Annotated in this window: 180 protein-coding genes, 2 tRNA genes and 1 pseudogene (1 of these 183 cut by a window edge); 79 read left to right on the top strand and 104 right to left on the bottom strand. The window is 69.1% G+C overall.

Features of this window, described 5'->3' with window-relative positions; genetic code table 11:
- Positions 1-120: 120 nt before the first annotated feature.
- The 3 genes from ACIBTM_RS32590 (at position 121) to ACIBTM_RS32580 (ending at position 1843) form a co-directional block, all read left to right on the top strand.
- A complete protein-coding gene (locus ACIBTM_RS32590) occupies positions 121-414 on the top strand; it encodes a hypothetical protein (protein ID WP_395880986.1) in 294 nt (97 codons plus the stop codon).
- Between the two features lie 84 nt (positions 415-498).
- Positions 499-1113 carry a GPR1/FUN34/YaaH family transporter gene (locus ACIBTM_RS32585; protein WP_395880985.1) on the top strand — a complete coding sequence of 205 codons (615 nt, stop codon included), beginning with the start codon at positions 499-501 and terminating at the stop codon, positions 1111-1113.
- Positions 1114-1276: 163 nt separating this feature from the next.
- Positions 1277-1843 (top strand): AAA family ATPase, encoded by a 567-nt coding sequence (locus ACIBTM_RS32580; RefSeq protein ID WP_395880984.1) that lies wholly within the window; start codon positions 1277-1279, stop codon positions 1841-1843.
- A gap of 51 nt (positions 1844-1894) precedes the next feature.
- On the opposite strand, the gene ACIBTM_RS32575 is transcribed toward ACIBTM_RS32580, so the two are convergent.
- Positions 1895-2365, bottom strand: coding sequence for an RICIN domain-containing protein (locus ACIBTM_RS32575; protein WP_395880983.1), 471 nt, complete (start codon positions 2363-2365; stop codon positions 1895-1897).
- Between the two features lie 402 nt (positions 2366-2767).
- Between ACIBTM_RS32575 and ACIBTM_RS32570 the strand changes: the two genes are divergently transcribed.
- Both ACIBTM_RS32570 and ACIBTM_RS32565 read left to right on the top strand, forming a co-directional pair.
- A complete protein-coding gene (locus tag ACIBTM_RS32570; RefSeq protein WP_395880982.1) occupies positions 2768-3076 on the top strand; it encodes a hypothetical protein in 309 nt (102 codons plus the stop codon).
- On the top strand, positions 3073-4392 hold the full coding sequence (locus ACIBTM_RS32565; RefSeq protein ID WP_395880981.1) for a DUF4474 domain-containing protein: 1320 nt from the start codon (positions 3073-3075) through the stop codon (positions 4390-4392). The genes ACIBTM_RS32570 and ACIBTM_RS32565 overlap by 4 nt, the downstream gene beginning before the upstream one ends.
- Positions 4393-4399: 7 nt before the next feature.
- Here the strand turns inward: ACIBTM_RS32565 and ACIBTM_RS32560 are convergent, their stop codons facing one another.
- Positions 4400-4639 (bottom strand): hypothetical protein, encoded by a 240-nt coding sequence (locus ACIBTM_RS32560; RefSeq protein ID WP_395880980.1) that lies wholly within the window; start codon positions 4637-4639, stop codon positions 4400-4402.
- Between the two features lie 55 nt (positions 4640-4694).
- Positions 4695-5528, bottom strand: coding sequence for a helix-turn-helix domain-containing GNAT family N-acetyltransferase (locus tag ACIBTM_RS32555; RefSeq protein WP_395880979.1), 834 nt, complete (start codon positions 5526-5528; stop codon positions 4695-4697).
- Between the two features lie 103 nt (positions 5529-5631).
- On the opposite strand from ACIBTM_RS32555, the gene ACIBTM_RS32550 reads away from it, so the two are divergent.
- Complete coding sequence (locus ACIBTM_RS32550; protein ID WP_395880978.1) at positions 5632-6972, top strand: NAD(P)-binding domain-containing protein; 1341 nt, start codon at positions 5632-5634, stop codon at positions 6970-6972.
- Between the two features lie 4 nt (positions 6973-6976).
- Here ACIBTM_RS32550 and arsB read toward each other — a convergent pair whose 3' ends face one another.
- The gene (gene arsB, locus ACIBTM_RS32545) at positions 6977-8050 is read right to left on the bottom strand and encodes an ACR3 family arsenite efflux transporter (protein WP_395880977.1); all 1074 of its coding nucleotides are present in this window, start codon (positions 8048-8050) and stop codon (positions 6977-6979) included.
- Between the two features lie 29 nt (positions 8051-8079).
- Positions 8080-8484, bottom strand: a complete 405-nt coding sequence (locus tag ACIBTM_RS32540; RefSeq protein WP_395880976.1) for an arsenate reductase ArsC — start codon at positions 8482-8484, stop codon at positions 8080-8082.
- 137 nt (positions 8485-8621) lie between these two features.
- Here ACIBTM_RS32540 and ACIBTM_RS32535 point away from each other — a divergent pair, with 137 nt between their 5' ends.
- Positions 8622-9029 carry an ArsR/SmtB family transcription factor gene (locus tag ACIBTM_RS32535; protein WP_395880975.1) on the top strand — a complete coding sequence of 136 codons (408 nt, stop codon included), beginning with the start codon at positions 8622-8624 and terminating at the stop codon, positions 9027-9029.
- Positions 9030-9106: 77 nt separating this feature from the next.
- On the opposite strand, the gene ACIBTM_RS32530 is transcribed toward ACIBTM_RS32535, so the two are convergent.
- The gene (locus ACIBTM_RS32530) at positions 9107-9490 is read right to left on the bottom strand and encodes a hypothetical protein (protein WP_395880974.1); all 384 of its coding nucleotides are present in this window, start codon (positions 9488-9490) and stop codon (positions 9107-9109) included.
- A 112-nt stretch (positions 9491-9602) separates the two neighbouring features.
- Between ACIBTM_RS32530 and ACIBTM_RS32525 the strand changes: the two genes are divergently transcribed.
- A complete protein-coding gene (locus ACIBTM_RS32525) occupies positions 9603-10061 on the top strand; it encodes a hypothetical protein (protein WP_395880973.1) in 459 nt (152 codons plus the stop codon).
- Positions 10062-10148: 87 nt separating this feature from the next.
- Here ACIBTM_RS32525 and ACIBTM_RS32520 read toward each other — a convergent pair whose 3' ends face one another.
- The 3 genes from ACIBTM_RS32520 to ACIBTM_RS32510 all read right to left on the bottom strand — a co-directional run bounded on the left by ACIBTM_RS32520 (position 10149) and on the right by ACIBTM_RS32510 (position 13214).
- The gene (locus tag ACIBTM_RS32520) at positions 10149-10637 is read right to left on the bottom strand and encodes a DoxX family protein (RefSeq protein WP_395880972.1); all 489 of its coding nucleotides are present in this window, start codon (positions 10635-10637) and stop codon (positions 10149-10151) included.
- A gap of 163 nt (positions 10638-10800) precedes the next feature.
- Complete coding sequence (locus ACIBTM_RS32515) at positions 10801-11805, bottom strand: alpha/beta hydrolase (RefSeq protein WP_395881000.1); 1005 nt, start codon at positions 11803-11805, stop codon at positions 10801-10803.
- 92 nt (positions 11806-11897) lie between these two features.
- Complete coding sequence (locus ACIBTM_RS32510; RefSeq protein ID WP_395880971.1) at positions 11898-13214, bottom strand: cytochrome P450; 1317 nt, start codon at positions 13212-13214, stop codon at positions 11898-11900.
- Positions 13215-13367: 153 nt separating this feature from the next.
- Between ACIBTM_RS32510 and ACIBTM_RS32505 the strand changes: the two genes are divergently transcribed.
- A complete protein-coding gene (locus tag ACIBTM_RS32505) occupies positions 13368-14189 on the top strand; it encodes an SAM-dependent methyltransferase (RefSeq protein ID WP_395880970.1) in 822 nt (273 codons plus the stop codon).
- A gap of 40 nt (positions 14190-14229) precedes the next feature.
- On the opposite strand, the gene ACIBTM_RS32500 is transcribed toward ACIBTM_RS32505, so the two are convergent.
- Positions 14230-16380, bottom strand: a complete 2151-nt coding sequence (locus ACIBTM_RS32500) for a putative bifunctional diguanylate cyclase/phosphodiesterase (protein ID WP_395880969.1) — start codon at positions 16378-16380, stop codon at positions 14230-14232.
- Between ACIBTM_RS32500 and ACIBTM_RS32495 the strand changes: the two genes are divergently transcribed.
- Positions 16379-16591: a hypothetical protein gene (locus tag ACIBTM_RS32495; protein ID WP_395880968.1), complete on the top strand. Its 213-nt coding sequence runs from the start codon at positions 16379-16381 to the stop codon at positions 16589-16591. The genes ACIBTM_RS32500 and ACIBTM_RS32495 overlap by 2 nt on opposite strands.
- A gap of 417 nt (positions 16592-17008) precedes the next feature.
- Here the strand turns inward: ACIBTM_RS32495 and ACIBTM_RS32490 are convergent, their stop codons facing one another.
- The gene (locus tag ACIBTM_RS32490; protein WP_395880967.1) at positions 17009-18466 is read right to left on the bottom strand and encodes a pyridoxal phosphate-dependent decarboxylase family protein; all 1458 of its coding nucleotides are present in this window, start codon (positions 18464-18466) and stop codon (positions 17009-17011) included.
- Positions 18467-18707: 241 nt separating this feature from the next.
- Here ACIBTM_RS32490 and ACIBTM_RS32485 point away from each other — a divergent pair, with 241 nt between their 5' ends.
- The 3 genes from ACIBTM_RS32485 (at position 18708) to ACIBTM_RS32475 (ending at position 22748) form a co-directional block, all read left to right on the top strand.
- On the top strand, positions 18708-19670 hold the full coding sequence (locus ACIBTM_RS32485; protein ID WP_395880966.1) for a helix-turn-helix transcriptional regulator: 963 nt from the start codon (positions 18708-18710) through the stop codon (positions 19668-19670).
- A gap of 161 nt (positions 19671-19831) precedes the next feature.
- Positions 19832-22258, top strand: a complete 2427-nt coding sequence (locus tag ACIBTM_RS32480) for an NACHT domain-containing protein (protein WP_395880965.1) — start codon at positions 19832-19834, stop codon at positions 22256-22258.
- 43 nt (positions 22259-22301) lie between these two features.
- Complete coding sequence (locus ACIBTM_RS32475) at positions 22302-22748, top strand: hypothetical protein (protein WP_395880964.1); 447 nt, start codon at positions 22302-22304, stop codon at positions 22746-22748.
- 313 nt (positions 22749-23061) lie between these two features.
- On the opposite strand, the gene ACIBTM_RS32470 is transcribed toward ACIBTM_RS32475, so the two are convergent.
- Positions 23062-24273, bottom strand: coding sequence for a GNAT family N-acetyltransferase (locus tag ACIBTM_RS32470; protein WP_395880963.1), 1212 nt, complete (start codon positions 24271-24273; stop codon positions 23062-23064).
- Positions 24274-24347: 74 nt separating this feature from the next.
- Between ACIBTM_RS32470 and ACIBTM_RS32465 the strand changes: the two genes are divergently transcribed.
- The 3 genes from ACIBTM_RS32465 to ACIBTM_RS32455 all read left to right on the top strand — a co-directional run bounded on the left by ACIBTM_RS32465 (position 24348) and on the right by ACIBTM_RS32455 (position 25504).
- Complete coding sequence (locus tag ACIBTM_RS32465; protein ID WP_395880962.1) at positions 24348-24752, top strand: hypothetical protein; 405 nt, start codon at positions 24348-24350, stop codon at positions 24750-24752.
- 55 nt (positions 24753-24807) lie between these two features.
- Entirely contained in the window at positions 24808-24996 is a 189-nt protein-coding gene (locus ACIBTM_RS32460; RefSeq protein ID WP_395880961.1) for a hypothetical protein, read from the top strand.
- A gap of 64 nt (positions 24997-25060) precedes the next feature.
- Positions 25061-25504 (top strand): hypothetical protein, encoded by a 444-nt coding sequence (locus ACIBTM_RS32455; RefSeq protein ID WP_395880960.1) that lies wholly within the window; start codon positions 25061-25063, stop codon positions 25502-25504.
- Between the two features lie 10 nt (positions 25505-25514).
- Here ACIBTM_RS32455 and ACIBTM_RS32450 read toward each other — a convergent pair whose 3' ends face one another.
- Complete coding sequence (locus ACIBTM_RS32450) at positions 25515-27098, bottom strand: hypothetical protein (RefSeq protein ID WP_395880959.1); 1584 nt, start codon at positions 27096-27098, stop codon at positions 25515-25517.
- 90 nt (positions 27099-27188) lie between these two features.
- Between ACIBTM_RS32450 and ACIBTM_RS32445 the strand changes: the two genes are divergently transcribed.
- Entirely contained in the window at positions 27189-27647 is a 459-nt protein-coding gene (locus ACIBTM_RS32445; protein WP_395880958.1) for a GNAT family N-acetyltransferase, read from the top strand.
- A gap of 11 nt (positions 27648-27658) precedes the next feature.
- Here ACIBTM_RS32445 and ACIBTM_RS32440 read toward each other — a convergent pair whose 3' ends face one another.
- Genes ACIBTM_RS32440 through ACIBTM_RS32425 form a run of 4 tightly spaced genes read right to left on the bottom strand, consistent with a single transcriptional unit; the run spans position 27659 to position 32006 of the window.
- Positions 27659-28819, bottom strand: a complete 1161-nt coding sequence (locus tag ACIBTM_RS32440; RefSeq protein WP_395880957.1) for an acyl-CoA dehydrogenase family protein — start codon at positions 28817-28819, stop codon at positions 27659-27661.
- Positions 28816-30312, bottom strand: a complete 1497-nt coding sequence (locus ACIBTM_RS32435) for a 3-hydroxyacyl-CoA dehydrogenase (protein WP_395880956.1) — start codon at positions 30310-30312, stop codon at positions 28816-28818. Before ACIBTM_RS32435 ends, ACIBTM_RS32440 begins: the two co-directional genes overlap by 4 nt.
- A 9-nt stretch (positions 30313-30321) precedes the next feature.
- Complete coding sequence (locus ACIBTM_RS32430; protein ID WP_395880955.1) at positions 30322-31098, bottom strand: CoA-transferase subunit beta; 777 nt, start codon at positions 31096-31098, stop codon at positions 30322-30324.
- Positions 31095-32006, bottom strand: coding sequence for a CoA transferase subunit A (locus ACIBTM_RS32425; RefSeq protein ID WP_395880999.1), 912 nt, complete (start codon positions 32004-32006; stop codon positions 31095-31097). The genes ACIBTM_RS32430 and ACIBTM_RS32425 overlap by 4 nt, the downstream gene beginning before the upstream one ends.
- Before the next feature lie 109 nt (positions 32007-32115).
- On the opposite strand from ACIBTM_RS32425, the gene ACIBTM_RS32420 reads away from it, so the two are divergent.
- The 3 genes from ACIBTM_RS32420 to ACIBTM_RS32410 all read left to right on the top strand — a co-directional run bounded on the left by ACIBTM_RS32420 (position 32116) and on the right by ACIBTM_RS32410 (position 34936).
- Positions 32116-33021: a LysR family transcriptional regulator gene (locus tag ACIBTM_RS32420; RefSeq protein ID WP_395880954.1), complete on the top strand. Its 906-nt coding sequence runs from the start codon at positions 32116-32118 to the stop codon at positions 33019-33021.
- Between the two features lie 137 nt (positions 33022-33158).
- Complete coding sequence (locus ACIBTM_RS32415) at positions 33159-34475, top strand: MFS transporter (protein WP_395880953.1); 1317 nt, start codon at positions 33159-33161, stop codon at positions 34473-34475.
- The gene (locus ACIBTM_RS32410; RefSeq protein ID WP_395880952.1) at positions 34472-34936 is read left to right on the top strand and encodes a MaoC family dehydratase; all 465 of its coding nucleotides are present in this window, start codon (positions 34472-34474) and stop codon (positions 34934-34936) included. The genes ACIBTM_RS32415 and ACIBTM_RS32410 overlap by 4 nt, the downstream gene beginning before the upstream one ends.
- A gap of 103 nt (positions 34937-35039) precedes the next feature.
- Here ACIBTM_RS32410 and ACIBTM_RS32405 read toward each other — a convergent pair whose 3' ends face one another.
- Entirely contained in the window at positions 35040-35606 is a 567-nt protein-coding gene (locus tag ACIBTM_RS32405) for a dihydrofolate reductase family protein (protein WP_395880951.1), read from the bottom strand.
- Positions 35607-35812: 206 nt separating this feature from the next.
- On the opposite strand from ACIBTM_RS32405, the gene ACIBTM_RS32400 reads away from it, so the two are divergent.
- Entirely contained in the window at positions 35813-37147 is a 1335-nt protein-coding gene (locus ACIBTM_RS32400) for an MFS transporter (RefSeq protein WP_395880950.1), read from the top strand.
- On the opposite strand, the gene ACIBTM_RS32395 is transcribed toward ACIBTM_RS32400, so the two are convergent.
- Positions 37144-38208, bottom strand: coding sequence for a DUF6348 family protein (locus ACIBTM_RS32395; protein WP_395880949.1), 1065 nt, complete (start codon positions 38206-38208; stop codon positions 37144-37146). The two genes, ACIBTM_RS32400 and ACIBTM_RS32395, sit on opposite strands and share 4 nt — an antisense overlap.
- 9 nt (positions 38209-38217) lie before the next feature.
- Positions 38218-38976 (bottom strand): SDR family oxidoreductase, encoded by a 759-nt coding sequence (locus ACIBTM_RS32390; protein ID WP_395880948.1) that lies wholly within the window; start codon positions 38974-38976, stop codon positions 38218-38220.
- A gap of 168 nt (positions 38977-39144) precedes the next feature.
- On the opposite strand from ACIBTM_RS32390, the gene ACIBTM_RS32385 reads away from it, so the two are divergent.
- Positions 39145-40053 carry an RNA polymerase sigma-70 factor gene (locus ACIBTM_RS32385; RefSeq protein WP_395880947.1) on the top strand — a complete coding sequence of 303 codons (909 nt, stop codon included), beginning with the start codon at positions 39145-39147 and terminating at the stop codon, positions 40051-40053.
- Positions 40054-40119: 66 nt separating this feature from the next.
- Here the strand turns inward: ACIBTM_RS32385 and ACIBTM_RS32380 are convergent, their stop codons facing one another.
- The gene (locus tag ACIBTM_RS32380) at positions 40120-41502 is read right to left on the bottom strand and encodes an amino acid permease (protein ID WP_395880998.1); all 1383 of its coding nucleotides are present in this window, start codon (positions 41500-41502) and stop codon (positions 40120-40122) included.
- 188 nt (positions 41503-41690) lie between these two features.
- Positions 41691-42584: a LysR substrate-binding domain-containing protein gene (locus ACIBTM_RS32375; protein WP_395880997.1), complete on the bottom strand. Its 894-nt coding sequence runs from the start codon at positions 42582-42584 to the stop codon at positions 41691-41693.
- Positions 42585-42656: 72 nt separating this feature from the next.
- On the opposite strand from ACIBTM_RS32375, the gene ACIBTM_RS32370 reads away from it, so the two are divergent.
- Entirely contained in the window at positions 42657-43652 is a 996-nt protein-coding gene (locus tag ACIBTM_RS32370; protein WP_395880946.1) for a YeiH family protein, read from the top strand.
- On the opposite strand, the gene ACIBTM_RS32365 is transcribed toward ACIBTM_RS32370, so the two are convergent.
- The 3 genes from ACIBTM_RS32365 to xsc form a co-directional block, all read right to left on the bottom strand.
- Positions 43630-44622, bottom strand: coding sequence for a phosphotransacetylase (locus tag ACIBTM_RS32365; protein ID WP_395880945.1), 993 nt, complete (start codon positions 44620-44622; stop codon positions 43630-43632). The two genes, ACIBTM_RS32370 and ACIBTM_RS32365, sit on opposite strands and share 23 nt — an antisense overlap.
- Positions 44623-44692: 70 nt before the next feature.
- Positions 44693-46057 carry an aspartate aminotransferase family protein gene (locus tag ACIBTM_RS32360; protein WP_395880944.1) on the bottom strand — a complete coding sequence of 455 codons (1365 nt, stop codon included), beginning with the start codon at positions 46055-46057 and terminating at the stop codon, positions 44693-44695.
- Positions 46058-46235: 178 nt separating this feature from the next.
- On the bottom strand, positions 46236-48044 hold the full coding sequence (gene xsc / locus ACIBTM_RS32355) for a sulfoacetaldehyde acetyltransferase (protein ID WP_395880943.1): 1809 nt from the start codon (positions 48042-48044) through the stop codon (positions 46236-46238).
- Positions 48045-48188: 144 nt separating this feature from the next.
- Between xsc and ACIBTM_RS32350 the strand changes: the two genes are divergently transcribed.
- The 3 genes from ACIBTM_RS32350 to ACIBTM_RS32340 are packed head-to-tail and all read left to right on the top strand — an operon-like array spanning position 48189 to position 51616.
- A complete protein-coding gene (locus ACIBTM_RS32350; RefSeq protein ID WP_395880942.1) occupies positions 48189-48989 on the top strand; it encodes an IclR family transcriptional regulator in 801 nt (266 codons plus the stop codon).
- A 9-nt stretch (positions 48990-48998) separates the two neighbouring features.
- Entirely contained in the window at positions 48999-49931 is a 933-nt protein-coding gene (locus ACIBTM_RS32345) for an AAA family ATPase (RefSeq protein WP_395880941.1), read from the top strand.
- Positions 49928-51616, top strand: a complete 1689-nt coding sequence (locus ACIBTM_RS32340) for a cobalt chelatase (protein ID WP_395880940.1) — start codon at positions 49928-49930, stop codon at positions 51614-51616. Before ACIBTM_RS32345 ends, ACIBTM_RS32340 begins: the two co-directional genes overlap by 4 nt.
- Here ACIBTM_RS32340 and ACIBTM_RS32335 read toward each other — a convergent pair.
- Positions 51599-51796: an Rv0909 family putative TA system antitoxin gene (locus ACIBTM_RS32335; protein ID WP_395880939.1), complete on the bottom strand. Its 198-nt coding sequence runs from the start codon at positions 51794-51796 to the stop codon at positions 51599-51601. The genes ACIBTM_RS32340 and ACIBTM_RS32335 overlap by 18 nt on opposite strands.
- A gap of 90 nt (positions 51797-51886) precedes the next feature.
- Between ACIBTM_RS32335 and ACIBTM_RS32330 the strand changes: the two genes are divergently transcribed.
- Genes ACIBTM_RS32330 through ACIBTM_RS32320 form a run of 3 tightly spaced genes read left to right on the top strand, consistent with a single transcriptional unit; the run spans position 51887 to position 53919 of the window.
- On the top strand, positions 51887-52075 hold the full coding sequence (locus tag ACIBTM_RS32330; RefSeq protein ID WP_395880938.1) for a hypothetical protein: 189 nt from the start codon (positions 51887-51889) through the stop codon (positions 52073-52075).
- Positions 52076-52114: 39 nt separating this feature from the next.
- Positions 52115-52684, top strand: coding sequence for an OmpA family protein (locus ACIBTM_RS32325; protein ID WP_395880937.1), 570 nt, complete (start codon positions 52115-52117; stop codon positions 52682-52684).
- Positions 52681-53919, top strand: a complete 1239-nt coding sequence (locus tag ACIBTM_RS32320) for a polysaccharide pyruvyl transferase family protein (protein ID WP_395880936.1) — start codon at positions 52681-52683, stop codon at positions 53917-53919. The genes ACIBTM_RS32325 and ACIBTM_RS32320 overlap by 4 nt, the downstream gene beginning before the upstream one ends.
- 119 nt (positions 53920-54038) lie before the next feature.
- On the opposite strand, the gene ACIBTM_RS32315 is transcribed toward ACIBTM_RS32320, so the two are convergent.
- From ACIBTM_RS32315 to ald, 5 genes are all read right to left on the bottom strand, one after another.
- Positions 54039-55478: a sodium:solute symporter gene (locus ACIBTM_RS32315; RefSeq protein ID WP_395880935.1), complete on the bottom strand. Its 1440-nt coding sequence runs from the start codon at positions 55476-55478 to the stop codon at positions 54039-54041.
- Complete coding sequence (locus ACIBTM_RS32310; RefSeq protein ID WP_240592878.1) at positions 55478-55690, bottom strand: DUF3311 domain-containing protein; 213 nt, start codon at positions 55688-55690, stop codon at positions 55478-55480. Before ACIBTM_RS32310 ends, ACIBTM_RS32315 begins: the two co-directional genes overlap by 1 nt.
- A complete protein-coding gene (locus tag ACIBTM_RS32305; RefSeq protein ID WP_395880934.1) occupies positions 55687-57348 on the bottom strand; it encodes an amidohydrolase in 1662 nt (553 codons plus the stop codon). The genes ACIBTM_RS32310 and ACIBTM_RS32305 overlap by 4 nt, the downstream gene beginning before the upstream one ends.
- Positions 57349-57452: 104 nt before the next feature.
- Entirely contained in the window at positions 57453-58913 is a 1461-nt protein-coding gene (locus ACIBTM_RS32300; RefSeq protein WP_395880933.1) for a PLP-dependent aminotransferase family protein, read from the bottom strand.
- 65 nt (positions 58914-58978) lie between these two features.
- Positions 58979-60094 (bottom strand): alanine dehydrogenase, encoded by a 1116-nt coding sequence (gene ald / locus ACIBTM_RS32295; RefSeq protein WP_395880932.1) that lies wholly within the window; start codon positions 60092-60094, stop codon positions 58979-58981.
- A gap of 192 nt (positions 60095-60286) precedes the next feature.
- Between ald and ACIBTM_RS32290 the strand changes: the two genes are divergently transcribed.
- Genes ACIBTM_RS32290 through ACIBTM_RS32280 form a run of 3 tightly spaced genes read left to right on the top strand, consistent with a single transcriptional unit; the run spans position 60287 to position 62559 of the window.
- A complete protein-coding gene (locus tag ACIBTM_RS32290) occupies positions 60287-60997 on the top strand; it encodes a TSUP family transporter (RefSeq protein WP_395880931.1) in 711 nt (236 codons plus the stop codon).
- A gap of 27 nt (positions 60998-61024) precedes the next feature.
- Complete coding sequence (locus ACIBTM_RS32285) at positions 61025-61885, top strand: sensor histidine kinase (RefSeq protein WP_395880930.1); 861 nt, start codon at positions 61025-61027, stop codon at positions 61883-61885.
- Complete coding sequence (locus ACIBTM_RS32280) at positions 61882-62559, top strand: response regulator (protein WP_395880929.1); 678 nt, start codon at positions 61882-61884, stop codon at positions 62557-62559. The genes ACIBTM_RS32285 and ACIBTM_RS32280 overlap by 4 nt, the downstream gene beginning before the upstream one ends.
- Before the next feature lie 6 nt (positions 62560-62565).
- Here the strand turns inward: ACIBTM_RS32280 and ACIBTM_RS32275 are convergent, their stop codons facing one another.
- Genes ACIBTM_RS32275 through ACIBTM_RS32265 form a run of 3 tightly spaced genes read right to left on the bottom strand, consistent with a single transcriptional unit; the run spans position 62566 to position 64588 of the window.
- Positions 62566-63171 carry a hypothetical protein gene (locus ACIBTM_RS32275; RefSeq protein ID WP_395880928.1) on the bottom strand — a complete coding sequence of 202 codons (606 nt, stop codon included), beginning with the start codon at positions 63169-63171 and terminating at the stop codon, positions 62566-62568.
- Complete coding sequence (locus ACIBTM_RS32270) at positions 63168-63887, bottom strand: ABC transporter permease (RefSeq protein ID WP_395880927.1); 720 nt, start codon at positions 63885-63887, stop codon at positions 63168-63170. The genes ACIBTM_RS32275 and ACIBTM_RS32270 overlap by 4 nt, the downstream gene beginning before the upstream one ends.
- Positions 63884-64588 (bottom strand): ABC transporter ATP-binding protein, encoded by a 705-nt coding sequence (locus ACIBTM_RS32265; protein WP_395880926.1) that lies wholly within the window; start codon positions 64586-64588, stop codon positions 63884-63886. Before ACIBTM_RS32265 ends, ACIBTM_RS32270 begins: the two co-directional genes overlap by 4 nt.
- 194 nt (positions 64589-64782) lie before the next feature.
- Here ACIBTM_RS32265 and ACIBTM_RS32260 point away from each other — a divergent pair, with 194 nt between their 5' ends.
- Both ACIBTM_RS32260 and ACIBTM_RS32255 read left to right on the top strand, forming a co-directional pair.
- Positions 64783-65997 carry a DUF1800 family protein gene (locus tag ACIBTM_RS32260; protein WP_395880925.1) on the top strand — a complete coding sequence of 405 codons (1215 nt, stop codon included), beginning with the start codon at positions 64783-64785 and terminating at the stop codon, positions 65995-65997.
- Positions 65998-66007: 10 nt separating this feature from the next.
- Positions 66008-67261 (top strand): DUF1501 domain-containing protein, encoded by a 1254-nt coding sequence (locus ACIBTM_RS32255; protein ID WP_395880924.1) that lies wholly within the window; start codon positions 66008-66010, stop codon positions 67259-67261.
- On the opposite strand, the gene ACIBTM_RS32250 is transcribed toward ACIBTM_RS32255, so the two are convergent.
- Together ACIBTM_RS32250 and ACIBTM_RS32245 are read right to left on the bottom strand one after the other, a co-directional pair.
- Positions 67242-68522: a sensor histidine kinase gene (locus tag ACIBTM_RS32250; protein ID WP_395880923.1), complete on the bottom strand. Its 1281-nt coding sequence runs from the start codon at positions 68520-68522 to the stop codon at positions 67242-67244. The genes ACIBTM_RS32255 and ACIBTM_RS32250 overlap by 20 nt on opposite strands.
- Positions 68519-69193 carry a response regulator transcription factor gene (locus ACIBTM_RS32245; RefSeq protein ID WP_378378758.1) on the bottom strand — a complete coding sequence of 225 codons (675 nt, stop codon included), beginning with the start codon at positions 69191-69193 and terminating at the stop codon, positions 68519-68521. The genes ACIBTM_RS32250 and ACIBTM_RS32245 overlap by 4 nt, the downstream gene beginning before the upstream one ends.
- A 412-nt stretch (positions 69194-69605) precedes the next feature.
- Here ACIBTM_RS32245 and ACIBTM_RS32240 point away from each other — a divergent pair, with 412 nt between their 5' ends.
- On the top strand, positions 69606-70766 hold the full coding sequence (locus ACIBTM_RS32240; RefSeq protein WP_395880996.1) for a DUF222 domain-containing protein: 1161 nt from the start codon (positions 69606-69608) through the stop codon (positions 70764-70766).
- An 871-nt stretch (positions 70767-71637) separates the two neighbouring features.
- Here ACIBTM_RS32240 and ACIBTM_RS32235 read toward each other — a convergent pair.
- Genes ACIBTM_RS32235 through ACIBTM_RS32195 form a run of 9 tightly spaced genes read right to left on the bottom strand, consistent with a single transcriptional unit; the run spans position 71638 to position 82012 of the window.
- Positions 71638-73107, bottom strand: coding sequence for an isochorismatase family protein (locus tag ACIBTM_RS32235; RefSeq protein WP_395880922.1), 1470 nt, complete (start codon positions 73105-73107; stop codon positions 71638-71640).
- Positions 73094-73741, bottom strand: coding sequence for an SRPBCC family protein (locus ACIBTM_RS32230; protein WP_395880921.1), 648 nt, complete (start codon positions 73739-73741; stop codon positions 73094-73096). The genes ACIBTM_RS32235 and ACIBTM_RS32230 overlap by 14 nt, the downstream gene beginning before the upstream one ends.
- A complete protein-coding gene (locus ACIBTM_RS32225; protein ID WP_395880920.1) occupies positions 73738-74238 on the bottom strand; it encodes a (2Fe-2S)-binding protein in 501 nt (166 codons plus the stop codon). The genes ACIBTM_RS32230 and ACIBTM_RS32225 overlap by 4 nt, the downstream gene beginning before the upstream one ends.
- Entirely contained in the window at positions 74235-76640 is a 2406-nt protein-coding gene (locus ACIBTM_RS32220; protein ID WP_395880919.1) for a xanthine dehydrogenase family protein molybdopterin-binding subunit, read from the bottom strand. The genes ACIBTM_RS32225 and ACIBTM_RS32220 overlap by 4 nt, the downstream gene beginning before the upstream one ends.
- Positions 76637-77503, bottom strand: coding sequence for an FAD binding domain-containing protein (locus ACIBTM_RS32215; RefSeq protein WP_395880918.1), 867 nt, complete (start codon positions 77501-77503; stop codon positions 76637-76639). Before ACIBTM_RS32215 ends, ACIBTM_RS32220 begins: the two co-directional genes overlap by 4 nt.
- Positions 77500-78888, bottom strand: a complete 1389-nt coding sequence (locus tag ACIBTM_RS32210) for an MFS transporter (protein ID WP_395880917.1) — start codon at positions 78886-78888, stop codon at positions 77500-77502. Before ACIBTM_RS32210 ends, ACIBTM_RS32215 begins: the two co-directional genes overlap by 4 nt.
- Positions 78889-78922: 34 nt before the next feature.
- The gene (locus tag ACIBTM_RS32205) at positions 78923-80194 is read right to left on the bottom strand and encodes an FAD-dependent oxidoreductase (protein WP_395880916.1); all 1272 of its coding nucleotides are present in this window, start codon (positions 80192-80194) and stop codon (positions 78923-78925) included.
- Positions 80172-80969, bottom strand: coding sequence for an aspartate/glutamate racemase family protein (locus tag ACIBTM_RS32200; RefSeq protein WP_395880915.1), 798 nt, complete (start codon positions 80967-80969; stop codon positions 80172-80174). The genes ACIBTM_RS32205 and ACIBTM_RS32200 overlap by 23 nt, the downstream gene beginning before the upstream one ends.
- The gene (locus tag ACIBTM_RS32195; protein WP_395880914.1) at positions 80966-82012 is read right to left on the bottom strand and encodes a leucyl aminopeptidase; all 1047 of its coding nucleotides are present in this window, start codon (positions 82010-82012) and stop codon (positions 80966-80968) included. The genes ACIBTM_RS32200 and ACIBTM_RS32195 overlap by 4 nt, the downstream gene beginning before the upstream one ends.
- Before the next feature lie 156 nt (positions 82013-82168).
- Here ACIBTM_RS32195 and ACIBTM_RS32190 point away from each other — a divergent pair, with 156 nt between their 5' ends.
- On the top strand, positions 82169-82669 hold the full coding sequence (locus ACIBTM_RS32190) for a MarR family winged helix-turn-helix transcriptional regulator (protein ID WP_395880913.1): 501 nt from the start codon (positions 82169-82171) through the stop codon (positions 82667-82669).
- A 9-nt stretch (positions 82670-82678) separates the two neighbouring features.
- On the opposite strand, the gene bluB is transcribed toward ACIBTM_RS32190, so the two are convergent.
- Both bluB and ACIBTM_RS32180 read right to left on the bottom strand, forming a co-directional pair.
- Positions 82679-83338, bottom strand: coding sequence for a 5,6-dimethylbenzimidazole synthase (gene bluB / locus ACIBTM_RS32185; RefSeq protein ID WP_395880912.1), 660 nt, complete (start codon positions 83336-83338; stop codon positions 82679-82681).
- Positions 83335-84375, bottom strand: a complete 1041-nt coding sequence (locus ACIBTM_RS32180; RefSeq protein WP_395880911.1) for an LLM class flavin-dependent oxidoreductase — start codon at positions 84373-84375, stop codon at positions 83335-83337. Before ACIBTM_RS32180 ends, bluB begins: the two co-directional genes overlap by 4 nt.
- Positions 84376-84730: 355 nt before the next feature.
- Here ACIBTM_RS32180 and ACIBTM_RS32175 point away from each other — a divergent pair, with 355 nt between their 5' ends.
- Positions 84731-87679: a BTAD domain-containing putative transcriptional regulator gene (locus ACIBTM_RS32175; RefSeq protein WP_395880910.1), complete on the top strand. Its 2949-nt coding sequence runs from the start codon at positions 84731-84733 to the stop codon at positions 87677-87679.
- 111 nt (positions 87680-87790) lie between these two features.
- Here the strand turns inward: ACIBTM_RS32175 and ACIBTM_RS32170 are convergent, their stop codons facing one another.
- The 3 genes from ACIBTM_RS32170 to ACIBTM_RS32160 form a co-directional block, all read right to left on the bottom strand.
- A complete protein-coding gene (locus ACIBTM_RS32170) occupies positions 87791-89206 on the bottom strand; it encodes a WXG100 family type VII secretion target (RefSeq protein WP_395880909.1) in 1416 nt (471 codons plus the stop codon).
- Positions 89203-89541: a type VII secretion target gene (locus ACIBTM_RS32165; protein WP_395880908.1), complete on the bottom strand. Its 339-nt coding sequence runs from the start codon at positions 89539-89541 to the stop codon at positions 89203-89205. Before ACIBTM_RS32165 ends, ACIBTM_RS32170 begins: the two co-directional genes overlap by 4 nt.
- Before the next feature lie 136 nt (positions 89542-89677).
- Positions 89678-90511 (bottom strand): alpha/beta fold hydrolase, encoded by an 834-nt coding sequence (locus ACIBTM_RS32160; RefSeq protein ID WP_395880907.1) that lies wholly within the window; start codon positions 90509-90511, stop codon positions 89678-89680.
- Positions 90512-90609: 98 nt separating this feature from the next.
- Between ACIBTM_RS32160 and ACIBTM_RS32155 the strand changes: the two genes are divergently transcribed.
- The gene (locus ACIBTM_RS32155) at positions 90610-90984 is read left to right on the top strand and encodes a winged helix-turn-helix transcriptional regulator (RefSeq protein WP_395880906.1); all 375 of its coding nucleotides are present in this window, start codon (positions 90610-90612) and stop codon (positions 90982-90984) included.
- 9 nt (positions 90985-90993) lie between these two features.
- On the opposite strand, the gene ACIBTM_RS32150 is transcribed toward ACIBTM_RS32155, so the two are convergent.
- A complete protein-coding gene (locus ACIBTM_RS32150; protein WP_395880905.1) occupies positions 90994-91416 on the bottom strand; it encodes a hypothetical protein in 423 nt (140 codons plus the stop codon).
- The gene (locus tag ACIBTM_RS32145; RefSeq protein WP_395880904.1) at positions 91413-92636 is read right to left on the bottom strand and encodes a hypothetical protein; all 1224 of its coding nucleotides are present in this window, start codon (positions 92634-92636) and stop codon (positions 91413-91415) included. Before ACIBTM_RS32145 ends, ACIBTM_RS32150 begins: the two co-directional genes overlap by 4 nt.
- A gap of 209 nt (positions 92637-92845) precedes the next feature.
- On the opposite strand from ACIBTM_RS32145, the gene ACIBTM_RS32140 reads away from it, so the two are divergent.
- The gene (locus ACIBTM_RS32140; RefSeq protein ID WP_395880903.1) at positions 92846-93481 is read left to right on the top strand and encodes a DUF1345 domain-containing protein; all 636 of its coding nucleotides are present in this window, start codon (positions 92846-92848) and stop codon (positions 93479-93481) included.
- 9 nt (positions 93482-93490) lie between these two features.
- Here the strand turns inward: ACIBTM_RS32140 and ACIBTM_RS32135 are convergent, their stop codons facing one another.
- Complete coding sequence (locus ACIBTM_RS32135; protein WP_395880902.1) at positions 93491-95089, bottom strand: helix-turn-helix domain-containing protein; 1599 nt, start codon at positions 95087-95089, stop codon at positions 93491-93493.
- A 226-nt stretch (positions 95090-95315) separates the two neighbouring features.
- Between ACIBTM_RS32135 and ACIBTM_RS32130 the strand changes: the two genes are divergently transcribed.
- Entirely contained in the window at positions 95316-96545 is a 1230-nt protein-coding gene (locus ACIBTM_RS32130; RefSeq protein WP_395880901.1) for a phosphatidylserine/phosphatidylglycerophosphate/cardiolipin synthase family protein, read from the top strand.
- An 89-nt stretch (positions 96546-96634) separates the two neighbouring features.
- Here the strand turns inward: ACIBTM_RS32130 and ACIBTM_RS32125 are convergent, their stop codons facing one another.
- Both ACIBTM_RS32125 and ACIBTM_RS32120 read right to left on the bottom strand, forming a co-directional pair.
- Positions 96635-99058: a glucan 1,4-alpha-glucosidase gene (locus ACIBTM_RS32125; protein WP_395880900.1), complete on the bottom strand. Its 2424-nt coding sequence runs from the start codon at positions 99056-99058 to the stop codon at positions 96635-96637.
- A 105-nt stretch (positions 99059-99163) separates the two neighbouring features.
- Positions 99164-99754: a TetR/AcrR family transcriptional regulator gene (locus tag ACIBTM_RS32120; RefSeq protein ID WP_395880898.1), complete on the bottom strand. Its 591-nt coding sequence runs from the start codon at positions 99752-99754 to the stop codon at positions 99164-99166.
- Positions 99755-99853: 99 nt separating this feature from the next.
- Between ACIBTM_RS32120 and ACIBTM_RS32115 the strand changes: the two genes are divergently transcribed.
- Positions 99854-100294, top strand: a complete 441-nt coding sequence (locus ACIBTM_RS32115) for a hypothetical protein (RefSeq protein ID WP_395880897.1) — start codon at positions 99854-99856, stop codon at positions 100292-100294.
- Here the strand turns inward: ACIBTM_RS32115 and ACIBTM_RS32110 are convergent.
- From ACIBTM_RS32110 to ACIBTM_RS32095, 4 genes are all read right to left on the bottom strand, one after another.
- Entirely contained in the window at positions 100272-103586 is a 3315-nt protein-coding gene (locus ACIBTM_RS32110; protein ID WP_395880896.1) for a fibronectin type III domain-containing protein, read from the bottom strand. The genes ACIBTM_RS32115 and ACIBTM_RS32110 overlap by 23 nt on opposite strands.
- Positions 103587-103927: 341 nt before the next feature.
- Positions 103928-104872, bottom strand: coding sequence for an aminoglycoside phosphotransferase family protein (locus ACIBTM_RS32105; RefSeq protein ID WP_395880895.1), 945 nt, complete (start codon positions 104870-104872; stop codon positions 103928-103930).
- Positions 104873-105012: 140 nt separating this feature from the next.
- On the bottom strand, positions 105013-106137 hold the full coding sequence (locus tag ACIBTM_RS32100) for an HAF repeat-containing protein (protein ID WP_395880995.1): 1125 nt from the start codon (positions 106135-106137) through the stop codon (positions 105013-105015).
- A gap of 119 nt (positions 106138-106256) precedes the next feature.
- Complete coding sequence (locus tag ACIBTM_RS32095) at positions 106257-109706, bottom strand: indolepyruvate ferredoxin oxidoreductase family protein (protein WP_395880894.1); 3450 nt, start codon at positions 109704-109706, stop codon at positions 106257-106259.
- A 158-nt stretch (positions 109707-109864) separates the two neighbouring features.
- Between ACIBTM_RS32095 and ACIBTM_RS32090 the strand changes: the two genes are divergently transcribed.
- From ACIBTM_RS32090 to ACIBTM_RS32035, 12 genes and pseudogenes are all read left to right on the top strand, one after another.
- Positions 109865-110329, top strand: coding sequence for an Lrp/AsnC family transcriptional regulator (locus ACIBTM_RS32090; RefSeq protein ID WP_395880893.1), 465 nt, complete (start codon positions 109865-109867; stop codon positions 110327-110329).
- Between the two features lie 278 nt (positions 110330-110607).
- On the top strand, positions 110608-110946 hold the full coding sequence (locus ACIBTM_RS32085; protein WP_395880892.1) for a TcmI family type II polyketide cyclase: 339 nt from the start codon (positions 110608-110610) through the stop codon (positions 110944-110946).
- Complete coding sequence (locus ACIBTM_RS32080; protein WP_395880891.1) at positions 110943-111254, top strand: antibiotic biosynthesis monooxygenase family protein; 312 nt, start codon at positions 110943-110945, stop codon at positions 111252-111254. The genes ACIBTM_RS32085 and ACIBTM_RS32080 overlap by 4 nt, the downstream gene beginning before the upstream one ends.
- On the top strand, positions 111251-112696 hold the full coding sequence (locus ACIBTM_RS32075; RefSeq protein ID WP_395880890.1) for an NDP-hexose 2,3-dehydratase family protein: 1446 nt from the start codon (positions 111251-111253) through the stop codon (positions 112694-112696). Before ACIBTM_RS32080 ends, ACIBTM_RS32075 begins: the two co-directional genes overlap by 4 nt.
- Positions 112693-113958, top strand: coding sequence for a beta-ketoacyl-[acyl-carrier-protein] synthase family protein (locus tag ACIBTM_RS32070; protein WP_395880889.1), 1266 nt, complete (start codon positions 112693-112695; stop codon positions 113956-113958). The genes ACIBTM_RS32075 and ACIBTM_RS32070 overlap by 4 nt, the downstream gene beginning before the upstream one ends.
- Positions 113955-115130: a ketosynthase chain-length factor gene (locus ACIBTM_RS32065; protein WP_395880888.1), complete on the top strand. Its 1176-nt coding sequence runs from the start codon at positions 113955-113957 to the stop codon at positions 115128-115130. Before ACIBTM_RS32070 ends, ACIBTM_RS32065 begins: the two co-directional genes overlap by 4 nt.
- Positions 115131-115172: 42 nt before the next feature.
- Positions 115173-115457: an acyl carrier protein gene (locus tag ACIBTM_RS32060; protein ID WP_395880887.1), complete on the top strand. Its 285-nt coding sequence runs from the start codon at positions 115173-115175 to the stop codon at positions 115455-115457.
- 27 nt (positions 115458-115484) lie between these two features.
- A complete protein-coding gene (locus ACIBTM_RS32055) occupies positions 115485-116345 on the top strand; it encodes a cupin domain-containing protein (protein WP_395880886.1) in 861 nt (286 codons plus the stop codon).
- A 120-nt stretch (positions 116346-116465) separates the two neighbouring features.
- Positions 116466-116831: pseudogene (locus ACIBTM_RS32050) on the top strand (transposase); the annotation flags it as partial.
- A 235-nt stretch (positions 116832-117066) separates the two neighbouring features.
- Positions 117067-118002, top strand: coding sequence for a BTAD domain-containing putative transcriptional regulator (locus ACIBTM_RS32045; protein ID WP_395880885.1), 936 nt, complete (start codon positions 117067-117069; stop codon positions 118000-118002).
- On the top strand, positions 117999-118754 hold the full coding sequence (locus ACIBTM_RS32040) for a BTAD domain-containing putative transcriptional regulator (RefSeq protein ID WP_395880884.1): 756 nt from the start codon (positions 117999-118001) through the stop codon (positions 118752-118754). Before ACIBTM_RS32045 ends, ACIBTM_RS32040 begins: the two co-directional genes overlap by 4 nt.
- Before the next feature lie 187 nt (positions 118755-118941).
- Entirely contained in the window at positions 118942-120102 is a 1161-nt protein-coding gene (locus ACIBTM_RS32035) for a glycosyltransferase (protein WP_395880883.1), read from the top strand.
- Between the two features lie 26 nt (positions 120103-120128).
- Here the strand turns inward: ACIBTM_RS32035 and ACIBTM_RS32030 are convergent, their stop codons facing one another.
- Together ACIBTM_RS32030 and ACIBTM_RS32025 are read right to left on the bottom strand one after the other, a co-directional pair.
- Positions 120129-120737, bottom strand: a complete 609-nt coding sequence (locus ACIBTM_RS32030) for a dTDP-4-dehydrorhamnose 3,5-epimerase family protein (RefSeq protein ID WP_395880882.1) — start codon at positions 120735-120737, stop codon at positions 120129-120131.
- A 107-nt stretch (positions 120738-120844) separates the two neighbouring features.
- Positions 120845-121378 (bottom strand): MarR family winged helix-turn-helix transcriptional regulator, encoded by a 534-nt coding sequence (locus ACIBTM_RS32025; protein ID WP_395880881.1) that lies wholly within the window; start codon positions 121376-121378, stop codon positions 120845-120847.
- Between the two features lie 107 nt (positions 121379-121485).
- On the opposite strand from ACIBTM_RS32025, the gene ACIBTM_RS32020 reads away from it, so the two are divergent.
- The 5 genes from ACIBTM_RS32020 (at position 121486) to ACIBTM_RS32000 (ending at position 126269) form a co-directional block, all read left to right on the top strand.
- A complete protein-coding gene (locus ACIBTM_RS32020) occupies positions 121486-122706 on the top strand; it encodes a methyltransferase domain-containing protein (protein WP_395880880.1) in 1221 nt (406 codons plus the stop codon).
- A 3-nt stretch (positions 122707-122709) separates the two neighbouring features.
- Positions 122710-123612 (top strand): glucose-1-phosphate thymidylyltransferase RfbA, encoded by a 903-nt coding sequence (gene rfbA / locus ACIBTM_RS32015; protein WP_395880879.1) that lies wholly within the window; start codon positions 122710-122712, stop codon positions 123610-123612.
- Positions 123609-124070, top strand: coding sequence for a hypothetical protein (locus ACIBTM_RS32010; RefSeq protein ID WP_395880878.1), 462 nt, complete (start codon positions 123609-123611; stop codon positions 124068-124070). The genes rfbA and ACIBTM_RS32010 overlap by 4 nt, the downstream gene beginning before the upstream one ends.
- Positions 124071-124158: 88 nt before the next feature.
- Positions 124159-125268 (top strand): DegT/DnrJ/EryC1/StrS family aminotransferase, encoded by a 1110-nt coding sequence (locus ACIBTM_RS32005; protein WP_395880877.1) that lies wholly within the window; start codon positions 124159-124161, stop codon positions 125266-125268.
- Positions 125265-126269 carry an NAD-dependent epimerase/dehydratase family protein gene (locus ACIBTM_RS32000; RefSeq protein ID WP_395880876.1) on the top strand — a complete coding sequence of 335 codons (1005 nt, stop codon included), beginning with the start codon at positions 125265-125267 and terminating at the stop codon, positions 126267-126269. Before ACIBTM_RS32005 ends, ACIBTM_RS32000 begins: the two co-directional genes overlap by 4 nt.
- A 45-nt stretch (positions 126270-126314) precedes the next feature.
- Here ACIBTM_RS32000 and ACIBTM_RS31995 read toward each other — a convergent pair whose 3' ends face one another.
- Genes ACIBTM_RS31995 through ACIBTM_RS31985 form a run of 3 tightly spaced genes read right to left on the bottom strand, consistent with a single transcriptional unit; the run spans position 126315 to position 128897 of the window.
- On the bottom strand, positions 126315-126767 hold the full coding sequence (locus ACIBTM_RS31995) for a nitroreductase/quinone reductase family protein (RefSeq protein WP_395880875.1): 453 nt from the start codon (positions 126765-126767) through the stop codon (positions 126315-126317).
- A gap of 34 nt (positions 126768-126801) precedes the next feature.
- Positions 126802-127440 carry an ester cyclase gene (locus ACIBTM_RS31990; RefSeq protein ID WP_395880874.1) on the bottom strand — a complete coding sequence of 213 codons (639 nt, stop codon included), beginning with the start codon at positions 127438-127440 and terminating at the stop codon, positions 126802-126804.
- Complete coding sequence (locus ACIBTM_RS31985; RefSeq protein ID WP_395880994.1) at positions 127437-128897, bottom strand: MFS transporter; 1461 nt, start codon at positions 128895-128897, stop codon at positions 127437-127439. The genes ACIBTM_RS31990 and ACIBTM_RS31985 overlap by 4 nt, the downstream gene beginning before the upstream one ends.
- 190 nt (positions 128898-129087) lie before the next feature.
- On the opposite strand from ACIBTM_RS31985, the gene ACIBTM_RS31980 reads away from it, so the two are divergent.
- The gene (locus tag ACIBTM_RS31980) at positions 129088-129924 is read left to right on the top strand and encodes a hypothetical protein (protein ID WP_395880873.1); all 837 of its coding nucleotides are present in this window, start codon (positions 129088-129090) and stop codon (positions 129922-129924) included.
- Positions 129925-129989: 65 nt separating this feature from the next.
- Here the strand turns inward: ACIBTM_RS31980 and ACIBTM_RS31975 are convergent, their stop codons facing one another.
- Positions 129990-130955: a helix-turn-helix transcriptional regulator gene (locus tag ACIBTM_RS31975; protein WP_395880872.1), complete on the bottom strand. Its 966-nt coding sequence runs from the start codon at positions 130953-130955 to the stop codon at positions 129990-129992.
- A gap of 57 nt (positions 130956-131012) precedes the next feature.
- On the opposite strand from ACIBTM_RS31975, the gene ACIBTM_RS31970 reads away from it, so the two are divergent.
- Positions 131013-133361 (top strand): excinuclease ABC subunit UvrA, encoded by a 2349-nt coding sequence (locus ACIBTM_RS31970; protein ID WP_395880871.1) that lies wholly within the window; start codon positions 131013-131015, stop codon positions 133359-133361.
- 63 nt (positions 133362-133424) lie between these two features.
- On the opposite strand, the gene ACIBTM_RS31965 is transcribed toward ACIBTM_RS31970, so the two are convergent.
- A complete protein-coding gene (locus ACIBTM_RS31965; protein ID WP_395880870.1) occupies positions 133425-133988 on the bottom strand; it encodes a hypothetical protein in 564 nt (187 codons plus the stop codon).
- A gap of 51 nt (positions 133989-134039) precedes the next feature.
- Here ACIBTM_RS31965 and ACIBTM_RS31960 point away from each other — a divergent pair, with 51 nt between their 5' ends.
- Positions 134040-134687 carry a GPP34 family phosphoprotein gene (locus ACIBTM_RS31960; protein WP_395880869.1) on the top strand — a complete coding sequence of 216 codons (648 nt, stop codon included), beginning with the start codon at positions 134040-134042 and terminating at the stop codon, positions 134685-134687.
- On the opposite strand, the gene yidC is transcribed toward ACIBTM_RS31960, so the two are convergent.
- Entirely contained in the window at positions 134677-135453 is a 777-nt protein-coding gene (yidC, locus tag ACIBTM_RS31955; protein WP_395880868.1) for a membrane protein insertase YidC, read from the bottom strand. The genes ACIBTM_RS31960 and yidC overlap by 11 nt on opposite strands.
- Positions 135454-135522: 69 nt before the next feature.
- Positions 135523-135879, bottom strand: a complete 357-nt coding sequence (locus tag ACIBTM_RS31950) for a DUF6412 domain-containing protein (protein WP_395880867.1) — start codon at positions 135877-135879, stop codon at positions 135523-135525.
- Between the two features lie 63 nt (positions 135880-135942).
- Here ACIBTM_RS31950 and ACIBTM_RS31945 point away from each other — a divergent pair, with 63 nt between their 5' ends.
- From ACIBTM_RS31945 to ACIBTM_RS31935, 3 genes are all read left to right on the top strand, one after another.
- Entirely contained in the window at positions 135943-137562 is a 1620-nt protein-coding gene (locus ACIBTM_RS31945; RefSeq protein ID WP_395880866.1) for an ABC-F family ATP-binding cassette domain-containing protein, read from the top strand.
- A gap of 114 nt (positions 137563-137676) precedes the next feature.
- Positions 137677-138690 carry a YdcF family protein gene (locus tag ACIBTM_RS31940; protein ID WP_395880865.1) on the top strand — a complete coding sequence of 338 codons (1014 nt, stop codon included), beginning with the start codon at positions 137677-137679 and terminating at the stop codon, positions 138688-138690.
- Between the two features lie 677 nt (positions 138691-139367).
- The gene (locus tag ACIBTM_RS31935) at positions 139368-140189 is read left to right on the top strand and encodes a class I SAM-dependent methyltransferase (RefSeq protein WP_395880864.1); all 822 of its coding nucleotides are present in this window, start codon (positions 139368-139370) and stop codon (positions 140187-140189) included.
- A 4-nt stretch (positions 140190-140193) separates the two neighbouring features.
- Here the strand turns inward: ACIBTM_RS31935 and ACIBTM_RS31930 are convergent, their stop codons facing one another.
- A complete protein-coding gene (locus tag ACIBTM_RS31930; RefSeq protein ID WP_395880863.1) occupies positions 140194-141795 on the bottom strand; it encodes an ABC-F family ATP-binding cassette domain-containing protein in 1602 nt (533 codons plus the stop codon).
- Positions 141796-142164: 369 nt separating this feature from the next.
- On the opposite strand from ACIBTM_RS31930, the gene ACIBTM_RS31925 reads away from it, so the two are divergent.
- Complete coding sequence (locus ACIBTM_RS31925) at positions 142165-142968, top strand: DUF2382 domain-containing protein (RefSeq protein ID WP_395880862.1); 804 nt, start codon at positions 142165-142167, stop codon at positions 142966-142968.
- Between the two features lie 18 nt (positions 142969-142986).
- On the opposite strand, the gene ACIBTM_RS31920 is transcribed toward ACIBTM_RS31925, so the two are convergent.
- Positions 142987-144654 (bottom strand): serine/threonine-protein kinase, encoded by a 1668-nt coding sequence (locus ACIBTM_RS31920; protein ID WP_395880861.1) that lies wholly within the window; start codon positions 144652-144654, stop codon positions 142987-142989.
- Positions 144651-145439, bottom strand: a complete 789-nt coding sequence (locus ACIBTM_RS31915; protein WP_395880860.1) for a hypothetical protein — start codon at positions 145437-145439, stop codon at positions 144651-144653. Before ACIBTM_RS31915 ends, ACIBTM_RS31920 begins: the two co-directional genes overlap by 4 nt.
- Before the next feature lie 400 nt (positions 145440-145839).
- On the opposite strand from ACIBTM_RS31915, the gene ACIBTM_RS31910 reads away from it, so the two are divergent.
- Positions 145840-146412 (top strand): hypothetical protein, encoded by a 573-nt coding sequence (locus ACIBTM_RS31910; protein ID WP_395880859.1) that lies wholly within the window; start codon positions 145840-145842, stop codon positions 146410-146412.
- Positions 146413-146522: 110 nt separating this feature from the next.
- On the opposite strand, the gene ACIBTM_RS31905 is transcribed toward ACIBTM_RS31910, so the two are convergent.
- Together ACIBTM_RS31905 and ACIBTM_RS31900 are read right to left on the bottom strand one after the other, a co-directional pair.
- Complete coding sequence (locus tag ACIBTM_RS31905; RefSeq protein WP_395880858.1) at positions 146523-147506, bottom strand: TerC/Alx family metal homeostasis membrane protein; 984 nt, start codon at positions 147504-147506, stop codon at positions 146523-146525.
- Between the two features lie 159 nt (positions 147507-147665).
- Complete coding sequence (locus ACIBTM_RS31900; RefSeq protein WP_395880857.1) at positions 147666-148469, bottom strand: LLM class flavin-dependent oxidoreductase; 804 nt, start codon at positions 148467-148469, stop codon at positions 147666-147668.
- 278 nt (positions 148470-148747) lie between these two features.
- Here ACIBTM_RS31900 and ACIBTM_RS31895 point away from each other — a divergent pair, with 278 nt between their 5' ends.
- Positions 148748-149200: an SRPBCC domain-containing protein gene (locus tag ACIBTM_RS31895; RefSeq protein WP_395880856.1), complete on the top strand. Its 453-nt coding sequence runs from the start codon at positions 148748-148750 to the stop codon at positions 149198-149200.
- Here the strand turns inward: ACIBTM_RS31895 and ACIBTM_RS31890 are convergent.
- From ACIBTM_RS31890 to ACIBTM_RS31870, 5 genes are read right to left on the bottom strand one after another with little or no spacing between them, the layout of a single operon-like run.
- Positions 149166-149597 (bottom strand): MarR family winged helix-turn-helix transcriptional regulator, encoded by a 432-nt coding sequence (locus ACIBTM_RS31890; RefSeq protein WP_395880855.1) that lies wholly within the window; start codon positions 149595-149597, stop codon positions 149166-149168. The two genes, ACIBTM_RS31895 and ACIBTM_RS31890, sit on opposite strands and share 35 nt — an antisense overlap.
- Entirely contained in the window at positions 149594-149968 is a 375-nt protein-coding gene (locus ACIBTM_RS31885) for a hypothetical protein (protein WP_395880854.1), read from the bottom strand. Before ACIBTM_RS31885 ends, ACIBTM_RS31890 begins: the two co-directional genes overlap by 4 nt.
- Before the next feature lie 28 nt (positions 149969-149996).
- On the bottom strand, positions 149997-151223 hold the full coding sequence (locus ACIBTM_RS31880) for a glycosyltransferase (protein WP_395880853.1): 1227 nt from the start codon (positions 151221-151223) through the stop codon (positions 149997-149999).
- A complete protein-coding gene (locus ACIBTM_RS31875) occupies positions 151220-152053 on the bottom strand; it encodes an SDR family NAD(P)-dependent oxidoreductase (RefSeq protein ID WP_395880852.1) in 834 nt (277 codons plus the stop codon). The genes ACIBTM_RS31880 and ACIBTM_RS31875 overlap by 4 nt, the downstream gene beginning before the upstream one ends.
- Positions 152050-153096 (bottom strand): alpha/beta hydrolase, encoded by a 1047-nt coding sequence (locus tag ACIBTM_RS31870; protein ID WP_395880851.1) that lies wholly within the window; start codon positions 153094-153096, stop codon positions 152050-152052. Before ACIBTM_RS31870 ends, ACIBTM_RS31875 begins: the two co-directional genes overlap by 4 nt.
- 447 nt (positions 153097-153543) lie before the next feature.
- Here ACIBTM_RS31870 and ACIBTM_RS31865 point away from each other — a divergent pair, with 447 nt between their 5' ends.
- The 4 genes from ACIBTM_RS31865 (at position 153544) to ACIBTM_RS31850 (ending at position 161809) form a co-directional block, all read left to right on the top strand.
- On the top strand, positions 153544-154203 hold the full coding sequence (locus ACIBTM_RS31865) for a hypothetical protein (protein WP_395880850.1): 660 nt from the start codon (positions 153544-153546) through the stop codon (positions 154201-154203).
- A gap of 162 nt (positions 154204-154365) precedes the next feature.
- Positions 154366-156102, top strand: a complete 1737-nt coding sequence (locus ACIBTM_RS31860) for a fatty acyl-AMP ligase (RefSeq protein ID WP_395880848.1) — start codon at positions 154366-154368, stop codon at positions 156100-156102.
- Positions 156099-160295 (top strand): beta-ketoacyl synthase N-terminal-like domain-containing protein, encoded by a 4197-nt coding sequence (locus tag ACIBTM_RS31855; protein ID WP_395880846.1) that lies wholly within the window; start codon positions 156099-156101, stop codon positions 160293-160295. Before ACIBTM_RS31860 ends, ACIBTM_RS31855 begins: the two co-directional genes overlap by 4 nt.
- A complete protein-coding gene (locus tag ACIBTM_RS31850) occupies positions 160292-161809 on the top strand; it encodes an MFS transporter (protein WP_395880845.1) in 1518 nt (505 codons plus the stop codon). Before ACIBTM_RS31855 ends, ACIBTM_RS31850 begins: the two co-directional genes overlap by 4 nt.
- Before the next feature lie 14 nt (positions 161810-161823).
- Here ACIBTM_RS31850 and ACIBTM_RS31845 read toward each other — a convergent pair.
- The 7 genes from ACIBTM_RS31845 to ACIBTM_RS31815 form a co-directional block, all read right to left on the bottom strand.
- Positions 161824-161895 (bottom strand) — tRNA-Val (locus ACIBTM_RS31845).
- 36 nt (positions 161896-161931) lie between these two features.
- Positions 161932-162006: transfer RNA gene (locus ACIBTM_RS31840), tRNA-Val, on the bottom strand.
- A 78-nt stretch (positions 162007-162084) separates the two neighbouring features.
- Positions 162085-163929 carry a serine/threonine-protein kinase gene (locus ACIBTM_RS31835; RefSeq protein ID WP_395880844.1) on the bottom strand — a complete coding sequence of 615 codons (1845 nt, stop codon included), beginning with the start codon at positions 163927-163929 and terminating at the stop codon, positions 162085-162087.
- Positions 163930-163938: 9 nt separating this feature from the next.
- A complete protein-coding gene (locus ACIBTM_RS31830; RefSeq protein ID WP_395880843.1) occupies positions 163939-165822 on the bottom strand; it encodes a serine/threonine-protein kinase in 1884 nt (627 codons plus the stop codon).
- Positions 165823-165872: 50 nt separating this feature from the next.
- The gene (locus tag ACIBTM_RS31825; RefSeq protein WP_395880842.1) at positions 165873-168101 is read right to left on the bottom strand and encodes a heavy metal translocating P-type ATPase; all 2229 of its coding nucleotides are present in this window, start codon (positions 168099-168101) and stop codon (positions 165873-165875) included.
- Between the two features lie 532 nt (positions 168102-168633).
- Complete coding sequence (locus ACIBTM_RS31820) at positions 168634-169755, bottom strand: DUF6801 domain-containing protein (RefSeq protein WP_395880841.1); 1122 nt, start codon at positions 169753-169755, stop codon at positions 168634-168636.
- Between the two features lie 63 nt (positions 169756-169818).
- A complete protein-coding gene (locus tag ACIBTM_RS31815) occupies positions 169819-171051 on the bottom strand; it encodes a DUF6801 domain-containing protein (protein ID WP_395880840.1) in 1233 nt (410 codons plus the stop codon).
- A 488-nt stretch (positions 171052-171539) separates the two neighbouring features.
- Between ACIBTM_RS31815 and ACIBTM_RS31810 the strand changes: the two genes are divergently transcribed.
- Both ACIBTM_RS31810 and ACIBTM_RS31805 read left to right on the top strand, forming a co-directional pair.
- Complete coding sequence (locus ACIBTM_RS31810) at positions 171540-172112, top strand: hypothetical protein (protein ID WP_395880839.1); 573 nt, start codon at positions 171540-171542, stop codon at positions 172110-172112.
- A 56-nt stretch (positions 172113-172168) separates the two neighbouring features.
- A complete protein-coding gene (locus ACIBTM_RS31805) occupies positions 172169-173386 on the top strand; it encodes a lipase family protein (RefSeq protein WP_395880838.1) in 1218 nt (405 codons plus the stop codon).
- On the opposite strand, the gene ACIBTM_RS31800 is transcribed toward ACIBTM_RS31805, so the two are convergent.
- From ACIBTM_RS31800 to ACIBTM_RS31790, 3 genes are all read right to left on the bottom strand, one after another.
- Complete coding sequence (locus tag ACIBTM_RS31800) at positions 173340-174398, bottom strand: IS3 family transposase (protein ID WP_395880837.1); 1059 nt, start codon at positions 174396-174398, stop codon at positions 173340-173342. The genes ACIBTM_RS31805 and ACIBTM_RS31800 overlap by 47 nt on opposite strands.
- Positions 174395-174679: a transposase gene (locus tag ACIBTM_RS31795; RefSeq protein WP_395880836.1), complete on the bottom strand. Its 285-nt coding sequence runs from the start codon at positions 174677-174679 to the stop codon at positions 174395-174397. The genes ACIBTM_RS31800 and ACIBTM_RS31795 overlap by 4 nt, the downstream gene beginning before the upstream one ends.
- A gap of 223 nt (positions 174680-174902) precedes the next feature.
- Positions 174903-176099 (bottom strand): PucR family transcriptional regulator, encoded by a 1197-nt coding sequence (locus ACIBTM_RS31790; RefSeq protein ID WP_395880835.1) that lies wholly within the window; start codon positions 176097-176099, stop codon positions 174903-174905.
- A gap of 313 nt (positions 176100-176412) precedes the next feature.
- Between ACIBTM_RS31790 and ACIBTM_RS31785 the strand changes: the two genes are divergently transcribed.
- From ACIBTM_RS31785 to ACIBTM_RS31770, 4 genes are all read left to right on the top strand, one after another.
- Positions 176413-177624, top strand: coding sequence for a PucR family transcriptional regulator (locus ACIBTM_RS31785; protein ID WP_395880834.1), 1212 nt, complete (start codon positions 176413-176415; stop codon positions 177622-177624).
- 339 nt (positions 177625-177963) lie between these two features.
- Positions 177964-178953, top strand: a complete 990-nt coding sequence (locus ACIBTM_RS31780) for an alpha/beta fold hydrolase (protein ID WP_395880833.1) — start codon at positions 177964-177966, stop codon at positions 178951-178953.
- 339 nt (positions 178954-179292) lie between these two features.
- Entirely contained in the window at positions 179293-180483 is a 1191-nt protein-coding gene (locus ACIBTM_RS31775) for a helix-turn-helix domain-containing protein (RefSeq protein WP_395880993.1), read from the top strand.
- A 36-nt stretch (positions 180484-180519) separates the two neighbouring features.
- The gene (locus tag ACIBTM_RS31770) at positions 180520-181764 is read left to right on the top strand and encodes a PucR family transcriptional regulator (protein ID WP_395880832.1); all 1245 of its coding nucleotides are present in this window, start codon (positions 180520-180522) and stop codon (positions 181762-181764) included.
- Between the two features lie 436 nt (positions 181765-182200).
- Here ACIBTM_RS31770 and ACIBTM_RS31765 read toward each other — a convergent pair whose 3' ends face one another.
- From ACIBTM_RS31765 to ACIBTM_RS31715, 11 genes are read right to left on the bottom strand one after another with little or no spacing between them, the layout of a single operon-like run.
- The gene (locus tag ACIBTM_RS31765) at positions 182201-182824 is read right to left on the bottom strand and encodes a hypothetical protein (protein ID WP_395880831.1); all 624 of its coding nucleotides are present in this window, start codon (positions 182822-182824) and stop codon (positions 182201-182203) included.
- Between the two features lie 11 nt (positions 182825-182835).
- Positions 182836-183339 (bottom strand): hypothetical protein, encoded by a 504-nt coding sequence (locus tag ACIBTM_RS31760; protein ID WP_395880830.1) that lies wholly within the window; start codon positions 183337-183339, stop codon positions 182836-182838.
- A 5-nt stretch (positions 183340-183344) separates the two neighbouring features.
- Positions 183345-184445: an MCE family protein gene (locus tag ACIBTM_RS31755; protein WP_395880829.1), complete on the bottom strand. Its 1101-nt coding sequence runs from the start codon at positions 184443-184445 to the stop codon at positions 183345-183347.
- Positions 184445-185422, bottom strand: coding sequence for an MCE family protein (locus ACIBTM_RS31750; protein ID WP_395880828.1), 978 nt, complete (start codon positions 185420-185422; stop codon positions 184445-184447). Before ACIBTM_RS31750 ends, ACIBTM_RS31755 begins: the two co-directional genes overlap by 1 nt.
- Positions 185419-186423, bottom strand: a complete 1005-nt coding sequence (locus ACIBTM_RS31745) for an MCE family protein (protein WP_395880827.1) — start codon at positions 186421-186423, stop codon at positions 185419-185421. Before ACIBTM_RS31745 ends, ACIBTM_RS31750 begins: the two co-directional genes overlap by 4 nt.
- Entirely contained in the window at positions 186423-187433 is a 1011-nt protein-coding gene (locus ACIBTM_RS31740) for an MCE family protein (RefSeq protein WP_395880826.1), read from the bottom strand. The genes ACIBTM_RS31745 and ACIBTM_RS31740 overlap by 1 nt, the downstream gene beginning before the upstream one ends.
- Positions 187430-188443, bottom strand: coding sequence for an MCE family protein (locus tag ACIBTM_RS31735; RefSeq protein WP_395880825.1), 1014 nt, complete (start codon positions 188441-188443; stop codon positions 187430-187432). The genes ACIBTM_RS31740 and ACIBTM_RS31735 overlap by 4 nt, the downstream gene beginning before the upstream one ends.
- Positions 188440-189663, bottom strand: coding sequence for an MCE family protein (locus ACIBTM_RS31730; protein WP_395880824.1), 1224 nt, complete (start codon positions 189661-189663; stop codon positions 188440-188442). The genes ACIBTM_RS31735 and ACIBTM_RS31730 overlap by 4 nt, the downstream gene beginning before the upstream one ends.
- Positions 189660-190499 carry an ABC transporter permease gene (locus ACIBTM_RS31725; protein WP_007033208.1) on the bottom strand — a complete coding sequence of 280 codons (840 nt, stop codon included), beginning with the start codon at positions 190497-190499 and terminating at the stop codon, positions 189660-189662. Before ACIBTM_RS31725 ends, ACIBTM_RS31730 begins: the two co-directional genes overlap by 4 nt.
- A gap of 4 nt (positions 190500-190503) precedes the next feature.
- Complete coding sequence (locus ACIBTM_RS31720) at positions 190504-191307, bottom strand: MlaE family ABC transporter permease (RefSeq protein WP_395880823.1); 804 nt, start codon at positions 191305-191307, stop codon at positions 190504-190506.
- 2 nt (positions 191308-191309) lie between these two features.
- Positions 191310-192089 (bottom strand): hypothetical protein, encoded by a 780-nt coding sequence (locus tag ACIBTM_RS31715; RefSeq protein WP_395880822.1) that lies wholly within the window; start codon positions 192087-192089, stop codon positions 191310-191312.
- 330 nt (positions 192090-192419) lie between these two features.
- Here ACIBTM_RS31715 and ACIBTM_RS31710 point away from each other — a divergent pair, with 330 nt between their 5' ends.
- Together ACIBTM_RS31710 and ACIBTM_RS31705 are read left to right on the top strand one after the other, a co-directional pair.
- Positions 192420-193364 carry an ATP-binding cassette domain-containing protein gene (locus ACIBTM_RS31710; protein WP_073844185.1) on the top strand — a complete coding sequence of 315 codons (945 nt, stop codon included), beginning with the start codon at positions 192420-192422 and terminating at the stop codon, positions 193362-193364.
- Positions 193361-194215, top strand: coding sequence for an ABC transporter permease (locus ACIBTM_RS31705; RefSeq protein WP_395880821.1), 855 nt, complete (start codon positions 193361-193363; stop codon positions 194213-194215). The genes ACIBTM_RS31710 and ACIBTM_RS31705 overlap by 4 nt, the downstream gene beginning before the upstream one ends.
- 119 nt (positions 194216-194334) lie before the next feature.
- On the opposite strand, the gene ACIBTM_RS31700 is transcribed toward ACIBTM_RS31705, so the two are convergent.
- The 5 genes in view from ACIBTM_RS31700 to ACIBTM_RS31680 are tightly spaced (at most 15 nt apart) and all read right to left on the bottom strand, a layout consistent with a single transcriptional unit that may run on beyond the window.
- The gene (locus tag ACIBTM_RS31700) at positions 194335-195468 is read right to left on the bottom strand and encodes a glycosyltransferase (protein ID WP_395880820.1); all 1134 of its coding nucleotides are present in this window, start codon (positions 195466-195468) and stop codon (positions 194335-194337) included.
- Positions 195465-196250 (bottom strand): alpha/beta fold hydrolase, encoded by a 786-nt coding sequence (locus ACIBTM_RS31695; protein ID WP_395880819.1) that lies wholly within the window; start codon positions 196248-196250, stop codon positions 195465-195467. Before ACIBTM_RS31695 ends, ACIBTM_RS31700 begins: the two co-directional genes overlap by 4 nt.
- A gap of 4 nt (positions 196251-196254) precedes the next feature.
- The gene (locus ACIBTM_RS31690; RefSeq protein WP_038511975.1) at positions 196255-196554 is read right to left on the bottom strand and encodes a phosphopantetheine-binding protein; all 300 of its coding nucleotides are present in this window, start codon (positions 196552-196554) and stop codon (positions 196255-196257) included.
- Positions 196555-196569: 15 nt separating this feature from the next.
- Positions 196570-200598 carry a beta-ketoacyl synthase N-terminal-like domain-containing protein gene (locus ACIBTM_RS31685; protein WP_395880818.1) on the bottom strand — a complete coding sequence of 1343 codons (4029 nt, stop codon included), beginning with the start codon at positions 200596-200598 and terminating at the stop codon, positions 196570-196572.
- On the bottom strand, positions 200592-203249 hold the end of the coding sequence (locus ACIBTM_RS31680) for an SDR family oxidoreductase (RefSeq protein ID WP_395880817.1). 3651 nt of this gene lie beyond the right edge of the window; only the last 2658 of its 6309 coding nucleotides appear in the window; the start codon falls outside the window, past its right edge — the gene reads right to left on this strand; it ends in the stop codon at positions 200592-200594. The genes ACIBTM_RS31685 and ACIBTM_RS31680 overlap by 7 nt, the downstream gene beginning before the upstream one ends.

Here is a 203249-nt window from a genome sequence, read left to right as displayed (position 1 = left end):
AGCGAAAGTCGCCGTGGCCGGAGGCGCGATCTACAACGCCACCGACCCCGCCGCCGCGGCCAAAGAACTCAAACAACGCGCCACCCGATAACACCGGCACGTGAAAGGAAGGGAGTCGGCGTGGAAAGCAAGAGGGCGGATGCCCGGCCCCGCCGGGCACCGGCCGCACACGACACTTATTGCTCCTTGATGCTGCAGGCCGCCGGCGTGCTTCGGTTGCGCTACGCGGAATGCAGCCAGGACACCACTTTGTCCCCCGCCGCGGCGAACCAGCTCGCGGACGTCTTCGAGAGTGTCGCGCACGGGGATTCGGCTTACGACCAGATCGATCCGAAGGAGGCGATCGCGCTGGCGCATCGCCTGCTCGACGACGACCACCCTGAGCTGTCGAGGATGTGGCCCAGGGCCAAGTAATGGGGGGCGCGGTCCACCGGCCACGCAAGGCCGGTGGACCGCGGCGAACTCAAGGATCATTCGCAGCTCAACGAGGAGTACACGATGACCACTGCCGTTGCCACCGAAGCCCCCGCCCGATCCGCCCCGGCGGGCGACCCCGCCCTGATCGGCGTCCCCACCTTCATCGTCGGTGCGACCGCGCTCGGCCTGGTGCTGACCGGCTACGTACCCACCGCCGCGGTCGGCGCCTCGATCGCGATCATCCTGCCCGCGACCGGCGTCGGCCAGCTGGTCGCCGCCGTGTGGGCCGCCGCGCTGGGCGAAAGCGCCGTCGCCGCCGTATTCGGTGTGTTCGCCGGGTTCTGGCTCAGTTACGCGGCGCTGGTGCTCGGCCTGATCCACGGCTGGTTCGGCATCACCCCCGACGCCGCGGTCGCGACGCAGGGCCTGTTCCTGATCGCCTGGCTGGTCACGATCGTCCTGCTGACCCTGACCACACTGCGCCTGCCCGCCGCGTTCACGGTGCTGTTCGTGTTGGTCGACATCGCGCTCGCGCTGGTGCTGTACGGCACGGTGGGCGGCTCCACCGCGGCCACCACCGCGGGCGGATACGCCGTGTTCGCGTTCACCGCGGTCGGGGTGTACCTGTTCGCCGGTGCGGTGTCCGCCGCGACGGGCGGCAAGCCGCTGCCGCTGGGCCGCCCCGTACTGACCTGACCCGGACGCGAAAGCCGTGTTGTTCTCCCTGGCGCCGGCGGTATGGCGCCAGGGAGAACAACACGGAACATCGAGCCGAAGTGGCGGCAGAACCAACGCCTTCGACGCCCCGTGGTTTCCCGCGTCGAGGCCACCTGGCCGAGCCAGAGCATAGGGTCTCGCCATGGCGCGTCTGATTCATCTCAATGGTCTCTCCCGTGTGGGAAAGTCGACTCTCGCCCGCCGCTACGCCGACGAGCATCCGGGAACGCTCGCCCTCGATCTGGATGTGCTCACGGGGTTGATCGGTGGATGGCGGGAGAATTTCTTCGCGGCCTTGGAGATAGCCCGCGGCCACGGCCGGGACATGGCCGCGCGACATCTGCGCGATGGACACGACGTGATCCTCCCGCAACTGGTGACCGTTCACGACCGCGATCCGGATCCGGCCTTCGAAGCGGCAGCACGCGCCTCTGGAGCCACTTACCTCGAAGTGGTCCTCCTCGTCGACGACCACGAACATCTGCGACGCCTGCGCGGCAAGCGTCCGGCCAATTTCGTCGAGGCACGGCTCCAGACGATGCTGGAAGATCCCGATTCCGAACTGATCGACCGGATCCGCGGTCACCTTGCCGAGTACCTGGCTCGGCGTCCACACGCGATCCGGCTCGACACGACCGGCATCACGGAAGACGAGTCGTACGCGCGCTTCCTGCACGCGCTCGACGCGACGCAGGCCGACACCCCGTGACACAGCACAGAGGACTTTGTGGTCTGTGAACCCGCCCGCCTTGGCTCCCGGTCAGCTCCTCAGCTTCGTCACGGTCCACAGTGCGGTTCCCGCACGGCAGACCCGCAGCCCGACGGCCTCCGCCTGGCCACCGCTGTTGTGCAGACAGAGACCGGTCGACACATTGGTGAAGTACTTGTTCGTCGTGGACGACGTCCTCCAGTCGCTGGCATTGACCTCACAGGACCCGGCGAACACCGACGACGACCCGGCGGCAAGGCACAGCCCGGTCGCCTTGTTCTTGAACTTTCCCGGAGCGTAGTTGTTCCACTTCTGATTATTGTTCCTGTCCTGACAAACATGCGTGTACACGCTGCCCGCGGAATTGGAGTCCAGACAACGCTGAACACCTGCGGCGAACCTGATCCAGAAAAGCGACTCGGCCTGCGCGGACGCGGTGGCGACTCCGGGTACCGCGGTGAACACCAATGCCGTCGACGCGGTGGCCGCGGCGATCCTGGCCAGCATTCTCTTACGTGCCATGATGATTCTCCTCGCGATCAGGCCAGACGGCCGTCATTGTTTTCCGACTGAATCGAACATTTCGACGTTCCCAGCGATCACGCAATTCAATCGACGCAGATGTGTTCCGAAATTCTCGATCCCCCGAACCGAAATCGACGTTAGCGCCTGGTCGACCCGATTTCGCGGATCGATCACCGAAAACACTCCAATGGAGGTATGCGTGATCACGCGACACGTCGATTCATCGCCGACGCTCCCACGTTCGGGCCAGCGTGGTCACCCACTCGGACGCCGCGGACCCCGCCGACGTCGGCGAGCAGGATCCACGATGCGGCCGAAAGTGGGAACCGGGCGCCAAAGCAGGAGTTGAGTGTTACATTGCCCAGGCGAAGTGTCACTCGGGGGCGGGGAGGACGTGCCGTGGGTTTCGAGGTCGATGTCGCGGACATCAGCAGCGCGGCGGGCAAGCTCTCCGCGGGAAAGCCTCCGACGCTCGCCCCCGGCGGCGCGCCGAACGTCGGTGCCACCCATCGGGCCGCCGGGTTCGCGGCGGACTACGACGTCTGGCTGCTGACCCGGCAGGAGGATCTGGCGGCCTCACAGCAGCAGGTCACCAGCCTGGTCGAAGCCATCCAGGCCGCCGCGAAGAGCTACGACCGCACAGACTCGGCCGCCCGCGACACTTTCCTTAAGGCACTGGACAAAGGCTTCGAAGGAATCGACCGATGAGCTCCGTCTTCGACAAGATCCGCGGGCTCTGCGATCAGGTGGAAAAGGGCAGTACGACCGAGCTGGACGATCGGGCGCGGGCGTGCCGGGCCACCAAGGAAGCCGTACTGGACGCCAAATCGCTGGTCGAGGCGGTCCGTGTACAGCTGGCCGAAAGCTGGCATGGCGGAGCCGGCGAATCGGCGCTCGCGTCGCTGGCGGATTTCCAGAAGAACCGCGACGACCAGGCCCGGGATCTCGAAGAGTCGGCGAAGTCGTTCGAGGTGGTCCGCGACGCGCTGGCCAAGGCTCAAGGCGACGCCCGCAGCCATCTCGCGGACGCCGAATCCCTGGAGAAGAAGCTGGACGGCGTCTGGGACGACCTCTCGCACGGCAAGGGCAACATCGTCTTCGCCTGGGCACAGGACAAGGCGATCAAGGCACGGGCCCTCATCGTGCTCGCCGACCTGGAACGGATCATCCTCGGCTACGACGCGGTCCTGCTCGCCGAAGGCCTCGAACTGCGGAACAAAACGGGCCAGGTTTGGGAGCTCGCGGGCTCGGGGAAGCGGAACCTCGCCGAGATCGCCGCGATCATGCTGCGTGAGATCCCGGGCTTCGCCGAGCTGGTGAAGAACGACCCGAGACTCAAGGCCGCCCTGCTGACCGGTAATTGGGAACTGCTTCTGCAGAACCGCGAGATCGCTCAGAAGATCTACGACTACCTCGGCTTCAAGTACGTCGCGAACGGCGACTACTACACCACCGGCGAACACTCGGTGCAGAGTTTCCTCGGCTGGCACGACTTGTACGACAAGCTGGAAAAGCTCATCGGCGCGAAGCTGGACAAGACCGGCGACGACGGCGACAACATGGAGTTCACCGACCCGAAGACCGGCAAGCAATACCGGCTGGAGCTGTGGAAGGGCGGCTACGGGTTCGGCGGCGCGTTCGGCGGCGAGGTCGGGTTCTACACCCGCGAACCGGGCTCCTCGGACCCGTCCGGCTACTTCAACGCCGCCCAGGGCGACGACCAGATCAAGGTGACCCAGACGATCTACAACAAGACGACCGACGAGGTCTACTTCACCAACGACGGCCAAGGCGCCGACGGCACCGACAAGAAGCACTTCTGGAACCTGGCGATCCGCACCGACCCGGACGTCGACCCGAGTCAGCTCGCCCAGCGCGCCACGATCGAAGTGCGGGACACCGGCCTGCGCGACCAGCTCTACAACGAGATGACCCGATGGGCCGCCGCGCACCCCAAGCAGCACCTCACCGTCACCAAGACGACCGACGACCCACCGGCCCTGAGCTACACCTGGGAGAAGTGAGCTCCGTTCAGGCCAAGGACTCCCGCTTGAACTCCCACGGCTCATCGTCATCACCGCTTCGCCGCGGGCTCTCGGTTTCGCGCAGCCCGGCGAACACTCCGTCGACGTCGATCAGTCCGGCGACCTCGTCGGCTGCGCGCCGGCCGTGGCGCTCTTCGATGTCTTCGAGCCCCTCGCGCAGGGCGGTGGTCGCGGCGTTCCTGGCCGTGGCCCGCAACGTACGGGCCAGCTGCTCCGGGTCACTCATGAACCCACTCTAAGCGGTGAACGAAGATCCGGGCCCGAAATCGCCGGGAGCGTCTCTAGCCGACCGGGCCGCGGCGTTCGAGGAAAACGGTGTCCTGCCAGGCGCCGTCACGCCGGGCGATACGTTCGCGGATGCCGACGGTGCGGTAGCCGGCACTCTGGTGCAAGGCGATGGAGGCACGGTTGCCGGTGAAGATCGAGGTCTGCAGTGTCCAGAGCCCGGCCGCGTCGGCTTCCGTGACCTGCTTGTGCATCAAGGCCTTACCCACGCCCCGGCCACGGTGGCTTTCCGCGACATACACGGATGTCTCGGCGACCCCCTGATAGCACTCGCGCCCCGAAACCGGAACTGCGGCCGTCCAGCCGACGACCTCGCCGCCGATTTCGGCGACCCACCGATGGCCGGTCAGCCAGTTCGCGTCAAGTGCTTCACGGGCGGGGACCTCGGTTTCGAACGTGGCGATCCCGGTGGCGATTCCTTCACCGTAGATCCGGCGGACCGAGTCCCAGTCGTCTTCGTGCAGCGCGCGGACGACGACGTCCTCCGGCAGGTTTTCCGGGCAGCACGGCCGCGGGGCGAGCAGGCCCATCACGGCGTCGGCGGCATGCGGTAGTCCGCTGCAGCAGGCCTGGTTGATCGTCACGACCGTGGCCGTGCCCTCTTTGCGCAGGTGCAGAAAGCCGACCTCGGCCAGTTTTCGCACGTGGTGGGAGCACGTCGACTGGCTGGTTCCGAGGATCTCCGTGAGCGCGCCGACGGTCAGGCCACGAGGCGAGGTCGCGACCGCGTGCAGAAGTTTGACCCGCATGGGCTCGGCCAGACAGGCGAACCAGCCGGCGTAGGTCGCGGCTTCACGCTCGGGCAGGAGAACGGGCACAACCGTGGTCATACCGCACAGTATCGACCAGAATCGATGGTTGCGTCAATCGATCCCGGTCGATACAGTCCCGACATCGCTTCAATCGAGACAGATCGATGAAAGGTGCATGGGGATGAACGAGCTTCCTGTCGTGGTGATCGGCGCGGGCCCGGTGGGGCTGGCAGCGGCCGCCGAGTTGGTGGAGCGGGGTTTCGAGCCGCTGGTGCTGGAACGCGGCGCGGAGGCGGGCGCGGCGGTGGCCGAGTGGAATCACGTGCGGTTGTTCTCGGCGTGGTCGGAGCTCGTCGCTCCGGCGGCCGGGCGGTTGCTGGAGGACACCGGCTGGGCACGACCCGATGGCGACACGTATCCGACGGGTTCGGACTGGGCCGAGCGGTATCTGCGGCCACTGGCGACGGCGCTCGCCGATCGGGTGCGGTTCGATGCCGAGGTGGTCGGTGTCGCGCGGCGAGGCCGGGATCGTGTCGTGGACAGCGGCCGCGACGAGGAGCCGTTCACCGTGCACGTCCGCGCCGCGGACGGCTCGGAAGAGCGGATCGCGGCGCGGGCCGTCGTCGATGCTTCGGGGACCTGGCCGACGCCGAACCCTCTTGGCGGGGAAGGACTTCCCGCCATCGGCGAACGGGCCGCGGCGGACCGGATCGCCTACCGTGTACCGGATCTGGGCGACCCGGCGGTGCGGGCGCGGTACGCGGGCGGGCATGTGGTGGTCGCGGGGAGCGGGCATTCGGCGCTGACCGCGCTGGTCGCGCTGTCCGGGCTCGCAAAGGACGCGCCGGATACGCGGATCAGCTGGGTACTGCGGCGCGGGTCGGTCGGCAACACCTTCGGCGGCGGTGAAGCTGACCAGCTCCCGGCGCGCGGCGCGCTGGGCCTGCGGGCGCAGGCGGCGGTGAAGTCCGGGCTGATCACCGTCGTGACCGGGTTCCGCACAGAGGCGCTCGAACGCGACGACACCGGGAGGCTCACGCTGATCTCCTCGGCCGGGCAGCGGATCGGACAGGTCGACGAGGTGGTGACACTGACCGGATTCCGGCCCGACCTGACCTGGTTGTCCGAGCTCCGGCTGGAGCTGGACCCGGCACTGCAGGCGCCGGTAGCGCTCGCGCCGCTGATCGATCCGAACGTGCATTCCTGCGGAACCGTCTACCCGCACGGCGCGAAGGAACTCTCCCACCCGGAGAAGAACTTCTTCCTGGCCGGGATGAAGAGCTACGGCAGGGCACCGACGTTCCTCGCCATGACCGGCTACGAGCAGGTCCGCAGCATCGCCGCCGAACTCGCCGGCGACCACGAAGCGGCCGCGCGAGTCGAACTGCACATGGTCGAGACCGGCGTATGCGGTGGCGCCGGACTGTTCGACGAGCCGGACGACGCGGCGGCTGGTGGGTGCTGCGCCACGCCGGAGGCGGAGGTCCTGACGCTGTCCGCACCATCGGCCGCGGCGAACTGACCGGTCACTCCGCCGGGGCTTGCGCGGTCCAGCGTTTCCGCAGCCAGAGACTCACGTACACCAGGGCCACCAGCACCGGGACCTCGATGAGCGGTCCGACCACCCCGGCGAGCGCCTGCCCCGATGTCACGCCGAAAACGCCGATGGCGACGGCGATCGCGAGTTCGAAGTTGTTGCCCGCGGCCGTGAACGCCAGCGTCGTGGTGCGCTCGTAGGACAGCCCGGACGCCTTGCCCAGCAGGTAGCCGCCGATCCACATGATCGCGAAGTAGGCCAGCAGCGGCAAGGCGATCCGGGCGACGTCGAGCGGCCGGGAGGTGATGGTGTCGCCTTGCAGGGCGAACAGGATCACGATGGTGAACAACAGGCCGTACAAGGCGACCGGGCCGATCTTCGGCAGGAATGTGCCCTCGTACCAGTCACGGCCCTTGTTTCGCTCCCCCACGCGGCGGGACAGATAGCCCGCGGCGAGCGGGATCCCGAGGAAGATGACGACGCTGAGCGCGATCTCCCACGGCGAGAAGTCGATGCTGGTGGTGTCGAGACCCAGCCAGCCGGGAAGCAGATCGAGGTAGAACCAGCCGAGCACCCCGAACATGATCACCTGGAAGACCGAGTTCACCGCGACGAGCACCGCCGCGGCCTCGCGATCACCGCAGGCGAGGTCGTTCCAGATGATCACCATCGCGATACACCGGGCGAGACCGACGATGATCAGGCCGGTCCGGTACTCGGGCAGGTCCGGCAGCATCAGCCAGGCGAGCGCGAACATCAGCGCCGGGCCGAGAATCCAGTTCAGCACCAAGGAAAGCACCATCGTGCGCCGGTCCTTGGTCACCGCGCCGAGCCGGTCGTAGCGGACTTTCGCCAGCACCGGGTACATCATCAGCAACAGCCCGAGCGCGATCGGCAGCGACACCTGCCCGATCTTCACCGTGTCCAGCACCCCCTGCAGACCGGGGATCACGCTGCCCCACAAGAGCCCGACCACCATCGCGACGATGATCCAAACAGGCAGGTAACGGTCCAGAAAGGACAGTTTGTGCAGGACGTCGGCCTCGTCGGCGACATGTGTCACGGTGGGGTCTCCTGGCTTCGCGAAGTCGTTCAGGCGTCAAGGATTTCGGCGACCAGGCCACGGACGCGGCGGTCGATCTCGTCCCGGATCGGACGGACGGCGTCCACTCCCTGCCCGGCCGGGTCGTCAAGGGGCCAGTCCAGGTACCGCTTGCCGGGAAAAACCGGGCAGGTGTCCCCACAGCCCATGGTGATCACCACATCGGATGCCTCGACGTCGTCGGTGGACAGTTTGCTCGGCACCTCGGCGGTGATGTCCAAGCCCCACTCCGCGAGCGCCGCGGCCGCGGCCGGGTTCACCATCTCGGCGGGCTCCGAACCCGCGGACCGGACGGCGACCCGGCCGAGCGAGTAGTGCCGCAGCAACGCCGCGGCCATCTGCGAGCGACCGGCGTTGTGCACGCAGACGAACAACACCTCGGGTGTGCGGGTCATCAGCGGAGTCCTCTCGGTGCTCGTCCCGGGCCAGCCTGGATCGAAGTCTGTGAATCCAATTCAAAAGGGTTGCATCGATGTTTGTCAATCCAACGGGTACGCTCGCCGTCGAAGGTCACTCGGACCGAGGAGGGCACGTGGCGACGGAGAACGGGCGCGGCCGGAAGCCGGTGCCCATCACGCTGCTGATGGCCGAGCCCGCGGCGGTCGTCGCCCACGACGAGGCCGAGCGAGCGGCGAAGTTGTTCAAAGCCCTCTCGGATCCGATCCGGATCCGGCTGCTGTCGCTGGTCCGGTATTCACCCGGCGGAGAGGCCTGCTTCTGCGATCTCGCCGAAGAGTTCGACATGCCGCAGCCGTCACTGAGTCATCATCTCCGCGTTCTGGTCGCGGCGGGCATCCTCGATCGGGAGCGACGCGGCACCTGGAGCTGGTACAGAGTCCTTCCCGAGTCACTCCGATCACTGGAGACACTTCTGCGCGCCGGCGGCCCGCTGGCCGATCGGACCGCGCCGCTGCGATCGTCAGGTTCAGAGAGCCGCTGAACCGATGGCGGCCACCACAACACGTTGTGACCGGGAACCACCGCCAGGTTTCCCGTTCCTGGCGGTGGTTTCGCGCCTCACTCCGCTCTCAGCCGCTGGCCGGCTTTTCGCCAGATGGCTCGCGGATCGAGGTCGGCTGTGCGCCAGGTGGTGGCGCGGGTGGTGCCGAGGTCGCGGTACTTCCGCATGATCGCCACGTGGGCAGGCAATCCGACGAAACCGCGTAAGCCTTCGTGGTCGCGCCACACCGAAACCGACCCCAGCCGCCGACGCAGCGGTTCGGCCCACAGCCATTGGCCGACCGCGCCGGGCAACCGGGGCCACAAGCGGCTGAGCACGTAGCCCGCCCGATAAGCGCCCGGCGTGCTCCGGAAGTCGTCGAGCGTCAACGCCGTGACGCTGACCAGCACGTCTCCGGAAAAGTCCGCGGCATGGCCGGGCATCCACCTCCCTCTGATCATGCTCGCTCCTCACTTCGCCTCAGCTTGAGATGACTGCACCGTGCTTATGATACGCACATGCTTACTAACTCGACCCGATCGATGCGGTCGTAGAGCGGGGAGTTGACGTGACATGGCGATCACGACGTGGGTTCAGGCGGCCGGAACCGTCTTACTGGGGCTGGTCGGGCTCTGGTTCGCACACAACTATCGGCGGCAGATCCGGCTCAAACTCGCTGAACGTCAGGTCGATTCGTACGTGCGGCTCTGGGCGCTGACCGCACCCGCAGCCCCTTTCCGCACTACTCCGCTGGAGCCCGCAGAGCTGAAGAAGCTCTACGACGGCGACGGCATCCTCACCTCGGCCGCGGCCCGCGACTTGTTCGTAGGTGTCCACAGCAACCTCATCTGCCCGATCGGCGAGATGAAGCCGGCCGCACTGGCCGCGCAACTCACCGCGTTGTCCCCCGCCGACGCCGAACGCCGCCGCGGTTGCGCGATCGTCCGCCAGGTATCCCTCTTACGAACCCAGCTGAAGAAGGACTTGGCAGGCCACGTGTCAACCCCTGCGTATGCGGCGCCTGTCCAGTGAAGGCTCTACCCGACGCAGGACATCCTGAGTCCTGAGCACACGATTCCCCGTTGACACCCCGGAAACCCAGGTCGCCGTCGGCCGCACTCACTCCACTGACTGCTGCGCGCCGGGAGCGGTCACCCGGCGCGCGAGCAGTGCGTCCAGTGACCACCGGCCCGGCCCGATCGCCAGCAGGAACAGCAGACCGAGCAGCATCGCCCAGTCGGTACGCGCCTCGTGCGCCATATCCCAGAACCCGTGCGCCTTCGGTTTGTCGGCCGAGCCGCCCCACAGGATCGGCACCTTGGTCAACGCCAGCGCCAGCACCATGTCCACCAGTAACGGCAACGTCGCCAACCGGGTCACCAGCCCGGCCAAGAGCAGCGCGCCGCAGGCGGTCTCGGCCACCGCGGCCAGCGGGCCGAAGAACCCCGGTGCGGGAATCCCGATCGTGGCGAACCGTCCCTCCGCCAACTCGGCGGGGAACAAGAACTTCTGGATGCCTTCGGACAGGAAGACCGCGCCGACCGCCAGCCGGATGAGAATCGCGGCCGGTGGCCCGTCTGGCCGTACCACTGCTGCGAACCGGTTCATTCCGTGTTCACCACCTGTGTCGGCTTGTTGCCGTTGTCGGCTGCCAATAGCGTTCCACGATGTCGAGTCCCGGCACAACCGCCGAAGTGGGGCCCCGGTCGGAGTCGCCGGCCGATCCGTCCACTGTGGATTGACACCGGAGGAGACCGGACCGAGCACGCTGTTACTGAGACAGTCCCATGGTGTCGGCCCATTGTGTTACGGCTTGGTGGTAGTCGGGGGCGTTGGGTGCGTAGTTGATCGAATGGCCGTAGCCGGGCAGTACGTAGGTCCGCAGTTGTGCCGCCGCGGAGTAGTACGGCGCCTCGGACTGGAGCAGGCCGGCCGAGGAGGTGCAGTCGGTCGCGAGCGGGCCACAGAGGCCGCCGTCCCCGCTGCCGAGCGCGACCAGCACCGGCACCGTGATCTGCCAGGTGTACGGGAGCACCGCGGCGAGAGCGGCGCCGTCGAGCAGTTCGCCGGGGGCGACGACGTCCTTGGTGGCCTCGTCGTAGGCGGTCATCTCGGTGACGTCGGGGCCGGGTGCGTGGAATGCCGCGTATCGGGTGCCTGGCTGGGTGGTCAGGTAGGTGGGGTCGAGCCCCAGCTGCGACATCACCGGGTCGAGCGCGACGGGGATGAACGAGCCGAAGATGATCAGCGCGCCGGGCGGATTGACGTGGTGTGCCAGTCCGGTGATCAGCACGCCGTCCACGTCGTGGTAAGTGCCTGCTTCGAGCACGGTGATGGCGGAGCCGAGCGAGTGTCCGCCGAGAATCACCTTGTCGAACCGCGAGCCGACGTCGCCGTGCCGGACGGCCTGGATCACCTGGTGTACCACGTCGGCTTCGGTGAACGCCGTCAGCAAGGCGCTGGGCGGCTTGGAGCTGGCCCCGGTGCCGAGCCGGTCTATCGCAAGGGTGGCGTAGCCGGCCTTGTTCATCGCGAGCCGGAACGAATGGGTTTCCGGAGTGGGTGCGGGGTCCCAGTACACGCTGTTGTAGGTGGCGCCGGGGACCAGCACCTGAACGGTTCGCGCACCTCGCGCTGGTTCGCACAGTCTGCCGTGCACGATCTGGGGAAGCAGCCCGGCCAGCTGCACCGGGAACGTCACGTCCCGGCAGGATGCCGCATCGGCCTGGGCCTGCGCGGGCGCCAGCAGTGACCCGGTCAGCAGGACGGCGAACATCGTCGCGCCGGCACGGCGCAGAGGACGGCGCTTCACTCTGCCAGGACGCCAATGCATGAAACGAACCTCCACTGAAATAGTGTGTTTGACGACTAGTGAAAGCGCGGGACGGCTGTCATCGGCAGCCGGCTCGGGTACGCGGTGGTCGTGTACTTCACTCGGACCTGCTTGCCAGGGACGGGAACCAGACGCCATTTCGCGGCGATCGTCGCCACGACGATCGCGATCTCGGTCATGGCGAAGGAATTCCCTATGCATTGGTGGGCACCCGCGCTGAACGGGAGGTAGGCCCCGCGGGGCAGCTCCTTGGCTCGCTTGCTCGCCCAGCGGTCCGGGTCGAAACGACCGGGATGGTCGTGGAACCTCGGATCGAAATGCATGGCGTGCGGGCTGATTATCACCTCGGCGCCCGGTGGCAGGCGCACACCGCCGAGATCGACCTCTGTGGTGACCCGGCGCATGAGGATCCACAGTGGATACATCCGCAGGACCTCGTTGATGACCTGCCGCGTGTAGAGCAGCCGTGGTACGTCCTCGGCGGTGGCCTGCCTGCCGCCGAGCACCTCGTCGATCTCGTTGTGGAGCTTCTGCTCGACCTCGGGGTGCCGGGCGATTTCGTGGAACAGCCAGGACAGTGCCAGCGCGCTGGTCTCGATCCCCGCGGTGAGGAGCGTGATGACCTCGTCGCGCACCTGCTCGCCGGTCATCCCCTCGCCCGTGTCGGCGTCCCTGGCCAGCAGTAGCATGGACAACAGGTCGGCCCGCTCGGCACGCCAGTCGTCGATGAGCTTTTCCACGATCGTGCGCATGCGGTCGACGGCCGCGTCGAACCGCCGGTTGGCCGGAATGGGAAGCCTCTCCACGAACGCGGGCGAGAGCACGCGGATCATGCCGTACTTGAGGATGACCGGGATCGACCTGCGGGCCTCCTCGATCGCGGCCTTGCCCAGTCCGGTGGAGAACAGCGCCTCGCCGACAATGGCGACCGCGAGTGCCTGCATGTCATGGTCCACCCTGCGCACGTCGCCAGGCCTCCATGGGCTGACCAGTTCGGCGGCCGCTCTCGTCATGATCTCGGCGTATCCCGCGATCGCGGCGTGGTGGAAAGCGGGTTGCATCAATCGGCGCTGCCGCAGGTGAAGTACACCGTCGGAGAGAGCGAGTCCGTTGCCGACGAACGGGCGAAACTTCTCGAACATCGCGCCCTTACGGAAATTGTTCCCGTCGGTGACCAGCACCTGGTGCGTCAGTTCCGGACTGGTCACGAAATACGTTTCCATCGGGCCGAGATAGACCCGCACCACATCTCCGTGAGCGTACAACGACGACGTGAATCCGAAGCGACGACGCAGCATCGCCGGAGTGTGTCCGATCAGTGGCCATCGACCGGGTGCAACCGGTGCCGGCATCCGCACTCCATCGTCGACGCGGAAGGGAAGAGAACACGTTAGCGCCATTCGGCGGAAGTCCACAGCACGCGATCGGGTGACTACGCAGTCGTGAAGCGATCACCGTCCCGGGATGAGTAAGCTCAGCCGCTCTCCGAGGAAAAGCGATGAGGGGTGTTGACACTGACGCGACTGCCGGACTGGGTCCCACCGGGCACCGACGAAACGGTGCCCAGTGCCGCCCGGATCTACGACTACATGCTGGGCGGCGGCCACAACTTCGCCGTCGACCGCGAGGCCGCCACGCGGGCCGAGCAATTCGTGCCCTACGCCCGGGGTGTGGCGAGACTCAACCGCGCGTTCCTTCGACGGGCTGTCCGGTTCATGATCGACCAGGGCGTCCGCCAGTTCCTCGACATCGGTTCGGGTGTGCCGACCGTCGGCAACGTGCACGAAATCGCGCAGGACGCCGACCCGGAATGCCGGGTGGTGTATGTGGACCACGACCCCGTCGCGGTCGCGCACAGCCGACTGATTCTCACCGGCAACGACCGCGCCACCGTGCTCAAGGCCGACGCCCGTGACCCCTCACGGATCCTCGGCGATCCTCAGCTGCGTCGGCAGCTGAATCTCGAAGAGCCGATCGGCATGCTGTTCCTGTGCATGCTGCACTGGATCCCGGACGAGTCCGACCCGCGTGGCCTCATGCGCCACTACATCGACGCGATGGCTTCCGAAAGCTACCTGGCGCTCACACATATCACCGAGGACTACCTGCGCTACCAGGTTCAGGAAGCACTCAAGATCGCGACAAAGGGCGGCGACCAGGTCACGCCACGCCCCTACGACGAGGTGCTCACCATGTTCGGCGACCTCGAACTGCTCGAACCCGGCCTGGTCGGGTGCGGCACCTGGCGCCCCGCCGGGCCCGGCGACATCGCCGAAGACCCGACACTGAACCAGGTCCTCTACGCCGGAGTGGCACGCAAACCCTGAAGCGGACACCTAAGCGACTGTCCACTCAGGACATTGGGACTCACCGGCCTCGAACCTGACCGGCCCGTCCACCGCCGATGAGGGATCCGATGTCGGTCACCGGTCCCTCGTCGCCGGTGAACAGCGGGCCCATTCCCAGCTCGACGCCCGCTCGCTGCCACCACCGTGCCTGAGCGCTGGTTTCGAGATCGCCTGCGAGCACAGTGATCCCCGTCTGACGAACCAGCGCGATCATGTTCCTCGCCCCGGCGAGGGCGATCGAGTTCTCATCGGCGGCTTGCCACACAAGTCGAGAGTCGAGGCGTACGGCGTGTACCGGGAGGTCCTCAAGCAACGCCAGCTCGCCCGGCGTCACGCCGAAGTCGAGCAGTACCACTCCGATCCCCAGGTCGGCGAGCACGCGCGCGTTGTCGGCGAGCTCGTGCCCGGCTACGAGCAATGCCGCGGCCGGCAGGCCGAGCCACAACCGGTCGGGGTTCGGCGCTTCGTTGTCGAGAACTCCCCGGATCGTCCCGGTCAACCGAGGATCGGCCAGCTGGTTCGGTGTCAGTGGTACCAGCAGCGGTATGTCCGCGCCGCCGCCCGCGGCCCTGTCCGTCCAGCCACGTTTGACCACCCACGCGCCGAGCGCGCCGATCAGCGCGGTGCGCTCGGCGAGGTCGAGGTACCGTTCCGTTGGCAGCAGTCCCAGCTCCGGATGTTCCCACCTCAGCCGTGCCTCGGCCCCGACGATCTCGCCGTCGGTCAGACGTACCAGCGGCTCGTAGCCGACGCCCAGCTCGCCGTTCTCCCAGGCCCCGGGCATGGTGGCCACCAGGCCGATGGTCTCCCTGGCTCGGATGTCCCATACCGGGTCGTACCGTTCCCACCGGCCAGGCCCCTTGCTCTTGGCCCGCCGCATCGCCAAGTCCGCCGAACGCGACAACTCGGCTGGTTCGACACCGCGGGTAAGGTCTTCGACCACGCCGAAACACGCCGTCACCGCCACGCCCTTCTCGTCGATGTAGACAGGCTCCGACAGCGTCTCGTTGATCCGCTCGATCATCGTGGGGATGTCCGGCGTGCTCGCCGAGTTCTCGATCAGAATGCCGAACTTGTCGCTCTCGAACCGCGCGACCATCGCGTTCTCGCCCGCCACCACGGATCTGAGCCGGTCCGCGGCGATCCGCAGCAGTCTGTCTCCCGCACTCCTGCCGAGACCATCGGTGACCAACGAGAACCCGTCGAGATCCACGTGGTACAGCGTCGCCGGATTCGGCTGGTGCAGCACATGCTCAAGGTGCGAGCTGAAGAACTGCCGGTTCGGCAGACCGGTGAGCATGTCATGCAACAGCTGGTGTCGCAGCTGGTTCTGCAGGAGCTTCAGCTCCGCGTCGTCGGCCACGATCGTGACGTAGCCCTGCGAACCGCGCAGAAGCGAAGCGGTCAGCGTGGCCTGAAACAGTTCGCCGTCCTTGGTGACGAAGCGCGGGCGCGATCGCAGCCGGTCGATCTTGCCGTCCCGGAGATCACGGTAGCCGTCCCGCAGGAGCGGCCGATCCGTCTCGTGTACGAACTCGAACAGGTCGCCGCCCGCGACCTCGCTCGACACCCGGTCCAGTATCCGGTGCAGGGCGGGATTCGTGCGGACGAGTTGCCCATCGGGCCCGGTGACCGCGATCCCATTCGGCGAACCGAGGAAGATCTCGTCCAGCTGGGCCTCACTGGCCCGCCACTCACGCTGTGACTCCTGGACCGCGTTGAGCAACGCCTGGTCACTCGTGTCCCGCTGCTCGTCGGCCGCGGAACGGATCGCCTCCACGTAACCGGACGCCAGCGCACCGAGCAACCTGGCGACGCGCTCCGGTAACCGGTCGGCGGAGCGTGAATCCGTCGGCGCCAGTAACGCGGCGGCGAGCACGTCCACCGTGCACTGCAGGCTCGTCTTGCCGACACAGTGCAGCCGAACGAGTTCGGCGCCGACCTCCGCCGCGCTCTCGATGGCGGGCTGGTCCCCCGCCAGCGCATCGAGCAGCCGATCGAGCAGGCCAAGCAACTCTCGTTCGATCTGGTCGTGCGACAAGGGGAGGTAAGTGGTGCCGCTGACGAGATAGGCCCATTTTCGCGCGACCTTGACGCGTTCCCGCCGCGAAGCGAGAGGCTGCGTTCCGGCAGGCCGCTCCTGCCCGCCGGAAGGTAATGGCCTGGTCATGACGTTCGACCCCTTGATCTCCGTATCCTCGACCGGCCGCTCGCGCCGATTCGGCTTTTCGTCCGAGGCCGACAAGAGTACGGCAGACCCACTACGGGGTGATGCCCTAGCAGATCTTCCCGACGACGCCACCGTGGACATGCGAATCGATTTCGGGATTTCCCGAAATATCGCCGGTTCCGCCCGGGCCGCCACAGTTCGATCAGCATGAAACCCTCGAACGATATCTCGGCCTCATCGTAGCTGCCCGCGGCGGCTGCCCCTGGCGATGGCCCGGATGCCGCGCATGATCTTCTCGGCCTGCTCCGCGGCGTCCTGATCGACTCGGAAATTGTGCGCGCCCCAGTGGATAGTCGCGTTCTTTGTGGCGTCGTCACCGCATGGATCGTTCGCCTTGAGGCGAAAAGCCTACTCACTACCGCCGAGTTCGCGGTTGGTCCATCGGTGTGATGGCGCATCAACCGATGGAGTACTGTCGCCATGCGCCAAAGGGCACCTAAGATGGCGCATCAGGCCTCGGCTCGCTGGAGAATTTCCCACACGGGCCCGAAGTTGGTGAATCGCGTCAGCGCCCAGAATCGCGTTTCCCGAAAGACTTTTCAATGACGTCGAAAGCCGCTGACAATTGCTAGCGTGCGGTGAGTTGCTTGCCGATGCGGATCACTTCTGTGACCAGGATTTCGATGTCGGCTTTGGTGGTGCGGTGACCACATACCGAAGCGCGGAGCGTCAGCACGCCGTGCACTCGCACGGTGGCGAGGAACGCCTTGCCACCGTCCTGTAGCTCGCTTGCGATCCGGGCGGTGAGACCGTCGATGTCACCGTCGAAATCTCTTGGCGAGTAACGGAAGCAGGTTATCGCCCACGGTCCTTCGGTGATCAGCTCGAGATCCGGTCGCTCACGGACCAGCTCGCGCAGCAGCCGGGCGTGGCTCAGGTAATGCTCGATCAGGTCACGTACGCCCTCGCGGCCGAGCTGCTGCAGGACAGCCCACACGCTCAGAGCCCGGCCACCGGGCCGGGTGAGTTCCAGGGTCGATTCCGACAACCACGGCCATTCGTCGTTGCCGTCCAGATAGGACGCCTGGGTGGAGAACGCGGCACGCAGCCGGTTCGGGTCGGTGACCAGTGCCGCGCCGCACGCGATGGGTACGTTGAGCACCTTGTGCGGATCCACGGTCAGCGAGTCGAGCTCGGAAACTCCTTCGTAGTAGGGGGCCAGGTCAGGATGCGCGTTGCCCAGACCGCCATAGGCACCGTCGCCGTGGTGCCACATGCCGTGTTCCGCGCAGATCCGGGAGATCTCCGACACCTGGTCGATCGCGCCGGTGCCGACCGTGCCGAGGTTGGACACCACGCAGAACGGCAGCCGTCCGGCGGCGAGATCCGCTTCGATGAGTGTCCGCAGCGCGCTGAGGTCCATCCGCAGATCCGCGGTGACCGGGACGTGGCGAATACGTGACAGTGGCAGGCCCATGGTGCGCGCCGCTTTGGTGACGCTCATGTGGGTCTCGGTGGATTGGTAGCACACCAAGCGCGCGTGGACCTCGTCATGGGCCACGCCATCGGTGGCGTCGCGGGAGTTCAGGAACCAGGTGCGGGCGGCGGCCAGGCAGAGCAGGTTGGCCATCGATCCGCCGCTGGTGAGCACGCCGCCGGTGCGTGGGGACAGGCCTGCCAGGTCCGCCAGTGCGCGCACCGCCCCGCGTTCCATGTCCACCAGTGCGTTCTCGCCGTAGCCGCAGCTGGCGTTCAGCGTGGTGCCGATGAGGTGGGCGAGGATGCCGATCGGCGCGGGCGGGGTCGTGATCCACGCGAAGAACGCCGGATGCCCGTTGCCCCCTGGATAGGCGGCGACGTCGGTGTCGATGAAGTCGAGGAACCCAGACAACGGCTGTCCGTTGTCGCGCAGCGGAGAGGCCGAGAGATACCGGCGGTGCTGTTGCGGTAACGGGCGGGTGACCGGCGACGCGGGCACCGCATCGAGGTAGTCGGCGACCCAGTTCGCCGCGCGGATGAGTTCCCGCCGAAAGTCGTCCGGTTCTATCGCCAGGGGACCTTCGACCGAATGTTGCGTTCTGTGCACAAGTATCACCTTAGCGTCACCGGTGATCGAGAGCCGAGGAGGCCTTATTCGGCAATGAACGCCCGCTGATGCACCAGGTGCCCCCCGTTCGGTGGGGCTTCGGCGGAGTCTGTGCTCCATCCGCGTGGTTGTGCTCGTCTGGGACCTGCGTTTCCGTCCCGGCAGGAGGAGGCTGCTCGCCGTACTCGTGGCGGCTGGACCTCACGTCGCCGTTGTCCTTCTGTGTCCAGGAGTTCTGACGATGACCGCCGCGCTGTTCGAAACCCGCGATTACGACCGTTGGGGCGAGTACATCCGCGGTGCTTACGGCGACAGCATCCGGCTTGGTGGCCGCACGGATGGTCGCCTACTCCGTCACACCAGGCTGGCCGCCGCCACGTTCGCCATCGATACCGTGCACACCGTCGATATGACCTACACCGTGGAGCACATGCCGACGCTGCTGCTCGGCCGCGTCCGCACCGCGACCTTCGACTACCGGTCCGTGGGCGCCGAGCACCGGTTCGGCCCCGGCGAGGTGTTCCTCGCCGCCAGGGCCGAGGACAGCACCGCCTACCGGGCGCGGACATCCAGCGGTGGCATCCAGGTCGTCACCGTCCCTTTCCCGATACTGGGCCAGGTCGCCGCCACCGCCGACACCCGCCACCCCGCACCGCTGCGGTTCACCGACCTGCGCCCCGGTACCCGCGTCGCCGCCCGGCAGTTGGCCGCGACCATCGACTACCTCGAAACCGGCCTGCGCGACCGGCCCCACGTCATGGCCGAACCGCTCGTGGCCGGTGCGGCCGGGCGGATGCTGGCCGCGATGGTCCTGACCACCTTTCCCAGCACCGCGCTGGTCGAGCCCACCATCGAGGACCGCCACGACTCCCACCCCGCCACTCTGCGCCGCGCCATCGCCTTCATCGACGACCACGCCTACGACGACATCAGCGTCGCCGACATCGCCGCCGCCGCGCAGGTGACCATCCGCGCCGTCCAGCACGCCTTCCGCCGCCACCGCGGCACCACCCCGATGGGATATCTCCGCCAGGCCCGTCTCCAGCGCGCGCACCAGGACCTACTGGCCACCGATCCGCGCGGCAAGGTCACAGTCACCGAGATCGCCGCCCGCTGGGGCTTCTTCCACCCCGGCCGCTTCGCTCGCTACTACCGCGCCGCCTACGGCTGCCCGCCCTACCAGACCCTGCAACGCGACACCTGACCCGAACTCCGCCCGGCTGGCCCCGCCTCCCCTGGCGGGCAACCGAATGTCCGCACATGCCGCTGATCATGTGCATTGCGCGGCCGTGTCAGGAATGACTCGATTCGGTGTAGGGGATCCATCTGCCGTAACGGGACTGAGCTGCTGGCGAGTTTGGTGGCATGAGGGGCGGAAAGCGGTGGGCGGTTGTCGTGGTCGCGCTCGCGGCCGGGACGACGGTGATCGCTCTTGCCCTTCGTTCGCCGGACGGGCTGCGCTCGGCGACCAGTATCGGTGGTCTCATCGCGGCTCTGACTCCTCTCGTTCTGGGGTTGGCCGTATGGGCACGTCGGTCACCGCCCGTGGCTCTGACGACCTCGACCCCGGAGCAGACCGACGCCGCCCAGCGTCAGCTCGCGAGCCAGGTACTGGGCCAGTGGCGTGACGAGATCAACGTTCGGCAGCTGGACGATCCCGGTCCGCTCGCTGTGCGGTGGCGGAGCACCGGACTCGACGTCGTGGACCGAGTCGAGCACAGCACGCGCGGGGCTCTGCCGCGCGGCCGCGGCCGACGTGGGTTCGCCGGCCGGACTGACCGCATCGGCGAGGTGGCAGCCGGGTTCCGCAAGCTCGACCGGCGGCGGCTGGTGATCCTTGGCGCGCCGGGCATGGGCAAGACAACACTGGCGCTGCTGCTGCTCCGCGAATTGCTGGAGCACGCCGAGCCGGGCGACCCCGTGCCCGTCCTGCTGTCGATGTCCGGATGGGATCCCGGTGCCGAGTCGCTGTCCGAGTGGTTGATCCGACGGCTGGCCGAGGACTATCCGGCGCTGCGTGCCACCGTGTTCGGACCGGACGCGGCTCGTTCGCTGGTGATCCAGCGCAGGGTTCTGCCGGTGCTGGACGGACTGGACGAACTGTCCGATGAGGTTCGGCCCGCGATCCTCGCCCGCCTGAACGAAACCGCCGCGGATCCGCTCGTGCTCACTTGCCGGACCGTGGAGTACCAGTCCGCCGTCGCCGCGCCGGGCGGTGACGCGCTCACCGGCGGCGCGGTGATCGAACCGGCCCCGCTCACGCCCGCCGACGCCGCCGACTACCTCACCGATTGCCTCCCGCCGGGCACCGCTGGGACCTGGCACCATCTGCTGGCGTCTCTCCGAGACGGGGTGGATAGTCCGGTCACCCACGCGCTGTCCACTCCGCTGGCGCTGTGGCTGCTGCGCAAGGTGTACCTCGACACCCGCGCTGACCCTGCCAAGCTGTGTGACGCAAGCGCCTTCCCCGACGCCGACACGGTGATCGACCACCTGCTCGACCACCTGGTGGACGCTGTCATCCGTGCCAACCCTCCCCTGCCCAACGACGACGAGCACCCGTTCCGTCCGCGGCGTGCCTGGGATCCGGCCGACGCCACGAGGTGGCTCACGTTCCTCGCCCGCCATCTGAGCACGATCGGCAGCCGCGACCTCGCCTGGTGGCAACTGCACCGCGCGGCCCCACGAACGGTCGCGGTCATGGCCGGACTCGTCGCCGGACTCACGGTGGCGCTCGCGGTCGTGATCCACGATGGGCTTCAGTGGTCGCTCGCGGACGCGCTCGTCGTCGGATCAGTGCTCGGCCTGGTGTTCGGACTCGTGGTCGGGTTCGCACGCCGGATGAACGTCGGGCACGTCCTCGGTCTCGTCTTCGGGCTGGACATGTTGGCGATCGGCATCGGCGCGGGGTTGGCGAGCATACTCGTGCCCGCACTGGTGTTCACGGTCGTGGCCGCCGTTTCCATCGTGCTGGTCGCCGTGCTGACGGCGCGGGCCGCCGGGCCCGCCCCCGCGGACCGGCCGGCCTATGCGGACCTCCGGCTGCGCGGGCGGACCCGGCTGCTCGCGCGCAAGCTCACCGGCTGGGCCGAGAGTGGCCTTGCGCTGCGGTTCGTGCCCGGTTTCGGAGCCGGGTTCATGTTCGGCGGCACCCTCGGGTTCGTGTTCGGCGGTTTGCTGGGGCTCGCCGACGCGGTCCTGAATGGACTGGCATCCGGATTGCTGCTCGGAATGGTGTGCGGACTCGCGTCGTGGCTCGCGATCGGGGTGATCGCGTGGGCGGAAACCCCGATCACCGACGAACAGCCCCGGACGCCGACCGTCACGTTCGGCCGAGACCTGCAGTTGGTGTACGTCAAATCGCTAGCGGGAGGGGCCGCGCTCGGCGTGGCGCTCGGCGTTCAGGACGCACTGAGCGGCGGGACCGACATGACATCCAGAATTACGGTAGGGCTGCTCGTCACCGTCACGATCACACTCGGGATCGGCCTGCACCACCCCAGCGGACGCTACCTCATCACGGTGATCGCACTGCGCACCCGCAACCAGATCCCGCTACGTCTCCTGGCTTTCCTCAACGATGCGCACAGATTGGGCCTACTCCGCCAAACCGGCCCGCTCTACCAGTTCCGGCACGCGAAACTCCACGACCGCCTCGCCACAAGACAAGACCAACCCGCCCGACTCCGCTTGCGCGCAAAGCACTCTCCAGCCGCGGGAAGCGCGCACATGCCGAGGTGTGGGCAGGTCCCTGTGCCATTGTCCGACGATCTCCGGGGTCGAGATCGGTGATCGCCCCGATGTGGCGCGGTTCGGAGGGGAGTAGTTTCGCCCATTGCCGGACCACGACGGGGCTGGTGCGTTCGATGTGACGATGGGGGTCGAGATGGCGGGGGTTCGTCGGTGGGCAGCTGGTGCTGCCGCGTTATATGCGCTGTGGGGCCTGCTGCACATGGGGCTCGGTGTCTCGATGGTGATCGGTGATCTCGCCGACGGCAGGCCCGGTACCGAACTGGCAGCTGAGAGCCTTCTTTTCTTCATATGCGTGACCGTGCTGGGTGCGCAGGCCATCTTCGTGGCGGTGGCCATGAATCGCGTTAACAGCCGTTTGGGGTATTGGCTCAATGTCGCCGTGCTCGGTGTGGTCGACGTGGCGTTCCTGGTCTTTCTCGTGGTTCCCGGTCATGTCGACCCCATCGGCGGAATCGCGGGACCTGTCATCTGGCTGCTGGCCACCGTGTGCGCCACGCTGGCGTTGCGCCGTGAGCCCGTGAGCACCTAGCTCACGAATCATCGAGCGCGCTCCGGACTCGGCGGCAGACAGGAACGCCGTCCTGTCATACCGCGACGTGACCCAGGCGCGCAAACGATGAGTTCAGGCTCGGTTCTCTGTGGCCAGGTCGTCGATGATCCATCGCAAGGCGCTTACTGCGTTCGAGTAGCGGAGATACCTCGGGTTCTGGTTTGACTTGGGCTCGCATTGCTCCCGCATCCGCCTGAGTTCGTCGATCATCTCGTGTAGCCGGTCCGCGTCGGTATCGACCATGCGCTATGACCGAGCCGGAAGAACATCGATCGAAACCGAACCTGCGGTACTAGCGCCAGCGCATCATGTAGGTAGGTCCGCTGTCGTCGTGGCGCGCATCGCGTTCGTCGAAACGCCATTGCGCGAACATCGTCCGTGCGATGGCGGGCGGCGTGGTACGGCGAGCCTCCAGCAGCGCGTCGAGCTCAGTGAGGCGCGCGGGTTCATGGTCCCCCGCATCCCACGCTTTCACGTAGAGACGCCAGGCTTCCTGTTCGAGGGCGAGACTCCCGTCGTCGATCGGCCAGACGGAGAACTGATCACCGTCCTCGAACAAGCTGTTCAGCCTGACGAAGTAGTGGGGAACGCCGGAGATGTCGGCGACACCGGCTTGCGGGCCGTCGTAGCGCTCGTTTTCCACGTGGACGTGTTCGAAGCCGATGGAGATCAGCTGCTCCCGCGTGGTGTAGCCGCGGTCCTCCAAGGGAACAATCGGGACGGGGTACTCGGTGTACCAGCCACCGACACGGAAACCGAGCCTGCGGTACACCGGCTCGTCCTCGGCGGACGCTCGGATCGCCACGGTGTCGTATCCGGCGGCGCGAGCACTGTCCACAGCGGCCAAGGTTATGACGCCGCCGAATCCCCGATGCCGGGAGGCGGGCAAAGTGGAGATGTTGTAGATACCGGCGACCTCGGCGTGCAGGAAAATCTCGCCTGCGCTCACCGGCTCGCCATGGTGGTAACCGATCAGATAGTGCGCCGGGCAATCCTCGGCGAGGGCGGACGGAGCCACACGATCGTAGAACTCCGCAACGGTGACGGCTGGTGGATTCCAGTCGGCGGCCAGGATTCGAGCGTAGTCGGCGAATTCCTCCGGGGTGCGGACTCGGCGGATCTCCAGATCCGGGTGCGGGCCTGCACCCGAGATGTCCGCGGTGCGGGCACACATCGCGGCTTCCCTCTTCCCTGCCGTCAGTTCGACGGAGCCGAACGGCATATCCGCGGAATTCGGACCGGCCCACCACGAGAAGGCGCGGCCGGTCAAACGCAGCTTGAACGCCGTGAGGGAGAGACGGTTCTTCCTCTCATCCGGCGCGAAACGAGCGTTCGCGACGATGTTGAAGATGTCGGCACCGGTACCGGCATCGCCTTCGATACCGCTGTCGGCGATCACCAGATCGTCGGTTTCCGTAACGGTCATACCGTCGGTACGGCGATGCAGATGACAGGCATGTTCGGCGACGTTCGCCTCGATGCGCTCCGCGAGCCCGGCATACATGGGCTCACCGTACGGTCGTGGTCGGCCCCTGACCACACGATTTGCCACCGGAACTCTTGCGCTAGCGTTCTTTCATGACCCCGGCCGATGCCCGCGAAGCCCTCCTGTTCCACTCATGCTTACACCCGGATGTCGACGATCCGCGCTGGCAGGTGGGCTTCCTGGGGTCTTTGCGGCCGTACTCCGGCTTGCGCGAGGCGAACTACCACGAAGTGATGTCGGCCTTGCGAGCCCTTGCCGAACCGCTGCAGGCCGACTTGGTTCCCCGCGAGGTGGTTTCCGCCGTGGTCGGGATGTGTCACTTCGCGCGGGCTTGGGGTGTCGCGCCCGACGGCATGCTCGGCCAGAACGGTTTGATCAGTGCTGCGGACGCGGCCCTTCTCGACGAATGGATCTGGACCATTTCCTACGCCCTGGCCATGATCCTGGACGGAGACGTGGCAGAGGCTTTCGACGAGTACGACCGTCGGCGAGCGTGAGCGACGCTCGGTCCGATGCCATCCTTTGACGGAGGACTGCACAGGAGGTGGCTGATTGGCGAAGCGGCGATACGTGGCGAGGGGCGTGCCAGGCGGGTATCGGATCTGGGACAACAAGGCGCGGCGGTGGTGGGGCGACCATTACGAGTTGTGCCCCGACGACCTGCTCGCCGAGTTGAACGACACCGCCGACCCGGTACGGATCACCGCCTTGCTCAGGCGCTATCGAGCGCTCCGGCGCTGAGTTCGCCGGGCGTCGCGGGCCGGCGCTACGCTGGCGGATCACCGGACCACGCGAGGAGGAAGCGATGCGCAACGAAGCCATGGGACGGCTGGACGTCCTGGTCGGATCGTGGCGGACGACGCTGAGCAACGCGTGGTTTCTGGAACCGGCCGATCAGGAGGTGCCGGGTTCGGCGACGATCGAGTGGCTCGGTGACGCGTTCGTGGTCCTTCGCTGGACGATGGGCGGCGATGACGGGCAGGCCACGAGCGAGATGGTCCTGGTCCTCGGTCGCAGCGACACCCGCGACGCCTACACGGCTCTGTACCACGATGAACGAGGTGTGTGCCGGGTCTTCGCCATGACCTTCGACGGAGCGCACTGGAGCCTGAGCCGCGAAGACCCCGACATGTTCCAACGGTTTGTCGCCGAGGTCGGGCCGGATCGGATCACGGGGCGTTGGGAGGCGTCCGAGGATCACGGATCCACCTGGCGCAAGGATTTCGACCTCGTCTTCGAGCGAAGGTAGCCGTCCGCCGTCAGGTCTTGCGGACGGCGCCGGTGAAGCCGGCGATGAACAGGGTGGCCGACGCCCACGCCGCCAGCTGCAGTATCCAGCCCGCGACGGTGAGAGTCTGCCCGGTGGCGGTACCGGTGGGGGCGCACAGCTCCCGCGCTCCCGTCTTGACCAGTGGCAGCCCCAGATCCAGGCCCACCCCGATCCGTTCCACGACACCACACGGCGTCGCCGGCGCACTCGCGCGGGCGGTGTGCGCCAGGCCGCCCTGCCCGCCGAGGACGAGGGCCAGCACGACCGAGCCGGCGAGGACGGTGAGCAACAGCAGCAGCGCCCGCCAGGGTTGATAACCGAAACCGAGGGCCAGCCCGGTGAATCGTGCCCAGGTCCGGTCGTGCCACCGAAGCCCGCCGCGGCGGATCTGATCACGCCGCTGCGCCATCAGGATGTCCCGCACCTCGCTGTCGTGGCCTGCCGCGCGATGGAAGGCGGCCAACTGCTGATAGGGCTGGGCGGCGTAGCCCGGCGTGTGGGCGCGCAACAACTCCAGCCACCGGGACAATCCGATCTGTTCCGGAAGATCTCCGTAGGTCGTCTCGCCGATGTCGATCAGCGCCCCCGAGGCCTGATCCGACCGGGTCACCCCGCCGGTGTCCAACCACAGCGAGCCCTCGACCGACACTCCGTTCAAGCGGAGGACGGCGGGTGCGGTGCCGGTGGCCTGGAAGCCGTTGCGGAAGAACGCGGCTCGGTCGACCCGCAGACCGTTCGCGTGCAGGGCGGGCCCGGCCGTGTTCTCCAGCCGCGCCCCATCGCAATCCAGCAAGCCGACGTGGGCGTCGACCAGCTGGACCACACCGATGGCCCGGAATCCGCTGCGGAGGAACACGCCGTGATCGACCCGCAGCCGGTCGGCCTGCAAGGCGGGGCCGTTCGGGTTCGCCAGGCTCGCCCCATCGCATTCCAGCCGCCCCAGGTGGGCGCCGACGAACCGGACCGCGCCCTGTTCACCAGTGCCGGTGGCTCCGAACCTGTCGCGAAGGGACACACCATGATCGACCCGGAGAAACTCGGCGTCCATGGCGGGCCCGGACGTGTTCTCCAGCCGCGCCCCGTCGCACTCCAGCAGCCCGAGATGGGCGCCGCGGAGCCGGACCGCGCCGGCCGAGGCACCGGCGCTGGCGATCACTCCCCTCATCGTCATCGCCGAGGCGGTGAAACGTTCGGCGTCCACCGGCGGGTTTTGCGAACCCGCGGGTTGCCCGAAACGGGAACGGTCCAGCACCAGTCCCGGCAGGCGGCCGTCGCGCAGGTCCAGGCCCTCGGGTACGAAACAGTCGACCAGTTCGACCCGCAGATCGCCGTCGATGTTCGCCAGGTCGAGACGGCCGGCGATCCGCGCCCCGCGCAGCCGCAGCCCGTGCGGGTCCGCCTCGAAGTCCCGGCGGCCACGGACCAGCTCGCGGATCAGCGCCGCCGAGACGATGCGACCGCTCCCCCAAGACGGCATCTCGGCCGGATCGACCGGTCCGCCGCCCGCCAGGTCGAGCACCTCGCCGTCGCGGACCGCGCCGAGCAGGCGCTGTTGCATCCCCTCGTCTGACATCCGATCATGCTGGCCTGCCCGCGGCACGACGGCAAGCGCCGGGGCGAAACTCGAGTGCGGGCCGCCCGGTCTGCCACTACGGTCCTGACCATGACCGCGGATGCGTTCGTACCAGCAGGTTTCCTCCCGCCGACCGCGCTCGTCACCGGCGAGTTCCGCCTCGAACCCTTGGGACCGGAACACAATGCGGCCGACCATGCCGCCTGGATGTCGAGTATCGAGCACATTCGCTCCACACCCGGCTATCCCGACGGCGACTGGCCGCCGCGCGACGGCATGACCCTCGAGGAGAACCTCGCCGACCTGCGCCGCCACGCCGGAGACTTCGCGCGGCACACCGGTTTCACGTTCACCGTCCTCAGCCCGGCCGACGACGACGTCATCGGTTGCGTCTACCTGTACCCCACGGCCTCCGACGAGTGGGACGTCACGGTGCAGTCCTGGGTGCGGGCCGACAAAGCGGACCTCGATACCGCGCTCGCCGACGCCGTCGCACGCTGGCTCGTCTCGGACTGGCCGTGGAAACGCGTAGACCGCTGCGGCCGCTAGGGGCGCCGCGCTCAGAGCATCGCGTTGACGCCGGTGAGATCTCGGCCGATCAGGAGCTTCTGCACCTGGCTGGTGCCTTCGTAGAGGGTCAGCACCCGGGCGTCGCGCAGGTACTTCCCGACCGGGAACTCGTCGATGAACCCGTAGCCGCCGAAGACCTGGAGGCAGTTGTTGCTGACGCGGACCGCGGCTTCGCTCGCGTGGTACTTCGCGATGGACGCGTCGGTCGCGTAATCCTTCGGCGAGACACCGGAATCGGCGATCCGTGCCACGTGATGGGTGAGCAGCCGGGCGGCCCGTACGTCCACCGCGGAATCGGCGAGCAGTTCCTGCACCAGCTGGAACGACGCGATCGGACGGCCGAACTGGGTGCGTTCGGTGGAGTACCGCACGGCGGCGTCCACCGCGGCCTGCGCCAGTCCGACAGCGCCGGCCGCGACCGAGACGCGGCCGCGGGACAGCGCGCCCAGCGCGATGCCCAGACCGCGGTCCACCTCGCCCAGCCGCGCCGAATCGGGTACCCGCACACCGTCGAAGGTCAGCTCCGCGGTCGCCTGGCCGCGCAGGCCGAGCTTGCCGTGGATCTCCCGCGCACTCAGGCCCGGCGAATCGGTCGGCACCAGGAAGGCGGTGAGGCCGCGCTCGCTGGTCCGGGCGAAGGTCAGCGCCACCTGCGCCCAGGTTCCGTTGGTGATGAACATCTTTCCGCCGTCGAGGACCCAGTCTCCTCCGTCACGGGTGGCGCGGGTGCTGACCGACGCCGCGTCGGAACCGGTACCCGGCTCGGTGAGGGCGAAGCAGCCGAGCGCGTCACCGCTGACGAGTCGGGGCAGCCAGTACTCCCGCTGTTCATCCGTGCCGTGCGTGACGATGGTCTTGGTGACCAGCCCGAGCGATACCGACACGATCCCGCGCACCGCCGAGTCGCCTCGCCCCAGTTCCTCGGTCACCAGGACGTAGGACAGCATGTCCGCGTCCACACCGCCGTAGGCCTCCGGGACCATCAGCCCGAGGAAGCCCAGTTCTCCCAGGCGTTTCACGATGCCGCGATCGACCTGTTCGGCGCGATCCCATTCCGCCGCGCGCGGGGCGATCTCGTCGTCGACGAACCGCGCGGCCATGGCGCGGATGTCGCGCTGCGTCTCGGTCAGGCCGAAATCCGTTGATATCACGGTGTTTCCTTCTCCAGTGGGTAGGCGGGTGTGGTCAGGGGAAGTCCGAGCTCGGCCCGTTCCCGCAGCCAGCGCGTCGGCCGGTACCGCGGGTCGCCGGTGCTCTCGTGCAGCCGGTTCTGGAGTTCGAGCAGGCGGACGGCGCCGAGCCGATCGCCCCAGGCGAGCGGCCCGGCCGGATAGCCGAGCGCGGCCGTGACGGCCAGGTCGATGTCCTCCGGTGCAGCCAGCGACCGTTCCGCGATCGACGCGGCGACCGAGACGATCGAGGCGAGCAGACGCTGGGCGACCGAACCGGCGGTGTCACGCACCACGGACACCGCCTCGGCGCCTGCCGCCACCGCACCGACCGCGGCCTGGACCGCGCCCGGATCCGACGCCGGGGTCACGGCCAGCACGCGGCGGCGCGTGGTCAGCGAAAGCGGGTCCACGCCGAAAGTACGGGAAGCGGGCAGCCCGTGCGCCGCGATCGCGGCCGCGACAGTGGTTCCCCAGGTCGGCACCAGTACGACGGCCTCCGATGCGGGCTCCGGCAACGCTTCCGGGAAGGCCGCGCGCAAGGCGTCGGCGTCCGCACCGGTTCCGGTGATCCACAGTGGACACTTGACGGCGGTGACCGGTGCTTCGGCGGCGGTCTCGGCGCCGGGGCGATGATCGTAGAAACCGCGCCCGCTCTTGCGGCCGTAGAGCCCGGCGGCCACCCGGTTCGGGGTGAGGAACGACGGCCGCAGCCGGTCGGAATGCCGGAACCCGGTCCAGATCGAGTCGATGACGGCGGCCGTCACGTCGAGCCCCGTCAGGTCCATCAGCTCGAACGGCCCCATCCGCAGGCCGAGCACGTCGCGGGCGATCCGGTCGATCACCACCGGCTCGGCGACCGAATCCTCCAGCAGCGCGAACGCCTCGGTGACCAGCCCGCGGCCCGCGTGGTTGACCAGGAAGCCCGGTGTGTCGGCGACCGTCACCGCGCGATGCCCGGAAGCGCGCACCAGGTCGGTCAGCGTGCCCGGGATGTCGGGCCGGGTGGCCGCCCCCGGGACGACCTCGACGATCTTCATCAACGGCACCGGGTTGAAGAAGTGCAATCCGGCCAGGCGCGACGGCTCGGCCAATGTCGCGGCGATCCGGGTGACCGGCAGCGAAGAGGTGTTCGTCGCGAAGATCGTCGTGGGTGGCAGCACCGCTTCCAGCTCGTTGAAGAGGGCGGCCTTGGTGTCCAGGTCTTCACGGACGGCTTCGATCACCAGGTCCACGTCGTCGCCCGGCGCCGAAACCGCGTCCAGCGGCACGAGCCTGGCAAGGACCTCGCCCGCCTCCGGTTCCGTCATCCGTCCTTTGGCGACCGCGCGGTCGAGCAGACCCTCGATGAAGCCGATCGCTTCGCCGACAGCCTCACGCCTCGCGTCGGCGAGTTCGACGGTGTGTCCCGCGGTCGCCGCCCACTGCGCGATCCCCCGGCCCATCACACCGGTTCCGATGACCCTGATCCGCATGTTCACTCCTCAACGCAGGTAGACGCGACCGGGGTCGACTTCTTCACGCAGCCGCCGGAGTTCGGCGTCGGCGGGTGGCTCGATCGTGGCCAGGTCGCCGTCGACCTCCAGCGGCCAGCCGGTGGCGGCGCGCACCTGGTCGGCCGTCACGCCGGGGTGGACGGCGATCAGCCGCAGGGGTTCGCCGGCACCCGCCCGCGCGAGGATGCCGAGGTCGGTGATCACCCTGGTGACACCCGCGCCGAGTGGCCGGATGCCGTCGGCCAGAGCCCGATCGGGACCGGGCGAGGTGCAGAAGTCCAGTTCGTCCACAAAGGACCTGGGGTCGTGGCGGCGCATCACGACGAAGACCTCACCGGAGTTCGCCATCACCTCCATCGCGCCGCCCGGGCCGGGCAGCCGTACCGCGGGCTCGGCCCAGTCGCCGATCACCGACGAGTTCAGATTCCCCCACCGGTCGATCTGCGCGGCACCGAGGAAACCGACGTCGATATGCCCGCCCTGCAGCACGTTGCCGAACAGCGCGGGCATCGACAGCACCGCTTCGGCGCCGGTGATCAGGACGGCGTCGGCGATGGTCTCCGGCAGCTGCGAAGGATGCGCGCCGCAGACCCCGGACTCGTAGACGATCTCCAGATCGGGCGCGACCGTGAGATGGGCGAGCGACGCGGCCAGCGTCGGGAGGCCGATCCCGGCGAACACCGTGCGTTTCCCGGCCAGCTCGCGGGAAGCGACCACCGAGAGCAGTTCGGACGAGGTCGTTCCGGTGTCCATTGTGGACTTCATCGTGCGTTCTCCCGTCGCCGCCCGTAGTTCACCGGCAGGCTCAGCGCGTCGTCGACGGCGAGGCCCGCCCAGTGACGTTCTCCCAGTTTCGCCACGTATTCCGCATGATCGCGGGTGCCGAGCACCCACTCCCCCAGCCACTCGCGCAGGCGCGCCGGATCCGCGCTGATCGCCGACCAGCCGCGATAGAAGGCGTTGTCCCGGTCGTAGTAGCCCTGGGCGAACGACGGGTGCGCGCCGCGCGGACAGGCCACCACGGCGTCGACGGCGTGCGCGGGAATGAGCGTGCGGTTGGGATCCCGGCGGATCACGTCGTCGTCGACGATCTCCTCGACCACCACCACGGCCTTCTTCGCCGCGTACACGGCTTCGGCCTGGATGCCGGTCAAACCCCAGACCTGGGTGTTCCCCGACCGGTCCGCCCGCTGGGCGTGGACGATCGTCACGTCCGGGTTGACCGGCGGCACCACATAGATCTGCTCGCCGTCGTCGTAGGGCGAGGTCACCTTGCGGAGACCGGGGTTGACCGATGGCAGGTCGCTGCCCGCGTACGAGCGCACCGGGTAGAACGGCAATCGCTGCGCGCCGGCCAGATAGCGGCCGATCATGCCGTAGTGGCTGTATTCCTCGAACTCCAGCGGTTCGGGGTCGGCGCGCTCGATCCGCCGCCGGAGTTCCCCGAGCGAGCCCGCCGAGGAGTTGCCGACGAACGAGGACACCAGTTTGCGTACACAGCCGCCGGCCAGCATCTGGTCCACGACGATGTCCGCGGTCATCCGGACCACGGTGAGGTCGCGGTGGCCCTGCCGGATGATCTCGTGTCCCGCCGCGGTCGGGATCAGATGCGTGAACCCTTCGAGCGCGACGGTGTCGCCGTCGCGCACGTAGGCGGCGATGGCCTCGGCCATCGTGGTGGTCTTGTCGGTCACGGATTCACCGTGCCAGGCGGCATTGTGCAGAGTCCAATACCGAATTAAGGTCAGATTGATATCCAGCTCAGAATAATCGAGGTGCGACATGGAGTTCCGTCATCTGAACGCCTTCCTGGCGGTGGCCGAGGAACTGCACTTCGGCCGCGCCGCGAAGCGTCTGCAGATGGCCCAGCCCCCGCTGAGCCAGCAGATCCGCCAGCTCGAACGCGAACTCGGGGTCGCGCTGTTCGAGCGCAACACCCGGTCCGTACGCCTCACCAGTGCGGGCGAATCCTTCCTCACGCCCGCCCGCACCGTGCTGGAAGACCTCGACCTGGCCACCCGCGCCGCGAAGGCCGCGGGCCGCGGTGAGTTCGGGCGGGTCACCGTCGGTTTCGCCGGGGCGTCGAGCCACGAGTCGCTGCCGCTGCTGACCAGGGCGGTGCGGGCCGCGCACCCGGGACTCGAACTGGTGATGCGCGGACAGACGTACGCCAACGTGGCGCTCGACCGCATCGCGGACGGCTCGCTGGATCTCGGCTTCGTCCGCCTGCCGGTCACCCAGCCGGGCGTGCGGGCCAGGGTGATCGACGAGGAGGAGCTGATCTGCGCGCTGCCTTCGGATCATCGGCTGGCCGGGCGCCGGCGTATCCCCATCGAGGAACTGGCCTCCGAGGTCTTCGTCAGCTTCCCCGCGAACGCGGGCTCGACGGTGCGAGAGGCCACCGTCAAGGCCTGCGCGGAAGGCGGGTTCACCCCGAAGGTCGTCCAGGAGGCGCCGGATTCGTACACGATCCTCGCGCTGGTGGCGGCCGGGGTCGGGGTGACGCTGACCCTCACGTCCTGCCAGCACATCCAGCAGACCGGACTGGTCTACCGGCGCCTCGCCGGCAAGGCGACGCGCCTGCAGGCCGCCTTGGCCTGGCGCGCCGACAACCCGTCCGCCGCCCTGCGGACCGTGCTCGCCGTCGCCGAGGAGGCGCTGCCCACGCCCGTCCCCATCGGCGATTGATACGTGACGGCACTTACTGACCGGCCTATTCGGTATTGGACGTGTCTCGGTGACGGCTGGCATCGTTCCGGCCAGAACAGGGACGTTGGCGCCGGGGGTCGCCGTGCCCGGGAACAACGGCGATCCAAGGAGACGGCATGGGTGCGGCGAATTCGACCGCGAAACGCGCGGGAATCGGGGCGTTCATCGGCTCGACCATCGAGTGGTTCGACTTCTACATCTACGGCACCGCCTCCGCGCTGGTGTTCGACAAGGTCTTCTTTCCCGAACTCGACGGGGCGATCGGAACCCTGGTCGCGTTCGCGACCTTCTGGGTCGGCTTCCTCGCCAGGCCGCTCGGCGGGATCATCTTCGGCCATATCGGCGACCGCCTCGGCCGCAAGAAGACGCTGGTCATCACGCTGCTGCTGATGGGCATCTCGACCACCTTGATCGGCGTGCTGCCCGGTTACGCGACCATCGGTGTGGCCGCGCCGATCCTGCTGGTGCTCATCCGGATGATCCAGGGCATCGGGCTCGGCGGCGAATGGGGCGGTTCGGTGCTCATCGCCTCCGAACACGCGCCCAAGGGGAAATCGATCCTCTACGGCGCCTTCGCCCAACAGGGTTCGCCGGTGGGCAACACGCTGAGCACGGTCAGCTTCCTCGCCATCAGCCAGCTGCCGGACGCGGCGTTCGTCAGCTGGGGCTGGCGGATCCCGTTCCTCGCCTCCGCGCTGCTGGTCGTCGTCGGGCTGTTCATCCGCCTGAAGGTCACCGAATCCCCGGCCATGGCAGGGCTGATCAAGACCAAGAAGGTCGCCAAACTGCCGCTGACCGAGGTGCTCCGCAACCACCCGATGCTGATCGTGCTCGGCATCGGCGCCTGCACCATCGGCCTGTCCGCCACCTACTTCAAGTCGACCTTCGCGCTGTCGTGGGCCACGTCGGACATCGGCTTCAGCCGCAGCTCCTTCCTCACCATCATCCTGGTCGCCAACATCACCCAGATCCTGGTGCAGCCGTGGGGCGCGGTGATCGTCACGAAGATGACCAGCTGGCGCCGCGCGGTGTCGGTGATGCTGCTGCCCGAACTGGTGCTGATGCCGCTGATGTTCCTGCTGATCAGCACCGGGGACTACACATCGGCGATGGTCGGCGTCGTCGTCGCCACCGTGCCGCACTGCCTCTACTACGCCGCGCTCGCGGGCATGCTCGCCAGCCGGTTCCCCGCACATGTGCGCTACACCGGGATCTCGCTGTGCTACCAGCTGTGCGGCACGCTGCTCGGTGGCACGACGCCGATCGTGGGCCAGTTCCTGCTCAACCTCACCGGTTCCATCACCGCCGTGATCGTGTTCGCGGTGTTCCAGGTCCTGCTGACGCTCGGCTGCATGCTGGCCCTGCTGAAGCGGCCCAGCTACGACGAGCGCGCCGACGAGCCCACCCTCGCCGCCGCGGCGGTGACCCGGTGATCACCGCGAACGGTATCGAGGAGATCCTGGCTCTCGAAGGCCGCGACCTCGGCACGTCGGCCTGGCGGACGGTGACGCAGGACGTCATCGACACGTTCGCCGAGGTTTCCGGTGACGGCCAATGGATCCACACCGACCCGGTGCGCGCCGCGACGGGGCCGTTCGGCGGCACGATCGCCCACGGCTACCTGACGTTGAGCTGGGGCATCCCGATGTTCGCCGAACTGCTGCGCGTCACCGGCGTCGGCATGGCGTTGAACTACGGGCTCAACAAGGTCCGGTTCCCCGCGCCGGTCCCGGTCGGCGGCCGGGTGCGGTTGCACGCGACGGTGCCGGAGGTGGCGGCCGTGCCGCGCGGCGGTGTGCAGATGGTGCGCGCGTTCACCTTCGAGCTGGACGGTTCGGGAAAGCCCGCTTGCGTCGCGGAGTCGGTCACGCGTTACTACCCGGCGGCAGGTTGATCCCCGGGCTCCCCGGCTCCCAAGCACATGAAGGCCCCCATCCTTGCGCCTAAGTACAGGAAGGGGGCCTTCACGTACCTCAGCTTCAGGTCCGGTGCACCAGTCACGCAGCACTCCGCCCGACACGAAAACGTAGGTGAGTGGCCACCCCCGTGACAGGCTCGCCCTCCGGGATCAACTCGCCCAAGCGCCCGGCGAACAGGCCGGTCCCCTGCCCCAGCAGCACGGGGGCAAGGTGGAGGTGGACCTCGTCGAGCAGGCCCGCGCCGAGCAACTGCCCGGCGACGTCCGCGCCCAGCACCAGGACATCCTTCTCCCCCGCGGCGTCCTTGGCGCGCCGGACCGCGGCTTCCAGTCCGTCGAAGGCGAACGTCCCGCCGTTGTCGCCGAGGAGGTCTTCCCTGATCCGATGCGTGACCACGAAACTCGGGATTCCCGGCCACGGAGTGCCGCCCCACGGCCGCAGACCGAGGTCGAAGGTGCGCCGCCCGATCACCGTGGCCCCGACGATCGCGTTCACCTCCTCGAAGGCACGGGCGTCGTGCCCCTCCCCGGCCATCCACTCGTGCAGCCGTTCACCGCCGTCCCCCATCGGTTCCTCGGCCCGCACGTTCGGCCCGGCGGTGAAACCGTCCAGCGACATCGACACATCCAGCACCACCTTGCTCATCGCAAGGCCTCCTTCGCCTCAGTAGCGCCGCTGTCCGGGCGCTTTCACGGAAGAGTCGGAGCCGTCACGGCCGCCTCGACATCAGCCCATCGGATTGATTGCGCGATCCGGCCGGTGCGGTCTATGTTCCTACGTGTCCGAATAACGTCCCGGGCCGTCCGATTATCGGACACCTCGCCTGAACCGGCCGACGACGAGGAGCGAAAGTGACGAACGTGCCCGCCTCGCGCGAAACGGCCGATTCGAGGTCCGGCGGGGTCAGCCGGTCCGCGTTCCGGCGAGTCCTGGCGGGCAGTACCGCGGGCGCCGTGCTCGAGTGGTACGACTTCGCGCTCTACGGAATCCTGGCTGCCACCGTGCTCGGCCCGCTGTTCTTCCCCGGCGGCAACGGATTCGCCCAGTTGCTGCTCGCGCTGGCGACGCAGGGGCTCGGCTTCGTCGCACGCCCGATCGGCGGCATCGTCTTCGGGCATCTCGGCGACCGCCTCGGGCGCAAACCCATGCTGGTGACCACTTTCCTGTTACTCGGGTTGTCGACCTCCGCGATCGGACTGCTCCCCACCTACTCTCAGGTCGGCATCGGGGCGACGATCTCGCTCGTCGTGCTGAGGCTGATCCAGGGGTTCGCCCTCGGCGGCGAGTTCGGCGCGGCGGTGCTGATGGTCAGCGAATACGGGAGCCCGAAACGGCGCGGATTCTGGTCGGCGTGGCCGCAGGCGGGCGCACCTCTGGGCACGGTGCTGGCCACGGCGGTGGTCGGCGGGATCGCCTTGATACTCCCCGACAGCGCCTTCGACCAGTGGGGCTGGCGTGTCGGGTTCCTGTTCGCGATCCCGCTCCTGGTCATCGGCTTCTGGATCCGGCGGCGCGTCGACGAATCCCCGGTGTTCCAGGAAGCACAGGCACGGGCCACGGCGTCCGCGGGCACCGTCCGCGAGCGGTCGAGCATCCTCGAAACGCTCGCCCACCCCGGTCCCGTCCTGCGCGGTCTCGGCGTGCGGCTGGGCGAAAACGTGGCCTTCTACGTCTACACCGTCTTCGTGGTCGCTTATGCCACAAAGACTTTCGGCTACGACAAGTCCGACGTGCTCCTCGCCGTCGCCATCGGGTCGCTGCTGCAATTCGCGGGGATGCTGGCCGGCGGCCATTGGTCCGACCGCGTCGGGCGGCGCACCGCGATGCTGGTCCCCGCGCTCGGCCTCGCGGTCTGGGCACCGGTCTTCTTCGCGATCGTCCAGGCCGACGCGCTGCCTCTGCTCTATCTCGGCGTCGGTGTCGGCGCGGCGCTGCACGGCCTCCTCGCCGGGCCGGAAGCCGCTTGGATCGCCGAACTGTTCCCGACGCGCCGCCGTTTCGCCGGGGCTTCCCTCGTGTTCCAGGGATCTTCGATCATCGCCGGTGCGCCCGCGCCGCTCATCGCCGTGTGGCTGGTCGAAAAGCAGGGCCCCACGGCGGTCGTGCTGTACCTCGTGGGCACGATCGCCGTCACCCTCATCGCTCTGCTCCTCAGCGCCGAAACCCGTGGAACCGACCTGAACTAGACGTCGAGGGGCACGAGCAGCCCGAACACCCGCGTCGCGACCCGTCCCTCGGCGACCAGCGCCGGGTGATCCGCCACCACAGCCTCGCCGCCGGACCATGGTCGGCTGTCCAAGAGGACTTCGTTGTTCAGCAACACGCCGTCGTTGTGCGCGACGAACAACCGGAGCCCGTGCACCTTCCGGCTGAGCTTTTCCGCGCGCAACGCTTCCAGCAACCGGTCGAGCAGCGGTTCGACGGAAGGCACGGTCTCGGCGAATAGGTTGATCTGCGCGCCCAGCACCAGTTCGAACGCACCGTCCGGATGGTCGTACCGCTCGCGCTCGACCTGATCGGCCGCGGCGCCGGGAAGCAGCAACCCGTCGACGATCGGATGCAACGCACCGAGGCTGAACGTGTTCACCGCGCGGCCGATCGCCTCACACCAAGTGGTGCCGTGCCCCGCGAAACTCTCGACCAGCCACTGCCCGGCCAGCGCGGGATGCGACACGGCGAAGTCGACCTGAGCCATCACCACGCCTTCCGGGGCGGGATGCACGACGAGTTTCGTATCGACACGAGTGTCCCCGCCCAGCGGGATGCCGTGCTCGCGAAGCAAAGCCTCGAACACCGCTTGCGGCGAAGGCACACCGCCGTCGCCTTCGACGGCCGGCTCCAGGTCCTTGAACAGCACGGGTTCACCGAGCTCCAGGTCCGCGAGCCGCGATCCGGCGTTCAGCGCCTCGTTGATCACGGCGAACGTGCTGCTGCGAAACGCGATCCGCTCGAATTCCGCACGGCTCGCGTACTGGGCGCGATCGAACGCCGCCACGAAGACCGGCTCCTGCGCGAGGAGGACCTTCCCGCGGGAGTCGCGCACGGCGTCCGGATACGTGACGTCCGGCAGCAGCCGCCGGACGTAGGCCATCGGCAGGAAGACCAGCAGCCGCTCGGCCAGCCACGGCTCGACTCCCGCGCCGGTCAGCCGTTCCCAGAACAGGTCGTCGCTCGGCGGTTCTTCGCCCGCGCAGAACGCGGCGATCCCGACTTCGAGCGCGGCATCGAGCCCCCATGATGCGATCACCGGCGAAGTCTATGGGAGAAGCCCAGGTGGCGTTTCGAGCCATTCCCGGAAGGTCGGGCCGGCCAGCTTGGCGTGCGGGCCGGGCAGGAACCCGCCGTTGGCGGCGATCTCGCCGTCCGGCACGTCCGCCCCGTCGATGCCGACGACCTCGATCCCCCGGGCGGCGCCGGCGAGCCGGGCCGCCTCCGCCATGATCTCCCTGCGTGGTCCGGCGATCTCGGGAATCGGAGTTCCCGGTGCGGCCGGGGCGGCCGCCAGATCGGCCAGTTCCTCGGCCACGGCGCGGCAGGCCACGAGCTGAGTGGGCAGGGCGGGAACATAAGCGACGTCGTCCCGCCGCCAGTCCAGGAGCTGAAGCACGAACTCGTGGAACTGAGCCGCCCGCAGAAGACGAACCGGAATCGGCCCGGACGCGAGGAACTTCTCGTGCTCCTTCTTGGCGGCAAGGAAACCGGTGGTGGCGTTGTCGACGCCGATGATGGACGCCGCGGCGATCAGCGTGGCTCCGGCCCGCCTGCCTTCCTCGTGCAGATTGCGGGCCGAGGTACGGAAGAACTCCGTCGCCGCCTCCTGGTCGGAGGCGTGCCACGAAGCGACGTCGATGATGACGTCCACCCCGGTGAGCGCCTCGGCGAGGCCCTCACCGGTGATGATGTCCACGCCGGTGGCCCGGGACATCGGGACGACTTCGTGCGCGCGTTCGGTGAGGACGTCGACGACGTGCCGTCCCAGCCGCCCGGTCGCTCCCGCCACTGCGAACTTGCTCATGTTCCATGCCTTTCTTGTCCGTGGTGTCGAGCAAGAGATCCCGGCGACCGGCCCGATGTGACAAGTCCGCCGTGTGGCGCAGGCCACCTCTCCCCGGTGTCACAAACCGGCGGTGGCCGGGATCGTAGGGGCGGAACACGATCCGACATGAGCAGGTGGGAAGCAGCGATGAGCGAACGGGACGAGCGACCCGGCACCCTGGACCCGGCGACCGAAACGTTCGTGACCCATCGCAATCTGCTGTTCACGGTGGCCTACGAGATGCTCGGCTCGGCCACCGACGCCGAGGACGTCCTGCAGGAGACCTGGCTGCGCTGGTCGGGCGTCGCGCTCGACACGGTGCTGGACCCGCGCGCGTTCCTGGTCCGGATCACCACCCGTCAGGCGCTCAAACGACTGCGGACACTCGGCAGGCGCAAGGAGTCCTACTTCGGCCCGTGGCTGCCCGAGCCGCTGCTGACCACACCGGACGTGGCCGAGGACGTGGAACTGGCCGCGAACGTTTCGATGGCGATGCTGCTCGTACTGGAGACACTCGCGCCGACCGAGCGGGCGGTCTTCGTATTACGGGAGGTTTTCGCCGTCGACTACGGCGAAATCGCCCAAGCCGTCGACAAGACGCCCGCCGCCGTACGCCAGATCGCCCATCGGGCGCGGGCCCACGTCGCCGCGCGCAGACCACGTGGCACCGGAACCCCGGCTGAGCATCGTGCCGCGCTACAGGCGTTCCAAGCCGCGGTGGAAACCGGCGACCTGCAGGGCCTGCTCGACATCCTCGCGCCGGACGTCGTCGCCCTCAGCGACGGAGGCGGGGTCAAGCACGCCCTGCCGCGGCCGATCGTGGGCGCGGACGAGGTGGCTCGCCTGCTGGCCGTCGGTTGGTGGAAACGCGAGGCGGAAAGGACAGTCGAACCGGTACAGGTCAACGGCGGCCCCGGCCTGCTGATCCGGGTCGGCGGGGAGATCGACGGCGTGCTGGCGGTGCGGGTCGAAAACGGCTACGTCACCGGCGCCTACCACGTCCGCAATCCCGAGAAACTCTCAAGCGTGACAAGGGAAATCACCGTGAGCCGATAATCCGCCGGGCGGAAAGCGTCCTTCACCGCACCAGATGCGGTGAAGGACGCTTTCCGCCCGTCCAAGTCACTCCCGGACGGTTGCCGGGGCGCGCTTGGGGTCGTCCGGAACGGGATCGACGGGCACGGCCGGAACGGTCGCCGCCGGCTTGCCGCGCCGCCTGCGGATTTCGAACCCGACAAGGATCAGCGCGAGCGTCACGGCGCTGAGCCAGAACTGCGAGCGGGTCGACGGCAGCAGCGCCATCGCCAGGATCACGCCGCCCATCAGCGCGATGGTCGCGTAGCTCAGCCACGGGAACAGCCACATCTTGAGCGACAGCTTGTCCGGATCCTCCCGCTCCAGCCGACGGCGGAGCCGCACCTGCGCGAGCGCGATGGAGAGGTACACGAACAGCGCGACGGCGCCGTAGGAGTTGACCAGGAACTGGAAGATCAGGTCCGGCGAGGTGTAGGCGGCGATGACCGAGACATAGCCGATGACCGTCCCGGCCAGGATCGCGCGCCGCGGCACACCGCTGCCGGAAAGCCGGGTGAACGCCTTCGGCGCGTCGCCGTTGCTGGTGAGCGCGAACAGCATCCGCGACGAGGTGTACAGGGCCGAGTTCAGGCACGAGAGCACCGCGGTCAGGACGATCGCGTTCATGATCGTCGCCACGGCCGGGATGCCGAGCACCTCCAGCACCGCCGCGTACGGGCTGACCGCGGTCGCCGGATCGTCCCAGGACTTGATCGCGACGACGAGGAACACGGAACCGACGTAGAACAGCACCACGCGGAAGATGATCGAGCGCATGGCCTTCGCGATCGCCTTCTTCGGCTCCGCGGACTCGGCGGCGGCGATGGTGACGATCTCCGCGCCGGTGTAGAAACCGATGCACGGCACCACCGCCGCGAGCACCGCACCGATCCCGAGTGGCGCGAACCCGCCGTGGGACACCAGATTCGTCAAGCCGCCGTGGGCACCCGGCCAGAAACCGAACAGGTACAGGGCGCCGACGACCAGGAACACGACGATCGCGACGACCTTGATCGAAGAGAACCAGTACTCGAACTCGCCATAGGACCGTGCCGAGACCATATTGGTACCGGTGAGGATCAGGAGCAGACCGAGACTGAGCACCCACAGTGGCACGTCGGGTACCCACAGCTGCAGGATCCGGCCGCCCGCGACGGCTTCGACCGCCACGACGATGACGAAGAAGTACCAATACATCCAGCCGACGGCGAAGCCCGCGCGGTTGCCGAGCGCCTCCCTGGCGTAGACGTAGAACGACCCGAGCGCGGGTTTGGCGATCGTCATCTCCGCGAGCATGCGCATGATGAGCACGGTGATCAGGCCTGCGATGAGGAACGACACCACCGCCGCCGGGCCCGCCGATTGGATGACCACGCCGCTGCCGACGAACAGCCCGGCTCCGATGACGCCGCCGAGGGCGATCAGGTTCATATGTCGCTGTTTGAGCCCTGGTTTCAGGCCGCTGCTCTGTGCCGGGCCGGACGTTGAAGTCACGTCTCCTCCTTCTCGCACGCACCGCCGGAGCGGTGGCGCTGGGAGCTCCATTGTGGTTCCGGTCACCGTAGGAACAAGTCGGGCCAGGGGCGAGTGCCAGTTACGATGTGGGAAAGGGGTCCAGATCACCCTCGGTGCGGGTGGCGCACGGCCAAGGCCAGCAGCTCCGCCGCCGGACCGGTGAGGCGCCGTCCCTCGGGCCAGACCGCGCGCAGCACCCGTCCGAAGTCGACACTCTCCACCGCGACGGGCACGAGCTCGTGGTCCGCGACGTCCAAGACGCTGATCACGGCTGGGCCGGCGCCCGCGACCACGGCGTTGCGGACGGCGGAGGCGGAACCCAGTTCCAGCAACGGTTTCACCGGCCCAACGCCGGCCTTGCGCAACGCGGCGTCGACCGTCTTTCTGGTTCCGGAGCCGTGTTCCCGCACCACGAGCGGCGTGTTCGCCAGCTCCGCCGGGGTCAGCGGACGGCGTTCGCACGCCCAAGGATGAGTGCGGGCGACCACGACCACCAGATGGTCCACGGCGACCTTCCGGGACGTGAGTCCGGCGAAGGGACCGGGTGATTCGACGAAACCGATGTCGACCTTGCCGTCGCGGGCCAGCTCGGCGACCCGATCCGAGTTCGTGACCTCCAGGCCGAGCTGGAGGCCTGGGTGGGCGCGGTTGAGCTCGCCGATCCAGCGCGGGGCCAGATGCTCGGCCGGCGTCATGCTCGCCGCGATCCGGAGTCCGGCCTCGTGCCGGGTCCGCAGGGTTCGGGCGCCGTCGAGCAGTCCGTCGAGTTCGGCGAGCACGCGCTGTGCCCGGCCCGCGATCGCCCGGCCGTCCGGGGTGAGCGCGGAACCACGACGCGTCCGGTCCACCAGCACCAGGCCCAGCCTGCGTTCCATAAAGGACAGTCGCTTGCCCGCCGACGGCCGTGTCATCCCGAGGATGATCGCGGCCTGACCGATGCTGCCCAGTTCGCCGACGAGGACGAGCAGGCGCAAGGTGTCCAGTTCCGGCGCCGTCATAGCCAAGGTGCATGACCTATCCGCCGTTTTCCCGGCTACCGCCCCTGCCCTTTCCGGACGACGCTCGTCGATATGAGCACCACGTCTTCGCGGCGAACGAAGCCGCACCTCACCGGTCTGGCCGTCACCGCCCTCGGCGTGGTCGTCGCCTACCTGCTGAGCACCGCCGTTCCCGTGCTGAGCGCGCTCACTCTCGCGGTCGTGCTCGGGGTGCTCGCCGGCTCGCTGCCGGTGCTCTCGGACGGCACCCGGCAAGCGATCGCGAAGGTGACGAAGAAGCTCCTGCGTGCCGGTGTCGTTCTTCTCGGTCTGCAACTCGCGCTCCCTTCGGTGCTTTCCCTCGGTCCCGGCACACTGCTCGCGGTGGTGCTGACGGTCGGCCTCACGTTCCTCGGCACGATCGGGCTCGGCAGGCTGATCGGTGTTCCGCGCGGGCTCGCGATGCTGGTCGCGACCGGTTTCTCGATCTGCGGCGCGTCGGCGATCGCGGCGATGGAAGGGGTCGTCGAGCGGGAGGACTCCGACGTCGCGACCGCGGTCGCACTGGTCACCTTCTACGGCGGCCTGGCGATCGCGGCGGTCCCGCTCATCGGCGGCCGGCTGGGGATGGACGCGCTGCGGATCGGCGGCTGGGCCGGGTTGAGCGTGCACGAAGTCGCCCAGGTCGTCGCGGCCGCCACCCCGGCCGGGACCGCCGCCGTCGCGGTCGCCGTGGTGGTCAAGCTGAGCCGTGTCGTCCTGCTGGCACCGATGGTCGCCGCGGTCAGCGTGCACGAACGACGGCGCCGCCCGTCCGCCGCCGGGAAGCGCGCTCCGCTGGTCCCACTGTTCGTCCTCGGTTTCCTGGCGATGGTGGTGGTGCGGAGCACCGGGATCCTGCCCGGCGTGGCGCTCGACGTCGCCAAGGTGGTCTGCACGCTGCTGCTGGCGGGAGCGCTCTTCGGGCTGGGCTGCGCGGTCCGGATCGGCACCCTGGTCCGCACCGGCGGCCGGGCGCTGCTGCTCGGCCTGCTCTCCACGCTGCTCGTCGGTACCATCGCCTACGTCACCCTCGCCCTCCTCGGCTAGCTTGAACGGCGGTCAAGAGCGCGAGCGTCTCGATGTCGGACGCCGAGCAGCCGCGGGAAAGGTCGTTGAGCGGCGCCGCGAGCCCCTGGAGGATCGGGCCGAGCGCGACGGCGCCCCCGAGCCGTTCGGCGATCTTGTAGCCGATGTTGCCCGCGTCCAGATTCGGGAACACGAGAACGTTGGCGCGGCCGGCGACCGCGGACCCGGGCGCCTTGGCCGCCGCGATCGACGCCACCAGCGCGGCGTCGAACTGCAGCTCGCCGTCCACGGGCAGCCCGGGTTCCCGCTGCCGCACCAGCGAAGTCGCCTCGCGGACCACCTCGACCCGCTGATGGTCGGCACTCCCTTGCGTGCTGAACGACAGCATGGCGACCGCGGGGTCCTCGCCGGTCAGGCCACGGTGGGTCGCCGCGGCGGCGAGGGCGATGTCCGCCAGCTGCGCCGCGCCCGGCTCGGGCACCACCGCACAGTCCGAAAAGGTCAGCCGTCGCCCGTCCGGAAGCAGCAACAGGAAGCAACTGCTCAAAGTGGACACATCCGGGGCGAGCCCCACGACCCGCAGCCCCGCGCGCAGGACGTCGGCGGTCGGCCGGGTCGCCCCGGCGACGCAGGCGTCCACGATGCCCGCCCTCAAGGCGGCGGCCGCCACGAACACCGGATCGCGCCGGGCGGCGGCGAGCTTTTCCGGGTGCCGTTCGAAGCCCGCGGCCAAGGCGGCCTGGGTCCGTTCGTCGGCGAGAGCGTCCGTGACGTCCACGATCAAGTCGTCCGTGGCCCCTGCCGCGCGAAGGCGCGCCCCATCGCCGAAGAGCAACGGCCGCACGACACCTTCGTCCCGGAGCGCCAGTGCGGCCCGGACGGCGCGGTCGTCGTCGCCGTCCGGCAACGCGACGCGGAGATTCCGGCCGCGTAACGCCTTCCGCCATCTGCCGAGCGTCGCGTCCGGCGTGACCTCGGTGGTCAGGCTCATCGAAGTACCTCCACGTACGAAGCGGGGGCCGCCGGAAGACGGCGACCCCCACCTGGTGAAAAGGGCTGGTTCAGGGCTGGACGGCCTTCTCGACGTCGTTGAGCATCGCGTCGACGCCGTGGAGCAGTTCGGTGAGTACCTCGCGATCGGCGACCAGCGGCGGGGAGATCATCAGCATCGTCGCGCCGCGGTCGTCGCCGCGGAGGATGACGCCCGTGCGCCGGAACGCCTCCGGGAGCACCTCGCGAAGCACCTTCAGCGACTCCGCCTCGGTCAGTTCCCGGCCACTGTCGCGGTCGGCCATCAGCTCGATGGCATAGAAGAACCCGGTGCCGCGGACGTCCTTGACGCAGCGGTGCGCGGACTTGAGGGAGTTCAGCGCGGCGAACAGTTCCGGCCCCTCGGTGCGGACGTTGCCGAGCACGTTCTCGTCCCGCATCGCCGTGAGGTTCGCGACCGCGACGGCGGTGGCGACGGGATGTCCGCCCCACGTGGCGCCGTGGGTGAAGACGCCGCCCTTCGGGGAGTCGTACAGCTCGGTGACCAGCTTCTCGCGCACGATGACCCCGCCGAGCGGCGCGTACCCCGACGTCGACCCCTTGGCGAAGGTGATCAGGTCCGGCACGACACCGGTGAGCCCGTGCCCGAACCAGTGCCCGAGCCTGCCGAACGAGCAGATGACCTCGTCCGAGACGAGCAGGATGCCGTACTTGTCGCACAGCGCGCGCAAAGCGGGCCAGTATCCCTTCGGCGGCACCAGCGCGCCGCGGCCGTTCTGCACCGGCTCGGCGAACAGCGCCGCGATGGTCTCCGGCCCTTCTTCGAGGATGACCCGCTCGATCGCCGTGACACAGTCCAATTCGGACGCCGGGCCGCAGTCTCCCAGCAGGCCCAACGTGTTCGGCACGTGCCGGACGCCGGGCATGAGCGGGCCGAAGGGTTCCTTGATCTTCGCCAGCCCGGTCACCGAGAGGGCGCCGATGGTCGTTCCGTGATAGGCCATGTCGCGGCTGATGATCTTCGTCCGCTCGGGCTGTCCCTGGCTGCGGTGATACTGCCGGGCGAACTTCAGCGCGGTTTCGACCGCCTCCGAGCCGGAGTTGACGAAGAACGTCGTCCCGAGGTCGCCCGGCGCCAATTCGGCCAGCAGCGTGGCGGCCTCGATCGCGGGCGTATGCGCCGAGCCCCAGTTGCTCGCGTAGGCCAGGGTGCCGACCTGGTCGGCGGCGGCCTTGGCGATGTCGGCCCGTCCGTGGCCCATGTTGACGCAGAAAAGCCCGGCGAGACCGTCGAGATGACGGCGTCCTTCGGTGTCGATCAGGTAGCTTCCCTCGCCGCGTACGAACACCGGGAAGTCCGAGGCCCAGGTGTCCTTGCGGGTGAAGTGCGGGCCGAGATGCCGTCGAGCCTGCGCTCGCAGCTGGGTGACGTCCACCGGAGACCTCCTTCGAGACACGAGTCTGTGCTTTGACTTTCGCAACCAGGCTGGCACCGGCCCAGCACCAGAGCGGCGGCGTTCGATGGGTCCAGTTGGCCCTCCACACCAGCGCGTGAAGGCCCCCTTCCCTCGGCTCAGCCGAGGGAAGGGGGCCTTCACGCGCGAAACGAGCGGCCTACACGTAGTCCTTGTACTTCTCCAGGAAGCGCACCGGCTTGGACAGCGCGTCGCGGCGGAACGGGTCGCCCAGCTCGCGGGTGCACATGATCTCGACGACGGTGGTCTTGCCCTCGTTCATCTGTGCCTCGACGGCGCGTTGCAGCGCGGGGCCGACCTCGTCGAGCTTCTCCACGACGATGCCCTCCGCGCCCATCGCCTTGGCGATCCCCGCGAAACTCTCGCTTTCCAGCTCGCCCGCGACGAACCGGCGGTTGTAGAAGTCGACCTGGTTCTTCTTCTCCGCACCCCATTGCCGGTTGTGGAACACCACCGCGGTGACCGGGATGTCGTGGCGGACCGCGGTCATGATCTCGCCCATGCTCATCCCCCACGCGCCGTCGCCGGCGTAGGAGATCGCGGGCCGGTCGGGCGCCGCGGCCTTGGCACCGATGATCGTCGGAAGCGCGTATCCGCAGTTGCCGAAGCTCATCGGGGCGAAGAAGCTGCGCGGCTCCTCGAAACGCAGATAGCTGTTCGCGACCGAGTTGATGTTGCCGATGTCGGTCGACACCATCACCCGCGGCGGCATGGCCTTCTCCAGCTCCCGCAACACTTCCCGCGGGTGCAGCCAGTTACCCTCCTCGCCCTCCTGCTCGGCGATCATGTCGAGGCTGAACTGGTCGGTCTCGTGGGTCCAGGCGTCGAGCTCGGCCTCCCACGCGTCCTTCTCCGCCTTGATCTTCGCCGCGCGAGCGTCCTTTGTGGAGTCACAGGCCAGTGCCCGGTCCGCCAGCCGCTTGGTCAGCGCGACCGCCGCGTCCTTGGCGTCACCGCAGATGCCGACGGTGATCTTCTTGACCAGGCCGAGCATCTTGTGGTCCGCGTCGATCTGGATGATCTTCGCATCCTTGGGCCAGTAGTCCATGCCGTGCTGCGGCAGGGTGCCGAACGGGCCGAGCCGCGAACCGAGCGCGATCACGACGTCCGCCTGCGAGATGAGCTTCATCGCCGCCTTGGACCCCTGGTAGCCCAGCGGCCCGCACCACTGCGGGTGGCTCGCCGGGAACGAGTCGTTGTGCAGATAACTGTTCACCACCGGCGCGCCGAGGCGTTCGGCGAGCGCCTTGCACTCCTCGACGCCGTCGGCCATCACGACGCCGCCGCCGGAGATGATCACCGGGAACTCCGCCGTGGCCAGCAGCGCGGCGGCCTCGTCAAGGCTCCGCTCCCCGCCGGGACCGCGGTCGAGCCGGGCGGGTTCCGGGATCTCGGCCTCGATCTCGCCGTAGAAGAAGTCGCGCGGGATGTTGAGCTGCGTCGGGCCGAGTTCCGAGTGGGCGCGGTCGAAGCAACGGCCGGTGTACTCCGCCATCCGCTTCGGGTTGTTGACGTGCCCTTGGTACTTGGTGAACTCCTGGAACATCGGCAGCTGGTTGGCCTCCTGGAAACCACCGAGGCCGGTGCCCATGGTGCCCGCCTCCGGCGTCACGATGACGACCGGGCTGTGCGCCCAGTACGCGGCCGCGATCGCGGTCACGCAGTTGCTGATGCCGGGGCCGTTCTGCCCGATGACGACGCCGTGCCTGCCGCTCACCCTGGCGTAGCCGTCGGCCATATGCCCGGCGCCCTGTTCGTGCACCACCGGTACCAGCCGGATTCCCGCCGGCGCGAAGATGTCCATCGCGTCCATGAACGCCGACCCCATGATGCCGAAGATGTCGGTGACGCCGTTCGCCACGAGCGTCTCGACGAAGGCCTCGGACGGGGTCATCTTCTTCCGGCCACTGACGACCACGCGGCCGTCACCCGTCTTCCGTTCCGTCATGTTCCGCTCCTTCGACAGGCGAGATTTACAAAAAACGATACGTGGCGTTCCTGAAATCAGGATGCTGTCGACGATAGGACGACTACCGGCCAGCGTCAACGTCGAGTTCTGAAAACCGAGACGCCGTGTGCTACTTTTCGGAACATGGAGCTGCTTCGCGAACCCGATCCGATCAACGGGGACACGCCGACCATGCGGCTGTTCTCCCTGCTCGAGCTGATCGCCGCCAAGGATCAGCTGGTCTCCCTGCAGGGTCTCGTCGAGGAGACCGGCCTGCCGAAACCGACCCTGCACCGCATGCTGCAGCAGCTCGAAGGGGCGGGCCTGCTGATCCGGCAGGCCGACGGCCGCCACTACGGCACCGGCCACCGGCTGCGACGGCTCGCGGAGAATCTGCTCCTCAACGCGACCCACCACGGCGCCCGGCACGCCGTCCTGCGTCACCTCGTCGACGAACTCGGCGAGAGCTGCAACGTGACCACCTTGTCGGGCAACGAAATCGTGTATCTCGACCGGGTGGAGACCCCGGAACCGCTGCGGTTCTACCTCCGGCCCGGCTCACGGGTGCCGATCCACTGTTCGGCCAGCGGCAAGATGATCCTCGCGCAGATGAGCCCGTCGCAACGGCGGAAGCTGCTCGCGCACGCGCCACTGAAGCAGTACACGAACAAGACCCTCACCGACCTCGACGCGCTCGAGGCCGAGTTCACCCGCATCCGCCGGGACGGGTTCGCCCTCGACGACGAAGAGTTCCTGCCCGGCTTGGTATGCGTCGCGGTCCTCGTGCCGGGACGCGCCAACCTCTGCGTCGCCGTGCAGGCCCCGGTCATGCGGCTGACGCCGGACAAGGCCCTGCAAACGCTCCCGGCCTTGCAGCGCGCGGCCGAGGCGATCAGCCATGTCGACGCCGAAGGCGGGTCCGAACCGGAAAGTGTTCCGTCGTAAGGAGTTCTCATGGTCCCCGAGCTACGGCTCCCGGTGCGTGACGTCTTCGGCATCGATTCGGATCTCGTCGTCGGCGCGTTCCGCGAACGCACCGAACACGTCCCCGAGGTCGACGAGGCGTACCGCTTCAACCAGGACGTGACGCTGGCGCTGCTCGCCGGGTTCACCCACGACCGCCGAGTGCTGGTGCAGGGGCTGCACGGCACCGGGAAGTCGACCCATATCGAACAGGTCGCCGCGCGGCTCAACTGGCCGTGCGTGCGGGTCAACCTGGACGGCCACCTCAACCGCCTCGACCTCGTCGGCCGCGACGCGGTCGTGCTGCGCGAGGGCAAGCAGGTCACCGAGTTCCAGGAGGGCATCCTCCCGTGGGCGTTGCAGCGGCCGGTCGCGCTGGTGCTCGACGAGTACGACGCGGGCCGCCCGGACGTCATGTTCGTGCTCCAGCGAGTCCTCGAACGCGACGGCAAGTTCACCCTCACCGACCAGAACCGGGTGCTGCGGCCGCATCCGTCGTTCCGGCTGTTCGCCACCGCCAACACGGTCGGGCTGGGCAACCTCAACGGGCTCTACCACGGCGCGCAACGGCTGAACCACGCGCAGATCGACCGCTGGAACATCGTGGCGTCGCTGAACTACCTGCCCGCCGCCGAGGAGATCGCGATCGTGCGGGCCAGGGTGCCCGGCGTTTCCGAGCCGCTGGCCGCATCCCTGGTCGCGGTGGCCGCCCTGACCCGCAAGGGTTTCCAGGCCGGCGATCTGTCCACTTTGATGTCCCCGCGCACGGTGATCACCTGGGCGGAGAACATCGAGATCTTCGGTGATGCGGCGACGGCCTTCCGGCTGTCCTTCGTGAACAAATGCGACGAAGCCGAGCGCGACCTGGTGGCGGAGTACTTCCAGCGCTGCTTCGACGACGAGCTCCACCTGCTCTCGGCATGACCGCCGGGCAGGCGGAAACCCGGCGCCGCAACCAGGTCGAGGAGCTGTGCGCGGCCGCGGTCCGGGCGCTCACCGGCGATCCGGCACTGCATTTCCGGGCGCGGCGGCTGCATCGGGGACGCCGTCCGCTCCCCCTGCACACGCCGCATCTGCGTCAGTCCGCCGACGACGATCTGCTGTCCGCACGCGGGATCGCGGACGGGATGGCCTTGCGCCTCACCGTCTCGGATGCCGCCCTGCATCGCGATCTGAGCCCGCGTGATCCGGCCGAGCGCGGGATTTTCGAGCTGCTGGAACAATTCCGCGTCGAGTCGCTCCCGCCCGCGGAGCTACCGGGAATGCGGCGGAACCTGCGCCTTCGCCACGTCCGCTGGTCACTGGAGTTCCACCGGTCCGGTCTGACGGAGACCGCCCGCGGGCTGCTGCTGTACACGGTCGCCCAGATCTGCCGCTCGCGGATCACCGGCGAACCCGTGGTCGAGGAGACCGAGGACCTGATCGAGGCGACCCGGTTCGCCTTGGCGCCATCGCTCGGCCACGACCTCGCCGGACTGCGGCGGCACCGGACGGACCAGAAGGCGTTCGCCGAACACGCGCTGGCGATCGCCCGGACGGCCGGCGGGCTGCTCGCCGGGACCACGCGGGACGCCGAAGACGACGGCGACCCCACCGACCCGCGCTTCAGCCTCGTGATCGACTTCGACCCGAGCAGCGGCGAGCAGATCCCCTCGGCGACCGCCGGATCCAGCCGGATCTTGGGCGAATCCGGTGCGGCGTACCGGATCCACACCACCGCGTACGACCGGGAACGGCGCGTGTCGGATCTGGTGCGCCCCGCGCTCCTGGCCGAACTCCGCGAGCGGCTCGACCGGCGTGTCGGGAGGCAGGGCGTCGGGCCGGGACGGCTGGCACGCGACATCGAGGCGGTGCTCGCCGAACCGGCGCGCGACGGCTGGGACGGCGCGCAGGAGGAAGGCCTGCTCGACGGCCGGACCCTGGCGCAGCTGATCAGTTCACCCACCGAACGCAGGATCTTCCGCACCGAACGGATCGAACCGGTGGCGGACACGCTCGTGACGTTCCTGATCGACTGCTCGGGTTCGATGACCGCGCACGCGGAACCCGTCGCCGCGCTCGTCGATCTTTTCGCGCGCTCGATCGAACTCGCCGGGGCGACCTGCGAAGTGCTCGGGTTCACCACCGGCGGCTGGAACGGGGGCAGGCCCAGGCGGGACTGGATCCGGGCGGGACGGCCGCGGCATCCCGGCAGGCTCAACGAACGGCTCCACCTCGTGTTCAAGGCCGCCGAAACGCCGTGGCGACGGGCACGCCCCGATCTCGCGGCACTGCTCAAAGCCGATCTGTTCCGGGAAGGGATCGACGGCGAGGCAGTGGCCTGGGCCTGCGCCCGGATGCGCGCGCGAACGGAAGCACGCCGGATCCTGCTCGTCCTCTCCGACGGCAGCCCCATGGACAGCGCGACGAGCCTGGCGAACGATCCGCATTACCTTGACGAGCACCTGCGGGAAACGGTGCTGCGGGAGGAAAGCACCGTCGAGATCCGTGGGGTCGGTGTCGGCCTCGACCTCAGCCCCTTCTACCCCCGCTCGCGAGTGCTCGACACTTCGGTCACGTCCGGGTACGCGCCGTTCCGGGACGTCCTCGGGTTACTGGCCCTGCGGTGAATCCTGCTGGCCTTCGCCCTGCTGCTCGCCTCCGGACTCACCGAGGTAGTCCTTCGCCTTGTCAGCGGCCGAGTCGATCTTGTCGGAATGTTCGCCGAAACGGGACTTCGCGAAATCGGCGGCCTTGTCCACGTGTTCCCCGCTCACCTTGTCCTTCATACCTTCGAAGTCGATACCCATGAGAACTCCTCACTTTTCGGTACGCCGTCGATCCGGCGCCTGCCATCCATCAAAGTGCATTCGCGGCACGGGGCAACTCGGGAGCGACGGGTGGGTGAGTCCCGGCACGTTTTCCTTCGTCCAGGTAAGGAAAAGTGCTTCGACCACGAAGGTATGGCGCCCACGGTCGCTCACTCGGGTGGACTTGCCGATCTTTTCGACGGCGGCAAAAAACCCATGACTGTAACGAGTTTCCTGGTCGAAGCGATTTCTCCGCACTTCGGCACGGACGGCGGATGACGGCCGCACACGCTCGCGGTTGGCACTTTTAGTCCTTTCGTGTTCGTATCCCTGGCGTCAGCCAATACGGAGACAGCCAAAGGGAGTTCGAACCTCATGCGCAGGACAATTGCCCGAACGGTAACGGGCGTGGCGATCGTGGCCGGCCTCGTGGCCGCGTGCGGCTCCGAAGGTGAAAACGGTGCGGCTGGGTCTTCTGGCACGAATGGAACCGCTTCAAGTGCGGCGGGCGCGCCGTCCTCCGGCGACGCGGGCCAGGCCGGTGGCGAGGCGGCCCAGAAAGTGACCGCCGCGATCCAGCAGGCACTTCAGCAATCACCGATCACCTTCACCACCGAAAGTGCGGAACTGTCCGAAAAGAGCAAAACGACACTCGGTGAGATCGCCAAGGCCATGCAGGGCAACGACGTCAAGATCGCCGTCGCCACGCACGCGGGTTACCCCGACGCGGAAAAGTCCAAGGCCCTTTCCGAAAAGCGGGCGGAAGCGATCGCCGCCGCGCTCGAAGGAGCGGGCGTGGCCAAGGACCGCGTCAAGACCGAGGCGACCGGCAACGAAAAGGCGCAGGGCGACAAGGCGTTGGACACGCAGATCACCGTCGCACAGTGACCTTCGACGGAAGCGCGGGCGGGGGAAGCGAATCCCCCACCCGCGCGCCGCGTCCCCGCCGTTGCCACTATCTGATCGGTCCGAGCGGTTTTCCGAATTTCGGCGACGAGCTGATCACGGCGACGTGGCTTCGGTATCTGGCGCGGACCGAGCCGGAGGCGGACGTCTGGCTCGACACGCACTCACCGGGGCCCGCGCAACTGCTGCTGAACGATCTGCACCCGCGTCTCCGCTGCACGGACACCCTGTGGCGGCTGTGCGGCGAGGCGCCGTCGGACGATCCGTGGGAAGTGGCGAACTGGGTGCAGTCGGCGGTGAACGATCCCGGGCTCGCGCCCCGATGGGACGCGGGCATCGACCTGCTCGGCCGGACCGACGTGCTACACCTGATCGGCGGCGGCTACCTCAACGCGCTGTGGCCCCGGCACGTCGGGCTGCTCGCGGGCGCCGCGGCCGCCGCCCGGCGGTCGGGGGCCCGTACCGCCATGACCGGACAGGGACTGACCCCGTTCCCGCCCGGTGCCACCGATCTCCTCCGCTCGCTCGCCGACCGTTTCGACGTCGTCGACGTCCGCGACGACCCGTCGGCCGAACTGCTCTCCGGGGTCGTCCGGACCTGCGACGACGTCTTCCTGGAGCCGCCCGAGCGGAGACCCGACGGACAGGCGCGCGAATTCGTGCTGTGCGTCCAATCCGACATCGGCGCCTTCGAGCCGTCCGTGCTGGCCGCCCAGGTACTGGGTTTGTTGCGGGCATGGGATGTCCACCCGGAGCAACTCGCCGTCGTCGAAGGCATCCCCCGTGTCGACCGCGCTGTTCCGGCGCTGCTGGAACACGAACTCGCCGGTGCCGAATTCCACCCGTTCCGCGACATCTGGCGCGACGGCCTGCCGCTGGCGTCCGGCCAGACCTGGATCTCCAGCAGGTATCACCTGCATCTCGTCGCCGCGGCGGCCGGTGCGACCGGTCTCGCGGTCAGCGTGTCACGCGGGTACTACACGACCAAGCACCGCAGCCTGATCGATCTCGGCTCGGGTTGGACCTCGTTCGACGCCGAGGAGGGCGGAGCCCCGGGCCGGCCGACCGGTACCGGGTTCCCGCCCCACGTTCTCAGGCGCTGCCGCGACCTGAAACGCTCGGTCGCGACCGCGGTGTACGGAAGTCAGGTGGCCGAGGAGGCGCGGCCCGCGCCGCGGCGCCTCGCCCTGCGCTCGTGGCGGAGACGGTCGAGCTAGCCGGATCATGCGTGCTTGGAGCCGGATCTCGCGTGATTCCAGGCGTATCACGCACGACGCGAGAGTTCCGCCTCCAAGCACGCGAGTTCGGCCTTCAAGCACGCATGATCGGTCTCGGATCACGCGCTGAGTGAGGGAACCGCCTCGGTCTCCGGGACGCCGTCGGCCGACCGCGCCACCGGTATCCGCGCCACGTCCGGTTTCACCAGGCTCCAGGTCACCACCACGGCCAGGTTCACCCCGAACGAAACCAGACCCACGTTGAACCCGCCGAACGTCGCGCCGGTGACGTACAGGGCGATCGCGGTGAGCACTCCGGCGACCATCCCGGCGGCGACCGCGGCCGTCCGCACCCGGCGCACGAAGAGGATCGCGAGCCAGCCGGGGACGACCTGGGCCAGCAGGTTGTAGGTCAGGTTCAGGATGGTGAGCATCAACGTCGACGCGACGAGGGTCAGGACCGCCGCCAGCACCAGGAAGCTCGCCACCGCGACCACGGTCCACCGCCGTTGCGCCGCGGCCGGGACGTTCGGCGCGAGGTTGCGGCAGACCATGCCGCCGATGGTGAGCGCGGTCGCGGCCAGTACCAGCACACCGGAGAGCGCGGCGCCTGCCGCGACGAGACCCAGCAGCCAGTCGGGCAGCAAACCCTTGGCGGTCACCATGAACACCGTGTTCGGGTTCTTCAGGTCCGGGTGCGCGCGCACGCCGTAGTACGCGGCCAGCACCAGGAACGGGTAGATCAGCATGTACATCGGCATCCACACGGTCGAGCTCTTCACCGCCCGTTCGGACCGGGCGGGGAACACGTACGCCCCACCGAAGCCGAGGTAGAACACGATGCTCTGGAAGAGGATCGTCGTCATCGCGAAGGTCAGTTCCGAGCCGCCCATGGTGGTCTGCGCCGCGCTGAGCACCTCGGGTCCGCTGACCTTCGCGGTGCCGCCGGCGGCGATCACGACCGCCACCCCGACGAGCACGACGCCGAGCAGCATGAAGAAATCCTTGAGGATCGAAACGAACGCGGGCGACCGCACGCCGGAGACGGCGATGTAGACGAACGCCACGATGCCCGCCAGCACCACACTCTGCACCGGATCCAGCCTCAGCCCCAGATTGCTCAGCACCACCTGGAGACCGATGAACTGGTACTGCCCCCACGGGACCAGTGCGATCAGCATCGTCACGCAGGTGATCAGTTCGAGCCGCCTGCTGCCGAAATGCCTTCCGAACACGTCGGGCACGGTCATCGCGTCGTACCGTTTCGCCGCCCGCCACACCAGCGGGGCCAGGAAATAGCCCAGCGAGTACGCGAGCAGGATGTAGCCGAGGAACCAGATCCCGTAGCTCGCGCCGTGCGCGTAGATCCCGCTCGGGAATCCGATCATCGTCCCGATGCTGTACACCTCGCCGACCGCGAGGAAGTACACCAGCCACGCCGGGAACGACCGGCCGCCGACAAGGAATTCCGAGATCCCGCCACCACGTGTGGACCGTCCTGCCCACACCGCGAGCCCGATCGAGCCCGCCATCACCACCGCCACGATCGCGATCAGCATCAGTCGTCCTCCGGGTAGTGGGCGCGGTCGAAGAAACGCCAGCTGATCCACAGGCACAGGGTGGTCAGCGGGCAGCAGCAGAACACCCAGAAGAACAGCACCGGGATGCCCAGCACCGAGGCCGTCGATCCGGACAGCACCAGAATCCCCGCCAGCAGAGCGAAAGCGGGGACGAAAAGTCCTATGAGGACACTCGGCCAGCTGCGGATCATCGTCGTGCTCCCGTCGTCTCGCGCCGCCAGACGACCTCGCCGCCGCTGACGGTGGCGTCCACGGTCAGCTCGCGGATCCGGTCGGGGTCGACCGTGGTCGGGTCGCCGGACAGCACCGCGAGATCGGCGAGCTTCCCGATCTCCAGGCTGCCTTTGACGTCTTCCTCGCCCGCGAGGTACGCGGCGTCGATCGTGTAGCCGCGCAACGCGGCATCGACGTCCACGGCCTGTTCGGGGCCGAGTACCTTGCCCTGCCTGGTGATCCGGCGCACCGCGCACCAGATCCCCTCCAGCGGCGGCACCGGGGTCACCGGCGTGTCCGAATGCAGTCCGAAATGGATTCCGCGTGAACGGGCCGAAACCAGCGGGCTGATCCGGCGCGCCCGCTCGGGCCCGAGGAAGACGTCGCGATGCCGGTCTCCCCAGTAGTAGACGTGCTTGATGAAGAACGACGCGAGGACGTCGTGGGCGGCCATCCGGTCCAGCTGGTCTTCGCGCACCGTCTGGCAGTGCTCGATCCGATGCCGTCTGCCGGTCCCCCTCGGCGAACCCAGCCGCGAGTAGCCGTCGATGATCGCGTCGATCGCCGCGTCCCCGTTGCCGTGCACGGCGACCTGCCAGCCCGCCGCGTCGAGCGCGGCGATCCGGCGGCCGAGGTCGGCGGGTTCGAGCAGCATCATGCCGTGCTCGTCCGGATCGCAGGTGTAGCCCTCCGCGAGGCATCCGGTCTTGCCCTGGATCGAGCCGTCCGCGACGATCTTCACCCCCGTCATGGCGAACTTGTCGTCCGCGTGGGCTTCCGGCGGTTCCGGGTCGCCTTCGCCGAAGCCGGGAACGAGACCGTCGAACAAGTAGCCGCGCACCCGGACGCGCAGTTTCCCCGCACGCCTCAGCAGCGCGTACGCCTCCAGTTCCGCCGCTCCGCCGATGAGCCCGATACCGGTGTCGTGCACGGAGGTCACGCCGTTGGCGAGATACTCCTCGTCCGCCAGGAGCAGGGCTTCGGCCAGTTCGCCCGCGCTCTGACCGGGCAGCCGGGACGTGACGAGGAAGGCCGCCGTCTCCACGAGCACGCCGGTCGGCTCGCCTCGGGCGTCGCGCACGATGAGCCCGCCGGGCGGGTCCGGGGTCTCGGCGGTGATCCCGACTTCGCGCAGGGCGAGCGAGTTCGCGGTGCAGAAGTGGCCGGAAACATGGGTCAGCACCACGGGATTGCGGCCGGAGACGGGATCGAGATCCGCGCGCGTCGGGTGACGGCCGTCCGCGAGCAGCGTGTCGTCGTACCGGAAACCCCGGATCCACTCCCCCGGGCCCAGCTCCTTGGCCGCTTGGGCGACCCGTCCGACGATGTCGGCGATGGTGTCGTTGGGCGGGCTCCCGGCGTCGACCGGCGCGGCCAGCGTCATCCCGAAGAACGCCGGATGGTTGTGGGATTCGACGAAACCGGGGATCACCGTGCGCTCGGACAGGTCGAACACGGTGGTCTCCGGGCCGATCAGCCGGGAGATCTCCCGTTCGGAACCCAGCGCGGTGATCCGCCCGCCGCTCGCGGCCAGCGCGCGCACCCGTCTCCCCGCCGCGTCCAGCGTGAGGACGGTGCCACCGAGCGCGACGAAATCGGCGACACCTTGGGGATCTTCTCGAACGAACTCCACCACACGGACCTCCTGGCGACGTGTCCTGGCTCACGAGGGATCCCCAGACAGTGCGGCACGTCTGGCCGCCTGAACAGGTCCAGAACGCTCCGGTGCGGTGGTACCAGTTACGCGATCAGGTCGCGGCAAGCCTGGCCGAGGAGCCGGATACCGGGGTCGATGTCACGCAAGGGGACGGCCGCGAAGCCGATCCGGAAGTGGTTCTTCGGTGGGTCGTCGCCGACGAAGAAGATGTCACCGGGCTCGATCAGGACGCCGTCGCGCTCGGCGCGTGCCATCAGCGCCCGGCAGTCCAGTTCGGACGGCCCGGTCATCCAGAGGCTGACCCCGCCGGGCGGGTACGCCGTCTGCGTCCACGGCAGGTGTTCGGTGACCGCGGCGCAGGTCGCCTCCCATTTCCGCATCAGTTTCGTGCGGTACCGCCGCAAGGAACGGTGGTACTCGCCGCTGTCGATCAGCAGCGCCAGCGCCCGCTGGAGGTGCCCTGGTGGATGCCGCAGCACGTACCGCCGGATCTCCCGCAGCTCCCGCACCAGTTCGCGCGGCCCGACCAGGTAGCCGAGCCGCAGGCCGGGTGAGAGGAACTTGGAGAAGGTGCCGAGGTAGATCGCGTCACCGGTACCGTCGAGCGCCTTGAGCGCGGGCGTGGGGCTGCCGTGGTACCGGAATTCGCTGTCGTAGTCGTCCTCGACGAGCACCGTGCCCGCACTCGCGGCGAGGCTGAGCAGCCGACGGCGGCGGCCGATGCTCAACGTCGCGTTCGTCGGGTGATGGTGGCTCGGGGTGAGATAGAGCAGGTCGACGCCGTCGAGCGTCTCCGGCGGGCGCAGGCCGCTCTGATCGACGTCGACGCCACGCAGCCCGGCGCCGGTGCGCAGGAAGATGTGCCGGGCGTCGAGGTAGCCCGGGTTCTCCATCGCCACGACGCTGTCCGGCCCGAGCAGCGCGCGGCCGAGCAGGTCGAGGCCTTGCTGCGAGCCGACGGTGATCAGCACCTCGGACGGATCGGCCTCGATCCCCCGCGCGGTGAGCAGCTGACGGCAGATCAGGTCGACCAGCATCGGGTCGTCGGAGCCGACGCTGTCCTGCAGGCTCGGGAACACGTGCGGCCGGTACAGCGCGTCGCGCAGGCAGCGCGTCCACGACCGCGCCGGGAAGGCCGTGACGTCCACCTGGCCGGCGAGGAACGGATACGGATAGGTGTGCCAGTCCGGGCGTTTCTCGATATGCGGCACCCCGGCGTCCGGATACCGGCGCACCCGCGCGCTCCAGTCGATGGCCGGGCTGGTGCCGCGCTCCTGCACCGCGCAATGCGGCCGCATCTCCGCGTTGATGAACAGCCCGCTGCGCTCGCGGCTCTCCACGAACCCCTCGGCGACCAGTTCCTGGTAGGCGAGGTTGATGGTGTTGCGGGAAACGCCGAGTTCGGCGGCCAGCTCACGCGAGCTCGGCAGCCGGTGCGCCGGGTCGAACGTGCCGATCGCGATGCCGTGCTCGATGGCGCGCCGCACCTGCCGGTAGAGCGGCTCGGCGGACGACCGGTCGATTTCGATCAACGTTCGCGGCAACGGCACCTCCCTTTCGGCGACGAGGCCGGGATCCGAACCTAGCTCCAGATCCCGGCCCGCACCACCTAGCCGAGCACGTCGCCGAGCGAAACGGAGCCGATTCCGAGCGCCTCGCCGACCGGCGCGGAGGTCAGCCTGCCGTCCACCGTGCTGACCCCGCCGCGCAGCTCCGGGCATCGCGCGACGGCGCCGGACAGACCGTGGTTCGCCAGCTCCAACGCGTAGGGCAGCGTGACGTTCGTCAGCGCGTACGTCGAGGTGTGCGGGACGGCGCCGGGCATGTTGGCGACGCAGTAGAACACCGAGCCGTGCACCTGGAACGTGGGCTCCGCGTGCGTCGTCGGCCGCGTGTCCTCGAAGCAGCCGCCCTGGTCGACGGAGATGTCGACGAGCACACTGCCCGGCTTCATACGCGACACGAGATCGTTCGAGACCAGGCTCGGCGCCTTGGCACCGGGCACGAGCACCGCGCCGATCACGAGGTCGGCTTCGAGCACGGCCTCTTCGATCGAGTACGCGTTGGCCGCGGCGGTGCGGATCCGGCCCTGGTACATCCGGTCGGCGGCGCGGAGCTTGTCGACGTTCTTGTCGAACAGGACGACGTCGGCCCAGGTCCCGGCCGCGCCGGCGACCGCGTTCATCCCCGCGACACCGGCGCCGAGTACGACCACCCGCGCCGGGGCCACCCCGGAGACGCCGCCGATGAGCACCCCGCGCCCACCGTTGGCGCGCATGAGCGTCTGCGCGCCGACCTGCGGGGCCAGTCGTCCGGCGACCTCGCTCATCGGAAACAGCAGGGGCAGCGACCCGTTGGGCAGTTGCACCGTCTCGTACGCCACCGACGTCGTGCCCGCGTCCAGCAGCGCCCGCGTGCACGGCTCGCTCGCGGCGAGGTGCAGGTAGGTGAACAGCAGCTGATCGCGGCGCAGGCGGTGGTACTCCTCGGCGATCGGCTCCTTGACCTTGAGCACGAGGTCTCCGGTCGCCCAGACGTCGTCGGCGCTGTCGAGCACCTTCGCCCCGGCGGCGGCGTAGTCCTCGTCGCGCACGGAGGACCCTTCTCCCGCTCCGCGCTCGACGAACACCTCGTGCCCGGCCGAAATGAACTCGTGCACGCCCGCGGGCGTCACCGCGACCCGGTACTCGTGGTTCTTGACTTCACGAGGGACACCGATCTTCATCTCACGCTCCCGTCTGTTCCAAAGACAATGACGCTGAGCGTGCGGCACGGCTGGAACGGCCAGAAGTGCCAGAACCCGCGCGTTCGAGGGGTCCAGTTCGCGAGAACCACCGGCCTGGTCATAGCGGTGAGCTATGACGTCGTCGTCAGGCGACGGCTACCGCCACTCCCGGACAGAATCCACAATGGACTCGTGGGCACCCTGGCCATGACCTCGCTGGCGGCGGCGGCCGGGGTCGTCGCCCAGCGCCTTTCCGGAATGGGGCTTTCCCTACTGTGCGTACCGTTCCTGGCGCTGGCGCTGGGCCCGCTCGACGCCGTCCGGCTCACCCTGCTGCTCGGCTTCCCGGTCTATCTCGCGGTCGCGATCACCCATTGGCGGGCGATCCGGTGGGCGCAGGTCGGGTGGCTGACGGTGCCCGCGGTGGTGTTCACCCCGATCGTCGCGTTCGTCGTCCGCGGCGTTCCCGAACGTCCGCTGCTGCTCGCGGCGGGCGGCTGCTGTGTCCTCGCCGTCGGCGTGCTCGCGAGCGGCATCACCAGCGGACGGCTGGCGGGCAGGACGGGCGCCGTCGGCGCGGGCGTGCTGAGCGCGGCGATGAACTCCGTCGCCGGGCTCTCCGGTCCCGCCGTGGCGGTGTACGGGGCGAGCGCGGGCTGGGGCGCGGACGAGACGCGCGGGACGCTGTCGATCTACTTCTTCCTGCTCGGCCTGGTCGCGCTGCCCAGCCTCGGCTGGGTGGAGGTGCCCGTAAGCGTGCTCCTCGCGGTCGCGGTCGCCGCGCTCGCCGGCGATCTGCTGGGACGGGCGCTGAGCCGCCGGATCGGCGAACGGTCCGTCCGCTGGTCCGTTCTCCTGCTTTCGGCGGCGGGTGGTGCGCTGACGCTGGCGCATGCCGCCTGACAACCGCCGGTAATACGATGACCGGTGATGACACCGCCGGACCGCCCCGAATGGCGATCGCGTGCGTGGCTGGTCGCCTCCGCGGTGCTGGTCGTGGCCGTGGTCGCGCTGCTGGCCGTCGGCGCGAACGGGCCCGGCGCGGTCGTCGTGCCGATTCTCGTCGTGGCCACGGCCATCGCGGTGACGACGTGGACACTGGTTCGCGCTCGCAAGCGGCGCCTCGACTACGAAGCACGCCTCACCGGCTGGGCGGCCGAGCATGCCACGCAGCATGAGCGGCTCCGGATCGCCCGGGAACTCCACGACATCGTGTCCCACGGCCTCGGCGTGATCACGCTGCGAGCCGGCGCGGCGAGGCGGATCCAAGGAGAAGTCCGGGAAGCGGAGCGCGAACAGGCGCTCATCGACATCGAGCGGACGAGCCGGGACGCGGTCACCGAACTCCGGCGCATGCTGGCCGTGCTGCGCGACCCTGACGAACGCGGCGCGCCGTTGCGGCCCGTGCTGAACCTGTCGGATCTTCCCGCCATCGTCGAGGCCGCCCGCCCGCTGGGCCTCGAACCACGACTGAATGTCGGCGAACTCGGGGACGTTTCCCCTGGGGTACAAGCGACAGTCTGCGAAATCGTCCGCGAAGCCGTCTCGAACACCGCGCGGTACGCCGGACCGACGATCGCTCGCGTCGGCCTGCGGCGTGATGGCGACACGATCGTCGTGACCGTCGAGGACGAAGGGCCGCGGAGTGCCTGGTCCCCCGCCCGCGGTGCCGGTCACGGCCTGGCCGGGCTTCGAGAACGCGCCGAGGTGCTCGGCGGCGACCTGCACGCGGCACCGGCCGGAACCGGATTCCGGCTCACCGCGCGACTACCGGACGGAGCACACCGGTGACCGAACCCGAACAGCCACCGATCCGGGTCCTGCTCGCCGACGACCAGCGGCTGCTGCGGCACAGCCTGGCGATCATCATCGGCGCCACGCCGGACATGGTCGTCGTCGGACAGGCCGAGGACGGGACGCAAGCGGTGGAAATGGCGCGGCGGCTGGCCCCGGACGTCGTGCTGATGGACATCCGTATGCCCGGCCGGGACGGGATCGTGGCCACCAAGGAGATCAGTGCCTGCCCCGGCCTGGCCGGGACCAGGATCCTCGTGCTGAGCATGTTCGAGCTGGACGAGTACGTCTACGGCGCGCTCCGCGCGGGAGCGAGCGGTTTCCTGCTCAAGGACACCGAACCGGACGAGCTCATCGCCGCCGTCCGCCGGACGCACGCCGGCGAATCCCTGTTCGCGCCCGCCATCCTCACCAGGCTGATAGCGCACTACGTCACGGCGCCGCCGCACCAGGGCCCGCGCCCGGCGACCGGGCTGACCCAGCGTGAGATCGAGATCCTCACGTTCGTCGGCCGCGGGCTGTCCAACACCGAGATCGCCGAGACGCTGACCATCTCCGTCAAGACGGTCAAGACGCATATCAGCCGGCTCCTGAGCAAGCTTTCGGCCCGCGACCGCGCTCAGCTGGTGATCACGGCGTACGACCAGGGACTGGTGGTTCCGCGAAGCTGAGCGCGGTCACGCGTCCCGCCGGTGGAACGTCGTCGTGGAGATCGCCACCGCGACGAGCACCCAGCCCAGCACGACAGCCGAGCCGCCGAGCGCGCGCAAGTCATGGCTCGCGGCGTCCGGCAGGTAGGCGGCGAACGTGGCTCGATCCCGGAGAAGCGGGCCCGCGATGAAGTAGTACCCGAGCAGCCCTGCCACCGCCGGGACACTCCATCGCAGGACCGTCGCGACGGCGGCGGAAAGGATCGTGGTGAGCGCGAGGTAGGCACTCGCTCCCACCGCGTCGGACCACGGTCCGATGGCCAGCGCGGTCATGATGGCCACTGGGAGTGCCACGGTCAGAAGAGCGGCCATTTTGGCCAGCTGCTGGGTGATCCGGCGTGGCATGGCGGTCAGGGTCCGGTGGATCTGGCCGCCGCTGTACTCCGACGTCACCGCGATGACGCCGAGGACGATGAACCCCGCCTGGGCATAGCCGACGAGGGAGACGCCGTGCCGCGAAAACGCGGCCGCGAGGACCACTGAAACGCCCAAGGTGCCCAGCAGGGTGAAATACGTCGCCGGCAGGCTGAGCAGTTTGAGGATCTCGGCCCGGATCGCCCGGCCGCCCGTCACGCGTCCCTCCCGCGGAAGACCAGGGACGCCACGGCGAGCAGTGCCGCGACCCAGACCGTCATCACCAGGCCACCGGCGACCGGCGAAAGCTGGACGGGCAGATCCACTCGCCTGATGAACATCCGGAACCCGGCCAGGTCGGGGAAGAACGCGGCCAGCGGCGTGAGTTTCGTGAGCAGATAAGTGACCGTGACCACCGACGTGTTCAGGATGAGCACGGTGAGCGGCAGGATTCCGTTGCGCGTCAACAAGGTCAGTCCGGACGCGAGCAAGGCCGTCAGCAGCCAGTAGAGGACGACGCCGGGCAGGCGCGCGAGGTCACTCGCGCCCAGCAGCGCTTCGACGGTCATCAGTGTGACGGCCGAGGAGCCCACCGCCAGCACGGCGACCACGGTGCACATCGCCGCCAGCTTCGTGCTCAGCAATCGCTGCCTGGACGGCACGACCGTGAGGCTCGTGGTGATCTGGCGTCCGCCACCGGCGTTCTCCCCCTCCGTGGTGTATTCGCTGCTCACCGCGACGACGCCCAGGATGATCGCGGCCACCACGCCGAACGCGAGCTCCTGGAAGCCGATGTCCACGTTGCCGCCGCGGCCGGCCGCCGCCTTCGCGTTGAGGAACGTGAAGGCGGCCGGGAGCAGCACGCCGACCGCGATCGCGGCCCAGGCCGACGGCAGCGAGACGAGCTTGCGCAGTTCTCCCTGATAGACCCTCATCGCGCGACCCCCGTGGTGAGCGCGAAGAAGGCATCCTCCAGGCTTCGGTGCCCACCGACGACTTCGGTGAGCGTTCCCCGCGCGACGATCCTGCCGCCGTTGATGACCACTACGTCGTCGACCGTCTCCGACAGTTCTCCCATGAGATGGCTCGAAAGCAGGACGGTCCGCCCGGCCGCGGCCCGCTCGCGGAGAAAACCGCGGATCCAGCGGATGCCTTCCGGATCGAGGCCGTTGACCGGTTCGTCGAGCACCAGTACCTCGGGGTCGCCGAGCAGCGCCGCCGCCAGTGCCAGCCTTCGCCCCATCCCCAGCGAGTAGCCGCGGACGCGGTTACCCGCGGCGGCGGACAGCCCGACCTCCGCCAGGACCTCGTCCACCCTGCCGCGCGGGATGCCGCCCGCCGCGGCGACCCACTTCAGATGTGACCTGCCGGTGCGCGAGCGATGCGCCCCCGAGCCGTCGAGTACGGCGCCGACCTTGCGCAGGGGATCCCGCAGCCCGGCGAACGGAACGCCGTCGACCAGCGCGGTTCCCGACGTCGGCCGGTCCAGTCCGAGCAGGATCCGCAGGGTCGACGACTTCCCGGCACCGTTGGGCCCGAGGAAGCCGGTCACCCGGCCCGGGCGCGCTTCGAAACTGACGTCGGAAAGGATCGTCGCCGATCCTCGTCGCTTGGTGAGCCGGTCGAACTTGAGCATCAGGTCTTCTTCCCGTCGAGCGCGAACACGTCGCTCGTCAGTCCATCCCGGCGGGACACCCGCTCGCGTCGGACCGGGGGCCGATCCTGTCCGGTGCTTCTGGGCCCTGGGTCCTACGGCCGCGACCTTCGGGTCACCTGAAGATGTGCCCGTGTTCCTGGCGGGCCCGACGGGCCGCTGCCCACAATCGGGCCATGGCTGTTCTCGATGACCGCGCCGCCGCCCGGCGGCTGGCCGATCGGTTCGGATTCGGCCCCCACCCAGGGGAGCCGCTCCCCGCGCTGGACGACCTTCTTTCGCCGGGGAGCGCACGACAGGCTCCGCGACTGGCCGCGCTGCCCGACCGCAAGGACAAGAAGGCGGAGAAGCAGGCCAGAGCCGAGCAGGAGCAGCGGCTGACGATCTGGTGGCTGGACCGCATGGTCGCCGACGACGCCGAACGCCTCACCTGGTTCTGGCACGGTCATTTCGCGACCAGCGAGCAGAAGGTCCGCGAGCCGTCGCTGATGCTGGCGCAGAACGAGACCTTCCACAGACTCGGCCGTGGCGCGTTCACCGGACTGGCCAAGACGCTGGTGGTGGACCCGGCGATGCTGAAATGGCTCGACGGCAACGACAACCGGGTCGGTTCGCCGAACGAGAACCTGGCCAGGGAGTTCCTCGAACTGTTCGCACTCGGCGTCGGGCACTACTCCGAACAGGACGTGCGCGAGTCGGCCCGCGCGCTCACCGGCTGGACGCTGGACAGGAAAACCGGTGCGGCCGCGCTGAAACCTCAGCGCCAGGACCGCGGGCCGAAGCAGATCTTCGGCCGGACCGCCGACTTCACCGCGGAGTCCTTTGTGGACCTCGTACTGGAACGGCCGGAATCGGCGGCCTTCGTGACCGGGCGGCTGTGGTTCCGCCTGGTTTCACCGACGCCACCGCCTCCGGACGTGCATCAGCGAGTCATCGCCGCATACGGGCCGGGCCGGGACATCCAGGCCGCGCTCCGGGCCATCGCCGGGGAACCGGCCTTCCGGGACACGGCCACGGCGATCGTCAAACAGCCCGTCGAATGGCTGGTCGGACTGCTGCGCGCGACCGGACTGAAGGCGAGCGATCTCGATCCGAAGAAGCTGCTCAACGGCTTGCGCGGAATGGGACAGCTGCCGTTCCGGCCGCCGAGCGTCGGCGGCTGGCCCGCCGGCGGGGCGTGGCTGACGACGTCGGCCGGGGTCGCGCGGCTGAATCTCGCGCGGCTGGTCGCCCAGAAAGCGCGGGACGACGCGCTGGGGCGGCTGCGGGAAACCTTCGGGATCGACACCTGGTCCGACCGGACCAGGAAAGCGCTCGACGGCGTGGCCAAGGAGCCTCGCACACTGCTCACGGTGGCCGCGTGCGCGCCCGAGTACGTGGTGAGCGGATGAGGAGGACAGCATGAAAACCGTGACCCGGCGCAGTTTCCTCACCCTGACCGGGGTGACCGCGGCCGGCGCGCTCGCCGTCGGCGCGACCAGGGCTGACTGGGACTCGCTGATGACCGCGGCCGCCGAGAACCCGCTGGACCCGAACGCTGGCGTCCTGGTGGTCGTAACGCTCTACGGCGGCAACGACGGGCTGAACACGGTGATTCCGGCGGGTGACAAGGCCTACCAGGACGCCAGGCCCGAGCTGGCCTATCAGCCGGAGGATGTGCTCGACCTCGGCGAGGGGCTCGGGCTGAATCCCGGCATGAAGGGCCTGAAAGGCCTGTGGGACGAGCGAAAACTGGCGGTCGTGCGCGGAGTGGGCTATCCGAAGCCGGACCACAGCCATTTCCGGTCGATGGCGATCTGGCAGACCGCCTCCCCGGACACCTCGGTGCCGACCGGCTGGCTCGGCCGCTGGCTGGACACCTCCGGCGCGGATCCGCTGCGCGCGGTCTCGGTGGAGCCGGTCCTTCCTCCGCTGCTGGCCGGGGAGAGCACCGCGGCCGCGTCGATGCCGGTCAGCGGTCTGGTGTTGCCGAAGGGCGAACTGGGCGATGCCTTCGCCGCTCTCGGCACTCCGGTCCCCGGCGAGGATCCCTGGCGTGCCAGGGCAGCTCGCTCGATCGGCGATCTGCACAACGCCGTCCGCGTCCTCGGCGGTGCCGCGCACGACGCGTCCGAAAAGGACGATGAGGACGAGCAGCGGCAGAAGGGAGCGTCGGCGGGAGGCGGCTCGGGCCTCGCCGCCCAGCTCGACCTCGTGGCGGGATTGGTCGAGGCCGGTGTGCCGACTCGCGCGTACTCCGTGTCGCTCGGCGGCTTCGACACCCATTCCGACGAGCGTGGCACGCAGCAACGGCTGCTCACCGAACTCGACGCCGCGCTGACCCCGTTCGTGCGGCGGTTGCAGGGCAGCGACCGGGGCAAACAGGTCACCGTACTGGTGTACTCCGAATTCGGGCGGCGCGTGCGCGCGAACGCCAGCGACGGGACCGACCACGGCACCGCGGGTCCGATGTTCCTGCTCGGCGAGCACGTCCAGGGCGGTTTCCACGGCGAACAACCGAGCCTGACCGATCTCGACAACGACGATCTCAAGGCGACGACCGATTTCCGGGACGTCTACGCCAGCGTGCTCGGCGACGTGCTCGGCGCCGACCCGGGCCGGATCCTGCCGGGACACACCACCAGGCTGGACAACCTCATCCGTACGGCAGGGTGAGCCGGAATCCCGCGGCCTCGCAGGTCAGCTCCCCACCGTGGGCTCTGGCCAGGCCGCGGGCGATCGCCAAGCCCAGCCCCGAACCACCGCGATCACGGCGCCGGGCGGTGTCCAGCCGCACCAACCTGCCGAAGATCCGTTCCCGGTCCGCTTCCGGTACGCCCGGCCCGGAGTCGCCGACCACGACGAAGACACCGGCCGCCGACCGTCCACAATGGAACTCGACCCGGCCGGTGTCGCCCGCCGCGTTCCTGGCGTTGTCCGCGAGGTTCGCCAGGATCTGGGTGACCCGGGTTTCGTCGGCGACGGTCCGGGTCTCCGGGCCGGACACCACCACCGTCAGCGACGGCGCCAGCAGCATCAGCCGTTCCGCCTGGTTTCGCGCGAGTTCCCGCAAGCACACCGTTTCCGTCTCCAGCCGGACACCGGCGTCGATCCGCGCGAGGTCCAGCAGATCTTCGACCAGCCGCCCGGCTCGCCGCGACTCCCGGATCAGCAGCAGTTCCAGCCGTTCCCGCTGTTCGGGCCGCGCGTCGGGACCCAGTTCCAGCACCGCCTCGGCGGCCGCGTTCACCCCGGCGATCGGCGTGCGCAGTTCGTGCGCGGCGTCCGCGACGAAGGTGCGCATCCGCTCTTCGGACGCCTCCAGGGAATTCAGCATCTCGTCGAACGCCTCCGCCGTCCGACCCAGTTCGGTGTCCGTCCGCGAAGGCGACAAGCGACCACCCCGGCTGCCCGACGCGATCGACCGCGCCAGCCCGGTCATCCGATCCAGCGGCCGGAGCGCCACCCGCATCCCGAGCAACAGCGCGAACGCCGTCACCACGATCGCGACCAGCCCGCCGATCACCAGTACCCGGGCCAAGGTGCGCTCGGCGTCGTCGAGCAACGCGGTGTCGGCGGTCAGCACCAGTTCGGCGCCGTTGATCCGCGGTGGTCCCGACAGCACGGCGGTGACCCGTTTCAGGTCACCGGAACGCTCCGGCGGCGCACCGATGGTGTCCCCCGACGGCAGGCGCAGGCTCACCACCACGCCGCGCGCGTCGATCCGGCGCACCAGGTTCGCCGGTGCGACGTTCTGCTTCGCCAGCTGCTGGGCCAGCTGCACCCGTCCCGCGAGCAACGCGTTCAGATTCCGCTCGCCCTGTGCGGAGAACACGGCGGCGATGGTGAACCCCAACGTCACCAGCACCACCCCGAGCACCAGGGACGCGGTCACGGTCACCCGGCGGCGCAGGGACACGGTGCCGAGGCGGCTCATGCGTCCCCGTCACGCAGGACGTAGCCGAGGCCGCGGACAGTGTGCAGCAGCCGCGGACCGTTCGCTTCCAGCTTGCGGCGCAAGGCGCTGATGTGGACCTCGACCAGGTTCGCCGCGTAGTCGTCGTAACCCCAGACTCCGGTGAGCAGCTGCGCCTTCCCGACCACGCGGTCGCGGCGGTTCGCGAGGAAGGTGAGCAGCTTCAGTTCGGTCGCGGTCAGCTCGACCGGCACCCCGGCCCGGCGCACCACCCCGGACTCGACGTCGATCAGCAGGTCTCCGACCTCGACGACCGGACGGGTCCGGCCGAGGCGCCGCAGGACCGCCTCCACCCTGGCCACGAGTTCGGCCAGCACGAACGGCTTCGTCACGTAGTCGTCCGCGCCCTCGCCGAACCCGCGGAGCCGGTCGTCCACGGCGTCCCGGGCGGTCAGCAGCACCACACCGGCCGTGGTGGACCGGCGTACCACCTTGAGCAGCTCGAAACCGTCGCGCCCCGGCAGCATGACGTCCAGCACCACCAGATCGGGCCGGAACTCGGCGAGGCAGCGTTCCAGCCGGTCGCCGTCCGGCAGGCCGAGCACCCGGTGCCCGGCGCCGGTCAGTGCGGACTCGACCGCGGCGCGGATCGCCTCCGCGTCCTCGACGAGCAGTACCCGATCCGGTTCCATGCGCCCATTCTCCCCGCCGGGGCGGAATCGGCATGGATCTTCAGCCGATCCTCAGGCAGACGGCGAGCCGCATCCGTGGTGGATCGCCGGCCTTTGGGTCATCGTCGGACCGGCGAACGTCGTCTTCGACCGTGACGGGGTCGACCAGGTGGCCGAGGTAAGGCAAACGTGTCAGGTGGCGATTTCTTCGCTTGGGTGTCGGTGTCAATCTGGCCATGCTCGATGCTTGCGAACTCGCCCTCGGGCTGGCCGGTTCGACCACTGTCGGAGAGGCTATTTTGTTGCCGTGCAACGGTTTCCGGAAACTGTCGGTGGTCGGTTGTATGTTCTGGGTGTGGACACTCTTAACGCCACTGTGGCGCTGTTGAAGGAAATCACCGAGTCGGATGCGTTTAGGGAGGTTAATGCTTCACTGGATTCGTTGGGGGACAAGGACGCTATCGCCGCGGCAGTCGCGGCGTCGGAGGGGATCGCGCGACTGGAGGCGGTCCGGTTTCGTGCGTTGAGGCAGCTGGGTCGTCATCGTGACGATGCCGCCAGTGTGGTGCAGGAGGTCGCGTTCGAACTGTCCGTTGTGGATGGTCACGCGGCTGGGTTGGTGTCGACGGCTCAGGCGTTGGTGTCTCGCCTGCCCCGCACACTGGGGTTGCTGGATCAGGGGAAAGTGGGTGGCTATGGGGCGATGAAGGTCGCCGCGGCCACCGCGTGGCTCTCCGACGAGGACGCCCGCGCGGTGGACGCGGTGCTGGAGGATCGGTTGCCGGATCGGAACTCGGATCAGATCCGGAAGGCGGCGAATCATGCGGCGATGATGGCCGATCGTGAGGGTGCGGCTCGGCGGACTGAACGCACTCGCGCCGGACGTCGGCTGTCGATCCGGCAGGGAGAGACCGGGGTGGCCTCGATCGAGGTCGAAGATGGCCCGGTGGAGAAAGTCGCCGCCGCCTACACCCGCATCGACCGCGAAGCACGAGCGTTGCGGGCTGGTGGGGAGACCCGCACGCTGGATCAGTTGCGGGCGGATGTCGCGCTTGATCTTCTGCTCGGCGGCCAGGGTGGGAAGAGTGAACGGTCGGAGGTGTTTCTCTACATGGACCTCAACACTTATCTCGGGTTGAACGATGATCCGGCGGAGTTGGCCGGGCACGGGCATATTCCGGCGTCGCTGGCCCGGCACATCGCTGGTGGTTCGAATACGGTGTTGCGGCGGATCATCACCGACCCACTCTCCGGGCAAGTCCTCGATCTAGGCCGGGACCGGTACCGGCCGACGGCGGGGTTGGACGAGTTCGTGCGGGTGCGGGACCGGGAATGCCGAAGACCCGGCTGCCACCGCGTCGCCCAAGCCTGCGACCTCGACCACTCACTGCCCTGGCAACACGGTGGCCATACCGCCGATACCGAGCTGGTCGATCTCTGCCGCCGTGACCACCGGCTGAAGGACGAACCCGGCTGGAACTACCGGTTGGCATCGGATGGGACCCTCACCATCACCACGCCCACGGGGCGGAGTTACGACAGTTCGCCTCCGCCACTGCACGAACCCCGCGCCGAAGAACCGCCACCGTTCTGAGCTGTCGCCGAAAAACGGCGACAGCACCGCGTCCACCATCGACGCTGGACCGGTTGCCGAAATACGACCACAACACCACGGCACCAGGCGAACCCGACCGCCGCTCGCCTCACCCGAGAACCCCTCGACCCTCGCTGCCGAAAAACGGCTACACCCATACGAGCCCCCACCGAAACATCCTGACGCAACAACGCCACACCCGGCCCCATCGCCGAAAAACGACCACGCCGCATCCACCACCACCGGCCGGCTTACCGAAAAACGACCACAACACCACAGCACCAGGCGAACCCGACCACCCCTCCCCCCTACCCGAGAACCCTCGACCCCCGCTGCCGAAAAACGGCTACACGAGCGCCCGCCGAACCGTCCTGACGCAACAACGCCACACCCGGCCCCATCGCCGAAAAACGACCACACCGCATCCACCACCACCGGCCGGGTTACCGAAAAACGACCACAACACCACAGCACCAGGCGAACCCGACCACCCCTCCCCCCTACCCGAGAACCCTCAACCCCCGCTGCCGAAAAACGACCACACCCACACAAACGCCCACCGAACCATCCCGACGCAACAACGCCACACCTCCAACCCACCGCCGAAAAACGATAAACGTTCGGTTCGCGCCGTGAGGCGCTGTGGATCCGGGGCGGAGGTGAGAGGCGTTCGTCGCTGATCCTGTCGCCGCAGGACGGTGGAGCTGAGGCCGGGTGATGCCGAGGCAGGCGTCAGCCCACCGACCGCACCGACGCCGAAAAGCAGGTCGACGGCGGTGTACCGCGTCTTGACCACGAACATATGCGTGAAGCCCTGCGGGATGGTCGTGAGCTTCAGGTCGACACCGGGTCCGATTTCCGGATAGCCGGGCTACACCAGCTTCCGCAACGCCTCCCGCAGCGCGGCGAGAGCGGCCTCAGGCTCGTCCCAGAAGATCATGTGCCCCGCGTCCGGGATCTCGACGAACTCGGCCGCCGGATTGCGCTCGGCCGCTTCGGCCGCACCAGCGGCGGTGACGACCGGACTCGCGCCGCCGTAAAGAAAGAACGTCGGAGCGGGCACCTTCGGCCAGTCGTCGAAGAAGTCTTCGGATTCGAAACCGGCGTGGGTGGCGACGATCGCGTCGCGGGAACACGAAGACAGCCAGCGGGCGCGCAATTCCTGTTCCCGGCGCGGCCATCGCGGCCAGGATCGGGCGACCTCGTCGGCGTCGGTCCCCCGGCGGGCCTGGTCGAGTTGCCCGAGGAAGGCGTCGAGCGTGGTCGGATACGGTGCCCGCCCGGGACCGCTCAGCGGCGGGTCTGCCAGCACCGTGCCCCGAAGCGTCCGGGTGGTGGCGGCACGGGCCGCGATCCGCGCCCCCATGGAGTGTCCGAACAGGATCGGATCGCGCAGCCCGAGTCCGTCCACGACCGCGTCGACGTCCGCGGCGTAGCTCGCCAGGTCGTAACCCGCGCCGTCGTCGGACAGCCCGCGGCCGCGCACGTCGAGCACGAGCGGGCGCACCAGGTCGGTGAGTTCCCGTGCCACGAAGTCCATCGTGACCGCCGGGCTGGTGATCCCCGGCAGCACGATCACCGGGACACCATCGGCGGGCCCGTAGTCGAGCACGTGGAGCCGGACCGAACCCGACGTCACCCAGCGGCCGGTCGCCGGAACGTCACCGAGATCCGCCAAGGCGGGCCGGCCGAGCGTGCGGCGATCCAGCTCCGCGAGATACGCCAGGCCTTCGTCGAGGCCGACGACGTCCGCGTATTTCGCTTGCAGGTCGAACAAAGCGGCATCGTGTGGTCCCTGCGCCCGATCACCACAGGCTTCCCGGACGACGAGGGTGTCGAAACCGGACTGGACGGCGTCGACGGCGGTCGCCCGGACACATCCCGAGGTGGTCGCGCCGCAAACGACAACGGTGTCCGTGCCCAGACTCGTGAGGAGCGCGGCCAGCGAAGTCCCGTGGAACGCCGACGCGCCCTTCTTCAGGATGAGATGGTCGCCCTCTCGCTGTTCGAGCCTGGGGTCGAGGGCGACAGCTTCGCTTCCTTCGCGCAGCGCCCTCATGCCGGGCGCTTTCCGAAGCCACGCCACGGCGTCCCCGTCCGCCTCGGCGGGCGTGTAGCTGATCGCGGTGTAGATCACCGGCACGTTCTGTCGCCGGGCTTCGGCGACGAGGGCGGCGGTCGCGGTCACCTCGGCGGTGAGATCGGCTCCGGACGGAAAGCCGGTTTCGGTGAACCCTCGGGTCAGGTCGACCACGACCAGGGCCGGACGCGACCCGCGGGGCACGCTCGCGCCGAAACCGGCTCGGTCGTACACGCTGTCGAGACTTTCATCGACGGGCACGCTGCAACTCCTTGATCAGTTTGTCCTGGGTGCGGATCCGGCCCAGCAGCCAGCCCTGGAACAGCCCGAGCGCCGCGGCCGCCGCGATCACGCCGTAACGCTTGACGCCATCGGGAAGGACCATGGCGAGACCGTCGACGGCCTCCGGAACCGGTGTCACAGCGGGAACCCCGCTGGCGGCCGCGACGGGCCCGGCTCGCAACTGGTCCGCGAGATTGCGGGCGAACTGGTCGAGCAGGCGGGTGGAGACGGCGCCGATCGCCCCCTTGCCGAACTGGGCGAGTTTGCCGCGGATCGACAGATCGGTGCGCAGCTCGATGGTGGCACCGCCGGGTGCTTCGCGCACGGTCAGCGTCACGTCGGCCTCGGCGTCTCCGTTGCCGTGGGCGTCCGCTCCCCTGGCCACCAGCCGCAGGCTGCGGTCGGCCGCGGTGACGTCGGTGAAGCGCACCGTGCCCGAGTAGGCGGCGGTGATCGGGCCGACCTTGACCTTGACGCGGCCGAGATAGGCGTCGTCCTGCCGTCCGTCGAGGGTCGCGCCCGGCAGGCAGCCCGCCACCCGCTCGACGTCGTTGATCAAGGCGAAGACCTCGTCGGGTCCGGCCGGTACGGACAGCTGGTTTTCCAGGATCACGCTGTCGCCTCCTTCTCCTGGGCGTGACATCGACGGGTCGCGGTCGCCTCGATCGCGTCCACGATCGTCTGGTAACCGGTGCAGCGGCACAGGTTCGCCGAGACGGCCTCGCGGATCTCCTCGCGGCCGGCGTCCGGCCGCTGGGCGAGGAATCCTTCGGCCAGCATCAGGAATCCGGGCGTGCAGAACCCGCATTGCAGGCCGTGGTGCTCGCTGAAAGACCGCTGCAGATCGGAAAGTTCGCCGTCGCGCCCCAGTGATTCGACCGTGCGGATCTCGGCCGTCTCGGCCTGCACGGCGAACATCAGGCACGCCCGCACCGGTTCGCCGTCGACGAGGACGGTGCAGGCGCCGCACACCCCGTGCTCGCAGCCGACGTGGGTGCCGGTGAGCCCGAGGTCGTGGCGCAGGACGTCTAGCAGGGTCTTGCGCGGCTCGACGAGGGCCTCGTGCGTCTCGCCGTTGACGTTCAGGACGATCAGGTGCCGGTCGCTCATGACGGAACGCTCATTTCCTTGTGGACCCCCGCGTCGAGCGCGGCGAGCACGGTCTGCGGATGCACCGGGGTCACGTCGAGTTCGACTCCCGTATGGCGCAACGCGTCGTTGATCGCGTTCAGCACCGCGGCCGGCGCGCCGATGGTGCCGCCCTCCCCTGCCCCCTTCGCACCGTTTTCCGTGAACGCGCAAGGGGTTTCGAGATGGGTGACGGTGATGTCGGGGATCTCCGTCGCGGTCGGGACCAGATAGTCGATGAAGCTGGCGGCCGACGGTTCCCCGTTGCCCGCGTAGGTGACCTCCTCGAACAGCGCGCCGGCGATGCCCTGCGCGATCCCGCCGCGGCACTGGCCGTCGACGACCTGCGGGTGGATCACCACCCCGCAGTCCTCCACACAGGCGTAGCGCAGGATCTTGATCTGGCCGGTGCCCGGATCGGCTTCGACGACCACGGCGTGCGTGGCGTTCGAGAAGGTGCCGTCGCCGGGCACGTCGAAGCTCGCCGTGGCCGTCAGCGTCGGCTCGACGTCCTTGGGCAGCAGGTGACTGCGCAGGTACGCCACGTCGGCGATCTCCTCGAACGACGCGCGCCGGGTGGAATCGTCGATCTGGACGACACCGCCGTCACCGTCGAGGCGGACGTTGTCAGGACTCGTCTCCAGCAGGTGCGCGGCGATCTTGCACAGCAGCTCGCCGAGCTTCCCGGCCGCGAGGGACACCGCCGAGCCACCGATCGTCACCGAGCGGGAAGCGAACGTCCCCCATCCGTAGGCGATGCGCTCGGTATCGCCCTGGCGCAGTTTGACCTGGTCGAGGTGCAGCCCGAGCCGGTCGGCCACGATCTGCGCCAGCGTCGTCTCATGCGACTGGCCGTGGTTCATGGTGCCGCTGGTGACGACGACGGAGCCGGTGGTGTCCATCCGGATCTCGGAGATGTCGAAACCGGGGACCACGGCCATCTTCCGTTTGGCGAAGGCGCCCGAGCCGTATCCGGTCCGCTCGGAGAAACAGCAGTAGCCGATGCCGATATGCCTGCCCTCGGCGGCGGCGCGGTCCCGGATCTCGTACCACCCCTCGTCACGGATCGCCGCCTCGGCGAGTTCGAGCGATTCACGGTAGGTGCCGGGGTCGTAGGTGATGGCGTTGACGCCGGTGTACGGGAACTGCGTTATCACGTTCCGCCGCCGGATCTCGACCGGATCGAGGCCGAGTTCCCTGGCGGCGCGTTCCATGATCCGTTCGATCGCCATCACGTACTGCGGACGGCTGACTCCGCGATAGGGCGCCGTCGGCGCTTTGTTGCTCGCGATGGCGCGGGCACGGACGCGGTACTCGGGCACCTGGTACACGCTGGGCATCTCGGCCGACGCCATCAGCGGCTCGATGCCCGCCGTGAACGGGTAGCAGGAGTAGGCGCCCATGTCGCAGACGACGTCGACGTCCAGCGCGGTGATCCGCCCGTCCTCGTCGAACGCCGCCAGCGTGCGGTAACGCTGTTCCCTGGCAAGGAATCCGGCCGTGAGCGCCTCGCGCCGGTCTTCGATCCATTTCACCGGCCGGTTCAGCCGCCTGGCCGCCGCCGCGACCGCGATCTCCTCGCGGCCGACGACGCATTTCTGGCCGAAGCCGCCGCCCATGTCCGGGACGGTGACCCGCACGGTGCGTTCGGGGACCCGCAGCGAACGGGCCATCGCCGTGCGCACCTGATGCGGCACCTGCGTGCACATCTGGACGAGCAGCTGGTCGTCGTGGTCGTCCCAGGAGGCGACCACTCCCCGTGTTTCGAGCGGGAGCGCGTTCTGCCGACCGCTCTTCGTGACGACCTCGACCACCCGGCCGCCGCCCGCGCGAGCCGCTTCGAACGCCGCGTCGACACCGGGCGTGTCGAACATCGACACGTCGACCAGCACGTTGCCCGGCGCCTCGTCGTGCACGAGCGGCGCGCCATCGGCGAACGCCGACTCTTCCGACACGATCGCCCCGAGCGGCTCGTAGTCCACCACCGCGGCCTCGACACCGTCCTCGGCGCAGTACGGATCGCGGGCGATGACCAGCGCCACCGGTTCGCCGGTGAACCGCACCTTCTCCCTGGCGAGGATCGGCATGGCGGTCGGCGAGAACTCCTCGGGCGGACGGTCGAGCAAGGCGACGATGTCACCCAGCTCCAGGTCGGCCGCCGTGAAGGCCGCGACGACTCCTTCGACCGCCAAAGTGGCCGACAGGTCGATCCCGGCGAGCTTTCCGTGCGCGACCGGCGAACGGACGAAGGCCGCGTGCAGCATGCCGGGCAGCTGGATGTCGTCGACGAACCGGCCGCGGCCGGTGAGCAGACGAGGATCCTCGCGCCGGGGCACCGACGCCCCGACCCAGCGGCCGTGGCGCCCGTCGAACCGAGCGGTCATCGCGTTTCTCCTTTCTCCCAGGCCTCGTGCAGCGCCTGGGTGACGACCGTTCGCGCCAGCCGGCGGCGGTAGGCCGCGCTGCCCGCCGCGTCGTCGGGCGGATCGATCGCCGCCGCCGCGGCCGCCCCGCACGCGGCGAACAGCTCCGGACCGGGAGCACCGCCGTCGAGCAGTGCCTCGGCCTCGGGCACCCGGACGGGCGCCGGGGCCACGCCGCCGAGCACGACCCGGCCCCCGTGCTCCGCGTCGATGCTCACCGCGGCGTCGACGATCGCGAAATCGCCGTGGCGGCGGGCGAATTCGGCCAGCGCGGCCCTGGGCGACGGCCGGGTGAAGCGCACCGCCGTCACGACCTCGTCCGGTTCGACGGCCGTGGTGTAGAAGCCGTGGAACATCTCCGCGGCCGGGATCTCCCTGGGGCCGCGCGGGCCTTCGGCGACGATCACCGCGTCGAGCAGCAGGGCGAGCAGGCACCATTCCGCGGTCGCGTCACCGTGGACGATGCTGCCCGCCACCGTGCCGCGGGACCGGATCGGCAGATGCCCCACCCACCGCATCGCGCGGGAGAGCACGTCGAAATCCGGCCCCAGCTCGGAGACCTCCACCGTCCGGTGGGTGACCATCGCGCCGATCGTGAGACTGGAACCGTCACGCCGGAAGGAGTTCAGCGCCGGGTCCCGGCGCAGCGGTCCCAGATCCACCAGCGCCGTCGGGCGGGCGAGCCGGAAGTTCATCATCGGCATCAGGCTCTGCCCGCCGGCGATGAGTTTCGGATCCTCGCCCGCCGTGGCGAGCTCGCCGAGCAGGCCGACGGCGTCGGTGACGTCGTGGGCCCGGTGGTACCGGAACGCGGCGGGCTTCACAGAGCCGTCCTGGTCTCGGCAGGTGCCTCGACCGGCTCGACGATCCGGTCGAGTTCGCGGCCGCGGGTCTCCGGCGCGCCCACCATCATGAACAGGACCGCGGCCACCACGAGGACACCCAGCACGGTGAAGGTGAGCGGCAGCCCGAGCACCGGCCACAGCACGCTCCCGAACAGCAGCGGCGCGAAGCCGGTGATCGCCCGGCTCGACGACGACGCCCAGCCGAAACCCGAGGCCCGGAGTTCGGTCGGGTAGAGCTCGGAGACGTAGGCGTACATCACCGGGATGACCACCAGCGCGAACAGGCCGAACGCGCCGATCGCCACGACCGCCGCGGCAGGCGAGTCGAGCAGCAGGGAGAACACCACGAGCGACAGCGCGGTGAGCGGACCGGCGACCATGATGATCCGCTTGCGGCCGACCTTGTCGACCAGGAGCACGGCCAGCGCGACACCGACGATGCCGGTCGCGTTCATGAGCGCGGTCGACGCGAAGGCGGCGATCTCGCCGAATCCCTGCGCCCGCAGGATGGACGGCATCCAGCTGAGCGCGGCGTAGTAGACCAGCATGACGCTGATGAACAGCGACCACGCCACCGCCGTGATCTTCGGGTTGAACGCCCACACCCGGCGCAGCTGATCGAACGCGGCCGCGACCGCGCCACCGCGGGTGTCCTCGACCACCGCCGGCGGGACCGAGTAGGGCTCGGGTGTCGCTCCCGTGCGGCGCACGAGATCGTCGATCACGGCCCGCGCTTCCGCCTCGCGGCCCTTGCGTACCAGGTACAGCGGCGATTCCGGGACACCACGCCGCACCCAGAACAGCAGCAGCGCGGGCAGGATCATCAGCACCAGCATCCAGCGCCAGTTCCCCTGTACCGGAAGCAGCAGCGTCGCGCTGACGGCGGCCAGCGTGGTCCCGATCGGCCACCAGCCGTCCATGGCGGACAGGACCCGGCCCCGATGCTTGCGCGGGGAGAACTCGCTGACGATCGCGTAGTCGACCGGGATGCAGCCGCCCAGTCCGATCCCCGCCAGGAAACGCAGGGCGAGGAACATCTCCACGTTCGGCGCGAGCGCGCCCAGCACGGAGAACAGCGCGAACAGCAGCAGCGTGATGCTGAACGCCCGCTTCCGGCCGATCCGGTCCGCGACCGTGCCCCAGGCGACCGCGCCCACGGCCATGCCGATCAGGTTCGCGGTGGCCACCAGCCCCTTCCCGCCGGCGGACAAGCCGAATTCCGTCCCGACCAGCGGGGTGAGGAATCCGTTCAGCGCGACGTCCCAGGCATCGAACATGTAGCCCAGCCCGCCGATGAGGAAGATCTTTCCCTGCACGCTCCAACGCCAGGGCAGGTCCTGGACGATCTGATCACCAGTACGCATGAACCACTCCGTTGCGATTGCCGGCCAGCGCGCCTCAGCGGGCGAACTGGTAGTGGATGGACTCGGTGTCGGGGTCGGTGAGCGGGCTGCCGTTCCACAGCCAGTCGTAGGACACGTCGGATTCGCCGTCGAACCGGCGCAGCTTCTCGTCCCGTTCGCGCTGCTCGGAGCCGTCGGGCAGATGGTAGAAGTCCATGTTCTGCAACGACGCGTCCTGGACCATGCCCGCGTGCTTGGCGCGCCGGTCCACGTAGCGGACCAGGGCCCCGTCGATCCCGTCGCGGGTGACGCGGCCCAGCTCCTCGGCCAGCACCGCGGCGTCTTCCATCGCCTGTGACGCGCCCTGTGCCTGGTACGGCAGCATGGCGTGGCACGCGTCGCCGAGCAGGGCGACCCGTCCGTCGACCCAGACCGGGTCGCGGCGACGGCGGTACATCGCCCACACTGAGACGTCCTCGTCCTTCGCCTTGGCCAGCATCGTCGGTACCCGATCGTCCCAGTCGTGGTACTCCGCGGCGAGTTCGGCGGCGGTGGCCGGGCCGCTCCAGTCCTCGGCCACCGTTTCGGTGCACGGCACGATCGCGACCACGTTGAGGTACTCCCCACCGCGGATCATGTAGTGCACCAGGTGTTTGTTGGGGCCGTACCAGATCGTGGAGTGGTACCGGTCCGACAGGAAGCGCGTGGCCGGGTCCTGCGCGATCAGGTCGCCGGAGATCAGCGCCCGGTACGCCATCTCACCGGAGAACGCGAGGGTGTCGTCGAAGCCGGCGAGATCGCGCACCGAAGACCGGATGCCGTCCGCCCCGATCACGACGTCACCGGTGAACCGGCGTCCGTCGGCGGTGACCACGGCCGGCCGGTCCGGCACCGTGCGGTCGAGGTCGACCACCCGTGCGCCGGTCGCCACCCGCACCACCGGACCGGTCCCGTCGGGATCCAGGCAGGCGTCGAGCAGGACTCCGTGCAGGTCGGCCCGGTGGTAGTGCCAGTAGGGCGCGCCGTACTGGTCGGTCACCCGCCTGCCCAGCTCCAGCTGGGCGATGATGCTCCCGTCGGCCCAGCGACGGCGCACCTGATCCTGCGGCTCCGTCCGCACGCGTTCGAGCCGGGCACGCAGCCCCAGCCCGATGAGGATCCGGCTGGCGTTCGGCGCGGTCTGGATCCCCGCGCCGATCTCGCCGAGCTGTGGCGCGGCCTCGACCACGGTGACGCGCAAACCCCGCTGCCGCAAGGACAACGCCGCGCAGAGCCCACCGAGCCCGCCACCGACGACAACGACCTCAAACGACTGACTCGCGGCCATGCCCGCCTCCCGTCTTCGTCAACGCTTCCGCGCCACTGAGCAACCTCCCGGCGCCGGGCACCGTGGGCTCGACCCCGAGTTCCGTCAGGATCCGGAACGTCGTGGCCGTCGCCGCCGACAGGACCGGGATCCCGATCTCGTCCTCCACCGGCTGGATCGCGGGCAGCGACGGCATCTGCACACAGGCGGACAGCACCAAAGTGTCCACATCGGACAGATTCAGCCTGCGATGGTGCTCTCGCAACCCGGCGGGATCCAGCCGCGCCACGGCGAGGTTGTCCGGCACCTCCAAGGAAAGGGCGTCGGCGACCTCGAAACCGGCATCCTCGATGTAATCCGCCACAGCCTTGGTCAACGGCTTCATGTACGGCGTGATGATCGCGACCTTGCGGGCGCCGAGCGCACCGAGCCCGGACAGCAGCGCACCGGCACTGGAGACGACCGGCGACTCGCAGCCCTCTTCACGCAGCACACGCGTGATGTCGTCCTCGGCGGTGCAGTGGTAACCAGGTCCCTGCGCCATGATCGCCACGAGGCACGCGGTGGCGACGACGTCGGGTTTGGCGTCGGCGAGTTCGGCCGCCGCGCGGCCGGCCTGGGCGTTCATCGCGCGCAGCTGTTCGGGTTCGACGTGCCGCATCCGGGCCCGCGCGGAATGGAAGACGAACCGGTCGCCCGGTTCCGCCTCCTCCCTGGCGCGCAGCATCCGCGGCAGCTCGGTCTCCATCGTGAGGTTCGAGCTGGGGACGATCATCCCGATGTGGTGGTCGCTCATCGACGGCCCGCCGGACGCATCTCGGCGACGGTCAGCTCACCGTTGTCGACGATCAGTTCGTCGTCCAGGTAAAGGGAATTACCGCGCATCGGGATGTCGAAGTGGCAAGGCGTGTCGTTCGGGCCGCCGAGCTCGTTGTTGGGGCCGATGGAGAACATGACGTTGCCGTAGAAGCTCCGCAGTTCCATGCCCATCCCGCCGGGGAACTGGGTGAGGCCGTGCCAGTGCGCGCGCTCGTCGAGCCCCCAGCCCACGTGGCTCATGCCGTAGCCGCGAGGATCCTCGAAACTTTCGATGTAGGAGCGCAGCAGATCCGCGTCCAGTCCGGACGATCCGGCGCCGCCGCGGATGTCCTGGATGAAGCCCTGCTCGATGGTGATCTCGACCGGGGTCTGCACATAGGTGTTGAACGGCAGCAGCACGTCGCCCGGCGACAGCACGATCTTCCCGTCGACGCCGTCGTCGGCGCCGCCGGTGAACACGAACGCCGCCGGCCAGTGGTCCCAGCGGCCCGGGGTGTCGGTGTAGCCGTACTCGGACAACGTCGGATACACGCCGAGCTGGTACGTGACATCGGTACCCGCCGGGCTGGTGATGCGCATCGTGCCGGCCTTGGCCAGGAGCTCCGCGCCGATCTCCACCCGCTCGCGCAGTTCCTTCGTCGGCATGAGCCGGGCCAGCAGCTCGGGCGGTTCGACGGCGGTGAGGATCCGGGTCCCCGCGTCCTGGATGGCGAACTGTTCCTTGCTGAACAACAGGAACGTGCAGTCGACCACCATGTCGACGCTCTTGAGCGCCTCGACCGCCAACGGGATGTTCCCGAGCCCCGAGTCGCCCACCGCCCACGCGCCCGCCGCGCTGACCGGCGAGGGCAGCCGCATGTGGTAGGCCGAGGCACCCAGCTGCTGGGCGGCCCACAAGAAGGCGTCGGCGTACTCCGCCCGCTCGCCGCCGCGGGTCAGCACCACCACGGTCTCGCCCTCGTGCACCCCCGAGAACGTCAGCTGGCGCAAACAGATGTCGTTGAACAGGTTCCGGTCCATCGTCGACCACCTCCACATTAATCCGAGCACGTACTATCCGGATACGCAAGAGGTGACGGCGGACAGATCTCGGCGGCTTGCCCGTGAGCGACCGTCCGGACACGTAGGATCACCTCGGGGGCCCGGACAGCGGGTTGGAGCCGACAAGGAGCAGCGATGGGTGAATCGGCGCGTACGAGCAGGCGCAGGGACGACACGCCGGCCGTCACTCCAGCGCCGCCCTCCGACCTGCTGGCGGCCCCCGGCTACGGCGCCCGCCGGTTGTACCAGGCGTATCTCGCCGCGTGGAACCGTCACGTGGATCCGGTACTGACCGGTCCGCAGTTCGCGGTCCTGTCCGCGGTCCGCGCCTATCCCGGAAGCGACCAGAGCTCGCTGGCGGGCGCGGTCGCCCTCGACACCTCGACGATGGCCGACCTGTGCCGCAGGCTGGAGCGGCGAGGTCTCATCCGGCGCGTCGAATCCCCGCACGACGCGCGGCGCAAACTGCTTTCGCTCACCGACGAGGGCAAATCGGTCTTGAGCCAGGTGAACCGCCGCGCCCGGCGGCTGGACAAGGCACTCCTCGACGGTGACGACGACATCGACATGGCCGCGCTGCTCAACGCGCTCGGCGCCCGCTGGGAGCGGATCGCCGAGGTCGACAAGCTGCGCTGAAAACCTCTTTCACGGACCGCCCACCTGCCCCTTCGAGTACTGCTCGAAGTGCAGCACCGCGTCGAGCGGAAGCCGTTCCCGCCAGCCGTGTCGTTCCAGATCGGGCACCGTCGGCAGGTCTCGCACCGGGCCGACGCACAGCCACGCCACCGGACGCACATGTCCGGGCAACCCCACCAATTCGCGCAAATACTCTTCGCGGTAGAAGCTGACCCATCCGACGCCGAGCCCTTCGGCCGTCGCCGCCAGCCAGAGGTTCTGAATGGCCAGGCACACCGAGTACAGGCCGGCGTCGGCGATCGCGTGCCGCCCCAGGACATCCGGCGCGCCGCGTGACGGGTCGTAGCCGACCACGATTCCCAGGGAAGACGTCACGATCCCCTCGATCTTGATCGGCGCGAAGACGCGGGCCCTCTCGGCAGCCAGCCCGCCCTCGAACACTTCACGTTCGGCCAGCACGTGCTCACGGAACTTCTTCCGAAGGTCCATATCGGACACGACGACGAAATCCCATGGCTGAGACAGGCCCACGCTGGGTGCGGCGTGCGCCGCGCTCAACACGCGACGCAGTACCTCCGCCGGAATCGGCTCTCCGGTGAATTCGCCCCTGGTGTCCCGGCGTCGGTGGATCGTCTCGTACAGCGAACGGTCGTCTGCGTCTCGCGTCATGAGCCTGATCGTGCCCGACCGGCGTCCGCGGAGCTCGTCCGCGCTCGGCTCGCGCCCACGGACTGAGCGCCGGAGAGCAGGCCGAGGCTCCGGACGGCCGCCTCGCCGCGGGCCACCGGGGCCACGACGAATTCGTCGGCCCCGGTCGCGTCCGCCAGTTCCGCCAGCCCCGCGGCGGCGGTGGCGGGCGCGCCGGCGATCAGGGTCAGCGGAAGACGGCGGGCCTTGCCGAGATGCGGGTGCGTGGCGGCCGAGTCCGGCGACCGCAGCAGCAACGGCTGCACGCCGGCCAGCATCTCCAGCATCCGGAGCCGGTGCGGATCGGCGAGCCGGTCCGCCTCGGCGTCGGTGTCCGCCACGAGGACGTTGACCGAAACGAGGACATACGGCTCCGGCAGCACGGCGGACGGGACGAAGGAGTCGCGGTACACCCGCAGCGATTCGAAGGAGCCACCGGACGTGCGGAGGTGGTGCGCGAACGCGAACGGGACGCCGAGTTCGCCCGCCAGCCGCGCCCCGCGCTCCCCCGAACCGAGCAAGACGACACCAGGCATGCTGGTCGGCACCGGAGTCGCCGCGAAGTGGTCCCAGATCCCCTCGCGCGACCGCGGATCGCCGAGCAGGCCGAGCACGTCCCGCACCTGTCGGGGGAAATCGGCGTCGTCCGGTCGCCGTAACGCGGCCGCCGTGGCCGGGTCGGTGCCCGGCGCGCGGCCGATGCCCAGATCGATCCGGCCGGGGTACAAGGCTTCGAGCATGGCGAACTGCTCGGCGACCACGAGCGGGGAGTGGTTGGGCAGCATCACGCCACCCGAACCGACCCTGATCCGCCGGGTGACGGCGGCGAGATGGGCGATCAGTACCGGCGGCGAGGTGGCCGCGACACTGCGCATGTTGTGGTGTTCGGCCACCCAGAAACGCCGGTAGCCCAACTCGTCGGCGCACCGCGCGAGAGCGGTGGTCTCGGCCAGTACGCCGGCGCTGGTGGACTCGGTGCCGAGGACGGCGAGATCGAGTACGGACAACGGGATCGTCATGACGGTGGCTCCAGGTGAGGGCCGACGGCACCCGCGCGGGGTCCGCTGCTCGCGGCAGGCCGTGGCCGTTCTTCTCGGTGGTTGCGGTGACCACCCTGAGGTCCGGCGGTCGGGAGCCACGACGTCGAGCATGTTCGCCGCGGCGAGCTTCCTGAATATCATTCCGTTTCCAGCTCGTTCCCCGGGTACCTCGCCGGGTTACCCGCCAACCGGATACCGGCTCTTTCCGTTCCTTTCCCTTGCGGTAAAAGGAATTCTGATCGTCCTTCCACCGAAAAATGTTGTGATTGTGTTGTGGCGACCGAAATACCGGCTCTACCATTCTTCCGGTCGGGGGGGATTGCGAGGGGACGAAGTGGATTTCCGGGTGCTGGGGCCGGTCCGGCTGCAGGTGCGCGGGCAAGCCGTCGCCATCGGCGAGCCGCGCAGACAGGCCGTACTCGCCGTACTTCTACTCGAAGCGGGCCGCACCGTCGGTGTCGACCTGCTGATCGACCGGGTCTGGGGCGAGTCGCCGCCCGAACAGGTGCGCCGTTCGCTGCAGGCCCACATCACCAGGATCCGGCGAGCGCTGGAACAGGCCGATCCCGATGGCGCCCAGGTCGCCAGGGACCCCGGCGGTTACCGCCTCGTCGCCCGGCCCGAACAGGTCGACGTCTTCCGGTTCCGGCGTCTTCTCCGCGAGCACCCGACCGACGTCGCCGGGCTCAGCGCGGCACTCGAACTCTGGGAAGGCGAACCGCTGGCCGGGCTGCGCGGCGACTGGGCCGAACGCACCCGCCGGACCCTGCGCCAGGAGTACACGGCGGCGGTCGTCGCGTGGGCCGACGCCAAGATCCGTGACGGCGACGCGGCCGCGACACTCACCCGCCTGACCGAACTCACCGACGAGCATCCCCTGCAGGAACCCGCCGCGGCGGCGTTGATGCGGGCGCTGTACGCCGTGGGCCGCGGCGCCGACGCGCTCACCCACTACGAACGGATTCTTCGCGCACTGCGAGAAGAACTGGGCGCGGACCCCGGACCGGAACTGGCCGCCGTGCACGAGGCCATCCTCCGCCATGACCTGCCGACGGCAGGCGCGGCGGCGGTTCCCGTGCCCGCCCAACTGCCCGCCGACGTCGCGGCGTTCACCGGCCGGGCCGATGTCCTGGCCGAACTGGACCGGCTCGCCGACGGTACCGGGGAAGAACCGGTCCTCGTCTGCCTCACCGGTACGGCCGGGGCGGGCAAGACCGCGACCGCCGTGCACTGGGGACACCGGATCCGGGACCGCTTTCCGGACGGGCAGCTGTACCTGGATCTGTGCGGCTACGCCCCCGGCGAGCCGATGCGTTCTTCCGACGCGCTGGCCGCGCTCCTGTCCGCGCTGCTGCCCGAAGGCACGCGGATGCCGCCCGGGGAGGCGGAACGCGCCGCCCGGTTCCGTACCGAGGTGGCAGGCAGGCGGATGCTCGTCATGCTGGACAACGCGGCGACGCTCGAACAGATCCGGCCCTTGCTCCCCGGTACGCACACCTGCACCGTGGTGGTCACCAGCCGCGACTCGCTGGCGGGTCTGGTCGCGCTCCACGGCGCACACCGGGTCGACGTCGACCCGCTGTCCGTGGCCGACGCGGCCGACCTGCTCCGGCGGCTGATCGGCACCCGGGTCGACGCCGAACCCGAAGCCGCCGCCGAACTGGCCGAACGCTGTGTGCGGCTGCCGCTCACCTTGCGCCTGGCGGCCGAACTCGCCGTGTCCCGGACCGCCACCCCGCTGTCCCGGCTGGTCGGCGAACTGCGTGCCGCCCAGCAGACCTTGAAGCTGCTCAGTTCCGGCGGTGATCAGCGGGCCGCGGTGCGAGCGGTGTTCTCGTGGTCGCTGCGGCAGCTCAGCGAAGACACCATCCGCGCCTTCGCCCTCCTCGGCAGGCATCCGGCGCCCGTGTTCGACTCGTACGCCTTGGCCGCGCTGACCGGAAGCTCCTTCGACCAGGCCCGGGCCCGGCTGGACGCCCTCGTCCGCGCGCACCTGGTCCACCCCATCGGCACCGACCGCTACGGCATGCACGACCTGCTGAAGGCGTACGCCGCGGAGATCGAGAGCGAACACGACGAGCCCGCCGCACTCGACCGGGTCTACGGCTACTACCTCGCCACCGTCGCGGCGGCGATGGATCGTCTCTACCCCGGCGAAGCGAACCGCCGGCCTTCGGTCGCCTCGCCGGAAAGCGCGATGCCCGCACTCGACGACGCCGACAGCGCGCGGGACTGGCTGGACGCCGAACTGCCGACCGTCCAGGCGCTGGCCGCGGGCGGCCGTCCCGAACACGTCGTCACGCTGTCCGCGCTGCTGTTCCGCTACCTCGACGGGCATCACGAGACGGCGGCGCTGGCCGTCCACGGGCACGCCATCAAGGCCGCCCGCGCCATCGGTGACCGAGCCGCCGAAGCGAGCGCGCTGGTCGCCGTCGGCGGCCTCCATATGCAAGCGGGCAGAGCCGTGTCCGCCGCCGCGGACATGTGGACGGCGTACGCCTTGTTCGGTGAGGCCGAAAATCCGCTCGGCCAGGCACGCGCGCTGGGAAACGTCGGGATGATCGAGGAGAGCGCCGGATACTACCGGCAGGCCGCCGACTACTACACCCGCGCGCTGGCCCTGTTCCACCGGCTCGGCGATCTGACCGGGCAAGCTCATCAGCTCACCCGGCTGGGCACCGTGGAAGCCCGGATCGACCGCCGGGAAGAGGGATACGAGCACCTTCGGCAGGCGATGGCGCTGCATCGGGCGGCGGGCCACCGGTTCGGCGAGGCCTGGGTGAAGATCGGTCTCGGGGAGCTCGCCGCGAACGAAGGCGGACTGGCCGATTCCTGCCGCCTGCACGCCGAAGCCGCGGCCTTGTTCGGCAAGCTCGGCCACCGGGGCAGCGAGGCATGGGCCATCGACGGGCTCGGGCGGGCCGAAGCGTTGGACGGCCGTCCGGTCGACGCGGCGGCCCACCACCGTCAGGCGCTCGACCTGTTCCGGCGGCACGGCGGGCGCGACGGCGAATCGTGGGCGCTCAACGGACTCGGCGAAGCCTGCTTGGCGTGCGGCTACCCGGACACGGCGGGTGCGAACCACGCCGAAGCCCTGGCCGTGGCGACCCGGTACGGCTGCCACGAGCAGATCGCACGCGCCCACCGAGGGCTCGCCCGGGCCGCCTCAGACCCGGAAACCGTCCGCGACCACTACGAACGCGCGATCGCCCGCTACGCCGAACTGGGCCTTCCGGCCGCGGAGGGCACCAAAACGGAATTCGCCGAGCTATCGATGTCCTAAGTGGCCGATGCCCAGGGCATGTCGCGAAAGCCACTTTCGCGACGCCTGATGTCCCGAAAGTGGCTTTCGCGACACGATATCCTCCGAGAAACCACCCTCCCCGGCTGACGATCAAGGGATCTCGTAGAACTTGTCGTAGTGGCCCGGCGCGTAATAGAACTTGCCGTTGTCGTCCTTGACGATGCGATCCGGCTTCGGCCGCTGGTTCTCCGGCAACGGTTTCCCGTTGAAGTCGGTGTACTGGTCGGCGTCCCTGATGGGTTTGTTGTCGTACCGCGGCGTCGGGTGGACGTCGAATTCGTAGTACTTGCCGTCGTACGGTTTCATCGGCTTCCCGTCCGGGCCGAACGGCTGATCGGCGGGCTTCTTGCCGTCGCTCGTCTTGCCGTTGTGCGGCAACCGGCCCTCGTTCCCGAGTTTGCCGCCCGCCTGACCATGGTTCCCGTAGATCCTGCCGCCCCAGGTCGAGCCGGGACCGGGGGTGGGGCTGTTCCCCAAGCCGAGCGAGTTGAGCTTGTTGTCGTCCACACCGTTGTGCCAGGCGCCGAACTGGCCGCTGTCCTTGTGGTCGCGGATCCACTGTTTCATCTTGAGCGCCGCGTCCTTCTGCGCCTGGGTCAGCTCGTCGAACTTCCCGAGGTTCGGGGAAAGCCCGGGCGGCTGCTCGGGTTGCGGCTTGGAATTCTTCCCCTTGCCGCCTCCGCCGCGCGTACCGCTGTACTCGCCGCCGCCCGGTTTCGGGCCACGGGGCTTCCCCGCCGGGCCGGTCTTGCCCGCGTCGATCTTGCGGAGCGCCTTCTCCGCCTCGGCGAAGATGTTCTTCGCCTTCTTCATCAACGGCGCGAGCGCGCTCATCGCCTTGACCAGTTTGGTGACGACGGTGGCGATCTTGGAGGCGGTCTTCGCGATGGCCGCGGTGACCTGGGGCAGCACCCAGGTCATGCCGAGGCCGAGCGTCGCCAGTACCTGCAGTGCCCAGCTGATCAGCCTGCCGATCAGTTCGGCGATGGTGTCGCGGACCAGGGTGCGGACCGCGGTGACCACCTCTCCGCCGATCCGGGTGCCGGACGACGCGCCGTCGGCGGCCTGCCGGCAGGCACCGATCAGCGCCGCGACGTCCGCTCCCCGCGTGCGATAGGCATCGCCCGCGGAACCGGCCCAGTTCGCGGTTTCCGCCACGACCATCGCGTCCAGGTCGGCACTGATCGAGCCGAGTTCACCGGCCACGTTCTGCCAGGTCTCGGCGTGCGCGGTGATCTCGTCCGGCGCTCCGGCGAGGGCGTCGAGCGCCTCCTTCAGCGGTCCGACGTGCTCCATCAGCCAGCCGACCCCGGCGGCGAGGATGGTGCCGAACGGATCGAGGGCGGCGGAGACCGCGTCCATGGCGGTGCCGACCGCGCCGAGGGCGACGGACGCCCAGTCGCCGCTTTCGATGGACGCCTTGAGCTCGGTCGCGGACTCGAGCAGGGGAACGCCGGACACCGCGGTGGTGGAATCCTTCGGTGTGGCGACGAGCGGGTTGGTCATCGCTGTGTCTTCTCCTTCGGCGTCGCCGGGATCGCGGCCTCGTACTGCTTGAACATGTCGACACCGGCGGCGTCCTGCTCGGTGTAGGACTGTTCGGCCGTGCGCAGATTGGCGGCGGTCGCCTTGACGCCGTCGATCGCGGCCTTGATCGAGTCGATCGTCTTCTCCTCCGCCGGGTTGATGAACGGCGGGACGAACGCGCAGATCAGACCATAGGCTTCGTCCGACATGGCAGCGGTGTTCGCCGCCGCCAGCACCGTGTCCAGCCGCTCGGCGATCCCGTCGACGTTGGCCGCGTGCTTGCCGATTTCGGCCGGTACGACCTGGAAACTCATCTGCCATCCCTTCGAGGGGCCGGGGCGTCAACGCGGACACCATGCCAGCCACTCACCGTCCGTGTACGCGCTCTGTGCGGACAGACAACGTTCCTTGCCCGAAAGGGCACGCTCCACTGTGGACACACGGTCGCCGTCAGCAGGCGGCGAGGAACGGGGCCAGCAGGCGGAGCAGTTCCCCTGGCTTGTCCAACGGGATGATATGGCCGCAGTCCGGCAGCAGGTGAGCGGTGAGGTCATCGGTGACGGGACGCAATTGCCGTTCCAGCGCGCGGCCCACCGGATGGGCGCCGATCGCCATCGTGGGCACGGTGAGACGGCGGGCCGCGACCGCCTCGCCGATCTGGCGCGCGCTGACCGGCATGGCGCGGTAGTAGGAGAAGGCGCAGCGCAGGGCTTCCCGGCCGGTGTAGGCCTCGACGAAGGCGTCGCGGATTTCCGGCGCCACACCACGTCCGAGGGTGCCCGAGGTGAGAAACCAGTCGACGTACTCCGCCTCGTGTCCGACAAGGACCGTTTCGCCGAGCCCGGGAACGGCGTGGAAGCCGAACCACCACGGCGGGCCACCGGCGAGGAAGTCCTCGGCGCCGGGCAGCGGACCCAGCAGTGACTCCATCAGGACGAGCCGCCGCACCAGATCCGGTCGCCGCAGGGCGAGCAGGAAGGCGACCGGAGTGCCCGCGTCGATGGCGACCACGGCCGCATTCGGTTCGCCGAGCGCGTCGAGCACGCTCTCGACGTCCGCGGCCAGCGTGCTCGCGTCGTAGCCTTCGGCGGCACGGGTGCTGTCGCCGAACCCGCGCAGATCCGGGGCGATGACCCGGTGGTGTTCGGCCAGCGGGCCGATGATCCCGCTCCAGAGCCGCCAGGTGTGCGGGAACCCGTGCAACAGCAGAACCGCGGGCCCGCTGCCCGCGACGGCCACGTTGACCTGGATGCCGTTGACGGTGATCCGTCGCGATGAGGGCACGTCGCCTCCGTTGTGGTTACCATTGGTTACCAGAAAACCGTAGGTAACTTCGGCGATGCCGCCAAGACGGCACTTTCGACACAGGTGGTGAGCTCCAGGTGACCTCCCGGCGCGGTGATCTCTTCGACCCCGAGTGCCCTACCCGCCGCCTGCTGGACCGCATCGGGACGAAATGGACGTCCATGGCGGTCAAGGTCCTCGCGGAGGCGGCCCCGCACGAGGTGCGTTTCGCCGAGTTGCGGCGCCGGATCCCCGGCGTGTCCCAGAAAATGCTGTCGGTGACCTTGCACAGCCTGGTCCGTGACGGACTCGTCGAACGCCGGGTGGAGCCCACCGTGCCGCCCCGGGTGCACTACGGGCTGACCGACCTGGGTCTGTCGCTGGACGTTCCGCTGGCGGCGCTCCGGAACTGGGCCGAAGAGCACATGTCACAGGTCGACGAGGCGAACGCGGTCAGCGACGCCGGCGGGTGACATCTCGGCTCAGAGCGGCTCCAGATAGGAACGGTCGGACCAGTCGTCGTCATCGTCGTCGCGGGTTCGCCGGGAAGAGGCGGGCGTGCCCTGTGCCGGCGCGGCCAGTTCTTCCAGCTCGGCGACCTCGTCGTCGACGTCCAAAGTGGCCAGTTCGCCGACCTGTCGTTCGAAGGAGGACCAGGCTTCGGCGGCGAGGCGTTGCCGTTCCTCGGCGGGCAAGGCGTCGAGGAGCTTCCACCAGCCGCGCGCGTCCCGGACGAACTCGTCCAGGAGCGGACCATGGGCCAGCAGCTCATGCGGTCGCCGTCGCCCGGCGAGCACCTCTCCGGCGAAATCCCCGGCGGCGCCGCCGGTCGCCGCCAGCAACCGCATGACCGTCTGCCGTGCCCGCTCCCCCTGCTCGGAATCGAACGGATCGTGTCCCGTCACAACAGCACCCGCTTGCCCTTGGCGGGACATTCGGCGTCCCGGTGCTCGTAGTCCTCCGGCCACTGCGGCGGTTCACCCATCGCGATGGTGGCTTGCAGGAGTTCGTCGAGGGTCTTCTGCCCCGCGAACGAATGCGCCAGCCCGAGCGCGGCGCTGATCAGCGTCTGGATGGCACCGACAACCTCGTCGAAGGACAGCACCAGGTGGAGGATTTCCCGCATCTTGGGGTCCTTCGCGATCTTCACGATCTTGCCACCGCGCCCGATCTCGCCCAGCGCTTCGCTGATCACCTCCGCCGCCCGGACTCCTCTTTCCAGCCCGAGTTTCCTGCCCTTGGTGAGGATCATCAGCGCGATGTCGATCGTCGAGCTGTAGCCGTGCCGGATCTCCTGCATCAGATGGTAGGCGAGCTTCGCCAGCGCCTGGATCGCGCGGCACGCGCCGCGGAAGTACTGCGCGAGCTGCAACACACAGGCCCGGTAGGCGGCCAGCCAGTTCTTCGCCCGATCGGCGGCCTCCCCCGCCCACACCTCCTGGATCCCGAACCGGCCCTGGTCGATGTTCGCCGCGATGTGCTCCAGACCCGTCGCGGCGTCGTTGTAGAGCACCGCCTGTTCCTGCAGCACGGTCCAGTCTCCGACGAGCAGGTCGGCGATCATGGTGATGAAGTCCTTGTCGGACCCGGTGAGGATCTTGATCACCTCGGCGACGTCGCCCAGCGACCCGCCGAGGTCGAGCAGTTCCTGGCGCTCCTGCTCGGCCTTCACCGGCCACCAGGACGGGTCGGTGACCGCCTCCGGATCGGGTCCGCCGTAGCCCACCGGGACGGCGTCGCGGAACGACGCGGCCCCCACCGGGTCACGTACCTCGTCCGCCGGGACCCGCGCGGCGTCCGGCTCCGGGTTGAGCCGGTCCAGCAACTCCGCCGCCCGCGCGTCCACCACGCCGTACCAGTGCGCCACGCAGCGCAGCTCGTGCCCGCCGCTCGCGGCGAGATCGGCCGCGAACCTCGACTGGCTCAATGCCGTGCGCTGCCATAGGTCCAGTTTCGGCCAGGCCGCGGCGAGGAAGCCCTCACCGCGTTCGGTGTCGAACCCCGCCCCGGCGCCGAGCAGCCGGTCGAACCACTGGCGATAGCTGTCGGCACCCGCGCCGGCCCGCAGGACCAGGTCGCCGAGCGCGCGCACCGCGGCCGGTTCGACCGAGAACCCCTGCCCCATTCGTCCCCCTCGTACTCCGGACATATCCCCTTCGACACCCCTGAAGTTTGACACATTGCCACGAAATGTCACATCACTGGAATGGAGTACCACCGACGCGCCGCGGGCAGGGCTCTGGTGCGACACTGGCCCCTCGACGCGGGCGAAGGGAGACGGCACTGTCTCGGCAAACGGCTCGAATCTGGTTGTCCGAGCGGCGCCGGAGCGGCTTGAGCCTCGCGTTCGCGCTGCTCGTCGCCGTGTTGGCGATCGCGTTCGGCGACGACGTGCTGTCGATCGCGTCGGTGGACGGCGGCGTCTTGGTCCTTCTCGCCTACCTCGTCGGCTATCTCGTCGTGACGGTGGCCGCCTTCGGCGCAGCGACCTCGGAACAGATCCAGGACTGGGCATACCGGGAGAGCCGCGGCACGTTCGTGCAGCGCTACGTCTTCGGGACGGCGCCGGGGCCGGGGGTGTCGATCTTCATCGCCGCGGCCGCGCTCGCGGTGGCGATCGTGTGGATGCCGGGGTTGGGCGGCGAGAGCCTGCCGGCGGGTATGCGGGTGGGGGTGGCGGTGGCACTGGTCGTCGTCGCGTGGATCTGTGTCCTCGTGTCCTTCGCGATCGCCTACCACGCGGACAACGTGGTCGAAGAGGGGAAGGCGTTGCGGTTCCCCGACGACGGACCCGCCGAGTGGTCCGACTACATCTACTTCGCGGTGTCCGTGATGACGACGTTCGGGACGACCGACGTGGACGTCGTCTCCCGCGAGATGCGCAGGACGGTGACGACGCACGCGATCATCGCCTTCGTGTTCAACACGGTGACCGTGGCGGCGGTCGTGTCCACCTTGAACAGCGGCTGAAGTCCGGCCTCAGCCGATCCGGAGCAGGATCGGGCTGCCGGTGACGGTGACGTCGGCACCGGGTTCGACCGGTGTGCCGGTCCCGTCGAGCCGTTCGACCGAGGTGGTGCCCGGCGCCGACGGGATCCGATCGGATCGGTCGATGGTCCACCAGATCAGGAAATTCCTGCCGCCCTGGTCGAAGCGGCACTGCCAAAGATGGTCGGGCAGCCCGGCTTCGCGCCCTTGCCCGCAGGAGTGGATCCGGCTGCCCTTCAACCACTGGTTCAGGCGTTCCACGTGTCGCGCCGCCTTCGTATGCGGACCGCCCACGGGTTGCAGCACGATCGGTATCTTGGCGCTGCCCCAGTTGTAGAAGTACATCCGGCGGTATTGCGCGTACAGCCCGGAAAGGAAGAACCGGGCCGCGTGCTGCGCGCCCCGATCGGCGTCCACGGGCTGTTGCCTGTTCACGTCGTAGGCCGAGCCGGTGCTCCACAACCTGACGCCGGCGCCTGCTTCGTGCAGTGCCTTCTCGATCTCCCGCGCCAAGGGCAGCATCGTCTCCGGCGGGTCGGAGTCGTTGCGGGGAGCCAGTTTCACCGCGGCGGCGGCGCAATGGTCATAGCCCCCGAGCCGGGCGAACTGCCGCAACTTCTCGAACGCCGAGGGATCCCAGAGCTCGCCCATGGACGGGCACACCACGGTGGCGGCCGGGTCCGCTGCCTTGATCACCTGGCTCGCCAGCCGCGTCATCTCCACCAGTTCGGCCATCGAACCGGAAAAGAAGTCCTGATGATTGGCCATGTCCCACAGCTCGTAGGCGTCGATCCGGCCCCGGTACTGCTCGGCGACCGCGCGCACGAACCGTTCCCAGTCCGCCGGGTCGTCGGGCGGGCCGGTGCGAGAGTCGTCGGTGTAAACGGACTTCGGGCTGTTCGGGCTCGCCCAGGACGGGGTGCCGCCGAAGGTCATGGTCACCGGAAGGCCGGCTCCGCGCGCGCCGGTCACGAGCCGTTCGAGCGTCTTCCAGTCGTAACGGCCGCGGGCGGGCTCCAGGTTCTGCCACCGGGTACGGGTGTTCCACAACCGGACGGACCCGACCCCGAACGACGGCATCTGCCCGGTGTTGGAGTTCGCCGTCACCCCGACGAATTCCGGCTCGATCGCGCGTGGCGCGTTCGTCCACATCGACGCCTGGACGGCGGGGGCCGTGCCGGGCACCCGCCGGTCCGGCGGATTCGCCATGGCGCCTCCGGCGAGCAGGACGACCCCGAGGACCGCGACGAGCGCGATCTTGGTCAGCGGCCGCCTCCGCTCGGGCACGACCACGTCGGCGTCCGGGACGACGGTGTCCGTGCCGGGGGTGTCCTGGACCGTGGCGTCGCCCAGGTCCGCGCGTTCCCACGACCGGTACAGCTTCGCGAGCTCCTCCCGGCTCGCGCCGCAGGCCGTCGCGATCGCCTCGATCGGCGCGAACGTCGCGGGGACATTCCGTCCCGTGCAGTAGCGGTGCACGGTCGACCGGCTCGAATGCACCTTGCGTCCGAGCTGTTCGTAACTCAGCCCGCTCCGCTGTTTGTGCTCGGTGAGAAGTGCCGCCAGCCGGGCAGCCGCCTCACTCCCCATCCCGCTGAGCCCCCTCCGCGCCAGGTGCCTGACCGCTTTTCAGTGTCTCATCGCGGGCCATTCGCCGCGCGTATTCGTGAGATCACGTCTCCCTCTCCGGCGTCGTCGCAGGTCAGGGGGAAGGTTTCATCCCAGCCTCCCATTCCGGGCGGTTTCGCTTGCCACGGTGTCCCGCGGTCGAGAGCGTGGACCCCGGCAGCAGATCCGGCCATGGGGAGGAATCGGAATGGAACCGCACAGGACGACCGCGTCCGGAGGGAAGTCGCGTCTGCGGCTCGGCGCACTGGCGGGCGCGCTGCTGGTGGCGGCGGCGACCGGTGTCCCGGCCGCCGCCGCGTCCGCGCCGTCGAAGCTCACCACCCGGGCGGACTTCAACACCCCGGGCGGCGGCCAGATCGTCGAACATCTCGAAAAGCTGATCCGCGGCGCGCCCGGGAACTCGACGATCAGGACGGCGCAGTTCCTGCTGCGGGACGCGCCGATCACGGACGCGCTCGCGGACGCCGCGGAGCGCGGAGTGCACGTCCAGGTCCTGGTCGACGGAAGGACGACGGACCATCCGAACTACCGGGAGATGAAGAACCGGCTTGAGAAGACCGGCGACAAGAACTCGTGGGCGAAGCACTGTAAGAACGGCCGCGGGTGCAACGGCGGCAACGCGATGCACAACAAGTTCTTCCTGTTCGACCAGACGATGGGCGCCTCCGCGGTGGTCGCGACCGGCTCGGCCAACTTCAGCGAGAACACGACGGGCGGCAAAGGCGGCTGGAACAGCTACTACACCGACGTCGGCAATGCCGGCCTGTTCGCCAGGTACAACGACTACTTCGTCGACTTGCGCGAGGTCGCGGACGGGGCCACGGCGAATCCCGACTACTACGAAGCCAACCCGCCCGTCGTCACCGGCGGCACCAAGAGCTACTTCTACCCGAGGCTCAAGGACGCGGGCAACGACACCGTCGAGAACACCTTGAAGGAGGTCGGCTGCTCGGCGGAGAAGAGCAAGATCCGCATCGGGGTCTGGTCACTCACCCGGATGAAGATCATCGAACGGCTGCGGATCCTGGCCGCCCGGGGTTGCTCGGTGGACATCGTCGCTTTGCGGATGACTGAGGGCTCGTGCGAGGCGCTGATGAAGGGGAAGCCGGATCGAGTGCGGCTCCGCGGGTTCAAAGCCGGGAACGAGGCCGGTATCCACGAGAAGAACATGATGATCGAGGGCGATTACCTGAGGCCGGGCACCAAGGTCGTCTTCACCGGAAGCCAGAACTTCAATAACCCGTCCTTGCACGAGAACGACGAGAACGTCATCCGGGTCTTGAACGACAACGCGATCTACGAGAGCTTCGTGAAGAACTTCGAGCAGGTGGCGGATGCCACCGACCAGGAGATCAAGTCGCCAGGTGACTGCGTGAAGATGGTGCCGCACAACGATCCCGACCCCACCGAAGGGTGACGACCGGCCTAATGCTTCGCCTGTGAGTACATGAAGGCCCCCTTCCTTGCGCTAGACGCAAGGAAGGGGGCCTTCATGTACTTGGGAGGTCAGGGCCGCCAAGTGTCGTTCAGTGCCAGTGTGCAGCCACCCGAGGCGGTACCGACACGATTGGCACCCGATTCCCAGGTGACGGTGCCGCCTTCCTTGCGGATGTACTTGTACTGGAAGGCAGCACCCTTCGGCAGACCGACCTTACCTGTCCACAAAGGATAGTTGGCGGACGACAGCGGGACGGCGTTCGCGGGGTTCCACGCACCGAGTTCGGCGCGGTCTCCGACGACGAAGATGTTCTGCCCCCACGAAGTCGTGGCGTTCACCGTGAACTCGGCCGAAACGCCGGAGCACGCCGCGCTGTACCGCTGCTTGACCACCGACGGCGTCTCGACCGGGGTACCGGCGTCGATCGAGTGCGCCAGCCGGACGAACTGCGCCATCGACCACGCCAGCGGTGTCGCCGCGCCGGTGCCTTCGCCGAAGGTGAAGCCTCCGGCGCTCGGCCGGTCCCAGACCTGTTCCGGGATCAGGAAACCGGCATTCGCCGAGGCGGCCATAGTGGACAGATGCGTCGTCGCCGAGCGGCCGTTGGCCAGTTCGTACTCGCCGCGTTCACCGGTGAGCAGCGGCCACAGCCGTCCGACACCGGCACCGGTGTAGGGACCTCCGGACGCCGTCTCGCCGTAGCCGTCGTGGTTGTACCGGTACCACATCGGGCCGTTCGGGGTGTCGACCTTCAGCGTGGAGTCCACTTCGGACAGTGAGGCGGCGACGTCCGGATCGGCCGCGGGCTTCACGCCGAGACGGACGAGATCCAGGAAGCCCGCGTCGATGATGGCACGTTCGTCATGGTTCCCGCCGCCGTTCTGCAGGAAGATGTTCTGGCCGTCGTCGGGATTGCCGTTGCCGTCGATGCGGTGGAAGTACCGGCCGTCGCCGAGCGGACCGGACGTGGTGAACGTCCACGCGCTCACCTGCGCCTGCCACTGGTCGGCGGTCTGGCGATAGCGGGCGGCGCTCGTGGTGTCCCCGTTGCGTTCGGCGATGTCGGCGGCGCAGATCAGTCCGGCGATCTCCGCGGCGATGGTGGACGGCGAGTAGCCACCGTTCTCCTCCCAGCGTTCCTGCGGCGTGGAAGGACCGCGTGCGACGAGGAAGTCCGCGGACTTCTTCACCTTCGCCCACATCCCCGCGTCGAACCGGCTCAGCTGCCACGCGAGCACGATCGGGAAGGCGACCTCGTCCATCTGCAGGCTGGTCCAGCAGTTGGTGCCGTCGAGCCGGGTGTTCTGCGGGAAGGAACCGTCCGGGCGCTGCTGCACGGTGAACAGATAATCGACCGATCGGTTGGCCGCCGCCGAGTCTCCCGCCGCGATCTGCGCGGTCGAGACCTGGTAGAGGTCGCGGGACCAGACAGCGTGATAGCCGCAGTCCCCTGTGCCGTTCGCGTCCTTCGCCTCACCCCACGGATTGGTGAGCGAGGCGACGTTCGCCCCCGGATAGGTCTTGTCCTCGTGGGCCTTGAGGGTCATCAGCGCGACGTTGTACTGCGTGGTCAAGCCGGCGCCCGAAATCGACCGGGGCACCGCGGCCAGCGAGGAGAGATAGCCGCTCCAGCCGGAGCGATACGCGCTGTCCGCCGCCGCGAAACCACCCGCGAGCGAGGCCGACGCGTTCGCCGACGCGGCGCCGCGATCACTTCCGAAACCGACCGCGAGCGTGAAGGTCGTGTCCGTTCCCACCGGGATCTGCCCCAGCTGCACCAGGTTCCCCGGCGTCGAGGCCGAGTCGTACTGCGCGCCGAGTACGTGGTCGGCGCTCAGGTCGACGTAACCGTCGCTCGCGGTCCCGCTGTAGCCGCTGGTCGCCTTCGCGAAACCGGTGGAGGCGGCCAAGGCGCTGGACACCGGTCCGTCCGAAGCGACCAGCTGCCCGCCGGAGGTGGCGCCCGTGTCTCCCATACCGCTGTTGTTCAGGGACGGGTTGTACAGCGCGTACAACTGCAGCGGACCGCCGCTGAGTACCTCGAACCTGGTCTGGATCAGCACCGTGGACCGGGCCGGGTCGGCGGTGTGGGTCTTGGTGATCCGATACCGGCCGTTGGTGGCGGTGTTGATCTGCCGGTAGCTCAGCGAACGCGGATCGGCGAGCACCAGCTGTTTGGTGGTGTGATCGCGTTCCAGCTGCGTGAAACCGGCGCCGTCGGACACCACGTACTGCAGGTCCTGGACGTTCGCGGTGTCCACGGTCGGGTAGTAGATCTCGTGACTGATGCCCTGGCCGAGGGTGAACCACACCTTCGACGCGGCACCGGCGGCGGTACCGAAACCTTCCTTGCCCCCGGTCGTCCAGGCCGCCCCGGTACCCGGCGCCCCCGGTGCGTCCGCCAGTGGCGCGGCGCTCACCGGCGTGGCGGCCAGGAGCGCTGTCGCGGTCAACAGCGCGACTATCGCGCGACGCCGCTTCGGTGACTTCATGAGGGTCCTTCCCACAGGCTTCATCGACGGCAGGATTTGTTGTTAGCGGCAACTTATTACCTGGCCGTCGAGCCCGTCAGGGCCGTTCGGAGTAACCCGGACCAGTCACGCCGGTGGTCCGGTGAAGCGGCTGGGATCACTGGGCGGTCCGCCGAGGATGAGGTCGGCGGCGCGAGCGAGGACCTGGATCCGGGTCTGCCCCGGGTGGTCCGCGGCGAGGAAGTGGTTTCCGATCGCCGCACAGAAGGCGAGCAGCGCACGGGCTTCGACCTCGTCAGGGTCGGCGCAGAACGTGGCGATCCCGTCGCGGGCCAGCTGCATCCGCCGGTTGTCCACCCGCCGCAGGCGTTCGGCCACCGCCTCGTCGCGGCGAGCCCAGTCGCGAACGGCCAGATCGATGGGCAGCAGCCGGCCACCGGAGAAGGTGAGCCGGCCCGCCAGCCGGACCTTGTCCCGCGCGTCGCACCCCTCCTGCTCAACGCGAGCAAGGACCTCGTCCACGCTTTCGTACTCCCAGGCGTCCAGCATCGCCTCCAGCAGAGCCGCGCGGTCGGCGAAGTAGCCGTAGAACCCGCCCTTGGTCACCTCGAGCGCCTTGGCGAGAGCCTCGACGCGCACCGCCTCCACGCCGCCCTCCGCCAGTGCCCGCAGCCCCTCTTCGACCCACTTCTCACGCGGTGTGCGCAATGCGCCCATGCCGTGGCCCACCTCACCTCTCCACTGGTTGTACGCCACCGTATAACCGGTCTAGCCTGAAGTTATACGCAACCGTATAACACTGACCGGGGAGTTGACATGATCAAATGGGCGGGTTGGCTCATCACACTGTTCGGCGCGGCCCACACCCTCGGTGCCCTCACGGTGATGAAGGCCGCCGGTCATGCCGGCACCTGGTTCAGCGGGGCCTTGTGGCACGACGACCTCGCCGCCATGAGCCCCGCGAACAGCGCCTTCTGGCTCAGCGCGGCCAGTTTCGGTGTGCCGCTCGTCCTGGTCGGCCTGACCGTGCTGTGGCTGGACCGGCGCGGCATCACCCCGCCCCGGTTCATCGCGTGGGCGCTGGGGATCTGGACCCTGCTGATCGCCGCGGTCCTCCTTTTCACGCCGTGGCCGATCCTCCTGGTCGCGACCGCGCTGCTGCTGGCCGGAATCCGCCGCGCCGAACCGGCCCCGCCGCGAGATGCGACGGGGCCGGATCAGGGATCGCGCGGGATCAGCCGACCGGACGCGGCTTGAGGTTCACCTCCACCGTGTTGCCGGGGCCGGAGGTGACGGCGGTGATGATGTCGTTGAGGAACCCACAGCCCTGCAGCGGCGGCAGGGTGTAGGACCCGGTGAGCTTGCCACCGGCCAGCGGGTCGAAGCCCGCCTTCGACTGGAGCGGGATCTGGGCAGGTGTCTTCGTCTGGCACTTCGCGCTCGCCGAGACCGGGAAGCCGAAGACGCTGATCCGGGGCAGCTTGACCGTCACCGCGGAGGTCGACTTGAGCACGCCGTCGGCCAGTGTGCCCGTGGTCTTGCCCGCCGACGCGAACTCGATCTTCGCGTTGACCGGGACGAAGCCCCAGAGCGTGAGGTTCGCGCTCGTCGGGTTCAGCGTCAGATCGGCCTCGAAGGTCCCGTTCGCCAGGCTGATCGCGGCGTTGATGCCACCGCGCAGGTCGATCGGGCCGGAGAGCTTCTTCAGCTGTGTCTTGCCGGTCAGGTCATAGCTGTACTTGACGATCGGGGACGTGTTCGGCTGGGTCTTCGCCGTGACCGGCGCGCTGGCGGCCGACTTGTTCCCCGCGGCGTCCTTGGCGACCACGGTGAAGGTGTACTCCGTGTCGGCCGTGAGACCGTCCACAATGGCCGAAGTCCCCGTCACCGACTTGACGACCTCGGTGCCCTTCAAGACGTCGTACCCGGTGACGCCGACGTTGTCCGTCGCGGCTTCCCACGCGAGGCTCACGCTGGTCTGCGTGGTCCCGGTGGACCGCGGGTTGCCCGGCACGCCGGGAGCCACCGTGTCGGGCGCGGCCTGCGTCCGGACGGTGATGGCGGCGCTGGCCGCCGACGCGTTGCCCGCGGCGTCCTTCGCCACCACGGTGAACGAATACTCCGTGTCCGGCGCGAGACCGTCCACAGTGGCCGAAGTCCCCGTCACCGACTTCACCAAGGTGCCGCCGTTGAACACGTCATAGCCGGCAACACCGACGTTGTCCGTCGCCGCGTTCCATTCGAGACTCACGCTGGTCTGAGTGGTCCCCGTGGAGCGCGGGTTGCCCGGCACGGTGGGAGCCTGAGTGTCGGGCGCGGCCTGCGTCCGCGCCGTCACCGCGGCGCTGGCGGCAGACGCGTTGCCCGCGGCGTCCTTCGCCACCACGGTGAACGAATACTCCGTGTCCGGCGCGAGACCGTCCACAGTGGCCGAAGTCCCCGTCACCGACTTCACCAAGGTGCCGCCGTTGAACACGTCGTAGCCGACGACACCGACGTTGTCGCTCGACGCGTTCCAGGACAGCGCGACGCTGGACTGAGTGATGTCGGTCGTGGCGAGACCGGCCGGAACGCTGGGCGCTTCGGTGTCGGGAGCGGTGGCGGTCCGGGCGGTCACCGGCGCACTGGGCCCCGACTTGTTCCCGGCCGCGTCCTTGGCCACGATGGTGAAGGTGTACTCGGTGTCGGCGGCGAGGCCGTCGACGGTGGCACTGGTTTCCGTCACCGACTTCACCAGGGTGGCACCGTTGTAGACGTCGTAACCGGTGACACCGACGTTGTCACTCGACGCGTCCCACGCCAGGCCGACACTGGAGGCCGAGGTACCGGTCGAGCGCGGGTTGCCCGGCGCACCGGGGGCCTGCGTGTCCGGTGCCGCCTGCGTCCGCGCCGTGACAGCGGCACTCGCCGCCGACGCGTTGCCCGCGGCGTCCTTCGCGACGACGGTGAAGGTGTACTCGGTATCGGCCGTCAGACCGTCGATCGTGGCCTGGGGTTCCGTGACCGACTTGACGACCTCGGTGCCCTTCAAGACGTCGTAGCCGGTGACGCCGACGTTGTCGCTCGAAGCGTCCCAGGCCAGCGTCACACTGGTTTGGGTGGTTCCGGTCGAGTGCACGTTCGCGGGCGTCGTCGGTGCCTGCGTGTCCGGGGCCTTCGTGGTCCGGGCGGTGGCAGGCGCGGTGGCCGGCGAGACGTTGCCCGCGGCGTCCTTCGCCTTGACGGTGAACGAATACTCCGTGTCCGGCGCGAGACCGTCCACAGTGGCCGAAGTCCCCGTCACGGACTTGACGAGATTCGCGCCCGCGTAGACGTCGTACCCGGTCACGGCGACGTTGTCGGTGGCGGCGCCCCAAGACAGCGCGACGCTGTTCTGAGTGACCTCACCGACCGTCACGGCGCCGGGAGCCGAAGGCGCGGTCGTGTCCGCCGCCGCGGTGACGGTGAAGGTATGCAGCACGTTGGCCTGGCCGCTCGCGGGGGTGCAGTCCGCGACGAACGTGCCGAGGCCGGTCTCCGCGCCGGAGGCCGTCAACGGCGTCATGGTCAGCACCAGATCGTGCACCGACAGCGTGGCCGTCCCCGGCTGGTCGAACCGCAGCGACGGCGCGGAACCGGTCGCGTTGACGATCAGGTCGTTGCCCTTGGGCGGAATGGGTTGCTGCGGGATACCCGTCGGCACGCCGACCGCGAGATGCCCCTGCGGGCTGGAAACCAGCGAGGTGGCCAGAGCCGATCCCTTGATGGTCTCGGCACCGACGAGCCGGAGCCCTTCGGTCGCGGTCGCGCCCGCGTTGGAGACGGCGGTGATATCGATCTTGGGGGTGAACTGGCCCACCGGGATCGTGTCGGGCAGCGTGGCGTTGATGTCGACCGTGACGTTCTGGTTGCCGATCAACGGGAACGGGCAGCTGTAGACCTGCTTCAGCGGCGGGCGGTTCCCCGTGCCGACAACGGCTTCCGGGGTGACCGGCGAACCGGTCACCGTGTAGGTCTGCAGGACGGTCTCGGCCCCCGCCGCCAGCGTGCAGTCCGAAGTGAAAGTGCCGAGACCGGTTTCGGTGCCGTCGGCCTTGAGCGGGGTCATCACCAGCTGCAGGTTGTTCACGGCGAGCGTCGCGGTGCCGGGCTGATCGAACCTCAGCGCGGGCGCGCTGCCCGTGGCGTTCACGACGAGGTCGTTGCCCACCGCCGGGATGGGCTGCTTCGGCACGTCGGAATCGACCTTCACCGTCATCGTGCCCTGGCTGCCGGGCATCGTCACGGTGGAGGTCGCCTTCGCGGTGCCCTTGATGGATTCGGCACCGACGAGACGAAGGCCTTCCGTCGCCGTCTTGCCCGCGTTGGACACGGCGGTGATCTCGATGGCGGGAGTGAGTTTCCCGGTCTCGATCGTCGAAGGTTGCGTGGTCTTGATGGTGACCGAGACGTTCTGATTACCGATCAACGGGAACGGGCACGAGTAATTCTGCGTGAGCTCACCCGGAGCCGCGGCACTGGTGCCCGAGCCGATCGTGAGACCCAGTGCCACCAAGGCCGCCGTGCTCACGAGGGCGATGCCACCGGCCAGTCTTCGACTACGTCTTCTGTGTTTCACAGGTCCCTCTCCAACACATAGACCACACCCGCCGAAACCATCGGACAAACGATTAATGCCCGCTTTCGCGGGCTCTTCCCAGCGGGCGCGTGTGCACATTTACGGGTATGCCACAGGGAATTAACACACCCACGAGGCTCGCCAGGCAAGCAAAATCACAGAGCCCGCGCGACCATTCTTCGTCTTTGTCATACGCGGTCGATTCGCCGTTCGTGAATCTGTCAGCCGCGACCCCAAAACATCCGCCGCCACCCCCGCGCGGGTGGTTACTGGCCAACAGGGCCGCGATTGGGTCAGGCTCGGCGGAGGTCGGAAGGACCCGCCAGAATCCCCGCCAAGACGCGACGCGCGTTCACCGCTTCCTCGTCGGTGCGGCCCCGCGTCCGAGCGCAGGTGACCAGCGTCTTCCACAGCGCCCAACCGCGGCCTCTCCCCCACGTCGCGCTGTCGACCGAAAGCCGCTCGCGGAACGCTCGCCTGCCGTCGGCGGTCAGCAACGTCCAGGCGATCGCCAGGTCACAGGACGGATCGCCGACGCCACAGGTACCGAAATCGATGACGGCCGCCAGTTCCCCGCCCTCGAGCAGGAGATTCCCCGGCGCGATGTCGCCGTGGAACCAGCGATCCGTTCCGTCCCAGGGGGTGTCCAGCGCGGTCTTCCAGACCTCTCGCGCCGAATCGGTGTCAATGTCGCCGTCCAACGCCGCGAGCGCGCGCTCGGCCTGCGCGTCGTAGGTGCGCAGGGTGGCGCCCCGGAACCAGTTGTGTTTGCCCGGCTGAGGGCCGTCCGTGGTGTCGATGGCCCGCAGCGCCGCCAGGAAACCGGACAGATCGAGGGCGAACCGGACCGGGTCGGAGATACGGCCGGCGCTCGCGGGTTCGCCGTCGAGCCATCGGTAGACCGACCAGTCGAAGGGATAACCCGCACCAGGCCGTCCCTTCGCCAGCGGAACCGGGACGGGCAGCGGCAGCCGTGGAGCGAGCAGCGGGAGCCAGCGCTGTTCCTTGTCCACCGCCAAGGCGTACTCGGCGGCGCTCGGCAGCCGCGCCACCATGTCGTCGCCGATCCGGAAAGTCCTGTTGTCCCACCCGGATTCGGCCACCGGCCGGATCGGAAGACCGGCCCACTCCGGAAACTGCTCGCCGACCAGCCGGCGCACCTGCGCCGCGTCGACGGTGATCCGCCGCGGTATCGGCCCCAGATCCGGAGTGGTGCTCGTTGCTCGACGGGAATCCACACACCGAGTCTCGTCGTGCCGTCCAGCGGATATTCGGCGGACACAGCTGCCAGTCGAGGTGTCGCGAAAGCCACTTTCGGGACATCTGAAGTCTCGAAAGTGGCTTTCGCGACGTGCTTCCCGACGGCACCCTCAGGTCGCTAACCGAGGGTCCAGTACACCGCGTGCGACTTCCCTGCCGCGTTGGAGGCGGTTCCGACGACACGGCCGTTGTCCGTGATCCGGTAACCCTGGCTACGGGTGCCGCCCGGCAGCGTGCCGAGCTGACGGCGTTCCCCGTCCCGGAACCAGACCGTCGCCTGGCTCCGGAAAGTGCCTGCCACGGTGCCGTGGGAGTCGACCGCTTCGGCGTCGGCACCGAGACCGTCGTCGGGCAGTGCGGTGACGCCGCCGTCGAGGTCCCAGAGCAGGGCCGATCGGCGAGGCGGGTTGAGGTAGCCGGTACCGACCACGTAACCGGTCGAGCCGATCCCGTAGATCCACACCGTGTGAGGGCTGGGCCAGTCCAGGGGATGGAGCACGCCGTCGCGATCCCACTTCGCCGGGATCGGGGGCCCGCTGCTGGTCTCCCGTAAGACTCCGGCGGCCACGCCGTCCTTGTTGATCCGGCTCGCCCCGCTGCTCACCCCCTGCGGCGCCAGCTCGGTGATCGGCCCGCCGTTCACCCACCGCGCGGCCTGGTTCGCCGCGGCACGGACCGCGCTGCCGACGATGATGGTGCCGTCGCCGGAGATGCCCTCGGTCATGCTCCAGGTCTCGCCGGGCAGCGCGCCCAGGTCGGTGGCCGTGCCATCGGGGTCCCAGCGGAACCCGTGGTACTGGCCGTCCGGCGTCAGCCAGTTCCCGACGACGACGTCGGTGTCGCTGATCGCCCACGCGGTGGCGTTGTGATAGCCGGGCGGAAGCTGCAGTAAGGTCGCCTGCCCCGCGGCGTCCCAGCGGGCGGGTACGGCGGTGGTCGCGGTCAGCACGTACCCCGCGGACACCCCGAGGCTGTTGATGGCACGCACCTGCCCCTCGGTGCCTCCCGGCGTGGGCAGCGCCATGATCTGACCGTTGGCGTCCCAGCGAACCGGATGGCTGCGCTTCGGGTTCGGGCCCACGAGCGACAGCCCCACCATCTCCCCCGCCTCGTTGACCGCGAGGACCGTGCTCTCGTCGTCCCCTGGCAGCGTGCCGAGATCCACCGGCCCCGCCGTGGTGGCCCGCGCGGTCCCCGTCACCGCGCCGGTGACCAAGGCAAAAGCCGCCACCAGCGTGAACATCCGTCTTCGCGCGACCGGCACACGATTCCTCATCACGATGACTCCCCAATCCGATCCAGTGGTGTGGATGTGCGGACCCCGGGGCGACATTAATGCACTCGCGTCACGAATCGCGCGCGTCAGATGTTCGCGCCGAGCCGGTCCGCCCGGACGAGATCGGCGAGGAGCGCCGACTGTTCCCGGTGGTAGGCCTCGACATTCGCCAATTTGACGTCCTCGTAGCCGCGGATCAGATCGGGCAGCTCCGCCAAGGCCAGTAGCCTGCCGCGATCGGCCTCCTCGGTGCCGAAAGCGGCGAGGATCGTTTCCCGGTACTGCCCGACGAGCTCCCGCTCCACCTTCCGGACGTGTGCCTTGCCGAACGGGTCCCACCGGGTGCCACGCAGCTTCCGCGCGGCGCGCAGTGCGACGAACACCGGGCGGAACTTGGGGCCCAGCGCGATCTTCCGCTTCATCCCCAGCGCGCGCAGGAAGGGCGGGTGCAAGCGGTAGGCGTACCGGCTCCCGACGCCGAACTCCGCCTCGATCCCGGCGAGCACGACGGGATCGAGCGACAGCCGCGCGACCTCGTACTCGTCCTTGTAGGCCATCAGCTTGTGCAGATTCCGCGCCACCGCTTCGGTGATGGCGGTCGAGTCGCCTTCCAGGACCCGGACGCGCTCGACGAACTCGGCGTACTCCCGCGCATAGCGAACGTTCTGGTACTGAACGAGTTCGGGGACACGGATGTCCAGCAGCCGCGCGAGTTCCGAACCCGGCTCGGCGTGCACGAGCGCACGGGCACGCAGGACGGCCGCCGACGGGGCGGGGGTCGCGGCGACGGCGGGCGGGGCTACCACGGCGTGCAGTGCGTCGGGATCGGCGACGAGTTGCCTGCCCCGACGGAACGCCTGGAGGTTGCCCGCGACGGCGACCCCGTTGAGTTCGATCGCACGTTCCAGGCTGGCCGCGTCCAGCGGGATGGCGCCGGTCTGGTGGGCCGCGCCCAGCTGGAGGATGTTGGCGAACTGGTCGTCGTCGAACAGGGTTTCCGCCAGTTCCCGCGCGTCGAGCGCCACCGTCCGCGCCGTGCTGTCGGAGATCGGGCCGAGCACCGCAGCCGCGTCGGGGAAGGACACCGTGGTGTCGACGACCATCCGGCCGGTCGGCACCTCTGTCGTGGAGACCACGGCCGTCGTCCGGCCGGCGTCCGCCACCGTCAGATGCGCCGGATCCGCGCCGACGAGGACGTCGCAGGCCAGGTAGAGGTCACACTCCCCGGCGGCGAGTTTCGGGGCCTGCGGCGTCGGCTCGGCGGTGATCTTCAGATCCGAGACGACGGCGCCGCCCTTCTGCGCGAGCCCGGTCATGTCCAGCGTCCGGACCTGCTTGCCTTCGAGCACGGCGGCCGTGGCGAGGATCTGCGCGACGGTGACCACGCCGGTCCCGCCGACCCCGGTGATACGCACGGTGAAATCGGTGCCGTCGGTCTCGGGCTCCGGCAGTTCGGCCGCGGTGATCTCCCCGGCCTTCCGCCGGTGTTTGCGGCCGGTGGGCACCACCGTCATGAACGACGGGCAGTCCCCCGCCAAGCAGGAGTAATCCACGTTGCACGACGACTGGTGGATCGCGGTCTTGCGGCCGAACTCGGTGCCGACCGGCTGCACGGACAGGCAGTTCGACTTCTCGCCGCAGTCACCGCAGCCCTCGCACACCCGCTCGTTGATCACGACCTTGGTGGCCGGGGTGTCCAGTTTGCCGCGACGGCGTTTGCGGCGCTTCTCGGCGGCGCATTCCTGGTCGTGGATGAGCACCGTCACGCCGGGAACGCTGGCCAATTCCTCTTGGGTGCTCAGCAGTTCGTCGCGGTGCCGGACCTCGACGCCGTCCGGCATCCGGACGCCGCGGAGCCGCTTCGGCTCGTCGCTGGTGATGACCACCTTCGCGACGCCTTCGACCAGGAGCAGCGACGCCAGCCGTTCCACCGAGAGCCCGCCGACCGCGTCCTGTCCCCCGGTCATCGCGACCGTCGCGTTGTAGAGGATCTTGTAGGTGATGTTGACCCCGGCGGCCACCGCCGCCCGCACCGCGAGGCTGCCGGAATGGGTGAACGTGCCGTCACCGATGTTCTGCACGAAATGCGAGGCGTCGACGAACGGCTCCATCCCGAGCCACTGCGCGCCCTCGCCGCCCATCTGGGTCAGGCCGACCACGTCCCCGACCTGTTCCGGCTCCATGAACAGCGCCATGGCGTGGCAGCCGATGCCGCCACCCACCACCGTGCCCTCGGGCACCTTGGTCGAGGAGTTGTGGGGGCAGCCGGAACAGAAGTACGGCGTCCTGGCCAGCAACGGCACGGAGATCCGCTCGCGGCGGCGCTGCTGCCGCCAGGCGGTCACCGACGGGATTTCGTGGTGCTCACTCAACCGAGCGGCCAGCACCCGCGCGATGGCTTCCGGGTCGAGCTCGCCGAGTTCAGTGCACAGGGTGCGGCCGTCCGGACCGGTCTTGCCGTACACGGCGGGCGCGCCCGCGGTGCCGTACAGCACCTCCTTGATCGCCGATTCGACGAACGAGCGCTTCTCCTCCACCACGACGATCTCGGCGAGCCCGTCGGCGAACCGGCGGACGATCGACGGTTCGAGCGGGTGGATGACACCGAGCTTGAGGATCCGGATCCCGTGCCGGGACAACGCGTCGGCGTCCAGACCGAGCAACCGCAGCGCCTGCATCAAGTCCAAATAGGACTTTCCGGCGGTGACGATGCCGACGCGGTCCGCCGGTCCTTCGTGGACGATCCGGTTGACCCCGCTCGCACGCACGTATTCGACGGCGAGCGGCAGGCGTTCGGTGTACAGGCTGCGTTCGAGCGCCATCAACGTGGTGCCGAGCAGCCGGGAGCTGGGCTTGTGCCGGTACGCGGGCAGCGCAAGCTCCGGCGCGGTCCAGGCAGGCCGGACGTGCGCGGTGCTCGCGGCGTCGGCCACGTTCGCCACGAGTTTCATCGACGACCACAGCCCGCTCGCCCGGGACAGCTCCACGGCGTGCAGCCCGAAGTCCAGCACGTCCTGGGAATCGGACGGGAAGAACACCGGCATCGCCAGATCGGCCAGCGCGAGCTCGGAGGCGCACGGCACCGACGAGGATTTTGCGTTCGGATCGTCGCCGACCAGCGCCACCGCGCCGCCCGCCGGGTCGGTGCCCGCGAGATTGGCGTGCCGCAGGGCGTCGGTCGCCCGGTCGAGCCCGGGTGCCTTGCCGTACCAGAACCCGGTGACCCCGCCGCGCGACGAGCCGACCGACGCGGTGAGCTGGCTGCCCATGACCGCGGTCGCGGCGAGCTCCTCGTTCAGGCCGGGTCGGTGCACGACGTCGTGCTTCTCGAGCAGGTGGGAGCGGCGGCCGAGTTCGAGGTCGTAGCCTGCCAGCGGCGAACCCTCGTAACCCGAGACGAACACGGCGGGGGACGCCCCGGCGGCGCGGTCGTGCCGTACCCGGTCGAACAGCATCCGGACCAGGGCCTGGACACCGCTCAGGTAAACGGTGCCGTCCTCCCGCAGATACCGGTCCTCCAACGTGAACTGCTCCACCAGACCTCCTTCGGCACCCCCGCGTGACGTCACGACAGGAGACCCGACCGCGCGGGCCGTCGCAACAGGCGGCAGTCTATTGGCACCCGGCACGCAAAAAATCCGGCCCATCTTCTCCTCTGGCCGATATCCGTTGCGTCTGCGTACCATCCTGGCTCATGGCGGACCAGCTCATCGACGAGACCGATCGCGAGATCCTCGAACTGCTGCGCGAGGACGCTCGGCGCACCCTGGGCGACATCGGGGCCCGCGTCACGCTGTCCACCGCGGCGGTCAAACGCCGGATCGACCGGATGCAGGAGAACGGCGTCATCGTCGGGTACACCGTCCAGATCGACCACGCCAAACTCGGCTGGGGCATCGAGGCGTTCACCGAACTGCGGTTCACCGGGACCACCAAGGTCGGCGAGATCGTCCGCACCACCACCCGGATGCCCGAGGCCCAGGCGGTGTTCACCATCGCGGGCGACCCGGACGCGCTCGTCTGGCTGCGGGTGCGGGACATGGCCCATCTGCAGCGCACCATCGACGAGATCCGGCGGCATCACCAGGTGACGGGTACGAAGACGCTGATGGTGCTGGATTCCTGGACGCGGGGGCAGCAGTGGCCCCACTCCTCGTGAGCCATCACGCCGCCGCCTTGCTCGCTCCTTGAAGTACGTCGGCGAAGATCCAAGCGGCGGCCGGGGTGTCCACGACTCCGGGAGCGACGGCGTTGATCAGTGATCCGGCGCGCGGGCCGCGTCGGGGCGAGCGGTTCGTCGTGTACCGGGTTCGTCTCCTTCACCAATGACAGTCGAGATGGCCATGCCAGCGTCGTCGGCGCGGAACCCACCGAGTACCGAGCCGAAACGGAGAGTCTGATCATGGTCCGATTTCTCGTTACCGGGCGACAGATCCGATGAGCGAGCGGGTGGAGCGCACGCTGATGGTGGCGCGGATGCCCGAGACGAGTGCGCGGCGGGTCGCGGGGCTGTTCGCCGAGTCCGACGCGACCGGGCTGCCGTCGCGGCTGGGGGTACGGCATCGCTCGCTGTTCCGGTTCCACGGCGTGTACGCGCATCTGATCGAGGCCACACCGGGACTGGGTGATCGCCTTCGATGGGCCCGTGCCGAAGACCCGGGCTTCGCGCGCATCAGCGCCGCCGTCGACGAGCTGGTGACTCCGTGGGACCCGGTCACCTGGCGGGGACCGCTCGACTCGCGGGCGACCCGCTTCTACGACTGGGGGCTCGTGTGAACGCCGGCTTCCGTGCGGTGATCGAGCTGCGGATGGATCCCCCGGATGTGGAACGCTTCCTCGTTCTCTGGCCTGAGATGGCGGCCGAGGTCGCCACCGCCACCGGGGTCCTGGATCAGTGGCTCTTCGCCTCGGACGGTGCCGGGCTGACGATCATGAGCGACTGGGTGGACGAAGCGGCGTTCCGCGCGTTCGAGGCGAGTGCGGTGCACGCCGCGCACCGAGCGAGGATCGGACCGATCCGGACAGGCGGCGACTTCCGTGGCTTGTCCGTCGCCGGTCACCACCCACGGGAGGACCGGCGATGACCATTCACTATCCGATCAGACCTGCCGCCGGGCAGTGGAGTGGTGGCGCCGAGCCGGCCCTCGCCCGTTCGGCGTTGGCCGACGTGGCGACCGAAGCGCGGCGCACGACGACCCTGGACTGGTTGGCCGAACGGAACCGGCGGCAGCCGATGACCGTCGAGCGGGTCGACCTCGACGATCTCGAGGGATGGGCGACCGATCCCGCGACGGGAACGATCCATCACGAGAGCGGGCGCTTCTTCTCGATCGAGGGGATCGAGGTGCGCGTCGAGAACGGTGCTGTGAGCCGCTGGCGTCAGCCCATCATCGACCAACCCGAGGTCGGCGTTCTGGGAATCCTCACCCGGACCGACGACGGAGTCGCCCGCTTTCTCCTCCAAGCCAAGGCGGAGCCTGGAAACCCCGGCGGCCATCAGCTGTCCCCCACCGTGCAGGCGACCCGCAGCAACTACACCCGAGTCCACAAAGGACGATCGGTGCCGTACCTGGAGCACTTCCTCGAACGTGGGAGACACCGCGTCGTCGCCGACGTCCGCCAATCCGAACAAGGGGCGTGGTTCCGGCGGAAGCGCAATCGCAACATGGTCGTCGAAGTGGGGCCCGAGGTCGAAGAACAGGACGGTTTCCGCTGGTTCACCCTCGCCGAGATCCACCACCTCCTGGCGGTCGAGAACGTCGTCAACATGGACTCGCGCACCGTTCTCTCTTGCCTTGCCCTCGGAACAGACGCCGTACCCGCCCTCGGCCGGTTCGCCGCCGCCTTCCAGGCTTCGGTGGCGCGGATCGACGGCGTGAACGAGATGACCGCCGTCCTGAGCGCGGTCACCGAAGCCCGCACCAGCATCGAGGTTTCCACCAGCCCAGTACCGCTGAACGAAACGACGGGCTGGCACCGGCGGGACGGACTCATCCGGCACGAGAGCGGCGCGTTCTTCGAGATCGTCGGTGTCGCCGTGCGGGCAAGCGGCCGGGAGGTGGACGGCTGGTCGCAGCCGATGTTCGCCGCCAGGGGCGAGGGCCTGGCCGCTTTCCTCGTGCACGAGAAGCAGGGAGTACTGCATGTGCTCTTGCAGCTGCGGGCCGAGCCGGGTCTGGTCGACACCGTCGAGCTGGCTCCCAGCGTCCAATGCACTCCGGCGACTGTCCGGTCTCTGCGTGACCTGCCGGCTCCCCCCTTCTTCGACGTCGTCGAGGGGGCGAGCGCGCCGGACATCCGGTTCGACTGCGTGATGTCCGAAGAGGGCGGCCGCTTCCTCGGCACCGAGACTCGGTACGTGATCGTCGAGGCGGACGTCCCGGCCGTGCCGCCCGGCTATCTCTGGGTGACCGTCGGGCAGTTGCAGGAACTGCTGCGGCACAGCCACTACCTCAATGTCCAGGCGCGAAGTCTCTTCGCCTGCCTGCAAAGCCTGTCGACACCATCGGCAAGGGGGGAATCGTGAACCGACGCGTTGCCATCACCGGGATCGGCGTCGTCGCGCCGGGTGGCACCGGGACCGCGGCGTTCTGGGACCTGCTCGCGGACGGCCGCACCGCGACCCGCGGGATCACGCATTTCGATCCCTCGTCGTTCCGCTCGCGGATCGCCGCCGAATGCGATTTCCGGCCGTCGGACTTCGGGTTCGACGACGAGGAGGCCGGGCGGCTCGACCGGGCCGCGCAGTTCGCGCTCGTCGCCACCGACGAGGCCCTGCGCGATAGCGGTCTCTCCCCCGCCGACGATCCGACGCGCTGGGGTGTGGCGCTCGGCAGCGCGGTCGGCGCGACCATCGGACTGGACCGGGAGTACGCCGAGGTGAGCCACGGCGGCTCGCGGTGGGTCGTCGACCACGAACGGGCCGTTCCGCATCTCTACGACTATTTCGTCCCGAGTTCCATGCCCGCCGAGATCGCGCGCCGTCACGGCGTGCAGGGGCCCGTCTCGATGATTTCCGCGGGGTGCACGTCCGGGCTCGACGCGGTCGCCCATGGGTTCGAGCTGATCCGCGAAGGAAGCGCCGACACCGTTCTCGCCGGCGCGACCGAAGCGCCCATCTCCCCCATCACGGTGGCCTGCTTCGACGCGATCAAAGCGACCAGTCCGCGCAACGACGATCCCGCCACGGCCTCCAGGCCGTTCGACGGCTCGCGCGACGGCTTCGTCCTCGGCGAGGGTGCCGCGATGTTCGTACTCGAGGAATTCGACCTCGCCCGACGCCGCGGCGCGGTGATCCACGCCGAGATCACGGGCACCGCGTCGCGGTGCAACGCCTACCACATGACCGGCCTGCGTGCCGACGGCCGGGAGATGGCGGAAGCGATCACCGCCGCGCTCGACGAGGCCCGATGCGACCCAAGCGACGTCGACTACGTCAACGCGCACGGCTCCGGCACCCGGCAGAACGACCGACACGAGACGGCCGCGGTCAAGAAGGCCCTCGGACCGCACGCCCACCAGGTACCGATGAGTTCGATCAAGTCGATGGTCGGCCATTCACTCGGCGCCATCGGGGCGATCGAACTCGCCGCGTGTGCCCTCGCGCTCGACGCCCAGATCGTGCCGCCCACCGCGAACCTGTGGACCCCCGATCCCGAATGCGATCTGGACTACGTCCCCCGGATGGCCCGTGATCACTCGATGGACCGCGTGCTCAGCATCGGCTCCGGTTTCGGCGGCTTCCAGAGCGCCGTCGTCCTCGCCAGAGGCGAGGTGCGGGGACGATGAGGGCGGCGGTGACCGGGCTCGGTGTGGTGTCGCCTGTCGGGCTCGGTGTCGAGAAACATTGGGCGGCGGTGCTGCGAGGCGAGTCCGGGATCAGCCCGCTGGAGCAGTACGACGCGTATCCGGCCAAAATGGCGGGCCAAGTCCCGGATTTCGTCGCCGAGGACCATGTTCCCCCGCGCCTGCTCCCCCAGACCGATCGCATGACCAGGCTGACGTTCGCCGCCGTGGACGAGGCGCTCGCCGACGCGGGTGCGGCCGAGGGCCGCCCCGAGTACTCGATGAGCGTGGCGACGGCCGCGTCGGCAGGCGGCTACGAGTTCGGGCAGCGTGAACTGGGGAAGCTCTGGTCGCAGGGGCCTGGGCACGTCAGCGCGTACCAGTCGTTCGCGTGGTTCTACGCGGTCAACACCGGCCAGATCTCCATCCGGCACGGGATGCGAGGGCCGTCGGGTGTCGTCGTGACCGACGACGCGGGCGGTTTGGACGTCCTGTCCCAGGCGCGGCGTCACCTGCGACGCGGCAGCCGGCTCGTGGTCACCGGCGCGGTCGACTCCAACCTCTGCCCTTGGGGCTGGGTCGCCCATCTGGCAGGCGGCAGGATCGCCCGCGGTATCGACGGTCACGTCTACCGGCCGTTCGATCCCGACGCCGACGGCAGCGTCCCGGCCGAAGGCGGCGCGATCCTCATCGTGGAACCCGACGACGAGCGTCCGGGCACCGGGTACGGGTTCCTGGCGGGGCACGCTTCGACCTTCGACGGTGCTGCCGAAGAACCCGGTCTGGGGCTCCGCAGGGCAGCCGAGGGCGCGCTGCGCGACGCCGGGCTCTCCCCGGGGGACATCGACCTCGTCCTGCCCGACGCCGCTGGAGTCCCCGAGCTGGACCGGGCCGAAGAGCGCGTCCTGGTCGAGCTGTTCGGTGTGCGCGGAGTGCCCATCTCGGTTCCGAAAACGATGACCGGCCGGGCCTGCGCCGGGACCGGGTCGCTGGACACCGCGCATGCCCTGCTCGCCCTGCGCGACGGCGTCGTGCCGCCCGCGATCGGCGTGCGCGAGCCACCGGAGGACCTCGATCTCGTGCTCGACCGGCCACGTCCGGCTTCGCTGTCGGCCGCGTTGATCCTGGCGCGCGGCCGCGGCGGGTTCAACGCGGCCGTCGTGGTGACGCGGTGAAGGCCTCACAGACCACGGCCGATCACGAAAGGACGAAACCCGATGACCGAAACCGGACCGCGGACACCGGCGCCTTCTGACGAGCAGCTCGACGAGGCGCTGCTGACCGAGTTGCTGACGCAGGCGGCGGGGACGCCCGACGCGGTGTCGACCGACTTCCTCGACACCGAGTTCGAAAACCTGGGCTACGACTCGCTGGCGCTGCTCGAGACAGCCGGCTTGATCCAGGCTCGGTGGGGCACCGTCCTGCCGGACCAGGTCGTGGTCGAGATCCGCACCCCTCGTGAACTGATCGCCCTCGTCAACACCGCCCTCAACGGCCGCTGACCGGCCCGACGTACTCAGGAGCCTTTCATGGCAGGCCACACCGACAACAGCATCGCCATCGCCGCCCCGATCGACCTCGTCTGGGACATGACGAACGACGTCGAGTCCTGGCCGTCCTTGTTCTCCGAATACGCCAGTGCGGAGATCGTCGAACGTAACGGTCCGACCATGCGCATCCGCCTGACCCTGCACCCGGATCCGGACGGTCGCGTGTGGAGCTGGGTCTCGGACCGCACACCGGATCGGCGGACCCGCACGGTGCGTGCGCACCGGGTCGAAAAAGGCCCGTTCGAATACATGAAGTTGCACTGGACGTACGAAGAGATCCCGGAAGGCACCCGGATGCGGTGGCGGCAGGATTTCGCCGTCCGCCCGGACGCGCCGTTCACCGAGGAGGCGTTCATCGAACGGCTCAACCGGAACACGGCGGAGCAGATGCGCGTCATCAAGGACAACATCGAGCGCCGCGACTCGCCGCCGCCCGCCGAGCAGCCCGCGGCGCCGGTGTCGGTGGTCAAGACCGGAGAGGTGGAACCGTTGCCGGGCCGCGGCGCGGACCTTCGGATCGTCTTGAGCCCCCGGTCTGGAGGCGCGCGGGAAGGGATTCTCGTCATCGCCACGATCCGGCCCGGCGAGAGTGTGACCGAGCACTACCACCCCTACTCCGAAGAGCGCGTCACGGTGATCACCGGGACGATGGAACTGACCCTCGGCGAGCACCGGCAGGAGATCGGGCCGGACAGCTCGTTCGTCATCCCGCGCGGCGTGCGGCACCGGATGGCGTGCGCCGGGGAGGAGACCGTGCGGGCCGTGCTGACCATGTCGCCTCTCGCGCCGAAGCCCGAGCTGGGACATGTCGACACCGAGACGACAGCTACCCTGCCATAGCCGGGCATGACAGGAAAAACCGCACAAAATGACGTGGACACCCGCCGAATCCAGGGTTTTCCGGATTCGGCGGGTGTCTCGATTGGTGCGGCACCGACCTCGCGGACGAAGTCCTCGGTCGTGCCCGACGCGTTGTCACGACGCCTGGTGCCCGACAGCCTCTGGGAGCTCGTAGAGCCGCTGATTCCCCGGGCTCGAACACGACGACAGGGTGGCGGCCGGGCACCGGCGGATACCCGGATGGTGTTCACAGCGATCGTGTACGTGCTCGGCAGCGGCTGCGCCTGGCGATGGCTTCCACCCACGTTCGGGGTGAAGGTTCCCACCGCCCACCGCTGGTTCGTCCGCTGGACCGAGGCGGGGCTCTGGGAGGAAATCCGTTGTACCGCCGACGGTCTGCGCGACCGGGAATTGATCGGCTGGACTCACGCGGTCGTGGACGCCGCCGTGGAGCGGGCCGAAACCGGACGCGGGTCCCCCGAGCCAACTCAGACAACCGGCAACGGCACAAACCGGACCAAAAGCTGCTAGATTTATCTTCTGACTGGAAGATTACTAATACGTCGACGCGACCTGGGGGCCGGTCGGCAAGGGGGAGTCCATGAACGTTTGCAACCACGGATTCGCTGCACCGACGGACGGGAAAGCGCTCGGCGTCCGGGGGACTTCACACCGGCAGAACTGAGGCGTCACCGGGGAGTGCGCCGTCGCCGGCGATGCGGTGGGGGCGGCGATCCGGTGTGCCCACGAAAAGAAATTCGCGCCCGCGATCGACAGCGAACCGTCCGGCTTGGGGGCCGGTCACGTTCCGCTCCACACTCGCAACCCGACTGGGCGTCGAATCGACAAGGAGCAAACCAATCGTGTGAACCAGTGTCTTATCCCAGGGGGGACCATGACATACCAAAGCTTTGGCGTATTACAGGTTCCGAGAGCGGACACTTCGGTGGAATCCCTTTCCCCGAAACCCCGCGCAATACTGGCTCTGCTGATGATCAATATCGGTCGCGCGGTACACGTCGACGATCTGGTGGACGAGGTATGGGGAGATGATCCGCCGAACAGTGCGCTGCGCACGTTGCAAACTTACATCTATCAGATCCGTCGCGCATTCGGCCGTCCGCCAGGACCGGAAATCGTGACTCGTCCACTCGGCTACGAACTGGCCGGGGTCCCGACGGACGTCGACGCGCACCGGTTCACGCAACTCATCCACCACGCTCGCCGTACCGACGAAGGCCGGGAAGCCGCCTCCAGCCTCCTCAAGGAAGCACTCGAGCTCTACAAGGACACTCCGTTCGTGGACGTCTGGCCAGGTCCGCGAATCCTCGCGTACCGGGAAAGACTCGCCGAGATGAGGCTCTGCGCCACCGAACACCTCATCGCCATGAACATCGAGGCCGGCCGACACAGGGAAGCGGTGGAGGAACTGCGCCCCCTGATCCGCGAGCACCCGCTGAACGAGCTGTTGAACGGCTACCTCATGTATTCGCTGGCGGCCACGGGCAGGCGTCAGGAGGCACTGGACGTCTACGCGACCCTGCGTCAAGGGATGATCGACGAGCTCGGGCTGGAGCCCTGTGCTCCGTTGATGCGGTTGCAAAAGCAGGTTTTGTCCGCCGACGCCCTCGTCCTGCCGTTCGCGGAGGCGCGATGAGCACCGAATCACCGTCCGCTCCCTTGGGAGTACTGGGCCCGATGTCGGTCGGCTCGTTCATCGACGATCGCGCGATCCGCGCCTCCAAACAGCGCTTGCTGCTGGCGCTGCTGCTCGTGGAAGCCGACCGTGACGTGCCGAGGGATCTCCTTGTCGACGAACTGTGGCTGGGCAATCCGCCGAGTAGCTGGCCCACCACGCTGCAGACCTACGTGTACCAGCTGCGCAAGCACACGCTGCCGGGATCACCTGGCCGAATCCGCACCACGCGGAGCGGATACCGGCTCGAGATCGACCGTTCCCTGCTCGACTGGTGCGAGTTCGAGCGCCGCGCGGGAGAGGCCGACCGGTCGGCGTTCGCCCGGCCCGTGGTCGCCGACGCGTACCGGGAAGCGCTGGCCCTGTGGCGCGGCACCGCCCTCGCGGACGTGGACCACAGCCCCCGTGTGCAGGCCGTCGCCGAGCGACTGGAAAGGCTGCGCCGTGCCGCCCGCGCCGCGCAACTGACCGCGTCGTACCGCAGCGGACGGCTCGTCGACGTGATCGCCGACGCCCGGTCCGTACTGATGGACGACCCGCTGAACGAAACAGCCCACGTATGCCTGATCCGCTCGCTCGCGGGCAGGGGACGGCGGCACGACGCGGCCCGACATCTTCACCGGTTCCGCAAGCGGCTCCTTTCCGAAGCCGGAGTGGCCAGTGCGACCGTCGTCGAAACGGCCTACGCGGAGGCCGCGCGAGAGCCGGTCTGATCGGCTTGTTCATGAAGGAATCGCGACACTGACTGTCCCAATTCCTTCATGAACACGGGCGGCAAGCCGCGGTCCCGAGGGCGCGACAGAGTCTCCACACATAGTCGAGCAGACCGCGCGAGAGTGGCTCGGGGGCCAGCGCCCGCGGCTCTCGAAGCCATGCGAACTCTCGAACGGAGTCTTGTCCGTGCGTATCCTCTTCGCGGTCTCGATGCAGAATTCCCATTTCTACCCGATGGTTCCGCTTGCCTGGTCGATGCGCGCGGACGGGCACGACGTCCGCGTCGCCCACCCGCCCGCGCTGACCGGCCCGGTCGTGTCCTCCGGGCTCACCTCGGTGCAGGTCGGGCAGAACCCGGTGATGACCGACGAGATGCGGGCGAAGCTGCACGGACGGGGCGACGGGGACGCGGCCGCCGACCCGCGCCACAACATGTTCCAGAACCTCGGCTTTTTCCGAGGGGTGACGGAGCTGATGGCCGAGGATCTGGAGAAGGTACTGCACAGCTGGTCTCCCGATCTGATCGTCTTCGACTGGCAGTGCTACGCGGCCGCCATCCTTGGACGCGCCGGTGGCGTACCGACGGCCCGATTCCTGTTCGGGCCCGACTTCGCCGGCGGCGTGCCTGGCTGGCGGGAGATCGAGCACAGGTTGTTGGGCGACCTGCTCGACCGCGCCGGCACCGACATCTCCGCGCTCGACGGCGATCAAGGCATCGACGTCTGTCCCCCGCTACTGCAATTCGACGACGCCAGGCCGAGCATCCCCGCGCGTTACGTGCCCTACAACGGTGCGGGCGCGGCGGAACGGCGCGACGGTGCCGACCGCCGTCCTCGGCTCGCGGTCACCCTCGGCGGAACGCATTCCTGGGTGACCGGCGACCTCGCGCCCATGCAGGCGGTGGTGACAGCGCTTGACAGCGTCGATCTGGACATCGTGGTCGCCGTGCCGGGACACTCGCGGGAGCTGGCGCCACCGGCGTCCGATCGGGTCACGGTCAAGGTGGACGAACCCTTGGCACTGCTCATCGAGGATTGCGACGCGATTCTGCACCACGGCGGGGACGGCACCGTGGCGACCTCGCTCGTCGGCGGCGTTCCCCAGATCATCGCGCCGTCCGGATTCGCCGACTTCGCCACCGTGCACAGTGCCGGACGAGTCGCCCGCTGCGGCGCCGGGGTCATCCTCGATCTCGAAGAGGGCGACGCCGCCATCCGGGCGACCGTGGAGAAGGTGCTCGCCGACGACGGGATGCGCCGGTCGGCGGCGGCCCGCGCGGCAGTGGAGCAGAGCAGGCCCGGCGTGGTCGACGCGGGCCGTGCTCTGGTGGCGAACATCGACGGCTGACCGTCGAGCGGCCCCCGGCCAAGCGCCTACCGGGAAGGTTCCATGGCGCGCAGGGCGGCGGCGCACGCCGCCAGATCCGGCAGCAGGCAGGCGGCGCGGGCGTCCCGCAGCGTCGGCGCGGACCCGTCGCGTTCGGACACCAGGCGCTCTTCCACCGGAGGCAAGGGCAGGTTCAGCTCCGGGTCGGCAGGGTGGATCGCGCGCTCGCGGTCCGCCGAATAGGGCGCCGACAGCAGATAGTGCAAGGTCGCCCCCTCGGTGCGGGCAATCCACAGATGCCCGATCCCGACCGGCAGGCACACGGTGACCGTGTCCTCTTCGGACAGTTCGATGGCAGTCCACTCGCCGAAGGTCGGCGAATCGACGCGCAGGTCGACAGCGACGTCGAGGACCTGCCCCTGGACGCAGTGCACGAGCTTGGCCGTGCCCGGCGGCGTGGCGGTGTAATGCACCCCGCGGACGGCGCCGCGCCGAGACCTGGTCACGATCGTCTGCTGGATCATGAAGGGGTCGTGCCCGGTTTCGTGTTTGAAAGCGGGCGCCGCGAAAGGGACTTCGACCTCACCGCGCTGATCGGAATAGCGGAATCCGTCCATCAGGACGACTCCATCGATCTTCGGTCGTTCGATGGCCATACGAGCCTCCCCGGAAATCACGTCGGTGAATACTCGCACGACTGGAAGACGAAGTGAAGTCATCGAACAGAATTCACTTCGTCCGCGGTCTTTCGGACTGCCGAGGATCAGTCCCGTATGCGAACCGTCCGTTTCGCGGCCTGAATCTCCCTGGTCGCTTCGACCAGTTCCTCCGCGGCGCGAGCGAAGTAATCCATGAGGACCCGCCGTTCCGCCTCCGGGAACGTGGAGATCAGCCGGTCGAGCCTGCTGGCGATCGGGGCGAACAGTTCGGCCGCACTGCCGAGCCGCTCATCGGCGGCGCTCTCGACGATCCCGATCCGAACCCGGCGCCGGTCGTCGGCGTCGGTCCGCCGGAAGACCAGCCCGGCACCGACGAGCCGGTCGATCAACTTGGTCACCGCTCCCGTGGTGAGCCCGGTGCGGCGCGCGAGTTCACCCGCGGAGACCTCGCCGGACAGTTCCAGCAGGTTGAGGACGTAGAGGTCGATCGTGTTCAACCCGGCCGCGTCCGCGGTCACCTGCCCGTTGAAGACCATCGCGCTCACGTACTCACGGAACAGCCTGCTCTCGTCGGCGGTGAGGGCCCACCTGTTCAGCGCCTCACCGGACGCCGGGCCGCCCGTCCCCTGCTGCTCCACTCGTCCTCCTGCTTCATTCGCGCCAACGGTGTCGCCGTCGACCCGATGTAGACGGCCGCTCGAGCCGGTTCACACAGGCTACCCAACGTCGATACGGAAGGAGCGTCATGTCCGGGTGCCGAGTCTGCCACGGCGTTGTCACGCCATTTCTTGATCTGGGAAAGCAGCCCTTGTCCGACGCTTTTCCCGCTGACGCGGAAGAGGCCGAGAAAGAATATTTCTACAATCTCCGTGTCGGTTCCTGCCGTTCCTGCTCGATGGTCCAGCTCATCGACGAAGTTCCCCGCGAGCAGATGTTCAACGACGGCTATCCCTATCGTTCGTCGCTTTCGTCGGTGATGCGCGACCATTTCGAACGCACCGCACGCGAACTGCTCGACACCGAACTGTCCGGACCTGACCCCTTCCTCGTGGAACTCGGCTGCAACGACGGCGTCCTGCTGCGGACGGTGGCAGGCCGGGGCGTACGGCACCTCGGCGTCGAACCGTCCGCCGGTGTCGCCGAGCTCGCCCGATCCACGAACGTGTCGGTGCTGACCGACTTCTTCGAGGAGCGGACCGCTCGACGGGTGCACGCCGAACACGGTCAGGCGGACGTGGTCTACGCGGCCAACACCTTCTGCCACATCCCCTACCTGGATTCGGTGTTCGCCGGCCTGGACGTGCTCCTCAAACCCGACGGAGTCCTGGTGTTCGAGGACCCCTACCTCGGCGACATCGTGGACCGGGCCTCGTTCGACCAGATCTACGACGAGCATTTCTACCTCTTCTCCGCGAAGTCGGTGGCCGCCATGGCGCATCGTTTCGGGTTCGAACTCGTCGACGTCGAACGGCTTCCGGTACACGGCGGGGAGGTCCGGTACCGCGTCGCGCGGGCGGGTGCCCGCACACCGTCCCCGGCCGTGGCCGATCTGCTGGCCGAGGAGGACCGGCGGGCCCTGCACGCCCCGGCGACGCTGGAAGACTTCGCCCGGCGCGTCGACCGGATCTGCGACGACCTGGTGTCGTTGCTGGAACGCCTCCGTGGAGAGGGAAAGCGCGTCGTCGCCTACGGGGCGACTGCCAAGAGCGCCACGGTCACCAACCGAGCGGGTATCGGCCCCACCCTGGTGGAGACCGTCTATGACTCCACACCGGAGAAACAGGGCAGGCTCACCCCCGGCGCGCACATCCCCGTGGCCGCCTCGACCGGGTTCGCCGACCCCTACCCCGATTTCGCGCTGCTGTTCGCCTGGAACCACGCCGACGAGATCATGCGGAGGGAGTCGGTCTTCCGGGAGTCAGGCGGGAAATGGATCCTCTACGTGCCCGACGTCCGGGTGGTGTGACGGGTGCGGGGAATCGTACTGGCGGGCGGGGCGGGAAGCCGGCTGCGCCCGGCCACCTCGGCGGCATGCAAACAACTCCTGCCGGTCTACGACAAGCCGATGGTCTACTACCCGTTGTCGGTCCTCATGCTGGCGGGTATCCGCGAAATCCTGCTGATCTGCTCATCCGACGATCTCCCCGCCTTCCGCCGTCTCTTCGGTGACGGGTCGCGGCTGGGCCTGCGACTGGATTATGCGACGCAGGATGTGCCGCGGGGGCTGGCCGACGCCTTCCGGATCGGGGCGGACTTCGTCGGCGGACAGCGTGTCGCGCTGGTTCTCGGCGACAACCTGTTCCACGGCAGCGGCTTGTCCGATGTCCTCGCCCGCTGCGTACGCGATCTCGACGGCGCCGCGCTCGTCGGCTACGAGGTCGACGATCCCCGGCGCTACGGGGTCGCCGAGGTCGACGACGACGGCCGGTTGCTCACGCTGGAAGAGAAGCCGCCGAACCCCCGGTCCCGGCTCGCCGTGACCGGCCTCTACTTCTACGACTCCCTGGTGGTCGAGATCGCGCGCGGACTCCGGCCGTCGGCGCGCGGCGAGCTCGAGATCACCGACGTGAACCGGATCTACCTGGAGGCCGGGCGGGCGTCGATCGTCCCGCTGGGCCGCGGGTACGCCTGGCTCGACACCGGCACGCACGAATCCCTGCTCGAGGCGTCCCAGTTCGTCCAAACGCTGGAGCGACGCCAGGGAGTGCGGATCGCCTGTCTCGAGGAAATCGCACTGCGGCAAGGATTCATCGGCCCGGAGGCCTGTCTCGAAATGGGGCACGAACTCTACAACTCCGCCTACGGCCGCTACGTCATCCAGGTCGCCCACTCCTTTCTCGACGACGAACGCGCCGTCTTGGAGGCGATGTGACCGCCTCCTGGACGTGGGTGCCGGTGCTGGCCGCCGTGTTGTCGGCGGGGGTCGGCGGGGCACTCACGGTCGCACTGCTGGTACTGCTGCCGCTGCTGATGCGCGAGCCCGATGATCGCTATCCGGACACCAACACGTTCGTGCTCCGGAGAATGGACACGGTCATGCCGATCCTGACCGTCGCGGCAATCGCGGCGAGCGTGGTGTCCGTGTTCCTCGCCGTCTCCGACCAGGCCCTGGCCGTGGTCCTGCACGCGGCGGGCGCGACCGGATTGCTCGCGCTGCTCACGATCTCGGCGGTGGTGCTGCACCGGATCAACGACACGATCGCGGCCGGGCCGGACCCGTCGAGCCTGCCACCGCTGCGTGCCCGATGGCGCGGCTGGCACCTCACCCGTGTCTCCGCGGCCCTGACCGCCGCCGCGACGAACACCGCGGCCGCCCTGATCGTCGTCTGAGTGTCCGCTTCGGCCGGGCGGGTTCACGCCTATGGCCACTTTCCGGACAAAACCTCGACTCCGCCAACAGGCCATGAAAGGAATCCACATGCCCACCCGAGTTTGGGACTATCTACCCGAATACGCGGACGAGCGCGCCGACATCCTCGACGCCGTGGAGACCGTGTTCGGCTCTGGCCAATTGGTCTTCGGCCCGAGCGTCGAAGGGTTCGAAGCCGAATTCGCCCGCTACCACGGCCGAAACCACTGTGTCGGGGTCGACAACGGGACGAACGCGATCGAACTCGGTCTCGAAGCGATCGGCATCCAGCCCGGCGACGAAGTCCTCACCGTGTCCAACACCGCGGCACCGACCGTCGTCGCCATCGACGCCATGGGTGCCGTACCGCGCTTCGTCGATGTCCGGGCCGAAGACTTCCTGATGGACGTCGATGCGGTCGAGGCGGCCATCACCCCGCGTACGAGATGCATCGTGCCGGTGCACCTTTACGGACAATGTGTCGCGATGGAACCGTTGTCACGACTCGCGAAGCGGTACGACCTGGCGATACTGGAGGACTGCGCCCAGGCACACGGCGCACGGCAGCACGGCGCGCTCGCCGGGACCTTCGGCGAAGCCGCGGCGTTCTCCTTCTATCCGACCAAGGTTCTCGGCGCCTACGGCGACGGCGGCGCGGTGCTGACGGATTCGGCCGACGTGGACCGCAACCTACGGCGTCTCCGCTACTACGGAATGGACGACGTCTACCACACCGAGTCGACGCCCGCCCACAACAGCAGGCTCGACGCGGTACAAGCCGAGATCCTGCGCCGCAAGCTGCGTCGTCTGAACGACTACACCGACGCCCGCCGGGCGATCGCCGCCCGCTATCGGGATGCGCTCGCCGGTACCGATCTCGTCTTGCCCGCCACCGCCGAGGGCAACGAACACGTCTACTACGTCTACGTCGTCCGGCATCCGCGACGGGACGAGCTGCTGCAGAAGCTGCGCGCGGACGACATCCACCTCAACATCAGCTATCCGTGGCCGGTGCACACCATGCGCGGGTTCGCCCGTCTCGGCGTGGCTCCCGGCTCGCTGCCGGTGACCGAGGACCTCGCCACGGAGATCTTCTCACTGCCGATGTATCCGAGCCTGCCCGCGAGCCTGCAGGACCGTGTGATCGACACACTGCTCCGGGCACTGGCGTCGGTGTGATCGCCGACGGCGCCGGTCCGGTGGTGGTGCTGGGCGCCTCCGGATTCGTCGGCTCCCATGTGGTCCGCGCGTTGCTGGCCGCGGGTGTCGGTCCGCTCCGGGTGGTGTCACGGCGCCCGGCGCCCGTACCACCCGGCGCCGCCGTCGAGGTCGTCACGGCGGACCTCGGCAAGTTCGGCGCCGCGGCCGCCGCGTTGACGGACGCGACCGCGGTCGTGCATCTCGTGGCGGACATCGACGCGACGGGCGGGCGGGGCTGGCGTACCGCGGAGGGGACGACAGACCGCGAGGGGCCGGCCGACGAGGTGCTGACCACGGTGGTCGACGCGTTGTCCCGCAGCCCCAGGGCGGTACCCGTCGTGTGGGCGGGGTCGGTCACCCAGGTCGGCGCACGAGCGTCGGTGCTGGTGGACGGGACGGAGCCGGACCGGCCGGAGACCGCCTACGACCGCGGCAAGTGCCGGGACGAACGGCTGCTGTTCGACGCGGGACGGCGGGGGGTCCTCCACCCGGTCCCCTTGCGGCTCCCCACGCTCTACGGCCCGCCCGCCGCGCCCGGTTGCTCTCCCGGCGGCGGGGTGGTGGCGGCGATGGTGCGCCGCGCGATCGACGGCCTTCCCTTGACGATGTGGAACGACGGCCGGGTCACCCGCGATCTGCTGCATGTCCGGGACGCCGCGACCGCGATCGTTCGTGCGCTCCACGCGCCCGGTGGCGACCGAGCTTGGGTGATCGGTGGCGACACCCCGATCACCTTGGGCGAGCTGTTCTCCCGTATTTCGGCCGTGACGGCGACCGTGACCGGTTCTCCCGCCGTCAGCGTGGACCAAGTGCCCGCGCCTGATTACGCGACCGCCGAAGACCTCCGCGGCATCGCGGTCCTTTCGACGGCCTTCCGGGAAGCGACCGGATGGGCACCGGCCATCGGCCTGGCGGAAGGCCTGCGCGAGACCGTCGAACACGAAGTCCGTCACCGCCGGCCCGGCCTCGTCGCGGACTGAACCGTTCCCCTGCCTCGCCCGGATGTGGGCGAGGCGGGGGTTTTCTCAACGGGAGTCGACCCGGAACACCGCACAGCGCTCCGCGATCGCGACGAAGTCCTCCGGCGTGCCTTCCGGAACGTGACCGGCGCGGACCATCATCTTCGTTCCCACCGGCACCTGGCGGGGGAACTCGCGCAGGATCGGTGCCCGCTCCTCGACCGGGATCTCGACGAGGGTGACGGCGTCGTCCCGCCGTCCCCTGGCAAGCCGGGCCCGCTCCGGATTCGCACGGGCATTGGACACCCAGCTGGTGCCGGGAAAGCCGACCAGATAGGTGTTCCCGTCGACGGTCATCGGGGTGACGGGGTTGGACACCGGGTTGCCGGATCGGCGGCCGGGGATGGTCAGCACCGCCAGGCCGCTGACCCCGAGTCCCCGGCGCTGCAGGAACACGAACAGCTTGTTCACCGGCTTGAGCCAGCGCGGCAGTCCTGCCAGATGCGTACGGTCGGACACGGAACGCCCTCCATTGTCGTGCGGTAGCGCTTGGTCAGCCACGGACGCCCGGCTTCGGACCGTTCCCCGGAGAGGACGCGGGCTGGTCGCGCAGCACTGGCTCCTGGCCCTGTCGTTGCACGCGCCGCGCCCGCGCGGTCGCCACCAGCATGCGCACGACGTAGGCGGGCCGCGGCGGGAGCCAGCCCAATTGCGTTGCCATGCGCAGGTCGTCACGGTTGGCCCAGTGCTCGATGACGAGGTCGTCGAGGAACCGGAACCAATGTGTCTGAGTCGCGGAGAAGGTTCGGCCGGTGGGCGGGAACGCGCCGGTCACCTGTCCGGAGTGGTCGTAGTCGTAGAGCACACCGACGTGCCTGCCGGACATCGTCGCGTGTGTGACGAGCGTGTCGTCACCGGCGACGGCGGTGTTGACGCTCCAGCTCAGGCCTTCGAAGGCATGCCGGAGCAGAACCGCCGTCGCGTGGAAACCGGCGGGCCCCGGTACACGGCACGCGACCGGCTCCAAGGCGGCCTCGATGTTCACGCCGCGGGGGTGCACGATCCCCGCGAGGTCGGCGAGATCACCGTCGCGCATGACGTCCAGGATGGCCTGGGCACGGGCGATGTCGGCTTTGTCGCGGCGGTACGGTGCGCCGCCGGACCGCTCCGGCTCGCACGGCGATCCGGTCACGCCGGAACCTCCTTTTCGACGGTCACGCGGGCTTTTCGTGGCAGCAGCAGGGAAAGTCCGGCGCTGACGAGCATCAGCGCGATGTTGACCCAGAGCGCGACGCCCAGCGCGTCGGCAAGCATCTGCTGGTCTTCCGGCCGGGCGGCCGAACCGGCGGTCCCGAAGAACACCGTGCCCACGGTGGCGACACCGACGGCCGCGCCGAGCTGCTCGACGGTGTTCAGCACACCGGAGGCGGAACCGGCGTCGTCCGGGGAAACCCGCGCGAGGACGACGTCGATGACCGGGGCGGTCACCAGCCCCATCCCGGTGCCGACGATGACCATCGCGGGAGCGATCCACAGTGCCTTCAGGTCGGCTCCGCCGGAATGGACAGTCACGATCAGCGTCAGCAGTCCGACGGCACCGGCCACCGAACCCGCGGTCAGCACCCAGGGTCCGAACCGGCGTACCAGCGGCGTCGAAAGCAGGGAGAACACGACCGTGGCGACCGCGCTGGGAACCAGCGCGAAACCCGAGTCCAGCGGGCTGAACCCGAGTCCGACCTGGAGGTAGTAGTTCAGGACGAAGAACATGCTCATGAAGGCCGCGAGGAAAGCCAGGACGATCCCCAAGCCACCGACGAACGACCTGTCCAGCCATAGTCTCGGCAGGACGAGTGGGACCTCGCCGCGCCGCTCGAGCCGGATCTGCGAACGGACGAACACCAGGAGCAGCGGGATCGCGGCGACGATCAGGGCGATGCTCCACCAGGGCCAGCCGAGTTCACGGCCCTGGACCAACGGGAACAGCAGCATGAGCAGCGCGACGGTCAGCAACGCGAGGCCCGCCGGATCCAGCGCCGCCGGCCGGGAAGACCGCGACTCGCGCAGATAGCGCGACACACCGAACAGCGTGATGACGCCGATCGGCACGTTGATCCAGAAAATGGTCCGCCAGCCCAATCCGGCCAGATCGGCCGCGACGAGGAAACCTCCGAGGATCGGCCCCAGCACGGCGGCCGAGCCAAGGACCGCACCGAACATTCCCAGCACCTTCGGCCGCTCCTCGGCGGAGAACTCGACCTGGAACACGGAAAGCGCCTGGGTCAGAATCAGTGATCCGGCCATGGCCTGCAGCACGCGGCCGACGATCAGGACCTCCACCGTCGGCGCCAGCGCACAGATCGCCGACGCGATGATGAAACCGGTGATCCCGATCCGCGTCGCCTTCCGGCGGCCGAAGCGGTCACCCACCCGACCGGCGGTGATCAGGGTCAGGGCGAAGGTCAGCGTGTAGGACGCGGTGATCCATTGCAGCGCGGCACTGCCCGTTCCAAGATCTTTCTCCATGTCGGGCAGCGCGATGATCACGATCGTCGTGTCCAGGATGTCCATGGCCACCGCGACGAGAACGAATGCCGCGGCGATCCAGCGTCTCGGGTCCAGTGCGGTGGTTCTGTCGGAGTGGACGGGCACGTCGGACAAGGGTTTCTCCCCGGAAAGTGGTCAGCCTCGGCCGGAACCCGGTCGCGGCGAATCACGATTTAACTTACCACAGGAAGATACTTGCTGGAGGAAGGTTTATTGCTGAGCCGCGCCTCGACATCCGCTTGAGCGATACCTGCGAACGTCCGGCCACGAGTCCCGGCACGCCGAGAGGAAGCCCATGCGTTCCGTCGTCCGCCGACTGCACCTGTTCGAATTCGAGGACCTCCCCTGGTTTCCGTCGTGGCTACGGGACCTGACCACCGATTTCCTTCAGGAAGCGCTGATCCTGCGGCACAAGTTCTACGCCCCGGTGACGCCGGTTCTCGCCACCCTGATCCGGAGAACCGGGCACCGGCGGATCGTCGATCTCTGCTCGGGGGCATCCGGTCCTTGGGTCCACCTCAAACCCGATCTTCAAGACGAAGTCGGCTCGGTGGAACTGGTCTTCACCGACAAGTACCCGAACCGCCGGGCGCTTCGGGCGGCGTGCGAACGCATCGGCGACGGGCAGACCCGGGTGGCCGCGCAACCGGTCGATGCGACCGCCGTACCGGAAGCCCAAGACGGCATCCGGACGATCTTCACCGCGTTCCACCACTTTTCGCCCGCCACCGCCCGCGCGGTGCTTTCGGACGCGTTCGCCCGTCGCGCGCCGTTGTGCGTCGCGGAGTCGTCGGAGCGCCGATGGCCTTCCCTGCTGGCGTCGCTGCTCGCACCCGTTCTGGTGGTGGCCCACGTGCTTCGACGTCCGACCCCCCTACGCGTGCTCTGCACGGTGGTGCCGGTCCTGCCACTTGTCGTCACGTGGGATGGTGTCGTTTCGGCGCTGCGGACCTACGACACCGAAGAACTCGCGGCCATGACCGCCGACCTCACCGCACCCGACTACCACTGGCGGATCGACCGGATCGCACCGGTCGGCACGGCTCCGCCGATCCTCGTCCTGGTGGGCGAACCGGTGACACCGCTGCGGCACGGGGTGATCGAGGCGGCCGCTTCCGCTGTCGAGAGATGACGCTTGCGTGCCGGCGCAGTACATGAAGGCCCCCTTCCTGTACCTAGACGCAAGGATGGGGGCCTTCATGTACTGGGGAAGCCGCTCCCCCGCAGCAGCCGCTCCCCCGTCCGCGCGAGGTACTCGCCGAATTCCGCCGGTTCCTCCACCGTGAACCCGATATCGGTGAGCGTCAGGACGACCGCCAGCCACTCGAACGAATCGACGTACGCGACATACCGGCACCTGTGGTCGCCAAGGGCCTCGAAACTCCCGTCGACCCGGTGAAGCCGGGCAGCGGCCTCAGGCGCGCCGACCTCCAGGGTCAGCGTGATCCGGAGTGATTTCGGGCTCTGGAAGCGTTCCTGGAGATGAGCCGCGACATCGTCGACGGGGAGCGCACGCGGCTCGAACGCCACCTCGGTCGTCTTGGGCGCGCCGATCCGGTCGAGCCGGAAGCTCCGCCAATCCCGCCTGCCGAGGTCCCAGGCGTAGAGGTACCACCGCCTGCCGAGCTGGACGAGCCGCATCGGCTCGACCGTCCGCGACGACGGGCCGTCCTTACCCGTGTACGCGAATTCGAGGCATCGCCGGGCCGCGATCGCCGCGGCCAGGACGTTCAGGACGTCTTGGGCGACCCGCGGCTGTTCACCGGCGCCGAATTCGACGGCGGCGAGCATTTCGTCGGTCCGCCGTCGCAGTGCCGCCGGCAGGACGCGCCGGAGTTTCGCGGCGGCGCGGTCGGCCGATTCGGCGGTCAGGTCCACGCCGGTTCCGCCCGCCGCGGCGAGCCGCAGGCCGAGCACGGTGGCGATCGCCTCGTCGTGCTCCAGCATGAGCGGCGGCAGCGCGGTGCCCGCGACCAGCCGGTAGTTGCCTCCCGGACCGCGGCTGCTCTCCACCGGATAACCCAGACCGCGAAGGTGGTCGATGTCCCGGCGCAGGGTGCGCGGCGGGACTTCCATGGCCGTCGCGAGTTCGGCGGCGGGCCATGCCCGGCCGGATTGCAGGAGCGACAGCAGCCGCAGCATCCGTTCCCGTGGTGCCGTCACGACGCCTCCCGATAGTTGTGGCCGTAATCCGGCCACATCTCATCGTAGCCTCGGTTCATGACGAAAGCTCAAGCTGACCGGGGCCGGTGGATCACCGTGGAAGGAGCACGAACGCACAACCTCCGCGACATCTCGGTGCGAGTGCCGAAGCACCGGCTGACGGTGTTCACCGGCGTTTCGGGGTCCGGGAAGTCGTCGCTCGCGTTCGACACCATCGCGGCCGAAGCCGAGCGCCTGGTCACCGGGACCTATCCGGCCTTCGTCCGGAACCGGCTCCCCCAGCATCCGCCCGCCGACGTCGACCGGATCGACGGGCTGGTCTTCACCACGATCGTCGATCAGCGGCGGTTCACCGGCAACGCGCGGTCCACCGTGGGCACGGCGAGCGACATCGCGCCGCTGCTGCGCCTGCTGTTCTCCCGCCTCGGAAAACCGGGCGCCGGATTCTCACCCGCCTACTCGTTCAACGATCCGGCCGGGATGTGCCCGCGCTGCGAAGGGCTCGGCACGGTCGACGACATCGACCTCGACCGGCTGCTCGACCGCTCGCGAAGCCTGCGCGACGGCGCCGTGCGGTTCCCGACGTTCGCCCCCGGGACCTACCGCTGGAAACGGCTCGTCCATTCCGGACTCGTCGACCCCGATGTCCCGTTGGGACGGTTACCGGTGGCGAAGGTCGAGACCCTGCTGCACGCCGAGGCGCTCCCCCTCGACGACCCCGGCCCCGACTACCCCAAGCACGGCCTCTTCGACGGCATCGTCCCGCGCCTGCGGGACTCGTACCTGCGCAAGACGCCGTCACGCCTCACGGCCGAGGAACAGGAAGGACTCGCCGGAGTCGTCACCCGCGGCGTCTGCCCGGAGTGCGCGGGAACCCGGCTTTCCGAGGCGGCGCGCGGAAGCCTGATCGACGGGCGGTCCATCGCGGACTGGTCCGCCATGCCGGTCGGCGAGCTGCGTGACGTCGTCTCGGCCGTGCGCGATCCGTCGGTGGCTCCGCTGGTACAGGCGATCCGTGAACGCCTCGACGCGCTCGATTCCGTCGGTCTCGGCTACCTCAGCCTGTCGAGGGAGTCGAGGACGCTGTCCGGCGGCGAAGCCCAGCGCGTCAAGATCGTCCGCCATCTCGGCAGCGCGCTCAGCGACGTCTGTTATGTGTTCGACGAACCCAGCACGGGCCTGCATCCGCACGACGTGCACCGTCTTCTCGAACTGCTGGCCAGGCTCCGCGACGCGCACAACACGATCCTCGTGGTCGAGCACCATCCCGCGGTCATCGCGGCCGCTGACCACGTCATCGACCTCGGGCCCGCCGGAGGCGACGGCGGCGGACGTATCCAGTTCGAGGGCGGCCCCGGCGAACTCCTCACGGCCGGTACCGAGACCGGGCGGATCCTCGGTGTCCCGCTTAGCTTCCGGGAGCGGACCCGCGTCGCGCGAGGCGCCGTGACGATCTCGGGCGCCGACAGCCACAACCTCCGTGACGTCACCGTCGACGTGCCGCTCGGCGTCCTGACCGTCGTTTCGGGTGTCGCCGGCTCCGGCAAGAGCACCCTGATCGCCGGCGAGCTCCCCCGGCGGCATCCCGATTTCGTCGTCGTCGAACAGGCCCCGCTGCGCGGTGGCATCCGGTCCACCCCCGCCACGGTGCTCGGTATCGCCGAGCCCATCCGCGAAACCTTCGGGAAGGCCACGGGGAGACATCCGTCGTGGTTCAGCGCCAACGGCCGCGGGGCCTGCCCGGTCTGCAAGGGAAAGGGCGTCATCATCACCGACCTGGCCTTCCTCGACGACGTCCAGACCGCCTGCGACGCCTGTGGCGGCACCCGGTTCAACCCGGACGCGCTCGCCGCGCGGCTACACGGCCGGACCATCGCCGACGTGCTGGCGATGAACCCGGCGGACGCCGCCGCCCTGTTCGGTGAGCAATCCCCGATCGGGCAGCGGTCACGCTGGCTGGACCGGGTCGGGCTCGGCTACCTGACGATCGGGCAAAGTCTCGACACCTTGTCGGGCGGCGAAAGGCAACGGCTGCTGCTCGCCCGGCACCTCGCCGACGCCGGCCCCGCGCACGAACTGCGCCTGATCCTCGACGAGCCCACCGCCGGACTGCACGGCAGTGACGTCGATCGGTTGCTCGCCCTCTTCGACGAGCTCGTCGATGGCGGGGCGACCCTCGTCCTGATCGAACACGACCAGCGGGTGATCGCGCACGCCGACCATGTCATCGACATCGGGCCGGGTGCGGGTGCCGACGGTGGGACGGTCGTGTTCGAGGGCACGCCATCGGCGTTGGCCGAGGACTCCTCGTCACTCACCGGACGTCATCTGCGAACGCGTTCCCGGCGCCGGACGGCGCCGGGAACACCCACCCGCCCGGGAACAGTTCCCGGACGAGCGCGATGATTCCCCATCGGGCTTTGCCCGACACGCCGGTACCGAACAGTTCTTCGCCCTGTTTCGCGTGATCTAGCCGACAAGTTCGCAGGACTTGTCGGCCTTCATCGCCTGATCGAGGCCCGGCACGTCGCCGATCTTGACCCCGGGCACATGGGAAACCAGATCGATTCCGCTCAGCGTGAGGGCGGATTTGGCGTATTCGACCCCGCCTCGCGGCAGCAGGGCGCGGAACTCGGTCACGTCCCCGTGGAGCTTCCGGTAGAACGCCAACTCACCCGCGGCCAGTCTGTTGGCGTCCTGAGCGGGCGGAGCGACCTGCGGGAGCTTCTCCAGCCCTGATATCGCCGCGGTCAGCGCGGTGTCCAGCTTCTTCAGCGAGTCCGCCGCCTTGGGCAGATCCGCCTCGGTCTTGATGTCGTACCCCTTGGTCATGGTGTAGACGATGAACCGCATGTCCTTGACCGCGCCGCAGTATCCGCCCGCCCAGGAGACCAGCGCGGGATCCGGGCCGGTCGGAGACGGGGGCGCCGGGGACGGCGCGGGTTCCGGCGGATTCGTGCCGCAGCCCGCGAGCAGGCAGCCGACGGCGAGCACCACGGTCACTCGAATGCGCGCTGTCGTCTGGCTCTTCATCCAGCAGAGGGTAAAGCTGTCCGACGGGACCGGTCCCGATGGGAGGACGAGATGGCTCAGTCTCTGCCGCAACGGATGTACCTGCTCGGCTACGACACCGAGAGGAACAGGCTCGACCCCACCAGTGCCGTCGTCCGGGGTCCACTCCTGCGCGCGGCCGCGGTGGCCGATCTGATCCTCGCGGGCCTCCTCACCGATCACGGCGGAAAAGCCGAGCGCACGGCCGCGGCGGGTCTGGCCCCCGCGGACCCCTTCCTCGCCAAGGTGCTGGAAGACGCTCCGGGAGCGAAACCGCGGCGCTGGCACGCCGTCGTCGACCGCGATTGGCACAAGGCCGAAGACATCGTCCGAGACCAGCTCGCCACGGACGGGACGATCACGGTCGGCAGACACCGGGTGATGGGCATCTTCCCGGTCCGTGACATCACCCTGGCGGACCCTCCGCAGGTCCAAGGGCTCCGCGAACGGGTCCGCGACGTGGTGCTGAACGGTCAAGATCCCGCCGCCGTCCCGATCGAGGACGCGGTGCTCGCCATGCTCTCCGCCGAAGGCGACGTCCACACGGTGTTCAGCGCCAAGGAGAACCGTGCGAACCGGAGCGCGATCAAGGCGCTCGCGGCGCACGTCGACACCGTCCTGCCCGGATTGCGGAAGGCGGTCCAGTACTCGGTCGCGGCCCGCCGGTCGGTCAGCGGCTAGCCTCCTCCCGGTCGACGACCTTGGTGAGGAAATGCTGCTGTCCCACTGTCCACACATTGGTGGCCAGGAAGTACAGCAGTACCCCGATCGGCACCGGGAAGAACGATCCCGAGACCAGCATCCCGACCGGCGCCAGGTACATCATCAGCTTGGTGATCCCGGCCGTCTCCGGAGCGGTCTGCCGCGCGAGTCCCGACCGCATCGAGAAGAACGTGGCCAGGCTCGCGATCAGCATCAGCGGCACCCCGACGGCGATCATGTGGACGTGGTCCGTGCCGAACGCGGCCAGTTCCGCCGCGGGTTGCGAAAGCCAGTTGCCGAGCTTCGCGCCGAACAGGTCGGCGTTCAGGAACGACCGCACACCGGCCTGGTCGAAAACGTGGTTCGAAGTGGCCCCCGGGCTGAAATCGCGCAGAACCCAGTACAGCGACAGGAACACCGGGAGCTGGATCAACGCGGGGAGGCAGCCGCCCAGCAGGCTGGCGCCGTTCTCGGTGTGCAACTTCTGGATCTCCTTCGCCATGCGCTGGCGATCCTTGCCGTACTTCTCCTTGATCCGCTGTATCTGCGGGGCGAGCGCCTGCGTGCGGCGGCCCGCGCGCAACGCGCTGAGAGCGGGTTTGACCAGCAAGAGGCGCAGTGTGAAGACGAGGAACACGATGGACAGCACCCAGGCGACGCCCGAGTCGGGGCTCGACACGGCACCGAAAACCTTGTGCCAGAACCAGAGAATGGCGGAAACGGGGTACAGGAAGACATCGAACATGACCAGGTCACTCCGTCGGTCGAAGGTATGCGGGCAGGAGTGACTGCCTCACCTTCGAACGAGAAGAGGTCAGGCAGTCGCGATGCCCGGTGACGGAGCCCTTGGCCGGACGCGGCCACGCGCGTCGGGATCGCGCAGGCTCAGGAACAGCTGCGCGCGTTCGCGCAGGCTGATGGCGCGCACCCGCATCGCGGCGGCCGCCGGTTCCAGGCGGAAATGCGCGGCGAGCGCGAGCAGGACGGCGGCGAGGGACGCGGTCAGCGCGGCGGCCAGCCCGAGCGGGTTGGCGACCGCCACCGACGCCGTCAGCGCGGTGGCCAGGCTCAGGGGGTTGATCCCGCCGACGACCGGGAGCACGACGAACAACTCGGGCAGGAACAGCGCAAGCATCAGCTTGAGCCGCACGCCGAAGTAGGTTCGCTCCACGTCACCGACACTACCGGAGATATTGCGTTGCGTGATTCCCGAGCGCGCGGGCAGGCTGTCGAGATGGGTCACGTGGAAGTCGCGCACGTCGAGTACCACCTGCCCGACGGGCGGCTGCTGCTCGACGACGTCTCGTTCCGGATCGGGGAGGGCAGCGTCTGCGCGCTCGTCGGCGCCAACGGGGCGGGCAAGACGACCTTGCTGCGGCTGATCTCGGGGGAACTCTCCCCCAGCGAGGGCTCGGTGACCATCAGCGGCGGGCTCGGGGTGATGCCCCAGTTCGTCGGGTCGGTACGCGACGAACGGACCGTACGTGACCTGCTCGTCTCGGTGTCGCCGGACGCGCTCCGCGCCGCCGCCCGTGCCGTCGACGAGACCGAACTCGCCTTGATGGAACGCGACGACGAAGCGAACCAGATGGCGTACGCACAGGCGCTCGGCGACTGGGGCGACGTTCGCGGTTACGAAGCCGAAGTCGTGTGGGACAAGTGCACGACGGCGGCGCTCAACCTGCCGTACGAGAAGGCGCGCTGGCGCGAGGTGCGCACGCTGTCCGGCGGCGAACAGAAACGGCTGGTGCTGGAGGCGCTGCTCCTCGGCGGTTCCGGCGTCCTCCTGCTCGACGAGCCGGACAACTACCTCGACGTCCCCGGCAAGCAGTGGCTGGAAGAGCGGCTGCGTGAGACCCAGAAGACCGTGCTGTTCGTTTCGCACGACCGGGAACTCCTCGCACGAGCGGCGAAGAAGATCATCAGCGTCGAACCAGGGCCTGCCGGCGGCGACGTCTGGGTGCACGGCGGCGGCTTCGACACCTATCATCAGGCGCGCACGGAACGGTTCGAACGCTTCGAGGAACTCCGTCGCCGGTGGGACGAAAAGCATGCCCAGCTCAAGAAACTCGTCGCCGACATGCGCCAGTACGCCGCGCGCAGCGACGAGATGGCCTCGCGCTACCACGCCGCGCAGACGCGGCTGCGCAAATTCGAGGAGGCCGGAGCGCCTGCCGCTCCCCCGCGCGAACAGAAGATCACCATGCGCCTGCGCGGCGGCCGGACCGGGGTGCGTGCCGTCACCTGCGAAGGACTCGAACTCAGCGGCCTGATGAAACCCTTCGATCTGGAGGTCTTCTACGGCGAACGGGTCGCGGTGCTCGGCTCGAACGGCTCCGGCAAATCGCATTTCCTGCGGCTGCTGGCGGGTGAGGACGTCGCGCACGACGGACAGTGGAAGCTCGGCGCCCGCGTCGTCCCCGGCCACTTCGCGCAGACACACGCCCACCCCGAACTGCTCGGGCAGACGCTCGTCGACATCCTCTGGACCGGCTACGCGCGAAGCCGCGGGCCCGCGATGAACATCCTGCGCCGTTACGAACTCGACGGGCAGGGCGACCAGCGGTTCGAGAAGCTGTCCGGCGGCCAGCAGGCGCGGTTCCAGATCCTGCTGCTGGAGATCGGTGGCGCCACCATCCTGCTGCTCGACGAACCGACCGACAACCTCGACCTCGCTTCGGCGGAAGCACTGCAACAAGCGCTGGAAGCGTATGAAGGCACCACTGTCGCGGTGACGCACGACCGGTGGTTCGCGCGCTCCTTCGATCGGTACCTCGTGTTCGGCTCGGACGGGCAGGTGCGGGAAACGACGGAACCGGTGTGGGACGAGCGGCCGGTGCAACGCGCACGGTGACCCACTCGGGTCGGGAAAGGCGACACACCAACGGGACGTGCGTCCAGCGGCCCCGCCGTGTGCTTGAATGCCGCCGCACCGCGTGCCCGCATCGTTTCAAGGCTGGAGTTCCCCGTGGAGGCCGCTGCCGTCCCCTTCGCCATCTCGGCCTTGTGCTGCGCGGCGTTCCTGGTGAGCTTCCTTCGCGACCGGCGTAAGTTGCGGAACGGCTTCTACCTCTTCTTCGCGCTCCTCTTCCTCGGCGTGACGTTCATCGCGCTGCTCGCTTCGGTGTCGCCCGAGGCTGCGGGTTTCGTCGCGGTCGGCGTGATCCTGCTGATCATCCCGACGGTCCTCGCGCTCACGGTCTTCCTGATCTGCAACGGGATCACCATGCTCCGCCGGGAAGGACGCAGGCCGGCCAACGTCCTTTCACTGCTGACCGGGATCGGCATCTGCGCGCTGATCGTCTTCAACGCGACGGTCACGCAACTGGCCTGGGAGCCCCTCGACATCGTGCGGGGAATCCTCAACGGATTCGTCGTCTATTTCTCGTTCCTCTTCGTCTGTTTCCTCCTGTACTCGATCGTCTACGGCCGCATCCGCACCGAGAAGGGCGTGGACTTCGTGGTGGTGCTGGGTTCGGGGCTGCTGGACGGTCACCGGGTCCCGCCGCTGCTGGCCGGACGCCTGAACCGCGCGCGACGCGTGATCGACGCCGAAGCCCGCCGCGGCGGGGAACCGATGGTGGTCACCTCGGGCGGGCAAGGACCTGACGAAGACCTGCCCGAGTCCCACGCCATGGCCGGCTATCTGGTCGAGAACGGGGTGCCACGCGAGCGGATCCTGCTTGAGGACCGGTCGCGGACGACCTTCGAGAACCTCACCTTCAGCGCCGAGATCATGGAGCAGCGGAAGGCGGACTACCGATGCACGGTCGTCACGAACAACTTCCACGTGCTCCGCGCCGCTCTCATCGCCCGGCGCGCCAAGGTGAACGGCCAGGTGATCGGGTCGCCGACGGCGTGGTACTTCTGGCCGAGCGCCACCATTCGCGAATTCGTCGCCATCGTGGTGGAGCACAAGTACAAGAACCTGGTGGTGTGCGGGCTCATCGTGCTTTCGCAGGTGTCGCGCGCCTTCTCTTGAGTATTTTCGGTCGTTCTGGCCCGAAACGCCACTCACTAGCCGGGTTGTACATGAAGGCCCCCTTCCTGTACTTAGGCGTAAGGAAGGGGGCCATCATGTACTCGGGAAGGTGTGAAGGTCGAGTTTCCTCGGCTCAGCCGAGGCAAGGGGTCCTTCACGCGCGGCGCGTGTGACCGCTGTGGCTGCCGGGGGCACCTGGGTCGAGTGTGGCGATCATCGTGTCCGTGAAGGCCTCCTTCACTACCTTCAGGGTAGGCATGGAGGCCTTCACGGACCTGACCCGCGACCAAGCCGCACCCAAATCCAGTAGGTACCTAAGGCACCGTTGGCTCTGGCCCGAAACGCCACTCACGAGCCGGTTTGTACATGAAGGCCCCCTTCCTGTACTTAGGCGCAAGGAAGGGGGCCATCATGTACTCGGGAAGGTGTGAAGGTCGAGTTTCCTCGGCTCAGCCGAGGGAAGGGGGCCTTCACGGACCTGGCCCGCGATCAAGCCGCACCCAAATCCAGTAGGTACCTAAGGCACCGTTGGCTCTGGCCCGAAACGCCAATCACGAGACGCCGCCACAGGAAATTGACACACCGGACCGAATTCCAGGCATCACCGCTCAAGCCCGCATGACAAATCTCCTCCTTCCGTTTGACAACACCGTTTTCGCCGGGTCATCGTCCTGCGCATGAGCGCTTACACCCGGCAGGCGATGGCGCGGCTGTTCGACCGGACGGCGGAAACCTACGACGCTCTCGGCGTCGACTTCTTCGGCGCGTTCGCCGAAGAACTGCTCGACCGGGTCGCGCTCGTCCCCGGTGAACGGGTGCTGGACGTCGGTTGCGGTCGGGGCGCGGTACTGTTCCCGGCGGCCAAGCGGGTCGGCGCGGGCGGATCGGTGCTGGGGATCGACCTTTCCGCGGAAATGGTCGAGCGCACCGCGAAGGATGTCGAGGCGCGCGGCGTCAACGCCTCGGTTTCCCTTATGGACGCCCAAGAACCGACTCTGCCCGACGGCGCCTTCGACGTGGTCCTCGCGTCGTTCGTGGTGTTCTTCCTGCCCGATCCGGTCGCCGGGCTGCGGTCTTGGCATCGCCTCCTCGCACCCGCCGGCCGACTGGGCGTGACCACGTTCGGGGCCGACGATCCACGGTGGGCCGCCGTACGTGAGGTGTTCAAGCCGTTCGTACCGCCGGAGCTGGCCTGGACGCTGGCCATCCGGGCGGGGCTGTTCGCCACCATCGAAGGTTTCGGCCAGGCCGTGGAGTCGGCGGGCTTCACCGGTGTCACGTCCGTGGAACGCGTCTATCCGGTGAAGTTCGCCGACCCCGGGCACTGGATCACCTGGTCCTGGTCGCACGGCCAGCGGATGTTCTGGGAGCTGATCCCGGAAAACCGTCTCGACGCCGTCCGCCAGGCCGTGCTCGCGGAGCTCGAACCGCTCCGCGAGCCCGACGGGAGCGTGGTGCTGGCGCAGACCGTGCGCTACACCCTCGCCCACCGCGGTTGACGGCTCACAACGCGAGCCTCGGCCAGGACTCCGTGTCCCGCGAAAGCTGCCGGTCGTGCGTCGCGATCACCACCGCGGCCGGTGTCGTTTCGAGCGCGGCGGTCAGCTCGTCGACGAGCGCGGCGGACAGATGGTTGGTCGGTTCGTCCAGCAGCACGACGTGCGGGCGTCCGGCCAGCACGAGCGCCAGATCCAGCCGCCGCCGGGCGCCGACCGACAGTTCGGCCACCGGCCGGTGCCGGTCGTAACCGCCGAGCAGGCCCAGTTCGCCCAGCCCGGGACCGGAGATCCCCGTCCTGGCGAGCCGTTCGTCGTACAGTTCCATCGCCGTCCGCCTGCCCGGCAGGCCGGACTCCTGGCCCAGCCGCCCGATCCGCGCCGACCGGGAGCGCGTGACCGTGCCCGTATCCGGCTCCAGTTCTCCGGCGAGCACGCTCAGAAGCGTCGACTTGCCCGCTCCGTTGGGGCCGGTGATCACCAGCCGGTCGCCGCTTTCCAGCGCCACGTCGACCGGACGCGCGAGCCGCCCGGCCACCGTCACCCCGGCGGCACGGAGCAGGACCGCGCCTCCGTGTGACGGCAGGCCGGGCATGGAGAACCGGGCGGGCGGCGGCGGGACGGCCACCACGTGCCCGGCCAGTTCTTCCTGCCGCCGGTGGACCGCACGGACCAGTCCGGGCGCACGGGTGGCACGGACATGCCTGCCGGTGCCCTTGGGCGGCCGCCAGTTGTCACGCAACCGGTTCCGCGCCGCGGACAGGTCGTCGGCCAGCCGTTGCCGTTCGGCGATCTGCTCGGCGTGCTCGGACTCCCAGCGGGCGCGTTCGGCTCGGCGGGCCTCGATATGACTCGCGTACCCGCCGCCATGGACGCGCGGCCTGCCGTCGCTCGACGGATCGAGGTCGATCACCGTCGTGGCGACGTCCGCGAGCAACGCCCGGTCATGGCTGACCAGGACGACCACGCCCGGGTGGGCGCGCAACCGCTCGGTGAGGTGTTCGAGGCCGGCCGCGTCGAGATGGTTCGTCGGCTCGTCGAGCAGCAGGACCGGATGGCCGGCGCCGAGCAGGCAGGCCAGCCGGACCCGGTGCCGCTGCCCGACCGAGAGTGTCCCGAGTGGACGGTCGCGGTCGTCCACGGCGTTCAAGGCAGCCAAGGAAACTTCGACGCGCCTGTCGGCGTCCCACGCGTCGAGTGCTTCGGCCTGTTCCAGCGCGGCGGCGAAAACCTCGTCCGCACCCGGACGGCCGTCGCTGAGCGCCTCGGTAGCGGCATCGAGGCGAGCCAGCGCGTCGCGGACGGCGGCCAGTTCGAGGTCGATCAGCGCGCCGACGGTGTCGGTCGCGCCGAGCGGGATCTGCTGGTCGGCGACACCGGCCGAACCCGAACGGTGCACCTCGCCGCGATCCGCGGGCAGGTCACCGGCGAGTACCCGGAGAAGAGTGGTCTTGCCGCGACCGTTCTCTCCGACGATGGCGACCCGGTCCCCGGCCGCGGCGACGAGGTCGACGCCGGAGAGCACGGGCCGTCCCCCGAAGGAGAGGTGGACGCCGGACAGGCGGACGTGCGCCGCGCGCACAGGCGCGGGCGAAAGAGGGGATGACATGAAGGAGCTGCCTCCGGTGAAGGTGATGAGCAGGAAGAACGAACTCCGGTGCCGCGGCTCGCGGTACCGGTGGAGGCGTCGTTCCTCAGAGGAACAGCAGTTGCTGCATCACGTTCACGAGGGTAGGACACGGACGGAAGCGCCGCATCCGATTTTCGGAACCACACCTTCGCGCCATCCCCCAGGCGTGCTCGCCACCACCCGGACACCCGCTTCCACCTGCGACTACGTCCCGCACCTAGCCCGTGAGTGGCGCTTCAAACCACCACTTTCCGGGGTCACTCACAGATGCACCACGACGGTTGCCATGATCACCGGCCCGGCCGACGGTGGGCTTCTCAGCAGCATCTTTCGAGAGGAGCAGGACCGATGGCGAAGACCATGCAGCCGCAGGAACTCATCGACAGTGCCGTGGTCGACCCGACCGGGAACAAGCTCGGGAAGGTGGGCAACGTCTACCTCGCCGACGCGACGCGTCAGCCGGAATGGATCACCGTCAAAACGGGCCTGTTCGGCACCAAGGAGAGTTTCGTCCCGCTCTCGGGAGCGCATGCGGACAAGGAAGGCGTGCACGTCCGCGTCGACAAGGACGCGGTCACCGACGCGCCCCGTATCGAGGCCGACGGCCACCTGTCCGCGGAGGAGAGCGCGCAGCTGTACCGGCATTATGGGCTGCCGATGCCGAGGACGTCCCCGGACGGCCGGATGGACGACCGGACGCAAGGCCGGGGCGACACCGGTCGGGGCAAGGCCGGCATGGACCCAGGCACACGCGCGGACACCGGCAAGCGGGACCGGGACACCGAACCCGCCATGACGCGCTCCGAGGAACGGCTGAACGTCGGCACCGAGCAGGTCGAGACCGGTCATGTCCGGCTGCGCAAGTACGTCGTCACCGAGGAGCAGCAGGTCACCGTTCCGGTCAGTCACGAGGAGGTCCGGATCGAGCGGGAGCCGATCACGAAGCCGGGCGGCGAGCGGGCCGAGATCGCCGAGGACGAACAGGAAGTCGTGCTGCACGCCGAGAAACCGGTGGTGAACAAGGAAACCGTCGCGGTCGAGCGGGCGAGGCTCAAGACCGAGACCGTCACCGAGGACCAGACGATCTCCGGCAAGGTCCGCAAGGAACAGTTCGAGGTCACCGACGACGAGGGCAAGCACCGCAAGTCGTGACCCGGGGCGGTCCGGGCGTCAGCGCGTGCGCCGGACACGGGCGGCCGCGACCAGGAAACCGGTCGCGACGGCACCCGCGATCGAGCAACCGAGGCCGAACAGGACCGCGGGCTCGTGCACTCTCAGCACGGAGACGCACAGCCACGCCGTCGCGCCGAACAGCAAGCCGAGGACCGGCCCGCCGACGAGCGCGCCCCGCCAGCGGTGTCCGTTCCGGATGGTCCGCAGCCCGGATTCCAAGTACGCCAGGGCGAACAGGGCGAGGATCAGGCTGCCCGCGCCGAGCGCGCTCGCGAGCGGATGCTGTTCGGTGACGACGGTGAAGGTCCGCGGGACACCGTCCGCCGTCAGGGTCGCGGTGACGGCGCCGCCGACGATCCACCGGGTGAGCCCGGGAAAAGCGAGATCGGCACGGAAGCCCTCGCCCTCGGGTTTCGGTGCCGCCGACGCCGAACCGAGCGGGATCCCAGCGGCGGCAAGAGCGAGAGTCACCTGTTCCGGGTTCCCCTCCCCCGTCACGGCGAACGTCTTGCTGAGATCGATGGGCGCCGACGAGGCCGCGACGCCGTCGATCTTCAGCGTCGTGGCCTCGTGCGGCAGCCGTTCCGGCGTGAGCAGGGTGAGCACCACGAGCGCGATCGCGGCGACCGCCGCGGCCAGCCGGAACCAGAGCACCGTGCCGGGCTGTTTCCCCGGCTGGAAATCCGCGCGGGTCGCCGACAGCGTCGGATCCGGTGCGGGGCGGCGGACCGGCCGGGTCGGGCCGTCTCCGGCAGGCGCCGGCGCGCCGATCGCGGAGATCACCCTCGGCGTGAGGTGCCGGACCGGCACACGGGAGCGTTCGAGCCAGCCCGGCCCGTACACGGCTGTGGCGGCGGAGGCGAGATCGGCGGCGAAGGTCTCCGCGTCGCGGTACCGCGAGTCGAGTTCGCGCGAGAGGCTGCGCATGACGACCCCGGCGAGCGGTGACGGCACGCCGTCGATCGGGCGCGGATCGGTGAACATGTGCTGGCGCATCATGCTGATCGCGCCACGGGTGTTGTCGAACGGCAGCTTCCCGGACAGCAGTTCGTAGAGCACCGTGCCCGCCGAGTAGACGTCCGCCGCCGGGCTCAGCGCGTTGCCCATCGCCTGCTCGGGCGCGATGTAGGCGGGTGTGCCGAGGACTTCGCCGCCGTGCGTGACCAGGGTGGCGCCCTCGCTGATCACCTTCGCGATGCCGAAGTCGGCCACCTTCATCACGCCTTGTGTGGTGAAGAGCAGGTTCTTCGGTTTGACGTCGAGATGCAGCACGCCCGCCTCGTGCGCCGCGTGGAGCCCGGCGAGCATCGCGAGCCCGATCGCACAGGCCTGCTCCCCGCCGATCTCACCACTGTGGAACCGGCTGTGCACCGTGCCGCCGTCGAGCCGTTCCATCACCAGCAGATGCTCACGGCCGGTGCGCACGTAGTCGTACACCGGCACGATGTGCGGATGGTCGAGGCTGGCCAGCACGCGCGCTTCGCGGTCGAACAGTTCACTGCTGACGGCGTGGTTCAGCACGTCCCACGGCAGCTGTTTGATCGCGACGTCGCGGCGCAGCGAACGGTGGACGCCGGCGAAGACGACCCCCATCCCGCCCTGTCCGATCGCGGCCCCGATCTCGTACTGCGGTAGCGCGGCGACGACCTCGGCGGGTGCGCTCATCGGTTGAATTCCTCGGTGGCGTCGGGAAAGCGGACCGTCTCGTCGCCGCTGGGGCCCGGCGCGGGATGCGGGGTCAGATAGCCGAGCAGGAAGGCGATCGCCGCGGCACCGAGGACCACCGGGATCTCGATCGCCGGCTCCGGTGGGACGAGCCGCAGCACCGACAGCGAAACGACGGCGACGAGCCCGGTGCCGAATCCGGCCGGCAGGAAACGCAGGCCGCGCCGCCACCGGTTGGGGGGAAGGCGATGGCGGGCCAGCGCGAGCAGGGCGGTCAGCCACGCCAGCACGGTGAGCACGAGCATCGCGAGCCCGAAAGCGCCGTAGACGGACCAGAAGGAACCGCGGATGTCCGCGACGGTGGTCGCCTCGCCGAGCGTGCCGCGCTGCGCGTCGAGCAGTTCGACCGTCGACGGGAGCAGCCCGATCGCTTGACCGGACAGGTCCGCCATGTCCAGCACGAAGGTCCTGGTGACCCGGCTGTGCGCGGGGACCTCGAACGGCGCCGTGGTGTCGTAGGCGAAGAAGGTCAGCGCCAGCGCCACACCGGACACCCGCACGCTGCGGACCTTGAGAGCGGTCCCTCCGCTGTTGGTGGCCGTGACGGTGAGTTCGACCTGTTTCGCCGGGTCGATCATGACCGTGGCGTTGGCGATCGGCCGGTCGCCGAGGGTGACCGCCAGGTCGAGCTTGCCACGGGCGACATCGTCCGCATTGGCCGGCGACGAGCCGAGGAGGACCGCGCACAGCCCCAACGCAACCCCTGCCGCGATGACACGTCCCATTTTGCGCATCCCCTGTTTTCCTTGGCCGACTGGTCCGGAATGCTACAGCGAGTACTTACCGGAGAGGGACGTCCCAATGCGTATCGTGGTTCGCCTGATATTCGGCGCCGTGACCGGTTTGTTGTTCCTGCTTTCCCAGGTGGGAGCGGGAAACGCCCAGCAGTCCCCGTATCAGTCCACAGTTGGTTTGAAACCTTCGAGCGGACCCGCCGGGAGTTCCTTCACCATTTCCTGGAATTTCTCCCCATGCAAAGGACCGATTTCTTTCTCGTGGGACGGAGCGGCGATCACGTCGGTCAGTGCCCCTAGTGGACAGATCGGGGCGACCGTTCCGGGTAACGCGACACCTGACAGCCACACGGTTACGGGCACCTGCACGAACGCGAGGACCGGCCAGCCCTTGACCGGGAGCGCGACCTACCGCGTGACCGGGACCGTGACCACGGCGCCGCCGACGACGAAGGTGCCTCCGACGACGAAGCCGACGGTCCCGGTGACCACCCCGACCAGGCCGGGAACGACCACCAAGCCGACCACTCCGGTCACCACGACGACGCCGCCCACCACGAACCCACCGTCCACAACGGACACTCCCCCGCCGCCGACGGACGTCCCGTCGACGAGCAGCACCCCGCCGAGCCCGAACGACCTGATCCTCGACCGGCCGAGCGTGCAGCCCGGCGACGCGCTGTCCGCGACGGGCAAGGGCTGCACGCCCGGCGAACGCGTCACGCTGACGTCGGACGGCGAACGCGTCGGCGGCGCCTACGCCGACGGCACCGGTGCCTTCACCGCGGCCGTCGAGTTCACGCGGATCGAGGCGGGCAGGCACACCGTCGTCGCGGACTGCGGCGTGCGGCTCACCGGCGCCGTCGAGCAGGTCGTGACCAGTTCATCCGGCGGGCACAGCGGCACCCTGGTGGTGCTGGTGTTCTTCGTACTGACCGGGATCACCGTGATCCGCTTTCCCTGAGATCAGCGCGGTGGCCGCATCGCCGCGAAGACCAGGAGCAGCGCGGCCAGGAAGAAGGCGGCGAACGCCAGGTCGATCAGGAAGCCGACGACGAGTCCGGTGATCATCGCTCACTCCTGTGCCGTCCTGGCGGCTTCACGACGGCGCGCGTACAGGCTGGTGAACGAGACCGTGACGAGGACGGCGACGATCACGCCCAGCGAGGCCGGGGTCGGAACCTGCGGCACCGACGGCCAGATCCCGTGTGCCCAGTGCAGGACCAGCTTCACCCCGATGAAAGCGAGGATGATCGCGAGACCGTGGTTCAGGTGGACCAGCTTCGCGAGCGCTGTGTGGAGCACGAAGTACAAGGCGCGCAAACCCATCAGGGCGAAGGCGTTGGTGGCGAACACGAGGTACGGGTCTTCGGTGATGCCGTAAACCGCGGGCACGGAATCGACCGCGAACACCACGTCGGTCGCGAACACCGCGACGACCACGACCGCCAGCGGGGTGAGCGCACGGCGTCCGTGTTCACGCACGGTCAGCCGGGTGCCGCGATAGTCGTCCGTGACCGGCATCAGCCTGCGCAGCAACCGGACCGACCGCAGCTGCGAAAGGTCCAGCTCGTTCTGACCGCCGGACATGGCCTCGCGCAGGATCTTGACCGCCGAAGCGAACAGGATCACGCCGAAGACGAGGAACGCCCAGGTTCCCGCCGACAGCATCGCGGCGCCGGCCGCGATGAACACGCCGCGGAGCACCAGCGCGCCCACGATGCCGTACAGCAGGACACGTTGCTGCACCTCGGACGGGACCGCGAAGGCGGCGAGCAACAGCATGAAGACGAACAGGTTGTCGACCGACAGGGATTTCTCGACGACGAAACCCGTCATGAACTCCAGCGCCTGCCCGCCGCCGAATTCGAGCCACAACCAGAGCCCGAACACCGCCGGAAGCGCGAGGTAGAAGGCCGACCAGCCGGCGGCCTCCCGCATCGACACCTCGTGGGGGCGCCGGGTCACCGCGAAATCGGCGACGAGCAGTGCCAACAGGACGGCGATGCTGATCGCCCACAACCCCGGCGATCCCACGGTTGCCACGGACTCGGGCATGGAGCCTCCTCGAACTCGAAGTTCGAGGTCTCCTTCACCCCGCTGGGGCGACCTCCCGGGGACACCGGCGGAATGTCCGTACTGACCGGGCAGGCTCTTGGGAAGTACTCCCCTCGTCTGTCCAGTATCGCATTTAGTAAAGAGTTATTAAAGCGAGGGTCAAGCCGGGCCCTCCCTCAGGACGCCGCGTACCGCGTCGACGGACAGGTCGTCCCAGGGGAATTCGGCCATCCACCAGGTCGCCCCCGCCCGCTCATAGGGTGCGAGATCGGTGCCAGCGGGCACCCCGATGGCGAAGTCGTACGGCGTCTCGTCGCCTTCGCGCAGTGCGGTGATCGTCTCGACCGCCTCGGCGAACTCGTCCGCGTGCGGCAGGTTCACCGGGAAGAATCCGTCGTACCGCGCGGCCCTGCGCATCGGCTTCGTCTTCCCCGGAAAACCGGCAAGCCAGACGGGGACCGGGCGGGCAGGACGAGGCAGGAAGGTGATGTCGTCGACCGTGTAGTGCACGCCGTGATGCCGCACGGGCTCGCCGGACCAAGCGGCGGTGAGGATCTCGAGCGACTCGTCGAGCATCTCGGCGCGCTTGCGATCGTCGGGTTCGTCGCCGGTTTTCGAGAACTCCCCGCCGAAGCGGTCGCTGCCGAGCCCTGCGCCGAGGATCAGCCGTCCGCCGCCCAACCGGTCCAAAGTGGCCGTTTCGCGGGCGAGCTTGACCGGACGGCGACGGGCCAGCGGCGTGACCATCGGGCCGAAGGCGAGGTTCTCGGTGGCGGACGCGACGGCGGCGAGGGTGATCCACGGATCGGCGATCGCGCGCACCGGCTCGCGCCAGCGGATGTGATCCCAGACGAACAAGCCGTGCCAGCCCGCTTCTTCGGCTTCGGCGGCGAGGCGCGCGATGATCACCGGATCGGCCAGTTCGTCGAAGATCGGCAGCCAGAGTGCTGAACGCAGAGTCATGCCTGTGACCGTACGGACCGGCACCGACGTTCAGGGCGGTTTAGCGTGACCGAGTGGACGGCACGTGTGATTCGACGGACGACACGCGTGACCGGTTGGACGACACTCGGCCGCGACCGGTCCCACCGCGAGCCGTCCGGCTGGACACGTGTGCCGTCCACTCAGTCACGCGTGTCGTCCGTCTGATCACGCGTGCTGCCCAGGTTGACAACGCCACTAGAGTTCAACCAGGACATTGATTAACCTATCGGTTGAATACTCTGCGGAAGAGAACCACGATGACCGACCTGACGATCACCCGCCTCCTCGACGCGCCGCGCGAGCTCGTCTTCCGCGTGTGGACCGACCCGGACCATCTCGCCCAGTGGTGGGGCCCGGCCGGGTTCACCAGCAAGTCCTGCACGGTCAACCTCATCGAGGGCGGCAAGTGGCGCACCTGCATCAGCGACGGCGAGACCGAGCTGTGGGCATCAGGCGTCTACCACGAGATCGTCCCGCCGGAGCGGCTCGTCTTCAGCTTCGCCTGGGAAGAACCGGAAGGCTTCCGTGGGCACGACACCCTTGTCACGGTCGCCCTCTCCGACCTCGACGGCAAGACGGAGATGTCGTTCCATCAAGCGATCTTCGAGACCGTGGCGGAGCGCGACAGCCACATCGAAGGCTGGCAGTCCTGCTTCGGCCGCCTCGCCGCCCACCTCACGGAGCATGCAGCAGATGGGAGCGGTCGATGAGGTCGCTCATGGCCCGCTGGAACTCGCTTCGCCGCTTCTCGCTCCATCCGGCGGTCAGCTGCTCGAAAACCTGCTCCTGCCAGCGGTGAGCCTGGTCGAGCATGGATCGGCCCGCGGCCGTCAACGAAACCTCGCGACGGCGCCCATCGCTCCGTGAGGCCTCCATGGACAGGTAGCCCGCCTCGATCGCGGCCTTGACCAGTCGCGACGCGCCGCTCTGGTCGAGGCCGATCTCGACGGCGATCGCGTTCACCGTCGTCTCGGCCCCGCGCCCGGCGAGGGAGTGGACCGCCTCGCCGACGAGGACGAGACGGCCCTGATCGGCGACGGCCGCCGTCCGGCGTGACCAGTGCCGGACGAAGGCGAACAGCGCCTGACCCGGACCTTGGGCACTCATTCGGTGGCCGCCATCTCGCGGCAGATGTAGGCCAGCTCCAGCGCGGACTTCAGGTCGGGCAGCCGGAGCGCCGCGGTGACCTTGCCGCCGCCCACCCGGAACACGGTCGCCACCCGGGTCGGTCCCGCGCTTTCGGGCCAGGTCGCGTCCTCTTCCACCACCATCAGTCGATCGCTGACCGGATGCCACGATCGCGGCTTCAGCCTGATCCCCGAGCGATCCACCCAATCGGCGAACTGCTCGGACGTGATCGGCCCGGCACCCTTCGGCCCGAGGACGACGACAGGATCTCCGACCGCGTCCGCCGATCGCCTCAGGTCGCCTTCGTTGACACTCTCGTGCCACTCGTTGATCGCCGCTTCGAGTTCCATGGCTCAACTATATGCGAAACGCATACATTTAGCCCACCGATCCCAGCACCTGCCGGGCCCGCGCCACCCCGTCCTCCTCACGCAGCCGTCCCGCGACGTACTGCGCTCCGCGCCGGAACAGGAGGTTGCCGGACAGTTCCAGCAGCCGCGCGGTCAGCGAGTCCGCGGTCAGCTCCCGCAGCGGCAGCGGGCGTGGCCCGGCGCCGAGCCGGAAGACCCGGTCGCCCCAGTAGGGCTGGTCGGAGAAGACCGGGCAGACCAGCGAAGGAGCACCCGCGCGCAACGCGGCCGCGGTCGTGCCCGCGCCACCGTGGTGCACCACCGCAGCGGTGCGCGGGAACAGCCACGCGTGCGGAACGTCCCCGACGGTCAGCAGATCGTCTTCGTCGGCTCCGGCATCGGTACCGAGCAGCCCTCGCAACCCTGCCCGGCGCAACGCAGTGCGGACGGCCGCGAACGTCCGTTCCGCCTCCGACGGCCGCATACTGCCGAAACCGACGTACACCGGAGGCGGCCCGGACGCGAGGAAATCCCGCAAGCGCGGGTCCGGCCGCCAGGCCGCGGGCGCCTCGAGGAACCAGTACCCGGTGACGTGGACCCTCGCGGGCCAGTCCTTCGGCCGGGGCACCACGGCATCGGAAAACCCGCACAGCACCGGGGTTTCCGTCCGCCGGGGCCCGCGCAGCCCGGCCGTGGGCAGGCCGAGTGTCCGCTCGCGCCAGCGGTCCATCTCCGGCCGCAGTACCTGCCAGGCGACCGTGTCGACGGCACGGAAACTCAGCCTCCTGCCGAACGGCCCGGCTTTGGCCGCCCACGGCACCAGCGGATGCGCGAAGGCCCCCGTCGGCACGCTGGGCTGATAGTGCAGTTCGACGTCGGGAACGCCGAGCGACGCGCCCAGGTGCGCGCCGAGGAATCCCAGCGTCGGGGCGAGTACGAGGTCCGCCCCGGCCGCTCCCTGGTGGACGTCGGCCAGCAGGCGCTCCATCACCGGGGCCAGCGCACCGCGCAATCCGCGCAGGAAGGTCACGGACGTGCGCCCCTCCGTCCATTCGCGTCCACCGTCCGAACTGAGGATCTCCCCGGGATCGGCCGAGAGCGGCGCGAAATCCAGGCCGTGCGAGGTCACCAGGGTCCGGAACCGTTCGGCCGCCAGCACCCGCACCCGATCGCCGTCGAGGCCACGCCCCAAGGCGATGCACGGCTGCACGTCGCCTCGTGAGCCGGGAGCGACGATCACGACGAGCCGGCTCATCGCTTCGCCGCCGTCAGCCGGTAGCGGAGGCGGAACGGCAGGTTCGCCAGCACCGCGGCGATACGCGCGTCCCGGCCGACCAGGTACCTCGGCGCGACACGGCGTGCGGTCAGCGCGCGGACCACCACCAGCGCCGCCCGCTCGGGCGGCACACCGTTCCTCGCGGACCGTTCCGCACTGCGTTCGGCCTCGTCCAGTTGCGCCGCATACCTTTCCCTCGCGGCTTCCGGCAGTGCGGCCCGCACCTGTTCGGCGGCGGCGCGGGCCCGCGGCCAGATCGAGGTGGCGACGGCACCGGGCTCGACGAGGACGACGCCGATCCCGGACGGGGCCAGTTCGGCGCGCAAGCTGTCGGTCAAACCGACCAAAGCGAACTTCGACGTGTGATACGGCCCGACCATCGGCCCGGCGATCCGCCCGCCCATCGACCCGACCGTCACGACCCTGGCACCGGACGCGGCGCGCAGCGCGGGCAGCATCGCCTGCGTGACGGCCAGCTGACCGGTGACGTTGACCTCCAGCTGCTGCCGGAAATCGTCGAGCGGGACGTGTTCCAGCGGACCCGGCCGGGCCATCCCGGCGTTGTTCACCAGGCCCTGCAACGGACCCGCCGCCGCGACCTTCTGCCCGCAGGCCGCGATCGACGCCGGATCCCGGAGATCCATCCGCAGCACGGTGACCGCTCCGCCGAAGGTCCGCGCGAGTTCCGTTTCATCCGCGTCGGTGCGCACACTGGCCCAGACGTGGGCGTCCCGCCGGACGAGTTCGGCCACGCACGCCCGGCCGATCCCGCTCGACGCCCCGGTGACCACAAAGGACGGACGGGTCACGACGCCTCCCCCGCCTTCACCGGCGCGGCGAGGGCACGCAGCATCCTCGGCCACGTCTTGTGCAACTGGTCCTGCCAATACGCCCAGTGATGCGTGCCCGGTCCGTAGAAGTCCGTCATGACCGGGACACCGAGCCGGTTCAGCCGGTCGGCCATCGCGGTGGTCTGGCCGGAGCAGAGGAATTCGAGCAGCATCGCGCCGGGCAGCACGTCGATCGGGAGCTTGCCGTCGAACGGCCCCGGGAGGCCATTGCCGGTGGACAGGTACAGCTCGGTGCCGCGCAGGCGGTCGGCGTTCACCAGCGGATCGTGCGCGTCCCAGCGGGAGGCCTCACGCCGGCGGTCACCCCAGAGCGCTTCGGGGTCCTGCCGGGCAGAGGCGACGATAGCGCTGGTCAGCAGCTCGCCATACGGCCCCGTGGGGTTGAGGTTGCCACTGAAGGACCCGGCGAACCGGAATACCCCCGGCCGCCGGGCGGCGAGTTCGACCGCGCCGTAGCCGCCGAGCGAGAGCCCCGCCGCCACCCGGCGGCCGTCCCCGCGATAGCCGCGATCGATCAACTGCGGGATCTCGACGGCGGTGAACGTCTCCCATTGATTGAGCACGACGTTCTTGCCGTAATTCCACCAGTCGGAAAAGAACCCCGCCGAACCGGAACCCGGCATCACCACCAGCGCGCCGGAGTCGTCGGCGAGCTTCCGGATGTCGGTGTTGGCGGTCCAGCCGCGATAATCCTGCAGCCGCGTCTCCCCGGCGAGCAGATACACCGCCGGCCACTTCCGGTCCGGTTCGGTCGCCCACCCCGACGGCAGGATCAGCCGGACCATCGCGTAACTCCCGACGCCGACCGAGCGCACGGTGAGATCCAGCATCCGCGGGTCACCGTCCACAGTGGTCTGGGCCACGACGTGCGAGCCGTCATCGGCCCTGGCGTCCGGGACACCGCTCTCGGCTCGTGCCGGGGCCGCGACGACGCCGGGCAGCAAGCAGGTGGCGGCCGCCAGCGACGCGAAGACCCGCAGCCGCCTCGAAGTATTGCGCATACGTAATCCTTTGTCTCGGTCGTTCGACAGAATTCGAAAATGTGACGACGGTTACCCGAGAAAGAAACTCAGAGGTGGCGACACGTTAAGCGGATGCGCGTCTTCCGCGCAATTGTCCTGCCCACAATCCGGGAGGACAATATGAATGCGAGGGAAACAAGAAAACCATCAGCCTCCCCCAGTCGGGTGACCCATCGCTCACGGACAGTGAGCAACTGTGGCACGGGAGTACCAGACTGGCTCGCGCACCTGCGAAAAGCCCGGAACACGCAGGTCACGCCCCGTACACGAAGGACATTTACGTTCTCTTGACGCCTTCCGGTATTCGATTTCCCGCCGTAGCCTTCGTCGTGCCGCCCGGGTTCGGCGTTCCCTGACGCGACCCCGGCGCCCGCGTCCCACCGAAGGGACCACACCTCCCCAAGGACCCTTCCGAAAGGGCTATTCATGGCTGCCCGAATTCGCGCGCTCGTCGTATCCGCCGCCGCGGTCGCGACCATTTCCGGTACACCCGGAGAATCGATTCAGGCCGCGCCCGCACCGCCGTCCCCCGCCGTTCCGGAGGCCGCGCTGCTGCCGCCGGAAACCGTCCCGCACGCGTCCGCGCGCGACGGTTTCGACGTGGCCTCGGCACTGTCCACCCCGGACCGCGGGGAGAGCAGGGTCGACGTCGGTGGTTGCGACGACGTCGTCCACGGCAGGCTGGTCGGCGACGGTGCCACCGGCCAGGGCTTCCAGTCCGCCGTCCCCGGTGGCCAGGTCTCCGAACTGGTCGCCCGCATGACGAACCCACCCGACCTGGCGGCATGGGCCGCGCAGGCCGGGCGGTGCCCGAAGGTGACGGTCGACGACGCGGCCGGTACCGCGGTGTCGACCGTCACCGTCCACCCCGCTCCCGTCGTGCCGGGCGCGAAAACCCTTTCCTACGAACAACTCCTGACGCTCCCCGGGCAGCCCCCCGAACTGCCGGGACTGCGTCTGCGCACCGTCGCCATCGCCGCCGACGACGTGCTGGTCGTGCTTCGTGACGCCGGGACGACCGGCCTCGATCTCGACGCGCTCGCCGTCGACGCCTGGCGGCACGCCGCCGGTCCGCTCGGCCGCTGAACCCCCGCATCGCCCCCGCCGAACTCCCGAACCCGCCCGGCCGAAGGCCCCGCTATCGCGGTGGCAGGGCGCCTAGGCCGCCACCGTGACCTAGCCGACCAAGCCGCGCCCTGCCGACGTCGATCGCGGTCGCGGGTTCACCCTGGATATTGAGGAGACGTCATGTCCTTGGCCCCCGAAAACCTGCCCGCCACGGCCGGCCCCACCCTCCCCGACTGCCTCCGGCATTGGGCGGAAACCGATTGCGACCGGCCTGCGGTGACCTTCGCCGACTTCGCGACCGATCGCGCCGGGCGCCGACGGACGCTGACGTGGAAACAGCTCAAGGAACGCGTCGACGCCGTCGCGGGAGCGCTGCCCGTCCGGCCCGGTGACCGGGTGGCGGTGCTGTGCCCCCAGAGCGCCGATTACGTCGTCGCCTTCCTCGGCGCGATCACCGCGGGCGCGATCGCCGTGCCGTTGTTCGATCCCGGGCTGCCCGGGCACGCCGGACGGCTCGCCGCGGTACTGACCGACTGCTCCCCCACCGCGGTGATCACCACCGCCGCGGCCGAGGACGCGGTCCGCGAGTTCCTGGCGGGCCTGCCCGGCGGCGAGGACGTCACGGTCGTCGCGGCCGACAAGGCGGGGCCCGTCCGCGCCTGGCCCGCCCCGGCCCCGGCACCGGACGACGTGGCGTATCTGCAGTACACCTCCGGTTCGACGCGCAGCCCGGCCGGAGTGGTGCTGACCCACGAGAACGTGCTCGCCAACGTCAGCCAGGCGGTGCGCGGGCTCGGTATCGATCCGGCGGGGACCACGGTGTCGTGGCTGCCGCTGTTCCACGACATGGGTCTCGTGCTCGGCCTGATCACGCCGCTGGCGATGGGTATGCGGTCGGTGCTGATGGATCCGCTGGCCTTCATCGAACGCCCGGTGCGCTGGCTGGAGCTGCTCGGCGACCACAACGGGAGCTGGAGCGCCGCCCCGAACTTCGCGTTCCACTACGCCGCGAGCCGGGTGCGCGAGGAGGACCGCGCCAAGCTCCGTCTCGACCGTGTCGCCGCGATCGTCAACGGCGCCGAGCCGATCAATCCCGGCGTGCTCGACCGGTTCCACGAAACCTTCGCCGAGGCCGGGTACACCCCGGACAAGACCCGGCCCGCGTACGGGCTGGCCGAGGCGACGGTGTTCGTCACCACCGGTCCCGGCGTTCCGCCGCGGGTCACCACGTTCGACCGCGCCGCGCTGGGAGCCGGAACGGCACGGACGGCGGACGACGGTCTCCGGCTGGTCGCCTGCGGTGTCCCGGTGGGTCAGCAGGTCGCGCTGGTCGACCCGGAAACCGGGGTCGCGCTGGCGGACGGTTCGGTCGGCGAGATCTGGGTCCACGGCCCCAACGTCGGCACGGGCTATTGGCAGAAACCCTTGGAGAGCACCGAAACCTTCGGCGCCCGGCTGGCAGGCGACCACGGGGAACTTCCGAACGGTCCCTGGTTGCGCACCGGCGACCTCGGCGTCCGGTACGACGGCGAGGTCTACATCGCGGGCCGGATCAAGGACCTGCTCATCGTCGACGGCCGCAACCACTACCCGCAGGACGTGGAAGCGACGGCGGCCTCGGCCGACCGCGACATCCGGCCCGGCAGTGTCGCCGCGTTCGCCGTCGAAGGCACCGACACCGAAGCCGCGGTCGTCGTCGCCGAGCACCGCGGCCACACCGCGCTGACCACCGGGGACGAGCGGGCGCTCGCCGTGGTGATCCGGCGGCTCGTTTCCGACGCGCACGGCCTCGCGCTGCGCGACGTCGTGCTCGTCCCGGCGGGCCTGGTCCCGCGGACCTCCAGCGGCAAGATCGCGCGGAGCGCCTGCCGCGACCGCTACCTCGCCGGCGATTACGGAAAGGCCTTGGTGCGATGAGAAACCCGTCGTTCGACACCCCCACGTTACGCCGCTGGCTGCTGGACACCGTCGCCGGGCACACCGGCGTCGACGCGGCCCGGCTCGAAGCCGACCGCCCGCTCAGCGACTACGGCCTGTCCTCCCGCCAGGCCGTCGGTATCGCCGCCGATCTCGAAGACCTGCTCGGCACTCCGCTCCCGGCCACCCTGCTGTGGGAAAGCCCGACCATCGATCACCTGGCCCGCTCGCTCGCTGGCGACACGGAGCCCGAACCCGAACAGGCGGGCACGGACCGTCGCCGGACCGATCCGGTCGCCGTCGTCGGCCTCGGCTGCCGCTGGCCGGGCGCGGACGGCCTCGACGAGTTCTGGGAGCTGCTGCGCAGTGGCCGGGACGCCGTCAGGACCGCGCCGCCGGGCCGGTGGGGCGCCGACGCCGCACCGACCGTCGGCGGATTCCTCGACGACGTGGCCGGTTTCGACGCGGACCACTTCGGCATCACTCCGCGCGAAGCGTCCACAATGGACCCACAGCAGCGGATGCTGCTGGAGGTCGCCTGGGCCGCGCTCGAACACGCCGGGATCGCCCCGGCCTCCCTGCGCGGCAGCCGGACCGGGGTGTTCACCGGGATCTCCACCCACGACTACGGCCACCTCACGATGTCGGGCGGCGGCGTGGATCTGTGGACCGCCACCGGCGCGGCCGGGAGCATCGCGGCCAACCGGCTCTCCTACGTCTACGACCTGCGCGGGCCGAGTATGGCGGTGGACACCGCCTGCTCCTCGTCGCTGGTCGCGGTGCACCACGCGATACGCGCGCTGCGCGACGGCGAGGCGGATCTGGCCTTGGCCGGCGGGGTGAACCTCATGCTGCTGCCCGGCCCGACGGCCGCGTTCGCCGCGGCGGGGCTGCTCGCCGAGAACGGCCGGTGCAAGACGTTCGCCGCGGACGCCGACGGCATCGCGCGTGCCGAGGGCTGTGGTGTCGTCGTGCTCAAGCGGCTGGCGGACGCCGAATACGACGGTGACCGGGTGCTGGCGGTGATCCGCTCCACCGCGGTCAACTCCGACGGCCGGTCACAGGGTATGGCGGCGCCGAACCCGATCGCCCAGCAGGACATGCTGCGCACGGCGTACCACGGCGCCCGGCTCGATCCGTCCACAGTGGACTACGTCGAGGCGCACGGCACCGGCACGTTGCTGGGCGACCCGATCGAGGCCCGCTCGCTCGGCGCGGTGCTCGGCAAGAACCGCCCCGCCGACGCCCCGCTGCTGATCGGCTCGGTGAAGACGAACATCGCGCACGCGGAGGCGGCCGCGGGGATCGCCGGGCTGATCAAGGTCGTCCTCGCGATGACCAGGGACGAACTGCCACCTCAGCTGCATTTCACCGCCCCCAACCCGCATATCCCGTTCGACGATCTGCGCCTGAAGGTGGTGACCGAACCGACGCCGTGGCCGCGCCGGTCCGGCCGGGCGACGGCGGGGGTGTCCGCGTTCGGTTTCGGCGGGACCAACGCGCACGTCGTCCTCGAACAGGCGCCGTCGCTGGAGCCGATCCCGGACCGTGACGAGGTCCGCATCGGGCTGTTGTCCGCCCGCACCCACGACCGCCTCACCGAACGGGCGACACAGCTGGCGGACTGGCTGGATGCCACGCCGTCGCTTTCCCTCGCCGACGTCACCCACACGCTCTCCCGGCGGGACAACGGCGGTCCGCACCGCGCCGCCGTCGTCGCCGGGGACATCGACGAACTGGCCGAGTTGCTGCGCGCCGTCGGCTCCGGTGCCGATCCGCTGCCCGCGGGCGCGGTCGCCGGCACCGCCCGGAGCACCGACGGCCCGGTGTTCGTGTTCTCCGGCCACGGCTCGCAGTGGCCGGGTATGGGACAGGGGCTGCTGGCCGCCGAACCCGCGTTCTCCGCCCAGGTCGACAAGCTCCACGACCTGTTCACCGAGCACACCGGCCGTTCGCTGCGCACGCTGCTCACCAGCGGGGATCCCTTGTCCCTGCCCGAAACCCAGACGGCCATCTTCGGCACGCAGATCGCGCTCGCCGCCCAGTGGGAGGCACTCGGCATCCGGCCCGCGGCCGTCGTCGGGCACTCCCTCGGCTCCGCGGCGGCCGCCGTGGTGAGCGGCGTGCTCACGCCCGACGAGGCCGTCCACCTGGTCGCGACCCGGGCCCGGCTCCTGGGCACCATCGGGCCCGGCGGCGCGATGGCGGCGGTCGAACTGGCGCCCGAAGAGCTGGACCTGTACCCGGACATCGAACTCGCCGTCGAATCCGCACCGGGGCAGCTGACCGTGGCCGGGGACGCGACCGTACTCGACCTGTTGGTCGCCGAACTCGAAGCCGCCGGGCTGCGGGCGCGGCGGCTGCCGGTCGAGGTCGCCGGGCACTCCGCCCGCGTCGACCCCGTGCTGCCCGCCCTCCGGGAGGCACTCGTCGAACTGGGCGGCCGGCGTCCGACGGTTCCTTGGTACGACACGGTTCTGGCCGATCCGAAGGAGCTGCCGGACTTCGACGCCGGGTACTGGGCCACGCACCTGCGCCGTCCGGTGCGGTTCCGGCAGGCCGTGGCGGCCGCCGCCGCGGACGGGCACCGCGTGTTCCTCGAAGTGTCGCCGCATCCGATCCTCCGGGGTTCGGTGGCGAGGACGCTCGAAGCCGAGGGGATCGACGACGCGCTCGTCACCGGAACCTTGCGCCGGGGCCAGGACGAGGTCCGCGCGCTGGGCGCCGCCGCGGCCGAGCTGTACTGCGCGGGCACCAGGATCACCACCGCCGATCCGGACGACGGGGCCCGGCTCGTCGACGTCCCGCCGATGCCGTGGCGGCACGAACGGCACTGGTACACCGCCGCCGGGGAACCGCCGTCGTTCGCGGCCCGCACCCCGGAGCCCGAACCCGTGCGGAGCGGCGGAGGCGACCGGCTCACCGAGATCGTCGCCGCCGTCATGGGGTTGCGTCCCGACCGGCTCGACGCCCACGTCCCGCTGGTGGAGCTCGGATTGGATTCCCTGATGGCGAACCGGATCCGCGAGGCCGTCCGGCGGGAGTTCGGCACCGAACCCGATGCCACCGCCGTGCTCCGTGGCGCCACGCTTGCCGACCTCAGCCGCGATCTCGCGCCCCGCGAGAACGAGGAACCGCTGCCGTCCCGCGGTCTTGCCTGGGACGCGGCGGACCGGCTGGTGCTGCGCCTGTGGCAGGAACACACCGGCACCGAAGCGGCCGGTACACACGTCCGGCTGACCGAGACGGCCGCACCGGATCGGCTGTCCGAACTACTCGCCGAGGGGCTCAGCACCGAACTCGCCACGGCTGTCGACGCCGCCGAACTCCTTCGGCACGACTCGCTCGCGGCCGTCGCCGACGTCGCCCGCGCGGTCCTCGACACGCGGGAGGAGCGGGGACCGGTGCACGTCCTCGCGCCCGGTGACGCCGGAGTCGCGCCGCTGCTGCTGTTCCACCCTGGCGGCAGCACCTGCACCGTGTACCGGCCGCTGCTGGAGCGGCTGCCCTCCGGGGTGCCGTGCGTCGGGTTCGAACGCGTACCCGGTGTCAGCATCGAGGAACGGGTCGAGCAGTTGCTGCCGTTGGTGCGGGAACAATCTCGCGACCGGCCGTACCGGCTGGCGGGCTGGTCGTTCGGCGGGGCGCTGGCGTACGGCGTCGCCGCCCGGCTCGCCGAAGAAGGCGAGGAGGTCGAATTCGTCGCGCTGATCGACACGATGCTCCCGCTTCCGGAGCCGGACCTCGATCCGAGGGCGTCCTCCGCCCGGCGGTTCCTGCGGTTCACCGGCTACGTCGAAGGCACCTACGGCCGCGAAGTGCGGCTCGGCCACGAGGAACTGGCACCGCTGCCCGAAGAGGAGCAGATCGAGCTGACCATGCGGCGGGTCGCCGAAGCGGGATTGCTCAGCCCCGGCGTGCTACGGCACCAGCGTCAGTCCTTTTTGGACACGCTGGCGGCCGAACGCGGTACACCCCGCCGCTACGACGGGCGGGTCGTGCTCTACCGGGCGACCGAGCAGTACGCGGCCGGGCTGGCGATGGAGCCGCGGTATTCGCGGACGGATCTCGCGGCGGGCTGGGCGGAACTGTGCCCGGAGCTGGAGATCGTGCCGGTGGCGGCGCATCACCTGTCGGTGGTCGACCCGCCGCACGTCGATGTCGTGGCGAGGCATCTGACGGGACTCCTGTGACCACGGCCCGGGCCGAGCGAGCGGTCGACCGCGCCTGGCCGTTGCTGGCGGTACTCGGCGCCGGGCTCTTCCTCGTGGCGGTCGACGCGACCGTGCTGCACGTCGCGTTGCCCGACCTCGTCCGGCAGCTGCGGCCGGGCGCGGCGGCACAGGTGTGGATCGTGGCGATCTACCCGCTGACCGCCGCGCCGCTGCTGCTGCCGTTCGGCACCCTCGGCGACCGGTACGGGCGACGGCGCGTACTGGTCGCCGGGTACGTCGTGTTCGGGATCGCGTCGCTCGGCTGCGCGTTCGCGCCGAACGTGCCGGTGCTGCTGGGCTGCCGCGCGCTGCTCGGCTGCGGTGGCGCGATGATCATGCCGGTGACGATGTCGCTGCTCCGCGAGCTGTTCCCGGACCAGCGGCGTCGCCGCACGGCGATCGCGGTGTGCAGCGGGATCGCGGGCACCGGGTCGGTGTTCGGGCCGATCCTCGGCGGGGTGCTCGTCGAGGCGTGGGGCTGGCGGGCGACGTTCCTGCTGAACCCGCCGGTGATCCTGGCGGCGGTGGTACTGGCGCTGCGCTGGCTTCCCCGGAACCCGCCCGGGCGGCGGCCGTGGGACGCCGTCAGCGCGGCCCTGGCGGCGGGTGGTGTCCTCGGGATCGCTTTCGCCGTCGGGCATCCGGGTGCCTGGACCACGGCCGTCGCCTCGGGGGTGGCCGGGAGTGTCCTCATCGGACTGTTCCTGCGCCGCCAGCGCCGGACCGATCCGCCGCTGCTGGACCTCGCCCTGTTCCGGCGGCCGGGGGTACGCGCCGCGGTCGGCGGGGTGCTGCTGGTGATGAGCACGCTCGTCGGGCTCGGCCTGCTGTTCGCCCAATACCTGCAGGTGGTGCTCGGACTCTCGCCAACGGCGGCGGCGGGCCGGCTGCTCCTGGTACTGGGCGCCTCGGCGGTCGGCAGTGTGGTGACGCCGTCCCTGCTGGGACGTTTCGGCAACGCCCGGGTCCGCACGGCCGGGTTCGCGGTGGCCGCGGTCTCGTTGCTGGTCCCGGCGGCGGGTTCGGCCGCGCTGACGTCGCCGGTACTGCTGGGTGCCGGGCTGACCGGGCTGGGCCTGGGGATGGCGCTCGCGCTCACTTCGAGCACCGACACCCTGCTTTCGGCGACGTCGGCGGACCAGGCGGGCGGTGCCGCGGCGGTGGAGAAGACCGGCTACGAACTGGGCGCCGGTTTCGGGACGACGGTGTTCGGTTCCCTGGCCGCCGCCGTGTACGCGGGGCATCTGGCTGTCCCGGCCGGCGTGCCCGAACCGGCGCGGGTGCTCGCCCTGTCGGGACCGGCTCAAGCGGAGGCGGCTGTCTCGGGACTGCCGTCGCGTTTAGCCGGCGAAGTGCTCGAAGCCGCGAAAGCCGCCTGTACCACAGGGCTTCAGGTGTCGGCGGCAGTCGCTTGTGGACTGTTCCTGGTGGCCGTACTCGTCAGCGCGGGACTTCCGGCCGAAATCGCAAAAGGCCCCACCCTCGACGGGTGAGGCCTTCACTGCGGTGGGCGATACTGGGATCGAACCAGTGACCTCTTCGGTGTGAACGAAGCGCTCTCCCCCTGAGCTAATCGCCCGCGGTACGAACTTCGGTCCACCGGAGGAAGTGAACCTGGTGCGCGATACTGGGATTGAACCAGTGACCTCTTCCGTGTCAGGGAAGCGCTCTCCCGCTGAGCTAAACGCGCGTGGTGTTTCGTTCGTACTGACGATAGCTTAGCGGACCCCGTTTCGGGGCCGTCACAGGGGTTCCCTATCCGCGAAGCTCAGGGTTTCGGCAGCCGCGAAGCGACCGAGCCCGCGATCTCCTTCGCCCGGTCGCAAGGGCTTCCGCTCCCCTCGCGCGCCAGGAGCCGGACGGCGACGTGTTCGGCCTCGCGGTCCGGCAGCGGACGATGCTGCCAGGTGACGGCGCAGTTCGAGCCGCCGAACTCCCGCATGTCGCCGGTGACACCGCCGCGGAGGTCGACCGGCGAACCCTCCGGCGCGTAGGCACCTCGCTGCAACTCGACGGTCAGGGTGTCCCCGCCACCCACCCACTCGCAGATCCGCAACGTCCGCGGGGCCGGCTGCGCGTTGGGCATGGCCTTGCCGAGCACCGCCGGGTCGGCGACCGCGCACGGGTCGAGCGGCAGGATGCTCGCCGGGTCACCGGCGCGGTCGACCTCGTGCGTGCGCAGCCGGGTGAGCGCCGCGGTCAGCATGTCGTCGGCGGCCTTGCAGGGATCGCCGTCCCGGCCCGGATGGGAGACGACGACGCCCAGCCGCCGGTCCCCCGGCAGCTGCGCGACCGAATCGCAGCCGCCGCTGATCGTGCTGCGCAGCAACGGCACTCCTTCGGCTGTGCGGTCCGTCCGTTCGAGGCTGCTGGTGCTCACACCTTCGCCGAGCCGGAGTTCGAAGTCGGCGCCCTTGAGCCCGGTGTACTTGCAGCGAGCCGGGTAGATCGGGCCGGTCTCCGGTTTCAGGGTGCCGAACTCCGGCACGAACCGGCCCGCGAGCACCTTGCACGGATCCACCAGGCGCAGGCGTTCCGCGGCGAGCGCCTCACTCGCCGACAGCGAGGTCGTCCCGGGATTCTCGGGTTTGGCGTGCTCGGCGACGGCGAGGCCGAGCGCGACCATCCCGGCGACGACGAGCAGGACGACCGCGGCGAGCGAGCCGAACAGGATCTTCTTCGTCCGCGGCGCCATTTTCTTGGGCGGCGGCCGCCAGATCGGCAGCGGCAGGGCCAGCACCGAACGCACTTCGGTGTCCTGCTGCCGGATCCGGGCGTGCACGGCGGGCGGCCAGGGCGCCGTGCCGGGCGGCACGGGGCCGAGGAAGTCCAGGATCTGTTCTGGGGTCGGCCGCCGCGCTGGGTCCTTGGTCAGGCAGGGCTCGGCGACCCGCCGGATCTCGTCCGGGACGGCGCTGAAATCCGCCGAGGCGTGCACGACGTTATACAGGGTCTGCGGTGCGGTCGGTCCGGTGAACGGGCCGCGGCCGGTCGCGGCCATGACCAGGATCGCGCCGAGGGAGAACACGTCGCTCGCGCCGGTGATCGGCCCGCTGCCCGCCTGTTCGGGGGACATGAAGGCGGGCGAGCCGATGATCGCGCCCGTCCCGGTGAGGTCCGGCGTGTCCTCCGCCACCCGCGCGATGCCGAAGTCGATCACCCTGGGGCCATCACTCGTCAGGATGATGTTGCTGGGCTTGAGGTCCCGGTGGATCAGCCCGGCACGGTGGATCTCGGTCAGCGCCGCGGCGAGTCCGGACGCCAGCAGCCGCACCGACTCGGCGGGCAGCGGTCCGGCCGCGTCCACGGCTTCCTTCAGGGAAGGTCCGGTGACGAAGACCGAGGCGAGCCATGGGGTTTCCGCTTCCGCGTCGGCGTCCATGACCGCGGCCGTGTAGGCGCCGGAGACCAGCCGCGACGTGGCGACCTCGCGCCGGAACCGCTCACGGAAACGTGGGTCGTGCGCGAACTGGGCGTGCAGCTGTTTGACCGCGACGAGCCTGCCGTCCGGGGCCAAGCCGAGGACGACGCGGCCCATGCCGCCTTCGCCGAGTTCGGCGATGATCCGGTACGGGCCGATCTGCCGGGGTTCGCCGGGGTTCAACGGTTTCACTGACCAGCCCTAGGGTTTCGGAAGTTTCTGCAGCAGCACCCCGGCGAAGGCCTTGGCCTTCTCGCAGGCTTCGTCGGCGGTCATCTTCGTACCACTCGTCCCGACGGTGAGCTCGACGTTCTCCCCGTCGCGGTCGCTGACGGACCGATGCTGCCAGGTCAGCGAACAGGTGGAGCGGGCCACGCCGTCGTCCTTCTTCGCCAGGTACACCTTGGCACCGCCGAGCTCCAGGGTGGCGGTCCCCGTGTAGTACGAGTCCTTCGACTGGACCGGCGGGTACGCCCGCACAAGGCTCAGCCGGACACTGCCCGCCGCGTCGTAGCGGCATTGGTGCAGATGTTCGCGGATCGTTTCGACGACCGGGCCGATCAGCCGGTCCGTCGTCGCGGGGCCGACCAGCGCACACGGGTCCAGCGGCGCCAAGGTCCCGGCGGGGAGCTCGCGTTCCTGGCCGCCTGCCCGGATCCGCTTCACCGCGTCGGCGAGCGCGGCCTTCACCACCGAACACGCCGCGTCCTTTGTGGACATCGAGTTCACGTCGGCGGTGAGTTTGGTGCTCGGCAGGCCGGAGACCGGGACGGCGACCGCGCACGAGTCGTCGGAGCCCTTGATCCGCAACGGAAGCCCCTCCAGCTCACCGCCGGCTTCGCCTTCGACCAGGTCGCCGCCGACCGCGAGTTCCAGCCACTTGCCCGCGGGCGACGAGTACGTGCACGAATCGAACTGCATGTCGATCTCCGTGCTCAGCTTGCCGAACCCGGGCACGTCGCGGCCTGCCAGGACCTTGCACAGGTCGACCCGGCGCAGGTTGTCCGGGCCGAGCGGGTCCTGATTGACCGGGGTCGCGATCGGCTCGTCCGGCTGAGGTGGCGAACTCGGCGCGACGGCGGCCGGAGGCGGATCGTCTCCGGACAGGGAGACCGCCGCGACGACGCCACCGACGAGCAGCACGACGGCGGCCGCGGCGAGTCCCGCGTACAGGCCACGCCGGGATCGCTTCGGGGGCGGCGGGTTCAGCAGCCGCCGGACTTCGGCCTGTTGTGTCTCGATGAGGTGCGACACGACCGGTGGCCACGGGCTGGTCATCGGCGGGATCGGGCCCAGCCGCTCCAGTACCCAAGCCGGTGACGGCCGGTCCGCCGGGTTCTTCGCCAGGCACGGCTCGACGATCTGCCGGAGTTCCGGCGCCAGCTGCCGCAGATCGGGCTGGAGGTGCACGACGTTGTACAGGGTGTGCGGGGTGGACGTCCCGGTGAAGGGATTCGATCCGGTCGCGGCCATCACCAGCAGCGCGCCGAACGAGAACATGTCGCTCGCCGACGTCAGCTGCTTGCCCTCGGCCTGCTCCGGCGACATGAACCCGGGCGAGCCGATGACGGCGCCGGTATGCGTGAGTTCGGAGTCGCCCTCGACGGCGCGGGCGATACCGAAGTCGATCACCCGGGGACCGTCACCGGTGAGGATGACATTGCTCGGCTTCAGGTCGCGGTGGATCAGCCCGGCACGGTGGATGTCGCCGAGCGCCAGCGCGAGCCCCGCGGCGAGATGCCGGACCGCCACCGGCGGCAGCGGACCGCCGGAGGAGACCGCGTCGGACAGTGCCGGTCCCGGCACGAACACCGAGGCCAGCCACGGTGTCGGCGCGTTCGGGTCGGCGTCCATCACCGGCGCGGTGTACGCGCCGGACACCAGGCGGGAGGCCTCGACCTCCCGGCGGAACCGCTCGCGGAAGCCGGGATCGTGCGCGAAACCCGGATGGACCTGCTTGATCGCGACCAGGCGCCCGTCAGAGGAGGTCCCGAGCAGCACCCGGCCCATCCCACCCTCGCCGAGCGCGGCGAACACCCGGTAGCGCCCCACGACGGTGGGTTCGCCGGTGTTCAACGGCTTCACGAAGGCCCCCCTTGTTCCGAGGGGCGATGGTACAAAACCACCCGCAAGTGTCACGCGGTGCGTCGGTCCGCCCGGCCGAAATCCTTGAGCCGGAGGCTGTTGGACACGACGAGCACGGACGACAACGACATCGCCGCCCCGGCGATCAGCGGGTTCAGCAGCCCCAGTGCGGCCAGCGGGATCGCGGCGACGTTGTACCCGAACGCCCAGACCAGGTTGCCCCGGATGATCCGCAGCGTGCGGTCGGCGAGCCGGATGGCGTCGGGGACCACGCGCAGGTCTTCGCGGACCAGCACCATGTCGGCGGAGCGGACCGCGATGTCGCTGCCCTGCGCCATCGCCATGCCCAGATCCGCGGTGGCCAGCGCAGGACCGTCGTTGATCCCGTCGCCGACCATCGCGACCCGCGCTCCCCCGGCCCGCAGTTCCTCGATGACCGCGGCCTTCTCCGCGGGCAGCACTCCGGCGCGCACGTCGGAGACGCCGATCTCGTCCGCGACCACGCGGGCGGCGGCTTCGTTGTCGCCGGTCAGCAGCACGGTCCGCAGGCCGAGCGCGTGCAGGGCGTCGACGGCGGCCCGTGCCGACGGCTTCACGACGTCCCGGACCTCCAAGTGCCCGGCGATGCGGCCGTCCACCGCGACGAGGATCGCGGTCGCGCCGTCCGAGGCCGTGAAGCCGTCAGGGACGGTGATCCCGCGGTCGGCGAACAACCGCGCGTTGCCGACGAGGACCTGGCGCCCCTCGATTTCGCCCTGGGCGCCGAGCCCGGGCAGCGCGCCGAAACGTTCGACCGGGGGCAGGCCCGGCAGCTCGGCCCGCGCCGCGGTCACCACGGCCGCCGCGATGGCGTGCTCGGAACCGGCCTCCACGGCCCCGGCGAACCGCAGCAGCTCGCCGATGGTGAACCCGTCGGCGGGACGGCACGCGGTGACGGTCATCTTCCCGGTGGTGACGGTGCCGGTCTTGTCCAGCACGACCGTGTCCACCGTGCGGCTCGCCTCGAGCGCGTCCGGGCCCTTGATGAGGATGCCGAGCTGAGCACCGCGACCGACCCCGGCCATCAGCGCGGTCGGCGTCGCGAGCCCGAGCGCGCACGGGCAGGCGATGATGAGAACGGCGACGGCCGCCGCGAACCCTTCGCGCGCCGGTGCCCCGCCGAGCAGCCAGACCGCGAGCGTCAGCGCGGCCACGCCGAGCACGGCGGGGACGAACACCGCGCAGATCCGGTCGACCAGACGTTGCACCGCGGCCTTGCGGGCCTGCGCGCGTTCCGCGAGCGCGGTCATCTGGGCCAGCTGGGTGTGCGTGCCGACCGCGGTCGCGCGGACGACGAGCCTGCCGTCCCGGTTCATCGAAGCACCGATGACCCGGTCCCCGGTGGTGACCTCCGCGGGTACCGGCTCACCGGTCACCGCACTGACATCCACAGTGGACAGTCCGTTGTGGACGACACCGTCGGCGGCGATGGACTCCCCGGGTTTGACCACGAACAGGTCACCGGCGGCCAGTTCGCCGATCGGGACCATGGCCTCCTCCCCGTCGCGCAGCACCCGGACGTCCTTGGCGGCCAAGGCGTCCAGTGCGGCCAGCAGTCCGGCGGCACTGCGCCGGGACCGGCTCTCGAAGTACCGGCCCGCCAGCAGGAAGGTGGTCACTCCGGCGGCGACGTCGAGATAGATCGCGTCGGCACCGGCCGCCGTCGGGCCGAAGCCGATCCAGTAACCGGGTTCGGCGCCGCCCGCGACGGCGGACCAAGCCGACCAGGCGAACGACGAGAGCACCCCCAGCGACACCAGAGTGTCCATACTGGACGATCGATGACGGAGATTCCGCAGCGTGGCACGGTGGAACGGCAGCGCGGACCAGAACACGACGGGAACGGCCAAGGCGAGACACAACAGTTCCCAGCCGGGGAAGCGCAGCCGCGGCACCAGGGCGAGCGTGATCGAGAGGTTCCCCAGCGGGATCGCCAGCAGCGCGGCGACGACCAGCCGTCGCCGGAGATCCCGGACCCGGGCGAAGCCGATGTCCGGATCCTCGTCGCCGCGGATCTCCGCCGTGTAGCCGGATTTGCGGACCCGCTCGATGAGCACGTCGTCGGCCAGCGCTTCGGGGACCTGCACGGTGGCGCGCTCGGTCGCGTAGTTCACCGACGCGCGCACCCCGTCGAGCTTGTTCAGCGTGCGTTCCACCCGCGCCGAACAAGCGGCGCAGGTCATCCCCGACACGGTCAGCTCCACCGTGCGGACGGCGGCCTCCGGCGCGGAAATCGTCATTTCGTGGCACTCCCAGGTTTCACCGATGGTTCCTCGGTGGTGGAACAGGTGTCCCTGGTGGTGTCGCGAAGCAGATTACCGGCGACGGGAACCGGACCCGCCGCCGGGCCGACTACTGCGGTGGTGGTGGAAACAGGTGTCTCAAGTCAGCCTTCGGTACAGGTTGGTCGTGAGTGGCGTTCAGGGCCCCGGTCCGTGAAGGCCTCCTTGCCTCGGCTCAGCCGAAGAAACTCGACCTTCACACCTTCCCCCAGTACATGAAGGCCCCCATCCTTGCGCCTAAGTACAGGAAGGGGGCCTTCACGTTCTTCAGCTGCCCAACCGGCCTGGTGAGTGGCGATTCTGGCTAGAGCCAACAGCTTCTTAGGTACCTACTGGATTTCTGGCCGCAGCTGATTGCGGGCCAGGTCCGTGAAGGCCTCCTTACCTACCCTGAAGGTAGTGAAGGAGGCCTTCACGGACCCGCAGCTCGCCACACTCACCCCAGGCGCACCAGCAGTCACAAGGGTCACACGCGCCGCACACCCGACCACTAGGCCTGGCGCGGGGTCAGCGCGAGCTCGAAGGTGTTGCCGTCTCCCTGGAAGAGGGTGCTCACGTACGAGGTGAACGCGCCGCAGCCGGTCAGCGGCGCCAGCGAATAGGTACCGGCGAGCGCGCCGCCTTTCGCCATGGTGAAGCCGTCACCGGTGCGCAGTTCCGCCGTCGACGGGGCCGACGTCCGGCAGCCCGGCCCGGTGCTGACCGGCATCCCGACGAGTGTGACGAGCGGGAGGACGGTGGTGAACCGGGGCCGCGCGACGAAACCGGTCCCGGCGAGCTCGCCGCCTTGCGCTCCGTCGGCGACGAATTCCAGGTCGGCCGTGCCCGGCAGGAAGCCGAACAGCCGGAAGTCGGCGCGCGCCTTGTCGAACACCGGGCCGCCGCTGAACACGGTAGCCGCGGTCGGGCTCAGGTCGAAGGTGCCGGTCAGCGGTGCGGCCGCGCCGAGTGCTTTGACGCCGGTCTTCCCGGCGATCGCGTACCGGTGTCCCGCGGGTTTGTCGCCGAGTTCGAAGGAGAGCAGGACCGGATCCTGGCCGGGGTCGAGCGTGCAGTCCGAGGTGAACGAGCCGAGCCCGGTGAAGGAACCGTCGGCCTTCTTCGGGGTGAGTCGGGTGGTGAAGTCGCCGACGGTGAGCGTCGTCTTGCCGGGTTTCGCCAGCGTGATCGTGGGCACGGAGCCGGTCGCCACCGGGCTGAACGTGCCGGACGGCGGGAGATCGGTCTTCGCGACGTTCAGCGGGATGCGCACGGGAAGCGGGTTCGCGTCGCCGTTGACCAGTGTCACGCCCGCCGCCGCGGTGCCTTCGATGGTGGTGGCGCCGACGAGGTTCAGCCCGCGGGCCGCCTTGTCCGGCACGGTCACGGTGATGGTCAGCCCGGAGGTGGTGAGCGTGCCGCCGGGTGCTGTCGGCACCTCGAAGTCGGCCTTGATGTTCACGTCGAGCTTCTGCAAGCCGATCAGCGGGAACGGGCAGGTGAACGACAGCTTCTTGTCGACCGGCGTACCCGCCGCCGCGCTGCGGACGGCGACGAACAGCAGGCAGCCGGCGGTGATCAGCACGATGAGGCCCGCCGCGAGCAGTATCCGGACGTTGGCACGAAGGGGCATGGTCGCCTTCCCGAAAACGGCACCGGTCCCCGTCGCGGGAGGCGACGGGGACCGGCTGCCTGACTACTTCTTGGTGAGGTTCAGGTCCAGCGTGTTGCCGTCGCTCTTGGCGAACGCGCTGATCCAGTCGTTCAGCTGACCGCAGTTCTGCAGCGCGGACAGCGAGTAGGTACCGGTGAGCTTCCCGCCCTTGAGCAGGTCGAAATCCGGACCCGTGGTCATCTCGCTGGTGGACGGGCTGACCGTGCCGCACTTCGGGTCGGAGCTGATGGGGATCCCGAAGACCTGCACGCTCGGCAGGAACACGTTGAACTTGATGTGCGCCTTGAACCCGGTGCCGACGAGCTCACCGGACTGCTTGCCGACCTGCTCGACCTTGATCTCCGAGCGGCCGTCGATGAACCCGAACAGCTTGAACTGGGTGGACGACGGGTCGAGCTTCAGGTCACCGGTGAACGTCTTCGAGGCGAGGTCCACGTCCGCGTCGAAGCCACCGTTGATCGCGGCCGTGCTGCCGAGCGACTTCAGCGCGGTCTGCCCCTTGATGCCGAACGCGTACTTGATCCCGCCACCGGGGGTGGTGGTAGTGGGCGGGGTCGTCGGCGTGGTCGGCGTCGTGGGGGTGGTGGGCGTGGTCGGCGTCGTGGGAGTGGTCGGCGTGGTCGTGCCGCCGCCACCGTCACCGATCTTGATCGTGGCCAGCGTGTTGTTCTGGCCCGGATCCTGCGTGCACGGCGCGTCGATCGTGCCGTCCGGCGTGATGCCGGTGACCGAACCGTCGGCCTTGCGCGGGGTGACCTTCAGCTGCAGGTCACCCACGGTGATCTTCGCCTCGCCGGGCTGGTTGAAGGTCAGCGAAGGCGTCTTGCCCGCCGCGTTGACCGTCATCTCGCCCGAGGTGGGGATGTTCTGCTTGGCGATGTCGTTCGGGACCTTGACCGGGAGGTTGAGCCCCGGTGCCGCCACGGTCGCCGCCGCGATGGCCTGGCCTTCCAGCGTGGTCGCACCGATCAGGTTGAGCCCGCTGACCGTGTCCGCGTTGATCGTGGAGACGGCCTTGATGTCGAACGTCCCGGTCGGCTGACCGGTCTTGACCGACAGCGGAAGATCGGTGTTGATCACCACCTTGAGCGACTGCGACCCCACGAGCGGCAGGTTGCAGTGATAGTTGAGCGGGAGCGAGATCGGATCGGCGACACTGGACTGTGCCCCGACCACGAGTACCGCGGTGGCAAGCCCCACGGCACCGGCAGCGGCGGCGGCGACCGCCTTCTTGGTTCCTCTACGGTGACTCACGATCGTCCTTCCGTGGTATCAACGATGATACGAAACGGCGTACAATTCCCCAGAGCGATGAATATCGGCCCGTGAGAATTCTCCGGGTAGCGACGATGTCTGACGGATCGCAACCGAACAGTAAACTAACGACGCGTCCACACCGCTATCAAGTGCTTCCCCGGAAAAGTTGACGTGCCGCCGGTAAATTGTCACGCTGACACGGTGCCACGGGCCTGTTCCTAGTAGCGACACATGGGTTTCCCCAGTTCAGAGCCGGATAAGGCCACTCTCGAAACCGCTGATGAGGGTGACAATCGCACCCCGTAAAACTATCTCATGCGTGCCAATCCTCCTTTTCCGGCCCGCATCCGCCTTGCCTGCCGGAATCTTTCGTGAGTAACCTCGCGGTTCAGCAAGCCGGCCGCCGCCGACCACCGCGGAATCCCGCTCGTCGCGGGCGGGGCAGGCCCTCTTTCGCCGAATTCGACGGGGAAACCATGAAAAGAATGCGCCGCACGGCAGCGCGAATCGCGTTCGCCACCGTCTCCGTGACCGCCGCGGTGGTCCTGCTGAGCGCCTGCGGGTCCGACGAACCCGCCGACGCGGGAAGGCACGCCGACCCGGCCGCGCTCGCGTGGGTGGACAAGGTGTGCTCGGGCGTCGCGACAGGCTCGGCGAAGCTGTCCCAGCCGCCCGCGTTCGACCCCGCCGATCCGCAGGCGACGAAGACCGCGATGGTGGGTTTCCTGAACTCGCTCTCCGCCGCGCTCGACGACATGGCAGGCGGGATCCGGAACGCCGGTGTGCCGCCGGTTCCGGATGGACAGTCCGCCGTGGACAAGGCCACCACCACGCTCGGCGAGACCAAGTCGAAGGTGTCCGCCACCCTGACGCGGATGCAAGACGCCAGGGTCACCGATCAGGCGAGCCTGCAGAAGGTGGTCGCCGACGCGGACAGCACGATGAGCGGGCTGAGCGAGCCGGAAGGCCCGATCAAACACCTGCGCACCAACCCGGAACTGGATCTCGCGTTCACCGAGTCCACGACCTGCCGCCAGGTCTACGGCGGCAACGCCTGAGCCGGCGCTCGCGACACCGCACCCACAGCCATCCCATCCGCCCTGGAGGCCCGGCCGTGCCGACCCCGCTCCCCCGCCCGTCCCGCCGGACGCTCGCCGTCGCGCTGGCGATCGTCCTGTCCGCCGGTCTCCTGACCGTGCTGACCGGAAGCCCGGCGAGCTCCGCCGTCCCGGCGGCGTCCGACGACTCGTTCTACACCCCGCCGTCCCCGCTCCCGGCGGGCAAACCGGGTGACATCATCCGCTCGCGTGTCTCGAAAGCCGGTCCGCGTAAGGATTCCGTCAACGCGTGGCAGGTCATGTACCTGTCGACGAACGCCCTCGGGCAGCCGGACGCGGTGACCGGGACCGTGCTGGTGCCGAAGAACGTGGACCCGGCGAAGGCGCCGATCGTCTCGTTCGCCGCCGGTACGCACGGCCCCGCGTTCGACTGCACGCCGTCGAAGATGATCGACATCGGCGCGTTCTACGAGCAGTCCGGTCTCGACGACGCGCTCGACGCCGGGTACGCCGTCGCTCTCACCGACTACGAGGGCTACCGCCAGGATCCGAAGACGACGTACGTGGTCGGGCGTTCGGAAGGCCCGGCGGTGATCGACGTCGTCCGCGCCGCGCAGCGTCTGCCGGAGGCGAAACTGTCGGCCGACGCCAAGGTGCTCTTCCGCGGTTACTCGCAGGGCGGCGGGGCGGCCGCCTGGGCCGGTGAGGTGCAGCCCGCCTACGCGCCGGAGCTCAACCTCGTCGGCGTCGCCGCCGGCGGGGTGCCCGCCGATCTCGTCCAGGTCACCCTGCAGCTCGACGGGAAGTTCGGTTTCGGTGTCTTCGCCTACGCCCTGATCGGACTGGACAACGCCTACCCCGAGCTGAAACTGGACTCGTTCCTCAGCGACAACGGTCGCGTGAAACTGGCGGAGATGCAGAAGAGCGCGTGCACGTTCGAACTGCTCACCACCTACGCGAACAACAAGATCGCCGACTACACGACCAGCGCCGGGTACGTACGCCCGGAATGGGTCAAACGCCTCAACGAGAACAAGCTCGGCGGCACTCCCCCCAAGGTCCCGGTGTTCCTCTACCACGCCACCCAGGACCAGCTCGTGCAGTTCGCCCAGGCCGACGCGTTGCACAAGGCCTACTGCACCGCCGGGGTCAAGACGACCTGGAAGACCTTCGAGACCGACCACATCACGGCGGTCTACACCGGTAACGCCGACGTGCTCGCCTTCCTCAAGGACCGGGTCGCGGGCGCTCCGGCGACGTCGAACTGCGCCTGACGCGCGGGTCGTGAGTGGTGAGAACGGTTAGAGCCGTCCTCACCACTCGCGAGGCCCCGGACCGCTTCGGCGGTTGTGCGTGTTCGGCGGGACGACACGTGGAGTTTCCCCCGGATACCGGACACGGGGTTTCACGCGGCTTGTTGGTGACTGTAGCTGGTTCGGGTTTCGTGGGGTGTTCGGTGGCCGACTGTCGAATGTAGACGGTTGTGGTTGTAGTAGTGAGATAGCGGTATAGGTCGTGTCGTGCCTGGTCACGGGTGCGCCAGATGGTGGTGCCGATCTCGGTTTTGAGGGTGGCGAAGAACGACTCGGCGACGGCGTTGTCGTAGCAGGATCCGACCCGTCCGATCGACGGGCGGATCCGAGACTCGCTCAGCGCGGCGCGGAACTGGGCCGAGGTGTACTGAACCCCGCGGTCGGAGTGGAACACCGCGCCGGGGCTGATCAGGCCGCGTGCGGTGGCCAGGGTGATCGCGTCGCAGGCCAGGTCGGCGCGCATGTGGTCGGCCATGGCGTGCCCGACGACCTCGCGGGTGTGCAGATCGATCACCGTGGCCAGGTAGAGCCAGCCCTCGAAGGTGGGCAGGCAGGTGATGTCCCCGACGAATCGCTGACCAGGGTGCTCGGCGGTGAAATCGCGGTGGATCAGATCCTGGACTGCCGCGGCCGGCGACGGATCGGTCTTGGTCAGCGACCGGCGTTTGCGGCGGGTGATCCCGGCCAGGCCCTGCTCGCGCATCAACCGCTCCACCCGCTTGTGGTTCACCACCCGCCCGCGCCGGCGCAGCTCGGCGGTGATCCGCGGGACACCGTAGGCGCGCCGGTGCTCGGCATGGATCGAGGCGATCACCGCCACCAGCTCCCGCTCCCGCACCGCCGTGGCCTCACGGGCGGACTCGGCCGCGACCCATTCGTGGAAACCCTGCCGCCGCAGGCCCAGGACCTGGCACAACCGCTTCACGCCGAACTCGGCGCGATGCTCGGAGATGAACCGGTAGCGGTAGATCATCGATCCATCTCTTTGGCAAAATAGGCGGCCGCTTTACGCAGAATCTCCTTCTCTTTCTGCAGCTCAGCGACCTGCTTCCGCAACCGCTGCACCTCATCGGTGACCGCGGGATCCTCCGCCGGCGCGGCCGCTTCCTCTTTGGCCTTGTTCACCCACGACCGCAGCGTCTCGTGATTGACGCCCAGCTCGCGCGCGATCTGACGCAACGGACGATCACTGGACTCCACCAGCTCCACCGCATCCCGACGGAACTGCTCCGGATACTTCGACGAACGCGACACCAAGACATCCTCCCTCCAGACCCATGTCTGGAATCAAGATGTCCGGTCCCAAGGGGAAACCCCACACGCGTGATCAGGTGGACGACACGCGTGACTGGACGGACGACACACGCATAGCCGGGACCCGCCCGAGCCGTCCGCCTGGACACGCGTGTCGTCCGTCCGATCACACGTGTCGGCCATCCAGTCACGCGACCCAGCGTCCTTTGTGGACGAAAGTGACTCAGGCGTCGGCGGGCCGGAGCCGTTCCGCGCGCAACGCCAGCTCGATCCGCAGCCGCTGATCCGGATCGTCCAGCCGCCCGCCGAACAACTCGGAGAGCCGCCGAAGCCGGGCCCGCACCGTCTGCGGGTGCACGGCGAGCTGCCGGGCGATCTCGGGCGCGCTCCCCCTCGTCTGCACCTGCGTGAGCAGGGTCGCTGCCAGCTCGTCGTGCTGACGCGGCGCCAGCCCCGACAACGGTTCCAGCGCCTCGCCCGCGAGCCGGTCGAGCAGGAACTCGTCGGCGAGCAACAGCAGCGTGGTGATGTGCTCCTCGCACCACAGCACCGGGCCGACCGTGGTGATCATCCCCCGCTGGGCGAGCTCGGACGCGCGGCGCGCGATCCGGTAGGACTCGGCGGCCTGCGCGATCGGAACGGACACCCCGACCGTCGCCGACCAGCCGGACGGCAGCTCCCGCAGGCCGCTCAGGTCGGCTTCGGGGCAGGCCACCAGCGCGCCGGGCAGGTCGGAGACGAGATCCACGGGAACCGCCGAGGGCAGCAAGCCCGCCGGGAACGAGGGCGCTCCGGGTGACGAGGTGAAGACGACCGCGGTGATCCGGTCCGGGATCCGCCAGCCGATGGCGACGGCGAGCGCGGCGGCGTCGGCCTGGCTGTACCCGGTGCCACCGGCCAGCAGCCGGAACAACCGCGCCCGCTGTTCCGCGGGCCCCGTCGCCTCCGCCTGTGCGGCGTTGTAGCCGTCGGCCAGCGCCATCGTCACTTCGACGACGTCGCCGAAGAGGCACTCGGCCGCGCCGTAGAGGACATCACCGGGCAGCTGGAGCTGACGGCCGATCGAAGCGATCGACCGCCACAGCACCCGGCTCGAAACCCTGAACGCCGCCTGCGCGGCTTCCCGGCTGAGTCCTTGATGGAACGCGATCCGGCCCTGTGCGCGGAAATCGACGAGGAGGTCGTTCTGCAGCAGTTCGGGGACGCCGACCCTGTCGATGGCGCGCTCGATACTGCGCCTGGTCAGCTCGACGGCCGCCGCACGGGCCTCGCCGTCACTGAGCACCTCGGCACATTCACCGATTTCGGACACCACGCCTTCGACGCAGTGCCGTGCGATCGCCGGGATCCGCGGGCGGACGGCGTCGCCGAGTTCCCTCGGCAGACGTGCCCACAGGGCGCCGACGGGTTGCCAGCTCACGTGTGCGATCCCCCGTTGAGAAGTAGGCCGACGATTACGGGCACCAATTCCCTTTCGTCCGCGCGCCACCGGCGCACTCGAATGCACGGAGCGTAGAACCGTCGACACATCCGTGTCAAAAGACGTCACACCGAAACGCCCGTTCGTTGTCACGTCGCTGAGCCCGCGACTTTCCGTTGCAAATTCAACGTCACATTCGGGGTACGGGCCGTCCGCCGATCCAGTACAAACAGCCCAGCGCCGTTCCCGTCGTTCCGACGTGGTTATGAAAACGGATTCATGTTTCTCTTCCCGGTTCGAAGAAAATCAAAGGGTGGTCTTGGTGGTCGAGTACCGCGGTTTCGGCATGCTGGCGACGTTGCCGCGTTCGCTCGGCGAAGAACTGCGTCCGTATACCGGGCACGCCGCGGCCGCCATGGTCAAGCAGGTGCAGCGGTCGGTCACCGCGTATTCGCAGCCGTTGCGCGGCGTCTTCGGCCGCGTCCTGGTCGTCTCGTGCGAGCGGGCGGTGCGGCATTACGTCGACTGCATCGGCGACCCGGACCTCCCCCACGACCGCTGGATCGACTTCTACCGCATGCGCGGGCGGATGGAGTTCGCCGAGGGCCGGAGCCTGGAACCGTTGCACGACAGCGTGACCGTCGGCGCACGGGCGGCATGGCGGGCGATGCGGCCCATCGTGCGGGGGCTCGGCGTCGGCCTCGACGTCATCGCGCTCGCGGCGGAGTCCGTGTTCGTCTACGTCGACGAACTGTGCGCCACGACGATCGAGGGCTACCAGCAGGCGGAGTCCAGGGCGGCGGGGGCGATCCCGCTCCGGCGCCGCCGCCTGCTGGAGCTGATCGCCCAGGCACCGGAAGGCTCGGCGTGCAGTATCGCCAGCCTGGCCGACGGCGCCGGCTGGCGGGTTCCGGACGCCGCCGCGATGGTCGCGCTCCAGCGTGCCGCGGGCGCGCCGGCCTTTCCGGCCCACCTCCTGGACGACGCCGTACTGGCCGACCTCGACACCGCGGAGCCGTACCTGCTCACCGCGAATCCCGATGCCGACCTCGCCCCGCTGAAGGACGCGCTGGACGGCTGGCGGGTGGCCGTCTCGCCCGTCGTACCGCTCGCCGACGCCCCGGCCGCTCTCCGCACCGCCCGCCGCGCGCTTCTGCTGACCGGCGAGGACGCGCCCGGCCCGGTCATCTGGTGCCGGGACCACCTCGCCACGCTGTGGCTGCTCGCCGAAGACTTCCTCGGGGCCGAACTCGCCAAACAGAGCCTCGACCCGTTCACCTCGCTGAGCGAGAAACAGCAGGAACGGCTCAGCGAAACCCTGCTGGCGTGGCTGGAAACCCGTGGCGGGGCACCGGAGATCGCGCAACGGCTCGGCGTGCACCCGCAGACCGTGCGCAACCGTCTCCGTCAGCTGGAGGACCTGTTCGGCGACCGTCTCCGGGACGCCGACGACCGGTTGAACATGCAGCTCGCCTTGCGCGCGCAGCGCCTCATGCGCGCTCACCGTCGCGACGAAGGGACCTGATGCGCCGCACTCGCCGTTCCGGTGGCCGCACGGTGGGGAGCACCCAGCGGAGGCCGCGGCGGGCGCGCTTCGCCCTCGGCTGGTCGACGTGGAAGTCCGCCCGGCAGGCCATCGCATTTCTCCCCGGTGACGGGTGTTTACCGACGCTTTCCTGAATACCGGGACGGTGGGAAAATGTCGATGCGCAATAGACCGGCGTCCCCGGTTTTGGCATCCACCTCGGGGTCGGTCCCGGAATTCTTGTCACCCGGGTCGCAATCGCCGGACGTGTCCAGCGACACGCTGACGAATCCGGCGTTCCACACGTTATTTTGACGCCTGACAACGGAAAGGCGGGACATGGCCCTCCAAGCGCGCACACTGACCCTGCACGGCAGGGAAATCCGGCTGCGGGAATACGTTCCGTCCACAAAGGACGAGGCGGGCGAGCCGCTCGTGCTGCTGCACGGGATCTCGGGCAGCGGCGAGACCTGGGCACCATTGCTCGACCATTTCGAGCGAAGCGGGTTCGGGCGGCACGTCCTCGCCCCGGATCTTCCCGGCCACGGCGAGTCGGCCGCACCGCGGGCGGACTACGGCCTCGGCGCGATGGCCAGCGTGGTGCGCGACGTCCTCGCGCTCACCGGGAACCGGCACGCCACCATCGTCGGGCACTCCCTCGGCGGCGGGATAGCAATGCAGTTCGCCTACCAATTCCCCGAGATGTGCGCCCGGCTGGTGCTCGTGGGCAGTGCCGGGCTCGGCCCACAGGTGACCTCGGTGCTGCGCGCGACGGCGCTGCCGGGGGCGAAGGCGACGCTTTCCCTGGCGGTCAACCCGGTCACCGTCGCGATCGCGCGTGGGATCGCCGCGGTCGGCCGATCCCTCGGCGGGAAACTTTCCCCCGAGAGCCGGGAGCTGACACGTCACCTTGCGTCACTGGCCGACCCCGGCAGGCGGCGCGCCTTCCTCTTCATCGCCCGCAGCCTGATCGACCTCCGTGGCCAGCGCGCGAGCGCGATCGACAAGCTCTACCTCGCCAGGGAGGTGCCGACGCTCGTCGTCTGGGGCGCACACGATCCGCTCATCCCCGTCGCCCACGGCCGGACGACCGCGGAAGTGCTGCCGGACAGCCGATTGACCGTGTTCGAAAATGTGAAACACTTTCCGCATGTGGCCGACCCGGCTCGGTTCGCCGGCGAGCTCGAACGCTTCCTCGCCGCGACCGCGCCCGCCAGGCTGAGCCTGGACGAGGTCGTCGAGGTGCTCATCCGCGCCAGCGAGGCGGCGGAAGCGCCCGGAAACGTCCCGGAAAAGTTGTCATCCGGACGCCATCTCAGGCCTGCCTAAATGTCACTCGCCGCCGGTTTGGACCACCCGTTCGGGTGTAGTCCATACAGGTGGCCGATCAAGCCCCCGCCAGCCGTTGACAGTCCTCTCGGCCGGATTTTATGTTGCGTGAGCCACAAAATCTGGATCGGCTTCACCGTTGAAGAGGCTGATTTTGTTGCCAGCAAGGATAAAAACATGACCGACTTGGATACCGGATTCTCGCGGCACGATCTGCGGACCGCACGACCCGACCCCGACGTGCGCAACCCCGCCACCCCGCACCGCCAGCCACCGGGTCCGGTCCAGCGACCGCGCGCCTTCACGCCGGCACCGAGAACCCCAGTGGAGAACCGACCTGTGCGCAGCACCGGTGCGAATGGACTGTGGGCGTCACTGCCCAGAGACCTGGGCGAGCGGTTCCGGCCGCGGGCCGACCCCTTGGCACGAGCCATCCTGCAGGAGGTGCAACGAGCCGTTCCCGAGTACGCGCAGCCGTTGGAAGGCGCGTTCGGACAGATGATCACGCAGGGTATCCGGCAGGCGATCCTGCATTGCCTCGATACGGTCGGTCAGGGGACGGCGCCGCTCGACAAGTGGTCGGCGGTGTTCCGCAACCTCGGGAAGGTCGAATTCAGCGAAGGCCGCAGCCTCGACTGCCTTCAGACGGCCTACCGCGTCGGCGGCCGCGTCGCGTGGCGACACGTTTCGGAATTCGGGCAGGCGATCGGAGCGGACGCCGATCTCCTGTGCACCGCGGCCGAGGCGATTTTCGCTTACGTGGACGAGATTTCCGCACTGTCCATCGAGGGCTACACGACCGCGCAGGAACGGGCTGCGGGCACCAGGGCGAGACGCAGGCGCAGGTTGCTCGAACTGATGCTGTCCGATCCCCCGTCCTCACCGCAGTCGATCGCGTCCCACGCCGCGAACGCCCAGTGGGCGCTGCCCGCCGAGGTCACGGTCGTCGCGCTGGAACGACGGCTCGGCCCGCTGGACCCCGACAGCGCCGATCTGGACGCCGACGTCCTGGTCGACTTCGAAGGTCCGAAGCCCTGCCTGGTCACCGGCGACCCGGAGAAGCACCTGAAGGACCTCGCCGAACGGCTTCCCGGCTGGCGCGCGGTGATCGGCCCGGCCGTGCGGCTCACCGAAGCGCCGCGCTCCCTGATGTGGGCCCGCCGCACGCTGCGGCTGGTCCAGCGCGGGGTCTTGCCGGACAATCCGGTCACCCGGTACAGCGACCACCTGTCCACCCTGTGGCTGCTCGCCGACGAGTTCCTGGTCCGTGAGCTGTGCACGCGCAGCCTCGCCCCGTTCGACGACCTCACGCCCAAACAGCGGGCGCGGCTCGGGGAGACGTTGCTGATCTGGCTCCAGTCCCGGGGCAGCGCTCCGGAGATCGCGAAGAAGCTCAAGGTCCACCCGCAGACCGTCCGGTACCGCATGCACCAGCTCATCGATCTCTTCGGCGACCGGTTGAACAACGCCGACGACCGGCTCGACATGGAGATCGCCCTGCGTGCGGAGGCCCTGCTCGCCGACGACTGACAGATCAGCGTTTCCCACTCACAACGAGGTGACGAGGTGACCCGACCGCAGGACGCCCGCAGCGGGGTCGAGGCGACATACGGTCCGCTGCTCACGCCCGCCCGGCCGGGTGGGTCGAGCGGGCGCCCGGTCCAGCTCTGGGCGCTCCTGCCGAGAGAACTGGCGACCGTGTTCCGGCCGGGGCTGGCCGATACGGCTGGGGAGGTGGTCCGGGAGATCCAGCGGACCATTCCCGAGTACGCGCGGCCGCTGGACGGCGCGTTCGGGAAGGCGCTCAAGACCGGCGTGCAGATGGCGTTCGTACAGTTCCTCGAACGCCTCGGGAACCCCGAGGCGCCGTCGGAGGACCGGCGGAGCGTGTTCGTGAGCCTGGGTGTCCAGGAGTTCCATCAGGGCCGCAACGTCGACGTCCTCCAGGCGGCCTACCGAGTGGGCGCCAGGGTGACCTGGCGCCGGATGGCCGAACTGGGGCGCCGCGCGGGGGTGCCTTCCGCGACGCTGTGCCTGCTCGCGGAAGCCATCTTCGCCTACATCGACGAGCTTTCGGCGCTGTCGGTCGAGGGCCACGCGGAGGCGCGGGAAAAGGCCGCCGGCGCGCTGGAGCGCCGGCGGCACCGGCTGATGGAGCTCCTGCTCGCCGAACCACCGTCGCCTCCCGAGGTCGTCAAACACGCCGCCGGCTTGGCTCGCTGGCAACTACCGGACCTGCTCGTCGCCGTCGCCCTCGACCAGCCGCCGGACGAGGCCCCACCGGCCGCCTCGACCGCGCTCGCCGACTTCGAGAGCACCTTCCCCTGTCTGCTGCTGCCCGCTCCGGAACCGGACGAACGGGAGCGATTCGCCGAGGACCTGGCGGGCGGCCGGGCCGCGATCGGCCCCGCGGTCCCACCCGTTTTCGCGGCCCGCTCCTTACGGGCCGCCCGAGAGGCCCTGCGCCTCGTCGACTCCGGCGCGCTCGTGGACGAGCCCGTGACGTGGTGCGTCGACCATCTTTCGCGCCTGTGGCTGCTCAAGGAACCGTTCTTGGCCGCCGAGCTCGTCCGGGAACGGCTCGGGCCGCTGGCGGGGCTGACCGGGAAGCAGCATTCTCGGCTGGCCGGGACGCTACTGGCGTGGCTGGAGACCTGCGGGAACGTCCGCGAGGTGGCGGAACGGCTCGCGGTGCACCCGCAGACGGTGCGTTCCCGCGCTCAGGAACTGGAGGCGCTGTTCGCGGACGGGCTACGGGATCCGGAGCGGCGATTCGAGATGATCCTGGCTTTGCGGGCTGCTCCTTCTTGACGGTTTTGCGCGTCTCGGGGTACCGCGGCCGACGTTGCGAAAGCCACTCTCGCAACGTTGAAGGTTGCGAAAGTGGCTTTCGCAACCTTCGGACCAGGCGCAACTCCCGGTCACATCAAGGCTGCAGCACGGGAAGGTCACTCACGGAAGCGATTGGGGGACCTTGGTTGCGTTGAGTGAGGGGTGTGTGGGAAAATGGGCGGTCAAACGCCCCAATTCCAAACCCCCCCCACCAAAGCCGGCCCCCCCCCCGCCCGCGGCCGCCCAACCCGGGCCCCCCCCCCAACCCCCCGCACAAAACACGGCCCCCGCAGGCCATGCACCACCCGCAACGGGTGTGGGCGACGTGGGTCCTGGCGGGCGGGGGGTGTGTGGAAATAGGGACGTTCAACGTCCCTATTTCCACACACCCCTCACCAAGGCGGCCCCCCCGACGTCAGGCGGCAGCCAAAGCGGTCACCCGCCACTTCCCCTCGGCCCGTTCCGCGCTGACGCTCAGCTGAGCCGCACCCGTACTGCGCTGCCCGTCCCCGCGCACACCGGTCTGGTCCAGGAACACCAGCAGCGACGCCCGGTCCCCGTCGAGGACCTTGACACCCGAGACCACCGCGGTCGAGGTCACGACCAGTTTCTGCTCCGCCGCGAGCCCCCGCACCTGCGCGAACAGCTGGTCGTACTGTCCCAGCGCCGGGCCGGTGAGGACCGCTTTCGCGGCCTGCTCGCTCTTGGCGGGGTCGTCGTAGCGGTAGGAGAAGACCGTTCCGAGCGCTTTGCCGATCTGGTCGCTCACCTCCGCGGTGGTGGCGACGTCGGTCAGCGCGGTGTTGTGCGCCAGCGCCGCCGTCGCGTCCCGCGCCTCGATGGCGAACCACCCCGCGAGGCCCGCCATCACCAGCGCGACCGCGCCGAACACCACCGCTCCCCGCCGCCGCACGGGAACGGCGACCGGGACATCAGGGGTTTCCTCGGCGGGAGCCTCGAGAACTCGCGTGCTCCCGCCCATCTTCCCGGCCACCTTCACCGCGCGCCGCGCCGGTTTGTCGGCTCGTTTCGTGGTCATCGCGTCCTCCGTCAGGGCTTTCCGGTGTCGGTCACCGGCACCTGGCCGAGCGACGTGACACGCCACCCGTCCGGCGTCCGGTTCAGGCCGGCGCGGAACCGGTTGTGCTTGGTCACGGCTTCCCCGCCCTCGGGCCGCACTTCGAGTTCGACCGAAGCGATCACCTCGGCCGTCCCGCCGCCACTGTCCACTTCGGTCACCGCGGCGTCGACGACTCGGCCGGTGGTGACGGTCTTCGCCTGGCCGATCCGGCCGAGGCCGCCTTCCCTGTCCCGCGCCAGCTCTTCGTGCAGCGCGCCGCCGGACAGGTTCAGCCAGTTCTGGTATCCCTGTTCCGCCTGCCGGTAGTCCAAAGTGGTCAGTGCGGCGACCGACTGCCTGCCCGCCTGCAAGGCCTCGTCGCGGACCGTGGCCCGCGCGACGCCGTCGTCATGGCTCGCGTCCCACCACGAGTACCCGAACCAGGCCGCCACCGCGGTGGCGACGACTGCGAAGAATACGGCGATCCGAGTCATGGCCTTCACCTTCCCGGCACGTTCTGCGAGCCGCGCACGTTCGTCGGGTTGCCCTTCGGCAGCGCACAGCGCGCCGCGGTGTTCAGCGGACGCGGCGAAGTGTCGAGTCCGTCGCGATAGCCGGTCCCGTAACCGGTGACGCACGGCGGCGGGTCGAAGAACGTCAGCGAGAGACCGACGCGCGCGCCGTCCGGCCCCATGATCGCGTGCCCCGCGGCGACCGCTTTCGGCGCGGTGACCAGCAGTTGCTCGATCCCGTCCTGACGCGTTTCGAGCACGTCCGCGGTGGTCAGCAGGTTCGCCAGCAGGATGCCGAGGCTCGGGCCGGTCTCCCGCAGAAGCGTGCTGACCTCGTTCGCGGCCGCCGGGACGGCCGGGATCAGCCGGCGCAGATCGCCGTCGGAGCTCTTCAACGTCGCGGCGAGCAGTTTCGCGTTCGCACCGAACGAGCGGATCGCGTCGGCCTGCGAGACCTGGGTGTCGAGCACGGTCTGCGCGTCGGTCACGAACCTGGTCAGCGGGCCGACGTGCGCACTCGCCTCCCGCACGAACTCGATCCCCCTGCCGACGAGCTGGTCCAACGCCGGGCCCGCGTCGGACGTCGCGTTGTACAGCTCGTCGACCACGGTACGCAGGGCCGGCTTCGGCACCGAGTTCGCGAAGGAGTCCACACTGGACAGAACGACGTCCACCGGCAGCGGGATCTTCGTGTCCGCCTCGGCGATCACCGAACCGTCCCGCAGCATGGCTCCGTTGTCGCGGCGCGGCCGCAGGTCGACGTACTGCTCGCCGACGGCGGATCGGTTGGCGACGACGGCTTCGGTGTCCGCGGGCACCTCCGGGCCGCCCGGCTCGATTTCGAGGTCCACTTCCATACCGGAGGCGGTCAGCCGCAGTTCGCCGACCCTGCCGATCGGCACGCCCCGATAGGTGACCTCGGCGTTGCTGAAGATGCCGCCGCCGGTGGCGAGCCGGACCTTGACGGTGTACCCGCGATCGAGCACCAGTTTGTCCAGCCCAGCGTACGTCGCGCCGACGTACGCGACGCCGAGGACCGCGATGACCACGAAGACCACCAGCTGCGCGCGGACGAACTTGGTCAGCATCAGCGGCCACCACTGTTCTTGAAGGTCAGGAACGTGTTCAGGTAATCGCCGCGGATGGCCTCGAGCGCGGCGTCCGGGAACGGGAAGGTGAAGATCATCTCCATCGCCTTCGGCAGTTTGTCCCCGGAGTCGGCCAGCTTCCGCAGCAACGGTTCGAGCGCCTTGAGGTCGGCGACGAGGTCGTCCTTGCTGCGATTCACCGTGTCGACCGCGACCGAAGTGAGCCCGTCCAACGACTTCAGCATCCCGACCAGCGCCTGACGCTGCTGGTTCAGGACCTCGATCCCGGGAGTGAGCCCGTTCAGCGTCGCCTTGATCTCCTCGGTGTTCCCGTTCAGCGTCGCCGCGAGCTTGTTGACGCTCTCGATGGCGCGGGTGATCTCCGCCTTGTGTTCGTCAAGTCCGCGGACGAACACGTCCAAATTGGACAGAAGGCTGCGTGCCGCGCTCTCCTTGCCGCCGAGCGCGTCGTTGAGTTCGCGGGTGATGTTCTGCACCTGCGCGACGCCGCCGCCGTTGAGCAGCAGGGAAAGCGCGCCGAAGACCTCTTCGATCTCCGGGGTCAGCGAAGAACTGGCCAACGGGATCACCGCGCCGTCGGTCAGCCGCCCGCTCGGAGTCCCCTCGGGCGGCGGCGCGAGCTCGACGAACTTCTCGCCGAGGATGCTCGCCTGCCGCAGCCGTGCGACGGCGTTGGCGGGCAGGTTCACGTCCCCGTTGACGATCAGGCCGACCACCGCGCTGCGGCCGTCCGGCGCCAGCTCGACGGTCCGCACCTGGCCGACCGGGACGTCGTTGACCTTCACTCCGGACTGGGGCACGAGGTCCAGCACGTTGGTGAAGCTCGCCGTGACGTGGATCGGGCGCTCCCCCAGCGCGGCCCCGCCCGGCAGCGGGATGTCGTAGACGTCGACACCGTCGCCGCAGCCGGTGGCGGCCAGCACGAGGACGAGTACGGCAGCGATCCGGGTTTTCATTTCGCCCCCGAGAATTCGGTGATGTTCCCTCGCCCGTCCAGCGTTCCCGCGCCCTGGTTGTACGCGCCGAGCACGTTCGCCAGCGCGTTCGGCGCGGCGTCCAGCGCCTCGCTCAACGACGCCTTCTGCTGACTGAGCAGCTTGGTGATCTCGGCAAGTTTGTCCACATCGGACTTGACCTTGCCCCGGTTGTCCTTGATGAAGCCCTGCACCACGCCGAGCGCCTCGGTGAGCTCGGTCATCGCGCCGGAGAACTGGTCCCGCTGATCGGCCAGGATCTTACTGAGCGAGGAGATCTGCTGGATCGCCTGTTTCACCTTGCCGTCGTTCGCGGCGAGCATCGCGGTGAACTTGCTGATGTTGTCGACCGAGGCGAACAGATCGTTCTTGGAGTCGCTCGCCGTCCTGGCGAACTCGCCGAGGTTCTTGATCGCCTCGCCGAGCTTGCCGCCGTTGCCGTCGAGATAGGTCGCGGCCTTGGTGAGGACGTCGCTGACCGCGCCGTCCCGGTTCGCGCCCTTCGGCCCCAGCGCGGTCATCAGCTGGTTGAGACTGCCCAGGAGTTCGTCGACCTCGACCGGGGTGACGGTGCGCTCGGGCGGGATCCGCGCGTCGCCGCCCAGCTCCGGTCCGCCGAGGTATACGGGGGTGAGCTGCACGTACCGGTCGGCGACCAGGCTCGGCGTGATCACGACGGCGCCGACGTCCGCGGGCAGCTTGACCTCGGGCCTCACCGTCATCGTCACCTCGACGTTGGTACCGCGCGGTTCGACCTTGGTGACCGAACCGATCGGGACGCCGAGCACCCGCACCTCGGTGTTCGGGTACACCCCGACGGTCGCGGTGAAGAACCCGGTCAGCACGCGGTCGGCCTGCCTGGTCAGCAGCGGCCAGGCCGCCGTCACCAGCAGCCCCGCGACGACGGCGACCGCGAGCCGCCGCAGCCAGGCCCGCCGCCGGGAGTGGGCGCCGAGATCCGTCAGCGTGAAGTGGCGTCCCATCAGCGTCCCCCCTGCCTCGAAGGCATGCAGCTGCCCGGCGTGCCGCCGGTCGGGACGAGCCCGCAGATATAGGTGTCGATCCACCGGCCGTTGCCGACCGCGTTGCCGAGCAGCCGGTAGAAGGGACCGGCCAGCCGCAGGCTCTCGTTGAGCTTGTCCTGGTTGCGCAGCAGCACGGTGGCGACGCGATCGAGCTGGTCGAGCGCGGGACCGAGCGTCTTCTGGTTGTCCGCCACCAGTCCCTTGAGCTGGATCGACAGGTTCTTCACCCCGCTGAACAGCTTCGCGATGGCGTCCTTGCGCGCGTTCAGCTCCGTGAGCAGGGTGTTGCCGTCGCGGATCAGTGCCTCGATCTGCTGCGAGCGATCCCCTAGCGTCTTGGACACCTTGTTCGTGTTCGCGAACAGCTTCACCAGCTCCTGATCCCGGGAGGCGAGCGTCTTGGACAGCGCGGTGATGCCGTCGAAAGCGGTCCGGACGTCCTGCGGGGTGGAGGCACCGAGGGTTTCCGACAGCGTGCCGAACGCCTTCGCCAGCTGATCGGTGTCTATCGCGCCCACCGTGTTCGCCAGGTCGTTGAACACCGTGGTGACGTCGTACGGGGAACTCGTACGCTGCACCGGGATCGGCTCGTCCGGATCCAGTTCCGCGTTGCCGACCGGGTCGAGCACCAGGTTCTTCTGTCCCAGCAGGGTTTTGATCTTGATCGACGCGGTGGTGCGGTTCCCGACCCAGGTGTCCTTGACCCGGAACAGGACCTTGACCCGGGCGCCGTCCAGCAGGACGTCGGAGACCTCGCCGACCTTCACCCCGGCGACCCGGACCTCGTCGTTGCGTTTGAGCCCGGCCGCTTCGGTGAACTCCGCCGCGTACGTGGTGCCGCCGCCGATCAGCGGGATATCGTCGGAGAAGAACACCGCTGAGCCGGCGACGGTCATCAGCACGGCCGTGACGGCACCGACCACGATGGGATTGCGGCTGCGGAAGGGTTTGATCTTCGGCGCTTTCATCGGCACCGTCCCTGGGTCAGCGGGATACCGACCGGCGGGCCGCCGGGGGCGGGCGGCGCGTCCGATTTCACCGAGCACAGGTAGAAGTTGAACCACGAACCGTACGAGACCATCGCGCCCATGCGGTCCAGCTTCTTGGGCAGGTTCGTCAGGAACTGCTCGAACACCGGGGTGTTGTCGGCGAGGCTCTTCGACAGGTCGCCGAGGGTGTTGATGCTGTCCTTCAACGGCGCGCGGCCGTCCTGGAGCAGATCCGCGGTGGCCGTGGTGAGCTCGCCGAGCCCGCCGATCGCCTGTCCGATGGGTTTCGCGTCGCCGGCGAGCCCGGATACCAGTTGAGCGGTGACGTCGACGAGCTTGTCGAACTGGTCGCCCTGCGAATTGAGCGTGTCGAGCACCGTGTTGAGGTTCCCGATCACCTGGCCGATCACCTGGTCCTTGCCTGCCAGGGTGTTCGTGAGCGACGCGGTGTGTTCGATGAGGCTGTCGATCGTGCTCCCCTCACCCTGCAGCACCTGGACGATCTCGAATGACAACTGGTTGACGTCACTCGGCGAAAGCGCCTGGAACAGCGGTTTGAACCCGTTGAACAACGCGGTGAGATCCAGCGCCGGATGGGTCCGTTCCGGCGGGATCAGCGCACCTTCGTCCAGCACCGCCGGCCCGTCGGGGCCAGGATCGATCGAGAGATATCGCTGGCCGACTAGGTTGCGGTATCTGATGGTGACCGTGGCCCCGGACGTGAGACGGCGCTTGTTCTCGACCGAGAACCGCACGTCCGCCAGCCGCCGCTCGACCACCCCGACCGAATCCACCTGGCCGATGCGGACACCGGCCATCCGGACCTCGTCGCCGGGGTTGACCGACGTGGCGTCGGTGAACCTCGCGGTGTAGCCGACCGTCGTGCCGACCCCGGAGTTCGCGATGGTGATGGCCAGGATCCCGGTCGCCACCGCGGTGATCACGAAGAAGACCAGGCCTTTGATCGCCGGCCCCGCGACACTCCTCATCGGACGGTCACCTCCGTACCGCGCAACGCCGGGCCCACGAGCACACTGCTCCAGTCCGGGACCTCGGCCGGCTTCATCCCGAGCGACGGCGCCAGGATCTCGGCGACCAGCCCCCGCTCCCCCTTCGAATTGGCCGGGCCGAGGTCCCCATCGGCGGCGAACGCGACCGCCGCCGAAGACCCGCCGCCGCCGTAGCAGCGCGGCCCGCCCTTCTGGTCGAACCGCGGATCGTCCCGGCCCGGCACGTACTTGTCGCGCGGGTCGTGGACGGACAGCGTCACGTGCAGCCCGGGTTCACCGGTGCCCTTGCCCAAGGCCTTCTCCATCACCGGCTTGAGCCTGTTGACCGCGTCGAACAGACAAGGGAACTCGGGTGAGTATCGGGAAAGCAGCTCCAGGGTCGGCCTGCTCTTCACACTGACACCGATGATGTTGTCCTTGTTCTGCACTAAGAACTTGTTCATGTCGCCACTCGCGGTGGTGACGCTCGTGTACAGCTTGTCGAGGTCCGCGCGAGTGTCCACAATGGTCTTCGCGGTCGTGGAGAGATCCGAGAGGGCCTTGAGGATGTCCGGCGCCGCGCCGGTGTACAGGTCCGCCACGTCGGCGAGACCGCTGACGTCGGCCTTGAACTGCGGCATCAGCGGGTTCACCTGGTTGAGAAGGTCGTTGAGCTGGACGATGCTGTCCCCCAAGGACTTCCCGCGATTGTCGAGCGCGAGCGAGATCGCGCCCAGTGAACTGTTCAGCTTCTGCGGCTGCACCGCCCGCAGCAGGGGCAGCAGGTCGCCGAGGACACGTTCGAGTTCGATCGCGTTGGCCGACCTGTCCTGTCCGATGACGTCGCCCTCCCGCAGCGAGCCTCCGGCGGGCCGGTCCGGGAGCACGAGGTTGACGTAACGCTCGCCGAACACCGTCTTCGGCAGCAGCCTGGCCGAGACGTTGCGCGGCAGCTGATCGATCTTCGCGGGATCGATGGCCAGATCGATCTCCGCGCCTTCCGCCGTACCCCGGACCGCCCTGACCTCACCGAACGGCACGCCCCGGACCTTGACCTCGGCGGGCGGGGCCAGCTGATTGCCGACCCGGTCGGTTTTGAGCGTGACCAGTTCCCCGCGTTCGAAGTCCTTGTTGAAGATGGCGACGGCGAGCCAGCCGAGCAACACCAGGATGACGAGGAAGATCACCCCCGCCGCCTGCGTCCGTGCCCGCGCGCTCATCCGGAGACCTTCACCGTCGTGGTCGCGCCCCAGATCGCCAGGCTGAGAAAGAGATCGAGCACGCTGATCAGCACGATCGACGTCCGCACGGCACGGCCGACCGCGACCCCGACACCGGCCGGGCCGCCCGCGGCGCGATAGCCGTAGAAGCAGTGCGTGAGGATGACGCCGACGCTGAACACGAGCACCTTGCCGAACGACCACAACACGTCTTCAGGAGGCAAGAACAGGGAGAAGTAGTGGTCGTAGGTCCCGCCGGACTGTCCGAAGAAGACCACCGTCGTCACTCGCGAGCCCAGGTACGAGATGAGCAGGCCGATCACGTAGAGCGGGATGATCGCGATGAAACCGGCCACGATCCGGGTGGTGACGAGGTAGGGCATGCTGCGCACGGCCATCACTTCGAGCGCGTCGATCTCTTCGGAGATCCGCATGGCGCCCAGTTGCGCGGTGAACCCGGCGCCGACCGTCGCGGACAACGCGAGCCCCGCCGAGAGCGGCGCGATCTCGCGGGTGTTGAAGTACGCGGTGAGAAAGCCGGTCATCGCGGAGATGTTGATCTGGTTCAGCGCGCTGAACCCCTGCAGCCCCACCGTGATCCCGGTGAATACGCACAGGCCGACCATCACACCGACGGTGCCGCCGATCACCGCGAGCGCCCCGCTGCCGAAGGTCACCTCGGCGAGCAGGCGCACCACTTCACGGAAGTAGCGGGTGACGGCCATCGGGATCGCCGCGAGCGCGCGGATGTAGAACAGCAACTGGTCGCCCAGCTCGAAAAGACTGTTGCCGGGGCGTTTGAACGCCTCGCGGGCCCGTTCGGGAACGCTGGTCACGGGATCAGGTTCCCTTCGCCGGGACGAGCTGCAGGTACAGCGCGGTCAGGATCGTGTTGACGAAGAACAGGAGCAGGAACGTGATCACCACCGACTGGTTGACGACGTCGCCGACACCTTTGGGGCCGCCTCTGGGATTCAGCCCCCGGTAGGCGGCGACGACACCGGCGAGGAAACCGAAGATGAACGCCTTGATCGAGCTGATCACGAGGTCGGGCAGCTGGGCCAGCGCGTTGAAACTCGCGAGGTACGCGCCCGGGGTGCCGCCCTGCACGATGACGTTGAAGAAGTAGCCGCCCAGCACCCCGACGACGCTGACCAAACCGTTGAGCAGCACCGAAACGCCGATGGCGGCCTGCACACGGGGTACGATCAGCCGGTGGATCGGCGAGACGCCGAGCACCTCCATCGCGTCGATCTCCTCGCGGATGGAGCGGGCGCCCAGGTCCGCGCAGATCGCCGACCCGCCCGCTCCCGCGATGATCAGCGTGGTCACGATCGGACTGGCCTGCTGCACCACCGCGAGGACGCTCGCGGCGCCGTTGAATTGCTGTGCGCCGATCTGGCTCGTGAGCGAACCCAGTTGCAGCGAGATGACCGCCCCGAACGGGATCGACACGAGGATCGCGGGCGTGATCGACACGCTCGCGATGAACCAGAACTGCTGGATGAACTCGCGGACCTGCACCGGACGGCGGAACATCGCGAGGACGACGTCGATCCCCATGGCGCACATGCGGCCGAATTCGCGCAGCCCGGCGGCGGCCTTCTCCGGAGCGCGGGCGAGCAGGGAGGCTGGATTGGCCATCGTCAGGCCCCGCATCCGTTGGGGGGCGGGCCATCGCCGACGCACCGCAGCCTGAGGTTGGTGACCAGGGTGTTGCCGGGACCGGACACCAGCCCGGTCAGCAACGGGCTCAAATCCTCACGCACCCCGCATCCGGCGAACCCCGGTGTGGTGAAGGTGCTCGTGACCTTCACCGGCGGCGCGGGGAACGCGAGCGGCACCAGGGCCTTGATGTTCACCGCGACCGATTGCGCGGTCCGGCAGTTCGGGCCGACGTCGAGGACCTTGCCGTCCACCTTGGCGTTCGAGAGCTTGATGAACACCTTGTTCGTGACGTCGGTGAGCGCGCAGATGTTGGTACCGACCTCCTTGCAGTCGCCGGTGGCGCCGGTCTTCACGAGGACCGTGCCGGTGGCGTCGCCGTCCGGGACGAGTGCGACGTCGCCGGTGGCCGGCATGAACCGGAAGGACACGAAATAGCTCGACGTCGGCGGGATGGCGAGTTTGCCGGTGATCGGCACCTGCCCGGAGAAACCGAGGATCTTGCCGTCGAACCGGCCCTGCGGGAAGGTGATGTCCGAACCGAGTTTCGCGACGCGGCTGGTCGTGGGCTGTTGCTCGTCGCCGACGTAGAACCCGAACGTCAGTCCGGCTTGCGCGACGGCGGGTTCCCGCGCGAGGGCTTCTCGTGTCTGCTGTGTCCGCGCGGGATCGGCGGAGGCGGAAGCCAAGGAAAGCGCCCCCAGCCCCAGCACCGCCGGGAGTAGGAAGGCGCGCAGAACGCGCCCGGTCAGCACTGACATTCGGGCTTCCTCATTTCGACTTATCCGGCCGAACGGCCAACTGGTGCAGCACGCTACTGACGGAATGCCGGTGGGACAAGTAATGCGCGGCCGAGAGATCCGCAACACGAAAAGGTTGTCATGGGCATCACTGTTTCGCGTTCTTTTCCGTGCGCGGCAATGACGGTTCTTTGCGACGGGGGTGGCGGCGACGTGGCCATCTTTCTCTTTTTCTTACGGCGATCACTTTTGTCACCCGCGTCAGCCGACACGAGCGGGGAATTGTCACGCGCACCTTGAGTCCGCCCGCGTTCATTGCGGCCACACCGAAACCACCGCTACGTTCGGTGAATGGAGCAGGCTGCCATCGAGGTGACCGGCCTCGCCAAGCACTACGGTGAAGTGACGGCCCTCGCCGGCGTCAGTCTCCGGGTCGGCCGCGGCACCGTGCTCGCGGTGCTCGGCCACAACGGCGCGGGCAAGACGACGCTGATCGACATCCTCAGCACCCGGGTCAAGCCGACCGGCGGAAGTGCGAAGGTGTGCGGTTTCGACGTCGTGCGCGCCGGGCATCACGTCCGGCGGCGGATCGGGGTCACCGGCCAGTTCGCGGCGGTCGACGACGCGCTCTCCGGCCGCGGCAACCTCGAACTCGTCGCCAGGCTGCTGGGCGCGAACCGGCGCCAGGCCAGGGCCCGCGCGGCCGAACTGCTCGCCATGTTCGGCCTCGACGACGCGGCGGACCGGCCCGCGCGGACCTACTCCGGCGGGATGCGGCGGCGGCTCGATCTGGCCGCCGGCCTGGTCGGCTCCCCCGACGTCCTCTTCCTCGACGAACCGACGACCGGGCTCGACCCGCTCAGCCGGGCGGGGCTCTGGGACGGCGTCGAACGGCTCGCCGCGCGCGGTACCACCGTCGTGCTCACCACGCAGTACCTCGAGGAGGCGGACAGACTGGCGGATCACGTCATCGTGCTGGGTCTTGGGCACGTCACGGTTTCCGGGCGGCCGTCGGAACTGAAGGCACGGCTCGGGGAAAGGACCGCGACGCTGACGTTCGGCACCGACCTGGCCGCCCGCCGGGCGCTGGCCGCGCTGCACCGGCTCGGCATGGGCTGCACGACGTCGGCCTCCGGGCTGGTGATCGGTGTCGCGCTGTCCGGGCCCGCCGACATCACGGTGCTGGTCCGCGCGCTCGACGCGGCGGGAGCGCCCATGAAGGACCTCACCGTCGCCGAGCCGACACTCGACGACGTCTACCTTTCACTGCACCGGAATCCGGCGGCCGCGCCATGACCGAGGCACGGCACCGCGCACCGTCGCAGCCGGTGCTGACCAATCCGGCGACCTGGCCGCCGAGCACTTTCGCCACCCAGGTCCGGGTGCTGGCGGTCAGATCGCTGAAGACGGCCTTCGGTGACCGTCGGCTGGTGTTCTTCGGGCTGCTGCAACCGATCGTGCTGCTCTTGCTGTTCAGCCAGGTCTTCACCGGGGTCAGCACGCTGCCCGGGGTCGCGGCCTACCAGGGATACGTGAACTTCCTCGTCCCGGCGACACTGGTGAACATCGCGATGACCACGGCGATGAGTTCGGGCGCCGGCCTGCTCGCGGAGATCTACAGCGGCTTCACCGGACGTCTCCGGTGCATGCCCATCAGCCTTTCCGCCGTTCTGGTGGCGCGCACCATTTCGGATTCCGCCCGGCTCGGCGTGCAACTGCTGGTGACCGCGCTCGCCAGCGTGGTACTGCTGGGTTTCCGCCCGACCGGCGGCGTTTTCGGCATCACCGCGGCGCTACTGCTTACGCTCGTCGTCGGCTGGTGCCTGAGCTGGATCTTCGTCGCCATCACGACCTGGCTGCGCAAGGCCGAAACCCTGCAGATGGCGTCGTTCGTGGTCATGTTCCCGCTGATGTTCTCCTCCAGCGCGTACATGCCGCTGGAGACGATGCCGTCCTGGCTGCGGGTGGTCTCGACGCTCAACCCGCTGACCTACGCGATCGACGCGACCAGGGCACTCGCGCTGGGAAGGCCGTCGGGCTGGTCGATCCCGGTGTCGCTGGCGATCGCCGCCGTGGCCGCGGCCGGCGGCGGATGGATCGCGGCCAGGACCTTCCGGACACCCCGCGACGTCACCCCGATGACCTGAGCCTGAACCCGTCACTCGCGTGATTGAAGACCGAACTCGCGTGATTGAAGGCGGAACTCACGAGTTCCGCCTTCAATCACGCGAGTTCCGGCTCCAGACACGCGAGATCCGGCTAGCCGTCAGTGCGGCAAGGACTCGAGGTGATCCGCGGCGGCCACGACTCCCCCGGCCGCCGCGAACGAGGCCCGCACCCGCGCGGCCGCCGCGGCGTAGGCGGGCTCGGTCAGCACTTCGGTGACCGTGCGGCGGATGTCGGGCGCCTTCGCGCGGTCGAACCGCAGCCGCAGCCCGGCGCCTGCCGCCTCGACCTGCTGCGCCAACATCGACTGGTCGTCCCGGATCGGCGCGATCACCAGCGGCAGCCCGGAAGCCAGGGTCTCGCTCACGGTGTTGTGCCCGCCGTGGCAGATCACCGCCGCCGCTTTCCGCACCACTTCCGCCTGCGGGATCCGCTTGACGACCAGCACTTCGTCGCTGAGCAGTTCGCCGGTCGGGTCGACGACGAGGCCTTGGACGTCCGGCATCCCGGCGAGGGCGTCGACGCATTCGGACAGGAAGCGGCGGCCGAGAGCGGCGTTGGCGGTGCCGAGGGTGGCGATGACGAGCGGGCGGCCGTCGAGCCGGTCCCACGAGAAGCCCACCGGGGGCGCTGGGGCCAGCGCGGGGCCGACGAACCTGACCGCGCCGACGTCGGCGATCGAGCCCGTCAGGGACACGGTGGTGAACGCCAGGATGAGATCCGGCGAGAACCGCAGGTCCCCGCACGACACCTGGTGCCGGGCGCGGAGGTCTTCCTGCAGTCCGTCGACCCAAGCGGCGATCTTCGGCATGGCGCCCAGCGGATCGCCGAGTTCGGTGGACGTCGACGCCGACGTCACCCACGGCAGGGAGCGGCGGCTCGCCACGAGAGCGCCCGCGAAGGCCTGCTGGTCGGCGAGCACGACGTCGGGCCGAAAAGCCGCCACCGCCTTCTCGACCCCGGGGACCATCGCGTCCGCGAGCGGAACCAGATACTGCTCCCACAGGTACTTCAGCGCCGCGAACCCGCGCAGGCCTTCGGGACGCCGCTCGACGGCGAACTCCAGCGCGTCCCCCGCCGCGTACACCCGGCCCGCCCTGGTCAGTTCGGACGTCGTGGGTTCCGGACCGCACCAGGCGACGTCGTGGCCGCGGCCCACCAGTTCGGCGGCCACCGCGCGCAACGGCGCCACATGCCCGGTGAGCGGCGGGACGACCAGCAGGAACCGGCTCATCCGCGCGGCCTCCCGTGCCGGTCGATCCAGTTCAGCAGCAACTCCCGGACCTCGCGGTGCTGCTCGACGAGCACCGAATGCCCTTGGCCCTCGAACACGTGCAGCTCGCCGCGAGGCAGCAACGCGGTCAGCGCGGTGAGATCGTCGGCCTGGTAGCCGTGACTGCCCAAAATGGACAGTACGGGGCAGCCGATCCCCGCCACCTGGTCCAGGGTCAGCAGGGGACCGAGCGGAACCTCCTCGGCCATCGACGTGGACATGATCCGCTCGGCCGCCATTCTCGCCAGCCGCCGGTGATGCGCGCTGTAGTTGGCCTCGATCCAGTCGAAGCTCTCCTCGACCTTCAAGAACCGCACGGTGTGTTCGAGGATCTGGGACATCTTGCCCGCCCACAGTTCGGTGGCGGGCTCCGACTCGATGCACACGATGCTGCGCACCCGTTCCGGTTTCGCCACAGCGTAGCTGTAGGCGAGGGTGCCGCCAAAACTGTTGCCGACCAGGTGCACGGGCCGGTCGAGGTCGAGCTGGTCGAGCAGGTCGTCGAGATCGGCGACGAAATCCGCGATCGTGTACCCGCGTTCGGGGCGCTCGGTCTTGCCGTGCCCGCGCAGGTCGTAGCTGATCACGTCCACCCCGGCGGCGGCGACCGGCGGGGCCAGCGTGAGATAGAAACTCGCCAGGCTGTCGGTCCCCATACCGTGCAGGAACACCACGGTTTCCGTGCCCCCGCCGGGTACGAGCTGCACGTTGGTGCGCAGCCCGTTGACGGTCATGGTCGGCACCGGCTCAGCCCCGTTCGCCGAGGCGGGCGGCGACGTAGTCGGCGATGTCGCCGACCCGGAGTTCGATCACGTCGTCGAGATCCTTCTCCGCCAGGAACTCCGCGAGGTTGACGTCCGCGCCGAAGAACTCGGCGAGGATGCTCGCGAAGGTCACCAGATCGATGCTCTCCAGCTGGAGATCCTCGTGGAAGGTGGTCTGCGGGGTGATCTCGATGCCGAGGACGTCGGTGTCCCCGACCAGTTCCTTCAGCAACTCGGCCACGGTGCCGAAGACCGACGCCGGGCTCTGCTGTTCGATCGTCATGCTGTGCTCCTCTTTCTACCCGCGGTTCCAGGCCACCACGTGCCCGGGGATTCCGGCGAATTCCGCCCCGATACCGATCTCCTCGGCCAATCCCGCCAGCTCGCCTTCGGCCCGGACCGCGATCCGGGGAGGCGTCGCGGACTCTTCCCTGACCAGTGCGACCGCGACCTCGCCCGCCGACGCGACCGCCACCGCCAGCGGCGGCAAGACCCGGCCGTGGCGCCCGGTCACCCTGGTCCCGTCGGCGCTCACGCGGAGTTCCGCCGGGTAGACGCCGTCCAGGCCGAGTCTCGCGCGGACCGCGTCCTTGATCGCGATCCGCTCCAGCAGCCAGCCACGCTGCCGTCGCGGCGGGCAGGCGGCGAACTCGGCGCGTTCCTCCGTGCCGAGGTAGACGCCGGCGTAGATGTCCCGTGCGGCCGGGCTCGGCCACCGGTCGGTGACCACCGTCCAGCCGCCGTGGTGATCCTCGGAAAGCCGGTGCCGGTCCGGGAAGGCGTAGACCCGGTGCGCGGGCCGGTCGCACGGGAACCGGATGTCCCGCCACTGTTCGATCCTGGCCAGCACGGCGCCGTCCAGTACCAGTTCCGCGTCCATCTCCAGCACGTCCGGCCGCGGCAGCCGGACCCGGACCACGCAGCGCAGTTCGGTGCCCGGCGCCGGTTCCGGCGCGAACCAGGTGACCCGGCCCATCGACGTCGGGAAAGCCAGCAGCGCGTCCGCTTTGGTCGCCATCAGCCAGCAGCCCAGCAGCTGGCCGACGTTGTCCAGCAGCGCGCCGGGCGCGGACGGTACGACGAGGTCGCCGCGGATATGCCGCTCGCCGAGCCCGATGAGTTTGCCGAGCCCTTGGTACGCGGGGCCGTGGAACATCTCGCGGCGGGTGTAGATCTCGGCGGCGCTCAACGGTGGCGCGGTTTCCGGCCCCGGCGGCGGAGACGGCCGGGGAGCCATGGGATAACGCTGCGCCAGGTGGACGTCCATGGTGGCGTGCGGTCCGATTTGGACACTGATGCGGTCGCCCTCGCGGGTCATCGAAAGCGGCACGCGCACCGCCGGGGCGGCGATCAGCCACCGGGAGAACGCCGCGTTGCTCACGCCCGTCGCGACCGTGCCCGGCCAGGCCCGTTCTGCTTCCCGGCAGGCCAGGTCCACCAGTGTCGTCGCGGGCACGGTGGGACGGAAGTCCGCCTCCTCCGGCCAGTTCTCGCGCTGGCGGAAGAACCGGTGATCGACCAGGTACGGCATCGTCGCGAGCGAGACGTCCACAGTGGACTCGACCGTCCGCCTCGCCGCGGCGTTCACGACCGTCGCCGCGGCCTCCCGGGTCTCCGCGAGCAGCGCGGTGAACTCCGCGACGATCGCGTCCGGGATCCCGTCGGCCAGTTCGGGTACCTCACCGGCACCCGCGAACATGCCCTTGACGCCGCCTTCGACCGAAAGCAGCGTGCCGGCCGTGTCGATCCGGGTCCGGCGCGGCTCCAGCGCGTCGAACGCCGGCCGGCCGCCCTCCACCCAGACCGCGGTGGCGACCCGGCGCAACTGGGCGAGGCCCGCCCTCGTGCCGGAAGACGCCGGGATGACCAGATGCGGCCGCGAGCCCAGCGTGTCCGACACGAACGAACCGAGCTGGCCGGCGCCGGCCTGCACGAAGACCCGGGCGCCGTCGGCGTAGAGCGCGTCGACGAGTTCCCGGAACCGGACCTTCCGCACCAGGTGGGCCAGGTACAGCTCGCGGACTTCCACCGGATCCGCGGGATACGGCCGGGCCGTGGTCGCCGACCACACCGGGACCCGCGGCGGTTTCAGGTCCAGTTCGGCCGCGAGCCGGGTGAACGGGCCGAGCCGGGACCGCATCAGCGGGGTGTGGAACCCGGACCGGAACGGCAGGGTCCTGGCGACGACGCCGTGCTGGGCGCACAGCTTGGCGAGCCGGGCCGCGGCGGCCGGGTCGCCGCAGACGATCGTCTGCCGCGGCGCGTTCTCGTGGGAGATCATCAGCTCCGGCTCGGCGGTGAGCAGCGCCTCCGCCCGCTCCGCGGAACAGCCGAGTACGAGGAACTCGGCGTCCGGCAGCGTGAATCCCTGCGGCCAGTACCGGTTCAGCATGTCCTCTGTGGACTGTCCGGGATACATCCCCGCCGCCTGCATCGCGGTCCATTCGCCGACGCTGTGCCCGGCGAGGAGGTCGGGGTTGATCGCGAGCCGACGCAACGCCGTGTCGAGCAGCAACCCGACCTGGGACACGCTGGAGGCGCGGGCGAGCACGCTCGTCGTCGACCATTCGGGCCGTTCCAGGCCGAAATGCCGGGCGACGTCGGCGCAGCGCGGTTCCGCGTCCGCTTCCAGCCCCGGGTAGACGAACGCGGTCTTCGCCCCGGCCTGCTCCAGCAAGGGCGCCGTCGTGCACCAGATGTCGTTGGGCCCGTGCCAGGAACCGCCCTCGGCCGCGATCTTCGCCAGCACCCTCCGCGCGACTTCGAGCCGCTTCCCGGTCGGCCCGACGATCCCGATCCGGCACGGGCCGTGCCCGCCGGATTCCGGATCCGGGCGATCGAGCAGAGCGCGCAATCCGTCGAGTGTGGACGCCGCGAGCAGGAGAACCCGCTCGGGCTCCCCGGTCACCTTGGCCCGCCTCGGCGGCGACGGCGCGGGGTCGGCCTCCTCCAGCACCAGGTGCGCGTTGACACCACCGAAACCGAAGGCGTTGACCGCCGCCCGGCGCGGGACGTCGCCCGACCGCCACCGCTCGGCGGCGGACAGGACGCGGAACCGGGTCTTGTCCAGCAGCGGGCTCGGATCGGCGCAGTTCAAAGTCGGCGGCAGGACGGCGTGGTGCAGGGCGAGTGCCGCCTTGACCAGACCGGCGGCCCCGGCGGTCGGCATGGTGTGCCCGATCATCGCCTTCACCGCGCCGATCGCGGCGCGAGGTCCGTCCGGCGGGCCGAACACCTCGGCGAGAGTGGCCAGCTCGGCCGCGTCGCCGGCTGGCGTCGCGGTCCCGTGCGCCTCCAGCAGGCCGAGCGCGCCGGGCGCGGTGGGATCGAGGCCCGCCGACGCCCACGCGCGCCGCAGTGCCAGCGTCTGACCGGCGACGGCCGGGCTGAGCAGGCTCGCGCCCTTCCCATCGCTCGACGTCCCAGAACCGCGCAGCACCGCGTAGACCCGGTCGCCGTCGCGGCGCGCGTCGTAGAACCGTTTCAGCACGACCATCGCGGTGCCCTCACCGATCAGCAGACCGTCCGCGTCGCGCGAGAACGGGCTGATCCGCTGGCTCGGTGAGAGGGCGCCGAGCTGGGTGAACATCGACCAGAGCGTGTCGTCGTGGCAGTGGTGCACGCCGCCGGCCAGCACGACGTCACAGCGGCGGCGGGCGAGTTCACCGATCGCCTGGTCCACGGCGAGCAGGGAGGACGCGCAGGCGGCGTCCACCGTGTACGCGGGGCCGCCGAAGTCCAGCCGGTTGGCGACCCGCGACGCGGCGAGGTTCGGCACCAGCCCGATCGCGGTGTCCGGCCGGAACTCGCCGAGCGGTTCCAGCAACGCGTCCCGGAGCCGGTCGAGCATCTCCGGACGCGCCGACGGCAGGAGCTCCCGGACGGCAGCGGTGATCTGGCGGACCGACCGGACCCGCTGGTCGAACCGCTGGAGCCCGGGCGAGAGATAGCCGCCCCTGCCGAGGATCACGCCCACACGTTCGAGGTCGCCCAGCCGTCGGAGGCCACCGGCGTCCTCGACCGCGGCGGCGGCCACGGCGAGCGCGACCAGCTGGTCCGGCTCCATCCCGGTGACGGTGCTGGGCGCGATGCCGAGCGCCGTCGCGTCGAAGTCCAGGCTGTCGGCGACGAATCCACCCCGCCTGCCGTAGGTGCGGTCCGGGGTACGGCCGTCACCGTCGTGGAAGCTCGGATCCCAGCGGTGCGGCGGGATCTCGGTGATCGCGTCGGTACCCGAAACGATGTTCTGCCAATATTCGTCCACAGTGGACGAGCCGGGAAGGAAAACACCCATCCCGACGATCGCGACCGGCTCCTGGCTCACCACAGCGACGCCGTGTACAGCACCGAGCGGATACCGGCCGGGCCGTAGGCCAGCTCACGCAGGAGCGCGGCGGTGCCTTCGTCCGGGTCGATCAGCGCCACCTCGCGGCGCTCGTACTCGCGCGCGAGCTCCGGTGACACCATGCCCGCGTGATCGTCCGCGGGCGCCCACGGTCCCCAATGGACGGTCAGCGCCCGGCAGCCGGTACGTTCCGCCCACTGTTCGCCGAGGGTTTCGAGCGCGTCGTTCGCCGCCGCGTAGTCGGTCTGCCCCCGGTTTCCCAGCACCGCCGAGATACTGCCGAAGAAGGTCACGAACCCGGGCCGCACGCCGAAATGCTCCAGGGCGTCGAGCAGCGCCCGCGCACCGTCCACTTTGGTCCCGTAGACCGTGCGGAACGACTGCTCGTCCTTGTCCGCCATCAGCTTGTCGTCGATCACGCCTGCCGCGTGGACGACGCCGTCGATGCGGCCGTAGCGGGTGTGCAGATCCTTGACCACCTGCCGGACGGCGGCGGCGTCGCGCACGTCGAGCGACCGGTACGCCGCGGTGCCGCCCGCCGCGGCGATCTGGTCGAGTGTCCGCGCGATCTCACGCTGGGCCAGCACGGTGCGCACCCGGCGTTCGATCTCCGCCAGCGAACCGCCACGCGCGGCCAGCGCCGAGCGCATGCCCGGCGCGTCACCGGGCAGGTCTTCGTCTCCGGGTTCGGCCGGCCAAGGGGTGCGGCCGGCCAGCTCGATCCGGCATCCGCTCGCCGCCAGCGCGACCGCCGCCCGCGCGGTGATCCCGCGGGCGCCGCCGATCAGCAGCAGCACGGACTCCCCGTCGAGGCCGAGCGCCTTGACCTCGCCCCCGCCAGGGCCCGCGCCCGCATACGCGACAGAACCGAGCGAACCCGCGGACGGCTCGAACACCGCGCGCCCCGCGGTGTCGTAGCGGACGGCCGCCGGTCCGTCGGCGATCGCCTCTTCCAGCACGATCCGCCCGAGGTCCACTATGGACTCGACTTCGACCAGCCTGATCGCCTCGCTCCGTTCCCGCGCGGCGGCGCGGACCAGACCGCGCAGCCCGGCGGTGTGCCCGGCGCCCGTCTTCGCCACCACGACCACCGCGCCTTTGGCGCTCTTGAGCAGGCCGAACACCTGCGCGGCGACAGGTTCTTCGGCGTCCGACAAGGGATTCAGCACGACGGCGACGTCGGCCTCGTCCCGCTTGGCGGGCAGGGCACCCGCGTCGGCGAACACCGCGCGGACCGACTCGGCCAGTTCCTCCTGGCCGGGCTCGAAGCTCACCGAGACGGTTTTGCCCGCCACCTTGGCGAGGTCGGGTGTGCCGAGCGGCGCGGACACGCGGTCGAGCAGGTACCGGCCGGGCGCGGTACCGGCGGGAGCCTCGCCCATGGTCGCCGCCACGGTGACCGGAGCGGCCGGTTCGAGCCACTTCCGCAGCCGTGCGGCCAGTGCGCTCGCCGTCCGGTCGCGGCTGAGCTGATCCTGGGCGTCGTCGTGCACCCGGCCGGAGAGGCCGAGCTTCGCGAGCAGCGAGCCCGCGATCTCGGTGCGTTTGATCGAGTCGATGGAAAGATCCGCTTCCAGATCGAGATCGGCGTCGATCATCTCGGCCGGATAGCCGGTGCGTTCGCTGATCGCGCCGATCACGGTGGCCAGGACATCCGTGACCGCCGTCTCCGCGACCGGTTCCGGCTCGGGCACGACGACCGGGGCTTCGACCGGCGGGAGCAACGCCGGCACGACCGGCGCCCGCACCGGAGCGGGGGCGAGCGGGGCGGTGCCGAGGTACCCCAGCATCACGTCCCGTTGCGCCGCCAGCAGTTCGCGGCTGGTACGGAGGAATTCGACGACGGCCTGGTCACGACCGGGCGCGGGCTGGTTCATGGTCGTCCTCGGGATTCGTCGGGCGGGCACGAGCCCATGGGCGGGGACCTCGCCGCCGGGCGCGCGGACGGTCTGGCCGTCCACGGTCCAGGCGGGTTTTGGGAGCGGGCCGACACGGACACGGCCACGGAAGAGCCGTTCGGTGCGCACGTCGACGCCGGTGAGCGCCAGGCGCGCGAGAGCGGTGAGGAACCCGCGCAGCCCCGGTCCGCCGGGGTCGCACGTGATCACGGTGTGCGGACGGTCGCCGAGGATGTCCTTGGCCAGCCGGGAAAGCACCTGCCCCGGGCCTGCCTCGACGAACGTGCGCGCGCCCGCCGCGTACATGTCCTCGATCAGTTCCACGAAGCGCACCGTCGAGCCGATCTGCGCGGCGAGTTCGGTGCGCACCGCCCCGGCTCCGTACGGCCGCGCGGTGCGGTTCGACCACACCGGCGGCCCCGGCTCGCCGATCTCGGCGTTGTCGAGGTCGACGGCGAACACGTCGCTCGCTCCGGCCACCAGCGGGCTGTGGAAGGCACACGCGACCGGGATCCGTTTGGCCCCGATCCCCTGTGCGCGCAGTTCGCGAACCGCCTCCTCGATGGCGGCGGTCGGTCCGGAAAGGACGGTCTGGCCGGGTGCGTTGTGGTTGGCCAGTACGACGTCCGGATGATCGAGAGCGGCGGCCAGTTCCTCACGGGAGGCCTTCACCGCGGCCATCGCGCCCGGGTCGGCGCCCGCGACTTCGGCGATCGAGCGGGCCCTGGCCCGGCT

Origin of the sequence: Amycolatopsis sp. NPDC049868 (assembly GCF_044461365.1) — a bacterium.
Taxonomy (GTDB): domain Bacteria; phylum Actinomycetota; class Actinomycetes; order Mycobacteriales; family Pseudonocardiaceae; genus Amycolatopsis.
This window is presented reverse-complemented; position numbering and strand designations above follow the sequence as displayed.

Bases quoted from the DNA above. Each gene is read 5' to 3' on its own strand.
- ACIBTM_RS32585 (WP_395880985.1), top strand. From the start codon at position 499: ATGACCACTGCCGTTGCCACCGAAGCCCCCGCCCGATCCGCCCCGGCG.
- ACIBTM_RS32580 (WP_395880984.1), top strand. From the start codon at position 1,277: ATGGCGCGTCTGATTCATCTCAATGGTCTCTCCCGTGTGGGAAAGTCG.
- ACIBTM_RS32575 (WP_395880983.1), bottom strand. From the start codon at position 2,365: ATGGCACGTAAGAGAATGCTGGCCAGGATCGCCGCGGCCACCGCGTCG.
- ACIBTM_RS32565 (WP_395880981.1), top strand. From the start codon at position 3,073: ATGAGCTCCGTCTTCGACAAGATCCGCGGGCTCTGCGATCAGGTGGAA.
- ACIBTM_RS32560 (WP_395880980.1), bottom strand. From the start codon at position 4,639: ATGAGTGACCCGGAGCAGCTGGCCCGTACGTTGCGGGCCACGGCCAGG.
- ACIBTM_RS32555 (WP_395880979.1), bottom strand. From the start codon at position 5,528: ATGACCACGGTTGTGCCCGTTCTCCTGCCCGAGCGTGAAGCCGCGACC.
- ACIBTM_RS32550 (WP_395880978.1), top strand. From the start codon at position 5,632: ATGAACGAGCTTCCTGTCGTGGTGATCGGCGCGGGCCCGGTGGGGCTG.
- ACIBTM_RS32540 (WP_395880976.1), bottom strand. From the start codon at position 8,484: ATGACCCGCACACCCGAGGTGTTGTTCGTCTGCGTGCACAACGCCGGT.
- ACIBTM_RS32530 (WP_395880974.1), bottom strand. From the start codon at position 9,490: ATGATCAGAGGGAGGTGGATGCCCGGCCATGCCGCGGACTTTTCCGGA.
- ACIBTM_RS32525 (WP_395880973.1), top strand. From the start codon at position 9,603: ATGGCGATCACGACGTGGGTTCAGGCGGCCGGAACCGTCTTACTGGGG.
- ACIBTM_RS32520 (WP_395880972.1), bottom strand. From the start codon at position 10,637: ATGAACCGGTTCGCAGCAGTGGTACGGCCAGACGGGCCACCGGCCGCG.
- ACIBTM_RS32515 (WP_395881000.1), bottom strand. From the start codon at position 11,805: ATGTTCGCCGTCCTGCTGACCGGGTCACTGCTGGCGCCCGCGCAGGCC.
- ACIBTM_RS32510 (WP_395880971.1), bottom strand. From the start codon at position 13,214: ATGCCGGCACCGGTTGCACCCGGTCGATGGCCACTGATCGGACACACT.
- ACIBTM_RS32495 (WP_395880968.1), top strand. From the start codon at position 16,379: ATGACGTTCGACCCCTTGATCTCCGTATCCTCGACCGGCCGCTCGCGC.
- ACIBTM_RS32500 (WP_395880969.1), bottom strand. From the start codon at position 16,380: ATGACCAGGCCATTACCTTCCGGCGGGCAGGAGCGGCCTGCCGGAACG.
- ACIBTM_RS32485 (WP_395880966.1), top strand. From the start codon at position 18,708: ATGACCGCCGCGCTGTTCGAAACCCGCGATTACGACCGTTGGGGCGAG.
- ACIBTM_RS32480 (WP_395880965.1), top strand. From the start codon at position 19,832: ATGAGGGGCGGAAAGCGGTGGGCGGTTGTCGTGGTCGCGCTCGCGGCC.
- ACIBTM_RS32470 (WP_395880963.1), bottom strand. From the start codon at position 24,273: ATGTATGCCGGGCTCGCGGAGCGCATCGAGGCGAACGTCGCCGAACAT.
- ACIBTM_RS32465 (WP_395880962.1), top strand. From the start codon at position 24,348: ATGACCCCGGCCGATGCCCGCGAAGCCCTCCTGTTCCACTCATGCTTA.
- ACIBTM_RS32455 (WP_395880960.1), top strand. From the start codon at position 25,061: ATGCGCAACGAAGCCATGGGACGGCTGGACGTCCTGGTCGGATCGTGG.
- ACIBTM_RS32450 (WP_395880959.1), bottom strand. From the start codon at position 27,098: ATGTCAGACGAGGGGATGCAACAGCGCCTGCTCGGCGCGGTCCGCGAC.
- ACIBTM_RS32445 (WP_395880958.1), top strand. From the start codon at position 27,189: ATGACCGCGGATGCGTTCGTACCAGCAGGTTTCCTCCCGCCGACCGCG.
- ACIBTM_RS32435 (WP_395880956.1), bottom strand. From the start codon at position 30,312: ATGCGGATCAGGGTCATCGGAACCGGTGTGATGGGCCGGGGGATCGCG.
- ACIBTM_RS32430 (WP_395880955.1), bottom strand. From the start codon at position 31,098: ATGAAGTCCACAATGGACACCGGAACGACCTCGTCCGAACTGCTCTCG.
- ACIBTM_RS32425 (WP_395880999.1), bottom strand. From the start codon at position 32,006: ATGGCCGAGGCCATCGCCGCCTACGTGCGCGACGGCGACACCGTCGCG.
- ACIBTM_RS32420 (WP_395880954.1), top strand. From the start codon at position 32,116: ATGGAGTTCCGTCATCTGAACGCCTTCCTGGCGGTGGCCGAGGAACTG.
- ACIBTM_RS32415 (WP_395880953.1), top strand. From the start codon at position 33,159: ATGGGTGCGGCGAATTCGACCGCGAAACGCGCGGGAATCGGGGCGTTC.
- ACIBTM_RS32405 (WP_395880951.1), bottom strand. From the start codon at position 35,606: ATGAGCAAGGTGGTGCTGGATGTGTCGATGTCGCTGGACGGTTTCACC.
- ACIBTM_RS32390 (WP_395880948.1), bottom strand. From the start codon at position 38,976: ATGAGCAAGTTCGCAGTGGCGGGAGCGACCGGGCGGCTGGGACGGCAC.
- ACIBTM_RS32385 (WP_395880947.1), top strand. From the start codon at position 39,145: ATGAGCGAACGGGACGAGCGACCCGGCACCCTGGACCCGGCGACCGAA.
- ACIBTM_RS32380 (WP_395880998.1), bottom strand. From the start codon at position 41,502: ATGAACCTGATCGCCCTCGGCGGCGTCATCGGAGCCGGGCTGTTCGTC.
- ACIBTM_RS32375 (WP_395880997.1), bottom strand. From the start codon at position 42,584: ATGACGGCGCCGGAACTGGACACCTTGCGCCTGCTCGTCCTCGTCGGC.
- ACIBTM_RS32370 (WP_395880946.1), top strand. From the start codon at position 42,657: ATGAGCACCACGTCTTCGCGGCGAACGAAGCCGCACCTCACCGGTCTG.
- ACIBTM_RS32365 (WP_395880945.1), bottom strand. From the start codon at position 44,622: ATGAGCCTGACCACCGAGGTCACGCCGGACGCGACGCTCGGCAGATGG.
- xsc (WP_395880943.1), bottom strand. From the start codon at position 48,044: ATGACGGAACGGAAGACGGGTGACGGCCGCGTGGTCGTCAGTGGCCGG.
- ACIBTM_RS32350 (WP_395880942.1), top strand. From the start codon at position 48,189: ATGGAGCTGCTTCGCGAACCCGATCCGATCAACGGGGACACGCCGACC.
- ACIBTM_RS32345 (WP_395880941.1), top strand. From the start codon at position 48,999: ATGGTCCCCGAGCTACGGCTCCCGGTGCGTGACGTCTTCGGCATCGAT.
- ACIBTM_RS32340 (WP_395880940.1), top strand. From the start codon at position 49,928: ATGACCGCCGGGCAGGCGGAAACCCGGCGCCGCAACCAGGTCGAGGAG.
- ACIBTM_RS32335 (WP_395880939.1), bottom strand. From the start codon at position 51,796: ATGGGTATCGACTTCGAAGGTATGAAGGACAAGGTGAGCGGGGAACAC.
- ACIBTM_RS32315 (WP_395880935.1), bottom strand. From the start codon at position 55,478: ATGCTGATCGCGATCGTGGCGGTGGTGATGGCGGGCTCGATCGGGCTC.
- ACIBTM_RS32310 (WP_240592878.1), bottom strand. From the start codon at position 55,690: ATGATCCGCAGCTGGCCGAGTGTCCTCATAGGACTTTTCGTCCCCGCT.
- ald (WP_395880932.1), bottom strand. From the start codon at position 60,094: ATGAAGATCGGTGTCCCTCGTGAAGTCAAGAACCACGAGTACCGGGTC.
- ACIBTM_RS32285 (WP_395880930.1), top strand. From the start codon at position 61,025: ATGACACCGCCGGACCGCCCCGAATGGCGATCGCGTGCGTGGCTGGTC.
- ACIBTM_RS32270 (WP_395880927.1), bottom strand. From the start codon at position 63,887: ATGAGGGTCTATCAGGGAGAACTGCGCAAGCTCGTCTCGCTGCCGTCG.
- ACIBTM_RS32265 (WP_395880926.1), bottom strand. From the start codon at position 64,588: ATGCTCAAGTTCGACCGGCTCACCAAGCGACGAGGATCGGCGACGATC.
- ACIBTM_RS32260 (WP_395880925.1), top strand. From the start codon at position 64,783: ATGGCTGTTCTCGATGACCGCGCCGCCGCCCGGCGGCTGGCCGATCGG.
- ACIBTM_RS32255 (WP_395880924.1), top strand. From the start codon at position 66,008: ATGAAAACCGTGACCCGGCGCAGTTTCCTCACCCTGACCGGGGTGACC.
- ACIBTM_RS32250 (WP_395880923.1), bottom strand. From the start codon at position 68,522: ATGAGCCGCCTCGGCACCGTGTCCCTGCGCCGCCGGGTGACCGTGACC.
- ACIBTM_RS32245 (WP_378378758.1), bottom strand. From the start codon at position 69,193: ATGGAACCGGATCGGGTACTGCTCGTCGAGGACGCGGAGGCGATCCGC.
- ACIBTM_RS32225 (WP_395880920.1), bottom strand. From the start codon at position 74,238: ATGAGCGACCGGCACCTGATCGTCCTGAACGTCAACGGCGAGACGCAC.
- ACIBTM_RS32220 (WP_395880919.1), bottom strand. From the start codon at position 76,640: ATGACCGCTCGGTTCGACGGGCGCCACGGCCGCTGGGTCGGGGCGTCG.
- ACIBTM_RS32210 (WP_395880917.1), bottom strand. From the start codon at position 78,888: ATGCGTACTGGTGATCAGATCGTCCAGGACCTGCCCTGGCGTTGGAGC.
- ACIBTM_RS32205 (WP_395880916.1), bottom strand. From the start codon at position 80,194: ATGGCCGCGAGTCAGTCGTTTGAGGTCGTTGTCGTCGGTGGCGGGCTC.
- ACIBTM_RS32200 (WP_395880915.1), bottom strand. From the start codon at position 80,969: ATGAGCGACCACCACATCGGGATGATCGTCCCCAGCTCGAACCTCACG.
- ACIBTM_RS32195 (WP_395880914.1), bottom strand. From the start codon at position 82,012: ATGGACCGGAACCTGTTCAACGACATCTGTTTGCGCCAGCTGACGTTC.
- ACIBTM_RS32190 (WP_395880913.1), top strand. From the start codon at position 82,169: ATGGGTGAATCGGCGCGTACGAGCAGGCGCAGGGACGACACGCCGGCC.
- bluB (WP_395880912.1), bottom strand. From the start codon at position 83,338: ATGACGCGAGACGCAGACGACCGTTCGCTGTACGAGACGATCCACCGA.
- ACIBTM_RS32180 (WP_395880911.1), bottom strand. From the start codon at position 84,375: ATGACGATCCCGTTGTCCGTACTCGATCTCGCCGTCCTCGGCACCGAG.
- ACIBTM_RS32170 (WP_395880909.1), bottom strand. From the start codon at position 89,206: ATGACCAACCCGCTCGTCGCCACACCGAAGGATTCCACCACCGCGGTG.
- ACIBTM_RS32165 (WP_395880908.1), bottom strand. From the start codon at position 89,541: ATGAGTTTCCAGGTCGTACCGGCCGAAATCGGCAAGCACGCGGCCAAC.
- ACIBTM_RS32145 (WP_395880904.1), bottom strand. From the start codon at position 92,636: ATGGGGCAGGGGTTCTCGGTCGAACCGGCCGCGGTGCGCGCGCTCGGC.
- ACIBTM_RS32135 (WP_395880902.1), bottom strand. From the start codon at position 95,089: ATGGGGAGTGAGGCGGCTGCCCGGCTGGCGGCACTTCTCACCGAGCAC.
- ACIBTM_RS32130 (WP_395880901.1), top strand. From the start codon at position 95,316: ATGGAACCGCACAGGACGACCGCGTCCGGAGGGAAGTCGCGTCTGCGG.
- ACIBTM_RS32125 (WP_395880900.1), bottom strand. From the start codon at position 99,058: ATGAAGTCACCGAAGCGGCGTCGCGCGATAGTCGCGCTGTTGACCGCG.
- ACIBTM_RS32120 (WP_395880898.1), bottom strand. From the start codon at position 99,754: ATGGGCGCATTGCGCACACCGCGTGAGAAGTGGGTCGAAGAGGGGCTG.
- ACIBTM_RS32115 (WP_395880897.1), top strand. From the start codon at position 99,854: ATGATCAAATGGGCGGGTTGGCTCATCACACTGTTCGGCGCGGCCCAC.
- ACIBTM_RS32100 (WP_395880995.1), bottom strand. From the start codon at position 106,137: ATGTTCACGCTGGTGGCGGCTTTTGCCTTGGTCACCGGCGCGGTGACG.
- ACIBTM_RS32090 (WP_395880893.1), top strand. From the start codon at position 109,865: ATGGCGGACCAGCTCATCGACGAGACCGATCGCGAGATCCTCGAACTG.
- ACIBTM_RS32085 (WP_395880892.1), top strand. From the start codon at position 110,608: ATGAGCGAGCGGGTGGAGCGCACGCTGATGGTGGCGCGGATGCCCGAG.
- ACIBTM_RS32075 (WP_395880890.1), top strand. From the start codon at position 111,251: ATGACCATTCACTATCCGATCAGACCTGCCGCCGGGCAGTGGAGTGGT.
- ACIBTM_RS32065 (WP_395880888.1), top strand. From the start codon at position 113,955: ATGAGGGCGGCGGTGACCGGGCTCGGTGTGGTGTCGCCTGTCGGGCTC.
- ACIBTM_RS32060 (WP_395880887.1), top strand. From the start codon at position 115,173: ATGACCGAAACCGGACCGCGGACACCGGCGCCTTCTGACGAGCAGCTC.
- ACIBTM_RS32055 (WP_395880886.1), top strand. From the start codon at position 115,485: ATGGCAGGCCACACCGACAACAGCATCGCCATCGCCGCCCCGATCGAC.
- ACIBTM_RS32040 (WP_395880884.1), top strand. From the start codon at position 117,999: ATGAGCACCGAATCACCGTCCGCTCCCTTGGGAGTACTGGGCCCGATG.
- ACIBTM_RS32030 (WP_395880882.1), bottom strand. From the start codon at position 120,737: ATGGCCATCGAACGACCGAAGATCGATGGAGTCGTCCTGATGGACGGA.
- ACIBTM_RS32020 (WP_395880880.1), top strand. From the start codon at position 121,486: ATGTCCGGGTGCCGAGTCTGCCACGGCGTTGTCACGCCATTTCTTGAT.
- ACIBTM_RS32005 (WP_395880877.1), top strand. From the start codon at position 124,159: ATGCCCACCCGAGTTTGGGACTATCTACCCGAATACGCGGACGAGCGC.
- ACIBTM_RS31980 (WP_395880873.1), top strand. From the start codon at position 129,088: ATGCGTTCCGTCGTCCGCCGACTGCACCTGTTCGAATTCGAGGACCTC.
- ACIBTM_RS31970 (WP_395880871.1), top strand. From the start codon at position 131,013: ATGACGAAAGCTCAAGCTGACCGGGGCCGGTGGATCACCGTGGAAGGA.
- ACIBTM_RS31965 (WP_395880870.1), bottom strand. From the start codon at position 133,988: ATGAAGAGCCAGACGACAGCGCGCATTCGAGTGACCGTGGTGCTCGCC.
- ACIBTM_RS31960 (WP_395880869.1), top strand. From the start codon at position 134,040: ATGGCTCAGTCTCTGCCGCAACGGATGTACCTGCTCGGCTACGACACC.
- yidC (WP_395880868.1), bottom strand. From the start codon at position 135,453: ATGTTCGATGTCTTCCTGTACCCCGTTTCCGCCATTCTCTGGTTCTGG.
- ACIBTM_RS31945 (WP_395880866.1), top strand. From the start codon at position 135,943: ATGGGTCACGTGGAAGTCGCGCACGTCGAGTACCACCTGCCCGACGGG.
- ACIBTM_RS31935 (WP_395880864.1), top strand. From the start codon at position 139,368: ATGAGCGCTTACACCCGGCAGGCGATGGCGCGGCTGTTCGACCGGACG.
- ACIBTM_RS31930 (WP_395880863.1), bottom strand. From the start codon at position 141,795: ATGTCATCCCCTCTTTCGCCCGCGCCTGTGCGCGCGGCGCACGTCCGC.
- ACIBTM_RS31925 (WP_395880862.1), top strand. From the start codon at position 142,165: ATGGCGAAGACCATGCAGCCGCAGGAACTCATCGACAGTGCCGTGGTC.
- ACIBTM_RS31920 (WP_395880861.1), bottom strand. From the start codon at position 144,654: ATGAGCGCACCCGCCGAGGTCGTCGCCGCGCTACCGCAGTACGAGATC.
- ACIBTM_RS31915 (WP_395880860.1), bottom strand. From the start codon at position 145,439: ATGGGACGTGTCATCGCGGCAGGGGTTGCGTTGGGGCTGTGCGCGGTC.
- ACIBTM_RS31905 (WP_395880858.1), bottom strand. From the start codon at position 147,506: ATGCCCGAGTCCGTGGCAACCGTGGGATCGCCGGGGTTGTGGGCGATC.
- ACIBTM_RS31900 (WP_395880857.1), bottom strand. From the start codon at position 148,469: ATGACTCTGCGTTCAGCACTCTGGCTGCCGATCTTCGACGAACTGGCC.
- ACIBTM_RS31895 (WP_395880856.1), top strand. From the start codon at position 148,748: ATGACCGACCTGACGATCACCCGCCTCCTCGACGCGCCGCGCGAGCTC.
- ACIBTM_RS31890 (WP_395880855.1), bottom strand. From the start codon at position 149,597: ATGAGTGCCCAAGGTCCGGGTCAGGCGCTGTTCGCCTTCGTCCGGCAC.
- ACIBTM_RS31885 (WP_395880854.1), bottom strand. From the start codon at position 149,968: ATGGAACTCGAAGCGGCGATCAACGAGTGGCACGAGAGTGTCAACGAA.
- ACIBTM_RS31880 (WP_395880853.1), bottom strand. From the start codon at position 151,223: ATGAGCCGGCTCGTCGTGATCGTCGCTCCCGGCTCACGAGGCGACGTG.
- ACIBTM_RS31870 (WP_395880851.1), bottom strand. From the start codon at position 153,096: ATGCGCAATACTTCGAGGCGGCTGCGGGTCTTCGCGTCGCTGGCGGCC.
- ACIBTM_RS31865 (WP_395880850.1), top strand. From the start codon at position 153,544: ATGGCTGCCCGAATTCGCGCGCTCGTCGTATCCGCCGCCGCGGTCGCG.
- ACIBTM_RS31860 (WP_395880848.1), top strand. From the start codon at position 154,366: ATGTCCTTGGCCCCCGAAAACCTGCCCGCCACGGCCGGCCCCACCCTC.
- ACIBTM_RS31855 (WP_395880846.1), top strand. From the start codon at position 156,099: ATGAGAAACCCGTCGTTCGACACCCCCACGTTACGCCGCTGGCTGCTG.
- ACIBTM_RS31825 (WP_395880842.1), bottom strand. From the start codon at position 168,101: ATGACGATTTCCGCGCCGGAGGCCGCCGTCCGCACGGTGGAGCTGACC.
- ACIBTM_RS31820 (WP_395880841.1), bottom strand. From the start codon at position 169,755: ATGCCCCTTCGTGCCAACGTCCGGATACTGCTCGCGGCGGGCCTCATC.
- ACIBTM_RS31810 (WP_395880839.1), top strand. From the start codon at position 171,540: ATGCGCCGCACGGCAGCGCGAATCGCGTTCGCCACCGTCTCCGTGACC.
- ACIBTM_RS31800 (WP_395880837.1), bottom strand. From the start codon at position 174,398: ATGATCTACCGCTACCGGTTCATCTCCGAGCATCGCGCCGAGTTCGGC.
- ACIBTM_RS31780 (WP_395880833.1), top strand. From the start codon at position 177,964: ATGGCCCTCCAAGCGCGCACACTGACCCTGCACGGCAGGGAAATCCGG.
- ACIBTM_RS31765 (WP_395880831.1), bottom strand. From the start codon at position 182,824: ATGACCACGAAACGAGCCGACAAACCGGCGCGGCGCGCGGTGAAGGTG.
- ACIBTM_RS31760 (WP_395880830.1), bottom strand. From the start codon at position 183,339: ATGACTCGGATCGCCGTATTCTTCGCAGTCGTCGCCACCGCGGTGGCG.
- ACIBTM_RS31755 (WP_395880829.1), bottom strand. From the start codon at position 184,445: ATGCTGACCAAGTTCGTCCGCGCGCAGCTGGTGGTCTTCGTGGTCATC.
- ACIBTM_RS31750 (WP_395880828.1), bottom strand. From the start codon at position 185,422: ATGAAAACCCGGATCGCTGCCGTACTCGTCCTCGTGCTGGCCGCCACC.
- ACIBTM_RS31745 (WP_395880827.1), bottom strand. From the start codon at position 186,423: ATGGGACGCCACTTCACGCTGACGGATCTCGGCGCCCACTCCCGGCGG.
- ACIBTM_RS31740 (WP_395880826.1), bottom strand. From the start codon at position 187,433: ATGAAAGCGCCGAAGATCAAACCCTTCCGCAGCCGCAATCCCATCGTG.
- ACIBTM_RS31735 (WP_395880825.1), bottom strand. From the start codon at position 188,443: ATGAGGAGTGTCGCGGGGCCGGCGATCAAAGGCCTGGTCTTCTTCGTG.
- ACIBTM_RS31730 (WP_395880824.1), bottom strand. From the start codon at position 189,663: ATGAGCGCGCGGGCACGGACGCAGGCGGCGGGGGTGATCTTCCTCGTC.
- ACIBTM_RS31720 (WP_395880823.1), bottom strand. From the start codon at position 191,307: ATGGCCAATCCAGCCTCCCTGCTCGCCCGCGCTCCGGAGAAGGCCGCC.
- ACIBTM_RS31715 (WP_395880822.1), bottom strand. From the start codon at position 192,089: ATGTCAGTGCTGACCGGGCGCGTTCTGCGCGCCTTCCTACTCCCGGCG.
- ACIBTM_RS31710 (WP_073844185.1), top strand. From the start codon at position 192,420: ATGGAGCAGGCTGCCATCGAGGTGACCGGCCTCGCCAAGCACTACGGT.
- ACIBTM_RS31705 (WP_395880821.1), top strand. From the start codon at position 193,361: ATGACCGAGGCACGGCACCGCGCACCGTCGCAGCCGGTGCTGACCAAT.
- ACIBTM_RS31700 (WP_395880820.1), bottom strand. From the start codon at position 195,468: ATGAGCCGGTTCCTGCTGGTCGTCCCGCCGCTCACCGGGCATGTGGCG.
- ACIBTM_RS31690 (WP_038511975.1), bottom strand. From the start codon at position 196,554: ATGACGATCGAACAGCAGAGCCCGGCGTCGGTCTTCGGCACCGTGGCC.